Here is a 224912-nt window from a genome sequence, read left to right as displayed (position 1 = left end):
GGTGCGAAACGTAGATGATACCGACCCCAGCCGCCTTCAGACGCGCGATGTTCCTGAAGAGGATCTCCGTCTCGGCCTCCGTCAATGAGGCCGTCGGCTCGTCCAGGATCAATACGCGAGGCTCGATCAGGAGAGCCTTGGCGATCTCGACCATCTGTTGTTCGGCGCGTGAAAGATCTCCGACGATCCGCGTCGTATCGATGGAAAAATCGAGTGCCTTCAGGATCCTGCGAGCGCCCGCATCGATTTTAAGGCCGTCGATGAACCCGTATCGCGCCGGTTCACGGCCCAGGAAGATATTCTCTGCAACCGTCAGCTGGGGCACCAGGCTGAACTCCTGGAACACCGCCGATATCCCGAGGTGGCGCGCAACGGCCGGCGTCGAGTGATGGATCTGCTCTCCGTTGAAATAGAGCTCGCCCTTCGTCGCTCCGAAAGTGCCGGCCATGAGATTGATGAGCGTGGATTTGCCGGCGCCGTTCTCGCCGAAAAGCACGTGCACCTCGCCGGACTTGAGATCGAAGTCGACGTCCTGGAGTGCGATCGTCGCATCGAATCGTTTTCCGATCGAACGCGTTTCCAGAATGCAGGTCGATGGCACGGTGCTCATTTGCCCAATCCAGTCCGTGTCTGTTCGCGGCACTCGCATGGAATGCCGCAAATAGTGTTCGGTGTTTTGTCGAATCAATTCACCGAGTAGGATGGGCTCCAGCTTTCCGGTGCGAAGATGTTGTCGAGATTTGCTTTTGAAATATTATCCCTGGTGACCATAATCGGCACGATATTGGGCGACTTCATATAGGACTTGCCTTCGAGGATGCGCACTGCAATGTCGATAGCGATGCGTGCCTCTAGAACCGGCGCGATGGTCGGGAAGCCTTTGATTTCGCCGCTTCTGAGAAAGCCGAGCATGGCTTGGTTCTCATATGACGGCAGAAGATCGATCTTGCCCTGCTTGCCTGCATCGGCAACCGCGCCAACAGCGGCTTCGATGGCCGGCGGCGCGCCCCAGATCACACCGATATCGGGATCGGTTTGGAGTGAGTCCTCCACGAGCCTGAGCTGGACTGCTACTCCGGTGTCGCCCCACTTGATGTCCGAAATCTTCGCCGGGGTGCCCTTCAGCTTTTCGTCGAAGCCCTTGAGGAAGGATTCCGGCCAACCGGCCCCCTGGGGACCCGGGAAGACCGCGACCTTGACCGCTTTACCCGCGTGGCTGTCGAGGAGATAGCCGGCGGCGAGAGAGCCCAAGGTCGGATAATCCACCGACACCTTCGCGGTGACGGGCGCGTCAGCGACCGGATTGATCAGGGCGATCTGAGGGATCTGCTTGGATAGACCTTCCTGGAACTTCTTCGCCAGCCCCGCCTCGGAGATCGCCCCGGTGATGATGGCATCGGACTTCGATGCAACACAGTCGTCGAACTGAGACAGTTGCTTTGGAAGGTTCTCGTAGCCGCCTGCCTGGAACAACGTAACCTTGACGCCCAGGCGCTTCGCCTCTTCGACGATGCCGTAGTTGGCGGCGACCCAGAGACTATCCTTCAGATGGGGGAATAGAACGCAGATGTTCCATTTCTTTTCTGCTTTCGGCAGCGGCACATAGTCCGTTTCGATGGGCGTGCCGTCCGAAAGATCGTATGTTTTGGCCGGCCACCACGGCGCGGCCTCGCCATTCATCGGACACAGCGCCGCAAGACTCAGCAACAGCGCGAGAAAGGACTGCTTGGGCGACACTGGCTTCTCCTCGGGCAAACGGCCCACTGGCCAAACAAAGGCGCCTGACGAGCGCCCGACTGTATCCAATGTTGGATACAGTCGTCTAGGCAATGATTGTGCCAGACCGATCTGCAGATCGGGCCACGGTGCTCTTCAGGTTCGGGTTCTGGTCTGGGGGTGATTACGCCTGCTATTTAAGCACCACCGCTTACTCTTTGGGCGTTTGGCTGTTACGTTCTAACGGTTGCTGCCGGGCATCGCGTACGGCGACAGTCTGCGCTTAAGAAATCGTCCGTCCGATTTGCTGCCGACGATCTTGCCCTCTTCCGCGACGATCTTGCCGCGGAGAAGCGTCATAACCGGCCAACCGGTCACCTGTTGGCCCTCGTAAGGGGTGTAGTCGGCTCCGTGATGCATGAGGCGTTGCGAAATCGTCTCCTTCCGGTTCGGATCCCATAGAACGATGTCGGCATCGAAGCCCGGCGCGATCGACCCCTTTTCCGGATAAAGGCCGTAGATCTTGGCATGGTTCGTCGACGTGAGGGCAACAAACTCGTTGACGGTTATTCTGCCCTCGGCGACGCCGCGAGAGTAGAGAATTGGAAGCCTTGTCTCGACGCCTGGTATGCCGTTCGGCACCCACCTGAAAGAGGTTCGTGCCTTATCGTTGAGCTTTCCGCCGACTCCTTCGTAGAAGAAAGGGCAGTGGTCGGATGAGAACGTCTGGAAGACGCCTGTCTTGATGCCTGACCAGACGGCTTCCCAGCTCTCTTTTTCTCGGGGTGGAGGCGAGCAGACGTATTTTCCGCCGGTCTCGTCCATGTTCAGGCCCTTGAGGTCCTCGCTCGTCAGCGCAATGTATTGGGGGCACGTTTCGCCGTAGATCTTCATCCCGCGATTCTGAGCCCATCGGATCTGCTCCATCGGCTCGCGACCGGAGACGTGGACGATCATGATCGGAACGTCGGTAAGTTCCGCATGGCTGATCGCACGATGGGTCGCCTCACGTTCGACGCTCTCCGGGCGGGATACCGCGTGATAGTAGGGGGCCGTTTTGCCGACAGCCTCGAGACGCTCGGTCATGAAGCGAATGGCGTCGTAGCCCTCGCAGTGGACCATCACGAGCGCCTTGCAGTCCCTCGCGCTCGAAAAGACCTCCAGCAATTGCCGATCATTCAGTACGAGATCGTCGTACGTCATGAAGACCTTGAACGAAGTGTATCCATCCTCCACCAGAGCCGGCAGCTCCTGAGATAGAACCGATGGCGTCGGATCGGTGACGATCAGGTGAAACCCGTAGTCGCAATACGATTGGCCGTCGGCCTCCTTATGGTAGTTGACCACGGAGCTTCGGAGCGAGGCCCCGCGCGGCTGCAGAGCGAAAGGCAGAACGGTGGTATTGCCGCCGGCGACGGCCGAGCGGGTGCCGCTCTCGAACCCGTCTGCCATGGCCGGGCCGTCGAAGGACGGCTGCGCCAGATGCACGTGACTGTCGATACCGCCCGGCATGACCAGAAGACCGCTCGCATCGATGATCTTCGTGCCGTCCGTAAGGATGTTCGCGACGGTCATGATCTTGCCGTGGCGGATGCCGACATCGGCTCGAAACGTATCGGTTGCAGTGACGACGATGCCGCCTCGAATAATGACATCGAATTGATTCATTTGATTGCATCTCTCGACGGCAAGTATGTAAATGTATTCGGTTTAGTGCGAGTTCAGCAGGATTATTTGTTTTTAAGATTAGATTTCCGTATTGGATATATTTTGCTGATTACAACATGACGTCGCCGCCATTCGGCGACAGGTTTTGACCGCAAAAGTTTCTTCCACCGAATTCCGATGCGAGGAGCAGGGCTGCTGGTGCGATCTCCTCGACACTGCCGAAGCGTCCGACCGGAAGCTGAGCCATTTTCATGGCTCGCCATTCCTCGGACAGGCTGGCGAGAACTTCGGTCTCCACCGGTCCTGGAGCGAGGCCGTTGACGGTGACGTTGTGGCGAGCCCCTTCGTAGCTGAGGGCACGGACGAAGCCGACGATGCCGGCTTTGGCGGCGCAGTAATGCGCGAGGCCGGGAGCCCCTTTGTAGGCGAGCTGGGACGAGGTCAAAATGATGCGCCCGTACTTGCGTTCGACCATTCCCGAGAAGAAGGCGTGTGTGATCAGGAACGAGCCACGCAGGTGGACGGCGATCATGCGGTCCCATTCGGCGACGCTCATCTCCGTGAACATCCTGTCGCCGCCGATGCCGGCGCAGTTCACCAGGATGTCGACGGGCCCGAGCTGGTCGTCGCACCAGGCTTTCGCCCGGGCAACGGAGGTCTCACATGAGACATCGCATTCGGTTGCCGCTGCCGAACGGCCTCGGGCCGAAAGGTCGGCGACGAAGGCCGCGGTTTCGTCCTGGCGCTGATAGTGTCCGATGCCGACGCGTGCGCCTTTCGCGGTGAAGAGGTCCACGATCGCGCGCCCGATACCGCTGCTTCCGCCCGTGACGAAGGCGGTGCGGCCTGCAAGTGAGAAGGTTTCCAAGACCGGATCCTCAGGACGCTTTGGACTGTTCTGCTAGCCATGCGGCGTAGGTCCGCAGGCGTGTCTCGAGATCGTGGCGCGGTGCGTAATCGAGATCCCGGCGCGCGGCCGAGATGTCGAATTCATGCTGAAGGTCGTCGACAGGATCGGCGCCGGCGCCTAATTCGATGTCGGCGCCGGGAATAATCGAGCGGACCAGATCCGCGATCTCGCCGAGCGTTTTGTAGGTCCCCCCCGTCACCGTGTAGACCCGGCGTGGAAGTTCCGGCCGGTCGAAGGCCTGGATCAGCGCGTTCGCCGCGTCGTCGACGTAGATGTATTGTCGCGGGAAGTCCTTGCCGAAGGCGAACCTGGTTCGACTGCCCGCCTGGGCATCCGCGATCATCGTCCGGATCGCGCAATCCGTGCTTCTGCGCGGACCGAAGACCCATGAGATCCGGAGGCTCGTTCCGTCCAGCCCGTATTGCGACGCATAGGTCGAGACGAGCTGCTCACCCGCGACCTTGCTGGCCCCGTAGACCGTCTTCGGCTGAAGCGCGATGTCTTCTGGAACGGGACCCGGCGGCGTCGGTCCGAAGGCGCTCGTCGAAGAGCAGTAGATGAAGCGCGAGGCTCCGTGGATCCTCGCGATCTCCAGCATGTTGGCCGTCCCGACGATGTTGACCTCCACCATGGAGAACGGATTCTCACGAGCGACCATCGGACCGGAATGCGCGCCGCAATGGATCACGCCACGCAGCCCGTTGCGGACGAGGGCGTGCATGTGATGGACGTCTGCGAGGTCGCATTCGGTTACAGGACCGAAGGTTTTCATCCCCTTCGAGCGGTCGACGGCAATCACCGAGTCCCCTCGCTCTTCGAGAAATTGACGAACTTTGTTTCCCAGCAGGCCGGCGGCGCCAGTGACGAGAACAGGCCCTGGGCGGCTCATCGAACGAACTCCAACTCAGTCTTGGGAGCCTTGCCTGAACGGTTGGCCTCGATGGGAAGCTCGGCTGCGAGGAGCATCCTGGTGTAGGCCTCTTTGGGTCGCGCGAAGATCTGTTCCGTCTCTCCGTGCTCCACGATCTTGCCGTGGCGCATGACGGCCACGTTGTGGGCAAGTGAACGGACTGAGTTGAGGTCGTGCGTGATGAACAGTGCCGACAGCCCCATGCGGGCTTGGAGTTCGCGTACGAGATCGATGATCTGTGCTCTCACGCGGATGTCGAGCGCCGTGGTCGGCTCGTCGAAGACGACGAAATCCGGACCGGTCGCGAGCGCTCTCGCGATGCCGACACGCTTCTGCTCACCCGCCGTCAATTGATGCGGATAAAGCCCTGCGACGCGACGGGGAAGATGCACGAGGTCGATGAGCCGGGTCACTTCGGCGGCACGTTCGGCGCCGCCTCTCTGTCCGGTGAGGGCCAGCGGTTCGCTGATCAGATCCACGACCTGCCAGCGCGGGTTGAGGGCGACGTAGGGCTCCTGGAAGACGACCTGCAGACGCCGACGCATGCGCCGGAACTCGTGCTCCCTCAGGCCCAGGATCTCCGTCCCGTCGAACATCACCGACCCGGAATCCGCCTGCAGCAATTTGAGCAGGCATTGGCCGGCGGTGGTTTTCCCGGAGCCGCTCTCTCCGACGAGGGCGAGCGTTTCTCCCTTGCAAAGTCTGAACGAGATGCCGTCAACGGCGCGTACGACGGCCTGGCCGCCATCCACGACGAACGTCTTGCGAAGCTCCTTCACGTCGAGCAGCGGTTGGATCGAAGCCGCAGGCGCGTCGTCGCCGCTCTGATCCCTCGGAGCCGGGCGAACCTTGGCGGCATCGAGCAGAAGGCGGCTATACTCCGTTTCGGGTTTGTCCAGGAATTGATCGACCGGCTTCAATTCGATCAGTCGGCCGCCCTGTATGATCCCCACACGATCGCAGTAGTGGGAGATGATGCCGAGATCGTGCGTGATCAGCAGAACGCCGAGGCCGAGTTCTCGTCCTTTGCTGACGAGCAGGTCGAGGACCTGAGCCTGGATGGTCGCATCGAGGCCCAACGTGGCGTCGTCCGCCAGGATCAGCTTGGGCTCGGCGATGAGCGCCATGGCGATGACGACGCGCTGCGCCATGCCGCCGGACAATTCATGCGGGAAAGCCTCGTATCGGGCCTCGGGATTGACGATGCCGACCTGCCGGAAGACGTCGATGACCCGGCTTCTGATCTCGGTCCTGCTCGCGGGGCGGTGAGCCTTCAGAACGCGGCCGACCTGACTGCCGACCGTCGCGACCGGATCGAGGAGCAGCTTGGCGTTGGTGCCGATCAGGGCAACCTCGCCACCCCGCAGCGCGCGCTTTCTCGCTTCGGGCAGCTTGCCGACAGACTGGCCCTCGACCCGGATGTCGCCCGCCGTGATCGCTCCTCCCTTGGGGAGGAGGTCGATGATGGCGCGGGTGAGGATGGATTTCCCGGCGCCGGTTTCGCCGACGAGACCGACGATCTCGTTGCGGTTGAGGGCGAAGTTCAGGCCGTCGAGAACGGGCGCACCGTCGCCGAACGCGATCGTCAGATCTTCGACCTCCAGGAGGGGAGAGCGTTCCGGGGCCATCACGAAATCGTCTCCGCATTCGGGTCGGTGACCGCTTGAGCGAAGTCACCAAGAAGAGCGAAGCAGAGAACCGAGAAAACGATGGCCAGGCCCGGAAACAGGGCGACCCACCAAACGCCGAGGATCATCTGCTGAGCCCCGTTGCCGACCATCAGCCCCCATTCCGGCGTCGGCATGCGAACGCCGGCACCGATGAACGACAGGCCGGCCGTCAACAGGATCGCCATGCCGATACTGATCGAGACCTGGACGATGACCGGAGTCAGAGCGTTCGGAAGGATGTGGCGGAACATGATGGACAGGTCGCTCGCTCCACTGCAGCGGGCTGCACTGATGAAGGGACGCTCGCGCAGGGAGAGCACTTCGGCGCGGATCAACCGGGCAAACATCGGAATGAACAGGACGCCCAGGACGATCGCCACGTTCCAGACTTCCTGCCCGAGAACCGAGACCAGGGCCATGCCGAGAACGAAGACCGGAAACGACTGTATGAAGTCAAACACCCGCATGATCAGATTACTGAATATATTTCGATAGTATCCAATCAAAAGACCGACCGGTACTCCGACAATAAAGGCTGCGATGACCGATGATACGCTGATCAGGAGATTTATTCTTGTCGCGTAGATCACGCGCGAAAGAATATCCATGCCGGACACGTCGGTTCCGAACCAATGCGCGACAGACGGAGGTTGAAGCGAACTCAGCGGGTCGGCGTCGATGGGCGAGTATGGCGCGATATACGGCGCCAGCGCGATCGCGATGATCTGGATGGCCAACAGGGAAAAGCCGATACCGGCAGCCAGACCAAAGTGCCTTCTCACATTCTCGAAAAAGGCCTTCATACCTTAATCCTCGGATCAGCGAATTCGTAGAGGATGTCTACAGTCATGTAGACCAGCAAAATAAAAGCGGCGGCGACGAGCACGAATCCTTGAAGTGCCGGATAGTCGCTATTGACGACTGCTTGGACGGCGTATTGTCCGAGGCCGCCCCATGCGAACAACGTCTCCACGAGGACGGCGGCGCCGAGAAGAAATCCGAACAGGAAGCCGACCAACGTGATGATGGGCGGCAGGCTGTTGCGCAGCGCGCTCCTGACGATGACGGATTCCGGAAGTCCGCTGGCCCTGGCATGCCTTATAAAGTCCGAGCGGTAGACGTCCCCGAAAACTGTCCTCGTCAGCTTCATGAGCGCGCCGGCATTCACGATGGTCAGCGTCAGCACGGGGAGCACGAGCCGGCCGGCAGACGAAATGAACGCGTCCCAATTGCCGGTGAGAAGACTATCGATGATGTAGAAGCCGGTAATTCGGTTCGGAGGAGGCAACAGGGCATCGATCCGGCCGAACGGTGCCGGCGCGACGCCGAGCAGGTAGAACAGGAAGTAGATCAGCAGCAACGCGACCCAGAAGTCCGGGATCGCACCGGCGGCCAGCCCGTAGATCCGGCTTGCGCGGTCGACCGCTCCGCCGCGCCTGACGACGGCCGTGACGGCGACGGCGACGCCGATGATGACCGTGGCCAGCATGGCCCAGCAGATGAGCTCGAGAGTGGCGGGAGCGCGTTCGAGCAGATCCTGGAGGACGGGATTCGAGGTGAAGATGGATGTGCCCAAGTCGCCGTGGGCGACATTGTCGAGATAGCGAACGAACTGCACCCAGATGCTGTCGTTCAGACCGAGCCTTTCACGAAGGCTCACAATGGCCTCAGGCGTCGCCATGTTTCCAAGCAGGAGCAGGGCCGGATCGCCGGGAAGCAGCCTTATGAGAAAGAAGGTCGCGAACATGACCCCGAACATTTGCGGAATCAGGATGCTTAGCCGAGACAGGATGATCCGGGCAGATCGCGGCAGTCGGCGCCAATATGTGATGAGTGCTCTCAAAGCCGATATATCTCCCGCTGCTCCGCCGCCCGGATTCTTATTTGCTTGAGCTGGAATAAATGAAGTGTTTATTCTTTATAAAAGTCGAACCAGTTGTTGCCATTCGGCGTATACCAGGAGTATCCCTTGACGTTAGCCCGCGTTGCGAGCTGATATCCGGGATTCATCAGAAATACCCATGGAGCAGACTGCATCACGATCTCCTGCACGCGTCGCATGCCGTCGATGCGCTTGCTTTCGTCGGTCGTGGTCAGGCCGAGATTGATCAGCTGATCGACATCTTCGTTCTTGAAGTGCGAGTAGTTGATCAAAGACTTACTGTTCAGCCACAGGTTGGCGACGTAGGCGGCGTCGGGCACGATGGCCATGTCCCGGAAGAAATACATCGGTATTTCACCCTTGGTGTACCGATCGACGAGCGTCGAGGCCGGTAGTTTCTGCAGTTCCACGTCGACGCCGGCGCGTGCGAAGGCGGTCTTCAGGATGAGAGCGATCTCTTCTTCGATTGGCTCGCTCGAGCGATAACCGAGCTGTGTCTTGAAGCCCTGCGGCAGCCCCGCTTCCTTGAGCAAGGCGACGGCTTTGTTCACGTCGTTGCCGTACGGGAAATACTGATCCGTGAAGCCCGGATAGATCTCCGCAATCGGGCTTTTCGTATCGCGGGCCGTATCGAAGTAGATCGCCTTGCGAATTTCATCCCGGGGAACCAGGTAGTTCATCGCCTGACGGATGCGGACATCGTCGAATGGCGGCTTGCCGTTGAACATCTCAACTCGATGAACGTAATTTCCGAAGACTTTCCAGATCTTGACGCTCGGGCTGCGGCTCAGGAGGTTCAGCTCACGCGGCAGAAGCCATTCAGCGACGTCGACCGAACCGGTCTGCAGGGCCGCAACCCGATTGGACGAGGTCGGCACTTCTCGGAAGATGATGCGCGAAAGTTTTGCGGGCCCCCGCCAGTAATTTGGGTTGGCTTCGTAATTGACCTCTTGTCCAGGAACGATCTTCGTCACCTGATACGGGGCGAACGAGGCCGAGTGGTTGGCGAGCCATTTTGAGGCCCACGGATCCTCGTTCGTGGTGTGCTTTTTCACCTCCGTCGAGTCGAGGATGCCCAGGTCGTTGTTGACCCAGATCCTGTCCACTAACGGAGAAGGCTGCGGCAGGGTGACCTGGACGGTCATGCCGTCGATCTTTTTAAACGACTTATCGAAGTCCTGAATCTTGAGCACCTGACTCATGTACCAGTGGAACGTTGCTTTCAGAATCCAGCCTCGGGTGAAAGTCCACATCAAGTCGTCGGCCGTAAGCTCGTTGCCGACATAACTTCTGACGCCCTTGCGTAGGTGGAACGTAATCGTCGTCTTGTCGAGAGAGACCTCGAACTTCTCCGCAATACCTCCGACGATCTGGCCAAAATCTTCGACGACGATATTTTCCTCGTTCTTCTTGGGTGCGTAGTTCAGCAGGCGCTCATAGATGTTGCGGCGCGCTTCATGGCTGGCTTCCGTTGGTGGATATTCCTGGTCGAGAGATTCGGGCGTCCGAGGCCCCGCCACGAGCAAAGTGGTTTTCGGGTCCGGAGCCGGGGCCGAGAAAGCCGAGTTCGCCGCCATGATGACAGCGAGCGATCCGAGGAATCGCGCGGACATCGCGGCCTGTCCATTCTGCCGGCGATCAATCCGGTCGGGTCGCGTGATCTTACCCAATAGCCCGTGCGGACCACGTACAAAACGGACCATTTCCAGTGCCCCTTTGAATATTCGAATCCGCGAGATTTGCTGCACCGCAACTAAGAAGTTGACCGCAACGCAACATCTGACTGTACACATAATTGTATACGATGCTTGAGCGATGTCGATGCGTTTTTTTCGGCAGCCCGCGCGCAAGATCAGGGCAACTGCTACAAAACAGGGCCATATCGCTGACGGAGGGCCGTCAGCTTCCGGGGTGGGCGGCGCGCTTGCTCGCGATGTCTTATCGATACGCGCATCGGTTTTGGTCGCGGTCGGGAGCTTTCTCCAAGCGATGATATCGAAGTACTTGGATCGGGCGCGCGCCGCGCAGGCCGAGTGGCAGATCGGCTCTAGTTTTCAGCCGGGCTCATAAAGCTGGGGGACCCGATCAAGCTTCCCCCTCCTCCTCGCCACTGGGCCGTCCAGCCAAGTCTCGGAATGTGCCCCGAAGTGGTCCAGGATGCCGGCATCGATAGCGACATTTGGTAGACGTGATTACGTTCGGCTCCCTCAAACATCGTCTCCGATCCGGAAGACCTCGATCGACCGCGCGGTGGTTGCTTTCAGCGGCTGGGCGCGGACAGACGCATACCTCAACCAATCGGCTCGTCGATGGGCATGCCGCTCGGTGCCGAGAGCAAAGTCACTCGAGGGCGTCCGCCGCTTCCTGCTTCGTTGTTTCGAAACCGCGCGTCGCGAACGCGGGCTTTGAGATGCCGACGAACTTGATCGCGGTCGTCAGGTTCCACGACCATCCGCGGCTTAGTCCGGCGTAGTCGCTCTTCGACTGAACGGGGATGCGCCCGGTGTGCTTGGGCTCGGGAACGACCTACGGGTCACGATCTCGGACGTCGTAAACGTGTCCATCGAGAAGTTCATCGGGATTTGGCCGCATTCGATCACGACGATCCGTAACGGCATCATGGCGGTCCGAACCTACAACCGCCAGGAGGCCGAACGGAGGAGGCGTCGAGAGTGCTCCGGTAGCCCGACTTTCTGTCCCGGTTTAGGCTGATTGAGCGCCGAAGGCGAGTTGTCTGCTTCCGGCCAGCCTTTGCCATTTCGCGAAGGTCCGCGTTTCGCTTCTACGCCCCGAAGCAGACGGGCCGGAACCCAACCCAACGGTCATCAAGCGGTCGGTATCGACGTCCGTTTCCGAACAATTCGCTACCAGCCAGAATGACCGAGATGGGCGCGATGCTTCCGGCGCCACCGCCGATCGGATGTCCGCTTTCCGGCATTGTGCCAGGTCGCGCGAATGACGAGGCTGGGTCGGTAGATGCACGTCCGCTTTTCCAGCGGATTTCATCCGAAACGGACCAGCTGCTTTCGGCCAGCTTGTGCCGGCCGTCGAACGTCCGCTTGTCGAATTTGGCGCCCGAAAGCAGATCGGCAGATCTCCATCCAACCAAGTCACTCGTCGGCGCCGCTGTGCGCCATGAGCGGACATCAGCCCACCGCCCGGCAGCAGACATTCAGTTTCAGGTAGGCGCCCGTCCGTTGTCGACCCGACCTCGTCATATACGGGGGCTGCCGCATTATCCGATAGTGGTCGCTGCTTTTGCCAGTGCCCCGGCTGCGGTGCGCCCATCCCAGTCGTTCGGGGCAGACTAGAGCCGCTGCCGATCATGCTGGATCGTATGCATCGTATCCAGCGGCGGCGAGGTAGTTGCGACACTCGTCCGGGGTGAACGCGGCGAGTGCCTGGCGGATCGCCTGTCTGAGATCGGTGATGGTTCGCGCCGCAGCGGAGCGGAGGAGCGCCTTCAGCTTGGCGAAGGCTTGCTCGATTGGGTTGAGGTCGGGCGAGTAGGGGGGCAGGTAGAGGAGGCGCGCACCGGCCGCCTGGACGGCCTTGCGCACGCCCGCGACTTTGTGGGCCGGGAGATTGTCCAGGATCACCGTGTCGCCCGGCCTCAGGGTCGGGACCAGGATGTCGGTCACGTAGGCGCGGAAGCGCTCGCCGTTCGTCGCTCCGTCGAACATCGTCGTGGCGGCCAGGCCGCTGGCGCGGAGCGCGGCCGTGATGGTGGTGGTTTTCGCTTCGCGGCCCTTCGGGTCCAGTGTCCCTGTGGGACGCCGACCCGGCAGCGCTCGCCACGTGGGGCTCGGCCATAGCGGCGCGCCATGGCCGTGGTCGCCGCGGTCTCGTCGAGGAAGACGAGGCTGTCGGGATCGAGTTCGTCCTGGCTTTCGAACCAGTCCTCGCGCTCGGCCTTTACGTCGGACCGATCCTGCTCGGCCGCGTGGCCTGTGTTTTTTTGCGCGTGATCCCGTGCCGCTTGAAGAAGCGAGACAGGCCGCTCTCGCTCGTGGCGACGCCCCGCTCGGCCATCAGGCCCCGCAACTCCGACAGGAAGATCGTCGGCTGCGCCTCGTAGAGGCTCAGGATCAGGTCCGCGTGCGCCTCGACGTGCTGCGAGCGCCGGTCGCCGCCCTGCGGCTTGGCCGCCACCCGACCCTCCTGCGTGAAGCTTTCCTGCCAGCGGATGGCGCTGGACGGGCTGACCCCGAAGCGCCGCGCTGCGCCCCGACGCGAGGAGCCTTCCTCCACGGCATGCACGACGCGCTCACGCAGATCGGACGACAATGGCGACGACATCGACCCTCCTGTCGGAAAGCCGAAAGAGAATCAGATCAGCCCGATCCTGAAAACCCAGGTCGACTCCGCCTGATCGGCGGCGGCTCTAATTAATTCAGAGCGGACATACGAGCCGGGCAGGCAATGAACCGAGTGGTGTGGATATCAGCCGGCCTGCTTCCAGGTGGCGAATCTTCCAAGCAGGTATTTGAACTTCGTCAGTTCCTCGGCGATTCTTGCCAGAAGAACGCTGCGGCTGCCGACTTTAACAAATCCTTACAAAAGAACCGGCGCGGCTCTCACCGCGCCTTTCGCCTTTTAAAGTGCCGTCCGTTGCTCAGTGCGCGTGGGCGCCGCTGGCTCCGATGCCGGTCTCCGAGCGCACGAACTGTGCGTCGAAGGCCGCGCGTTCCCGCTGAGCCCGCCGCGTGTTGTCCAGCTTCGACACCACGAAGATGGTCAAGAAGGCCAGAGGCATCGAGAACAGCGTCGGGTTGTCGAAGGGGAACAGGGCCGCGGGATGACCGAAGGTCGTCACCCAGACCGCCTTCGAAAGCACGACCATGGTCACCGCCGTTACCAGACCGACGAGGCCACCGAGCAGCGCGCCCCAAGTGGTCGTTCCCCGCCAAAGGATCGACATAGACAAGACCGGGAAGTTGCAGCTCGCCGCCACCGAGAAGGCGAGCCCAACCATGAAAGCCACGTTCTGGTTCTCGAAGACGTAGCCGAGATAGATCGCGACGATCCCGATCACCACCGCGGCGATCTTCGAGAGCCGGACCTCGGCGCCTTCGGTCGTGCGCCCGCGGGCGATGACCTGGGCGTAGAGATCGTGGCTCACGGCCGATGCGCCGGCCAGCGTCAGGCCCGCCACCACCGCCAGGATGGTCGCGAAGGCCACTGCCGAGATGAAGCCCAGGAAGTACGGGCCGCCCACGGCGTTGGCGAGGTTCACGGCGACCATGTTGGTGCCGCCGACCATGTCCTTGAGCTTGTCGAAGGTGCCCGCCGCGCCGAGCTTGAAGTAGCTCGGATCGGACATCAGCAGGGCGATGCCGCCGAAGCCGATGATGAAGGTCAGGATGTAGAAATAGCCGATCAGGCCGGTGGCGTAGAACACCGACTTGCGGGCCGCCTGCGCGTCCGAGACCGTGAAGAACCGCATCAGGATGTGCGGCAGGCCGGCTGTGCCGAACATCAGGCCGACGCCGAGCGAGATCGCCTCGATCGGGTTCGAGACCAAGCCGCCGGGCGCCATGATGGCATCGCCCTTCGGGTGCGTGGCGACGGCCGCGGCGAACAGCGACTCTGGGTGGAAGCCGTACTTGTACAGCACGGCGATGGCCATGAAGGTCGCGCCGCCGAGCAACAGGCACGCCTTGATGACCTGAACCCAGGTCGTCGCTTTCATGCCGCCGAAGGCCACGTAGATGATCATCAGCGCGCCGACGATCACCACCGCGTAGAGGTAGGGCAGACCGAACAGGAGCTGGATCAGCTTCCCCGCGCCGACCATCTGCGCGATCAGGTAGAAGGCCACCACGACGAGGGTACCGACGGCCGAGATGATGCGGATCGAAGTCTGGTCGAGGCGGAACGAAGCCACGTCGGCGAAGGTGTACTTGCCGAGGTTGCGAAGGCGCTCCGCGATCAGGAAGAGCACGATCGGCCAACCGACGAGGAAGCCGGTGGAGTAGATCAGCCCGTCGAAGCCCGAGGTGTAGACGAGGCCAGAGATGCCGAGAAACGAGGCCGCGGACATGTAGTCGCCCGCGATGGCGAGCGAGTTGGTGCCAGCCGAAATGCCGCCGCCCGCTGCGTAGAAGTCGGAGGCCGACTTCGTGCCCTTGGCAGCTTTGTAGGTGATGCCGAGGGTGAACAGCACGAAGAACAGGAACATGCCGATGGCAGGCCAGTTCGTCGCCTGCTGCGTGATCGCGCCGAGATCAGGGCCAGCGGCCCAAGCTGTCGTCGCCGCGAGCCCGATGACACCGACAGCCCCGAGGCCGCCCAGGATGTGCGGGCGGGTCATCGAGCCAGGCTCCGTGCGAGTTCGGCCGATAGGCGGTCGAAGCGGGTGTTGGCGCGCGCGACGTAGATCCCGGTGAGGATGAAGGCGAAGACGATGACGCCGACGCCCATGAACAGCCCGAGCGAGGCCGTGCCGGAGACCTTCGTAGCGAGCAGTTGCTTGTCGAAGGCGATCAGGCCGATGAAGCCGAAATAGACGACCAGCATCAGGATTGTCAGGATCCAGCCGAAGCTCGTGCGCTCGCGGACCAGGGTCTGGAATATTGAATTTGCGGCGATGGTCGAACTCGCATCGGCAGGCCGCTGAGCGGCTTTTGCCGACGATGGATCGATCACCTGCTTTGCTGGTGGATGAAGCGTTGTCATACCGAAGCTCCGCGAAAAAACGGCCCGGCTTTTGACCGGGCCAAGGTGCGCTCCCCTCTTGTCGAGATGCTGGGAAGGGAGAGCTGGAGGAACGCGACGTCAGAAGCGGTATCTCACGCCCGCGCTGACGGTACGATCGTCGCCGCCGGAGCGCGCGAAGCTGGTCGAGCCGGTCAAGAGGCCGCTGAAGCCGTTTCCGAGATCGAAGTCGAGACCGCCGGCGATGCGGCCATAGACGTCGTCGTTCAGGCGCCCGGTCTGCGTCCGGATCAGCAGCGCCGGCGCGTAGGTCTGGAACGAGCTCACGGTGCGGACCCCGTCCAGGAAGTCGTGCTGCGCCGTCACGTTCAGGAACGGGCTGGCGAGACCACCGAAGATCGGCAGGGCCGAGCGGATCTGGACGCCACCGCCTGCCGTCAGACCTTCGAGGCTCTGGCGCCGGACACCGATCGTGAGGAGGGGATCTCCGCTCTCGGCGTAGGGATCGACGTTGACGTGAGCGTAGGCCATCTCGGCGACCGGGCCGGCCTTGAAGGAGCCGAAGTCGAAGAGGTAGCCGACACGGGCCGCGGCGGTGAAGGTGTCGCCCGAGGGAGACGCGGTCAGGCGATCGTTGAGAACGCCGGGCCGGCCGATGGTATAGTTGTTTCCGCCATAGGTGAGCACACCGTCGGCGAAGAACTCCGAGTAGGACAGCGAGGCGAAGACCGATCCCTGGAAGCTGTCCAGATCGATGCGGCCGTTGGAGAGACCCCGCAGATCGACGCTGGTGTTCAGGTAGTTGAACGCGGCGCCGAGCACGAGGTTGGGTGTGGCCTGGTAGAGCAGGCCGGCCGTCACGCCGCCGAAGTCGGCGCTGTAGCTGTTGCCGATGCTGCCGCCGCCGGCGCGGTTCTGAGCCGTGCGGTCGGCGTTGAGGTAGGTCCCGAGCGCGAACACCGAGAACGGGCTACCCGGGATGACCGGGATCGTCACAGGCGCTGGCGCCTTGCCGGGGAGGTCGGCCGAGTACATGGCAGGCACGGACATCGCCATGTTGCGGCGACGCTCGGCGCTGAGGAAGTCGATCAGCGTCGAGGAGAAGGCGATGCCTGCGCTTTGACCGAGATCGCCCTGCGGACCGATGGTCAGCGGGGCATTGAGCTGGTTGGCCAGGAAGGCCGCTATGTAGCTGTTAGTACGGCCGGTATCGTGGACGCCGTCGACGGTGATGTACTGATTGACCGTCGCACCGCCGTCGGCAGCGCCGATAGCCTTACAAGACGGAACCAGGACGCAGGGCGTGTTGCCATCCGGACCGTAGCCGAACGCGGTCGGGTTGGCGCGAAGGCGGGTGATGAGCGCATCGACATCGAAGTAGTGAATGTTGAGACCGGCCGCCGAAAGCGGCGCTAGCGCGCCCGGCAGGGCGGCGTTGATCGCCCGGGCGACGTCGTTGCCGCCGAGCGGGGTCGAGCTGACGCCGGGGATCGTCACGAGATCCGGCCGGTCGGTCTTCTGATTGAAGACGACGAACTCGCGTCCTCCGTTTCCAGCCAGTGCCTGGATGGCGGCATTGGTGTTGGCGAGCAGATTGGTAACGACCAGGGTCTTTGCCTCCGGGGTCACCGCTCCGGCGGCGGCAATGTCGTTGTAGCCCATCCAGATGCTGAAGAGGTCGCGCGGACTGAAGCGGCCGATGCGTGCGATGGACTCCGCGACCTGATCGGGTAGACCCCACGGCTTCACAGGAGAAAAATTCGGATCAGGATCTAGATGGTACGACCGCGAGCCCCCGACGGCATATCCGTCTTCGGGTCGGTAAGGCAGCCCGATGAGCGCCGGAACGACTTCAGCGTAGGCGGGGCGGTTCGCCGACGTCCCGTCTTGGTAGATAACGGAACCGATGGCCGCGTTCGCAGCGATGGTGGGGCTGAACCCGGTCTCGCGTAGAATTCGGCCGTTGTCCGTAAGACTGTCACCGAAGGTGACGTAGCGAGTGAAGTAGGCTGACTGCGCCTGTGCACCGGCGCAGGTCATCAGCAGGCTGCCGCAGGCGGCAGCCATCATTTTCCGAAACATGGCGTGATCTCCCCTTGGAAGTTCTTGCCCCGGGATCTCGCGTCCCGGTTTCATCTACGGGTGAAGGAATTCCACCCGGATCAGTCGGCCGGCCCGCCCTTGGCGAAACCGGCTCGCATCATGTCGACGAACCGCGAAAGGGCAGGCTTCGGATCGTATTCGGCGATCGTGGCTCGATCGACAATCATGCCTCTCAGCATGGCGGTCATCGCCCAGTACAAGTCTCCGCAGTCGCGTTCGGGCAAGCCGGCCGAAGCCGTCAGCGTATCGAGGAACCAGGCGCGTCCCTTTGCGTCGGCGCTGGCGACGATGTCGGCGATTGCGGGATTACGGGTAGCCTCTGCCCAAATCTCGACCTGTAGGATTGCGGCGTCACGGGTCATTGCCGTGAAGTAGCTTGCAACCATATCGATATAGACTTCGGTTTGGTCACCGCTTTTAACGAGCTCTTCCCAAAGCTCCGCGTTGCGGTTCCGGTCGCGCTCAATGATGCCGAGGACAATCGCCTCCTTCGAAGAGAAGTAGTGATAGAAATTCCCGGCGCTCATCGATGCGGCCTTAGCCAATGCGAGCATCGTGGTTCTATGGAAGCCGTTGCGCACGAAACAGGTTTCCGCAGCATCAAGAATCCGCTCGCGGCGATCGGTTCTTGGAGCGGGAGTATCTATAAACGCAGACGTGGGCTTCATCCGTCGGACCTCTTGGGCCCGACGCTGCGTCGGGCTGCTCCGCTCCTTGAACAACGGGGCCCGTATGTCGGCAACCACATCCGCTTTGTCATCGCGACGAGGATGGATTGAAGGGCCACTAAAGGCTGCATCGGTTCTTAGGAATGACAGGTGGCGAGGCCACCTCATGTTGGTCATCATGAGAGGTCGCTGTGCTTCGGCCAGTCGGCCCACCCGGGCCAATATATGACCTGTCGCTACACGACTGCGCTGACTTGCGTCGTGATATGAGTCTGCGCTTCGCAGCAAATAGCACATGCTATCCCCTCGTCAGCAAAGTTGTAATTGAACGTTCATTCATATGTCAATGAACGTTCGATTACGGCCAGTGTCAGAGCTCGCTACTGTCTGATGCGTGCTTTCTCTGCCACATCGTGGACCTGCACGTTCTGGAGCAAACAAAATCCTATTCCCCACCGGGCGAAGGGTCCCGCGAAGTTCGATGGCCATTCGGAGTCGAAGTTGCCAGGTAGGCGGAGGGAAGAAGGGTTGCTCCGACGAAGGGCGGCCAGCGGATGGCATAGGCGTCTTACGTCCAGATCAGTCTGGGCGGTTGCGTCCGCTTCTCTAAGTCGCCTGCCTGGACGCTGCCGTTCCGCTTCCGCCCGGGCGATGTCGAACCTCGGACGTCGGCTTCCTGAGTTCGGCGACGGAAAGCGGCCCAGCGGAACTCCACCCAATTGAGCCATTGATGATCGCGGCTGTGCGCCAGGAGCAGAAGTTGGTCGCCTGCCCAGAAGCAGACATTCTGCAACCGACCCCAACCTCGCCGTACACGAGCGACCGCCCGTTCCCCGAAAGCGGACGGGACGTCCCTTCTGGTGCTTCAGCGGCAGCGGTGCGCTCATCTCGGTAGTTCTAACCAAGCGATCCCCAGCTTTAGAGCAGACGTTCCGAGAGGCACGCCGATATCTGAAACGAGATGTTCTCTATTCCTCGACTTTTTGAGGCCCTAACCAAGGGAGCGGATTAGACGAAATTTGCGGTAAGCCTGCACCCGATGGCGAGGCATCGATGATTGTCAATACGACCGCGGAGTGCCCACCTATGGCCTGCAGGCATTGGGGTGGAGGGCGCCAGCTGACGATGCGCGAGGACCGGCGCCTACTTTTTTAGGATCGAACGGCCATGGCCCGAGCGTCCTGTTCACTTGCATCCTCGGGCTGAAGCATCGGACCAAGTGCGCGGATGCATTCCGTGATGTGCGTGAGCACCACCCGAATACGCGGGGTGTCGCGGTTGTCCTTGTGGACGAGCAACAGCACGTCTGCGCTGGGTGGCGCGACCCGCACCGAAATTCGGGTCAATCTCGGTTCAGCGTCTGCTCGGAACCGCGCTAGGCAAGCTAAGCCGCCTCCATTGGCCGCCGCGAGCACGGCGGCCTCGTGGCTGCTGGTCTGCAGCACCACCGTGGCTCGAGATGCCAATTCGGTCAGCCACGCCGATTGCGTCATCTCCTGGGTGTCGTCGAGCTGCGTGATTAGGCGATGCCCCGAACATCCGTCCCCAAAATCCATCGCGCCGTGATCCGCGAGGTAATCCGCCGTCGCGTAGAGTCCGAAGGCGATGCCGCCGATGCGCCGCAGGACCAAGTCATGCTGTTCCGGCTGCTTAAGCCGCACCGAAATGTCCGCCTCGCGCATCGACAGGCTGAGTTCCCGCGGGTTGGGGATGAGCTCGACCATGACGTCAGGATACGACGCGTGAAGACGTGCGAAGCTCGGAGCCAGGATCTGGGCCGCCATCGTCTCGGCGCAGGTGACGCGGACTAGCCCTCTCAGCCGGGCGTCGCGACCGCTGACGTCGCGTTCCAGCGCCAGGGCCGCTGCCTCAAGCTGTTCTGCCTTCTCGCGTACGGCTACGCCGGCCAAGGTCGGCACGTAGCCGTCCGGAGTGCGATTGAGCAGACGCACCGCAAGCGTCGCCTCCAACGAGGTTAGACGACGTCCGACAGTCGATTGCGAGACGTGCAGGACCTTGGCAGCTGCGGACAGGGTGCCATGTCGGGCGAGAGCCAGGAAGAATCTCAAGTCGTCCCAGTCGAGCATCCGCGATCCAGAATCCGTTTATGCGTCTCTCCTCGTCGACTTTGCGTGCCGACTTTCTACACGGAAAGCTTATATAGAACGCATGACTATCGCCAACATGGAAATATTTTCATGAAATAATTATTTTAAGTCATATGTTCACTATCAAGGAAATAAAAATGGCACTTCCTCCGATCAAACCTGGATCTGCGCTTCCGGATACGGTCGACGGGCGTCAGCTTGAGGCCATCATCGCCGAGGGCAAAACCGATCCCGCTGCTGTCCGCACCTTGCGATGCCGCACAGTTGCGCAGGGCCGCCTGCGGCAGCTCAATTACATCCGGGACCTTCCGCCCCAGCCAGTGATGGAAGACGAACCCGAGGGTCTTTTGGGCGAGACCACAGCGCCGAATGCATCGGAAGCCTTACTGGCCGCTTTCGGCTCCTGCCTCTCCATTGGCATCCACGCCAACGCCCTAGCGCAAGGGATCCCGATCCGGACACTCGAACTCAACGTCGAGGCCGACATCAACACTACAGCGGCCTGGGGAACCGGTGACCTCCATCCGAAGACCATCGGGTTCGAGACCATCCGGGTCGCGGTTACGCTGGATGCGGACGCATCGCGAAAAGTGCTCGATGCCCTCGTCAAGCATGCAGTGCTTTGGTCACCGGTCGCGAACATCCTACACAATCCGGTCCACCTCGACGTCTCGCTGCGGATGGCGGCGAAGGCCTGATCCGGTCCCGGATAGGTGAACTCCATACTGGTAGGGGGTACGCCCGCCCTTCTACCGTTCGGCCTCGCCGACGAGGTAACGAACGAGGACCTCGCCGACAGCCCTAACCCCATACGCTGCGATGCCTTCAAGGTGTTTGGGCGGAATTAGCGCCGTGACGACTGCGCCCTTGAGCACTGCTTGGTACTCCTGAATGGCCATGCCCGACTCTGTCGCCTCACGCTCGGCTTCGAGCGCGTAGTCCCGATTCAAGGCCTCGGAAGATTCCGTCATCGCAGCCACGACGTTCGTATCTGTCCCGCGACTTGGTGACATTCCGTTATGGCAGCGTGTAGATGAGCGGATGACCGTCGAGGACGTCTGTGAAGGCGCACGACAGAACGATGCCGGTCAGCAATGCCGTCATCGCGATCGACGGCAGAATTCGCCGCCAAGTCGCGTTGCCGGATGAGCCCATCGATCGGAAGCGGGCCAAATAGCCCGAGAAGGTTCGAGCAGTCGGCTTCGATGCCGATGTAAATCGGGTACCGACCTCGGACTGCGGGCGGCGCCGAGGCCCGTCGGCGCTCATGCCTTCTTGTCTGAGATCGGAACCGTGATTGCGGCGAAAGACTTAGCAGCGTCTTCGGCCGCTCTTATCGACTGACCCGCAATGACGCGGCTGTCTCTGAGTAAGTGTTCCAGATTCTCCCGGACGAGATCGCCGTGGATGGTGCCGAACTCATGGACCGTCTTGGCCTGCAGCAGCCTGTCCATGCCGGCGCGATTGCGCTCCCACTGATCCTGGATCATCTCCATCCAGGTCTTCGACGACTCCTCGAACGCCTTGGTCAGCACCGTCCCGCACTGTTTCATGGCTTCCGCGTGCTGCCGGGACTGGGCTAGCAATCGCACTCCCCCCTCGCCGGAGAAGCCGAAGGTGCGGTTGTAGCGTTCGGTCGCCTCGCCGATACGGCGGACCGCCTGCTCCATGCTGGCTGGGACCGGCCAGATGCCATTTTCAGCCAGCTTGTCGGCGCCGGCCTTTGCCGCTTCCGAAAACTGGTCCGCGCCGCGTTCGTGTTGGGCGCGCGCGCTGTTGCTCTGCGTGGTCATGTTCATCCTGATATCGGTTGGTAGACGGTCGAATTCACGTGCAGGGAAGCCTCACACGTCGGCATGGCCTCGCGGTAATCGTCCAGGATTTCGCTTGCGAGCGCGAGGCGTTCGAGGTCCTCGAGGTCGGTAAGGATGTCGGCGCCCTCGGCGTCGCGCGCCGAGATTAGTCTGACCCCTCCGACGATCGCCTCGAACTCCACCAGGACTTCCCCCTGGGCGTATTGGTCGTGTGGGTCGATTCAGGCGTGACGTGGCATCGGCGTCCCCTGGCATCGTCCCGGATCAAGGCCTCGGTGCTTCGGGCGCGCTCTTAGCGCTCAACCTCGAGAAAGGCCGATGAGCGATAGTGAGCAAGATCGCCGCGCATCGGTTGGACAACGGCAGAGCCGCCTGGAAGCAAAGCCTAACAGGATCCCTGGACGACCGGTCGGACCGTTAACGGTGACCGGCTGTGCATAATCGCAGAGCATACCACGGCGGCGAGCGCGTATCATAAGATGCCAATTAGCATATTGCCTTGGCGTTGATGGCCGAGAGCAATGCGCGCTCCCGTCTTCTGTGGGGGAGCTTCCAGTGCATAAGTACGTCTTCGACGTAAATGATGGCGACTCTTCCGAGTGGGACGACGAAGACTTAGAATGTGAAGGACCTGTCGCGATTGAGCGTCATGCCCGAAGGCTCCTAGCCGAGGCAGGTGCAAGACAGATTGCTCGTGGCAGTGAGGCTCTTCCCGCTACCGTGGTCGTCACTGAGGAGGATGGTGCAATCATCATGAGCGCGCACGGGTGGCTCAATGGGAATGTACGGGTACTCTGGTCGCAGAGGCGGCCACGTGACCGCAGCGTGCGAGCACATGTTCGAGGCATTCTACTGAAGCTCGTCCACGGGATCAGCAAAGCTGAAAAGGCGGAAAACTAGGCCACGATCCCTGTCATCATCCTAATCCGGTCCGCCCGAGGCCAATGAGTGAACCTGAATTACCGAGCCCGGCCAGCACCCGCTGAACCGTGCTTTTTGTGCGCTCAACGCGAACACTTTCCGCGTAACGACAGCGTGCCGTGAACGATGACCTTGCCAGCCTTGTCTTTGACCTCGGCCGTGAATTCGCGCATGCCCCGGCTCGGTAGGTAACTTTAGCGAGATGCTCGCCGGTCTCATCGTTCGCCATGACGCGGATCGCCGCTGTGCCGGGAACGCGGGATGCCATGGCCTCCGCCTTCTTCAGCGCTCCGCTCTCGGTGCGCGCGACTTCCGGGCCGCCCAGCACCAAGCGCTTCTGCTTGATGACGAAGCTCTGGACGACGAACGTGACCTTGATCGCCATGGCTCATCCCCGGTGTTCGCCAGGCTCCGGATTGACCTCACGTCAGATTCTTTCGGGAACCCCGAATGACTGGGTCGGCTCGCAAACAGCAAGGAGACGCCAGTGCTGCCGCCTTCCTCCAAGGAAGCGCCTTGCCTCGATATTTCTTTGATGTTCGCAGCTGGACTCTCTCGCGTGACTACGAGATCGGTTCATAGTGCGACGACCTCGACGCAATCAGAGACCGCGCCAAGCAGGTGCTGGCACAAGCGATCGCGTTGGAGCCGTTTCAGCCGGACAGACCGCATGTCTTCGTCAGTGGTCGAAACGCAGCCAAACACCGCGACATCATGGCAACGATGCTGATCGTTTAGAACACGCTCTGATGGACTATATTTCACGTACAGGAGCTGAAATGCTCGAGCTAACTACAGCATTCGGTTGGATAACGCGTCGAACGCAGCGCGAACGAATTAGGCGCCCCCGCCTTCCCGCGTCGGATTGATCTGATTTAACAGTGATCAATCCCAATCAACAGTAATTCGGCCTATGCGCCTAAGGAATTCTTGTCTGGTTTTGCAGACGAAAAATCACCGGACGATGTCTGCAAGTCAGCGGCCTGTGTTGCCAATACCTGAACTCTGGCATCTCCGGCTATCTGCGCGGCCTCACGATCAGCATACGAAGTTAAACCGTGCTCGGAGTGTCCACCCCCACCGGCAGCTAATATCCAGCGGAAGCGATGTTTATCGAACGGGCAAGGCTCGACGTGGGTCTCGAAAGTCAAAGTCCGTTGCTGGCTCATGTAAGCATCATGCTTTTCGCCTTTGTCGACCCAGTTCGCGTCAATAGAGTTCGAAAGGTTCGCTAGTCACGAGATCTTTGCCCCAAGTGTTTCCTCTTGGATTGGCCCACCAAGCCAACCATTGAAAATAGCATATTGCACAAGCTTAGCTCTACTGTAGATTTCTAGTTTTTCACTTGCTCTTCTTTTATGAGTATCAATAGTATTTGCCGTCACTCCCAGAGTGAGAGCAACTTCTTTATTGGTTAAACCAAGAGATATCATTCGCAATACTACAGTCTCGCGTTCCGATAAAGTAGAAGATGTAATTTTGTTTTTTATTGATCTGTCCTGGGGAGCGCTAGTCGAATTGGCATTTTCTGAGAATGACGGGGTATCATATATTTCACCGCGAGACACAGTCGATATTGCATTGGAATATTCATTCTTTGCTGCACTTCTTGAGATATGACCTTTAACGCCAGATTTGAAAATGCTTGCTACGTAGTGATCCTGGTGGTATTCACTGACAGCGACTATCGAAATATTTGGGGTTTCTATTTTTATTTGATTTAGGGTCGCAAGACCTCTCATTCCAGGTATCGAAAAGTCAAGTATCACTATATCTGGATTAATTTCTAGAATTTTTCCATATGCACCCACATAAGATGCAATCTCTCCCACAATTCGAAAACCATACATCGTATCTATCAGGCACCGTAAGCCTAAGATAAATGAAGGATGCCGGTCAGCAATCAAAACCTTGGTAATATAATCTGCTATTAGATTACTCCTTTATCTCAATTGCCGATTTTATATCGAGGTGTTTTGTGATTGTCAAAATATTTTATCTATCGATTTATCAAATACGGAAAACCAATCAAATAATAATTTGAGGCGGCGAGGATCAGTTTTAGAAATCACGCGAAGTGCGACGCTTCTCTCAATTTTCGGCGCGGTTTTGAGCTACGTGCTGTCAAATTGCTCAATTGTTCGGATTGAGACTGACATAATCGTTCATCTCGAAGGATTTCACACGCCAGCCTGTTGATCACCGTCACCGGGTGAGCTTAGCCTCAGGTTCAAGCGGCCACGGCGGCACATTAGCGCCCGGCGAGGCCTTTCAGCCCGGGCCGCGTTGGGGTTAGCGACATCCGAGTTCAGGTTACGGCTCGTCAACCCTCGTAGCCAGCGAAGGGCCTGCCGTCGAAGCGTTTAAAGAAAATGACATTGGTCGTGTCCGGCGTTGGGAACTCGCTCAAGGCAGCTGCCTTGAGGTTGTGTCGCCTGGTTTTCTCGATGCACCAGTCCATGCGAGAGGATCGGCGGCGTTGAGCGCGTCTCGCCATCCAGGCTACGGGCTTGCGTGTCCTTGACATGGGCCGCCCCGCTAAAAGTGTTGAGAGTTCGCGCCGTTTTTCCGGTCTCTAGCAAGCGTCGAGTCCGGCGTGGTCGTCGACCGAGCGCGGTTGTCGGGCCTATCCTCCTGACAGACTAGGCGCAGTGTCAACACCTCGGAATGAGGACCGTCGCGTACGGTCACGACGACGAGGCCGTCTATGACAAGATTGATCGGGTTAGACGCATAACGAGAAACGATGCTGTAAGCTTCGCGACGGGCGGCCTCTTCACTGAAAAGAACCATTCCGGCTTCATCGCGGGATACCTCTCCGTCATGGATGTCGAAGAAGTAGCGAGGCATGAAGCTGCTCCCCTGAAGGCAGGCGGGAGCACGCGTTGCTCTCAGTCATCAGCGCCAAGTCGTTGCCAATGATAGCTTAGCATAACCGCAGTCAGTAGATTTAATACAACGTATGATCGGTTTTTGACTTAGGCTGCGACAGACCTCATTATGACTGATTGTCTCCGACGAGAGCGGCACAGCGATCAACCGCTTTGTCGCAAGACAACAGCCGTGGCTGCGCCAGGACGAAGCGGTGAAAGCTGTTCTTGGGATTGTTGTCACACAAAGGTGCCGCCATTCGTTGCGGAAGGTGGGGCAGCGAGCTTACCCGCAAAAAATCGACGTCTCTGCAAAACCTTGGCCTTCAGGCGCAAATTTATGTCAAGCGCCTGTCATATATTGCCACCGCGACAACCCCTCATATGTTCGGTTTGATACCCTCATCGGGACGGGGTGATTGGATGTTAGACTCCGAGGATGCAAACACGGAAGCCGCTAAGCATTGCCAAGCAGCTTTAGATAAGCTCGGCGCGCATGCCAGCTTTCGTGTTCGGCTCCTGCTGGAGATGGTACTCATTTAGCTACAGGCGGACGCCAAAGCTCCTCCACCGAGCAAACCAAGCGAACTTTCAGCAGATAGCGACTAACCTCGTAGTGCGCTGTCAGATCGCGCATCATCTGTCTTACATCCTCGGCCTCGAACCTTGAACGTCCGCTTTCCTCGATTGACGCCTGAAAGCAGACCGGCTGAAAACCACCCTGATCAGCCACGCTGCTTCCGGCCCAACCCGGTCCTACACGCTCGGCCCCACGGTTCCCGAAAGCGGACGTAGGTTCCGTCTCTAATCCGGCGGCATCGCACCCCTATTCGCCGGCCATTCATTCGGTCGGCAAATGCATGTTATCCGAAAATAGGCTCTACGCACCTCGCCGCAGATGGACGAAATAACCCTCCATCGAGGATTTGATTTCCCGCCAGGGAATTCAACTGGAGTGCGTGGACATGGTTGACGTCAATGGGCCCCATTACTTCGTGGCATTCCAGACCCCAGGACCCAATTGGGTGAATGGCGTCAAATACAACGAGCAGCCTGAGTTCGAAAAGCACGTCGGTTACATGACCGAGCTACAGGATAGGGGCCTGACCGTGCTGAGCGGGCCGTTCATGGAGCAAGCCGGTGGCCTCAACGGCGTGCTGGCCGACGGCGGCATGACGATCTTCAGGGCCACCGATTTCGAAGAAGCCGTCCGGATCGGCACGGACGATCCCACCGTGAAGTCGGGCATGCTGAATGTCGACGTGAAGATGTTCTGGGTGCCGTTCCACGAGTGACGGGACGGGACGCCAACGCGTCCCATCATTACCGAAATTCCCACAACCGAGCTGTCTGGCATTGCTGGGCAACGGAAGGAGGACAGCATGAGTGTCCATCCGATCCTCGCTGCCTCTCGGCGTGACGCCATCCTGCAATCGCTGGCGGTAATCGCCGCGGCCTCGATTGCCGTCCCGGGCACGGCATTGGCAGCATCGCCGGTCGATCAGGCGCCGTCCAAAGGCAGATTTCGTGAGCGGTACGTGCAGCGGGCCGGGCACCGGATCTACGTCCGCGACTATCCCGGCGAGGGGCCAGCCTATGTGATGGTGCACGGCTTCCCGGACAATTGCCGCATCTACGCAGACATTGCCTCACGACTTTCGGCGGCTGGCCGACGTGTCGTGGCGTTCGACTTCCTGGGCTTCGGTGCCTCCGACAAACCCGACGGGTTTTCCTACAGCTTTGAACAACAACTGGCTGACCTGACGGCAGTCGTCGACGACCTCGGACCGATCAAGGTCATTCCGGTCGGGCACGACGCCGGCGGCCCAGCCGCCATCAATTACGCGGTCACGAACCGGTCTCGGGTCGCGTCACTTGTCCTGTTCAACTGCTACTACGCGAACTCGCCGGTCCTGGCGTTCCCAGACTTCATCGAGCTGTGCTGCAATCCGAAAACCCGGTTGCTGGCCGTCGCGATGATGACCGACCCCAAGCAGGCGGCCTACCTGTTCCAGTTCCAACAGGAGCCGATCAGGGCGCACCTCACGCCGGAGATGCGGGAACGCTTCGACACCGTACTCCAGCCGATCATCGCCGAGAATTTCTCGATGTCGCCAAGCTCGATGCCGGCGATGCTGGCGATGACCGGAAACGCCTACGAGAACCTGGCGGCGAACGACCTTCGGCTTCCGGTCCTCGGAAGCTTCGACAAGCCCTTGAAGCTCATCTGGGGCAGTTGGGACCGGTATCTCAACATCGCGGTCGCCAAAGACCTCGCCGCGCACTTCCCAAACGCGAGCCTCACCGCGCTCGAAGCTGAACATTGGCCCCAGTTCGACCAGCCCGACCAAGTCGTGCGGACCCTGCTGGCCTCCTGACCGGCCGCCGAAGGCTGCCTAGGCGGCCGGATCACCAACACAACCAATTTCCGAAGGATCAAGACATGAAGCGTCTCGAAGGCAAGATCGCCGTCGTAACCGGCGGCAGTAGCGGCATGGGTCGAGCGACGGCCAAGCAATTCGTGGCGGAAGGCGCTACGGTGATCACCACGGGCCGCCGCCAAGACCGGCTCGACGAGACCGTCGCCGAGATCGGCGGCTCCATTGAGGGCTTTGTCAGCGACATTGCGGACCTCGGCGATCTCGAACGCCTCCGGGCTCACATCGCAGACCGGCATGGCCGCATCGACGTCATCTTCGCGAATGCCGGCGGCGGCACGCTTGGTGCGTTCGGCACGATCTCGGAGGCGGATTTCGACCGCAGTGTTACGACCAACTTGAAGGGCACATTCTTCACGGTGCAGACGCTGCTGCCGCTGGTGGTTGATGGGGGATCGATCATCTTGAACGGCTCCATTGCCGCGAGCCTCGGCATGCCGGCCTTCACCGTCTACTCTGCAACCAAGGCAGCGATCCGGTCCTTCGCCCGCACCTGGACGACTGACCTCAGCGCCCGCCGCATCCGCGTGAATACGCTTGCTCCCGGAACCATCCTGACGCCGATCCTGTCCGAGCAGGCCGGCCTGAGTGACGAGCAGGTTGAGGGCTTCCTCGAAAAGTTCGCTGCCGAGACGCCGCTTGGGCGCAATGGTGATCCGAGCGAGATCGCTTCGGTCGCTACCTTCCTCGCATCGTCAGAAAGCAGCTTCATCACTGGCATCGAGCTGCAGGTCGACGGAGGCTACGCCCAAGTCTGAGGATGGCCGACCGCTCCCTAACAGGCTAGGCTTGGAGACTGTCATGGCGGGGAGCGAGGGCGTGAGCGATCGGTTCCAGGCCCTCCGGCTGTTCGTCGAGATTGCCAGGACCGGCAGCTTCTCGAAAGGCGCGAAGGCGATGAGGCTTTCCCAGCCCACTGCCTCTCGGATCATCGCCTTGCTCGAGGAGCAGTTGGGTACGGTCCTGTTCTCGCGTTCGACGCGAGCCCTGACCCTTACTGATCCCGGCTCCGCGTACCTTGCGCGCGTCCAATCGATCCTGGCGTCCCTCGAAGAGGCGGACGATGCCGTTCGTGGATCCGACGACATGCGCGGGACGCTGAGAGTCGCGGTGTCGTCGATCTTCGCATCTCGGATCATCGTCCCAAGGCTCAAGTCTTTCGTTGCCCGACACCCGAACCTTCAGATTGAGCTGACCATCGACGATCGAAGGCAAGACATGATCCTCGAGGGAATCGACGTCGCGATCCGCTTCGGCAAGCTTCCTGATTCAACCATCATTGCACGCCTGATCGGACGCTGGCCGCTCGTCGTTGCAGCCGCACCCTCTTATCTCGATGTCCGCGGCATCCCTGGGACGCCCGACGCACTTGCGGACCACACATTCGTGATCGCCGGGCCGGTGGCAGGTAGGGAGTTGCTGTTTCGGCAAGGCGACCGAGAGGTCAAAGTGCAGCCGAAGGGCCAGGTCGCGATCGATGGAGCCGAGGTTGCGGTGAGCGCGGTGCGCGCCGGGGTCGGTATCGCTGTCGCCAGCCTGCCTTCCTTCAGCGAGGATTTGGATACTGGGAACCTTGTGCAGGTGCTATCGGATTGGAAGCTCGCAGAAATCGAGGCGCATGCATTGTTTGGCAACGGACCGGCCCCTAAGCCTGCCGCCCGAGCCTTCGTCGACCATCTCGTGGAACAACTACATTCGTTCTGACTGCATCCGCGATCGAAACCTGCATCTATCGCTGTCGTCGAACGGTCTTTGCCAGGGCAGCGTTGCAGTCGAGCCGGCGACAGCTTTTTCTGCCTCTCGTCTGAAAGCGGTTCGTCAGCTTTCGGCCAAACGTCGAACGTCCGCTTCTTTGTCTTGTCTGCCCGAAAGCGGACGAGCAGAAATTCACCCGAATGAGCCGCGCAGAGCCCCGTCGATGCTTCCCGAAAGGGGCCTTTCGTCGGCCCTCCGGCAGCTGCGGCTAGGGGTGGTGAGCCGAACTCGGCTTATTGCCTGGAAACGGACGTTCCACCTTCGACCCTCTAGCCTCTCGTCTAGGATCAGCGGCCGAGCACGACCCTTAGTTTGTTGGCGAGCTCGTCTCGTTGGTAGGGCTTACTGAGCAGCGGCAGGTCAGGCGGCAGGCCCTGTTCGTCCAGAGCCGTGCCGGTGTAGCCGGATGTCAGTAGTACCCGCAGTTCCGGCCGCAATCGGCGCGCTTCGACGGAAAGCTGCACCCCGTTCATTCCGCCCGGCATCACCACGTCCGAGAACAGTATGTCGATGCGCTCGGGACCGCCCAGCCGGTCCAGCGCCTCAGAGGCGCGGGTGGCGGTCAACGCCCGGTAGCCGAGCTCGCCTAGGCTCTCGACGGCCATATCCAGTACGGCCGGCTCGTCTTCCACAACTAGGACGACCTCACCAGCGGCCGCACGGCGTAGCGGAAGCGGTCCTTCCGGTCGGCCCTCCATCACCTTCTCGACCGAACGCGGCAGGTATAGCTCGATGCTCGTACCCTGGTTCGGCGCACTCTTGATTTGGGCGTGGCCACCGGCTTGACGCACGAAGCCGTAGACCTGGCTGAGCCCAAGCCCTGTGCCACGCCCGACGTCCTTGGTAGTAAAGAACGGCTCAAAGGCACGGGCCAACGTCGCGGCGTCCATGCCGTGGCCCGTATCCGAGACCGCCACGAGAACATAGGCCCCGGGCAACAGGTCCGGCCGCTCGGCAAGTTCGCCGACGTCGAGATGCGCATTGCAGGTCTTAACAGTCAGCGAACCGCCGCCGGGCATCGCGTCGCGGGCGTTCACGGCGAGGTTCAAAACCGCGCTCTCGAACTGACCTGGGTCGAGCCGGACTGGATCGAGGCTCGCATCCAATTCGAGGCGCACCTCGATGGTCTCGCCAAGCGCGCGGCGGAGGAGGGCCTGGAAATCGTGGAGCAGACGGTTGGGGTTGACCGTCTCCGGCCGTAGCACCTGCCGACGCGAGAAGGCCAAGAGCTTCTCAGTCACCTCTGCACCACGCTTGGCAGCTTGCAAGCCCGAACTCGCCAGGCGCTCCACCCGCCTCTCGTCGCCCGGACGGCGCACGATCATGTCGAGGTTGCCGACGATGATCGTGAGCAAGTTGTTGAAGTCGTGCGCCACCCCGCCCGTGAGCTGGCCAATGGCCTCCATCTTCTGCGCTTGGTTGAGACGCTCCTCGGCGTCGTGCTGGCGCGTCGTGTCCATGACGACGCCCGCCATCGCCCGCACGCGACCGGCCCCATCCAGATACGCCTTGCCACGCAGCGCGATCCACCGGATGGCGCCGTCGTCGGCGCGTTTGATACGACACCGAAGGTCGACCCTCTCTGTGGCTAACACCCCATCCAAAGCCGCTCGGACCTCGGCGCGGTCTTCGGGGATGACGTGTCCGAGAAGCGACTCGACGCCCCATTCCGCGACCGGCTCCTCGTAGCCGAAGATCGCGTCGTGACGAGGCGTTCTCCGCGAGGTGCCCGTGCGCAGGTCAAGTTCCCAATCGCCCATCTCGGCCGCGTCGAGCGCCAGCGCCAGGTTATCTCGCGCAAGCTGCAGTTCCGCCCGCCGTGCTTCGCGCTCGTGGGCTGCGGCCTCAGCTCTCGCGTAGAGGAAATCCACCTCACGCAAGTACACCGCGAGCAGTACGACGCCGGCGACGAGCGCCTCCAGGCGTCCGGCGAACCAGCCAACGGTGCCGCGGGCTGCCGCCGGTAGCGTGACGAGGTTGTCGAACACGAGAAGCAGCAGCGCGACGGCCAGCCAGAGTTGCAGCACGGTGCGAAGCCGGGTCGTCCAGCACAACACCGCAAGGGCGGCGATTGTTAGTGCCACCACCGTGGGTCCAACCCCCGAGGTTGTGGTCAGCCAATAATCGTCGCCCTCGACGGTTTTCGGCAGCAGGTGCACGTAGCGGGTCGCCGCGGCGCCTGCGAGCGCGACGGCAACAGCGACCGCCGCGGAAACAAGCCAGCCGACCAGGGCGACGCGACGCGCCGGCACGAGGCGGCCGCGCCCGTCACCTTCCATGATCGCGTACGGTAGCGCGAAGAGCGGCGGCCCCACGTGCCAGAAGGTCCAGAGCCAGGTTGTGGTGTCGGGTCCCGAACCGAGCAGGCGCCCCTGCGAAAGAACGTTGGGAAACGACAGAAGCTGCAGGAATACGATCAGCGTGACGTACAAGCTGCCGGCCCCGAGCACGAGGAGCGGCACGGATCGGGTACGGCGGTACTGGGCGAGGAACAGGAAAGTGGTCACGCCATAGACCACCGTAAGCGCCGATTGGTAGACGGGCACGAAGCCCGGCATCGGCGAGATCGGCCGGCTCACCACGGGTAAGAGTGTGAGCGTTGCCGCTCCAAACGCGATGCTGAGGAGGGCGGCCAGAAGTCGCTGAACTTTGCCAGCTCGGGCCGTGGCAAAGGTAGAGAGGGCAGAATCCGCGATCGACTTTTGCATCGTGGACTCCGTGACGAAGCGCGATGCCCGACCAGATCGGTAGGTAAGTCGCTTTCACGGCAATTCTAACACGACCCCGCTTCTGGCACTACGCAACGCGGATCTTCCTACCATCTGCAACGGGTCGGGAGCGGCTGGGACAGGCACGTCCGCTTCAACGGGTCTACCGCCCGAGAGCAGACCGTCTTGATACCACCCTGGTCGGGAGGTTCGGGGGGGTACCATCCGTCAGGTTTTCACCACTAGCCCATCGTCGTTCTCGCTATGGGAACCTGGATATCCGTTGCCGCAGTTGTCTGGGCGATCGGACGAGGGGTGCATTGGTGGTAGCCGAACTAGAGACCGCGAAACCGCAGAAATGGTCTGACTACCACTACTCCGCAGGCGACCTGAAAGAGATGGTCGAACGGAGACTGATCATGCAGGCCGCCGGCATCCGCTCACAGGTCGTCAGCATCGATCTGTATGTGGAGGCGTTGAGGGCGCTGGCGAGAGAGAGGAAGCGGTGACCCTCTACTGGCAGCACACATGGCCCGAGGAGGGCCCCGACTTCGTCCTCCGCCGCGAGCGTGAAGGCGAGGACGAGCACATCGGCCGGATCATGCTTCATCGGCCCGTCGGCGCGAACGCCGACTATTGGATGTGGACCCTGACATCGCGTGCCGGCGCAGTCGGGATCAATAAGCCGGCCTTCGACATGTCTGGTTCCCTAGCAACGCAACGGGAGGCGCGGGAGGCTCTGGTCGCGGCGTGGCGAAAGGAAGAGGCGTTCCGCATCGTGGCCCAGCAGCATCCAGCCTTCTCAACGCTCGCTCCTTACGCCCGCGACTTCATCGTCAACGGACAACCGCCGGGGGCGAAGTGGGAGCGGTGATCCTCACCAAGCGGCAGCTCAACGCGCTGCTTTCGATCAAGCTAAACCCCCGCGGTCTGCACAAAGGATCGAGTGCGGTCACGATGCCGGCGCTCGTCGAAGTCGGCCTCGTGGAAGAGCGACCGAAGTACCGCCGGCGGCCAGGTGAGACCGCTTGGTTTCTGACGATAGCAGGGCTGAAGGCATTGGCGAATGCGGAGCCGAGCGAGGTGCGGTCGCCGGATCGGCATTGAGGCTTCTGCGGTCACACATCCGGGGAGCGGCTTTTGGTATGGTTTGCTAACCTGAGTGCGAAAGTTCAGGCAGCAGCGGAGTGTATTACTAAATCAGCCGCCCGCCTACCTCGATTAGCTTCATCGAAATATCTTCAAATTATAGCAAGATGTTTATGTGCTAGAAACAGACTGATCTTTTCTTCGTACCGAATGCTAATTTTTGACTTGCAGTGCTTGCACGAATAAGATGACAGCGTTTTAAAGGATTTGCCGAGTTTTTTATTGCTTTTCCTACATGACGGGCACGTGTGCGCCATCAGCACATCGTTCAATGATGGTGAGAGGGGCATATTGTCAAATACCTTCAATCCAACATTATACTAAATATTAATGCATTAAAATAATCAAGGGGTATACCGCTAATTCAATCAAAATGAGTAATCTCAAATCTCCGACTGCCTTTCCCTGGCGCTGCGTGAGTTTGAGACTGTCAACTGCACGGGTGGCGGCCACACCTCCTTTGCCCAGCTTGCCAGACACGCAACCGAAGGCGGCACAAAAAGCCCGCCGCGGCGAACCGGGCGGGCTGAAGGGGGCTTCTCGACTAGGCCGATACGGATAAGGCTTCGTCGCAGCGAGATATGGCATCCATCGGCTAACACGACGTAACCGACCCAGACGCAACAAAGCCCGCCATGAACTAGGAGGATCACGGGCGGGCTCTGAGGCCGGGCGGAGCAGAAGCGCCGCTTTATCGAGGCCGTGCGTGAAGCTGGCGCGAGCGAAAACGAGGAAGAATTCCGTGCCAACCTGCGCATGATTGTGAAGCCAAGGAAGGTTTAAGCGCTTGGCCGCGCAGGCGAGCGCATTGTCAGCGGATCGCCACGAGAGACTGGGCTATTTGTGATTTGCATGTCAATTTGAAAGAGCACCTGGCCACGTTCGTCCGTGACATCGATCCGCCAGTCGTAAGCTTTTATGAGATCGCCTGCGTAATCACCCATCAGGTTGGCAGCAAGTAACACGGCTTCGCGTTTAGCTGCGTCGAGGTCTGCCTTCACCGTTCCGTCAACGTCTTCTCGGCCTTTGCCGTCACGCACATGGAAAAAGTATCGGGGCATGAGTGCATCGCTGAAGCCGAGCGGGAGCGCACACGTCTCTCAGTCGCAGGCGCCCGAAGCTCTGCCGGCGATCACTGGCCCTTACCAAATGTCGGAAATCCAACATATAACATAGGATGGGTATACCGTTTACCGTCACAAACGTGACAATTATTAAAGTTGCAGCAACCAGTTGAAACGGAGCGCATCGATAGCAGATTTTCTCTGTCAAATCGGCGACTTGGCGAGGCGCGGAATGTCCAAGCGTAATGCTGATGTTGTGGCGCGGTACGAGGACGCATGCGGTTATGAAGGATTCGGGTCGAAGCGCTCAATGAAGCGCAGCCCGTCCCACAGCTCAGCCGCCAATCCGTTCGCCATCCGCATGGCCACGATCTTGGCGGCCTCGTCATTGAGAACTGGTATCGGCGTCAATGCCTGGACGTTCTCCTCGGCGTCGAGAAGCATGACCCGGTAACTTGGTGACTTGGAACCGTCTCCACCCGGTATGCCGCTATGCGGAACATCGGACATGAGGCAACTCCTTCGGCATCGGCACGAGCGCGTCTGTTTGCGGCGCTCTGAGGGGAAGCCGAATTTTATCCGCGGCCACTCAAAGGCTCAAGATGGGACGCTTCGAGGTGTCCCGTGATTGGCCCTAGCAACCCCGTCGTATGGGTATGTGAAGTGCTATACCGCCGCCTTAGACGACCAGAGCCTTAAGGCAGGTGCCGCCTCAGAAGACTTCCTTCTTTAGCTTACCGCCTCGGACGGCTGGCGAGGCGGTCACGTGAAAGTCGAGCCGGAATAGGATTAGCCCAGTAGAATCTGAGACCTCCAGCAGCCAATCCTCGTCGACGGCTATGCGCTCTGGCTCTTCTGCAAGAATGCGTCCGACGATCGAAATCGCGTGCAGTCGAGCCGTGCTCCAATCTGATAGATCAACGCCCTTATGATCCATGATGGTTTGTCCATCCTGGACGTTGAAAAAGAAACGCGGCATGCGCCGGCCTCCGTGTTCATGGAGGCAAGAGCATCGCGCCCTCACTCGCAGGTATGCCGGACCTGATCCCCGCGATTGCGGACGTTGCTAACGAGCGACGCGAGATCCGTCCCTAACCTGTGATGGATTATTTGAGCGCTTACCGTTTGCCGCGCCTGTATGTGTCAACGATATAATCGCCCTCCTTTTGCCAGAGAGTAGACCAGCCAGTTTCCGCAAAGCGTCGAATGTCAGCTTGTTGAATTTGGCGCCCAAAAGCAGACTGGCCGGTTTCCACCCGACACGATCATCACCGGTCTGTCACTGGCTCGGGCCGCGCTCGTGTCGTATGTCGCCTTGCAAAAAATCGAACCGATGATGGAATAACCTCAATCGACTGGCGTCTCCTCCTCGCTGCCCAATGAATGCACGCAGCGAAGCAAGGAATGGAAAGCGCCATGTCTGAGCGTTCGATCATTAATGTCTTGCGTATTCTCGCTGTCGCAGCAAGCATGAGCTTGCCTGCACTCTCCGTTGCCAAGGCCGACACTGGCGAAGGCGATTCTGCTCTTCGAGCCGCGCTTCATGATCCTCAGCTCATCGAGCAACAGCGCGGAAGCAGCGCGGACCAGTATCTCATCGGTGATCCGTCCCTCGGCTATGCCAAGCGGCAGCGCGCCAATCGACCGGCCTCGGCCTACACGAGGTATCGTCCGTGAGCCCTCGGGCGAATTTGATGCGGGGCCGACGGAATAATCGCCGAAAGGCGGCGTCTGGCCTCGCATGAAGAGGCGCAGTTCGATGGTATCCCGGGAGCGCATGGCGCTTGGGACCGAGTGTGGAGACGCGCGATGCAGCAGATGATGCTCCTCGTGACGCCGCTGATCCCGGCCCTCCGGCGCTACGCCGTATCACTGCTGCGAGATCGGTCGGATGCCGACGACCTGGTTCAGGATACGCTGGAGCTGGCCATCACCCGTTGGCACCAGCGCTGGGACGACGGCAGCGTGAGGTCGTGGCTCTTCGCTATCGTGCACAACCTCGCCATCAGCCGTCTCCGGCAGCGCCGCCGGCGCGGTGGCTCGCACCTGCCGATCGACGATGCCCAGGAGGCGGTCCTCGCCATGCCCCCTCGTCAGGAGGCCGGCCTTCAGCACCGCGATCTAGTTCGGGCGATCGACGCCCTGCCAGAGGATCAGCGCAGCGTGCTGCTCCTCGTGACCGTGGAAGGCCTCTCCTACGCCGAGACGGCAGAGGTGCTCGGCATTCCCACCGGTACCGTGATGTCGCGCCTGTCCCGGGCGCGGGATCGGATGATCCAGCTCATGGACGGCGAGGCCGTGGCCCAGCGCCCGGTCCTGAGGAGGCTGAAATGAACAAGCGTCCCATCAGCGAGAACGATCTTCAGGCCTTCGTCGACGATCGCCTGGATCCGGATCGCCGCGCCGAGGTCGAGACCTACCTCGCCGAGAATCCGCAGGCACGGACCCGCGTTGGTCGGTTGATGGCGCTCGGCAGCGACCTGCGCGCCGCCTTCGCTCCGATTGCGGCCGAGCCGGTGCCCCCGCAGCTCGATCTCGCCCGTCTCGTCGCCGCACGGCGACGGCCGCGCGTGCCGGCGTGGCAGGCAATGGCGGCGGCTCTTCTCATGACCGTCGGCGGCCTCGGCGGCTGGGTCGCCAGGGGCTCCATGCAGGAGGGGACGTCGGGCATCTCCGCTCTCGCGCAGGAGGCCAAGGCGAACTACGTCGTCTATGCGCCCGACCGCTCCCGTCCCATCGAACTCGCCGCGACCGATCGCGACGAGATCGCGCATTGGTTTTCCGACAGGCTGAAACGACCGATCGGCGTGCCCGATCTCAGCGAGGCAGGCTACCACCTGCTCGGTGGCCGCCTCGTCGCCACCGCCCACGGCCCGGCGGGCATGCTGATGTATGACGACAAGCAGGGAACGCGCGTGGTCATGCTGATCCGGTCCTACAGCGACGGCGGCGACGTGCCGATGGTGGATCACATCTACGGCTCCATTGCCGGCTGCGCCTGGGTCCAGAAGGGACTGGGCTACAGCCTCGTCGCCGCGGCCGATCCGGAAGTGCTGCATCCCCTGGTCCGGGAAATCCGGCGACGGGAAGCCGGCGCTACCTGACCGCCTGGCGGCGGCCCCTTTCCGCAAGCCAGGCCGAGCCTCTCACCACGCTACCCCGGCGTGCGCCTGACCGCGCGCGACCGCGGCCCCGTGCGCGCTCGCCACCTCCTCCGAAACCTCAAGAAGGACTGACACCATGTCCAACCTGCTGGCCACAATCCTCGAGCGCCGCGCGGTACTCGTTCACTTGGCGCCCGTGTCGCTGCGCCTCATCGTCGGATACGGCTTCCTGGCCCACGGCGTTGCGAAGGCCGCTCGCGGCTATGACGCCTTTCCGGCCATCGTGCAGGCCATGGGGCTCCCCATGCCCCATCTCCTCGGCTGGCTGACCATTCTGGTCGAGATTGGCGGTGGACTGGCGGTCCTGCTCGGCGCCCTGGTCCCGCTTGCCAGCATTCCGATGGCGATCGTACTGCTCGTCGCCATCTTCACCGTGCACCTCCCTTACGGGTTCAGTTCGATCAAGCTCCAGGCCGTGACCGCAGCCGGAGCGACCTTCGGCCAGCCCGGCTACGAGACCGATCTGCTCTATCTCGCCGGCCTCGCAGCTCTGGTCATGGGAGGAGCAGGGCCGTTTTCCGTCGACGGCTACGTCCGGCATCGCATCAGGGCCGCTCGTTCCTCCTGACGGCGCGGGTGGGGAAGCAGAGAGCGATTGCCGAGCGGCTGGAGAGCGTCAGTTCTGGAGCGAGCAGGCCAACCCTGCACCATGGCCAGCTCCTGCCTGACTTCGAATGTCCGCTTGTTGACGCTGGCGCCCGAAAGCAGACCGGCAAGAATCCACCCTGAGCGGCCCTCCTGCTTCCGACCCAACCTCGCCGTACACGAGCGACCGCCTGTTCCCCGAAAGCGGACGTCCCTTCTGCCGCTTCAGCGGCAGCGGTGCGCCCATATCAGTCGTTCCGCGGCGTCGGTGGCGATCCGCGACACCGCCGCGTCGTCCATCGCCGGACCGGCGACGTCGGCGTGGAAGATGCAGGTCAGGCGGGTGAAGCGGCCGATCGGCGGAGCTCGAAGCGGGAACGCTGAACCCGTCCCTTTTGGCGTAGAGGACCGGATCCGAAGGCATAGGGGGGGCCCGCCGGTTGATCGAGGGCCCGCGACCTTCATTATGGGGACCGATCATGGGAGCGTGGGGCTGGCGTGAAAATCTTCATCATCGGGGGGACGCACTCGTCGCTGGCAGACGATGCGCGGGCGGGACCGCCGGGCTCGTTCGCGTCCACGGCCCGTTGCATCGGGGCATCTGTAGCCTGATGGAGTCACGTGCTCGTCACCTGCAGCCCGTTCCCCGAGTCAGCCGACCTTGAGGCGCAGGTCGGATTCGCCGGTGCCTTCGACGGGGATCCTCCGCCGCATTCAGTGATGCACTACCCCGACGATGCGGGCATCGACGCGACGGTTTCCTCCGCGCTTGACGAGACCGGACTGCGTCGGGTCACCCAGCGGTTCCGGCATCCGGCCATGACCGACGCAGCGGGTGCCTTGGACCTACCCTATTCCTGGCTACTGTCCCAGTTGGCGGCGCTCGACCGTAGCCATGGGGTCATCGCGTTGGGCGGGAACGTCAGCGGCACGGCGCATCTACTCCTCCACCTGGCCGACGCGCCTCGCATGCCGGTCCTCCCGAGCGGGCCGCTAGCGTTTTCAAGCCGGGCGGACGAAATCGGGGCGATAGCGGCCAGTGCGAACCATCGTCGGGCGCCTACCGATCGAAGGATGCCCGCCGATCAGAGTTCGACGCCAAGGCTCGTCAGGAAGCCATCCATCCGCGTGTCGACCTCCGCCTTCGTCTCGGCCCATGTCCGCTAACAATCAACACGGACCACTCCATGGGGGACGCTCAAGGTCGGGCCGGAACAACTCGAAGTCGACGATAGCGCTCAGCTGCTCCAGCGCGTCACCCTTGGCCGATAGGTCCTTTAAGCGCTCGTCGACGTCGAAAAACCATGGATGACCGCGCATCCCAGCGCTTTACCAGAGCCCGAAGCCAGCACACCATGAACAGCCTCAAACCGCGAGGCCTTTGGAGTATCCAGCTTTTTTACGGAACCCCGCGTCAAAAACGATGCAGGCATATCTGTTAACTTTTCGTTAACCATAACAATGATCGTTTCATTTGACACAATTTCAATACAGCGCTTTTATCAAGCTGCTGTTTGCCGACCCCGTGCTGATTCGGCTCATTCAGAAGGCCTGATGTGAGGCCTTTGCTGTCAGTCTAGATCTTATTTTTGAACGTCCCTCCGTGGACGGTCTCGATGCTCTAGCTCGCGCTGGCCGAATTGCCGTGCGAAAGGCACACATTTGGTGTGCATTTACATCCTGAATTCGCAAAGGTGAAACTCAAATGCATTACGGCCATGATTACTTTCGAGTGAGCAATAAGACATATGATGAAATACGCCACTTCAAGGACATATACCAAAGATTCTATCATAGGATGAAAGAGTTAGAATTTTCTGGGCTCCGAGTGCCTGCAGATGTCCATGGACAAGAATACTTTCTAAGAGAAATTGTTGCCCAAGCTTTTGATGCAATACTAGTCGATGAGATCAATAGAGAACGTCGTGAAACATTCCAATTTATAGAAATAATACCGGAAATGGTGCTTGCTAGGATCGATCACATTCATCCTGATGCAATTATCCATGACTGGAGTATTACAGATAAATGGTGCAAAATAAACAATGACCAGTCTGAAATGACAACAGACTATGCGCAAAGATCTCTAGACGAAATCATGCGGGGTGTTTACAAAAAAATTCATGATAGATTGTCAGATCATCGCAGTTTGGGCGATTTTTACAATAACGTTCCAAGTCTGTTCTGAATTAATCTCAAGATTGACCTAGATTCAAATCGCGCAAGGGAGCGCTTACGAAAATATAAGTAGTAAACATCGGCTAAAATAAACCGAATGCGGCGCTAGACACTAGCCAATCCTGCCGCAGAAGCTGAGAGGCAGCTGCGGCGTTTTTGCGAGTAATGCATGTCATCAAATCAGACAACATAACCAACCTACAGCTCAACAGGTCATCATTTAACGTCGCCGACCATCATAACGGCAGCTACATCGGACTATCCGAAATTAGGCTTTTCGAAAAAAGAGACACCCCTTCAGATCTGAGCGACATCCAGCACAAATATAGTACCTATTTGGAACAGACAAAATTCCGGCTCGATACGCTTGTAGAGGCCTGCTGTGGTTTTGGCGGCGACCGGCACCCCTTCGTTAGACACAAAGAACAACTTATCGCTGATCTCAGCGCTTCCTACGCGCTGTTTCACTTCGTGCAATCGAATCCTGAAATATTGCCGATGCTTCGTGATCACGAGGTACTTGAAAATAGAGCTCGCGAGATTCCCAAGTCGCAGATCGCGCTGCTATGTGTTCACTGCATAATGATCCCGGAAACCGACGACGAGCAGAAGTTGTGCTCGGATTGGACGATCTGGCTTGAGCAAGCCGACCACAACAAAATTTTTCCGGATAAGTTTGTTGCCTGGGCGATGGATCAGAAGTTTCACCTCTGCCGAGATGAGGTGCGCGCTCGTCGTCGCCACGCAAAGACTTTCGATGGACGATCGCCAATAGTCAAAGAGCTTAAAGTGCAACTCAGCATTCGAGAGACCAAGGGCGGCGTCAGCGTTATGCTGAACCGGCAGGAATTCAGCATCTCCAAGAATGTGTTCGATGAGGTGCTCTCGATGATCGAGCGGGTTGCGTCCGAGGGACTACTCAATTCCGACGGCAACAGCGCCGCGGCATCACGGCCCGTCCTAAAAATTTTCTCGGACGGTTCTTGATGTCCATACGCTACCGCTCAGAATGTCATTTGCCCGCGCGCCCGTGCCTGCGGTTGGTGTGCGACGATCCCCATCGTCCCGCTCAGCGTGTGCAGGCTCGTGTCCTGGGTGCCTTGCTGCAGCGTGGCAGCGGCTACGGCGACGATGGTCCGAGTTGGGTCGAGGGCAAGCAAAAGCGCCCGCCTCCTCGCCCGCGCGACGTTAAACTGACAGCGCGTAAGCTTGCTAAGCGCCTCCGCAACAACGCGAAGGACGATCCGGAATTGCTGCGATTGGCGGCGCTCCTTCGGGGTTGCCAGCGCCACCGTCGATGTCAGCATCCGGCTTGTCCCCAATGTAGCCGTGCGCTTCAGCGGCTGCTCGTTCAAAGCATCTATCGCTTCCTGCGAGCCTATCCGACGCTCGGGCCCTGGCGGGTGCTGTCGGTCATTGTGCCAGCGACCCCAGGCAGCCAGACGATCGATTTCGGGGACCGCTGGGACGAGTTTGCGGCTCTCTTGCGTCAGGCCGGCCTCACCCGGGGTCTGTTCGGTCTCGATCTGAGCTTCAACGAGGATGATCGACGAGCGCTGCCGGCGTCCCAACGCTTCGATCCGTACCCTTGCGTGCACCTGTACGGGCTCGCGCCAGCGGCAGAGGTCGAGGCGGCGGTGCCGGTGCTGAAGCAGCTTGTGCCAGCGACGGACGCGGTTTGCCGCCCGGTCCGCACGGCCCGCTTCGATGGTGACCTGGCAGCGGTCGCCTACACCTTCAAGCGAAACTTCACCCGGCGCCAGACCATCCTGAAGAACGATCGGCGCCGAGCCACTCCCGTGCGCGACACTCGCGATCGTCCCCTCACGGTTGAGCAAGAGATCCGGACGGTGCGGGCACTCGATCGCATCGGTCTGACCGGCCGGATCATGCTGCTCGGCTTGAGCCTGGAGGCGATTGCCCCGCGCTGCTCCGGCCGCTGCAAGCCCCGAACCTAAAGGAGGAGCCCGCACGAGATGCCGGGGTCACGCAACCCCTTCGATCCAAGGCAGCCCGAAGGAGTCTCATCAACCGCAACTCGTCCTAACCCCATGGCACCAACTCTCGTCGAGAGGCTGTGCCACGCAGTACGAAAAGGAGAGCCGCCGTGGAGTCAGAACCCGCGCCATCCCACCAGCATCACTGCACGACATCTCTTCGAGAAAGCGTGCCGGGAACACAGAGGAGTATGAGCCGAAGTCAAAGGCGGCCCGAAACCCATTCAATCTCGCGATTGCCACGTAGGACGGCCTGCTGAGGAGACCGACAAAACAAAAATGATGTGAACTGCAGTACGGGAATTCACTATCGAGCGCATCGACACATCGCTTTGCAACTGCGTGCCACCCGTGCCGAGCGTGCCACCCATGAAACAAGCGCGTCTGCTTGCCGGCACGACTGGCACAGGCGGCACGCCAAAAAGGAGAAGAGAGATGCCGGGCAAAAGCATCGTACTTTACAAGTCGCCGCGACAAAAATTGCGGTTCAAGAACAAGACCACTTCGCGCGCAGCGCAACCGCCTGCGGTCATCAAGACGGCCCGGGTCGTCGACGAGGCGACACAAACCGCATTCGATCGCTTCGAAGCCAAGTCCGACTTGGGTCAGCCCGTCCAGGTGGACGTGCCCTCTGAGAAGTCCGAGAACATGAAGGAGGTGCTTGGCGAGCTTCGCAAGCATAATGCGGCGGTCACGACAAAGGGATCTGCCGATGTAATTCAGGCGGCCATCGATGCCGCACCTCTTCGGCACATTCGGCACGCTGCGCAGCCGGGGTGGCACCAGGGTCAGCAGGACATATTCGTTCGCCCGACGCATGTCGTCGGCGCGAAGCTAGGGGTCGAGGAGCTACAGCCGCCTCGGGTCCGGCCTGGCGAGAAGCGGCAGATTGTTTTTAGCAATGGCGGAACAATAGAGGGCTGGCGCCACGAAGTGGCCCGTCACGCGCGTTGGTCAAGCCGCGCTACGCTTATGATCGGAGCAGCCTTCGCTGGCCCGCTCTTGCGGGTGCTCGGCTATCAATCTTTCGGGGTGATGCTGTTCGGCCCACCGAAAGTCGGCAAGTCTACGGCACAGCTTGCAGGTGGCTCGGTCGTCGGTCTGCGCAACGAAGAGGCAATGCCGAGCTTCAAGGCAACTAGCGTCGGAATGGATTTGATCGCCATAACCTGTAACGACGGAATGTTGCCGATCAATGAGGCGGCGCTGCTAGGCCGAGACGCTTATGCAAAACTTAGCCCTATGATCTACGGTTTGAGTGAGGGCAAGGACAAGGTTCGGCACGGCGAATCACTCTACGCGAGCGACGTATCTGCCTCCGGTTGGTCGCTCGTCTACGCAATGTCCTCGGAAAACTCGGTCGAAGCGCTAGCAGCGCAATCTGGCATGACGCGTCAAGGCGGCGAGGTAGCACGCTGCCTCGACGTGCCAGCGCTGCGCGGTGACCACGCGACCATCTTCGACCTGCGCCCGAGGGGTCTCAGTGACGAAGATTTCGAGAAGGGTGCGCACTGGCGAATGAAGAAGATTCGCGAGGGCTGTGAGGACCACCATGGCGTCGTGTTCGACGCCTACCTGCGCGGTTTGATGGCCTTCGGTGACGATCTGAAGCCGAAGGCGCAGGCGTATGTCGACGAGTTTGTGCGCAAACTTCGCCTGAGGGATGCAGACGGAGCGGTCAACCATGCCGCCCGTAACTTCGGCGCCATCTACGCTGGGTTGCGGTTCGCCATGGATATGAAGGTCCTTGAGCGTCCGTGGCGTCCCCTTACTGCTCGAAAAGCTATCGCCCTCTGCTTCCGCGACGGTATCAAGGTTAGCCGCCTAAGAGACACAACGTTGGAGGAGGCCAAAGCGATTTTGCAGAAGCGCCTGCAGGAGGCCAGCCTCCCACGCAAAGAAACGGCAACGGCCCAGGATGTCGGTTTTCGGACGATGGAGGGTACCGACGAGTACGTCGCTGTCCGCTCGACGGAGTTTGTGAGGTGGTTCGGATCGAAGCGAGAGCTACTCATCGCCGTCCTCGCCTGGCTCGATGAGCAAAGGGCATTGAAGAAGGCAGGACCAGAGAAGCGGCCCAGGGGCAACGGTTACGGCTGGGCGGTGACGACTCCGCGCTGTCCAGCCTGGAAGGAGCGATGCTTCGTGTTCCGCCAGCCGATCTCGACGTGAAGTCGATTTGCAGTTTCGGAGGCTTCACCACGTCAGGTCGGCCAAAGCGCTAGGCTGCCGGACCCGCGACGGGGCGAGTCGTCGCGCGCGTCATCGACAAGGTGAGCGACACGACGGACTTCCCCGTCCTCGACGCGCCCGTACTCATAGTGCCGTCCGTCGCGAGTTTCGCCTCGGGTGCCGGATCTCGCCAAGCTTCTAAGGGATCTGGTTTCCAAAGCATGGAGCCGGGTGATCGAACGCGAGCGCGCGTTCACGTGCCGCAGAACGTGCGGTAGCCCACGCCGCCGCCCTCAGGCTCCTCGGCGTAGCGGGCATAAGCGGGTTGGTCGTCGTAGGGCCGCGACAGCACCGCCAACAACTCTTCGAAGGGGCCGAAGTCGTCGCACTCGACCGCCGCCGCGATCATGCCCTCGACGCGGTGGTTGCGCGGGATTAAGGCCGGGTTGACCGCGCGCATCGCCGTCGCCATTGCCGCAGGGTTCCGTCCTTCCTCGGCCAGCCGAGCGCGCCAATGCACGACCCAGGCGTCGTACTCGGTCGGGTCGACAAACAAGTCGCGCACCCCGGCATCTGCTTCTGATCGCTCGGCCGCGTCGCACAGTCGGCGGAAGGTTAGGGTGAAGTCCGCCCGGTTCCCCGCCATCCGCACTAGCAAGTCGTCCGCGAGCGCGGCGGCGGCATCTCGATCTCCGGACAGGCCGAGCTTAAGTGCGAGACCACCGCGATAGGCTGCCTCGAAGCGCGGACTGAATCCGGCGAGCGCCGCTTCGGCCGCCTCGACCCCCTCCCCCTCGTCCTCGGCCAGTAGCGGCAGCAAGGTCTCGGCCAGACGGGTCAGGTTCCACAGGGCGATCCCCGGCTGCTGGCCGTAGGCGTAGCGCCCGCGCGCGTCGATCGAACTGAAGCTCGTCCGCGGGTCGTAGGCGTCGAGGAAGGCGCAGGGACCGTAGTCGATCGTCTCGCCGGCGATCGACATATTGTCGGTGTTCATCACCCCGTGGACGAAGCCGACAAGAAGCCAGGCCGCCACGAGGTCGGCTTGACGGGCGACGACGCCGTCGAGCAGCGCCCGGTAGGGCTGCTCCGCCGAGGATGCTTCGGGATAGTGCCGGGCGAGAGCGTGATCGGCGAGCGCCTGCACCGCCTCGATGTCGCCCCGGGCGGCAAAGTACTGGAAGGTGCCGACCCGGATGTGGCTTGCCGCTACGCGGGCGAGCACCGCTCCGGGCAGCGAGGTCTCGCGAACGACGCGCTCGCCGGTGACGACCGCCGCGAGCGCCCGGGTGGTCGGTATGCCGAGCGCGGCCATGGCTTCGCTCACGAGGTACTCGCGCAGCACTGGCCCGAGCGCAGCCCGTCCGTCGCCGCGGCGGGAGAACGGAGTTGGGCCCGCGCCCTTGAGCTGGATGTCGCGACGCCGTCCGCTACGGTCGACGACCTCGCCGAGCAGGACGGCGCGCCCGTCGCCGAGCTGCGGCACGAAGTTGCCGAATTGGTGCCCGGCATAAGCCGTCGCGATGGGATCGGCGCCTTCCGGGGCGCTGTTCCCAGCAAGCATCTCTACCCCGGCGGGGCCGGCGAGCCATTCCGGGTCCATGCCGAGGTCCGCCGCAAGTGCGTGGTTCAAGTGGATCAGACGCGGGGCCACGACGGGTGTCGGGGCGCGGCGGGCGAAGAAGCGGTCCGGCAGCCGGGCGTAGCTATTGTCGAAGGAGATCGCGGTCATGGTCGGGAGCTATGGCGATCGCGGCCGCGGACAAGCGGATTCCGCGGACGCCGTGGGGAACGGTTCGCGAGAAGGCGTGCGGACGTGCCGCCGTGCCCGCTTCCAGGCTGATGCCAAAATGGTCCGAGCGACAGCCTTGGGAAAGAAGCTGCCGGCGGGGCGTGGCCGATAGCTGACCGGCGGCTTTGAGTTGCCCGTGGCGACGAAGCCGACGTCGCAGTTCCGTCGTGTATCGACCCAACTAAGTCGTAGATCGGCGCTTGCATGAACCCCAAAAGCGGACGTTGGATGGGCCGCCTCTCCGACAGAAGCGTATCCATCCCGACTATTCAGTAGCTTATAACTGTTTCTCTGAAGCAGAAGCTTGGCGTTCGCCTCGTTGAGATCTCAGCCCAGCGGATACCGCGATCGGTCGGACTCCTTGAGCAGGAAACGGGCTCTACTCCCTATCTGGAGCCAACCACAAAAATCTGCAAAATATGATATTGACTGATCGTTCCAGAATCGCTTAGAGACGGCGAATGGCGAGGCCGAAAGCATTCGATACCGAGATCGCGCTCGATGCGGCGATGGGCGTTTTCCGAGAACACGGATACGAAGGTACATCGGCCGAGATGCTGCTCGACGCGATGAAGATTGGTCGTCAGAGCCTATACGATACCTTCGGTGACAAGTGGCGGCTCTATCAGGCTACTCTCCGCCGATACTGCCAGCTTGAAGGCCATGGTCACGTCGCGGCTTTGCGCGGCGAAGCCAGAGCTTTCGACGGAGTTCGCGCCATGATCGATCGAGTTGTGGCCGATGCTCGTCCACCCTGCCTCGGCGTGAGTTCCGCCTGTGAGTTCGGACAGACGAAGCCGGAATTGGACGCCATCAAGGTAGCAGCCGACCATGTGCTTCGAACTGCTATGATCGTTCGCATAGAGGAAGCCCAGTCTGATGGAGACGTTTCGTCTGATCTGCAAGCCGACGAGATCGTCGATTTTCTCTACGCTTCCTTCGCCGGCATTCGTATCGCTGCACGAAGTGGTGCGGACAAGCAGCGGCTCGAGGCGCTGGGGAGGACGGCTCTTCGCGCACTCAAATAGCCCGTTCCCCCTTTTTTTGCCCAGTTATTGACTAAGCGTTCCAGAAAGCGATGCCATGATGACCTCTCTTACGATGGCCTCTTCCAGTTCGAAGCGAACGGCAATGGTTTATGGCGGATCGCGCGGCATCGGTGCCGCCGCGGTTCGGCGATTGGTGTCGGACGGGTACTCGGTCGCCTTCACCTATGTTTCGCGAGCGGACAAGGCTCAGGACGTCGTCGAAGCAAGCGCGGCGCAGGGCGGAGAGGCCTTCGCAATTCGAGCTGACAGTTCCGATCCCGCAGCACTTCAGTCGGCCGTTGCCCAAGCCGTCGAGCGCTTCGGGATGATCGACACCGTCGTCGTGAATGCCGGAATCTTCAAACTCGGAACAATCGACGCCGTGTCACTGGATGATCTCGATCAGATGCTCGCCATCAACGTGCGTGGCGTCTTTCTGTCGATCCAGGCGGTCGTCCCGCACCTGGTTGACGGAGGCCGGATCATCACGATCGGAAGCAATACGGCCGTCAGAACAGGCCACCCGGGAGCCAGCGTCTATCAGTTCACGAAGGCTGCCGTCGCCGCCATGGTGAAGGGCATCGCTCTCGATCTCGCGCCCCGGCGGATTACCGTCAACAACATTCAGCCCGGCCCGACCGGGACCGACATCACGGCAGGTTTCGCTGACACGCTCGCCGAGCGCAGCCCGATGAAGCGGATCGCTGATCCCGCGGAGATCGCCGGGCTCGTCTCATACCTCGCACGCAGCGAGGCCGGCTACATGACCGGCGCGAGTCTCACCATCGACGGCGGCTTCCTACTCTGAAGCGCGCACCGATTACGGCTGGCATGACTGGCTGGCCGTCCACTTCGATCACCGTTGCGGAGGCACGAAGATGTCCGAATTTACGTCTTGGAACCGCCGAGCCTTGCTGGCGGGCGTCGCGAGCCTCGTGGGGCCTGGATTGATCCCACCGTCTGCTGCAGGCGCGCTGGCAGACACGCCTTCCGGCAAGCTTCGAGACACGTCGGCCGGCTCGCAGGCGTCGTTCGAGCCGTTGAAGCGGATACAGGCGGGAGATCTGGACATCGCTTACGCGGAGGCCGGTCCGGCAACGGGGAAGCCTGTCCTGCTCCTGCATGGCTGGCCGTACGACATCTACAGCTACGTCGACGTCGCCCCCGTCCTGGCAGCAGCGGGATACCGTGTCCTCATCCCCTACTTGCGCGGCTACGGAGCTACGCGCTTCCTGTCGGGGTCGACCCCACGCAATGGGCAGCAAGCCGCTCTCGCTGTCGACGCGGTAAACTTCCTGGATGCATTGAAGATCGAGAAGTCGCTCGTCGCCGGTTATGACTGGGGTGCGAGGTCGGCCTGCATTCTCGCAGCCCTGTGGCCGGAACGCTGCAAGGGGTTGGTGTCGGTCAGCGGCTACCTGATCGGGAGCCAAGCGGCGAACGCCATGCCGCTGCCACCGAAAGCAGAGCTGCAATGGTGGTATCAATATTACTTCACGACGGAACGCGGTCGGGAGGGCTATGCCCGCTATACCCACGATTTCGTCCGCCTAATCTGGCAGCTGGCATCTCCACAATGGCGCTTCGACGACGCAACCTTCGAGCGGTCAGCCCCGGCCTTCGACAATCCCGACCATGTGGCGATCTCGATCCATAACTACCGCTGGCGCTTGAAGCTCGCGCAGGGCGAAGCTCGCTACGACGATATCGAGCAAAAGCTGGCAGCCTTACCGACCATCTCCGTCCCTACGATCACGATGGAAGGTGACGCCAACGGCGCGCCGCACCCTGAGCCGGCGGCCTATGCCAAGAAATTTACCGGACGCTACGAGCACCGCACGATCACAGGTGGCATTGGTCACAACCTCCCTCAGGAAGCTCCGGCAGACTTCGCTCAGGCTATCATCGCCGTAGACAAGTTTTCGGGTTGAGATTTCGTTCTCGGCTCGCCGGCTTCGCGTCAAAAGTCAGGAGTTACGATGAAGAAAGTGCTTGTTTGCGCTTCGGCGCTAATCTCGGTCTCTATCGGCATAGCAGCTCTCGTATCCGCACGAGCACAACCGCAAGACGCGTCGCCAATCTATGGGGTGAAATTGCCTGAGGGCTACCGCGATTGGAAGCTCATCAGCGTGGCACAGGAGAAGGGTGCAAATAACGACATCCGCGCGATTCTAGGCAACGAGATCGCTCTCAAGGCTTTCCGCGAAGGGATCCGCCCCTTCCCGGACGGCGCGATCCTTGCGCGGTTAGCATGGAAGTACGAGTCGTCGTCTCGCAACGACGCTGTCTTCCCAGCACCTCAATCGTTTGTGGCTGGCGAGCCCACGAATGTGCAGATCAGCGTCAAGGACTCCAGGCGCTACGCCGATACGGAGGGCTGGGGCTACGGCCAGTTCGAAGCAGGGGTAGCCAATAGAATTCCAACCGTCACTCAATCGTGCTTTGCGTGCCATGCGAAATTGCGCAGTCTATCGCCGGGTGCAGATTTTGTATTCACCAGTTATTCGCGCTAAAAAAGGAATGTCGACTGCAATTGATTGATACTTGTCTGTCGATGGAACTGCCCTCGACCTAATCTGGGTATTTGCGGATCTTGCGAAAAGACGAAAAGCGGACGTTCCTTTAGCCTTTGGTCCGGCTGCTTTGCGCCCTGTCCAAGCGACAGTGAGATCAGAGATAGAAAAACTACGAAGCGTAACACTTTGGTAGCCAGCATTTCCTACCGGCCGTGGCTGTCATCATCGCCGGGCGGCTAGTCGTTCTACGCTAAGCATTCACCTAGGACTTCGGATCGTCCTCTGACGCATCCAGTCCTGCAGGAAACCTCGTGCTGAACATCTCTAGAAGAAGGTCGACGAGGACCCTGACCTTCCTTGGTACGTGCTGGCTGGGGGACCGGACGACGAAGATGCCGACAGCGGGAAGCGCGTAGCGCGTCATGACCCGAACGAGCCTGCCCGCATTCGCGTAAGGCTCGGCGATCATCTCTCCCATCGCGACGATCCCGATGCCGGCGGCGGCGGCTTCCGCGAGGACGTAGGCGTTGTCGGCCCTGAACCGCCCCTGCGGATTGTTCAATCTGGCGCTCAAAGGCAGAGCGGGGGGGTATCCACCCCTAACGGCCACGCCGCTTCCGACCCAAGTCGGTCACTTCCATGCAAGGCCGACCACCTCGAAAGCAGACGTTGCGGCATTCAGCAAAAGCGTGACCGCCCATTGCTGTTTTTAGTACCTGCAAGCACACGAACAATCTCGATCAGCGCCTTGCTATGACTGCTTTTAATATTATCTCGGAAAGTCGCTCAGCGCGCGGGGCGAACGCAGATTGGTCACTGATCCACCCGAGCGCTCCGAGCAAAGCGAAGAGGTCGTCCCCGTCGAGGTCGGACCTCACCGTTCCCTGGGTCTGCGCACCGCGGAGCATCCGGGCGCCTGCCGAACGAAGGCGATCGCAGGACGCGTGAAGGGCTGAGGTCGGGTCGGCCAATGCGGTTGCCATCATCGCGACGACCCCGTTGTAAATGCGGAGAAATGCGATCGCATCGCGCAGCCAGGCGGCGAGCGCTTCGTCGGGCGAGGCCGAAGCTTCGAGTTCGGCAGCCTTGGCCGTCAGGGTCTCAAGGCTTGCCCGCAGCAACGCCTCCATCAGGTCCTCGCGCGTGGGGAAATGACGGAACAGCGTGGCCAGCCCGACTTCTGCCCTCCGGGCGATGTCGCGCAGCGAAGCGTCCGCACCCTCTTTGGTGACGACTTGATGTGCGGCCGCGAGGATCTGGTCGCGGTTCACCCTGGCATCAGCACGCATGAGACCCTCTTGACAAACGGATCACTGATCCGCTTAAGAGGATCACTGATCCGTTTCGTACCTCGTATCCGCCTTCGGGGGAACAGGGCGACTGACCGCATCGTGAATGCGGTCCTACATCGTGAAGGATGGTTCTCTTGCGGTACAAGGTATTCGGCGAGCACACCGGGCTTCGGGTCTCGGAGCTCGTGCTGGGGACGGCGAACTTCGGCAAGGCATGGGGCGGACACGGCGCCGAGGAGGACGAGGCGCGCCGCATTTTCGACGCCTACGCCGACAGGGGCGGCAACTTTCTGGATACGGCCAACGGCTATCAGGACGGGCAGTCCGAGGAGTTCCTGGGCGACATGCTCACGGGGCGGCGCGAGGAGTTCGTGCTGGGCACGAAGTTCGCGGTCAAGACGAACGCAACCTCCGGGGTGCTTGCGACGGGCAACAGCCGTCAGGCTATGGTGGCGTCCATCGAGGCGAGCCTAAAGCGCCTGAAGACCGATCGGATCGACGTCTACTGGGTGCACGTCTCGGACGGCGTGACGCCGATCGAGGAGATCGTACGCGGCTTTGACGACCTCGTCCGCGCCGGCAAGATCCTCTACGCGGGCTTGTCCAACTTCCCCGCATGGCGCGTCGCCCGCGCCGCGACCATCGCCGAGCTGCGCGGCGCCGTTCCGATCGCAGCCATCCAGGTCGAGCATAGCCTCGTCCAGCGCGCGACCGAACAGGATATCATCCCCGCTGCCCGGGCTCTCGGTCTCGGCGTCGTAGCGTTCTCGCCCCTGGGCGGAGGCGTGCTTACTGGCAAGTATCGGATTGGCAAAGCTGGAGACAGGCGCGACGAGGCTTGGGCCGGTGCCGGCTTCCAACCCGAGAACACCCCGCAGCGGACAGCCATCATCGACACCCTGATCGCGGTTGCCGACGAGGTCGGCGCGATGCCGGGCGAGGTCGCCATCGCATGGGTCGCCGCCAAGGGCTCGCTCCCGATCATCGGGCCGCGCACGTTCGAGCAGCTTGAAAGCAATCTCGCCGCCGCGAGTGTCGCCTTATCACCGTCGCTGGTCGCACGTCTCGACGCGGTGAGCGCCCTTCCCCCGGTCTATCCCTACACGGTGCTCGACGACCCTCGGATCAAGGATCTCATCACGGGCAGCAAGCTTGATTTGATCGACGCGCCAGTCGCTGTCGTAGCCTGATCCCGTCAGAGAAACACTTGCTTGAACCCAAGTTCGTTCTGATCAAGCCTCATGCCGTCCGCTTTGCAAATTTTGTATCCCAAAGCGAACGGGCGGAAACCCACCCTACTCAGTCATCAACAGCTTGTTGCCTATGTCTGCTTCGGAGTTGGTGATTAGCGGGCCAGAACTACTGCATTGGATGCAAAATAACATTCTATCCGCCGGCAGTTGCACATCGGCGCTTTACGATGGATCAAAGGTTTACTGTAAGGGGTTGCCCATGATGCGTTCAATCACATGGGGTCATGTCGATTTGCATCGTGCCGCCGGCAAGCTGGCCAAGTTCAGGGAACGGAGCGGTGTCGCTGATCGCCCGTCGTGCTGTTTCGACCGCAGCCTGTAGTTGCTCTGCCGTCGCGCGTTTGCTGATCGAGCGCAGGAGTTGCACCGGGCCTGTCATCTCCGCGTCGAAGTTGAGCGTCACGGCGAAGGTCAGCGTCAGGGTGCGATCGTCCCGCAAAGCTTCGGGGATCGCCCAAGCCTGCCGAATGCGATGCGCCATGGCCTGCTCCGGGCCGCGGCGCGACGGCTCGCTGGAGCAGCGTAGGTTCGCCGGGGAGGGCGCAACGGGCGAACCGTCCGGCGCTCGTGCGTTGTGATCTACGGGATTGGCGTTTTCACCGGCTCTGTTCCTCCGAGGCTCGCCGTTGTCCGGCGCCGTGACACGGCAGGGACTGAACACGATGCGGATTCGCAAGGGATCGCCTTGCAGAAGAAACTCATCGGCATCGGGAGCAGCGGCGTGGATAATGCCGTAGGGCGGCGTAATTCCGCGCAAGATGCCAAGGCTTGCGGCATCCGCGCCTTCCACCCGGCAATAGAAGCCCTGCCCCGGCTTTCCCGGAACTCCGAGGCGACCTGATAGCTGCACGAGCCAGCCCGATCCGGCTCGTTCGATTGAGCTCACGCCGACGTTGAAGTCGATGCCGCGGGCCAGGGAGGCTCGGTAACCCTCGCGTTGCAGTGGGTTCGTCAGCGCCATGATCCCGCGCTGGCCCAGCCATTCGTAGTCTGTGTAGGGGCCCTCATCGGCGCCGGGCGTGTTCGCGGGATCACGGCCAGCCTGCATCGCAATGGTTGCGCGCTCATTCTGAAGGTCGTGGAGCGCCTTCTCATAGGTCGCTTCGACTCGCGTGCCGGTAATCTCCGGACGGAGCGCATTGAAGCGTTTCAGGAAGTTGTCGAATTTGGCCAACCGCTGCAGCGGCGGCAGGTCTTGATAGGCGTTCGATGCGGCGAACTCACTTAGCAGCGCCTTGGTCTTCTGCATTGCTGCGGCTTCGCGATCCTGCACCGTCGCGATACCGTTGCGGGCCTGTTCCAGTCGGCCGAGCAGGTTTGCCAGCGCTGATCTGGCAGAAGTGCCTTCGACTTCGGAGGAGAGTGCTCGTGCACGCGCAAGGTAACTGTCGATACGCGGAAGTAACTGGTCCGCCGGTATGGTCTTGTAGCCATCGCTGACAAAGGCGACGACCTCCTGCGAGAGGGCAATGACATTACGACTAGCTTCCTCATCGCGTTCCTCGTCGCGGACCTGGGGCATCGCTTGAGCGCGGGCAATGTCGGCCGCTGCGTCTGCTACGGACTGCTGTCGCCCGTCGTTGCGAGCTTGTTGCGCCGCCGAGGAGCCAGCGTTGGCTCGTCGCTTGGCCGCTTCAGCCCGCGCGTCGCCGACCTTATAGCGCAGGTCGGCCATCGCGGTGTCGATCACCCGGATCGCATCGTTGCGATTGTAGTCGCCCATGCTCTGCCAATCCGGCCGACGCGTCTGGCAGGCGACGAAGTAGGTGCGGAAATCAGTGAGATCTTGTTCGGTCCAGTCGGTGAGCGCTTTGTCGTACGGCTTGGGCGTGTAGGGTGAAACCTTGAGGGAAAAGCTCTCGCTCATCGGTCGACGACAGCCGCCGATACGGTCAAGGAATTCGGTAATGGTGCTGGCTTGAGCGGGCAGCGCCGTCGATAGCGATAGGGCCGTGGCAAGCGCATACGGCACGCGAGCGGGAACAGGCATCGCAGTCTCCAAATTGAACAACTGAAGGGGCGTAGGAAGGAAGCAGTCAGCGCGCGCGCTCGGTACGAGCATCTCAGCGCAGCTTCTTGAAGCGGTCTCCGGCAGCCCAGCGCTGCTCGATGTCAGCGACAATTAGGGGCACCGCTTCCTTGGTCTGAACATCAGCCCAGGACAGCCTGAACTGCTCGACGGCGCGGGGTCCGAGTGTCGAAAGCCTGTCTACCCCGCCTTGATCTCGGGGTCGTAGGCGGCGAGCGAGGTCCAGCGATTGCGAAACGCTTCGGTTTCACCGGGACGCTGCTGGGACTTCGCAAGCGCCAAACCAATCAGAGCCGGCCAGAAAAAGAAGCAGGTGAGCGACCAGTTCCGTTTGTTCAGCCCCTTCCGTTTGGCGATCTGCCAACCCATGACGGCGGCACACAGACCCACACCGATGATCAGCGGCCAAATCGATTCCGAACTCTCGTTCATGTCATCTTCCTGATTGAATGCTTCAGGGGTCGCGCTGCACCGGCGTTAGCAAGCTTGCCGGCACGCATCGCGCTGAGGTTGTGATAAATGAGGGACTGTCAGTCCGTCGATTGTCAAGCCGCGGAACTGGCTTTCTCGCGCCATGGAAGCGCGTGCGATCATTGGCTGGAACCTGCGTCGGCTCCGGGTTGAGCAAGGATTGTCGCAGGAGCGTTTGGCGCTCGCCGCCGGCATCGATCGGGCGTATGTCGGCCGAGTCGAACGTGGCTCGGAAAACGTGACCGTCACCACGCTGGAGGTGATGGCGCGAGCGCTGTCGGTGGCTGTTGGCGACCTGTTCACTGAGCCGCCTGCAGGATCGGTACGACCCTCGCCGCTGCGGGCGGGACGCCGTGCCAAGCCGGCCTGAGCGTCGGTGCGCCGAACGTGCCTCGCTGAGCACGACGACAGCCATCGTCGCCGCGAGCCTGCCTGAGATCGCATCGCCGCGTCCACATGCGGCTTCACCGGCCGACCTCGAGCTGCGGGGCCACCCGAACCAGGAGGTCCCAGCCCCGCGTGATGGCATTGCGCGTTCGGTCGTCGAGGCCAGCGGCCATCAGCGCGGGCGCCGTCAGCAATTCCAGCAGCAGCGCTGCCAGATCGGGCGCGGCGGCAAGCAGCTTGGCATCAGCGAGCCGCTGGATCCCAACAGCAATGTGAAGGCTGGATCCGCCAGGCTCGATGGGCCAGTCGCGCGGGAGGAAGTAAGGCCAGCCGCCCGGCCGCTCGTCTGTAGCCATTTCGACGCCGAGCATGATCGCTGCGGCTGGTGAATCCGGACCGGGCTCGCCGCGCACCAGCCACGGACCCGGCGTCGGAACCTCAGCGGCCGACAGCCTGCGCCCGGCCATGTCAGTACTCCTCGGCGAGCATGACGCTCAGGACGCGTACGGTGACGCTGGTATCGCTTGGGTCCGGCGAGGCGGCCGATAGTGAATTGTCGTAGCAGTCGATCTTGAACAGGATACGCTCGCCGTCTACGTCGAGCGCGCCGAAGTCGTGTTCGTCGTAGGGATCGTTGTCGGCGTCAAATTCGTCGAAGGCCGCGATGGCCGCAAGGATAGTCAGTTGGCGCTCGCGGCCGAGCGCGACGATGCCGGCGCTCATCATGAGCGTGCCGCCGGCAAGCGTTCGGCGCAGGATGTCATTGAGCGCGCAAACGCGCCCCGCATCGGTGATGACGGTCATCGGATAGCCTCGAGCTGAAAGGGATGTTGGGAGTGGCAGAGCCGTAGCTGGCAAAACGCCCAAGCCACCGAGCACCGGGGCTCAGGCGTCCGCGTGATCGAAGTGCCTAGGTGACGTCGGCGGGTAGCAGCGCGACTTCGGTGCCGCGCCTTAGGATTGTCGGTTCAGTCGGGTAGTCGCGCCAGCGCAACGAGAAGACCCGGCCATTGAAGGCGATCACTTCGGCTTCCCACCAGCCGTCATCGGCACCGGCATTTGCAAGGACGACGCTGCCGAGACCGATCTGATCAGTTGACCGCGGGCTAGGCTCGCCGATGAACGTCGGGTCGCCGGGGCGCGGCTTTGGTGGTTCCTCGGCAGGATGCGCCGTCCCACCCCCCTCCCCGCCTTTTACCTGCACAACACTCGACGCTGCCATGCCGCTCGCCGATCCGTTTTTGGCAGGCTCGGTCGCAGGCTTGTCGCTCTCCTTCGGGTTGTCCGCCTTGCCGGTAGCGGCTTCCCTGAACCCGAAACTGTCGCCAACGAGTGCCGTGAAACGGCCGTAGAGGTCTCTGGGCGCAAAAGGCACGAAAGCCTTGCCGCTCGCCAAGATGCGGCCGCGGGCAAACTGTCCACCAAGCTCGCGCTGAGCTTCATCGCTGAGCGACTGCGTGCGCAGCTTCGACACGCCGGCTGCGACGTTTGCGGCATCGGCATCGGCGCCGGAAAACCATGCTGCCCTCGGCCGCCCGGTCGCTGAGCGTCCAAACAGCACCAGGCTCGGCAGTTCGGGACCGACGAGCGGTGCAGTAGCGGCAGGTCGATCGGCTACTTTGATCATGAGAAAGCTCCTGAAACGACAAAGGCCCCCGGGAGTGGGGGCCTTTTGCAGAGGTTGATCGTAGAGGTTGCGCCGCGTGGCGGTGACAACACCTCATGTCGCTTTCGCTCTCTTCGCCTCGTCATATGTCACCTCTTCAACCGATTTCAGTCGACAGCAATTGCTAAGCTGATTTGCTGTCGACTGCAGTATCATGACTGAAAATATAGCCGCAGTCAAGATTAAAGTCCTATTGATGGCCGGGGCACTAACGTAGGATCAATGGCTTGGGTACGCAGACGAGACCATGACCTTCGGCTGCGCCTGAGAGACCGCGCATCTCGGGATTGCCGTCGTCCGGACGCCGCGGGTGACGTGAAGTCCGTCGTGTTCTCCTTGTGAAACGGGAGCTACCGTGCGGCGCGGGTGTCACCATCCTGTGTCAAGCCGCGGCTTCGGCAAGCTTGAGACATCATCGCGGCAGCGGCCACGCTTGTTCCGGTTTTGCGCGATACCTGAGCCGTTTCATGCAGTTGTTATAATGTTCGATTTCCGTGCCCTGACAAAACCGCCAGTAGGGCGGTGTCAGCGCGCCCCGACGGCGCACCTGTGTTGACCGGGTCACGGTGTCGAACCGCGCACCGGTCATCGGTTGGGATGCCCTCCCGCACCCGCCCAAGCCGCCGGCATTGCGACGGCTGACGGGGACCTGCCGGCTCCTTACCCCCGGTTGTCGGCTGGCTTTCGCTAGCCAACCGCCATGTGGCAACACCTGCCGCCTAAGGTTCCGTTTACGGTAAGCCGTTTACGCCTGCGGGGTTTTGTGGCTCACGCCTGCTCGGTGGAGCTGCCATTGTCCGAGGTCTCGACGTCGCTGCTGTGCCGGGTGCGTCCGGTGACTTCCGACTGCCAAACTTGGCGTCCGACAGCATCATAGAGAGCTGCTTCACCATAGATGCCGTACGGGCTCAGCGCTGCGATGATATTCGCCTGCTCGGTTGCGTCAGCGACCGATGCTGCAGCAATCGACACACAATCGGTCCAGCGCCCCGGACCGGTCGAGCACACTATGATGCGAAGCTGGAACTCCATCGTCTGATCGGTTCGCTGCGCTTGAAATGCATGCCCCGGCAAAGAGTAGCCGGCCCAAGCCACGATCTCTAAAGCTCCGCTTTTTCTGGTTTATGACTGTGCCAATCCGATCAGCACGACACGGGCACAATCTCGGCCGGTGCTGGTTGGCTTGGTATGATCACCATCAGCATCATCGTCACCACACCGACTGGCCCGATCCTGCTAGGCGCAATGAGCGAGCGTGATGCCGCAATCACCGTCGAGGCGATCTTCTACCGGCTAAAGCCGAGCGTTTTCCCTATACCGGTGGAGATCCGGTGCCGTGACGAGCGGATGAAGAACCGCCTGATCGATTATGTTATCGACCTGCAGGGCGATCTCAGCGTCGACCGTTCGGCGAGCGACCGCCAGCAGACCTCGCAATCCTGACCGGTCGGGCTGATCGGCCCGAGCCGTCATCTGACCGTTTACGGTAAACAGCATACCGCAGACAGCAGGCAGCTCTGCGCGCATATAGGTTGGAAGCCAGCGGTCCGTGCCAGCCTCAAGGAACGGTCCGCTCTCCGGCCTTGGCTCCGTCCCGGCCAACCGGCGTCCGGCTGACATCGGCATCGACGCCCCGGAGGGCGCCGTTGCCGTCTCTGGCCACCGACAAATCCGGGAGGGCAGTACGCCTTCCTCATTCACGTGCGGCGGTAGTCGTGGGGGGATGGTCTTCGTGGGGGGGGTCTCCGGCGTGGTGCCGTGACGCCTGCGGCCCGACCGGCCGCGAAAGCGTCAATGACAACAAGCCGACCGTCGCGGGTGACGATGAACTGGCTGAAGACGTGGTCAAAGACGACGCCGAATCGAACGAGGAGGCCGCCTAGGTGTATGGTCCCGGGATGAGGTGTGACGGGTCGATCCTGAAGCGATCGGGGTCTTTCGTCCAGGCGCTCAGGATGAACTCAGTGGGTGTCAGGCCGCGCAGGGTCTTTAGCCTACGGGCGTGATTGTAGGCATCGACGAACAGGTGCAGGTGCGTTCGAAGCTCAGCATGGCTGTCGTAGTGATAGCGTTTGACTGTCGCGTCCTTGATCGTGCGGTTCATTCGCTCGACCTGCCCATTGGTCCAAGGATGGTTCACCTTGGTCAGCCGATGCTCGATGCCATGCTCGTGGCAGACACGATCGAAGATGTGCTGGCTGTCGTAGATATCCCGCTGGCGTGACGTGAACTGAATGCCGTTGTCCGTGAGTACAGTATGGATGTGGTAGGGCACCGCCTCGATGAAGTCGCGCAGGAACTGAGCGGCCTCCATCTTTCCGGCGCTCTCTACGAGCCTCACGAACGCAAACTTGCTGGTGCGATCAATGGCCACGAACAGCCTGAGCTTGCCCTCGGCCGTGCTCACCTCGGCGATGTCGATGTGGACGTAGCCGATGGCGTAACTCGCAAAGCGCTGCTTCTTGGGTTTGTCGCCGTCAATCTCGGGCAGGCGGCTGATGCCATGACGTTCCAGACAACGATGCAGCGAGGACCGGGTCAGGTGCGGGATCGTCGGCTGCAAACCGTAGAGGCAATCGTCGAGCGGCAGCAGGGTGTGCCGTCGAAAGGTCACGATGATCGCTTCCTCCTCGACCGTGAGCACGGTGGAGCGTGGATCCTTGGGCCCCATCCGGGCATCCGCCGTCGTCGCCCGTTTGCGCCACTTCTGCACCGTCGTGGGGCTGACGCCATAGCGCCGGGCCAGCGCCCTTACGCTCTCTTCACGTAGCTGGATCGCGCGACGGACTGCCTCCGTCGTGGTGGCGCTTCCGTGAAGAACCTGGCCCATAGCGCATCCCTCGCAGCATGGTGCTCAACCGTATCACCACACCGTGGGATCAAACACCTAGGCAGTTTCGTCCCCTACCCTGCCCGGTCAGATGACCGGGCTTTTCGTTGGCGTAGATCTCCGGCGGCCACGCTTGGTGCGCGGCCACCGTGTCCCTCGGGCCGTTCGCTTTCATGCAGGTCGATACCGTACGGCAGCACCGGTATCCCCTGATGAAAAAGGCCAGCCGCGAGGTTGGCCCTGATCATTGCAACATATCGCACGACTTATTCAGCGGCGGTCATGCCGGGCGTGAAATGCCCGCACCAGTCCGAGGATCCGACCACCGGCCAAAGGCCGTGTTCTTGCGGGCCAGGCTGGCTCACTGGCGGATTGAAGCGGCACAGGCCTTCGTCCGTGGCCGACTGGCCGCCGTTGGTCTTATGCTCGTCGTAGAACCTGCAGCTTTCGCAGTTGGCGTTCGCCATTGACTCGCTCCTGTCAGATACTAATTGGAATAGATACAATCTGAGAGGACAACGAGCGTGCTCAGGCCGGGTTCCGGCGCGATAATTGGCTATCCAGCGGGATTTCAAAAGGCGGTTGCCATCGCCGCATCCGCCGATCGGGCCGCCGCATCGAGCCCGATGCTCTGGCCCGAGGTCAGCCCCTCCAGGCGCTACAGCCCTTTTTGATGGGAGCGGGCCTTCCGGGGCTTCCCGACTGCGTTCGGCTGAATGCCGATAACCAGAAACCGTCAGCCCACGTCGCGGTCTGACGCGCTCCGATCATAACGGGCGTTCAACTGTCCGACCAGGCGCTCAAGAGCTTCCGGCAGTCTGGCATCGAGCTGTGGCGCGACCAGCTGGCCGAGTTCATGCGCGATGCCCTGCAGGCGCGGATCGGGTACGCTATGCAGCAGGACACATTCGAGGACGCCAAGTTCGTAAAGTTCTCATTTAAACAAGACTCTATTTCTGTAGATGGAGAAACTTATTTTTCTGCCAGCTCCAGGGCTATTTTAAAAAGTAGTTTTTGTCTTGGTTTTTTAGCTGCCGCAGCAAAGGATGCGTCTTTCAGACACCCGCGCTTTGCTATGATCGATGTGCTCGAAAACATGGGAGTGGAGGCTGAGCGGAGTCAGAACTTTCAAATGCTGATTGCTCAGACGTCTGCAGAATTACCAGCAGATCATCAGATTATTTACGCAACTGCCATGATTGCTCCGGAGTTAGACGACGAAACCTATACGATAGGTCGGTATTCGACATTGGACGAGCCAACTCTGGCCTTCAGGCAGTAAAGGCTAGCGGCGCTTGAGGACGTCTGGTTCGCGCGGACTAACTGGCTCGGGCGTTGATGCACGACAACTGACCGGTCGGATCGCAGAACCGGCGCAGGACCATCTGGGCAATCAGATGATGCTTCTTGGGAGTGTTCACGGACTTTCCTCTATTATGTGTTGGCCGAGCGTAGCATGGGCCGCCCAGTAGATTGTCGCAGCTTTTCGCAAAGAGGGGGACGGGCGATACCGCGGGCGAAGGTCGGAGGACGATGGACTTACCGAGGTCGAGCCGGTCAGAGACGGACCTAGCGAAATCAGCGAACAGTGCCGAGCGGCCTTCTTATGCCAAGAGGCGTAGCCAGCGTGCCCTCTCTGTCGACACGCCTCTGGTGCCGTTCTTCATCCGGATCGTACGCCGTTGTGACGCATGGAAGCTCGGTGGACACGGTAGCCGTAGGCTCGTCCGGGGCCTGCGGGAAGAGATCCAAGGAACAGGTGCGGCAGACCCGCATGATGGGCCACGACACGCTGACGTCGTGCCACAAACTAAACCGCTCGCTTCAATTGGTTTGTAGCTGAATGCTTGGCATGCAGCCGAGGCGTCTCGATGCTCCGTGCCTCCTCGCCAAGATAGGACAACCCATCAGCGGGGCCGGTCCGACCCACCACCGATGCGGTTGGCGTCGTCACAAAGCGAGGCGCCGGCCGGCGGCGGACCGACAGGGATCCGTCCTCACTCGGGCACGGCGGCCCTCGGATCGTCGGCCCGGACCGATGTGCGGATCTGTGCGGGGTCCACTTTCTTTCGTTCGGCCCATGCGGTCAGGTTTTCGGGACGGTAGCCCGGATCGGCACGCCAGCGGTCGAAGACCGTGACGTCGATGGTCTCGTTGACGTTCGTGTGGCTACCATCCCGACGCACTTCGGGGTCGCGCCCGATGACGCGGTACAGCGGTGACGAGATGAATTTGTAAAGTCCGCGTCCGAACAGACCGTAGGAGTCGACAGTCGGAGCCTTAAGCGCGTCGCCGTCGAGCTCGACGGCGGATCGGAACTCAAGGCCGTGCGACTGCGCCTTCTCCATGATCCAGCGTAGGGGCGCTTGCGCAAGGAGGTCGGTTTCGTAGCCGCCGCCGACATTGGCGTGGGCCCCGACGAACCAGCGTTGTTCGACGCTGCTCAGTGGTCGCTTCGCCGCGAAGACGTCCGTTGGGTTGTTCGATCGGCGCACGTCCCACAGCGTCGGCGCGAAATCATCGCGGTGCTCGTCGATCGCCAAAGCGTGGTAACCATTGAGGATGTGGATGCGCAGGCCGGTCTGCAAATAGTCGAACGACGAACGGCTGATCCCAGGGATCTTGAGGGTCTGCAGACCCAAGGAGCCAACCGTGTCCCAGACGCCGATCATCTTCACGTTGGCCGGTTTGGAATAAGTGAGAAGCCATCTCTCCTGATCCGTGAACTTGCCGGTTTCGCCAGCCTGTTCGGCCTCCCTTAATTTCCAAATGCTTTCCTCGTCGCCTTTCTTATAGCGCTTGAAGAGTTCCAAGGTGCCGATAGGCGATCCAGCCTTTAGGATTCCGTTGATCGCGACCAGTCCCGCGAGGCTCCTGGCCGTGAAGGCGCCGCGGCTGAAGCCAAAGATGAAGATCTCGTCCCCGTCGTTGTAATTCTCGATCAGCCATTCGTAGGCGAGGCGAATGTTGTCATCGAGGCCCTGGCCAAAAACGCCGCCGAGGAATCCATTTACACCAACGCCGTAGTAGATGAGCTGCGGTCGGCCGTCCTTGCCCTTGGCCGCGGTGAGCGCCCGCATACGCCAGACGTTCGTGTTGCTGTCGACGCTGTTCCAGGTCCCGTCGAGGAACACGACGAGACGCTTTTGTTGGAGGTCCGCGCCGGCGAAGTTGGATTGGGTTCCACCTTTCTCCGAGGGCCGACTGACGATCACGACGCCGGCGATCAGCGCGACCAGCGCGACCAAGGCCCCCACCCAGAGCGAGATCCGCCCGATCCACCGAAAAGCTGTTCTCATGGCGCCCCAACGGATCAAGCTTGAGGAACAAAACGGGTTCAAGAACCCTAACTTGCTGAATTTGGCTAAGGTTGCTAGCGACCAAATACTTTGCATGAAAAGTTTCCGGGCCGAGCTATTGCGCGGCCGACGATCCGGCATTCCAGGGTGCTGATCACCCAAAGGCACTGCGTGCACATTACGCCGGACGACGTCAGCATCGCGATGCTGGCGGCCGAGGCCGACTACGAGCAGCTCCTCGCCAAGATGCTGACGAACGAGACCATGCACTGACCTTCTCGATCCCTGCACAGCTCGGAAAGGCCGCTCCATGGTGCGGCCCTTCCTTTCGCCGCTCCGTTGGATGGCGCCTATCGGATCCTATCGGCGTCGAGCAGTCGCATCTCCAGCTCCTCCACAAACGGCGAGCGACCGAGGGTCCGGACGCCGAACCTGGTCTTCACCCAGCCGGAATAGAGAAGATGGACGGCGTCGCGCGCCCGTGTGAGCCCGACATAGAAGAGCCGGCGGCTCTCCCGCAGTTCCGCCTCCTTCTCGTTCGCCCACGGCATGGTGCCGAGATCCATGCCCACCATGATTACCACGTCGTATTCGCAGCCCTTGGAGGAGTGGAGCGTCAGGAGATTGACGTGCGACGGAGACCCGTCGCGACCGCCCAGGCTCTCCAGCTCCAGGCCTTCGAGCTTGCCGCCGGCCGCCACGGCCTCATTCATCCGTCGGACCTGTTCCATCTGGTCCGCGAGGCTCGGCTCCGTCCGGCCGAGGGGATCCACGAGTATTTCCCTGATCGCCGCGATGAACGGCGCGGCAAGCCCGCCATCCCGCCGTGCCTGCGTGAGGAAGATCGTCAAGGCGCGCCGGGCTGCGTTCGCCTCCCGCTCGTTGGGCCGCCCGGACCGGAAGCCGATCCAGCGTGAGATGAGGCCGCGGAGCTGGGGCCGGCCCCGCCGCCAGCCGCCCGAACACCAGGCCGCGCAATCCTCGATCCAGCTCGTCACCTCGCCCTTCTTGTAGGGGGCGGCATTATCAATCCGGATGTAGTCCATGTCAGCCGCTGCGATGGCTTCAGCGAACACGTCGCCGACGTCGGCGGCGCGATACAGGATCGCGATGTCGCCGAGGACGCGGCCCTCCTTGGCCGCCAGCGCCTCGGGGATCAACGTCTCGACGACGTAGGCTGCCTGGGCTTCCAGACCGCCGGGCCGTTCGACAAATTGGATCGTCGCCAGGCGCTCAGTGTCGTGAGGACGATAGCCACGCACCTCGCCGAGGGCATATTCCGAGGCCTCGATGATCCGCGCACCCGAACGATAGTTGAGTTCCAGCCGGACCGTCTCGACGTCCTCGCGCTCCGCCAGTCCCAGAAGCAGCTCCCCGTCCGAGCCGGCGAAGCCGTAGACCGACTGGTCGGCGTCGCCGACGGCGAACAATCGGACACCGCCCTCGAACGCGAGCCGCATCACGATTCGATGCAGCGGAAGGCCGAGGTCCTGGTACTCGTCGACGGCCAGGATCGGCCAGCGGGCCGAGATCGCAGGCAGGACCCAGTCGTGGTCGCCGACGAGCCGGTTGCCGCAGACCACCATATCGTCGAAGTCGATCAGTCCCTGTCGACGCAAGCCGGCCTCGTATACCTCGCAGAGCCTGGCCAGGTCGGCGTCCTCTCGCCAGTCAGGGGCGTCGCGATCGAGGTGGACGCGCCGGTACTTTCCCATGTCGTGGGTCTTGTAGGGCTGCCCCAGGCCCAGCAGCTCCTCTGCCACGCGCTTGAAGGTACCGTCCGCCTGGCGCGTCGTAGCGAGGGTGAGGGGGCGCGGCAGAGCGAGACCGGCCAGACGAGCATAGGGCATCAGGATGTGGCGGAGGCAGAACCCGTGCACCGTACCGACGTACAGGTTCGGCGCATCGCGCAGGCCAAGACGCTCCAGGCGTCGTCTCAGCTCACGGGCGCATTCCTGGCTGTAGGTGATACAGGCCACGCCCTGCGGGGCGCGAACGTCCTCGGCGAGCATGCGGGCCAGCTTCAGGACGAGCGTCTTCGTCTTGCCCGAGCCCGGCCCGGCGAGCACGACGCAATGGCCTTCGGAAACGTACGCCGCTTGCTGGGCGGGATTGCCCGCAAGATCGCCGGCCTGGCGCAGGTAGGCGGCGCTCGTGCTACGCGACCGCATCGCGGATGCGCTCCAGGGCTTTGCGGATGTACTCCGGGCACCGGTCGGCACGCACGGCCGAGGCGATGCGTTGCGCGAAGCGTCCCTTCCCGACGCGCTCGATCAAAGAGATGAGCTTATCGTTTTCGAGCGTGGCAGGATCCGCTTCCCAGCGATCGAGCTTGCCTTGCGTCTCCGGCCGAAGGGGTAGGTCGGCTTTGATCACACTCACCATCGTCTGCCGCATGGGCGTTCCGAAGAGCTCGGGCTCTAGCGTGTTGGTGTTCAGGAAGATGCCCGCATCCTCGCCATGTCCGAACAGCTCCGCGTCCTTCATGGAGGGGTAATCGGGTCCGGGCCGCATGACCTGGAGCAGCTTGGCGACCCGACCGCGACCGAGCACGGTCCCGGTGGCGAGCACGTCGCGGTCAGTAAGGACGACGAACGAGATACGCAGCCCATCCTGTCCAAGCAGCTTGACGTAAGGCGTGAAATTGGTGCCGCTCACCGAACAGACGGAGATCCCGAGTTCGTCGAGGTGGATGCCGAGCGCCGCGGCGAATGCTGGGATCAGGAAGCGTTCGGCGTCGCCTTCAACGAGGATCACGCCCCGGGCGAAGAACATCTCCCCGCGCGTCACGTCGATGTAGCGCTGCAGGTCATCGACCTCGGCCGCGCTTAGCGCGATGGTCGCGGTCGAAACGCCGTCCGTGCTGCCGTCGGCTAGCCGCCGCAGGAGCACGATCGAGCGCAACGGCGCGATGCTCGCGATGTGGGGGGAATGCGTCGTCAGGATCGTGATGTGCCGGCCGCCCGGTTGAGCGTCCGCTGGGCCGGACAAGTCGTCATCGCCTGCTTCGGCGGCTTCAAGGAAGTGCCGGTAGACCAACCGCTGGACGTGCGGGTGCAGGTGCGCCTCTGGCTCCTCGACGGCCAGGAAGGTGTAGTCGCGTTCCTCCTCTTCGATCAGACGATCGAGTTCCAGGCTCTTGAGGGCGAGGAAGATAAGGTTGGCGGTGCCCAGGCTCGCATCGGCGATGCCGCGGGCGCCCTCGTCGATGAGGAGGCGCAGGGCCCGGAGGAGGGCATCAATCCGTGTCGGCGCCAGCCCGAGTGCAACCGACGTGGCGTGAGCCGGACCGACCATCCCGGCCAGGCGGCCGCTAATTGTCTTGGCCACGTCGTCAACCTCGGGTCGTCCTGAGAGGGCTGCCTGCGCATCGTCGACCGCGGTCTGGATGGCCTCGCGGTCGGCCTTGTCCAGGGCGCTGGCCAGGTTCTCGATCAAGGGCCGCAGCGGCGACCTGCGCCAATTGGCGAGATCCTTCTCGGCGTCGCGTAGGGCCGGCAACAGGTCCAGCGGCAGCATGCGCCGTGAGCCGCTTCCCACGGCGTTGCCGGGATCCTCTCCGCCGAACAAGATGTACTCGTAGTCGGCGAGGCTCGCCGGCGGCTCCGCCAGCGTGGGCTTGGGCTGGAAGCGGTAGGTGAGGCGGGCGACCATCGGCGGCCCGGGATCGATGAGACAGTCACCGAGATGGGCCATGAGCCGGGCATCCGCCTCGAAATCCGTAAGGTCGACGGAGATCTCGATCGTCTTGCCGAGCTTGTCGTCGCCCAGCCCATCCCAGAAGTGCTCAAGCCCGAGCTGACGGTCCCTTTCGGACAGTCCGGGATCCAAGATCAATTGAAGGGCGAAGAGCAGGTTGCTCTTCCCGACCTTGTTTTCTCCGACGACGACGATGTTACGACCGGTTGGGATCTCGAAATCGGAGAAATTCGCAAAATTTATGATCCGGATTTTGCTGATGCGCATTCCTACGAACCTCTTGACCAGATTTTTTTCGAGTGATCGAGCAAGCCGACGATCGTCTAGCATGAGGACAAGGCATTCGCAGAAGCGCACCTTCGAGGTCCACGAATTCAGTACCGTCAAGATCGATGCTGATCAGTTTCGGATGATGGACGAAGACTCTATCGTCGATCCGCATGACGCTCCCCAAGGACCGTGGACAGGCATAGGAGATCCCACGTCAGGCCTCACCAAACCCGGAAATCGCAAATTTTTTAGCACAACCTCCTGATGTCACGGCCGCTGTTTTAAGTCCGCTTCGCCGTCCGAGCAGACATTCGAATAGCACGCGCGGAAGGTCCATACCGGGTCGATTCTGTTGAAAAACTTGGGTGTTGCAGCGGTAGTGATGAGGTGATTCACTCTTGTCGAGAGACGGAGATCGAAGCAGATGATGGGACCTCGGCAAGTCGAGCAGGGTGCCCTGTTCTACGAGTTCTCGCTCGACACGCACGTTCCCACCGACCATCTACTTCGCTCCATCGACCGCTTCGTCGACCTGACCGGCCTGCGCCAGGAGTTGGCTCCGTTCTACGCCTCGACGGGCCGCCCTTCCGTCGATCCCGAGTTGATGATCCGCATGCTGATCGTCGGCTACTGCCTCGGCATCCGCTCCGAGCGTCGGCTTTGCGACGAGGTCCACCTCAACCTCGCCAACCGCTGGTTCTGCCGGCTCGGTCTCGACGGCCGGGTGCCGGATCATTCCACCTTCTCCAAGAACCGCCATGGCCGCTTCCGCGACAGGGATCTCCTGCGTCGCCTGTTCGAGACTGTGCTCGCCCGCTGCATCGCCGAGGGGCTCGTCGGTGGCGAAGGCTTTGCCGTCGATGGCAGCCTGATCAAGGCCGATGCCAATCGGCAGAAGGGGGTGGAAGGCTCTGCCGGCCTGCCGCCCGAGGTCGTGAGCCGCGCTGCTCAGGAGTACCTCGCCGTCCTCGACGAGGCCGCCACGCCGGTGCCGCCCAAGTTCATCTCGCCCGCCGATCCGGCCGCGCGCTGGACCGGAGCGCACGGCGGGCAGGCGTTCTTCGCCTACACGGCCAACTATCTGATCGACCTCGACCACGCGATCATCGTCGACGTCGAGGCGACCACGGCCATCCGGCAAGCCGAAGTTACAGCGGCCAAACGCATGATCGAGCGTTCGCGCGAGCGCTTCGAGCTCTATCCGGCCAAGCTGGCTGGCGACAGCGGTTACGGTTCGGCCGAGATGCTGGGTTGGCTCGTCTACGAGCAAGGCATCGAGCCGCACATCAGCGTGTTCGACAAATCGACCCGCACCGACGGCACCTTCTCACGCGCCGACTTCACCTACGACCAGCCGGGCGACGTCTACCGCTGCCCGGCGGGCCAGGTGCTGACCACGACCGGCACCCTGGTCAACGACGGGGCGACGCTGCTGTACCGGGCGAGCAAGTTCGCCTGCGCGCCATGCCCGTTGAAGGCGCGGTGCTGCCCGAATGAGCCGGTGCGCAAGGTCCCGCGCTCGATCTACGAGGGCGCGCGGGACATGGCCCGCGACATCGCGCGGTCCGAGGAAGGCAAGACCTCACGACGCGAACGCAAGAAGGTCGAGATGCTGTTTGCCCACCTCAAGCGCATCCTCAAGCTGGACCGCCTCCGGCTACGAGGACCGAACGGAGCGAAGGACGAGTTCCACCTCGCAGCCGCCGCCCAGAACCTGAGGAAGCTCGCAAAGCTCATTCCGCTACCGCAACCGAGCCCGGCTTGACCGGAAGGCCACACCCGGCCCGAGAGCGAGGACGCATCCCGCCCCTCTCCGATCTCGGCCGCCACCGAGTTTTTCAACGAAATCGGTCAGAAGCAGGCGGTACTAACCGTTAGGATTTGTCTATCAATAGCTTGAGATCTCGATACGACACCTTGTCGATCTCGGCTTGCAACCGAGGGAGAGAAATACCGCAATCAAGCGTTCCATCTGCGCGCCTTTCGCGACCATAACGTCGACCGACGCCGCCACCGGAATGGCCAGTCAGCGCATTGTGAACTTCCTCGCTCAGTCCAGCTTCCCGGCAAGCCCGCTTGAACGTGTGGCGGAAGGAGTGGAACGTCTTGGCCGAGTGGTCCACCGCATGGATACCTAGGTAGCGACCGAACCACTTCGTCCACGCCTTCACTTTTGGATCAATCGGCGCAGCAAATTCAGGCCACAGCGGTGCGGTTTGCGGCTGTGTCTTGGCTCGAGCGGCAACAACATCAAGCAAGCCCAATCGGATCAGCTCCTTATGGACGGGCACTGAGCGGGCAGACGACACTGTCTTCAAATTCTGATCGGCGCCCTCGTTTGTGATGTCGAGGTACCAAATACCCCCCTCTCCTGCGCGGACGTCTCCGATCTTGAGCTGCGCGATCTCAGTCCTGCGTGCGCCACTGAACAGACCAATGAGCGGAAACCAAAATGCTGCCTCGCCCCGACCGCCGAGAGGACGCTCGCCCTTGGCGAAGACCGGCGAAGAGAACAGGCGCTGCAACTCGGCCGTGCTGAAGGGTTCGTACGGCTCACGCTCTGCCGGAGCGACGTCGAATCCGACGTGAAACGGGTTCGACCAAGCTGGCAGCTCTTCGAAGAAGCCGTCGCGCTCGGCACGGGCAAGGATGCCGCTAAGAAGGGCCAACGTTTTGTTGACCGTTTGAGCGTTGCGTCGCGGGTATTTGCTGAGATCCTGCTTCAACAGCTCGGGTAGCGGCAACCGCCCTAGTCGTACAGGGAGGGCCTTCGGCAGCTTTACGAGCGCATCGCGAAATGCCCGAGCCTGGACCTTGGAGATGGCGGTAATTCGAAGGTCGCCGTGAAGCTCAACGAAGCGTCGGACAGCTCGCGTGGCTTCCGCCACAGATGATGGCTGAGGCTTTCTAGCACCCGCGCCACCCGCACCGGCCCATAGCGTCAAAGATGCCGTGAGGGTTTCGCCTTTGGGCTCAGACGGCCGCGCTGGGGTCGGTACTTCATCGCCTTCGAGCCGCGCTAGAATGCCAGAAAACGCGCTGCGCTGTGCCTTGATGAAGGCGTGTTCGAGCTGCCGCCAAGCTGGATCCTCGGGATGCAGTGTCATACCGCGCTGTTCGACGGCTCGATTGACGAAACTGCTAATTGCCTCCCCGGCGCGCATCTTTGCAGACTGAGCTCGAACGTTCTGATCGAGATCGGCAATACCGAGACGGTAGACATCGAGGTCGTCATCCGTCATGCCGAGACCATCGTGAGGCCGCTCATCCTCCTCGGCCAAGTCAATCTCTACGGCCAAGTTAAGGCCCAAACCTCGCTCCCGGATCAATTCATCTTGGCTAAGCAGATGAATCTCATGCTCGCGCGCCATCGCGGCGATCTGATCCGGGGTGATGCTTTTGGGTGGCCCCTCCCGAAGGTAGCGTTGTGCTTGGTCGATGAGCCTATGGGCATCAGCGATGTGAGCGAGCACCTTGCGCTCGGCTGATTTTCGCTCGGTCGTCTGAAGCGAGCGGATGAGTTCGGTCTTGAACCGACCGGTTCGCGCATTGACCAAAACAGCCATGCTGTCAGGCCACGGTTGCGGCGCCGGTTTCCCGGCGAGCACATCGGGTAGGGGGAATCGGAACTCGTATCGGCCGGCGCGGCGCTGAACGAACTTCATACGGCCCATCGTACTTGGTCCTGTAGCACGTGAGTGTAGCACGCGCTCGGCAGCAAGCACCTGAGAAACAATATCTTCTGAGCTTACAACGCGTTGAGCGTTGAATGGCGCGCCCGAAAGGATTCGAACCTCTGACCCCCAGATTCGTAGTCTGGTGCTCTATCCAGCTGAGCTACGGGCGCGCGGTGATCGGTGGCAGCGGCTGCCTCAATCGATCGTGGGCGGTGTCTAAGTCGTTCCTGGCAGCTTGGCAAGCCGTTGATTGCGGGATCGAGCGTGCCTGGTTGGATGGGCCGTCATGCCGTGTCGTCGGGGCCGGTGCGGCCCCGATGCGCTAGCGCGTCGGCGGCTCCCAGAGGCCAAGAAGGGTGGTATCGACGGGGCGCGGCAGCAGCCCTTCCGTGCGGAAGGCGTCGGCGATCTTCTGCTGCTCGGAGAGGCCGTCGCGGGTGACCGGCTCGACCTTGTAGCTGCGGCGATCGTTGGCCTGGCGCACGATGGGCGCCTCGATCTTCCAGAGCGCAGAGAGGCGTGTGGCCGCCTCGTCCGGGTGGGCCTTCACCCAGTCTCCGGTCTCGCGGAGCTTGCCGAACAGGATGGCGAGCACCTCCGGGTGCGCCTTCGCGTAGTCGTCGCCGGCGAGATAGTAGCGCTTGTAGAGCGAGAGCCCGGTGCCGTCCTTCAGGACGCGGGCGCCGGACTGAACCTGGGCCGCCGACAGGAACGGGTCCCAGGCCACCCAAGCATCGACGCTGCCGCCGGAGAGCGCGCTGCGGCCGTCGGCGGGAGTGAGATAGGCCGGGGTGATGCTCTTGAAGGGCAGTCCCTCCCCGGCGAGCGCGGCGAGCAGCAGGTAATGGCTGCCGGCGCCCTTGGTCACCGCGACCTTGCGACCCTTGAGATCGGCGATGCTCTTTACCGGGGAATCGCCGGAGACGACGATCGCCTGCGCGGTCGGCGAGGCGGCCTCTTGCGCCACATAGGTGATTTTGGCACCCGCGGCCTGGGCGAAAACCGGCACCGTGTCGGCGACGTCGGCCGAGACGTCGATCTGGCCGACGTTCAGCGCCTCCATGATCGGCAGGCCGCTGGTGAATTCGTGCCAGGTCACCCGGATCTTCCGGGAGGCGAGAGCCTTTTCCAGGGCCTCGTCCTGGCGCAGCAGCGAGATCAGCGTCGAGGAGCGCTGATAGCCGATGCGCAAGCTGCCGCTCTCCTCCGCCTGCACCGGAAGCGCGGCGGCGAGAGGGGCGGCGAGCAGGCTCGCGAGAAGGGTGCGGCGGTGCATGATGCGTCTCGGACTCAGGTGCCGGGCTTGCGCACGGCGTCGGTGATGATCAGCGCCTTCGGGATGAAGCCGAGGCCGTGGAAGGTGTCGGCGATGCGCTGCTGCTCGGCGATGGTCGCCTCGTCGAGGGGGCGCACGCCGTAGCCCTGCCGCTTGAGGGCGACTGCGAGGATCGGCGCCGGGATGCCGACGGAGGGGGCGAGTTCGCGGGCGACCGTCTCGGGATTGTCCTTGGCCCAGGCATCGACGTCCCCGATGGCGGCGACGACCGCATCGAGCACCGGGCCGTTCTTCTCCGCGAAGCCGCGCGAGGTGAGGTAGAACTGGTGGTTCGGCACGATGCCGGAGCCGTCCGCGAGCGGGCGGGCGTTGCTCGAGACTTCTGCCGCGGCGAAATAGGGATCCCAGATCGCCCAGGCATCGATGGCGCCGCGCTCGAAGGCGGCGCGGGCATCGGCGGGGGCGAGATAGACCTCGGTGACGTCCTTAATCGTCAGCCCGGCTTTCTCCAGGGCGCGTACCAGCAGGTAGTGGACGTTGGAGCCCTTGTTGAGGGCGACCTTCTTGCCCTTCAGCTCGGCGACGCTCTGCAGCGGGCTCGCTTTCGGCACCAGGACGGCCTCACCTCGCGGGGCGGGCGGCTCGTGCGCGACGTAGGTGAGTGCGTCGCTCGCGGCCTGGGCGAAGATCGGCGGGGTCTCGCCGGCCGTGCCGAAATCGATGGCGCCAGCATTGAGCGCTTCGAGCAGGGGCGGCCCCGAGGGAAACTCGGACCAGACGACGTCGTAGCCGAGAGCCTTGAGCCGCGGCTCAAGGCTGCCTCTTCCTTTCAGGAGGACGAGGGTGCCGTATTTCTGGTAGCCGATCCGGATCGTCTTCTCTGCGGCATGGGCCGGGGCGAGCCAGAGAGCGGCGAAGACGAACGCGGCGAGTGCGAGCCACAGGCGATGGCCGGGGAGCGGACGGGGTCGTGCCTTGGCGAGAGCGGGCATGGTCGGCCTCGTGGGTCGGGAGCTAATCGGGTTCGGCTTCCGCGCCGTCATTACGAGCGCAGCGAAGCAATCCAGGCCCAACGGGCGGACGTTGCGGATGCGGCCCTGGATTGCTTCGCTGCGCTCGCAATTGCGGGGGAGATCAGTGCGCGGCGATGCGGCGGGTCGGGACGATGTCGTTGGCGATGACCTCGCCGAACGGGCCGTTGTTGGGAGCACCCGAGCGCGGGGCGCCCGTCGTCGCGCGCAGCGGCAGCTTGGGGAAGACCAGCTCGGCGAAGCGGTAGGCCTCTTCGAGATGCGGATAGCCGGACAGGATGAAGCGATCGATGCCGAGATCGATGTATTCCTTCATCCGGTCGGCGACCTGATCGGCCGAGCCGACGAGCGCCGTGCCGGCCCCTCCCCTGACGAGGCCGACGCCGGCCCAGAGGTTCGGCGAGACAAGCAGCTTGTTCCGGTCGCCGCCATGGAGCGCCATCATCCGGTTCTGGCCGACGGAATCCTGGCGCTTCAGGGTCTCCTGAGCCTGGGCGATGGTGGCGTCGTCGAGACGCGAAATGAGCTTGTCGGCGGCCTCCCAGGCCTCGCCCTCGGTCTCGCGCACGATGACGTGCAGGCGGATACCGTAGGAGAAGGTCTTGCCGCGGCGCTCGGCCGCTTCGCGGGCCTTGGCGATCTTCTCCGCGACGCCGGCCGGGGGCTCGCCCCAGGTCAGGTAGACCTCGCAATGGTCGGCCGCGACCTCGATGCCGGCGGGCGACGAGCCGCCGAAATAGAGCGGCGGATACGGATCCTGCACCGGCCGGAAGATCACGCGGCCGTTCTCGGTTCGCAGGTGCTTGCCCTCGAAAGTCACGGTCTCGCCGGCCATCAGCCCGCGCCAGATCGTCAGGAACTCGTCGGTGACCGCGTAGCGCTCGTCATGGGCGAGGAAGACGCCGTCGCCCTTGAGCTCGACCGGGTCGCCACCGGTGACGACGTTGATGAGCAGGCGGCCGTCCGAGATCCGGTCCAGGGTCGCGGCCATGCGCGCGGCGACGGAGGGCTCCTGCAGGCCGGGGCGCACGGCGACGAGGAAGCGCAGGCGCTTGGTCAGCGGGGCGAGCGCCGAGGCGATGACCCAGGAATCCTCGCAGGAGCGGCCGGTCGGCAGCAGCACGCCGTAATAGCCGAGATCGTCCGAGGCCTGGGCGATCTGGCGCAGGTAGTCGAAGGAGACGTCGCGCGCGCCCTCGGAGGCGCCGAGATAGCGGCCGTCGCCGTGGGTGGGCAGGAACCAGAGGACGTCTGTCTTGCCGTCGGTCTGAGTGGTCATCGGGAACTCCACAAGTCTTTAGCGGCAGCGCTCAGGAGCGCGCGAGAAGCTGGTCGAGGATGCGGCCTTCGAGCGCCGCGAGGTCGGGATCGCCGCGGCGGCGCGGACGGGGCGTGTCGACGTCGACGTCGAGGGCGACCGCGCCGTCCTCGATCACGAGGATCCGGTCCGCCATCGCCACGGCCTCGCCGACGTCGTGGGTGACCAGGATCGCGGTGAAGCCCTGCTCGGCCCAGATCCGCTCGATCATCGTCTGCATGTCGATGCGGGTGAGCGCGTCGAGCGCCCCGAGGGGCTCGTCGAGCGCGAGCAGCGCCGGCCGGCTGACCAGGGCGCGGGCCAGCGCCACGCGCTGGCGCTGGCCGCCGGACAGGGTCGCCGGCCACTCGCCGGCCTTGGCCGAGAGGCCGACCGCGTCGAGGGTGGAGCGAGCGCGCTCGCGGCGCTCGGCCCGGCTGCCCTCGCGGCCGAGCCCGACCGCGACGTTGTCGACGACGCGGGCCCAGGGCAGCAGCCGCGGCTCCTGGAACATGATTTTTCGCGATGGTCCGACGGCGCGGCCTTCACGTCCGTCGACGGCGAGGTGCCCCGATGTCGGCTCTTCGAGGCCGAGGATCAGGCGCAGCAGGGTGCTCTTGCCGCAGCCGGAGCGGCCGACGATGGCGACGAACTGGCCGGCCGGGATGTGCAGGTCGAGCCCGCGGATGACGGGCTCGCCGCCGTCGAAGGCCTTGGTGAGGCGCCGCAGCGTCACCGAGAGCGCGCGGCCGGCGGCCGGGCGCATGGCGGGACGCGCGCCGGCGGCGACGTCCTTGGTGAGGGGAGCGATTGTGGCGGTCATGCTGGCTCAGGCGTTGCGGTAGGCCGGGTTCCAGGAGAGGCAGCGCCGCTCGAGGAGCCGGGTCAGGCTGTCGGCGAGCTTGCCGAGCAGCGCGTAGATGAGGATCGCCAACACCACGACGTCGACGAGCATGAACTCGCGCGCCTGCATGGCCATGTAGCCGAGGCCGGAATTGGCCGCGATCGTCTCGGCGACGATGAGCGTCAGCCACATGATGCCGAGGCCGTAACGCAGGCCGACGAAGATCGAGGGCAGCGCGCCCGGCAGCACCACGCGCCAGAACAACGTGCGGCGGTTCATGCCGTAGACGCGGCCCATCTCGATGAGCTGCGGATCGACCGAGCGGATGCCGTGCAGGGTGTTGGCGTAGATCGGGAAAAACACGCCGAGCGCCACGAGGAAGAGCTTAGCGCCCTCGTCGATGCCGAACCAGAGGATGACCAGTGGGATCAGCGACAGGTGGGGCACGTTGCGCACCATCTGCAGCGTGGTGTCGGTGAGTTTTTCGGAGAGCTTCGAGAGCCCGTTGGCGAGGCCGAAGGCGAGCCCGATGCCGCCGCCGATCAGAAAGCCCGACACCGCGCGCAGGAAGCTGACCCACAGATTGACCCAGAGCTCGCCGGTCTGCGCCGCCTGCCAGCCGGCCCGGGCGACGTCGAGCGGAGCCGGCATGAACCGCGTCGAGACCAGGCCCGTCAAGGCCGCACCTTGCCAGCCCAGGATGATTGCCGCGGGCACCAGCCAGGGCAGCAGCTGGCTCAGGTCGAAGCCGTTGACCGGACGCGGCGTCGTCGCGCGCTGCGGTTTGGCGGTCGCGATCCGCGACAGGGCGGGAAGGGCGGAATCGGCCATGCGGCTACCCGTTGTTGCGTGCGACGCCGGGCGGCGTCCAGACGATGTCGGAGACGCGGATCGCCCGCGGGATGATCTTCAGCGCGTGGAAGCGGTCGGCGATGCGCTGCTGCTCGGTGACGACGTCGGGGGTCAGCAGCGCGATGACGTATTTGATGCGGCCGACGGTGCGCTCGGTCGCCGGCAGCGGGACGCCGGTGATGCGCGCCAGGCTCTTGGCCACCTCGCCGCGATGCGCCTCGCACCAGGTCGCGACCTCGCCGAGTGCATCGATCGTCGCGGTGAAGCGCTCGGGATGGACCTCGATCGACGTGCGGTTGGCGAGGAAGAAATTGTTGGTCGGCGTGATGTCCGAGGCCTGGGCCAGGATGCGCACGCCCTCCCCCGTCTCGGCGATGGCGAAATACGGGTCCCACACCGTCCAGGCATCGACGGAGCCGCGCGCGAAGGCGGCCGCGCCGTCGGCCGGGGCCAGCGTCACGGGTTCGATGTCGGCATAGGTCAGGCCGGCCTTCTCCAGGGCCGCGATGGTGAGGTTGTGTGCGCTCGAGCCCTTGGCGAAGGCGACGCGCTTGCCCTTGAGCTCTGCCAGGCTCTGGATCGTCGAGCCCTTGGGCAGCAGGATCGCCGAGCCGGAGCCGCCGTTCGGCTGAGCCGCGGCATAGACGAGGTTGGCCTTGGCCGCCTGGGCGAAGATCGGCGGGGCGTCACCCGTCTGGCCGAAATCGATGCTGCCGAGACTCAGGGCCTCGAGCAACGGCGGCCCGAAGGAGAACTCGACCCAGGAGACTGAGACGCCGAGGGCCTGAAGCCGGGTCTCGATCGCGGCCTGCTCCTTGGCGACGGCGAGGATGCCGTTGCGCTGGTAGCCGATGCGGAACACGGCGCCCTCCCCGGCCCGGACGAGGCGGGTCGGAGCCGAGGCCGCTGCCGCGAGGGCGCCGGTGAGCGCGAGGCGTCGTGTGATCATCGGGCGCGTGGCTTTATTCGGCGGCGGCGATGCGCCGGCCGCTCTGCCGGAGGTCGAGATCAAGGAGCACGTCGAGCTCGGCCGCGGCGCGGGCCACCCGCTCCAGGACGACCGGCTCGGTGACGCGGCCGTCCACGATTTCTGTGTCGCCGGCATAGACGGAGGTCGGAACGGTCTGAGCTGAGAAAAAACCGAAGAGCGGCCGCAGCGCATGCTCGACGACGAGAGCGTGGCGCGGACCGCCGCCGGTCGCCGCGAGCACTACCGGCTTGCCGACCAGCGCCTCCGGGTCGACGAAGTCGATGATGTGTTTGAACAGCCCGCTATAGGCGCCCTTGTAGACGGGCGAGCCGACGATGAGCGCATCGGCGCCCTCGATCGCCTCGACGATCCGGGCGGCCGGCAGCGGCAGGGCATCGCGGCTCGCCACGGCGATCCCCTGCCCCGCATCGACCAGGTCGAAGATCTTGAGATCGACCTTGCGGAGGCGCGCGACTTCGGCGGTCACGGCCTCGACCAGCGCACGGGTGCGCGATGGACGATGGGTGTTGCCGGAGAAGGCGATGATGCGGACAGGCATCAGGAAAGATCCAGATGAGCGAAAAAGTGAGCCGGTGGCGGCTACGACTTAATCTGAGGTTGCGTCGAACCATGGGCTTCCGGCAGCACTCGGGCCGAGCGTCGCGAGGACAAGCCCGGTGTGCATCTACGGAAGATCATGGCGATCGAAGTGGAGAGCTATATCGACCCTGAACGGGATTTCGTTGTGATGAACAATATTGTGGCGCGACTTGCGCGGTCAATGAACTGATCTTGTTTTGTGCGCCGCAATATCGCAAGGAAAATGTCGTGCAAGCGGCCATACGGAGAAGATTTGCCCCTACCGTCAGTCCGGGGCAGGCGATCGGCGATCCTGTTGCAGAACCGTCACGTATTCAGCATTCAACCCCAGGGAGCATTGCTGAGCGCACGCGCTGCCCGTATGGCTGGCGCATCAAAAAACTGATCCAAATCAGTAACTTAGCATAATTCTAAAAAGCACTGTCCCGGACGTGGAACGCCACGCGTCCGAATGCGGATGGCTGCTCGCACGCTGGGGGTTTCATGAGTAAGCGATCGATCATCACACCTGCCGGCGGCGGCCGGCATCGCAAGGTCTCGTCCTGGCTGGCGCTGCTCGCCGGGGTGAGCACGATGGCGATCACGCAGGCGACCGCTCAGGTTGCCGCGCCGGGCGGCGCGACGCGCCTCGACGAAATCTCGGTCGAAGGACAGGGCCTAGGGCCGCGCGTCGACAGCGGCGGACAGGGTCGCACTGCCGGTACGGTCACCCGTCCCGGCCCCGACGGCCGCATTCCGCGCGAGGACCCGAAGGGCCCGATCGACGGCTATGTCGCCACGCGCTCGTCGACGGCCACCAAGACCGATACGCCCCTGATCGAGACGCCGCAGGCGATCACGGTCATTGGTCAAAAGCAGATCCAGGCGCAGGGTGCGCAGACGCTGACCCAGGCGACCCAGTACTCCGCCGGCATCTATTCCGGCGTCTCGGGTGCCGACCAGCGCGTCGACTTCTTCACGTTGCGCGGCTTCGTCGCCAGCGACTACGGCATCTACAAGGACGGCCTGCAACTCCTGAACTACGGCTTCGGCACCTTCCGGACCGAGACGTTCGGTCTGGAGCGCATCGAGGTGCTGCGTGGCCCCTCCGCCGTTCTGTTCGGCGCGGGCAATCCGGGCGGCGTCGTCAACCAGGTCACCAAGCGCCCGACGACGACGCCCTTCGGTTTTGTCGAAGTCGGCGGCGGCTCCTACGGCCAGGTCTACGGCGCCTTCGACTTCGGCGGCCCGGCCGACGATTCCGGCCACTGGTTCTACCGTCTGACCGGCATCGGCCGCACCGGCGGCACACAGGTCGACGGCGTGCCGGCCGACAACTACTACATCGCGCCCGCCATCACCTATAAGCCGGACGGCGCCACCAGCTTCACGGTGCTGACGAGCTACCAGCGTGACTCCACCGGCGTCACGTCGCTCTTCCTGCCCTATTCCGGCACGGCGCGTCCGAATGCGAGCGGCTTCCGCATCTCCCGGTCGCTGAACATCGGCGACCCGACCTTCAACAACTTCCAGCGCGAGCAGGCCTATGCCGGCTACGAGTTCGAGCATGCGGTGGACGACGTCTGGACCGTGCGCCAGAACTTCCGCTTCTCGTTCAGCGACGGCTACCAGAACTCGTATATCGGCCAGCTCGGCTATGCCAACGCGGCGCAGACCCAGCTCCTGCGCAGCCAGTTCGGCTTCAACGAGCGTGTTGCCCTGTTCCAAGTGGACAACCAGGCCGAGGCCAAGTTCTCTGACGGCTGGTTCCGTCACGACGTGATCTTCGGTCTCGACTACAAGAACTACACCGGCAACGATAATCAGGGCTTCGCTGGCGGTCCGACACTAAACTTGCTCGCACCTGTCTTCGGTCCGTCGCGCAGCCAGGCGCCGCCCTACATCATCCGTGACTACCACTTCGAGCAGCTCGGGCTCTACGCGCAGGATCAGATCAAGTTGACCGACCGGCTCAGCTTGATCGGCGGCCTGCGCCAGGACTTCGCGAGCAACGCGACCGACGTGCGCTTCAGCGCCTTCGGCGTCACGCCGGCCAAGCGCGACGACAATGCGCTGACCGGGCGCATCGCGGCTCTCTACAACTTCGACTTCGGCTTCGCGCCGTATGTCGCCTACTCGACCTCGTTCCAGCCGCAGATCGGCCAGGACTCGCTCAACAACTTCCAGGCCTTCAAGCCGGATCGCGGCGAGCAGGTCGAGGTCGGTATGCGCTTCGAGCCCGTCGGCCAGGGCTACTCGCTGCAGGTGGCCGCGTTCGATCTCGTACGCGACAATCCGACCTTCAACATCCCGGGCACCTTCAACCAGACGCAGCTCGGCAGCGTCCGCTCGCGCGGCGTCGAAGCCCAGTTCGTCGGCAACCTCTTCGACGGCTTAAATGTCGTGGCCGCCGTCACGCATTACGACCTCGAATACATCAAGAGCCAGGCGCCCGGCCTCGTCGGGAAGACTCCGACCGGCGTGCCGGAGACCTTCGCCTCGGCCTTCCTCGATTACACGGTGCCGACCGGCGATCTCCGCGGCTTCGGCCTCGGCGGCGGCGTGCGCTACGTTGGCGGCTCCTGGGCCGACCAGCTGAATACGCTGAAGGTGCCGGAATACGTCCTCTTCGACGCGACCGTGCACTACACCTGGGACCGTTGGCGCGCCGCGATCACCGCCGCAAATATCGGCGACAAGCGCTTCGTCACCGGCTGCCAGGACCCGAACAACTGCTACTACGGCGAGGCCCGCCGCATCGTCGGAAGCCTCAGCTATCGCTGGTAACGGCAGCGCTGAACCGTGCCGTCTCCAACAAACCCCGCCCTTCCGGGCGGGGTTTTTCTTTGGATTCATGATCTTTTACGAACGACAGCCGGGATGCGTTACTGAATAAGAATCGCTGGAAGCTGAACTAAGGTGCGTTACGACCCGTCGGATTGCTGTTGGGCGAAACGAGACTCTGGCGCCGATCCGACGGGATTGGACACGGCCTCGGTGTCTCAAGCTTCGAGCAAGCCGTTACGCCCTCCGCCCCATGATGTTGCGCTGCAGCGCCATCTTCCCCTAAGAAGGCTCATTCGCCTGGACCCGGTGCAAGCCCGGGTGGCTCTTCCGGCCGCCGATCCGCCGGATCACGCATTCGAGACGCTCCCTGACCTGCGCGCGGACCGCGCAGAGGCTGGTCTCCTGCGGATATTTTCATGCTGTCATCTTCTTCCAAGCTCGCGCGCGAGTGGTTCTCCAACCTGCGCGGAGACACCCTGTCGGGCATCGTCGTCGCGCTGGCGCTGATCCCCGAGGCGATCGGCTTCTCGGTGATCGCCGGGGTCGATCCCAAGGTCGGGCTCTACGCCTCCGTCGTGATCGCCTGCACGATCGCCTTCGCGGGTGGGCGACCTGCCATGATCTCGGCTGCGACTGCCGCCACCGCCGTGGTGATGGTCGATCTCGTGCGCGAGCACGGCGTCCAGTACCTCTTCGCCGCCACCATCCTGATGGGGCTGCTTCAGATCATCGCCGGGCTGCTGAAGCTCGGCCGGCTGATGCGCTTCGTTTCGCACTCGGTGATGACGGGCTTCGTCAACGCCCTGGCGATCCTGATCTTTTTGGCGCAGTTGTCCGAGCTGACGCATGTGCCGCCGGCCACCTACGGGCTGATCGCGCTCGGCCTCGCCATCATCTACGGCTTCCCGCGCATCTCCCGCGCCGTGCCCTCCCCGCTCGTCGCCATCGTGGTGCTGACGGTGATCACCGCAGTGTTCCACCTCGACGTGCGCACCGTCGCGCATCTCGGCGCCCTACCCTCGACCCTGCCGAGCTTCGCGCTGCCGCAGGTGCCCCTGACCTTCGAGACCCTGCGCATCCTACTACCCTACGCCGCGACGCTCGCTGCGGTCGGCCTGCTGGAGAGCCTGCTCACCGCGCAGATCGTCGACGACATGACCGATACGACGAGCTCCAAGAACCGCGAATGCGCTGGCCAGGGCGTGGCCAACATCGCCTCGGCGCTCTTCGGCGGCATGGGCGGCTGCGCCATGATCGGCCAGTCGGTGATCAACGTCTCGTCGGGCGCACGCGGACGCCTCTCGACTCTGGTGGCCGGCGGCTTCCTGCTCGTGCTGCTGGTCGCCCTGCAGGAACTTCTGGCCGTGGTGCCGGTGGCGGCGCTGACGGCGGTGATGATCATGGTCTCGCTGAACACCTTCTCCTGGCGCTCGCTCGCGGCTTTGCGCACCAACCCCGTGCCCTCCTCGGCGGTGATGCTGGTGACGGTGCTCGTGGTGGTCGCCACCCGCGACCTCGCCATCGGCGTCCTCGTCGGCGTACTGCTCTCGGGCGTGTTCTTCGCCGGCAAGGTCTCCCGCCTGAGCAAGGTGACGTCGAGTCTTTCGCTCGACGGCGAGATCCGCACCTATCAGGTCACCGGGCAGGTCTTCTTCGCCTCGGCCCGCACCTTCGCGGATGCCATCGATGTGCTGGAGCCAGTCTCGCGCATCGTCATCGACGTGCATGCGGCCCATTTCTGGGACATCTCGGCCGTGGCGGCCCTCGACCGGGTCGTGCTCAAGGCGCGTGCGCGCGGCCGCACGGTCGATGTGATCGGGCTCAACGAGGCGAGCGCGACGCTCGTCGAGCGGCATGCCACCCACGACAAGCCGGGGATGGCATCACTGAAGGCGCACTGAGAGGGCCGATCCGGCCTACCTGCGAAGGGCGAGACCTTTCGCGTACTGGCCGGCCCTGGCGACGTACCGTTCGGCAAGGCTGCGCAGACCCTCGGCGCTGGCCGGATCGAGAGTACGGACGGCCTTGGCCGGCATGCCGACGATCAGGCTGTCGTCCGGGAACTCGGCGCCTTCCTTCACGAGGGCGTTGGCGCCGACGATGCAGTTCCGCCCGATCCGCGCCCCGTTCAGCACCGTCGCCCCCATGCCGATCAGCGAGTTGGCTCCGACCGTGCAGCCGTGGACGATCGCGCGATGGCCGACGGTCACGCCCTCGCCGATCGTCAGCGGGAAGCCGGGATCCGAATGCAGAACGGCGCCGTCCTGGATGTTGCTGCCCGCGCCGATGCGCATCTCCTCGTTGTCGCCGCGGACCACGGCGCCGAACCAGATGCTCGCGCCGGCTCCGATGCGCACGCGGCCGATCACGTGCGCGCCCGGCGCGATCCATACGGTCTCGTCCTCGAGAACGGGCACGACGTCGTCGAGCGAATAGACGGACATGGGCGCTTTCGTCGTGGAAGGGGCGGCATCTCAGCCAGGAGGCTGACAGATAGCGCGGAGGTGCCGACATGGCAGGTCCGACGCGGTGGCGGCAGCGACCACGCTCTGTCAATACGAACGCTGCCTCTCAGGCCTCGCGAAAAAACGAAAAATCCCGATGACCGATGCCCTGATGCGCAAGGTGTCCTGGCGGCTGCTGCCGTTCCTGATGCTCTGCTACTTCGTCGCCTATCTCGACCGAGTGAATGTCGGCTTCGCGGCTCTCACCATGAACCGCGATCTAGGTTTGTCGGCCGAGGCCTATGGCTTCGGGGCCGGCATCTTCTTCCTCGGCTATTTCCTGTTCGAAGTACCGAGCAACGTGATCCTGGAACGCGTCGGGGCGCGAACCTGGATAGCCCGGATCATGATCTCTTGGGCGATCCTCTCCGCATCCACCGCCTTCGTCGTCGGCGAAAGGTCCTTCGTCCTCGTGCGCTTCCTTCTCGGGCTCGCTGAGGCGGGGTTCTTCCCCGGCATCATCCTCTACCTGACCTACTGGTACCCGTCGGAGCGACGCGCTGGCATTGTCGGTACCTTCATGATGGCGGTGCCGATCTCCGCGGCGGTCGGCTCGCCGCTTTCGGCCTGGATCATGGCCGCGGCCGATGGCGCCCACGGGCTCGCCGGCTGGCAATGGCTCTACCTGCTGGAGGCGGCACCGAGCCTGCTCCTCGGCCTCGCCGTGCCGTTCGTCCTCACCGATAGGCCCGCGATGGCCTCCTGGCTGACGCCCGCGGAGCGCGACGAACTCGCCCGCGAGATCGAGCGCGACCGGCAGGCCACGCGCCGACCGGCGCTCGGCCTGAGGCAGGCGCTGGTCCATCCGCAGGTGCTCGGGCTCGCCCTGGTCTATCTCGGCCTCAGTGCCGGCCTCTACGGCGTCGGGCTATGGCTTCCGCAGATCGTGAAGGGGTTCGGGCTCTCGACCCTTGAGACCGGCTTCGTCACGGCGATTCCCTATCTGGTCGCGGCTGCGGGCATGGTGGCCTGGACGCGGATGTCGGATAGACGCGGCGAGCGCATCTGGCACGTCGCCTTTCCGGCTTTCGCTGGCGCCCTCGCGCTCGCCGTCTCGGGTCAAACCGGATCGCCGGTGCCGGCCATGGCGCTGCTGAGTCTCGCGATGCTCGGCGTCTTCTGCGCGCTGCCGACCTTCTGGACGCTGCCCACCGCCCTGCTCTCGGGCAGCGCTGCGGCCGGCGGAATCGCCCTGATCAACGCCGTCGGCGGACTCGGTGGCTTCATCGGGCCGTATCTCGTTGGCTGGATCAAGGACGCCACCGGGCGCTTCGACCTGGCGCTCGCCGCCATAGCGGCGCTGATGATCGCCGCGGGGCTGCTGACGCTGGTCCTGGGCCGGACGATGCGCGACGGCTGAGCCCGGTCTCGACGGCCAGCACGGCGTGCAAGCGGTTCTGTGGACAACTTCCAAGGACAAGCTTTTGCCCCGATTGGGGCGTGCCATGGCGTCACGAATCCACGGAGGAAGGCGACCATGGTGATCCTGAATCCGCTTACGGGCGAACTCGTCGAACTTCCCGAGCCTCCGCCGAAGCCGAAGCGGCCTTAGGGATCTGGAGCGCTCTCTGTCGCAAAAAAGAGCCCGCCGACGGCTTGGCTGGGCGGGCTTGAGTCGGGACGGAAGCCGGCCAGTCGGCACGGTTCAACCCGGCAAACACTCCTCCAGAGCGTCGACCAGCGCCGACGATCGAATAGAGCGATTCACGGCTTCCCCGAGCCGGCGCGCGCTGTCGCGAAACGAAGGCTCGGCGAGCAGCCGAAGCAGGGCCGAGCGGACCGTGTCGGAGGTCGCGCTCGGGTCGAGTTGCAGGCCGGCACCGTGCGCCACGACCCTGATCGCGTTGTCGTGCTGGTCCCGACCCATCGGCAGGCACAGGAGCGGCACGCCATTCGAGAGCGCGCGCATCACCGTGCCATGCCCCGCATGCGTGACCACCGCGTCGGCCTTCCGCAGGAGGTGATCGTGCGAGGCATTCGCGACGACCGCAACCCGTTCGCCGGCACGAAGCCGCGCTCCATCGAGGGCAGGCCCGAGGGTGACGACCGCACGCGCCGACAGCGAGTCGAGGGCGTCGATCACGCGCTGGATGACCCCGATGTGGTCCTGGAAGGTCGTGCTGAAGGCGACCAGCACCAGCGGCTCCGGCCCTTCGGGCACGACGTTCGGCACCATGTCCTCGATCCATTCCGGCTCATCGAGGATCGGCCCGACATACCGGAGGGCGGGCGGCAGACTCTCCGCCGGGAAATCGAAGTCCCGGCAGGTCGCGGCGAGGAATCGATGGGCCGAGGCCGGCTGATCGAGAGGATTGTCGAGCGGCCGCAGGCCGAAGCCGGCGCGCGCTTCGTTCAAAATCGGGAGCGCGACCCCGAGAAAATCGCTGATCCCGGCCTGCATCTCCGCGGCCTGACGGCGTTCGACCTCGGATCGGGCCGGCATCAGCCCTGGTCCGAAGGGTGGGATGCCGGGGATCGGCAGGTAGCACAGGTTCGAGGAGAGCACGGCCCAGGGAAGGCCGGTCGCCTCCGCCGCGATCATCGGCCCGAAGATCAGGTCGCTGGAGACGACTACATCGGCGGGGGCCGCCTGGAGCGCAGCGGTCACATCGGCGGCATAGCGCGCGGCCGGGCCGATCATCACCCGGTCGCGCAGGCGCGCCAGACGCTGCATCGGATCGGCGACCTCCCAATCGCGCATCACGTCGGACGCGACGGATTGGTCCGGCCGGTTGGGTGCCGTCGTCCAGGGCAGGAAGGCAGCACCCGCCTTCGCCACGCCCGCGGCCAGCGACGTATCGGCGATCACCCGGACGCGGTGGCCGCGCCCGACCAGGCGCCGGACGGCCCCCAGCATCGGAGGTGCGTTGCCGCCGGCATCGCAGAGGGCGAACAGATAGTCGCGCGCCGGCGTCATCGGGACGCCTCGGCCAGGACCTTGCTCAGCAGGCCGGCGATGAGATCCGTGACGGCTGGTGCGCCGTGCCCGAAATCCCGGCGGAAAAGCTTCCAGACATAGATATCCGTCACCGCCACCAGCTCGTCGACGAAGCCCTCCCTGCGGCTCGCCGGCACGCGGTCCAGCCATGTCGAGAAGCCGTCGTTGATCCAGGCGCGGTGACCGGCCCTTCCCTCGATCAGGATCGGAGTCAGCTCGGGATGCTGCTGTTCCTGCGCGAGCAGCCGGACGATCGTGTCGCCGTCGATCTCGTAGTCGGCGACGAGGATCCGGGCGATCGCCGCGGGACTTGCGTCCGGCGGCAGCCGGCGCCGGCCGGTGATCTTCTCGTAGGCCAGGTCGTTGGCCGCGGCGATCAGGCGATCCTTGCCGCCGAAGAGGCGAATCACGGTCTGGCGCGTGGTGCCGGCGCCGGCGGCGACGGCGTCGAGGGTGATCTCGTCGAGCCACTTCGATCGCAGCTGCTCGAAGAACACCTCGACGATCCGCCGCTGCGTCTTCTCCGTGGCCGCCGCCCGGGCGACCTGGCGGTAGGGTCGAGCGCTCGTCTCGGTCATGGCTTGCTCAGGCGACGGGTGCGGCGACCTGCGCCGCCGGATGGCCTGCCACGTTGAACGACGGCAGGTATGCCGTACCGAGCAGAAGGACGATGGAAATCACGAGCCGAGCGATCACATCAGGCATGGCAGTCCCCTTGCGTTGGCGGCCTCGTTCGAATGACGGACCGTTATTTGTATAACTTTCTGTTACATGAATTTGCTCGGCTCGGTCAAGCCCGATCACGGCCTTCCGTGCTCTGCGTTCGTCCGAGCCCGCGAGGTGGCCCGAGACCGATCCGACGTCGGGGGTGCCGTCTGTGAGTGGCCGTTATGGGCTGGAAATTCGTGCGGCGAACGAGGCCGATGCGCCCGGTCTCGCGGAGCTGCTTTACGCGGCGGGACGACCCGTGCCGCCTCATGTGCTCGCCGAGCGGCTCGCAGCCCTGAGGGGCGACCGAGGCACCGCGTTGATCGCGTTGGAATGGGGACCGCCGAGCGGACTCGTCGTGTTCCACCACTACCGGACGCTCGATGCCGACCTCCCGATCGCGCAGATCACGACGCTGCTCGTCGGACCCGACGAGCGCCGACGCGGCATCGGCCGGCTGCTGCTGAAGGCGGTCGCCCAGGCGGCCCGCGTCTCCGGATGCGGCACCTTGGGGCTGTCCGTTACGGCGGAGCAGCAGGAACTCGCGGGGTTCTGCCGCGCGACGGGCTTTTCGGAGCACGATACCGGCTTCGTCAGGGCGTTGCGGAAGAAGGGATCGTCGCGGGAGGCGTGACGTCGGCCATCCTTGGCCCTCCCCGCCGCAGTGTCGTAGCGTGCCGACGGTTCGTCAGCCCGGGTTCGACGCGACCACTGCCGCATCCGAGGTGGCCAGGACGAGGACGGAATGCACGATATCGGCGACGGCCATCACCACGATCACGAGCACCCTCACCCCGCCGAGGCCGGCGCTTCGGCCGACGCGCGTGAGCGCTGGAAGCACGACGGCGTGCGCGTGATCCCGGGCGACCGGCTCGATCCCAACACTGCGCAGACCCCCGGCATGTACCGCCAGGCTGCGATCAACGCCGCCCGCGTCGGCGCCCAGAAGATCTGGGCCGGCACGGTGGCGATCGAGCCCGACGCCAAGACCGGCGTCCATCATCACGGCGCACTGGAAAGCGTGATCTACATCGTCTCGGGCAAGGCCCGCATGCGTTGGGGCGACAGGCTCGAATATGTCGCCGAGGCCGGCCCCGGCGATTTCATCTTCGTGCCGCCCTACGTGCCGCACCAGGAGATCAACGCCTCGACCGACGAGCCCCTCCATTGCGTGCTGGTGCGTTCGGACAACGAGGCGGTCGTGGTCAACCTGCCCGACGTCGAGCCGATCGAGCGGCCCGAGACCGTCCACTGGATCGATCCGATCCACAAGCGACCTTAGGCGAGATCGACGGGAGACGGTCTGACGTCATCGGGTTCGAAGGCCGCGCGATTGATGCGGCACTCAGGTAAAATTCGCCTGCGCAGAGAAGAAAATGCGGGGTGTCCTTCGCAGATATTGGTTTCGAATGGAAATCATATTTGCAGAACATGCGTATATCGGAAGTTTAAATTTCGAATCAACCAGTTTTTAACGCTGTTGATATTGATGAGAACCTTGAGTGCCTGGTCGAGTTGATCCTTCATCTGTGGAGGATCCTCATGTCGACATCCCTATTTTCCGTACTCGGCCAACCAGGACGGTCTTTCGAGTGGCTGACGGCGCCCGACGCCCTGATGTCATCGACGGCGCTCTCGAGCGGCGAACTCGGGGTGCTCGGGCCCATCCTCTCGACGGTCGAAAGCGGCCCCGACCTGACCTCGACCGATTCCGGGACATCGGGGCTGCTCGGTCCGGTGATCGCCAACGCCAATGATGCCGTTCTCGACGTGCACGCCTCGCTGGAGGATACGGGCCACCAGATCACACCGCTGAACGGCCCGATCCATGCCCTGACCAACCTCGGCGAGACCATCGGCCTCGGGAAGATCGGCGAGCCGGATCATCTTCTCACAGACCTCATCCATCTGCCCCAATCGATCCTCGACGGAGGCGGCTTGGCCTCGGCCGCGCCGGCGCTCACCGATATCGGCAGCGTTCTCGGCGCCGCCGACGGTCTCGTCGGCTCGCTCACCGGGGCCGTCGCCGGAAGCAACCCGCTCGCCGCCGACGGCCTGCTCGCCCCCGTCTCCGATGTCGTGAACGGTACGGCATCCGGTCTGCATCAAGCGCTGGACGGTATCGGGCAGAGCGTCTCGCCGCTCGGCGATGCGCTGCACGGTGTGAACGGGCTGACCGATAGCCTGGGGCTCGGCGGCCAGCTCGGAACCCCTGGGAACCTGCTGACCGATGTCGTGGCGCTCCCCGGCAACCTGTTGGGCGGCCACGGCATCGACGCACTCTCGCCGGTGGTAGGCGATCTCGGCACCGTCCTGGGGTCGGCGACGGGCCTGCTGCAGGACGTGCTGCACGTCCCGACGAGCCTCGTCGGTGATCTCGCCGGAAACGGCGGTATCCTCTCGCCCGTGACCTCACTCCTCGGCGGCTTGACCAGTGATGGCGGCGTGCTCAGCCCGGTCACTGCGATCCTCGGCGGCGTGACCGGCGATGGCGGCGGCCTCACCGGAAATCTGCTCGGCAGCGACGGGCTGCTCCTACCCGTCGCCAACATCGCCAACGGGCCGATCGATGCCATTCATGCGAACTTGGAGAACGTCGGCCACGACATGCCGCTCCTGAACGACCCACTCCATCAAGTCATCAATCTCGGCACGACGGTCGGTCTCGGTGCCCTCGGCGAGGGCAACAATCTGCTCACCGACGTCGCCGACCTGCCTGGAAGTATCCTGAGCGGAGACGTCGCGGGCGGCCTCGACCACGTGGTTGGCGACCTCGGCAACGTCGTGGGCGCAGCTACGGGTGTCGTCGGCAGCGTTCCCGGGGTGCTCGGCGGTCTGGCGAGCGGTGGCGACGGTTCGGTTGGCGGCCTCCTTTCACCCGCGACCTCGATCCTCGGCGACCTCACGGGCGGCGACCAGGGCTCACCCGTCGATGGCATCCTCGCTCCCGTCACCTCTCTCCTCGGCGGTGTCACCGGAGGCGGTGACGGGTCGGCCGGCGGTGGTCTGCTCTCGCCCGTGACCGCGATCCTGGGCGGTGTGACGGGCGATGGCTCGTCCGGAGGCCTGCTCTCTCCGGTCACCTCGATCCTGGATGGAGTGACCGGCGGTGACCATGGCTCGACCGGCGGCATCCTCTCGCCCGTGACGTCGATCCTGGACGGCGTCACCGGCGGTGGTGACGGCTCGTCCGGCGGCGGGCTACTGGCTCCCGTCACCGGTCTGCTCAGTGGCGTGACGGGAGGCGGTTCGTCTGATGGCGGCCTGCTCTCTCCGGTGACCTCTCTGCTCGGTGGCCTGGGGGGCGGCAGCGCCGACGGCACCCATCCGCTGATCGACATCTCGGCCGGTCCCACCACCTCGGCGCCGGTCGCGAATGTCAGCGTGCTGACACCGCCATCCGACGCGAGCCACGCGATCCAACTGGGCGCGATCGGTGTCGGCGCGGATCAGCCGAGCCTCATCAACGCGAGCCTGCTCAACGGTGACAGCCTGCCGCTGCCGACGACGGGCGGTGGCGGAGCGGACTCGCTCGTCGGTCACGCCCTCGACCTCGTCCACAACGCCACCTCGGGGTCGACGAGCGCCGACACCACGCAGCATACGGGGCTCGATCTCGGCCTCGCCGCGATCGATCTCGGTGGCCACACGGATCTGCACCACACCGATCCGACGCCGCACTCGTCCACCGGCGGCCTGCACCTGCTCGGCCTCTGAGCACACGAGCCCTCGCCGCCGATTGCGGCGGGGGCGCTGCTGACATCCCGGCCTGACGCGCCGCGCCTCTTCCCTCGATCTGGAACCGTGACGTGAGCGAAGACCGTGTGCTGCGCCTGGCCAAATCCCGAGAATTCTGGAGCGCCGTGAGGGCAGGCCGTGGCGCCCTCTTGATGGTCGTCGGCGTCAGCGGCCTCATCAACCTGCTGATGCTGACCGCTCCGGTCTTCATGCTCCAGGTCTACGACAGGGTTCTGCCCAGCCGCAGCCTCGCGACCCTCGTCGGCCTCGCCGGTATCGCGCTGGTTCTCTTCCTCGTGCAGAGTGCGCTGGAGGTGTTTCGCGCGCGCATCCTGTCGCGCTTCGGACGCCTCGTCGACGAGCGGCTCGGCGACCGGATCTTCCGGCACCTCCTCGTCCGCGGCTGCGAGATGCCGCGCACCGACGACGGCCCCCAGGCCCTGCGCGACCTCGATACTGTGCGCGGCTTTCTGTCGAGCATGGCCTTCACGGCCTTTTTCGACCTGCCCTGGGTGCCGCTCTACATCGCCGTCTGCTTCCTGTTTCACCCCTGGATCGGCCTGACTATCCTGTGCGGCGCCGTCGTGCTTTGCGGGCTGACGATCCTCACCGACTGGGCGCAGGCCGGCCCGTCCCGGCAGGCCGTGCTGGCGGGAAGCGAGCGCCGCTCCTTCACCGACATGGCGCATCGCACCGCGCCGCTGCTCTCGGCGCTGGGCATGCGTTCGCGGATCGCCGAGCTCTGGCAGCAACGCGCGCAACAAAACCTCGACGTCGCCGGCTACGGCAACGACCTCTCGATCGGCTTCGGCGCGAGCGCGCGGCTGATGCGGACGGTGCTGCAATCCGGCATCCTCGGCCTCGGTGCCTATCTCGTGGTGCGCGAGGAGGCGACGGCCGGCGTGATGCTCGCTGCCACCATCCTCTCGGCCCGCGCGCTGGCGCCGGTCGACCTCGCCATCGCCAACTGGAAGTCGTTCTCGGCGGCGCGCCAGGCCTGGACCCGTCTCGTCGCCTTCCTACCGCGCAAGGCGGCGGTGGACCCGACACCCCTGCCAGCACCGCGGGAGAGCTTGCGGGTGACGGCGCTCTCCGTCGCCATCCCGGGCAGCGACACGCTGGCTCTGCATGACGTCAGCCTCGCCCTCGCTCCCGGCAGCGCGCTCGGCGTGATCGGGCCGAGCGCCTCGGGCAAGTCGACCTTCGCGCGCTCCCTCGTCGGCCTGGCGCGGGCGAGCCGCGGCGTCATCCGCCTCGACGGGGCTGCGATCGACCAATGGGACCCGGACGCGCTCGGCCGCGCCGTCGGCTACCTGCCGCAGGATATCGAGATGTTCGACGGCACCATCGCCCAGAACATCACCCGGTTCGACCGGGAGCCCGATCCCGAAGCCCTGCTCTCCGCGGCGCGGGCGGCCGGTGTGCACGAGATCGTCCTGCGCCTGCCCGGCGGCTACGATGCCCGCGTCGGCAGCGGCGGCCTCGGCCTCTCCGGCGGCCAGCGGCAGCGCATCGCCCTGGCGCGGGCGCTCTACGGCGACCCCTTCCTCGTCGTCCTCGACGAGCCCAACTCCAACCTCGACGTCGAGGGAGACCGGGCTTTGGCCGCGGCCGTGCAGGCGGTGCGGGCACGCGGCGGCATCGTCGTCCTCGTCGCGCACCGGCCGAGCGCCCTGACGGCGGTCGACCGCATCCTGGTCCTTGCAGACGGCCGCGTCCAACTGCACGGGCCGCGCGACGAGGTGCTCGCGAAGCTCGGCGCCCTCACCCGGCAGCAGCCCGCGAGGGTCGCATGAGCAGCGAAGCCGATCTCACCCGCGGCACCCGCCGCTCCCTGCGGCGGCACATGGCCGGCGTGCTCGCGGTGATCGCCGTGGCGACGGGCGCCGGGGCCTGGGCCGGCACCACCGACCTCTCCGGCGCGATCATTGCCACCGGCTCGCTCGTGGTCGAGACCAACATCAAGAAGGTCCAGCACCCGACCGGCGGTGTCGTCGCCGAGCTGAACGTGCAGGAAGGCGCGCGCGTTCGGGCCGGCGACCTGCTGATCCGGCTCGACGCCACCACCGCCCAGGCGACCTACGACAGCGTCAGCAAGAGCCTGTTCGAATTGTCCGCCCGCAGCGCGAGATTGGAGGCCGAGCGCGACGGGCTCGACGAGGTCACGTTTCCCGCCGCTCTGACCGACGCCGGCCCGGACGTCGCCCGCATCGTGGAAGGCGAGCGCCGGCTGTTCCACTTCCGGCGCGACGCCCGCGAGGGGCAGAAGTCCCAGTTGAGGGAGCGCATCGGCCAGCTTCGGGAGGAGATCAAGGGTCTCACCGAGCAGGCGGCCGGCAAGGAGCAGGAATCCACGATCATCAACCGCGAATACGAGGGTGTGCAGGACCTCTGGAAGAAGAACCTCATCCAGCTCACACGTCTCACTGCCCTCGAACGCGACATCTCACGGCTGAAGGGCGAGCGCGGCCTGCTCGTCGCGAACGTCGCCCAGACCAAGGGCAAGATCTCCGAGACCGAGCTGCAGATCATCCAGCTCGAGCAGAACCTGCGCAGCGACGTCGCCAAGGAACTCGCCGAGATCCGCGCCAAGGCCGCGACCCTGACCGAGCAGAAGATCACTGCCCTCGACCAGCTGAAGCGCATCGACATCCGCTCGCCGCAGGGCGGATACGTGCACGAACTCACGGTGCATACCCGCGGCGGCGTGATCTCGCCGGGCGAGCCGATCATGCTGATCGTGCCCACCGCCGATTCTCTCGTCGTCGAGGTCCGCGTCGCGCCCCAGGACATCGATCGCCTGCGCCTCGGGCAGGCCGCCGGCCTGCGCTTCCCGAGCTTCGATCAGCGCACCACGCCCGAACTGAACGGCCGCGTCACCCGCATCGCCGCCGACGTCAGCGAGGACAAGCGGACGGGCAGCTACTATTACCTCGTCCGGCTCGGCGTCTCGAAGGACGAGCTCGGCCGCCTCGACGGGGCCCGGCTGATGCCCGGCATGCCGGTGGAAGCCTTCATCCGCACCGCCGATCGCACGGTATTTTCCTATCTGACCAAGCCCCTGGCCGATCAGGCACGGCGGGCGTTCCGCGAGAAGTGAGACCGGGTCGCCGGGGTCGGGATCGGCTGCCGGAGTTGCCGCGCCGGCCGCGAGCGTTATGTCCGCTCATGTACGCCGCATCGATCGCACGACAAAGCTCGGCCGAGAGGGCAGCATCTCAGAGTACAGCTTGGCCGTTTCGGATTCTAGATCTGTTCTAGTCTTTGTCATTTGGTTGATGCTTCAGATCGAAGCGGCTTAGTCTTGCGCTGCGAGCGAATCGACATCGCAAAACATTCGGGAGATACGTCATGAACATTCGTGCCGACATTCCCTCAGCCTCCCCGACTCTGCCGCCCAACATACGCGCGTGGCTGGACAAGGAGCGCCATCTTCTCATCGACGGCAAATAGGTGACCTGACCGGTATTTTGGACCGAGCCGAGTGAGAGGGTACTGCATGGCCAGTGCCATGGGTAGCCGGAAGGCCAGATCCGGGAATGTGACAGGCGCGGGCGGCCGATAGCCCAGCGACGAATGCGGCCGGACGCGGTTGTAGGTGTTCTGCCAGAGCCCGATTACGATCTGCGCTTCCTTCAGTGAGTAGAAGATCTCCTGCCTCAGGCACTCATCGCGAAGCTTGCCGTTGAAGCTTTCGCAATACCCGTTCTCCCACGGCGAACCCGGCGCGATGTATTGGATCTGCGGCCCCGTCTCGGCGACCCACTTGCGCAGTGCCTTCGAGACCATCTCAGGGCCGTTGTCGCAGCGAATGTGCTCCGGGATGCCGTGCAAGCACATGGCGTCGGCCAACGCCTCGATCACCCCCACGCTGTTGATGCGCCGGGCCACTTTCAGCGTCAGACACGCCCGGCTGTGCTCGTCGATCAACGTCAGGATGCGCAAGCTCCGCCCGTCGTGCGTCTGGGCCTGCCCGAAGTCGAAGCTCCAGACGTGATTGCGGCGGAGCGGCCGTAATCGCACGCAAGAACCGTCGTTCAGCCAGAGGCGGCTGCGCGGTCGGTGCTTCTGGGGGACTTTGAGCCCCTCGCGACGCCAGATGCGCTGAACCCGATCCTTGCCCACCTGCCAGCCGTCTGCCTGCAGCAGCGCGGTGACGCGGCGGTAGCCATAGCGCCCGTACTCGGACGCCAGGGCAATGACGGCGCGGCGCAGCTCATCCTCGTCGGCCAGCACGGAGGGCACATAGCGTTGCGTCCCGCGGTGCTGGCCGACGATCCGACAGGCGTGGCGTTCCGAGAGGCCGTACTTCTCCCGAATGCCGTCGACCGCCTGCCGGCGTCGCTCCGGGGCTACAAGTTTCCCGAGGCGACGTCCGCCAGCACCTGCTTCTCCAGGGAAAGGTCGGCCACGAGCCGCCGCAGCCGCGCGTTCTCGCGCTCCAGATCCTTCATCTTCCTGGCCTGATCGATCTGGAGGCCGCCGTACTCCTTGCGCCAGCGGTAATAGCTCTGCTCGGAGATCTCCGCCTCCTTGCACGCCAGCGACAAACTCTTGCCCTGAGCTGTCTGCACCTCGATCTGGCGCAGCTTCAGCACGACCTGCTCCGCGCTCGTCTTCTGACCTCGCCGCATGTCTGACTCCTTCGGTCCTGGCTGATCCTCTCAATCAGCCCGGTCCAAATCCAGCCGGTCAGGTCACGTGTCGGTGCCCAGAAGATCTGGGCCGGCACGGTGGCGATCGAGCCCGACGCCAAGACCGGCGTCCACCATCACGGCGCCTTGGAGAGCGTGATCTACATCGTCTCGGGCAAGGCCCGCATGCGCTGGGGCGAACGGCTCGAATACGTCGCCGAGGCCGGCCCCGGCGACTTCATCTTCGTGCCGCCCTACGTGCCGCACCAGGAGATCAACGCCTCCACCGACGAGCCGCTGCACTGCGTGCTGGTGCGCTCGGACAACGAGGCGGTGGTGGTCAACCTGCCCGACGTCGATCCGGTCGAGCGGCCTGAATCCGTCTACTGGGTCGATCCGATCCACAAGCACCCGAAGGGGACCGATCGGGCATGAGGTGATCCTCTCCCGGGAGGTGGTGTAACTTAGGCAAATCCTTTCGCTAGGAAGGCGAAATAAAGAACGCTCATTCCGGCAACCTCGGCTATATTGAATGGCATTCAATATGCAGATGAGGTCGGCAGACATGGCTGGAGTGTTGGACCGGCGCGGCTTTCTGAAAGCCTCGGCTGCTCTTGCCACGGGAGCCGCTGGGTTCTCGTGCGTCGAGGTCGCGCGCGCTGCGCAGATCGAGATCCCCACGGTCGACAAATTGAGCCTCCGGGTCCTGATCGACTCCGCCCATGATCAGTTCCTGAAACCGAGCACGGTCCAGGGCGTGGTGCATCAGCCCCCGGGCAATGGCCGCGGCAGCGACTATCGGAAGGTGCTGCATAACCAGTGGGGACTGTCGCTCTTCGTCGAAACGCAGCGCGCGGACGAAGCGCGCACCATCCTGCTCGATTTCGGCTACAGCCCCGACGCGCTTCTGAACAACATCGAGATCTTGAAGGTCGACCCGACCAAGATCGATGCGCTGATCGTCAGCCACGGCCATCACGACCATTACGGCGGTCTGACCGGTTTCCTCGACAGCTTCAGGGACAAGCTCGCGCCCGGGGTGAAGCTCTATGCCGGTGGCGAAGACAACTTCTGCCATCGGGTCAGCCCAACCGGCGTGCAGGGCCAGTTCACAGATTTCGGCCAACTCGACCGCCGCGAACTGGCGGCAAGGCGGATCACGACGGTCCTTTGCGAGACGCCGACGGTGGTGGCGGGACACGCCTTCACCACGGGCCACATCAAGCGCTCCTCGATCGAGCGCATCTTGCCCAACACCTTCGTCCAGCGCGGCATCAAGGATGGGCTCGGCTGCGACGCGACCCATTATTCGGCGGCCGAACTCGAAGGAAAGATCATTCCCGACGAGCACGTCCACGAGCACGCGACCTGCTTCAACATCAAGAACAAGGGCCTCGTGGTGATCAGCTCCTGCGGCCATGTCGGGATCGTGAACTCGGTCCGGCAGGCGCAAGAAGTCTCTGGTGTCCAAAAGGTGCACGCGATCGTCGGCGGCTTCCATCTCGGTCCGGCGCCGAAGGATTATCTCACTGAGGTCGTCGCCGAGATCAGAAAGCTCGAGCCCGACGTCGTGATTCCAATGCATTGCAGTGGGCTGAACTTCGCACTCGAAGCGCAGGCCCAGATGCCGGCCAACGTTCTCGTGCCGACGACGGGCAGCCGGCTGACGTTCGGTGCGTAAGATCGCGACCTGCGCAGTGCTGCTGACGATGGTCGGGGCTTCCGCAGTTTTGGGTGCGGAGTCACCTCGTCGCACGGCTGCCGAGTTGATGGACGTGTTGATGTGGAACCGCGAGCCGATCGGCGGTCCCTTCGCGCTCGTCGATCACGAGGGGAACGCGCGCACGGACGCGGATTTCCGCGGGAAGCTCCTGCTCGTCTATTTCGGCTTCACGTCCTGCCCGGATATCTGCCCGACAGATCTGCAGCAGATCGCGCAGGCGATCACGCTTCTAGGTGCAGAGGGCGATCAGGTTCAGCCGCTCTTCGTGACGCTCGATCCCGAGCGGGACACGGTTGCGCGTCTCGCCGAATACGTGGCCAATTTCCATCCACGCCTCATCGGCCTCACGGGTCGCGCTCAGGCCGTTCGCGCCGCTGCCGATTCCTACAAGGTCTTCTACGAGAAGGTCGCGCTTGGGGGTAGCGACTACACCATAGACCACTCTGCCTCCATCTACCTGATGGACCGTTCTGGCGGCTATCTCGGCTTCTTCCCTCCCGGTACGTCTGCGGAGCGCATGCTGACGATCCTGCGACCAAACCTCTCGAAGGACTGAATGATGGAGCGGCTGCGCCGCCGTCCGAAATTCTGCCGAGTATCCACTTCCGGGAGCCGCGAGATGTCTCCTGCGTGTCTGAGATGGGCGCAGAGCCGTCAGTCGGCGTGGAAGTGAACGTCAGCCTCTCGGGTTCAGCCTCCCGGAAGCAGACAGGCAAAAATCTGCCCGTTCCAGCCGCCTAGCTTCGTGTCGTCGGCTTCATCCGGATCGCGTGCGCGGAGGCTGAAGGCACCTCCTTCCTGCGGCCTAAGACAGCCACGAGATCGGCTGGAATTCGCTTCCTGAGCCAACAAATGTTCGTGCGGGGAGGAGATGGGGCCGAGACATCTGAAGGACCATGTGTAGCGCCGCTGTGTAGCACAGCGGCCTAGCCAACCACATGATCTGACTGAACGTTTATGCGGATCAGTCGCCTAGCGAACTGATGGTGCCCAGGAAAGGACCGGGCCCTGAGCCACGCGAACTATTGATCTAAAAGGCTTTTTCGCTTCCGGCCATGTTGATTGTTGTACAGAGGTGTTGTGCCTGGAGGGGCCGCCTTTGGCAAGGGTGCGCGATCACTTGCTCGCGGTCTCGGGGCACTCATCGCGGTGTCTTCAAGAAGACCAAGAGAGGGCCATAGCGCTGATGAACGCGGAGTAGCTGAAGACGCTCCCAAGAGACGGAAAACTCTTCCTCGGATAATAACCCACAATGCCGGCAGCGAACGGATTTTTGGCAGTTCGCTTCTGAGTGCAGCAGCGCGGGTAGCGGAAGCGACCCGCAGGGGTGCAAATCATCCTTGCCCCCTTCCTGACTTTGCCGTTCGCCGTGCACTCGCTGTCATCGAACTACGAAAGCGACCGTGTCGGCTTGGCTTGTGTGCGTTTCCCAATCTATGGTTGAACGGCGAATGCACCTTCTAATGGAGCACGGGACGGGGACATGGCACGTAAAGTCTTCTACAGCTTCCATTTTAAGAACGACCACTGGCGAGCCTCCCAAGTTCGACAAATGGGCGCCCTCGAAGGCAACTCCGAGCTATCAGATAACGATTGGGAAGCAGTGAAGCGTGGCGGTGATGCAGCGATCAAGAGATGGATCGACGATCAGATGTCCGGGCGCAGTTGCGCTGTTGTCCTTGTTGGTTCTGAAACCGCTAGTAGGCCCTGGATCAAATACGAGATCGAGAAGGCCTGGAATGATCGGAGAGGCGTGGTCGGGATACGCGTGCACCGCCTTCTGAACAATCAGCGCCAGTCGGCGACGGCGGGCGCAAACCCATTTGCGGCTTTCAACGTCAACGGGACGCCGCTCTCTTCAATCGTGCCGTTGCACGACCCTGTCGGCGTAGACAGCCAAGGCGTTTACGGTTTTATCCGGAATAACATCGCCGCTTGGGTCGAGAGCGCAATCACCACGCGGTCCCGCTACTCATGAATACGCGACGCCGTTTCCTTGAGGAGTATCCTAAGGCTCTCATAGACGATCAGGCCGCCATCTTTATAGGGGCTGGGGTCTCCACAGGGGCGGGCTACCCGACGTGGCGCCAACTGCTTCAGGACATCGGCGATGAGCTAGGCGTTGCGACAGACGACGTGCACGACTTGGCCGCGCTGGCTCAATGGAGCGTTCGCAAGTCGTCGGGTAAGACGCGCGTTCTGGGCGTCATCCGCGACCACATCAAGCCAGACAGGAAGGTGCCGCCTGCCCTCGAAGTCGTGGCACGGTTACCACTGCGCAACATTTGGACGACGAACTACGACCGGCTGATCGAGCGAGCGTTTGAGGCCATAAACCGTCCGTTGGAGGCCGTATCAGGGGCGGATGACCTATCAATCCGGCCACGACCAGGGGCGGCTCGCCTGCTCAAGATGCACGGCACGATCGACCGTCTGAACGACATCGTCATCGCAACCGACGATTATGAGCTCTATCGCGTCAATCGCGGGGCGTTCTTGCCCTTGCTCCAGGCTCACATGACGAGCTTCTCAATGCTCTTCGTCGGCTTGAGCTTCACGGACCCGAATGTCAGGCACGTCCTATCGTTGATACGAGAAGCATTTACGACGACACCGCCAGAACACTTCGCAATCGTGCGGCCACCGCAGCGCAAGGACTTCAAAACGAAGAAAGAGTTCGAGGCCCGCCACATCCAACATAAGCATTGGGCAGAAGACCTTTTGCGCTACGGGCTGCATGTGGTCGAGGTTTCGAGTTACGGAGAGATTGACGAGCTTCTGCTTGAGGTTGAGCGCCGGGTCGCGAACAATCGGGTCTGGGTCAGCGGAAGCTGGCCGGTCACCGGCCTTCACCAAGACCAGACCGAATTCAACATCGCAGTGGCACGCGCGCTCGGATACAGGCTCGGCGTCGCCGGTTTCGCTCTCGTCAACGGGTCTGGGCTCACCATCGGCCCGGCCACCATTTCGGGCTTTTTCGATGCCCTTCAGGAAACCGGAAGTTGGGACCTGGAGCGCCGCCTCCTCGTAAGGCCATTTCCCCAGCCGTTGGAAGGTCGTGAGCCCAATCGGAGCCAGTGGGCCGCGTTAAGGTCGGAGATGGCCAGGGTATCGGGCACCGTGGTCATCCTCGGCGGCGCCAAGCTCGGCGATGAAACCCCCATCAAGGCCGATGGAGTTTGGGAAGAATGGAGGGCGGCGGCGGAAAGGGGCTCTCTAATTATCCCTATTGGATCGACGGGAGGGGTCGCGGAGGCCGTTGCCCTTCAACTCGTTGGCTCCGGCTCGCGTCAGCACTTAGGCGTTCGCAAGCCATCTAACGCTGATCTCAGGCGCCTCATGAAGCGAGGTAATCCAGAGGAGGTTGCCGATCTAGTTATGAAGATCATTAGTCGATCCGCGACTGTGCAATCTTAGTGGTCACGGAGTGATGACTACTGTCAAATTATAATAGTTTTATCTGAGAAGTGCTAATGTTTTTTGGAGTAACTGTTGTTGTTTCAAGTATTTACTGCCGAGGCTATCGGGCGACAGCTTCATTGCACGAGGTGTGCGGGCGGCGATCTTCAGGGTCGAAGCTCATTCCTGTATTGGTCTAGGCTGGGTCCTTCGCAATTGAAGCGCCAGTAACTCGCATCCGGCTGATGGCTCTCAGCAATTTGGGTGGCAGAACTCTCGGGGACGTCGGATGTTTCTGGCGTAAAAATTTTAGAGGGATACCTTACCGGGACCGGCCGAAACTCCCCCCATGGGGGCCGTCTGGGACCCCGTGTTCCCTGTCCTTGTAGGTCAACCGCCTATGCAGCTGTACGTCATGTGGCAGGGAGTGGGGATCGCCTTTCGGCTGTAACAACTCAAAACTCGCAAGCCTTCGTTGGGGAGAGACATGGGCCGCTGCCGCCATCGGATTTGGCACCCGAAAGAAGGCAGTGCGCACGGGAGTGCTGCACCCGGCTGGTGCGATAGTCTCCCCGGGCAGCGAGGCTGTAATGACGGTCGAAGGCCGAGCGTCCAGAGCTTAGAGCTTGGGGGCACTGCGGTTCACTTAAGATCGAAACACAGTCCGCCCCACCCTGATTTCCGGGGTTGACCTGACCAAGCTACGCACTTTACTTTTCTCTCAACGTTCGATGAGAGGAATGTGAAGCTGTGGCTAAGGGCAAGTTCGTCGCCTACTTCCGTGTCTCCACTGCCAAGCAAGGGTCGTCCGGTCTCGGCCTTCAGGCGCAGCGCAGCGCGGTCCACGCTTTCCTCAACGGGGGCGACTGGCAGCTCGTTGCCGAGTTCACCGAGATCGAGAGCGGCAAGCGCGACGACCGCCCGGAGCTGGCCAGGGCCGTTGCCACCTGCCGGCTCTACGGGGCCAAGCTAATCATCGCCAAGCTCGACCGCCTCTCTCGGGACGTGCATTTCCTGACGGGGCTGGAGAAGGCTGGAGTGCAGTTTGTGGCTGCCGACATGCCCGAGGCCAATGAGATGGTCGTGCACATGATGGCTGTCGTGGCGCAGGCCGAGAGGAAGATGATCGGGGCACGCACGAAGGCCGCCCTCGCCGCAGCGAAGGACAGAGGGACAACTTTGGGCGGCTTCAGGGGCTACCGGCCGAGCACCGAGGACCGGGCGAAGGCGCTGGAGACCCGCCAGGGCAAGGCGGCCTCGCGGGGTGCCCTGATGGCTCCGCTGGTGGAAGAGTTGCGGGCGGCCGGCACCACGAGCCTGTCGGGGATCGCGAGCGCCCTGAACGAGCGCGGCATCACCACGGCGAGGGGTTCTCGGTGGCACCCGACGAGCGTTGCGCGACTTCTGGAGCAGCTTGAGGGACAGAACGGGCAATAGATCAAAGGAGCGACGTCGTCGCTGTCGAGTATTCGTTCCAGATGTGGGAACAATAGACGCTTGACTAAAGCCAAATCGGCAAGCTAGACCATAGGCTCACCAAGCTTAGAAGGGGGACGGTGCTCTAATGCTCAAAACGATCTTGGAAGTGTCGAACCGAACTCTGTTTTTAAGCTGCCCGTTGGGCGCTGTGTGGGCGGAACGACTGTCCGGCGGGGCCTCTCCCGGCTTCCCACATCCTGAAGGGCGCCGCTGGGGATGCTACGCCGAAGACCACGAGTTGCTGGTCTATCTCGGCCCGCTGCACGTGATCCTCACTTCACCAACCCGGCCGGCAGCACAGGTGTAGTGACTGCACCGAACAATACGTTCCACCTCCAGGGATACATTCCGGATGCCGACCCGTAAGGGGCGTCCGTATTCATCGGTGCAGTGACTGCACTTGTCCGACTGCCGCAGCGCCCCTCCCTAGGTCGAGACGACGGCCCGGCCGCGGCATCACAGCTTCGCCTTTCGTGATCAGTTGGCGCGAGGCATCCCATCAACACGAGACGAAGTTCGGCAGGCCTTTTGGTCGGCACCTGCCCATGCTCGTCAGCACCTTCAGGAGACACACGATGACCAACAGAGAAGCACCCATCGGTGCACGGCGGGAGAACCAAGGGGGAACAGCAGCATCTCCTCCCACGGGGGCAGGCGAGGCGTCCGCAGCTTCATCCGTCAGCGACACGAAGGGGGGGCGATGATCAGCACGCAAGGAGCGCCGAAGGGGTTCGCCAAGGAGAAGGAACGGCTGGAGAGGGAGGCTGCCAAGGGTTCACCGAAAGACCAGCCGACCACCCTCCGGCTGGGGGAGATCAAGACGTGTCCGGCCGTCTTCCAGCCCCGGCAGGGAAGCCAACGAGACGGTGCCCACTACAGGGACCACGTCGAGGCCCTTGTGCACCAGCTCGACACGATGCCGGCCCATGTGAGGGTGCTGGAGCCGATCGTGGTCTACGCGGTCGGGTGGTCCTTCTACGTGCTGGACGGGCACCACCGCCGAGCGGCCTACGAGGCCGCAGGGATCACCGAAGGCATCCCCGTGGGGCACTTCACGGGCACCATCGATGAGGCCATCCGCGAAGCTTACAGGCTCAACAGCCGGGTCCACCTCAATCTTGAGAAGTCGGAACGGAACGAAGCAGCGTGGCGGCTGGTGTGCATTGGCGAGACGAGCAAACCGCGCATGACGGTGGACGCCATCGTGGAGGCGTCACGGTTGGGGAGACGGAGCGTCGAGAAGATGCGGATGCTCTGGAGGCGCCTACAGACCCGGTACGGGGAGATCGACGAGTTCACGAACGATCACGTTCCGGCGGTCTTCGAGAGCTACCGGGAGGCCCTGGAGGCGGATCGTGGGGAGAAGCGGGAGTTCACTGATGAGATGAGGGAGGCGATGATCGACGGCATGGTGGACAAGCTCGGAAAGGCCTTCGGGAAGCACGCCCACCGGCACACCGACGAGATGGGCGAGGCTCTTCAGCGCTACCTCGGAGAACACAGCTTCAAACAGATGGCGGAGCATCTGGGGTACGCGAAGGTGGACATGGACGAGCTTGAGGATTTCTTGGTCGCGAAAGCCCGAGGGGCAAAGGACCCGCACTCCCTACACCCCGCATAATGCGGGTTTGGCAGCCCCTGCGGGGGTGAATGACCTGCGGGGCAGCTACTGACGGGCGCCAGCGGGCCGGCAGATTGTTCGGCCTGATGGACGCACCGCTGCCCCGAGACCCCGCGGGAAGCCCCTGCACTATCAATCGACGTGGTCGGTGACGTACCTCGGCAGCTTGGCGACGGCAGCGTGTAGGCGCTCCATCACGATCTTGCCCACGTAGCGGTTGTCCTCACCGTCCAGCCGGTGCCCTGTGAGGCGTTTGCGGGTTGTGTCGGGAACCTCAAGGTTCACCAGCTCGGTCGAGAAGCGATGCCGCCAGCCGTGGTTCGGCGCGACCTCTCCCGCCCGAACGGCGGCAACAGCCACGTCATCGCGAACCCAGTCACCGACACGATTGATCGTCACCGACTTCGGGTCTCGCCGCCCAGCGGGGGCGCCCCCAGCACGTTCCCTGTAGAACAACCGCTCGTTCGCCTGCCCCTTCGCCCACGTCACGAAGCCCATCTCGATAAGGTGGGGATGCAGGGGCACCACCCGCTGCGAAGGCTTGTTCTTGAGGCGCCCCGCCTCGGGGTTGAAGTCGAGATACCAGACGCCGCTCTCCGGTTCCTGCCGAATGTCCTGCCGACGCAGTTGGACAATCTCCCCTGCCCGAGCCCCCGAGTAGGCCATGAGCCACGGCAGCCATCGCCGAGCGGGGTTGCTCTCCAGCAGGGCGGCCCGAAGCACGGTCTCGGCCTCCGCGAGCGTGTAGCCGCGTTCGTTGCTCTCCTCGTCGTTCCGCTTGATCCGAGGCACCTTGGCCACCGGGTTGCTGCCGATGCGGACCTCAGCCCACGCGAAGAGGGCCTTCACGGCTGCAAGGTACACGTCGTTGATCGTCTTCGCCTTGAGCCCTTGGGTCACAAGACTGTCCATCCAGGCCACCACCATGGGCGTGGTGAGGGCAGCCGGGTCAGTTACCTTGGCGTGGTCAGTCAAGCTTCGGACTGCCCGTGTCCACTCGCTGCGTGTCTTCGGCGCGTGGTTCCGCTCGGCCGACATCTTGTTGAGGAGATCACCGATCGTGACCCCGCTGGGGGCAGGCTTGGCCGGCTCGGACCGGACGGTGTCGAACTTAGGGAAGCGTACGGCTGCCGGATCGGGTGAGTAGTCGCCATCAGCCCGCGCGAAGTTTGCTTCGCCAGCCTGCAGCATGGCCCTGCCGATCTGGTCGATCAGACGCGCGCGACTGTCGGCATCAACGATGAGCCCGTGCCGAGCGAGCACCGCGTCAGCCCCGCGCCCGAACCGTTCCTCCATGCTCCGTGCCCGACGCCCTTCGTCCGGCCCAATAAAGAAGGCCGCACGGCCGAAGGTCCCGGCATCCGCCTGGACGTTGTGAGCGGTCACCTGTGCCCACATTTCCGGTGGGCCAGGGTCGTCCTCGAAAGCTTCCGTCCAGGCGCTGTAGGCCTCGCCAGCGAGCGCTACGGCCTCCTTGTGGGTCAGCCTACGTGGCCCTTCACGAACCGCCCGCCAGACGCCTTGCAGGTAGCCGGTCGCAACCGCGTGCCGATGCTTCGCTTCGTTGTCGTCGCGGGTGCCGAGGGAGATGCGCACGTCGGGCGTCGCTGCGGAAATCCGCCGAACCACAACAGTTTCACCGACAGGGATCGTGAGGGTCATCCCCCGGACCTTGCCGATCACGTCAGCGGGGATGCGCTGCACGAACTGATGGAATGAGGAACCGGGACGCTTCATCGGCCGTGGCATCGCAAGGGGCATGTTGTGCAGGTCCGTTGTACAGTCGGACCGCGATAAGCCTCTTGTAGATCAATGCTTTTTGCGGGTCAGCTACTTAGTGAGCTGATGGTGCCCAGGAAAGGACTCGAACCTTCACCTCTTGCAAGACTGGTACCTGAAACCAGCGCGTCTACCAATTCCGCCACCTGGGCGTGCGGGCCGGGCTCAAGGCCGGGGCTCGAACGTGGGGCATCGTTTAGGGGGGCGCGGAGGTGGCGTCAATCGGGTGATTGAAGCCGGCTCGCGGGTGTTGCCTTAGCCCCACGCGGCACCCTCTGGCACTTCCCCCGGTTTCGTGTATGTATCCGCCCGCCTCGACCCGGCTTCGGGCGGGGCCTGAACCGCTTGCGCACGACCCTGCTGGACGACATCCCGGCATCGGCCGAGCCGCAGGCTCGAAGCCTGCCTCACGAGGCGGACGCTTCTCCGACACACCACAACCCGAAAGGCCAGCGATGTCGATCTCGGCAGAGCGCAAGACCGCGCTCATCAAGGAATACGCCACGGGTGGCAAGGATACCGGTTCGCCGGAGGTCCAGATCGCCATCCTCACCGAGCGGATCACCAACCTGACCGGCCACTTCAAGACCCACGGCAAGGACAACCACTCCCGCCGCGGCCTCCTGAAGATGGTCTCGCAGCGCCGCTCGTTGCTCGACTACGTCAAGCGCAAGGACGAGCCGCGCTACCGCTCGCTGATCGAGCGCCTCGGCATCCGCCGCTAAGACGAACGATGCGCGGCTCCGCCACAACGGGGCCGCGTTTTGCCAAGGGCCGTCCGGATATGGGTCCGGCCGGCCGAACCTGACGGGCCGCTTCGAGGCGCGACGGTCAGGGCAGGATCATCAGCGGCTTCCGATGACGGGAGTCGCTGATCGTCTTGCCTCTGGCGGCGCCGGGCACGCCCGACCGTATGCATGAAGGCAGGAAAAGAATGTTCGACGTACAACGCGAAGAGCTGATGTGGGGCGACCGCAAGCTCGTCCTCGAGACGGGCAAGGTTGCCCGCCAGGCCGACGGCTCCGTGCTCGCCACCTACGGCGAGACCACCGTGCTCGCCACCGTGGTCGCCATGAAGGAGCCGAAGGCCGGCATCGACTTCATGCCGCTTACCGTGAACTACCAGGAGCGCGCCTACGCCGCGGGCCGCATCCCGGGCGGCTACTTCAAGCGCGAGGGCCGTCCCTCGGAGAAGGAGACCCTGGTCTCCCGCCTGATCGATCGCCCGATCCGTCCGCTCTTCATCGAAGGCTGGCGCAACGACACCCAGGTCACCGTGACCGTGCTCAGCCACGATCTCGAGAATGATCCGGACATCGTCGCGATGGTGGCAACCTCCGCCGCCCTGACGCTCTCGGGCATCCCGTTCATGGGCCCGATCGGCGCCGCCCGCGTCGGCTACATTAACGGCAGCTACAAGCTGAACCCGCTGGTCGCCGAGACCAAGGAAGAGTCGAGCCTCGACCTCGTCGTCGCCGGCACCACCGACGCCGTGCTGATGGTCGAGTCGGAGGCCAAGGAGCTCTCCGAGGACGTGATGCTCGGCGCCGTGATGTTCGGCCACAAGCATTTCCAGCCGGTCATCGAGGCGATCATCCGCCTCGCCGAGAAGGCCGCCAAGGAGCCGCGCGATTTCTCCCCGCCGGAGAACGCCGATGCCGAGAAGGCCGTGCTCGAGGTCTGCGAGGCCGAGCTGCGCGACGCCTACAAGAATACCGTCAAGCAGGAGCGCTACGCTGCCGTCGACGCCGTGAAGGCGAAGGTGGTTGCCGCCCTCTGCCCGGCCGAGGGCGAGCAGAAGTTCTCGCCTGAGAAGGTCAAGGCCGCCTTCAAGGAGGCCCAGTCGAAGGTCGTTCGCTGGAACATCCTCGACACCAAGTCCCGCATCGACGGTCGTGATCTCTCGACGGTCCGCCCGATCGTGTCCGAGGTCGGCATCCTGCCGCGCGCGCACGGCTCCGCCCTGTTCACCCGCGGCGAGACCCAGGCTGCGGTCGTTGCCACGCTCGGAACCGGCGAGGACGAGCAGTTCATCGACGCGCTGGAAGGCACCTACAAGGAGCGCTTCCTGCTGCACTACAACTTCCCTCCCTACTCCGTCGGCGAGACGGGTCGGATGGGTTCGCCGGGACGCCGCGAGATCGGCCACGGCAAGCTCGCCTGGCGCGCGATCCGGCCCGTGCTGCCGCCGGCGCACGAGTTCCCCTACACGATCCGCGTGGTCTCCGAGATCACCGAGTCGAACGGCTCGTCTTCGATGGCCTCGGTCTGCGGCGGTTCGCTGTCGCTGATGGATGCCGGCGTGCCGCTCCGCCGTCCGGTGGCCGGCATCGCCATGGGCCTCATCCTCGAGGGTGAGCGCTTCGCGGTTCTGTCCGACATCCTCGGCGACGAGGATCACCTCGGCGACATGGACTTCAAGGTGGCGGGCACGGACGAGGGCATCACCTCGCTCCAGATGGACATCAAGATCGCCGGCATCACCGAGGAGATCATGAAGGTCGCCCTCGCCCAGGCGAAGGACGGACGCGCGCATATCCTGGTCGAGATGGCCAAGGCGTTGACCGCTGCTCGTCCAGAGCTCGGCGAATACGCGCCGCGCATCGAGACGATGCAGATCCCCACCGACAAGATCCGCGACGTGATCGGCACCGGCGGCAAGATCATCCGCGAGATCGTCGAGAAGACGGGCGCCAAGATCAACATCGAGGATACCGGCATCGTGAAGATCGCCTCCTCGGACGGCAAGGCGATCAAGGCGGCCTATAACTGGATCCGCTCCATCGTCGCCGAGCCCGAGGCCGGCACGATCTACGACGGCACCATCGTCAAGATCATGGAGTTCGGCGCCTTCGTGAACTTCTTCGGAGCCAAGGACGGCCTCGTCCACATCTCCGAGCTCGCCCCGCAGCGCGTCGCCAAGGTCGGCGACGTCGTCTCGGAAGGCCAGAAGGTGAAGGTGAAGTTCCTCGGCGCCGACGATCGCGGCAAGATCCGCCTCTCGATGAAGGTCGTCGACCAGGAGACCGGCGAGGACCTCACCGAGAAGCAGAAGGCCGAGCGCGCCGCTCGCGGCGAGCCTGAGCCGGAGGAGCGTGAGCCCCGCAGCGACCGTGACCGCGGCCCCCGCCGCGATCGTGGCCCGCGCCGCGACCGCGACTAAGGCTTTCGCACTGCCGATCTGATGAAGCGCGGTCCCTCGGGGCCGCGCTTTTTTCGTTGAGGGTCCGGCTTCTTGGCGCGGCTACGTTTCGTGCCTGAGAGAAGAAAATTCCAGTGAGGCTGTCGGCAGAGGCGCCTTCCGATCGTCATCGCGATAGGAAGGCAGCGGCTTATGCTGTGTCCGTCCATGCCCGGTCGAGAGCGTGGAACCAATCACTAGAGGAGAGCCCCGGAATGAGCGACCTCGTCTTGTACACCAACCCCATGTCCCGAGGCCGGATCGCGCGTTGGATGCTGGAGGAGGTCGGGCAGCCCTACCGGACGGAGATTCTGGATTTTCGCGGCGGCCACAAGTCGCCCGCCTATCTGGCCATCAACCCGATGGGGAAGGTGCCGGCCATCGTCCATGACGGGACGGTGGTGACGGAATGCGCGGCGATCTGCGCCTATCTCGCCGACGCCTTCCCGCAAGCTGGGCTCGCACCAGCCTCAGGCAGCCAGGCGCGCGGCGACTACTATCGCTGGCTGTTCTTCGCCGCCGGCCCGCTGGAGGCGGCTGTCGTCAACAAGGTGCTCAAGGTCCACGTGCCGGACGACCCGCAGATGCGCGGCATGGTCGGCTACGGCTCTCTGGAGGCTGTGCTCGAGACGATCGACGGCGCGGTCTCGCGGACCGAATATCTCGCGGGTGACCGCTTCAGCGCGGCCGATCTCTACGTCGGCGCGCATCTCGGCTGGGGCATGCAGTTCGGCACGATTCCGAAGCGGCCCTCCTTCGAGGCCTATGCCGGCCGGCTCTACGGCCGCCTCGCCGCTGTTCGCGCGCGGGAGATCGACGATGCGCTGATCGCGGAGCGGCAGGCGTCGGGCGCGGCGTAAAACTTCCTCCCACCACCAACCTCAGGGGGTTGGGTCGGATGGGTGCATGTCTTCCTCTCTTCTGAGCGACGGCATGGCTGCCTCGGCGGCTCGCCGGGGAACGCTCCCGCCTGGCCCGCGTTCGCCCGGCGTGACGGCCGATGTCCCGCGTCGCGGGAGCATCACCATGGGATCAGGAGCGCACGCCCGATGGCGAATGAGTTGATCGAGGACGTTTTCAGCGGCGAGCCGAATATCGGGTTCACCGAGCGGGCCGTATCGGTGGCGCTCGGGCTCGGTATCGCGGCGGCGGCCGCCCAGCCGCGCCCGAACAAGTGGCTGAGCCTCGCCGCCCTCGTCGTCGGTGTCGGCCTCGCCGTGCGCGGTGCCACGGGGCATTGCCCGGTCAAGGCGATTTCCGGAGATGGCGCTGAGGTTTGAGCCAACCCATCGTCATCGCGAGCGCAGAAGCGATCCGGGGCCAACAAGCCGACGGTTCAGGCCGTGGCCCTAGATTGCTTCGCCTTCGGCTCGCAACGACGGAAACTAAGAAGGGCGCCGGAATGGATCCGGCGCCCTTCTTAGTTCGAAATGTTGTCTGCTGACGTCAGAGCGACGTCGAGCGGGTCCGGCTGGCGACGAAGCCGTAGATGAAGAGCACGACGATCGCGCCGACCACGGCGCCGATGAAGCCCGCGCCCTGGTTCGGGCCGTACCAGCCGAGCGCCTGGCCGAGGAAGGTAGCGACGAAGGCGCCGACAATGCCGAGGATCGTCGTCAGGATGAAGCCCGACGGCTCGTTGTCGCCCGGCATGATGAACTTCGCGACGACACCGGCGAGGAAGCCGATGATGATGGTCCAGAGAATGCCCATGGCTGAAGTGTCCCCGAGGTGAGCCAAAACGCGGCCTCGCAGGATGCGACTTGGCCGTAGCGTGATCGCAGAACGCGGAGCCTGCCCTCGGAGTTGCGCGTGCCTGCGAATTTGTGCCGCGATGCGGCAGGCACCGTGTGAGGCGCGAAATGCCCCTTTACGGGACCCGCCCCAAGGCTCCACACAACGCGCGTTGTTTCCTGAAGAGGTCCCTCCCCCGCGATGACGATCGAGCGTTTCGAAAAAGGCCCGCGCATGTGCCAGGCCGCCGCCCACGGCGACATGGTCTATCTCGCCGGGCAGGTCGCAGCTCAACCGGAGGGTGCCGGCGTCACCGCGCAGACGGAGCAGGTGCTCGGCCAAATCGATGCCCTGCTCGCCGCCGCAGGCAGCGACAAGAGCCGCATCCTCACGGCGACGATCTACCTCGCCGACATCGCCAGCTTCGGTGAGATGAATGCGGCCTGGGATGCCTGGGTCGACCGGAACGAGCCCCCTGCCCGTGCCACCGTCGAGGCCAAGCTCGCCACCCCCGCCTATCTCGTCGAGATCGTCATCGTCGCCACGCGGTCGGTGCGATGAAAAGCCCCGCTCTCGGCCGGATCGTTCTCGCGGCCCTCGCGCTCGGCGCGCTGGCGCTCGGACCGGTTCGCGCCGCTGAGCGGGTGATCAACATCTATAACTGGTCGGACTACATCGACCCGAAAGTGCTGGACGACTTCACCAAGGAGACCGGCATCAAGGTCGTCTACGACACCTACGACAGCAACGAGGTGCTCGAGACGAAGCTCTTGGCCGGCAAGTCTGGCTACGACGTGGTGGCGCCCTCCGGGCCGTTCCTTCAGCGACTAATCAAGGCCGGTGTGTTCCAGCCGCTCGACAAGGCGAAGCTGACCAATCTCGGCAACGTCTGGCCGGACATCGCGGCACGGCTGCAGGCCTACGACCCGGGCAACGTCTTCGCCGTCGATTACATGTGGGGCACCACCGGCATCGGGTTCAACGCCGGCATGGTCCGTGAGCGGCTCGGTGCCGACGCGGCCCCGAACTCCTGGAGCCTCGTGCTCAACCCGAGCACGATGAACAAGCTCAAGGAATGCGGGGTGATGATGATCGACAGCCCCGAGGACCTGATCCCATCGATCCTGCCCTTCTTCGGGCCGAAGATGGACCCCAAGCGCTGGGACGACATTTCGAAGGTCACGGACGCGCTCTACAAGGTGCGCGGCTCGGTGCGGAAGTTCCACTCCTCCGAATACATCAACGCGCTCGCCAATGGCGATATCTGCGTGGCCGTCGGCTATTCGGGCGACGTGCTCCAGGCGAGGAAGCGCGCGGAAGAGGCCAAGAACGACGTCAAGATCGAGTACGTGATTCCGAAGGAAGGCGCGGAGATGTGGTTCGACACCTTCGCCATCCCGAAGGACGCGCCGCACGCCGCCGACGCGCACGTCTTCCTGAACTACATGCTGCGGCCCGAGGTGGCGGCGGCGAACACGAACTTCGTCTCCTATGCCAGCGGCAACCTGCCGGCGAAGAAGCTGGTGAAGCCGGAGATTCTGGCCAATCCTGGCATCTACCCGGACGATGCGACCCTGCAGCGGCTCGTGGTCAACACGGCGTGGCCGGACAACACACAGCGGTTCGTGACGCGGTTGTGGACGCGGATACGGACAGGGCGGTGAGGGCCTCTCCTCCCCCTTGCGGGGAGGAGTTGGAGTTGGAGTTGTTGCCGCTTGCCTCCATCGGTGTCTGGCGGAACCACCCCCACCCTTGGTCCCTCCCCACAAGGGGAAGGGAAGAGCGCCACGAAAAAAGGCCCGGCGTTTTCACACCGGGCCTCGTTGAAAACGCTACGGAAAAATCAATCCTTGAGGTCGGCCGGCACCTTGCCGCCATTCTCTTCGAGCTTCTTGATCACCTGCTTGTGCAGCCAGACGTTCATCGTGGCGGAATCGTTCTTGTCGCCGGTGTAGTGCAGCTCGTCGGCGAGCTTTTGGCGGGCCGACAGGCTGGAATCGAGGTCGATCAGCTTCAACAGGTCGACGATCGAGGTCTTCCAGTTCAGCTTCTGCGGATTGTCGGCGGCGAGCTTGGCGAGGTTCGCCTCGATGTCGATCGAGCCGGGAGCGGCGGCCGGGGCGCTGCCGCCGGTCGAAGCCGGAGCGTCCGAGCCGCCGGCGGGAGCCGCGGGTGCGTCGGCGGGGGCCGCCTGGGCTTCGGAGCTGCCACCGAAGGGGTGGAGGATCTTGCTGACGATGCTGCCGAGAAAGCTCATGGACGACTCCCTGAGTGGTTCGCTGCCCGATCGTGCTCGTCCGGGCAGCCGATCAACGAAACGGCCACGCTCCATGTTCCCGGAGTATGGCCGCTGCGCGTCCGGAGACAGCGCCCGGATTCGGCCTCGGGTCAAGGCGTCGACGCGGCCCACCGCAAAGATTTCGGCCCGGCACATTCGGGTTTGATGTTTCCGGCCGCTGTGCCATGGGGGCTGCGCAACACTCGTCGGACCCTGTCATGCGTCTTCTGCTCAGCGCCCTGGCGGCTCTCGCCGGCCTCGTCGGCTCCCTGGCCGCCCCCCTGCCCGCATCGGCCCAACAGGCGCCGATCCCCGTGCGCATCGGCGTGATCCCGGTGATCGGCGCGGCGCCGATCTTCGTGGCCCGCGGCGAGGGCTGGCTGAAGGAGGCGGGTCTCGAGCCGACTTTCACCACCTTCGAATCCGGCCCGAACATGATCCAGGCGCTCGCCTCGGGCACCATCGACATCTACGTGGCCGGCGTCGCGCCCCTCGCCGTGGCCCGCACCAAGGGCATCGACGTGCGGGTCGTGGCCGCCACCGCCATAGAGGAGATGGTGTTCGTGGCCGGCCCGAAGCTCGCGCCGTATTTCGCCAGCGCGCCGAGCAAGGCCGATGCCTTCAAGGCGTTCAAGGCCAAGGAGGGCCGCGCCGCGCGGCTCGCCACGCAGCCGGCGGGCTCGGTGCCCAACACCACGCTGCAGCACTGGCTCTGGCAGGTCGCCAAGGCCGACAAGGCCGATGCCGAGGTCGTGCCCATGGGCATCGACGCCACCCAGCAGGCGGTGCTGGCCGGCGCCATGGACGGCGCCTCGATCCGCGAGCCGGCGCTCACTATCGTCCAGACCCGCAACCCGGCGATCAAGCTGATCGCCACGGGCGGCGAAATGTTCCCCAACCAGCCCGGCACGGTGGTCGCGGTCTACGGCAAGTTCGCCGACAAGAACCCGGCCGCCGTCGACGCTCTCGTCAAGGCGCTCGTGAAGTCGACCGATCTCCTGAAGACCGACCCGGCCAAGGCCGCGCCGCATGTGGAGCAGGCGCTTGGCAAGGGCATCACCGACGTCGCCACCATCCAGAAGGCGATCTCCTCGCCGGCCGCGAAATTCGTTGCCGATCCGCGCACGATCATCGAGGCGACGAAAGCGCTGCAGACCTATCAGGTCTCCATCGGCACCCTCGACAAGGAGGCCCCGACCGACGGGCTGTTCGACGCCAAGCCGTACGAGAAGGCCGTGAAGCCGTAGGTGTTCGTGCGTTCGGCGTTTCCATCGATCGGCCCGATGCCCTCTCCGTCATTGCGAGCCGCAGGCGAAGCCATCCAGGACCCCTGCCCTGTCGCCGCGGGTGTGGCTCTCGATGGCTTCGCTGCGCTTGCAATGACGGTAGTGGGTCTGCTCCAGGCTCAGTGCCCGGAGGCCTCATGAACCGCCTCCGTTCGACCGGTCTGGCTCTCGCCGGGCTTCTCGTCTTCCTCTGCATCTGGGAGGCGGCCCCGCGACTCGATCTGGTCAACCCGGCCTTCCTGCCGCCGCCCTCGACCATTCCCGCCGCCTTCCTCAAGGAGATCAGGAATGGCGGCTGGCTCGTGGCCGTGTGGGAGAGCCTGAGCCACTACCTCGTCGGCCTCGCGGTTGGTGCGGGGGCAGGCATCGGTCTCGGGCTGGTCTCGGGCATGTTCCGTTGGTTCGAGAACCTGACCGCCTGGATCGTGCGCCTGCTGCGTCCGATCCCGGGCCTCGCCTGGGTGCCCTTCGCGATCATCTGGTTCGGCGTGGAGCCGCGGGCGGCGATCTTCATCATCGCCATCGCCGTGTTCTGGATCGTGTTCTTCGCGACCCAAGGCGCGGTGCGTGGCGTTGACCGCGATCTCGTCGAGGTGGCCCAGGCCTTCGGCTTTCGCTCGGCCTGGTCTCGCCTCGTCAAGATCATGCTGCCGGCAGCCACCCCCGGCATCCTGGTCGGCCTGCGCACGGCGCTCGGTCAGGCCTGGATGGCCGTGGTCGCCGCCGAGATCTTCGGCGTGCCCGGCATCGGCCAGCGGATGATGCAGGCCTCCTCGCTCCTCTCCACCGACATCGTGGTGGTCTACATGCTGACCATGGCCGCGCTCTACGGCCTGTTCGACACGGCCTTCGTCGCCCTGCAAGGTTGGCTGCTGCGGTGGCGGCCATGAGCACCGACGTGGGCGCGCCGATCATCGACATCGAAGGTCTAAGCCTCGCCTACGAGCGCGACGGCCGACGCAACGTCATCCTGCAAGAACTCGATCTCGCGATCCCGCGCGGGCAGTTCCTGGTGATTGTGGGCGAGTCCGGCGTCGGCAAGTCGACCCTGCTGCGCGTGCTGATCGACCTCGCGACGCCGAGCAGCGGTACTGTCACGCTGAACACCGATCCGAACAACCGCACGCCGATGGCCCTGGTCTTCCAGGATGCGCGGCTGCTGCCCTGGCGCCGGGTGCTCTCCAACGTCGCCTTCGGGCTGGAGCGGATGGGCATGGCCAAAAGCGAGCGCTGCGAGCGCGCGCAGGCGATGCTGTCCCTCGTCGGCCTCGGCGATCTCGGGCAACGCTGGCCGCACCAGCTCTCGGGCGGCCAGAGGCAGCGCGTGGCGCTGGCCCGCGCACTCGCCGTCGAGCCCGAGGTGCTCCTGATGGACGAGCCGTTCTCCGCCCTGGACAGCTTCACCCGCGAAGGCCTGCAGGACGAGGTCCAGCGCATCCAGCAGAAGACCTGCAAGACCGTGCTGTTCGTGACCCACGACATCGACGAGGCGGTCTATCTCGCAGACCGCGTTGTGGTGCTCGCCGGCTCGCCGGGCCGGATCGCGGCGGATGTCTCGATCGACCTCGCCCGGCCCCGCCAGCGGCGCGATGCGGCCCTGGTCGAGGCGGCGCGGACGCTGCGGGCGGAGCTGTCGCGGCGGTCGGCAGATCTCTGAAGCAGAAGCCGCCTCCCCGTCGCTGCGCTTGCGATGACGTCTTGAGTGCGGACTAAAAATACTCCGCAAATAAAAATGCGATTATTTTGGATTAAATCCAAGATTTATAGTCGTGACTTGGCGCACGTATTTTCTATTGTTTGAATGTTATTTGAGCAAATGCCTCACGATCGTGCAGTCGCCGATCAATCAAGGAGCGGCATTTTGCTTGGATCCCTCACGCGTACCTTCGTTCTTGCTCTCTCGCTCGGTGCTTCGACGGGGCCTGCTCTCGCGAAACCCGAGACCTTGATTGATCTCTTCGCCGGCCGCGACACGCCGGCCTGCCCGAAATACCAGAAGAGCCCCCAGCACTTCTGCAACATCGTGGTGCGCCAACCGGGCGGAAACCCGACCCAGGACATGACCGGGTCGATCGGGCACGCGAAGTCCTACCAGAGCAATGGCGGTCCGCGCTGCAAGGTGATCTGCCGCTATACCGGCAGCAACTATGACGGCATCCGGTGAGGCACCGGTGCCCGCTAGGCTGCGATCAGGGCTTTGCCCCGACCGCAGCCTAGGCGTTCTGGTCCCGTTGCCCGGCTATTTTGCGCTGGCCATGAACTCCTGGAGATAACCCTTCCAGAGCTTGGCGTAGCGCAGTGATTGGTGGCCATGGGTTTCGGCCGAGGCCGGCACCAGCACGAAGCGGCTGTTCTTCAGCTTGGCCATCGCCCCGTCCATCACGTCGAGCTGAGGCGGGTTCAGTTCGTCGTCGGCGAAATTCACGGCGAGCAGCGGCGCCTTGATCCGCTCGAGCCCCGCATAGGGGTCGTAATCGTAGGAGGAATCGAACCAGTACAGCCAGTCGTTGGCATCGACCTTTCCGGTGAAGGCGGCGGCGTACTTGTCGAAGAGCTGGCGGGCCCCGTCGTTGGTCGGCGCGTCCTTCTGCAAGCCGAGCACGCTCTCGGTCATGATGTTGAAGATCGGCAGCACCTTGAGAAAGTGGCTCGGCTGCTCGGTGTAGTCGCCACCCTTGTAGTCGGGATCGTTGCGGATGTTCTCGATGAGTAGGCGCCGCCAGAGCGCATTGCGGCCACTGACCTGGATCGGCTGACTCGCCACCGCCGCGATCCGGTCCATGGAATCGGGGTAGCGCTCGCCCCACATCCAGGCCTGCATTCCGCCCATCGACGTGCCCATGACGAGGCGCAGGTGCTTGATGCCGAGCCCTTCGGTGACGAGCCGGTGCTGGCCCTCGACGACGTCTGCATAGCCGTAGCGCGGGAACTTCGCCTTGAGCCCGTCCGAAGGCTTCGTGGAGCCGCCGCGACCCAGGCCGTCCGGCAGGATCACGTAGTATTTCGAGGCGTCGAGCGGCGCGCCCTCGGCGAAGAGATCCGGGGCGAGGGTCGGGAGCAGGAACTGCTTGCCGGTGCCGGTGGTGCCGTGCAGGGCGAGCACTGCGTTGTCGATCTCGCCGGCCGCGTTCTTATGCGGTGTGCCGAGCGTGGTGTAGTGCAGCTTCACTTCCGGCAGGGTGCTGCCGTCGGCGAAGCGAAAATCCTTGGCGACGTAATCGCCTTCCGTCTGGTTCGGAAAGCCGGCGGGCGCCCCCTGAACCGCGGTCGCGCCCAGCATCAGGGCCACCCCCAACGCTCCGCTGCGAAGATACGAAAGGCTCATGGGCTCGACGCTCCCTGATTGCGGACGAGTTCCGTGAAGCATTGTCCGCCGTGAGGTCGATCTGACGCGTCGAACGGTCTCGGTCAATCGCTGGTCGACCACGTTCCACGGACTGGAACGGGCCCGCGGTTCAGGCGGATTTGCGGAAGATCAGGCAGAGATTGTTGGCTGGCATGGGCACACGCTGGGCGAGCCTGAGTCCGCGCGGGGCGGCGGCCTCTTGGAGCGCCGCGACATCCCGGATACCCCAGCGCGGATCACGCCGCCTCAGATCCTCGTCGAAGGCCGCGTTGCTCGGTGCGGTGTGCATCCCGTCCACCAGAAACGGCCCGTAGAGCACGAGCAGGCCGCCCTCATCCAGCACCCGCCCTGCGCCAGCCATCAGGCCCTCGGCAGCGCTCCAAGGTGCGATGTGAACCATGTTGATCGACACGACCGCGTCGGCATGCTCCAGCGGCCAGAGCGGTTCTTTGACGTCGAGAGCCAGGGCCGGGCGCAGGTTAGCGAGGCCGGCGGCGCGGGCATGCGCGGCGATGCTCCTGAGCGCTGCCGGCTCCGGATCGCTCGGCTGCCAGGTGAGGTCCGGGAGTGCCCGCGCGAAATGGACGACGTGCTCGCCGGAGCCGCTCGCAGTTTCGAGAACGAGCCCGGAGGGCGGCAGCACCCGGCGCAGCACCTCGAGGATCACCTCGCGGTTACGAGCGACTGAAGGGGCGAACAGGGCGTCGCCCTCGAGATCCGATCCAGGTGCGATCATGGCTCCGGGCGTCGCAGTGGAGGTGGCGGCCGGTGTAGCGCAGTCCTGCTGACGCGCCGAGCCGGGGCCACGCTAACCGGTCGTCGAACCGGACGCCTGGCGACCACGGCTGCATTCTACACGACGCCACCGTTGAAGCGTAGCCGAGTGCGCCCCGAAACCGGCTGCCGCCGACACACTCAGGGAGATGGTTCGAGCGCTTCTCCACGCGCCCGATCCACATCGGGCATCCGGTAGATCCTTTCGTCGATCTGCGCGAGGCTGGAGGGAGCGACCTCGATCTCGGAGACCCCATAGAGCTTCTGGAAGTTCATGATCAGCGGCTGCCACTTGAGCGGATCGATCCGGTTCTCGTGCCCGTCCATGAGCAGGCTCGGATGCACGTGAACACGGGTGATGCGCACCTCGAATGCCGATATCAGCCCTGCGACTTGGGGATCGTCGGCCATCATGTCGTGACGCGCCGCAACGACGGCCTCCAGTTGGATGGGACATTCCAGGACGCGCGGCGCGGCCACGGTCTGCGATGGCACCGGGGTCAAGCCAGCCGCTTCGAACTTGGCCGGCTCGTACACATAGCCCAGCCGTTGCTTCAGTTCGGGCACCGATGCGGTGCCCGTCAGACGGGTCAATTTGTTCACCGCGTCGACTTGCTTCGGCGACGCCAGATTGAGCACGCACTGGCCCGTGCGGATCATGTTCTGCGGCGTCTGCGATGCGGTCTGGAGGCCGAGCATGCAGCGCCATCCGAGCCACCACGCGGACGACATCGGTGCGAGGTTGGCGGTACCGTCCTCATTCTGCGTGCTGATGAGCACGACGGGCGTGCCGAGGTAGAGGATCGAGGGTTCGATCGTGACGTGGGGACCGGTCATGCGGGGCTCCGTGGCTTGGCGACGGGCCGCTTATGTGATCGCGCAGGCCGCGAAGAACTCCGCTTCTTGCGCTGGAATCGGATTGCCACGGGGCGGCGGAATTGGCTTCCTTCTATGCTGGACGCCGACTGATGTCGGCGCCCAACGATGGACGATTCCGAAGATCGCTTCCGGTTGTCGGCGCGGGCTCGGCAGTCGAACGTTTTTTCGGATCGGCCGTTTGAATTCGCGCCTGGGTTTCAATTGTCGCGTGAGCTTCGGAAAGCTCGGGCGGGCATGCGATCGCACGAAGGAACCAAGTCGGACAGCATGATCGGTGGTGCGTGGCGATGAACTTCCAGTCGCAAGCACGCCCCAGATAGACGATGTGATCCAAAGAATATTCATACGTTGCTGGGTGCATGGTGACAGCGACAGGATTCATTTATAGCTGTATAAATGAACAAAATTCGACATTTGATCTGTGTAATAGTATAGAAATTTCCAAGCAAATTGCGAATGCAAATCCGATATGCTCAAATGGCGGCATTCCAGGCGATATATTGTCCAGCGATTTAAGGTGGCGGTTTGCTGAATGTGCTCAATGATACACTTCTCGGCGAGATCTACGAAGCGGCTCACATCCCGGAACTGTGGCCGGGTCTGCTGGACAAGCTGACTGCGGAGAGCGATGCCTGGGGCGGCATGCTCTTCACCGTGTCCGCTGGGGTGACGCGCTGGATCGCCTCCGAGGCCACGACGCCCTTCTTCGCGCAGTTCCTGGCAAATGGCTGGATGGCCCGCAATCCGCTCGTCGAGCGCGGCGTCAAGCGTGATCACGCCGGCTTCCTGACGGATCTCGATCTGTTCACGCCCGCCGAGCTCGAGGCGGAGCCGATGTACCAGGACATGCGCCGGCTCGGCGGCGGCCAGCATGTGGGCACCGCGATCAACGTCCCCAACGGCGACACGCTGGTCATCAACATCGAGAGGCGGAGCGGCCAGAGCCCGTTCTCGCGCGGCGATGCCGAACGGCTCGATCCGTACAGGCCGCATCTGGCTCGCGCCGCCATGCTGGCGGCCCGTTACACCCAGCAGCGCTTCGAGAACACGGTGTCGGATCTGGAGCTCCTGGGGCTCGCCTCGGCCGCCATCGGCGCGCAGGGGGCGATCATCGCGTGCAACCGGCGTTTCGAAGCGATGATGCCGTCGCTGTTCAAGGACGGCCGTGGAAGGCTCTCGATCGAAGATCCTGTCGCGCAAAAAGTCGTCTTCGATCTGATCGACAAGTCGAATGCCAGCGCGCGGCCCGAAAGCGTGTCGATCCCCATACGGGCCGCGGGCTCGGACGCGCGCGCCGTCCTGCACATGGTACCGATCACCGGCCACGCCCGCGACGTCTTCACCAGGGCCGCGCATCTCCTGGTCGTGACGCCGATCGGCATCGAGCGGAAGCTCGACCTCGCCCTCGTCCAGGGTTTGTTCGATCTGACGCCTGCCGAGGCCAGGACAGCTGGGAGCATCGCGCAGGGCCTGAGCGTGCCGGAGACGGCGAGCCAGTTGGGGATCGCGGTCAACACCGTCCGCGCCCAGCTGAGAGCGGTGTTCGACAAATCAGGCGTTGGGAGCCAATCCGAGCTCGCCGCCCTCCTCAGTGGCGTGAAGTCGCCGGGGTAGCGCAGGCTGCGAGAGAGCGGAAACGGGCTCCTGCTCGAAGCCCGCTAATTCTTTGAATCGGAAGCGACTTTCGTACATCGACCGCTTCGGTCGGAGCGCGGCGGAACCTCGCCGACATTGTTTAGTCCAATCGGACGATGAGCCCCCGGATCACGCATGCCAAGACGCTTCGGAGGAGAGACGGCGCAAGCTCTGGATGCGGTGGGCGAGACACACGAATTGCAGGCTGGACGAGATGCGCAGCCTTCGCGGTTCTTCGACGAGGACCGCGAACGGCGCCCGTCCTCTGCGCACGTAACCACCGGCCTTTCGCGCTCGAAATTGCCCGCAGATCGGTGAAATCCATGCTGAGCGTGAGAAAGAAGCGTGCGGCTTTGGCCATCGTCGAGGCGGAGACGCGCAAGGCCGCCGCTAGAACCGCGGAGCAGGTGAAGGACGCCGCGGAGACCAGCCTGTCGCGCGTGATCTCGGCACCGCAACGGGTCGAGGTTTGCTGCGTCGCGCAGACGGCGTCCGAGCTGCGCGTTCATGTCTGCGGGCCGGACCTGTTCGGTGGCTTCACGGTGAGGCTGCAGCCCCTCGATCGCCGAACCATCCATTGAGGCTGCCGCCCGTGCCCAGGCATGGGCACGCGCTTCCGATAGCCTGATCTCGAAGAGGAAGAAGGGTCAGCCGGCGAGTGGATCGACGCCGTCAGCGCCGCGCGTGAGCCTGCGAGACGGCGCCGTGCTCCAGCAGCAGCCGCACGATGCCCGTCTCACCCTTCGCAGTCGCGGCGGCGAGCGGGGTCTCGCCATGGTCGTTGGCGAGTTCGGGGTCGCCGCCGGCCTCCAGGATGATGCGGGCCGCTGCCTCCTGGCCGTGGGCGGCCGCGAGCATCAGAAGGCTGTCGCCGCGATCGTTACGGAGGTTGGCTGGAAGGCCGTGCTCGAAGAGTTCGGACAGTTCTTCGGCGTGGCCAGCCTGCGCGAAATGGAAGATGCGGCCGGCGAAAGCGAGTGACTCGTCGTCGAGAAACGGAATCGAGGCGCTCGCCTGATGAGACTGCATTCCAAACATCTCTTCGCGCCAAAGAAGAAGGCCATCTGGAGTCGACGCGTGCGCCGTCCAGCCTTGCCGATCCAAAAAGATTGGGCTTGGTGAGAGCAGTGCCGCGACTCAGGCGCCGAATCTCATGAGCCGGCTTGTATCGCGACGACCCCGATTTGTCGCCGATTCGTTGAATTCGCGACGCTCGAATTTTCGTCAAAGTGTCATCCGGAGAGTCTCCGTTGCGAACGCTCTCCGCCGACTCGCGCAGCCGCCTGCTCTTCACCCTCGGCGCCATCCTCGTCTACCGGTTCGGGTTGCAGGTGCCGCTCCCCGGCATCGATCCGACGGGGCTCGGTCCGCTCGGAGCGACCGGCGAGCGGGTGTCGGTCTTCGCCCTCGGGCCGATGCCCTACGTCACGGCCTTCCTTCTCGTGCGCGTGCTCGCGCTGCTCGTGCCGCGACGGCTTTTCGATGGGGACGAGCGTCGCGTTGCGCTGGAATCGATCACCCGCGCCGCGACTGTCCCGTTCGCGGTCCTGCAGGGTTACGGCGTCGCCAGCGGCCTGCAGGCCGTCGACGGGTTGGTGCGGGAGCCCGGCTCGCTCTTCCTCGCGACGACGACGGCGACGCTCGTCGCGGGCAGCCTGCTCCTCGCCTGGCTCGCCGGGCGGATCTCCGAGCGCGGTCTCGGCCACGGCATCTTGATCCTGCTCGCCGTCGGTACCGTCGCCCACGTGCCGGCCGGGGTGACGGTCTGGGTCGAACTGGTCCGCTACGGGGCCGAGCCGGCAAGCCGGCTCTGGGCGGCCCTGGCCTTCATGCTCGCGCAGATGGTCCTGATCGTCTTCGTCGAACGGGCTTGGCGGGTGGTGCGCCTCGCCCCGCCCGCGACCATGGCCCTGCGGGTCAACCCAGCCGGGCCGCTGCCGCCGCTGGCGGCGACGGCGTTACTACCTCTTGTCCCGATGATCGCTGGCTACGCGGGTGCGCCTGCATTCCAGGCGGGCTCTGTGCTGTCCCAGGCCACCTACGGCGTGGCTCTGTTCGCCAGCGTGATCGCAGGGACCATGCTCGCAGCCCGAACGCAGGGCGGCGCTGAGGAGAGGGCGGCCGATCGGAGCCGTATCGCGCTTCGGCTCGCCCCGTACGCGGCTGCCTACGTGACGCTGATCTGCCTCGCGCCGCGTGTCCTCTTGGACATCGTACCGGCCGCCGGCCTGCCGAGCGGGCTCTGGCTGATGATCGTCGTCTGGGTCCTGCTCCGCATCGACGAGCGCCTGCGCGCCGAGCCCTAGGCTCGGCCTGAGTCAGGCGGCGACCGGAACCGGCTTCAAGCCGCCGAAACGCCTGTCACGGCCCGTGAAATCGCGGATGGCGGTGGCGAGGTCGGCCTCCCCGAAATCCGGCCACATCCGGTCGGTGAAATGCAACTCGGCATAAGCCGCCTCCCAGAGCAGGAAGTCGGAGAGCCGCTTCTCGCCGCCGGTGCGGATCAGCAGGTCGACGTCGCCCGGTCCGCCCACCTCCTCGCGCAGGGCCCGGTCGAGATCCCCACGGGATGCCTCGGGGCCGAGCCGCGCGGCCGCGGCCACGATGGCATCGCGGGACGAATAGTCGACGGCGATGCGAAGGCTGAGCTTGGTCCCGGCGGCGGTGGCCGCCTCGGCCCGCTCGATTGCCTCGGGGATGCCGGTCGGCAAGCGGTCGCGCCGGCCGAACACCGTGAGCCGTGTGCCGGTGCGGGCGAGCCGTCCGGTCTCGGAGCGCAGATAGGCCTTGAGCAGCCGCATCAGGCCGATCACCTCGGTCTCCGGCCGTTTCCAGTTGTCGCTGGCAAAGGCGAACAGCGTCAGCGTGTCGACACCGAGATCCGGCGCGGCCTCGGCCGTGCGCCGGATGGCCTCGACCCCCATGCGGTGCCCCGCGCTGCGCGGCAATCCGCGCTGCGTCGCCCAGCGGCCGTTTCCGTCCATGATGATCGCGGCATGCAGGCCTCGTCTGCCGTCGGCATCGGGTCGCATCATCGGGTCTCCGCGTACGGGATGAAACCTAAGGTCTGGAAGAGGCCGGTCACGACTTATCCGATGTGCCGGTTAAGTTGGTGTTTTCGCGGTCGATTGCCGACGACATCATGTCGGCTCGGCGAAAGGACCGGTCATGACGCGCGCCGTCTCGGCGGATTTCCCCGCCCCCTTGGCGGCATCGCGCACCACCTGCTCCAGCACGCCGAGATATTGCAGGAAACGCGAGCGGCCCCTCGGCGTCAGCCGGCAGACCGTCTGCGGACGATTGTGGTCGTAGCCCTTCTCCAGGCTGACGAAATCCGCCTCCTGCAGCACGGCGAGGTGCCGGCTGAGATTGCCGTCGGTCAGCCCGCACAGGCGGCGCAGATCGGGGAAGGCAAGGCCCTTGGGGTGGGCGACCAGCGAGGTCAGCACCGAGAGCCGCGCCTTCTCGTGGATCAGCCGGTCGAGCCCCTCGTAGGAGAAACGGCCGTCGATGGTCTCAGACATCGGAGCCTCCTTGGTCGCGCATCATGGCGCGGTGCATGATCAGGGCGAGCATCCCCTGCCCGACGGCGAAGGGCAGGCCCATGAGCCAGGGCGAGAGCCGGTGATCGCCGCTGGCCAGCGCGAAGACCGACAATCCGGCGAGGAGATACCAGGCGCCGGCGAGCTGAACCGCCTTCGGCAGGATCCGGGCGGCGGCGAAGAGCCCGAGGCCCGTCAGCACCTGCCAGAGACCCGGCAGCATCCAGACGTCGTCCGGGGCGAAGCGCCCGAACACCAGCGCCAGGCAGAGGCCGGCGCCGGCGGCCGGCAGGAAGCTCTCGATGGCGCTCGTCACCATCTCGTCGGCGAGACCCGAATGCAGGCGCCGCGAGCGCCGTACGGTCTCCACGCCGATCAGCGCGACGGCCAGCAAGGCCGCGGCGATCCAGGCTCCGAAAAACAGGAGAGGTTTCGCCGTCGGATCGTCGATCCAGAAGGCCTGGAGGCAGGCGGTGCCGACGGCGATGACGCCGGTCGCCGCGAGCGTCGCGGAACCGAGCCCGCGAAACGCCGTCTCACGGGCGATCTGCGTGCGGATCGCGACGATGTCCGCCAGTGCCTTGTCCAGGTCCCGCATGAGCCTCGCCCTCTCGCGACTCAAACTTTGCATCGTAAAGTAGATGCTAAAGCAGAGTCGGGCAAGGCTCGCGACGAGGGTTGCTCGTGGAATTCAGCGTTCCAGCCGCCTCCTCAGACGGCTGAGCCGAGAAGGTCGGCGAGATCGAGCCGGCGGGTCGTCATCGCGAGGTCGCCTGACGCGTCTCGCGGCCATTCTGCTTCCGGCCGGTCGCGATAGAGTTCGACACCGTTGCCATCGGGATCACGCAGGTAGAGCGCCTCGCTCACCCCGTGATCGCTGGCACCGTCGAGGGGGATGCCGGCGGCATTCAGCCGTTGGAGCGCATCGGCGAGCGCAGCGCGCGCCGGGTAGAGGATGGCCAGGTGGTAGAGGCCGGTCGTGCCGGGCGGCGGAGGCTGTCCGCCCGCGCTCTCCCAGGTGTTGAGTCCGATATGATGGTGGTAGCCGCCGGCCGAGACGAAGGCCGCCTGGCTGCCGTAGCGCTGCATCAGCCTGAAGCCGAGCACACCGCAATAGAAGCCGAGCGCCCGGTCGAGATCAGCCACCTTGAGGTGGACGTGGCCAATGCGGGTCTCGGGGTGGATCGGTGCCGACATGATGTCCTCCCTCAGCTCTGGCGGATGGCGAAGGGGCCGCCGCCGAGCAGCGCCTGCACGACGAGGGCAACTGCCCAGAAGGCTGCGAATTCCCAGCCGCCGCCCTGGTTCTGCGCGAAGAAGCCGTTCGCGCCGTGCACGGTGACGATGGCGCCGATCAGGATCGGGATCAGGGCGAGCGCGACCCAGCGGGCATAGAGGCCGAGGATCAGGGCGAGGCCGCCTACCGTTTCGGCAGCGATCACCGCGTAGCCGAGGGCCGGCGGCAGGCCGAGGGAGCCGAAGAAGCCGGCCGTGCCAGCAGGGGTGAACACGAAGATCTTGAGAGCGGCATGGGCCAGGAAGAGGCCGCCGAGGGTCAATCGCAGCAGCAGGGCGGCGTAGGGGGTGGTGCGGGAGTCGGTCATGGATCGGTTTCCGTCTTGAGTGGTCGGACCATGCCCTGGAACCAGAATTGCGATAATCACTATATTCTGCCAGTTACTTCACTCTGGCAGAGTGAAATCAAGCGATGCTCGACCGTGTGACCGGCATGCAGGTCTTCGTCAGCGTAGCGACGCTCGGAAGCTTTGCTGCTGCCGGGCGGGCTATGGGGCTGTCGCAGACCGGCGTGACGAAGCACGTCTCCGCGCTCGAGACCCGCCTCGGCACGCGGCTCATTCATCGGACCACGCGGCGGCTCACGCTCACGGAGACCGGCAGGGCCTATCTCGAAGCCTGCGAGGGCATTCTCGCCGACATCGCGGAAGCCGATTCCCTCGCCGGCGAGTCGGCGGTCGAGGCGCGCGGCACGCTGCGGCTCAACGTGCCGCTCTCGTTCGGGGTGCGCGAGATCGCACCCCTGCTGCCGGCCTTCAGCGCCGAGCATCCGGCCGTGTCAGTGGATCTCGGCCTCAACGATCGCAGGGTCGATCTGATCGAGGAGGGCTGGGATCTCGCCATCCGCATCGGCCAACTGTCGGATTCGAGCCTGATTGCCCGCCATCTCGCACCGTGCCGCCTCGCGATCTGTGCCGCGCTCTCCTATCTCGACCGCCACGGCATTCCCCGACGGCCGGAAGACCTCGCCCGGCACAATTGCCTCGGTTACAGCATCGTCGATCCCAGCCGTTGGCGTTTTGAGACGCGCAGCGTGTCCGTCGCCGGGAATCTGCGCGCCTCGAACGGGGATGCCCTCGTCACCGCCGCGATCGCCGGCCAGGGCATCGTCTACCAGCCGACCTTCATCGTCGCCGAGGCCCTGCGTGCCGGTACGCTCGTCGAGATCGACCTCGGCGAGCGGCCACCGCTCATGCCGATCCACGCCCTGATGCCGCCCGGCCGGCGTCCCGCCAAGACGCAGGCCTTCCTCGCCTTCGTCGCGCGACGCTTCGAGGGCGAGCCCGCCTGGGATCGGGATCTGCCGCCGCCTTTGCGAGCGATCTGACGGCGGCCTAGGATCGTCAGCGTGGCATGGCCGGCAGCTTCACCGTCTTGCCGCTCTCCAGGATGATGTCGCCCGGCTTCTGGCCGGCCTCGCAGGGGCCGAGCCAGCGCGACTCGATCACCGTGTGCGATGCCTTCGGCCCAGTGACCCCGGGCAGGCCGGTCATTACCGAATCGGTCTCGATGCGGACCGACGCATTGAAGTCGCCGGTCATCACCGCTTTCCCTTCCACCGAGATGGTGCCCATCTTGCAGCTCGTCTCGCTGAGATAGCCGGTGGCGGTCTTGGTGAGCTGCTTCTTCGAGCAGTCCATGCCCATCTTGTCGCTCAGGCCCTGCATCTGCTGATCGGTGGCGGCGTCGATGCATTGGCGCACTGTGCTGTGGGCCCCGTCGGCGGAAGCGTTCTTCGATTCCCAAAGCCCCGCCTTGCGGGCCGGCAGCGAATCCGCGGCTGCGGCCAGCGACGAGCCGGTCGACAGAGCGACGGCGAGCCCGAGGCTGACGATGGATCGGCGCATGGTTTCCCTCCCAGATCGTGTCGCGCAAAGCGAGCGCAGCGGCGGCGCACGGCTAGCCCGCGATGCGCGCGCGGACAAGCTGGCGGCCTCTGCGCCGGCGGGCCGTCGCACGTCGATCGCGGCGAAAACATCTCGTGCGAGCGCACCATCGCGGGGTTTTTCGCAGCGCGCACAAAGCCCATATTCGGTCCATGCCTGCTCCGAAGAAGCCTCGCTCCGCCTCTGCCAAGGCGGACAAGCCCGAACTCAAGCCGCTCGACGAGCATCTCGCCGAGCTGCTGAACCCGGCGCTCAACCGTAATCGGCCGAAGCCGATCGAACCGCGTCCCGCGGAGCCGCCAGCGAAGCGCGGCCGTGGGGGCCATGCCAGAGCATCGAAGACGAAGGGCGGCGGTTTCGGCGAGGCGCCTCAGGCCGGCTTCGCCATCGGCGACATGGCGGAGGTCGATCCCCGCCTCGCCCAGGCGCTCGGTCTCGCCGCGCCGGAGGATGGTGCGGCCGCCGTCGAGGTCGAGGAGCCTCAGTCGCTGGCCACCGAGGGCGTGTCGGCGACGGTCGAAGCGCTGGAGCGGCTACTCACCGAGGGTAATCCACTCTTCAAGAACGGAGAGGCCTGGATCCCGCATCGGCCCGAGCGGCCGAATAAATCGGAAGGCGGTGTCAGCTTCACGCTGAAGTCGGAATTCAGCCCGGCCGGCGACCAGCCCACCGCCATCGCGAGCCTCGTCGGAGGCGTGCGCGAGTTGGAGCGCGACCAGGTCCTGCTCGGGGTCACCGGCTCTGGAAAAACCTTCACGATGGCGAAGATCATCGAGGAGACGCAGCGCCCTGCCCTCATCCTCGCGCCGAACAAGACTCTCGCCGCGCAGCTCTACGGCGAGTTCAAGAGTTTTTTTCCGGACAATGCGGTCGAGTACTTCGTCTCGTATTACGACTACTACCAGCCCGAGGCCTACGTGCCGCGCTCGGACACCTTCATCGAGAAGGAATCCTCGATCAACGAGCAGATCGACCGGATGCGCCACTCGGCCACCCGCGCCCTGCTGGAACGCGACGACGTCATCATCGTCGCCTCGGTGTCCTGCATCTACGGTATCGGCTCGGTCGAGACCTACACGGCAATGTCGTTCACGGTCTCGCTCAATGAGAAGATCGAGCAGCGGCAACTCATCGCCGACCTCGTGGCGCTTCAGTACAAGCGCATCCAGTCGGACTTCGCCCGCGGCACATTCCGGGTGCGCGGCGACTCGATCGAGCTGTGGCCGGCCCACTTGGAGGATCGCGGCTGGCGGATCGGCATGTTCGGCGACGAGGTCGAGTCGATCGTCGAGTTCGATCCGCTGACCGGCAAGAAGATCAACGAACTCAAGTTCGTGAAGGTCTACGCGAACTCGCACTACGTCACGCCGCGCCCGACCCTCCAGCAGGCGATCAAGGGCATCAAGACCGAGCTGAAGCTGCGGGTCGACGAGTTGACCAAGATGGGCCGGCTGATCGAGGCGCAAAGGCTCGAACAGCGCTGCACCTTCGACATCGAGATGATCGAGGCCACCGGCGCCTGCAACGGCATCGAGAACTATTCCCGGTATCTCACCGGGCGAAAGCCCGGCGAGCCGCCGCCGACGCTGTTCGAGTACCTGCCCGACAACGCCCTGGTCTTCACCGACGAAAGCCACGTCACCGTGCCCCAGATCGGCGGCATGTATCGCGGCGACTTCCGGCGGAAGGCGACGCTGGCCGAATACGGCTTCCGCTTGCCCTCCTGCCTCGACAACCGCCCCTTACGCTTCGAGGAATGGGACGCGATGCGGCCTCAGACCGTCCATGTCTCGGCGACGCCGGGCAAGTGGGAAATGGAGCGCACGGCCGGCGTCTTCGCCGAGCAGGTCATCCGCCCCACCGGTCTCGTCGATCCTGTCATCGAGATCCGCCCGGCACGAAGCCAGGTCGACGACCTCCTCGGCGAGGTCCGCGAAGTGGCGCAGGCCGGCTACCGGACGCTGGTCACGACGCTGACCAAGCGCATGGCCGAGGATCTCACCGAGTACCTGCACGAGAACGGCGTGCGCGTGCGCTACATGCACTCGGACATCGACACGCTGGAGCGGATCGAGATCATCCGCGACTTGCGGCTCGGCGCCTTCGACGTGCTGATCGGCATCAACCTGCTGCGCGAGGGCCTCGACATCCCCGAATGCGCCCTCGTCGCGATCCTCGATGCCGACAAGGAGGGATTCCTGCGATCGGAGACGTCGCTGGTCCAGACCATTGGCCGAGCGGCGCGGAACGCCGATGCGCGCTGCATCCTCTACGCCGACCAGATCACCGGCTCGATGGAGCGGGCGATGGCCGAGACCGAGCGGCGTCGCCAGAAGCAGCTCGCCTACAATGAAGAGCACGGCATCACGCCGCAGAGCGTGAAGCGCGGCATCCAGGACATCCTGGAGAGCGTCTACGAGCGCGACCACGTGCGCGTCGATACCGGGCTCGCCAAGGACGTCGCCACGGTCGGGCACAATCTCAAGGCGGTCATGGCCGATCTCGAGAAGCGCATGCGCGCGGCGGCCGCCGATCTCGACTTCGAGGAGGCCGCCCGCCTTCGCGACGAGCTCAAGCGGCTGCAATCGACCGAGTTGCTCATTGCCGACGATCCGATGGTGCGCCAGGGCGACGTCGAGCGCGGGGCCGGCCGTCAGGGCGACAAGCGCAGCCGGATCAGCAAGCCGACGCTCGACAATATGGGTCCGGGCACCGACCGCGAGCTTCCGGCTGGTGCCGTGCCCTGGAAGGAGCGGCCGAAAGGGCGTTCGACGCAAGGCATAGGCGGCCAAAGGCCACGCTATAAGGGCCGCTGAATAGTATTGATCCGGGGGTGTATTCAATCGTTCCGTCTGGAACCGAACACGTATCCACGGATTGACGAGGCAACATCACAATATGTCCACGGCCGGCAGTCTTAGGCTGCTCGCATCGTGTTCTCCTCGAACCACCGGAACCGTCGATCATGAAGCCTTCGCTTGATCCCACGGCCGGTGCGACCGTGACCGGCCTGTTTCTCGGAAGCCTGGCGCTTGCCGCAGCGGTGGCTCTGGTGACGGCGCCGATCACGCCACGTAGTGCCGTCGCGCGCGACAATGCTGCGACAGCGCGGCTGACGGTTCCGGCCGCTCCGCTCGTCGCGCAGGCTTCGGTAGTTCAGAGCCAGTCGCGTCGGTTCTCGAACGATTGAATTCACCGCAACTGCTCGCAGGCTCGGCCGTTGTAGCGTCGTGTGGCGCGGGACGGAGGACGGGTCATGGGTCTGCTCGATCAAGTCATTGGTGGTGTGGTCGGGCAGGTGCTCGGCGGGGGACGTGGCGGCAGCGCGATGTCACCCATCGTCAAAGCACTCCTCATGCTGCTCCTCGCCAAGGGCGCAAGCGGCGGCTTCGGCAACATTTTCGGAGGCGGGCATTCGCCCGAACCGCAGCCGCAGGGCGGCGGACACGATCCCTTCGGCCGCGGGCGGGGGCCGTCACCGGAGGAATATGACGGCCCCCAGGGCGATGACGGCGATCTCGGCGGCTTCGGTCAGCGGCCGCAAGGGGGCGGCTACCGGCAGGCTCCCTCCGCCGGCGGCGGCGATTTCAGCGACCTCTCGGGCATGCTCGACGGCCCCGGCGGCAGCGACGGCGGCGGGCGTTCACCCGGTGCCGGCCCCTACGCGCATCTCGACCACGACCAGGGCGGCGGAGCGGGTAATCTCGGGGGCGGTCTCGACGGCTTGATCCAGAGCTTCGAGCGCGGCGGTCTCGGAGACGTCATCGGCTCCTGGATCGGCCATGGCCAGAACCGCACCATCGAGCCGAACCGCCTCGCGGATGCCCTCGGCTCCGACACCGTCGACACGCTCAGCCGCCAGACCGGCCTCGACCGTTCGGACCTGCTGAACCAGCTCGCCCAGGCGCTGCCCTCGGTAGTCGATGCGCTAACGCCCCAGGGGCGGAAGCCGGAAGAGCACGAACGGCAGGGTTGGTAGGGATAGAGCCCTCAACCGTCATCGCGAGCGCAGCGAAGCGATCCAGAACCGCAACTGCGACGTCGGCGCGTCGGCCCTGGATTGCTTCGCTTTGCTCGTAATGACGGTGGGGTGACGTTTCTCAGCGCCGCCGGCGCGTCGATCCGGTCGACTGCACCTTGGCCATCGCCTCGGCCCGGTCCGCCTCGCTCGCCGCGCTCCAGGCCTTGTCGTACAGCTCGACGATCCACTCGTCGGAGCGGGGCTGCGCCCCGTCGCGGGCCAGCGCCAGCCAAGTCAGGCCGCGCACGGTCTGACGCGGCACGCCGACGCCGTTGAAGAGCAGGTCGCCGAGGAGCGCCTGAGCGGGCTTGTGGCCCTTCTCCGCGGCGAGGTTGAACCAGCGTGCGGCCTTGCGCGGATCCTGCTCGACGCCGTTTCCGTCGAGATAGAGCCGGGCGAGGTTGTACTGCGCGTTGGGCTCGCCGAACGAGGCGGCGTAGTTGAACATCTCGTAGGCGCGCTCCGGATTCGAGCGCACATAGGTGCCCTTGATCCCGTCGAGGAAATAGGCGCCGAGCGAGGTGAAGGCGCTTGCGACGACGCCGGAATTGCCGTTGTCCGGCTTGTCGTCGACGTCGTTGTCGTCGGCGATGCGCGAGAAATACTCGAAGGCCTTGAGGTCGTCGTGCGGCACGCCGTCCCCGTCCGCATACATGCGGCCGAGCTTCCACAGCGCCAGGGTCTGGCCCTGGTCCGCGGCGTATTCGAGGGCGCGCACGGCACCCTGCTTGTCGCCGGCATTGTAGTCGCGCACGCCCGAGCGCAGCGCGTCCTTGGCCGAGCGGTAGCTCTTGTCCGGGACGGGCGTGCGTGCAGTCGCGTCGAGCGACTCCGCCGGATAGGCGGCGAGCAGCATCAGGCCGGCGGCAGCGACGGCACAGGCTAGACGTGTGCGGAGCCGACCCGGATCGGCCCCCGCCGGCCGAAGCCGGCTTGGGTCAGTCCTAGATGTCCGCATAGGTGTGGATCTCCTTGGCCCCGCCCGGATGGGTGACGGCGCCGCTGACCGCGGGTCCCACGGTCTGCATGTATTTCCAGAGGTAGCCCGAGGTCGCGTCGTTGCTGCGCGGCTGCCAGGCCTTGCGGCGCTCGGCCATCTCTTCGTCCGATAGGGCGACGTCGAGGGTGCCCTTAATCGCGTCGAGCGTGATCACGTCGCCGTCCTTGAGCAGGCCGATCGGCCCGCCGATGGCTGCTTCGGGGCCGACATGGCCGACGCAGAAGCCGCGGGTGGCGCCGGAGAAGCGCCCGTCGGTGATCAGCGCGACTTTCGAGCCCATGCCCTGGCCGTAGAGCGCCGCCGTCGTCGACAGCATCTCGCGCATCCCAGGGCCGCCCTTCGGGCCCTCGTAGCGGATGACGAGCACGTCGCCTTCCTTGTAGTCGCGGTTCTGCACGGCGGCGAAGCAGGCCTCCTCGCCGTCGAAGACGCGGGCCGGGCCGGTGAAGACCTGGGCCTCGGGCGGCATGCCGGCGACCTTCACGATCGCGCCCTCGGGAGCGAGGTTGCCCTTGAGGCCGACGACACCGCCGGTGACCGTGATCGGCTTGTCGGCCGGGCGCACCACGTCCTGGTCCGGGTTCCAGGCGACCTTGGCGAGGTTCTCGGCGATGGTGCGGCCGGTGACTGTCAGGCAGTCGCCGTGCAGGTGGCCGTTGTCGAGGAGCGTCTTCATGAGGAGCGGGATGCCGCCGACCTCGAACATGTCCTTGGCGACGTAGCGGCCGCCGGGCTTCAGGTCGGCGATGTACGGCGTCTTGCGGAAGATCTCCGCGACGTCGAACAGCGTGAACTCGATGCCGCATTCATGCGCGATCGCCGGCAGGTGCAGGGCCGCGTTGGTCGAGCCGCCGGAGGCCGCGACGGTGGCGGCGGCGTTCTCGAGCGACTTGCGGGTGACGATGTCGCGCGGGCGGATGTTCTTGGCGATCAGTTCCATGACCTGCTGGCCGGCGGCGGCGCAGAATTGGTCGCGGATCTCGTAGGGCGCCGGCGCGCCGGCCGAATAGGGCAGCGCCAGGCCGATCGCCTCGGAAACAGTCGCCATGGTGTTGGCGGTGAACTGCGCGCCGCAGGCGCCGGCCGAGGGGCAGGCCACGCGCTCGAGTTCGTCGAGATCGTCGAGGCTCATGTCGCCGACGGCGACCTTGCCGACAGCCTCGAACAGGTCCTGAACGGTGACCGGCCGGCCGCGGAACGAGCCCGGCAGGATCGAACCGCCATAGATGAAGATCGACGGCACGTTGAGGCGCACCATGGCCATCATCATGCCGGGCAGCGACTTGTCGCAGCCGGCGAGGCCGACCAGCGCGTCGTAGGCGTGGCCGCGCATGGTCAGCTCGACCGAGTCGGCGATGACCTCGCGCGACGGTAGCGAGGCGCGCATGCCGCCATGGCCCATGGCGATGCCGTCGGTGACGGTGATTGTGCAGAATTCGCGCGGCGTGCCGTGGGCGGAGGCGACGCCCTTCTTCACGGCCTGGGCCTGGCGCATCAGCGAGATGTTGCAGGGCGCGGCCTCGTTCCAGCACGAGGCGACCCCGACGAGCGGCTGGTGAATCTGCTCGGTCGTGAGGCCCATGGCGTAGAGATACGAGCGGTGCGGGGCGCGTGCGGGCCCCTCCGTCACGTACCGGCTCGGCAGCTTCGACTTGTCTGTCACCCGCGCGTCCATGGTCTCGTCCGAACTGCTTTTCACCCGTGTCCGGCGCCCCCCGACGCCGGTCGAAATTGTCCTTTACGGCCAAGCTTTTCCCAGTGGCGCATTCACCCTTGGAACGGCTCGCGACGCAGCGGTAAAATACTGACACGACAGCCATTTACCGCGGGACTTGAGGTGGCCTCGGTTTATGGCGCAATAGCGGCGTGGCAGCGGGCGGGCTGAGGCAAACTCGGGATGGTTTCGCGGTGTGTCGGACCCGCAACAGCCGAGCTTCCCTCCTGCCCGGTTCCGACCGGTCGCGTGGCCTTGGGCACGGTCATATGGGGAGAGCGGGAGGCTCCCGCTACGCATGCCTCCGGAGCGCGCGATGCGCGTGGGACCGGATCGCCGTGAAACCTCGGGCGTGCTTCCGGCTTGACCCGCCTGGAGGTGCCGAATGGGCTACGAGCTTCACTACTGGCCGATGATCCAGGGGCGCGGCGAGTTCGTGCGCCTCGCCCTGGAGCAGGCGGGCGCCGACTATGTCGATGTCGCCCGGCAGCCGCATGATGCGGGCGGCGGCATCGACGCGATGATGGCCCGGATGGGCGACGAGCCCGGTTCATCAGGAAATTTTCGGCCGCCCTTCGCCCCGCCCTTCCTCGTCGATGGCGACCTCGTGATCGGCCAGACGGCCAACATCCTGCTCTATCTCGGCCCGCGCCTCGGCCTCGTGGGAACGAGCGAGGCCGACCGGATCTGGACCCACCAGATCCAGCTCACCATCGCCGACGTCGTGCTGGAAGCGCACGATACCCACCACCCGATCGCGGTGATGGATTATTACGAGGAGCAGCGGCCCGAGGCCGCCAAACGCGCCAGGGACTTTCGCGAGAACCGGATACCGAAATATCTCGGCTGGTTCGAGCGCGTGCTCGCGCGCAATCCGGCCGGGCCCGGCCGCCTCGTCGGCGATGCCGTGAGCTATGCCGACCTCTCCCTGTTCCAGCTCGTCGACGGCCTGCGCTACGCCTTCCCGAAGGCCAGCGATCGGGGCCTCGCCGACATGCCCCGGGTCACGGCGCTCGTGCAGACTATGGGTCGGTTGCCGCGGATCGCGGCCTACCTCGCCAGCGACCGGCGGATCGCTTTCAACGAGCAGGGGATTTTCCGGCGGTATCCGGAACTGGATGGTTGAGGACGGCCACGCCGGGCCGAAGGCGGAGTCGCCATCCCTCGCCGCGGCCCGTCCGCGCCGCCCTGCTGCGAAGCGTTGCCGCAGGGAAGGATTATTCCGGCAAATCGATCATCGCGCCGATCATATGAACGATAGTACAGATCGAGCTTAAATGGTTGGCAATGGGGATTAAGCTCGATTTACCTCATCCGACTGTCGTGTGACAAAGCATCATATCGGTTTCTTCGTGTCGGCAGGATTAAAATAGCCCGACATATACTGTGAGTTATCTCACCTTCATCTCGCGTCTTGGTGAATATGTTTGTCTCATCGGCGCAGGAGCGGTTTCCGCGCCGGATCCATCCAAGGAAGGATATTGGGATGAAACGCCTCGCGAGCCTCTGTCTGATGGCGGTCGCTCTCGCCATGCCCGTTGCGGCTCAGGCCGGTGGTGCAGATGGCAGCCGCCAGGCCGCCGGCGGTGCCTTCATGAGCACCTACGTCAACGATCCGTATCACGACCCGCGCTCGCTCCATTCGCAGGATCGCGGCACCGGGCAGATCCTCGGCGCGCCGATGTACCATGACGGGCCCCGGGCGGTGGTCTCCCGCCGCAATGTGGTCGATCCGCACTGGTCCTCGGGCCGCCTGAGCGGACGCGCCGTCCGCTAACCGACCTCACCGTCTGACCAAGACCCAACTCGCGCGGCGCTGCCGTGTGGGTTCGGGTGCGTGCGGGCGCACCGTGCCGCCACGACGCATCGCAGACCGGCTTCCGGGCCGGACCATCCGCATGATCTCGACCCCGAAAGGACCCGCGTGGACAGCATCATCAAGGGGCTCGCGAGCTTCCAGGACACCGTCTTCCCCGGCCAGCGCCGGATGTACCAGCAGCTCGCGCGGGACGGTCAGAGCCCGAGCGCGCTCATCATCGCCTGCGCGGATTCCCGCGTCGCGCCCGAGCACATCACACAGGCCGGGCCGGGCGAGCTGTTCGTCACCCGCAACGCCGGCAACATCGTCCCGCCCGCCTCCGAGCATGTCGGCGGGGTGTCCTCGGCGATCGAGTACGCCGTGGTGGCGCTCGGGGTGCGCGACATCGTCGTGTGCGGCCATTCCCATTGCGGCGCGATGAAGGGGCTGATGAATCTCGGCGCGCTGCAATCGATGCCCAACGTCGCGGCCTGGCTGCGGCACGCCGAGGCGGCGCATCGGATCGTCTGCGAGGCCTATCCCGAGGGGCTCGACCCCGAAATCCGCCACCGGGCGCTCGCCCTCGAAAACGTGGTGGTGCAGCTTGCCAACCTGCGGACCCATCCGAGCGTCGCCAGCGGCCTCGCCAGGGGCACACTGCGCCTGCATGGCTGGTTCTTCGAGATCGAGACCGGCGCATTGCTGGCCTATGACGGCATCTCCGGGCGCTTCCTCTCGGTCGCCGAGGAGGCGGAACTGCCGGTGGCCCAGGCGCCCGCGATGCGGGTGGCGGTTCCCGAACTCGCCCTGCCCGCTGCAGCGGAGTGAGCCCGATGCAGCTCGCCCGCGGCTTCGACGCCTTCAAGCAGAATCTGGGGCGGAATCTTCCCGCCTCCTTCGTGGTGTTCCTCGTCGCGCTGCCGCTCTGCATGGGGATCAGCATCGCCTCCGGCGTTCCGCCGGAGAAGGGGCTGATCACCGGTATCGTCGGCGGCATCCTGGTCGGGCTGATCGCCGGCGCGCCGCTGCAGGTGAGCGGCCCGGCGGCCGGCCTCGCGGTGATCGTGTTCGAGTTCGTGCGCACGCACGGCTTCGAGGCGCTGGGGCCGGTCCTCGTGCTGGCGGGCATCCTCCAGCTCGTCGCGGGCGGATTGCGCATCGGCAACTGGTTCCGGGCGATCTCCCCGGCGGTGGTGCACGGCATGCTCGCCGGCATCGGCGTGCTGATCGTGCTCGGGCAGATCCACGTCCTCACCGATGCGGTGCCCCTCCCGAGCGGCCTCGACAACCTGATGGCGATCCCGGTCGCGGTGTTCGAGGCCTTTTCCGGCGGCAACCGCCTGAGCGCGGTGATGGTCGGGCTCGCCACCATCGCGGCGATGCTCGCCTGGGAGCGCTTCCGCCCGACCCGGCTGAAGCTGCTACCCGGCGCGCTCATCGCGGTGCTGGCCGGTACGCTGCTCGCGAGCCTCGGCGGACTCGACGTCAAGCGGATCGAGGTGCCCGAGGCCATCCTCTCGACCCTCGCCCTACCCTCCTCCGAGGCCTGGGGACGGCTCGCCGAACCCGCCATCCTGGTGATGGCGCTCACCATCGCCGCGGTGGCGAGCGCGGAGAGCCTGCTCTCGGCGGCTGCCGTCGACCGCATGCATGATGGGCCGCGCACCCGCTACGATCGGGAACTCGGCGCGCAGGGCGTGGGCAACCTCGTCTGCGGTCTCATCGGCGGCCTGCCGATGACCGGCGTGATCGTGCGCTCCTCGGCCAACGTCCAGGCCGGCGCGGTCAGCCGGGCCTCGACGGTGCTGCACGGCATCTGGATCCTGGCCTTCCTCGTCGCCCTGCCCTGGGTGCTGACCATGGTGCCGACGGCGGCGCTTGCCGGCATCCTGGTGGTCACGGGCTGGCGTCTGGTCGGCCCGAGCCACGCCTTCCACCTGCATCGCCGCTACGGCTGGGTCACCGTCGGCATCTGGTTCGTGACGTTGGTGACCGTGGTGGCCACCGACCTGCTGACCGGCGTGCTCACCGGCTTCGGCCTGAGCCTGCTCCAGTCGCTCCCGGCCTTGCGCCGCGGCCGGCTGCGGATCGAGGAGGTCGAGGCGCCGAAGCAGGAGGGCGTGCCGGAGCTGCGGCTTTCAGGCGGCGCGACCTTCCTGCAGCTGCCGGGGCTCACCGAGGCCCTGGAGCGCACTCCGGAAGGCGGCGAGGTCAGGCTCGCCACCCGCGGCCTCTCGGCCATCGACCATACCTGCCTGGAGGTGATCAGCGACTGGGCGAACCGCCGCGCGGCCTCCGGCACCCGCATCGCGGTGGTCGGCGGCTCCGGCGCCCCTCACGATCGCCTCGCCGCGGTGGTCGCGAGCCCGGCGCACTGAAAACCGGGCACCCCGGCGACCGTCGCCGGGGTGCCCGTCGGCATGGCTCTCCCGGGGCGCGCGACCCTCGCGTGCCCCTCTCGATTCCTGACGACGCACGCACACGCAACCGTGTCCTGCGCAAGCACCTGCATCGGTGGCGCGCCGCCGACGGCGCGCTTATGGGAGCCTGCGAGAACCCGGGCGATCCTGGCAGCCCGGAGCCGTCAGGAGTGCCGCGATCGTGAGAGACTTTTCCCGCCCCGGCCGTTCCCCGCTCCATGCCGCCAACGCGGCGGTGGCGACCTCGCATCCGCTCTCGACCCTCACGGCCATCGACGTGCTGCGCTCCGGCGGCAATGCGGTGGATGCCGGCATCGCGGCGGTGGCCGTGCAATGCGTGGTCGATCCGCTGATGACCGGCATCGGCGGCGATTGCTTCGCGCTCTACGCCCCGGCCGGCGCCTCGGTGCCGGTGGCGCTCGACGGATCGGGTCGCGCGGCGGCCGCCGCGACGCCGGATTGGTACGCAGAGCACGGCGTGACCATCGACGCGGAATCGCCCCATGCCGTCACCGTGCCCGGCGCGATCGCGGCCTGGGCGCGGCTGGTCGCCGACCATGGCACCCGCTCGCTCGGTGAGCTGCTGCAGCCGGCCATCGGCTTCGCCGAGAACGGATTTGTGGTGCAGCCCCGCGTTGGCTGGGACTGGCTGCGCTGCGTGCCGCGCGTCTCGCACGATCCGGACGCCGCCGAGGTGTTCCTGCCCGGCGGCCGGGCGCCGGCCATCGGCAGCCTCTTCAAGCAGCCGCGCCTCGCCGCGACGCTCCGGCGGATCGCGGAAGGCGGCCCGCAGGCCTTCTACGAGGGTGCCATCGCCGCCGATATCGTCGGCAAGCTCCAGCGCCTCGGAGGGTTGCAGACGGAAGAAGATTTCGCGGCGGCCAAGCCCGACATCGTGACGCCGATCTCCACGCGCTACCGCGGCTACGACGTCTACGAATGCCCGCCCGCCGGCCAGGGGCTCGCGGCCCTGATGATGCTCAACGTGCTCTCCGGCTACGATGTCGGCGCGCTCTCGGAGCTCGATCGCCTCCATCTCTTCGCCGAGGTGTGCAAGCAGGGCTACCACCACCGTGACGCTCTGTTCGGCGACTTCGACCTCGCGAACGTCCCGGTCGAGCACCTGCTCTCCGATGCCTGGCACGCCAGGGCGCGCGGCGACATCGACATGGCCCGCGCCCGCGAGCCGGTGCTCTATCCCGAGGCGGCGCAGACTGTGGCGCATCGCGACACGGTCTACCTCTGCGTGGTCGACCGCGACGGCAACGCGCTGTCGCTGATCAACTCGCTGTTCCAGGGTTTTGGCTCCGGCATCCTCGCGCCCGAGAGCGGCGTGCTGCTGCACAATCGCGGCCTGTCCTTCCGCACCGAGGCCGGGCACCCCAACAGCATCGGCCCGCGCAAGCGCCCGATGCACACGATCATCCCCGGCCTACTGATGAAGGACGGCCGCACGGTCGCGCCCTTCGGCGTGATGGGCGGCCACTACCAGGCGATGGGCCATGTCGAGCTGCTGACCGGCCTGCTCGACCGCGGCCTCGACGTGCAGGAGGCCCTCGATGCCCCCCGCAGCTTCGCCTATGGCGGCGGCCTCGAAGTGGAAGACGGCGTGCCGGAGGCGGTCTTCACCGGCCTGCGGGAGCGCGGCCATCCGGCGATCCGCGCCCCCCTCCCCCTCGGCGGCGGCCAGATCATCTGGATCGACCGCGCGGCGGGGACGCTGGTGGCCGGGTCGGACCCGCGGAAGGATGGGATTGCTATGGGGTGGTGAGGGTGTCGGATCAATGTACGCGCTTGTTCGTCTGACATTATCTAGCGATGAGATTTTGGAGATATCTGATGCTGATTTTAGAGACTTAAAGAATTCTCGTGAAATTCTCACGAATGCATTGCATATTGAAGCGAATTTCTGTGCTGTATGCGAGTCATACAAATTAATTGAAATAAATTATTTTAAAACTTCTCTTGATGCCATGATCTACAATTGGCCCACTAACGAAGATTTCTATCGAACTAAATATGAATACAATGCCTTGATGATCGCTGCGCTTGCAACGGTTAGATTATATACCATTTCAATAGAAAATCATGCCGCCAAGATTATTGGAAAAGAATTGGCGACGAAAAAGATAAAAGAAATAAAAGAGAAAAAATTAAAAACAGTCTTTGAATACCGCGCGATGGAAGCCATAAGAAATCTTTCGCAGCACAGTGGATTCCCTGTTCATAATTTTTCCATTGGGTCCGAGTGGATTGGCGATAAGAACTTGGCTTCTACCGAGTACTTCTTTTGTGCTGACGAGGTTTCGGGCGGTCGAAAATTTGAGAAAGAGATTATAGACGAGATTAAAGAGCGTGGAGGTCGTATCAACTTGCGTGACTGTTTCAGGGTATATTTTAATGCTCTGTGCGAATTACATACAGAAGTCAGAGATTTAATATCAGAGAGCGTCCAGCGCGCTGAAGGTTCGCGGAAAGAAATGGGGAGGCGGTGGCAATCGCAATTCGATGATAAGAGTCTTGTTGGAGTCGTTGCATGTAAAATGGAAAGCAATTTGCTTGATAAATCTATTATGCCAGTTTACTTAGAGGCATTTGGAGATAAAAATCGAGAGCATTTAAAAATGAAAATGTCGTCTTTCGCTCACATGGATAAAAGAGCAATCAAACTCTAGTAACAAACTTTTCCGGAAGTTGACTTTCGGTGTTCGGCTTTGAGCAATAGTGGCGCACTTCAATTTTTGACTATGCCTGACAAACCTCACAAAAAAACGTCGACCGTCCCGACTGCACGATCCGCGCAACATGCCCCCGGCATCCCTTCGCCGTGCAGACCAGTCCCGCCCGGTCATACACCCGAAAACTATGCTGGAAGGCCCCTGCCCCGCCGTCGGGATGGGCGTAGTCGCGGAGCGTCGAGCCGCCCGCCGCGACGGCCTCGGTGAGGACGGTCTTGATCGCCTTGGCGAGGGCATTGGCCCCGCGCGTCGGTGAGCCGTCGGGCTTGGCGAGCGTTCCGGCCATGGCCTGCGGGTGCAGGCGGGCGCGGTGGAGGGCTTCGCAGACGTAGATGTTGCCGAGCCCCGCGATCAGTCGCTGGTCGAGCAGGGCGGCCTTCAGCGGCGTGATGCGGTGCCGAAAAAGGCGCGCGATCATCGCGCCGGTGAGATCGTCGCCGAGCGGTTCGATGCCCATGGCGGCGAAGTGCCGGCACGCGGCCAGCGTCTCGGTCGGCGCCAGATCCATGAAGCCGAAGCGGCGCACGTCGTTATAGGTGATCGTCGCGCCGGAATTCAGCGCCATTACCACGTGGTCGTGCTTCGCGTTGCCGAGCGCGCCTTCGAGGTAGAAATCGCCCGGCGAGAGGTTCGAGCCGTCCGGTAGCGCGACGTCGAAGCGGCCGCTCATGCCGAGATGCATGATCAGGCTCTCGCCGGAATCGAGATGCGCCGTGAGGTATTTGGCCCGGCGCGCCAGCTCCGTGACCGTGCGGCCTTCGAGGCGCTTCGCAAAGCGCTCCGGGAAGGGAAAGCGCAGGTCCGGCCGTCGCAGCGTCACCCGCGAAAAGCGCGCGCCGACCATCGCCGGCTCCAGGCCGCGCCGCACAGTTTCGACTTCGGGAAGCTCGGGCATTCTTTTGGGACTTATGGCTTAGTTATAGGAAATGTTTCACGTGAAACGCGGGGGCAGGTCTCACGGGCTGACACCGGTCCTCCCTCCCCATCCCCTCATCCTGAGGTGCGGACGCGAAGCGGAAGCCTCGAAGGAGGGCTCCAGCCAGCCGCGCGATCCCTGGAGGTCTCCTTCGAGGCTTCGCTGCGCTACGCACCTCAGGATGAGGGGGTGGGGTGGGATGAAGGGGATGGGCGGGACGCCCGTGTTTCGTCGGTCCGGTTCATAAGCGTTGTGCCGCGGCTTCTCCACATGGCGATCCCGCGGCGCATTCGCTATGAGCGGCGTGGCTAGAGCGGATGGGACGGCATGAGCGCGGCTGAGGACGGCACGGCGGATTTCGGCTTCGAGCGGGTGTCGCTCGCCGAGAAGCAGGGCCGGGTGGACGACGTTTTTCGCTCCGTGGCCAAGCGCTACGACCTGATGAACGACCTGATGTCGGGCGGGCTGCACCGGGCCTGGAAGTCGCATCTCATCGGCATGCTGCGGCCGGGCCGCAACCGCCCCTTCCGCCATCTCGACGTGGCCGGCGGCACCGGCGACATCGCCTTCCGCGTGCTGGAGGCCGGCGGGCCGGACACCGACGTCACCGTGCTCGACATCAACGAGGCGATGCTGCGGGTCGGGCAGGAGCGGGCGGGGACGCGGTTTTCCGGGCAGATCGAGTTCGTCACCGGCAATGCCGAGAGCCTGCCGCTCCCCTCGAATACCTTCGACGCCTACACCATCGCCTTCGGCATCCGGAACGTGCCGCGGATCGACGTGGCGCTGAAGGAGGCGTTTCGGGTGCTCAAGCCCGGCGGGCGGTTCCTGTGCCTCGAATTCTCGCGGGTCGACCTGCCGATCCTCGAAAAGATCTACGACGCCTATTCCTTCCACGTGATCCCGCGCATCGGCGCACGGGTGGCGGGCGACAAGGAATCCTACAAGTATCTGGTTGAATCCATTCGAAAATTCCCCTCCCCCGGCCGGTTCGCGGCGATGATCGAGGAGGCGGGGTTCTCGCGGGTGACGCACCGGGTGCTGTCGGGGGGGATCGTGGCGATCCACTCGGGCTGGAAGGTGGCTTGAGTGGGCTTGTCCTTTCCGCCGTCATTGCGAGCGCAGCGAAGCAATCCAGACTCACACCCGCAACGGCAAGGCGTTGGCCCTGGATTGCTTCGCTGCGCTCGCAATGACGGGTGCGGAGGGCTGGCCCGTTGCTAGGCGGCATCTTCCATCTCGTCCGCGGCGTGCATGTCGGCTTCGTGCTGGCGCGCGAGGGCGGACTGGCGCTGATCGATCCGGTCGAGCTGCCGCCGCATCTGCGGCTCGCGCTGAAGGTCGGGCGCTCGCTGGAGAAGCGGGGCGTCGCGCGGGATGCCGGCGCGAGCCCGCTGGAGCGGGCCATGACCCGGCTTGGGCCGTCCTACGTGAAGTTCGGGCAGTTCCTGGCGACGCGGCCCGACATCGTCGGAATGGCCGCAGCGCGCGATCTGGAGCGGCTGCAGGACCGCGTGCCGCCGTTCGCGCAGGGCGTGGCGATCCGCTGCGTCGAGCAGGAGCTCGGCAAGCCGATCTCGGCGCTCTTCGTCTCGTTCAGCGAGCCGGTGGCGGCGGCCTCGATCGCGCAGGTGCACAAGGCGCAGGTGCTCGACAAGGACGGCACGCTGCGCGACCTCGCCGTGAAGGTGATGCGCCCCGGCGTGCGCGCGCAATTCGCCCGCGAACTGCAGGCCATGCGCTTCATGGCGCGCATCGTCCACGCGATGCTGCCCGATGCCGAGCGGCTGCGCCCGCGCGAGGTGGTCGAGACGCTGGCCCGCTCGGTGATGATGGAGATGGACCTGCGGCTCGAGGCCGCCGCCATGTCCGAACTCGCCGAAAACACCAAGGGTGACGACGACTTCCGGGTGCCGCGCCCGGAATGGGAGATGACCTCGCGCAACGTGCTCAGCTCGGAATGGATCGACGGCATCCGCCTGAGCGACCGGGCGCGCATCGTCGCCGACGGGCACGACATCAAGGCGCTCGGGCGCTCGGTGATCCAATCTTTCCTGCGCCAGGCGATCCGCGACGGCTTCTTCCACGCCGACATGCATCCCGGAAACCTGTTCGTGGACCGGAACGGCTGCCTGACGGCGGTGGATTTCGGGATCATGGGCCGGCTCGGCATGGCCGAGCGGCGTTTCCTGGCGGAGATCCTGCTCGGCTTCATCATGCGAGACTATCGCCGCGTGGCGCAGGTGCATTTCGAGGCGGGCTACGTGCCGCGCCACCACTCGGTGGACGATTTCGCGCAGGCCATCCGCGCCATCGGCGAGCCGATCCACCAGCGCCCCGCCGACGAGATCTCGATGGCGAAGGTGCTGACGCTGCTCTTCGACGTCACCGCGCTGTTCGACATGAGCACGCGCACCGAGCTGGTGATGCTGCAGAAGACCATGGTGGTGGTCGAGGGCGTCGCCCGCTCGCTCGACCCGCAGCTCGACATGTGGACCGGCGCCGAGCCGGTGGTGAAGAGCTGGATCGCGCGCAATCTCGGGCCGATCGGGCGGATCGAGGGCGCGGGCCGCGCGGCGCTGGCGCTCTCCGACGTGATCGCCGACATCCCCGACATCGCCCAGCGCATCCGCCGGATCATGGTGCGGCTCGACGAGGAGAGCAGCGAGGAGGCCCAGCACCTCGGCACGCTGGTGAAGGCCGAGAAGCAGCGCGCCATCTGGTCGACGCTGGCCTTCTGGGTGATTGCGATCGGGGTGCTGATCCTGGCCTTGAAGTAAGGGGCTGGCTCAGCCGATCAGCTCGACCGTATCCCGAACCACCAGGACCTGCCCATCGCTCAAGGTGCGGTAGGCCAGCCCTTCGCGCTCGCAGAAGGCGATCTCCTTCTCGACGTCGTCCGATTCCGGATGGTCCGAGCGGTAGTGTACGGCAACCTGGAAGGGCACCAGCCCGAGGCCATCCCAGACGATCTCGCCGGGGTAGCCCTCCGGAACCTCGTTCGGATCGTCCACCGCCTCGATCCCGCGCAGGCTCGGCGTCGCCGCGACCGTGGCCGCGCTAAAACCGCCATAGACGATCGTGTCCTCCGCGAGCCGCTCCTTGATGATCCGGTCGAAGCCGCTGAGCCGCATGGCGCGCATCAGCACGAAGGTATTGCCGCCGTTGATCCAGACCATGTCGACATCGCAGAGCGCCGTCCGCAGGGCCTCCGGCTCCCGGAAGAAGTGACGCAGGTCGAGCTCCTCAACCCGAAACCCGAGCGCCGACAGCTCCTGCGACTGGTCGGCTTGCCAATGGCCGCGTGAGGAGGTGTCGCCGTCGAGCGCGTTCATGATGAGGGCGACCCGGCCTTGCCTCGGCGCAAGGTCCACGAGAGCCGATGTCGCGTCGCCGAGGCCGAGGGAGGACAGGTAAAGGCGCATGGAAGGCTGCGTTTCTCCGGCTAAGCCTTGTTCGTCGAGTGGCTGACCAGTAGCCGCCAGCCCAAACCGTTGCCGGCCCTACGTCGCCAAGGCAGTCTCCCCCCAAATCGGGCGAGGAGATGCGCACCGCCGGACCGACCGGCCGCGCCTCGCCGCCGTTAGAGTTTGAACGTCCCGCGGCTCGTCCCGAGGTCGGCGAGATAGGCCTGCAACTCCTCCGGTAGCGCGTCGAACCAGGCCTGTTCCTCACCGGGTTTCGGCAGGACGTGGCCGTATTCGACCATGTCCGTGGGTGCGAGGTTGCAGAGATACACCCAGATCTCGCTTTCCCTGACCCGCGTGATTCCCGCGACGGCACGCATCATTGCGAGCATCATCTCCTTGCGGACGGATTCGGGCCGACCCGCGCGGATGTCGCCGCGGATCCAGATCTGCCCGTCCGCGCGGCGGCCGCCGAGGAAGCGCGTCGTGCCGCCCTCGTCGATGACGACCTGCACGAAGTAGATCGGCGCGCCCGTCGCCTCCGAATGGATGCGCGAGATCGCCTCCGCCATCTCCGCCTTCTGCCCGTCGGAAAGCAGGCCTGCCGGCACGGCGCACACGTAGGTCGGCATGGATACCCTCCCTGGCTCAGGCGGCCGCCCGTCTCCGCGAACGGTAACTCATCGCTGTGAAGCAGATGCAGGTATATACTTGTATATCGTTTACCTCAAGATCGTTCGAGATCGGCGCGACGGGCTTCCGTGCGGAGCCCGTCAAGCAGCACGTCGACCATGAGGACTGCCGACCGCTTCCAATTCTGAGCCGGGCTCAAGTTCGCGACGCCGGCAATCGCGCGCAGCAGATCGAGCGGCTCCATGTGCATGCGGATCTCGCCCGTCTCGACGGCGGCGGTCACCAGCGTGTCGAGCGCTCCCCTGACCTTCGCGGACGACTCGCCATAGAGCGTCTCCGTCCCCCCAATCAGCGTCTTCAGTGCTTCTGACATGCCCTGCTTCGACGCGAGATACTCGACGAAGATCCGAAGCCATTCGCGCAAGGCTGACACCGGCTCCAGCTCTCTCGACAGCTGCGCGGCACCCGACAGCAGGGCTTCCGTCTCCTGCCGGTAGACGGCCTCGACCAGGGCGTCGCGCGTCGGGAAGTGTCGGTAGAGCGTGCCGATCCCGAGCTCGGCATCCCGTGCGATCTGGTCCAGACTCGCGGAGGCGCCCTTCTCGGCGAACACGCGCTTGGCCGCCTTGATCAGCCGCAGCCGGTTTCGTTCGCCATCCGCACGCAGCTTGCGGGTCGGGCTCGGTCCCTCGACATCGGTCACGCGACAGCCACGCCTTGAAAACGGAGGATACCTCCGCATATTAATCGGAGCCACCCTCCGTATAGCATGGGAGCGGGTGGCGGACACTCGCCCGAAACCTCGCGGGACCTGCATCCGATGACAACACCGTTCAACGCAAAATCCTCGGCCGACGACGTGCTGGCGGGGATCGATCTCACCGGGAAGCGGGTGCTGGTCACCGGCGTGTCGGCCGGGCTCGGCGTGGAGACCGCGCGCGCCCTCGTCGCCCATGGCGCGCGGGTGACCGGCGCCGCGCGCGATCTCGAAAAGGCGTCTCGCGCGCTCGCCAGGTCGGGGGCCGAGACCGTCTCGGTCATCGCGCTCGATCTGGCGTCGCTGACGAGCGTTAGGACGTGTGCCGACGCCCTGCTCGCGGATGGGCGCGCCTTCGACCTCGTGATCTGCAATGCCGGAGTGATGGCTCCGCCGCTCGGGCACACCGAAGACGGCTTCGAGACGCAGTTCGGCACCAACCATCTCGGTCATTTCGTGCTCGTGAACCGAATCGTGCCGCTGCTCTACTCCGGCGGTCGTGTGGTCAACCTGTCGTCGGCCGGCCATCGCTACAGCGACGTCGATCTCGACGATCCGAACTTCGAGCGGACGCCCTACGACCCGTGGATGGGATACGGTCGCTCTAAGACGGCCAACATCCTGTTTTCGTTGGAGTTCGACAGGCGCCACAAGGCGCAGGGCGTTCGTGCGACGGCAGTCCATCCAGGCGGCATAGCGACGGAGCTGGGGCGCCACGCCTTCGCCGAGCCCGGCGCGCTGCAGAAGCGCGTCGACGAGCTCAATGTCGAGCGCGCCGCGATCGGAGCGCCGCCCTTCGAGATGAAGAGCGTGCCCCAGGGAGCCGCTACGTCGGTCTGGGCAGGCGTCGTGGCTTCCGCGGACGAGGTTGGCGGGCGCTATTGCGAGGATTGCCGTGTCTCCCCGCTCCTCACGGGCGAGCCGTCGAACGCGATGACTGAAGGGGTAAGGGCCTATGCCCTCGATCCCGAGCGGGCGGCGGCGCTCTGGGCAAAGAGCGAAGAGCTCGTCGGCGAGCGTTTCTGATCGACCGCCGCGGCAGATGAGGCACCGGCGTTTGCTGGCGCGACGGCGATGTCGGCTGAGGGAGATCGGTCCGCCGCTTGCTCTACGACCTTGACGCCACATCAAAAATTCCGCCGTTGTCTGCCGATGTCCCAGTCTCTCTCCGGCCGGCGCGTTCTCCTCATTATAGGCGGCGGCATCGCCGCCTATAAGGCGCTCGACCTGATCCGGCGGTTGCGCGAGCGCGGTGCCGCGGTGCGGCCGATCCTAACCAAGGCGGCGCAGGAATTCGTAACGCCCCTGGCCGCCGCGGCGCTCGCCGGCCAGCGGGCCCATACCGACCTGTTCGACCGGGCCGACGAGGCCGAGATCGGGCATATCCGGCTGGCGCGGGACGCCGACGCGGTCGTGGTGGCGCCGGCCACCGCCGACCTGATGGCGCGGATGGCCGGCGGCCACGCGCCCGACCTCGCCTCCACGGTGCTGCTGGCCACCACCCTGCCGATCCTGATCGCACCGGCGATGAACGTCCGGATGTGGCAGCACCCGGCGACGCAACGGAACCTCGCGACGCTGACCGGCGACGGCGTCTCGGTCGTCGGCCCCAACGACGGCGCGATGGCTGAGGCCGAGCACGGGCCGGGCCGCATGGCTGAGCCGGGCGAGATCGCCGATGCCCTGGAGACGATGCTCACGGCGCGCAGCGAGCGCGGCGGGCTTGGCTTCCTGGCTGGACGCGCCGTTAAAGGCTCGCTCGCGGGCAAGACGGTGCTCGTCACCTCGGGGCCGACGCACGAGCCGATCGACCCGGTGCGCTACCTCGCCAACCGCTCCTCGGGCCGTCAGGGCCACGCCATCGCCGCGGCGGCGGCAGCGGCCGGGGCGCGGGTGACGCTGGTCTCGGGGCCGGTCTCGATCCCCGATCCGGCCGGCGTCGCGGTGATCCGCGTCGAGACGGCGCGCGAGATGCTCGCTGCCGTCGAGGCCGCGCTGCCGGCCGACATCGCGGTCTTCGCTGCCGCTGTCGGAGACTGGCGCCCGGCCGAGGCGCGCGGAGGCAAGATCAAGAAGGACGGATCGGCGGTGCCGCCACTGACGCTGGTCGAGAACCCCGACATCCTTGCCACCATCGCCGGCCGCACCGAAGGCCGGCCGCCCCTCGTCGTCGGCTTCGCGGCCGAGACGGACGATGTTCTCGACAATGCGCGGAAAAAGCTTGCGAAGAAGCGCTGCGATCTCCTTGTCGCGAACGACGTCTCGCACGAGGGCGGTGTCATGGGTGGGGTCGAGAACACCGTCCACCTGCTCGGCCGCGACGGCGCTCTCGACACCTGGCCGCGGCTCGGCAAGGACGAGGTCGGCAAGCGGCTGGTGGCGCGGTTCGCGGAGCTTCTGAGCAAGGCGCCGCCAGCGTGAAGAGCTGACGCTTTTGCGTCTCCATCAGTCTGCAGACGAGCCACCCTTTCCTCGCCGATCGATCAGCACCGCCTGTTGCCAACGGCTCGGAGCCTTGTCGGTGCGGTGAATGCAGCCCGCCCAGCAGCATGGCCGCTTCTTTCCTTCCGAGATTTCCTCGCAGGTTCGCTCGATCCGGCGTTGCCGCGTCGCCGTCTGCTTCGCGTCCTCGACCCAGCAGATGAACTCGTTCCGGCCAAGCGGCGTCAGGCTTTCCCAGAGCTCATAGACCCCCGGAACCGATCGCACGGCCGCCTGGAGGTCTTCGCCGGCCTCATGGACCGTACCGTGCAGAAATGGGTTTGCCACGAAGCCTCCATGTGACGGAGCGACCGTCCTATCCCGGACCATCGCATGGATTATCGGCTTTCGAGCCGCGCGCCGCAGCAATCAGCTCCCTAATCCCCACCGCCTCCGCATCCGCCGCAGCCCCCTCCCCCGCAGCCACTGCCTCCGCCGTCGCCGCCACTGCTGCCACAGCCCGAGCTGCCGTCGCCCGCTGCGCGGAGGTGGCGTCCATAGGCCTCGTAGGGTGTGCCGGCGAGGATCGCAGCGCCGCCCAGCGCGAACGCGAACAACAGCTCTCCCTCGAGAGGCGCGCGTGCCGCCCTGGCATGGCGTTGGCGAAAGCCGGAGAGCACTCTGTCGCCGGCTCGGGTGCGCTTCGGCGCCTTCACCAAGGCAAAGACCGTCAGCACCAGGAAGACCAAGGACATCGCGAACAGGAATCCCACCGGCTTGCCCCGCGACAGGCCGACGAAGATCTTGGTCAGGCCGAGCGCGAAGACCGGAGCGACGCAGAGAAGCGTCCAACCCTTGATCCGGCTCGTCACGTCCTGACTCGGCACGAGCGAGGATCGCACCAGGGTCTCGCGGACCACCTCGAGACGCGGCGCCAGAGCGGCGACGAGGGTCTTCCGCTTCACGGTACCGGCGACCACGCCGCGATACGGTTCCAGGATCCTGGGAAGGCGGACCCCCTGTTCCTCGACCGTGATGTCGCCGCTGCCCGTCGAAAAGCTCGCGGCGCCGGCATCGATCAAGCCGATGATGACGGCGTCGGCGGCCCGGCCGTTGCCGCCGGCGAGCAGGGCGAGCTCGACCGGATCGAGGTTCGGCGCCGTAGGGGCGCGGCCGCCGCTCACCAGGACGGCGCGGCCGATCAAGGCCAGCATCAAGCCGGCCACGATGAGATTGGCGTAGAGCGTGAGGAACGGGCCGGCCGTCCAGTCGAGGACGCCGAGCGGTATGGCCGAGGCCGGTCGCGGCGTGGCGCAGAGCCCCGCTGCAGCCAGGACGATCGCCGATCCGGCGCGGGCGAACCATCCGCGCCAAGCCGGTCGCCGCAGGGTCAGGACGCGGTCGCCGTCGACGATGCGGTAGCGGGGCCTGCCCCGGAACCGGTCATGGGTCGCGGGCCAGTATCGCTGATCGGGTGGCCCGAAAAAGGCTTCGTAGCGCGCGAGCGTCTCGGCGTACTGCATGCGATACCTTCCCTGTTCGGAGGGGCCGCCTTCGGTCGGATCGTGGTGGAGCCGTTGCCGGAGCACGCTGCCGCACCAGGCCTCCCAATAGTCGCGGGAATAGGTCAGGTGCTGGTGCCAGACCTCGTCGACCTCCTCGCTCGGGGTGACGGGCGTCTCGAACACCATCGCCAGGAAGCAGAAGCGGCGATACTCGGCGACGGCGCCGCGGGCGAAGTCGAGGCTCCAGCCGCGGTCTCGGGCGAGGCGTCCGGTAAAGTCGAGAATGTGATCGGGCCGCTCGAACGGATGCGTTTCGATCCGCTGGAAGAGATCCCGTTGCTCCGATGTCCAAGCAACGCGCTCGACCTCATGCAACGCCATGTCTGCCGAAGCGTGGACCGAGCCGGGATCGACCATGCCCCGATGATACCATATCGGGCGTGCGGCGTTGAAATTGCTGCGCTTTCCGCGCCCGGTCTTGACGATCCGGTGATTCGCGACAGCGAGCCGCTCAGGCCGAGCGGCGATCCGCGGCCTGTTCGGCGTCATCGCCGTCGCGGGTCTTGCGCGTCGCGAGCGAGCAATGCCCCTTGCCCGTCGACTTGGAGCGGTAGAGCGCGCGGTCGGCAGCCTGGAGCAGGCTGGTTAGGTCGTCGCCATGGTCCGGCGACAGCGCGATGCCGATGCTGACGCCGATCCGGGCCGTGCCCGCCTCCGCAAGGGGATAGGGCTCGGAGATCCTGGCGATCAGCCGCTCGGCGAGCGCGATGAGTTCCGCCCGGCTTCTGTCCTCGCAGAGCACGACGAACTCGTCTCCGCCGATCCGCGCCGCCAGGATGCCGCGTCCGGCCTCCGCGCGCAGGCGCTCGCCCACCATCCGCAGGAGATCGTCGCCGACGGCGTGGCCGTGGGTGTCGTTGACCACCTTGAAGCCGTCGAGGTCGAGATAGAGCAGACCGATCGAGCCGCGCCGGATGGCCTGCAACGCCTCCATGGCGGCGCCGAGACCCGATCGGTTCGAGAGTCCGGTGAGCGCGTCGTGGTGGGCGCGGAAGCCGTTCTCGCGCTCGGCCCGCATGGTCGCGACCATCATCCGGTTCAGCTTGAACGCCGCGATGGTCATGGTCAGCAGGTAGAACGGGATCTGCAGGAAGGTGATCATCATGATCGGCTCGCCCGCGAAGGCGGCCCCGAGGCAGCAAGGCCCGAGCGTCAGCGCGATCATCAGGGCCGTCAGGCGCGGCGCCGCGAAGTTGCGGAAGCAGGTGCCGCCCACCATCGCGGCGGCCGAGAGGCAAGCAAGGGTCGCCGCGACCCAGTCGCCGCTCGTGACGCTGAGGAAGGTTCCGAGCCCGAGGCTCGCGGACCAGGCCAGCGCCAGGACGAGATTGAGGTCGGTGGGCGTGCGACGCCTCTGCGCCGCGGCCCTGTGCGCGATGACCAGGACCACCAGACGGGCCGCGCAGATCGCGATCTCGAGCGCGAGCCAGCCGAAGATCGCCGGATGCGGGATGTGGTAGGCGATGACGGTGGCGACGGTAATGGTGTTGGCCACACCGCCGGCGAAGATCGGCAGCGTGCCGTAGAGGCTGCTGATCAACGCGACGCGGATCTCCCGCGGAATGTCGGGACCCGCATAAGCGAGCCAGCGCGTGAAGCGCCAGCGCGGCAGGCTGAAGGTGAGCGGGTTGTCGCGCATGGTAGCCCGGGACGGCCGTGGATTCTGGTTCCCGAACGAAGCGGCATCCACTCGCCGCGCGTCGGGTCGACCGTATGTCTGCGATCCTTACGAAACGGTTTGCGCGATCGGTGCAGGTGCCGCGGGACGCTCGCCGTCTGCCCGGAGGATCACGGGCACGTAGGCGCGCAGCAGGTCGGCATCGAGCTGGCCGGCCATGCCCTCCATGATGCGCCGGGCCTCACTGCCGGAGAGGGCGGGGCGGTAGGCGCGGCGCTCGGTGAGGGCCGAATGCACGTCGCAGATCGCCACGAGGCGCACGAGGTCGCCGATATCGGCGCCCTTCAGGCCGTCGGGATAGCCGCTGCCGTCGAGGCGCTCGTGGTGGTGGCGGACCACGTCGAGGATGGCAGAGTCATAGGCACCGTCCAGCGCGAGCAGATCGGCCCCGATCGACGGGTGCTCGCGCATCACGCGCATCTCGTCGGGCGTTAGGGGGCCGGGCTTGTCGAGGATCGCCGCCGGGGTGTGGGCCTTGCCGATGTCGTGCAGCAGGGCGGCTTGTGCGAGGCGATGGCGGTCGCGACGGCCGAGGCCGAGCTCGGCGGCGAAGGCCGCGGCGAAGCCCGCCACGCTGAGTGAATGCTCGTAGACGCCGATATGGTGCCTGCGCAGGCGGTCCAGCCAGGCGCCGATGCCGGCCTCGGACACAGCGACGAGCACGATCTCGGTGCCCTCCTCCGCGTCCGCCACGCTCGGCGGGCGGCCGGAGACGGCCGCGTCGAACAGGCCGGAGACGAGGGAGGTGGCGGTTTCGACGCGTTTGCCGAGGCGAAGGCTGGTCGCGTTCGACGATTGGGCCTCGTCGATGAGCTTCAGCAGCGTCGGGACGATCCCGGCCGAGCGCGCTCCCGCGGGGATGACCGTCGGAGACCCGAAGCGGCGAGCCTCGGGACCGCCGACGCTCTCGCCATGGCGGGCGACATAGAGGCACGGCACGGCATCGAGGCGCGTACGCTTGGCGAGCGTTTCGCCCCAGCCGGTGTTGGGTAGCCCTTCCACGAGGTCGACGAGAAAGGCGAGCGGCGGCTGGGACGGCAGCGCCCGGCCCGGCTCGATCACTTGGCACGGACGGATCAGCCCGATCGCGCTGGCAAGCCTGTCCGCCCGCTCACGGCGGTCCGAGACCAGAAGGACACTCGCTTCGTGCATGGGGCCGTCATACGCCCAGTGGCCCCGGAGCCTGGACGGAACGTCGGATCCGCAAGGGGAGGCCCGCAGGATTAACCCGCGATGGTTTATGAAGACTCAACGGACGCCGACTCAAATGCGGCGTCAAGTCCCCTTGCCTACTCCGCGGCCACGCGAGGGCCGTAGACCCCGGCCTCGTTCGCTGCATGGCCCGGCGGATAGAAGCCCACCTCGTCCTCCGGATCGTCGCGCTCGCCGACGAAGCGGCTGAACAGCCGCACGAAGAGCCGAGACAGGTCGTCGACCAGGATGAAGATCGCCGGCACGAAGATCAGCGACAGGCCGGTCGAGACGATCAGGCCGCCGATCACCGCCACCGCCATCGGCGCGCGGAACTCGCCGCCGATGCCGAGCGCCATCGCCGAGGGCACCATGCCCGCGGCCATGGCGATGGTGGTCATCACGATCGGCCGGGCGCGCTTGCGGCCGGCATCGACGATCGCGGTGATCCGGTCGACGCCGCGCGCCATCTCCTCGACCGCGAAGTCGATGAGCATGATCGCGTTCTTGGTGACGACGCCCATCAGCATCAGGATGCCGATCACCACGGGCATCGAGATCGGCATGTTCATGATCAGCAGGCCGAGGATCGCGCCGCCGATCGAGAGCGGCAGCGAGAACAGGATGGTGAGCGGCTGTAGGAAGTTACCGAACAGCAGCACCAGCACGCCGAACACCATCATCAGGCCGGCGCCCATGGCCATGGCGAAGCCCTCGAAGACCTCGCCCATGATCTCGGCGTCGCCCGTCTGCTTGATGGTGACGCCCGGCGGCAGGTTCTTGGCGGCGGGCAGCGCCATCACCTGGCCGATCAGGGCGCTCAGCGCGTCCGAGCCCTGCAGGTCGGCCTCGATGGCGACGCGGATGGCGCGGTCGTAGCGGTCGACCGCGGTGGGGCCGCGCCCGAGGGTGATGTCGGCGACCGTGGAGAGCGGCACCGCGGCGCCGGCCTTCACCGGCACCTTCAGCGATTCCAGCTCGGAGAGCTTTCCGCGGGCAGCGTCCGGGAGCTGCACGCGGATCGGCACCTGGCGGTCCTTGGCGTTGAACTTGGCGAGGTTCGCCGCGATGTCGCCGATCGTGCCGACGCGGACGGTATCCGCGATCAGCTCGGTCGAGACGCCGAGATCGGCCGCGACGCCGGGCTTCGGCGTGATGCGGATCTCGGTGCGGTCGAGGGGCGCCGTCGACATCACGTTGACGAGGTGGGGCACGCCTGCCGCCTCTCGCTGGAGGCGCGCGGCGACGTCGGCCACGGCCGGGTAGTCGTTGCCGGAGACAATGAGCGCGAATTCGCGCTGGCCGCCCTCCTTCAGGGACCAGAATCGGATGTCGGGTACCTGCCGCAGGATGTCCGAGACCTTCAGGTCGATCTGCTTCTGCGTGAGGTGGCGTTCGTTCTTCGGCGTCAGGTTGATGGTCAGGCTCGCGAGCCTGACTTCCTTCTTGCCGGGAAGCTGGCGACCACCATCGACGAAGACCGAGCGGACCTCGGGCATCTTGCGGATGGTCTCGACGATACCGTCGGTGATCGTCTTGGTGTCGTCGAGGCGCGCGCCGGGCGGCAGTTCCACCACGAACATCGTGCGGGCCGCATCCTCCGCCGGGATGAAGCCGGCAGGCAGCAGCCCGGCCGATAGGATCGAGCCGGCGAAGCAGGCGATGCCGAGGACGAGCGTGATGTACTTGTGGCGCACGGACCAGGCGACGACGCGGGCATAGGCGCGCAGCACCGGGCCTTCTTTTTCTTCGTGGCCATGGTCGCGGAGGAAATACGCGGCGAGCAGCGGCGTGATCAGCCGCGCGACCAGCAGCGACATGAACACTGCCGCGGCGATCGTCATGCCGAACTGCTTGAAATACTGACCAGCGATGCCGGGCATGAAGGAGACCGGCGCGAAGATCGCGATGATCGTCGCGGTGATCGCGATGACCGCGAGGCCGATCTCGTCCGCCGCCTCGAGCGCCGCACGGAACGGCGACTTACCCATCCGCATGTGTCGGACGATGTTCTCGATCTCGACGATGGCGTCGTCGACCAGGATGCCGGTCACCAGCGTGATGGCGAGCAGGCTGACGGCGTTCAGCGAGAAGCCGAGCGCGCTCATCACCCAGAAGGTCGGCAGCACGGAGAGCGGCAGGGCGATCGCCGCAATGAGCGTCGCGCGCCAGTCGCGCAGGAACAGGAACACCACCACGATGGCGAGCAGAGACCCCTCGATCAGGCCCATCATCGCCGAGTGGTAATTGCCGATCGTCCCGGTGACGCTGGTGTCGATCACGTCGAAATGCACGCCCGGATTGGCCTCGTGCAGCTCGGCGATCTTCTTCGCCACGGCCACCGAGACCTCGGCGTCGCTGGCCCCGTTCGAGCGCGAGATCGCGAAGGCGACCACCGGCTCGCCGTTGAAGCGGGCAAAAGTGCGCGGCTCCTCGAAGCTGTCGACCAGCGTCGCGAGTTCGTCGAGCCGGACCTTGCGGCCGCCCGGCAGCACGATCGAGGTCGCACCGAGCGTGTCGAGGCTCGCCGAGCCGCCGAGCAGCCGGATCGACTGCTCTCCGCCGGCGAGCTCGCCGCGACCACCCGCCATGTCGGCGGAGGTCATGCGGACCTGCTTGTTCACGTCGGCTGCGGTGATGCCGAGCGCCAGCAGCCGGTCGGGCTTCAGGGTGATGCGGATCTCGCGGGCCACGCCGCCGAGGCGCTCGACACCACCGACGCCCTTCACGCCCTGAACCTGCCGCGCGACGACGTCGTCGACGTACCAGGACAGGTCCTCCGGCGTCATGGCGGGTGCCGAAGCGCCGTAGATCATGATCGGCAGGCCGGCGATCTCGACGCGCTGGATCAGCGGCTCGTCGATGGTTCGCGGAAGGTTGATCCTGATCTTGTTGATCGCCTCCTTCACGTCGTTGACGGCGCGATCCTGGTTCACCTCCAGGCGGAACTCGATCGTGGTCGCCGAGATGCCTTCGGAGATGTTCGAGATGACGTGCTTGACGCCCTTCACCCCCGAGACCGCGTCCTCGACCCATTTCGTGACCTGGGTCTGAAGCTCGGACGGCGCGGCGCCGGATTGCGTGATCGTCACCGAGACGATCGGGATGTCGATGTTCGGGAAACGGGTGATCGGCAGCGAGCGGAAGCTCACCAGGCCGAGCACCATCAGCACCATGAACAGCACGAGCGACGGGATCGGCTTTCGGATTGCCCAGGCCGAGACGTTGAGGCGCATCGTTCGGCTCCTCAGCGGGACTCGGCCGAGGCCTGATCGGCCTTCGGCGGAACAGCGCGGATCCGGTCGCCGTCGCGAAGGAACGAACCGGCCCGGGCGACCACGAACTCGTCCTTCGACACGCCGGTACTGAGCTCGGTGAACCCCTCGGCGGAGAGGCCGGTCTCGACCTTGCGGGCGCGGACCTGCCCATCCTTGGCGACGAGCACGCTGGCCGTGCCGTCGGCCGCGTAGAGCACGGCGGCGAGCGGGACGGCGACGCCCTTGCGGCGCGCGACCTCGACCTTGCCGCGGGCGAAGGCGCCGATATGGAGCGCCGGATCGGCTTTGAGCGAGATGCGGACCTTTCCGAGCCGGGTCATGCGGTCGACCTCCGGATAGATCCGGCGCACGCGGCCATCGAGGCTGTGGGTCTCGTCGATGTCGAGCCGAGCCGGATTGCCCTCCTGGAGGCGCGGCAGGGCCGTCTCCGGCACGTCGCCCTCCAGCTCGATCTCGCCCCGCGCGATCAGGCGGAACAGCGGCTCGCCGACGGCCGTCGCGGTAGCGCCGAGGCGCGCCGTGCGGCGATTGACGATGCCGCCCTCCGGAGCGCGGATCTCGGTGCGGGCCCGCCGCAGGGCGATCTCGTTGGCCTGGGCCTTGGCTGTGGCGAGGTCGGCCTTGGCGGAATCGAGGCCGCCCTTGGCCGATGCGAGCTTGCCCTCGGCGCCCTGTGCCGTCGAAACGCGCTGCTCGAGGGTCACGGCGGTAGCGTTGCCGGTCTTCACCAGTGCCTGCGCGCGCTCCAGTGCCTGCTTGGCCTCCAGGTTGGCGGCTTCGGCCTGCGTGATCTGGCTGCGTGCCTGGACGATGGCGGCCTCGGCACGCGCGATCGCCGCCTGGTTGGAGGCCTCCTGCGTCGCGATCATCTCGGTGGACAGGCGCGCCAGCACCTGCCCCGTGGCGACCCGGTCGCCCTCCTCCACCAGAAGCTCGGTGATGCGCAGGCCCTCGACCTCGGGCGCCACCAGGATCTCGTCGCGCGGCACCAGCGTGCCGGTGACGACCGCCTGCTCGACGATCTCCCGAGTCTCGGCGGGCACGACGCTCACGGCCGGCAGCAGCGAGGCCGGGTCCGGCACGGAGGCCGGCTCGGCGGCGCGCACGGAGATGCAGGCGCCAGCCAGAAGGGCGGCCGTCAACACGGGAAGAAATCGGGTCTGGGTCATCGACACGCCATGCTCGCGGACGCGTGAGCGCCCGAATCCCTCGTCCCGCTCCAGACCGGCGATTTCATGGCGCGACGGTGTCGGGGCTGGCCGCAAGGATGACGCTATCACGACCGCGCCGGCATTTCGCGCGTCATCGCGATGTTGCTGTGCAACTTGCATGGGCGCCGGACGTTGGACTGTCTTGATCGTCGACTATCCGGACGGTGCACGATGAGCATTTTCCAGATCAAGCAGAAGACAAGCGGCGCCATCCTTTGGACCGGCAGCGCGCATGACGAGAAGACGGCCCTCGACGCGATGGCGCGCGAGGCGGGTTATCCGGACTACGCGTCCCTCCCCGACCAGCTCCGCGCCAGGATCGTCGAGACGTTGAAGCTCGACCTGATCTCGTAGCCGCCGTGCGTTCGCAGCAGCCCGGGACGGGGCCTACTGCCGACGGTTGGCGGTTCGTTAGCCGTACGATTCCACCGCAGGCTGAGATCAGTTTTTATTCTGTCGGCTACGCTTGCCAACACCCCAAATCCGGGCCTAGCATCCCTCATCGCCATCGCAGGCCACTGGCCGGAAGGCGACGAAATGGATCGGAGAAAGGAGGCTCGCGCATGCGTTACGCCGTAGTTCTCTCCACGCCGCGCACCGATGAAGGTGACGCGGACGATCCGCCGAATGATCACCGACAGGGATGAGGCTTTCGAGAGGGCGAGTGCCGCCTGAGCGGACCTGATGGTCCGGGATGGTGGCCCGATCTTGACGAGGAACCCTTGAACTCGAAAGCGTGGACCCTGCCAAAGGCCCGACCCTCGCACGGTCGGGCCTTTCTCATGTCCGGTCTCGACTGCGCCGACGGCATCGCCGATACCGTGCGGGCTCCGGTGAAAGCTGTTTTCGCCGTGGCGGCAATGGCTCGGGATCCGCGCAAGGCAGCATGGCCCAGTTGAGTGACGATTGCTTCGCCGTCGGCGAAGCGCCCATGGCGGTTGAGGACGCCGTCGCGCTGATCGAACGGCGCGTCTCGGTCACCGTCGGCAGCGAGACCGTCGCGCTCGGGCTGGCCGACGGTCGTATCAGCGCCGAGGACGTCCGCGCTGCTGGCGACCTGCCTCCGTTCGACAACGCCGCGGTCGACGGCTACGCCCTGCGCCACACCCTGCTAAATCCCGATCGCGAGACGGTGCTGCCGCTCCGGGCGAGACTCGCTGCCGGCGCCGCTCCCGAGGGCGTTTCGGCCGGCGACGGCGTTGTCCGCATCTTCACCGGCGCACCGATGCCGCACGATGCCGACACCGTGTTCATGCAGGAAGACGTGCGCGTCGAGAATGGCCGGGTCGTGCTGCCGCCGGGGCTGAAACCGGGCGCCAATTGCCGGCGTGCCGGCGAGGATGTCTCAAGCGGAGGCCTCGTCATTCCGGCGGGACGCCGCCTCAGGCCGCAGGATCTCGCGCTCGCCGCCGCCGTCGGCCGCGATGCGCTCTCCGTGCGCCGCCGCTTGCGAGTCGCCCTGTTCTCGACCGGCGACGAACTGACCGAGCCGGGCTCGCCCCTGCGGCCCGGCGCGATCCGCGATTCGAACCGGGTGATGCTCGCTGCGCTGATGCGGCGTATCGGGGTCGAGGTCGACGATCTCGGCATCCTGCGCGACGATCCGGCCACGCTCTCCAGGCGATTGGCCGAAGCCGCCGCGGGGCATGACCTGATCCTCACCTCGGGCGGCGCTTCCGTCGGCGAGGAAGACCACGTCAAGGCGGCGGTCGAGGCTGTGGGTCAGTTGGTGTTCTGGCGCCTCGCCATCCGCCCCGGCCGGCCGGTGGCCATGGGGCTCATCGACCACAAGCCCTTCGTCGGTCTGCCGGGCAATCCGGTGGCGACCTATGTCACGCTGCTCTTCGTGGTGCGCCCGCTGATCGCCCGGCTCACCGGAGAGAGCTTCGTTCCACCCAAACCCCAGCCGGTGCGGTCGGCCTTCACCTTCCGCAAGCGCGTTGGCCGCCGCGAGTTTTTACGAGTCAGCCTGGGGCTTGGGTCGGATGGCGTGATCGAGGCCAGAAAATTCCCGAAGGACGGGACGGGCATGCTGACCTCCCTCACCGAGAGCGACGGCCTGGCGGAGCTTCCCGACGGCGCACCGGTGGTCTGCGAGGGGGACACGGTCGGGTTCTATCCGCATGCGGTGTTGTGGTGAGGCACGTACCCCCGATCCAATACGGCCCCGTCATTCCGGGGCCGCGAAGCGGAACCCGGAATCCGCGACTGGGCAGAACCTGTGCCGCCGCGTTGCATCACGGGTGGATTCCGGGTTCTCGCCGGTGGCGAGCCCCGGAATGACGGGCGTTCGGGGTGGAGCGCGCTACTCCGAAGCCTTCGGCCGCAGCCCGTAACTCTTGAACTTCTCGACGTTGCGCGCGATCTCGTCGTCCGACAGCACGTGCGGGGTGCCGACCTGCAGCGCCACCGCGTATTGCCGGCAGAGCGTCTCCAACTCCACGGCAAGCCAGAGCGCCTTCGCGAGCCCCGGTCCGGTTGCGATCATGCCGTGATTGGCGAGCAGGCAGCAGGCCCTGCCCTCCAGCGCCTCCAGTGCCAACTCCGAAAGCTCCGGCGTGCCGAAGGTGGCGTAGCCGCTGCACCGGATCGTCGGGCCGCCGGCCGCGGCGATCATGTAGTGCACGGCCGGGATGTCCTGCCGGCACATGGCGAAGGCCGTGCAGTGGATCGGATGCGCGTGGACGACCGCGTTCACGTCCGGGCGCCGCTCCAGGATGTCGCGGTGGATGCGCCATTCGCTCGATGGCACCAGCGGGTGATCGAAGGAGCCGTCCATTGCGACGAAGACGACGTCGTCGGCGCTCATCTGCTCGTAGGGCAGGCCGGACGGCGTGATCAGCAGCCCGTCGCCCCAGCGGACCGAGACGTTGCCGGACGTTCCGTGATTGATGCCGAGCCCGTTCATGGAGCGGGCGGCGTCGACGATCGACTGGCGCACCGCGAACTCGGTGTGACGGGACATGCGGGCCTCCTGCACGCCCCTCTATGCCGACGCCAGCGAGCCTGACAACCGGCCGCCGTGTGGAGCGAAGGTCAGTGACGCGCGTCGGGCTTCAGCAAGTCGCCGCCGAACACGAAGCCCGCGAAGGTCGCTGCCGCCAAAACGAAGACCACCAGCTCCCCGCCCATCACCTGCTCCATCGTCGTCTTGATGAATGGTTAAGCTGTAAAGCGGCCGCGCGTTCCGTCCGATCGCCGAAATTCTCGGGGACGATGACCCGTCTCCGGCCCATCGCGAAACGACCGACATACTGGCGCTTGACCTCCCCTCCTCCGGCACCGACATCCGGGGTCTCACAGGAGCGATCATGGCGGGCCTTAAGGACAAGCGCGGCTTCATCGACAAGGAGCGTCTCGACCTCTCCGAACGCAAGGCCGTCGAATACTGGATGAAGCGGTGGGGCGTGACCCAGGATCAGATCACAACCGCGCATCGCAAGGTCGGCCGCATGACGAAGGACATCGCGGCCGAACTCGGCAAGAAGCGCTGATCGCCATGCCCCGCTACTTCTTCCACACCCATATCGACGACGACGTGATCGTCGACCCCGATGGCCGCGAATTGGCTGATCCCGATGCCGCCTGGGCGGCAGCGCGGGTGCTGGCCCTTCAGCTCCTCCAAGGCGCCGAAAGCGACCCTGCCCTGTTCCAGGCCGTCCTCTTCGTGACGGACGACAGCGAGACCGTGGTGCTGGAATTCCCGCTGATCGATGCACTGGTGGCCGAACCGGTGCCGGATTCCGACGAAGAGACGCGCCACTAAAGCGCTGTCCGATCCCGGTGCTGCGACGCTCATCGTGACGGAACGCTGCCGCGGCTGAGCAGTTAGGGAGCACATCGATCGCAAGGAGTTTCAGCGATGACGCGTTCTCTCACCGTACTCACCGCCCTCGCCGCCCTGGCTCTCGCCGGGACCTCGGCCGAGGCGAAGGGCTGCCTCAAGGGTGCGGTCGTCGGCGGTGTCGCCGGTCACATGGCCGGCCACGGCAAGGCGGGCGCCGCTGCCGGTTGCGCCATCGGGCATCACGAGGCCAACAAGAAAGACAAGCAGCAGGGCGGCCAGCAGGGTCAGCCCCAGGGCCAATAAACCTCGCCTGCGTAACGGCAGTAACGTCCATGACTCTGCGGGCCGGTGGAAACATATCCGCCGGCCCGCAGAGATTCTGGATGATGCCCAACAATTGTCGTGATTGACTCGTGAGTCTTTGGCGTTGCTGCCGCTGGATTTCGTTTTGGACGACTTTTTGGCTGGAGGCCGCAGAGTTCGCGTAAGGAGAGGTGGGCCGGTGGAGATTGATATTCAGCAGAGCCGTCTCGCGACGGTCAGTTCGCTGGCATCGACTTTGGCCGATCAGCTGCTGACGGAGGGACTCGCGAGCGGTGCGTTCTGCCCCGAAAAGGGCGATGCACTCGAAAAGGCATCGCTCCTTCTCGAAGAATGCGACCACCCGATTCCGGACATCGTGGCGGATGCGCTCGCGCAGTATCGTCAGGACGATCTGGTCGACACCGACACGGCGGAGGCCGAACCATCGGCTGCCGAGGATGGCCGCAGCACGGGCCGCGCGAAGGGCGCGTTCTTCCGCCTGATCCGCTCGGTGCGTCCGGCCGCTTTCGCCTGACGGCGCGACGCCGCCCGGCCGTTTCGACAGACGACGTGCCTGAGATCCGGCCCGGGTCTCAGCTGTGGATCACCTTGCCGTACGCATCCAGCACGCTCTCGTGCATCATCTCGCTGAGCGTCGGATGCGGGAAGACCGTGTGCATCAGCTCTTCCTCGGTGGTCTCCAGGTTCATGGCCACGACGTAGCCCTGGATCAGCTCGGTGACTTCCGCGCCGACCATGTGCGCGCCGAGGAGCTGGCCGGTCTTGGCGTCGAACACCGTCTTGATCAGCCCATCCGGCTCGCCGAGCGCGATGGCCTTGCCGTTGCCGGCGAAGGGGAAGCGGCCGACCTTCACGGAAAAACCCTTTTCCTTGGCCTTGGCCTCGGTGAGGCCCACACTGGCGATCTGCGGCTGGCAATAGGTGCAGCCCGGGATCTTGGCCTTGTCCATCGGATGGGTGTGCAGGCCCTTGATGGTCTCGATGCAGATGACGCCCTCGTGCTCTGCCTTGTGGGCCAGCATCGGCGGGCCGGCGACGTCGCCGATGGCGTAGATGCCCGGCACGTTGGTGCGCCCGAGCCCGTCCGTGACGACGATGCCGCGGTCGATCTTCACGCCGAGCTTCTCCAGGCCGAGATTGTCGATGTTGCCGACGACGCCGACCGCCGAAATCAGCTTTTCGGCCGTCAGCTGCTGCGTCTTGCCCTTGTCGTCCTCGATCGTGGCGGTGACGGAATTCGCGCCTTTCTCGACCTTCGTCACCTTGGCGCTCGTCAGGATCTTGATGCCCTGCTTCTCGAAGCGCTTGCGGGCGAGGCCGGCGATCTCGGCATCCTCCACCGGCAGGATCTGCGGCAGCAGCTCGATCACCGTCACCTCGGCGCCCATTGTGCGGTAGAACGAGGCGAACTCGATGCCGATGGCGCCCGAGCCCATCACGAGCAGCGATTTCGGCATGCTCTCGGGCACCATGGCCTCGTAGTAGGTCCAGATCTGCTTCTTGTCGGGCTCGATGCCAGGCAGCGCGCGCGGGCGGGCACCCGTGGCGACGATGATGTGCTTGGCCAGGTAGCTGCCGGCACCCTTGGCGCCTTTCGGCGCCTCGGCGCGCTTCGTCTCCTTGACGGTGACCTTGCCGGGCGCGTCGATCGCCGCCTCGCCCCAGATCACGTCGACCTTGTTCTTCTTGAGCAGCATGCCGACGCCGCCATTGAGACGGCCTGAGACGCCGCGCGAACGCTTGACGATGGCCGCCGTGTCGAAGGTGACCTCCTTGGCCGAGAGCCCGTAATCCCCGGCATGCTGCATGTAGTGGTAGATCTCAGCCGAGCGCAGCAGCGCCTTGGTGGGGATGCACCCCCAGTTCAGGCAGATGCCGCCGAGATGCTCGCGGTCGACCACCGCCGTCTTGAAGCCGAGTTGTGCGGCGCGGATCGCCGTGACGTAGCCGCCGGGGCCGGCACCGATGATGAGGACGTCGTAGCTGTCGGACATTCAAGGCTCCGCCGATTCCCCTCCCCCTTGCGGGGAGGGGTCAGGGGTGGGGGTGGTTCCAGAGAAGGCGGTGTCGGCCGACGTGACCGCCAGCGCTGTTGCGATGGTTGCGAGAACGCCGTCGATCTCGCGCATCACGTCTCGATTGGAAAAACGCAGGACACGATAACCGCATCGTTCGAGAGCGGCTGTCCGCCGTTCGTCGTAAGCCGTCTGCCGCTCGAAGCCGTGCTGATTGCCATCGACCTCGATAATCAGTCGGTGGGAGAGGCAGCAGAAGTCGGCAATGTAAGTCTCGATCGGGACCTGCCTGCGGAAATGCGTTGCTACGACCGGAAGACGATGCCGGAGGTGCCACCAAAGCCGCTTCTCGGGCTCCGTCAGTGTCCGGCGAAGCGTCTTGGCGTGCTTGGCTGCGTTCGGAGCGATGGACTTCGAGGGAGGCTTCGACCAGGGCATCTGGCTTCCAAGCTGGCGCCGGCTTGCGGTTGGACCCCCACCCCTACCCCTCCCCGCAAGGGGGAGGGGATCAGCGGCGATGCCCCTCACACCAGCATCCCCATCGGACGCTCGATCAGCCCCTGGAATGCCGACAGCAGCTCAGCCCCCAGCGCCCCGTCCATGACGCGGTGATCACAGGACAGCGTCACCGTCATCACCTGCGCGACGACCGGCTGGTCGTCCTTGCCGACGACGATGCGCTTCTCGCCGGCGCCGACGGCCAGGATCGAGGATTGCGGAGGATTGATCACCGCGGTGAAGTGCTTCATCCCGAACATGCCGAGATTGGACACCGAGGTAACGCCGCCCTGGTACTCCTCGGGCTTGAGCTTCTTGGCACGCGCGCGGGCCGCGAAATCCTTCATCTCGTTGGAGATGGTCGAGAGCGTCTTCTGGTCGGCCTTGCGAATGACCGGGGTGAACAGGCCGCCATCGATGGCCACCGCGACGCCGACCTCGGCATTGTTGAACTTCAGAACACGGTCCTCGGCGAAGACCGCGTTGGCGTCCGGCACGCGCATCAGCGCGAGGCCCATCGCCTTGATGATGAAGTCGTTCACCGAGAGCTTGAACGCCGCCTTGCCGTCCTTGTCCTTGGGGGCGCTGTCGTTGATCTGCGTGCGCAGGGCGAGCAGGGCATCGATCCGGCAGTCGACCGTGAGGAAGAAGTGCGGGGCGATCTGCATCGCCTCGGTGAGCCGGCGCGCGATCGTCTTGCGCATGCCGTCGAGGGGCACTTCCTCATAGGCATCCTTGCTGAAGTAGCCGCGGACCTGATCAAGGCCGAGGGGCTGGACACCCCCTCCCCCCGCAGCCGGCTTGGCGGCCGGCGCAGCCTTGGCATCCGAGTTCGCGGAGGCGGCCTTCGCCGGAGCCTTGCCGGTGCCGCTCTTGGCCGCCTCGCGCACGTCGCGCTCGATGATGCGGCCACGCGGGCCGGAGCCGCTGACTGCGAACAGATCGACGCCCTCCTGGGCCGCGATCCGACGTGCGAGCGGTGAGGCGAAGACCCGTTCGCCCTCAGCGCGCGCAGCAGGCTGCGTGGCACCGTTCGGCTTCGCGCCTTCGGGCGCCTCATTCACCCGAGCATCGGCAGGCTGAGCGGTCTCGGCGGAGGCCGTCTTGGGCTCGGGCGCGGCCGCGGGAGCCTCCTTCGTCTTCGGCGCGTCCCCAGACGGCGCGCTCACGCTCTTCGGGTCCTCGCCGTCACCCGCGATCAGAGCGATCAGGTCATTGACCGGCACGTCGGCGGTGCCCTCGGGCACGACGATCTTGGCGAGCACGCCCTCGTCGACTGCTTCGACCTCCATGGTGGCCTTGTCGGTCTCGATCTCGGCGAGCACGTCGCCGGACTTGACCGCATCGCCCTCCTTCTTGAGCCACTTGGCGAGATTGCCCTTTTCCATGGTCGGAGACAGGGCGGGCATCAGGACGTTGATCGGCATTGCGTTTCCAGGGTCCCGTGCGGTCGGTCAGTTGAAGCTGTCCGGGTCGAGGCTCTCGGCCTCCATCCCGGCGCGAATGCGCTCGAAGGCTTCCTCCTCCGACATGTCCGTCTCCAGCGCGTAGGTGCGTGCAGCCTGACGGGCGAGGTCGATCAGCAGCCGGCCCCAGGTCGCCGGATCGTCGAAGGAACGACGGAGCGCCAAGCTCACGGCACCGTCGACGACGGCGGCGCGGAGCACCTCGACGCCGCCTCGTTCAACGGCGTCCGGGGGGATGGCGAGTTCGGCGAAATCCTTGCTCATGACATGCGGCCTTGCGTTCCGCTTCAGAGATGTGAGGGGTGCCGGGCAACGACCCGCATTACTTGTAGCAAACGGCCTTCGCCGCCTCGATCACTTCCGCCACGCTCGGCAGGGCGAGCTTCTCGAGGTTTGCGGCATACGGCATCGGCACGTCCTTGCCGGTCACGCGCAGCACCGGCGCGTCGAGATAGTCGAAGGCGTCGGCCATGAGGCGGGCCACGATCTCGGCGCCGATGCCGCTCTGCGGGAACCCTTCCTCCACGGTGACGCAGCGGCCGGTCTTCTTCACGGATTCGACGATGGTGGCGCTGTCCATCGGGCGCAGCGTGCGCAGGTCGATCACCTCGGCTTCGATACCCTCCTCGGCCAGCGCCTGCGCGGCCTTGAGCGCGTAGGTCATACCGATGGAGAAGGAGACGAGGGTCACGTCCTTGCCCGGCCGGTGGACCTTCGCCTTGCCGATCGGCAGCACGAAATCGTCGAGTTGCGGCACCGGGAAGCTCTGGCCGTACAGGATCTCGTTCTCGAGGAAGATCACCGGGTTGGGGTCGCGGATCGCGGCCTTGAGCAGGCCCTTGGCATCGGCGGCCGTGTAGGGCGCCACCACCTTCAGGCCGGGCACGTTCGAGTACCAGGCCGAGTAGTCGTGGCTGTGCTGGGCGCCGACGCGGGCGGCGGCGCCGTTGGGACCGCGGAACACGATTGGGCAGCCGAGTTGGCCGCCGGACATGTAGAGCGTCTTGGCCGCCGAGTTGATGATGTGGTCGATCGCCTGCATGGCGAAGTTGAAGGTCATGAACTCGCAGATCGGCCGCAGCCCGGAGAAGGCCGCGCCCACCGCGATGCCGGCGAAGCCGTGCTCGGTGATCGGCGTGTCGACGACGCGGCGGGCGCCGAATTCCTGCAGCAGCCCCTGCGTGATCTTGTAGGCGCCCTGATACTCGGCGACCTCTTCGCCCATCACGAAGACGCTCTCGTTCTTGCGCATCTCCTCGGCCATGGCATCGCGCAGGGCCTCGCGCACGGTCATCGAGGCCATCGGCGTGTCGGCCGGGAACTCGTCCGTCACGGGCTCGGAGGCCTTGCTGGTCACCGTGGCGGGTGCGGCGGGCGCTTTCGGCGCGTCCTCAGAGGACTTCGCTTCGGCGGGAGCCTTCTCGGCTTCCGGTGCGGCCTGGCCGTTCGACTTCGGCTTGCCACCGCCGGCTGCCGCCTCGGAGACGTCCTCGCCCTCGGCAGCGATGATCGCGATCGGCGTGTTGACGGCGACGTTCTCTGTGCCGTCCGGGACCAGGATCTTGGCGAGCACGCCCTCGTCGATCGCCTCGACCTCCATGGTCGCCTTGTCGGTCTCGATCTCGGCGAGGATGTCGCCGGACTTGACCGCGTCGCCCTCCTTCTTGAGCCACTTGGCGAGCTTGCCCTCCTCCATGGTGGGCGAGAGGGCGGGCATCAGGATGTCGGTCGCCATGGACGCTGCTCTATCGATCCGGTCTCGTGGGTTGGTCGGTCGGCCGAGCTGAGCTCAGGCGCGGGCCTCCAGCAGGATGTCCGTCCAGAGCTCCTTGGGATCGGGCTCGGGATCGTTCGTGGCGAAGTCGGCGGATTCGTTGACGATCTCGCGGATCTCGGCGTCCTTGGCCTTGAGGTCCGCCTCGGAGACGCCGTGCGCCTCGATCAGGCGCTTGCGCACCATCTCGATCGGGTCGTGCTCGTCGCGCATCTTCGAGACCTCGTCCTTCGACCGGTACTTGGCCGGGTCGGACATGGAGTGGCCGCGGTAGCGGTAGGTCTGCATCTCGAGGATGTAGGGCCCCTGCCCCGAGCGGGCATGTTCGACGGCGCGGATCGCGGCCTCGCGTACCGTGCGGACATCCATGCCGTCGACCTGCTCGCCGGGAATGCCGAAGGACAGGCCGCGCTTGGAGAAATCCGTCTGGGCCGAGGCGCGGGCCACCGAGGTGCCCATGGCGTAGCGGTTGTTCTCGATCACGTAGACGACCGGCAGCTTCCAGAGAGCCGCCATGTTGAAGCTCTCGTAGACCTGGCCCTGGTTGGCCGCGCCGTCGCCCATATAGGTGAAGCTCACCTTGCCGTTCTTCGTGTAGGCGTCGGCGAAGGCGAGGCCGGTGCCGAGCGAGACCTGCGCGCCGACGATGCCGTGGCCGCCGAAGAACTGCTTCTCGCGCGAGAACATGTGCATCGAGCCGCCCTTGCCGCGGCTGTAGCCGCCCTGGCGGCCGGTGAGCTCGGCCATGACGCCCTTGGCGTCCATGCCGCAGGCCAGCATGTGGCCGTGGTCGCGGTATCCGGTGATGACCTGGTCGCCGTCGGTCGAAGCCATCTGAAGGCCGACCACGACGGCCTCTTGGCCGATATAGAGGTGGCAGAAGCCACCGATGAGGCCCATGCCGTAGAGCTGGCCCGCCTTCTCCTCGAAGCGGCGGATCAGGAGCATCTCGCGATAGGCGTGGAGATCCTCGTCCTTGGTGAATTGCGGGATGTTCGGCGCCGGCTTGTGCTCGGGCGCGTCCGCCTTGGACGCGGCCTTCCTCGCATTCCTGCCTGCTGCCATCGGCGACCTCCCGAAACTCGTGTTTCGAGGGCGTTCTAGAGCGCGGCGCGGTGGAAAGCGAGGGTCTAACCCCCTGCCGCGCTTAATCTGCAGCAGGGTTTCGTCGGGGCGCCGGCCCTCCCGGGACAAAGCGGAACGATCCTGCGAAGCCTGAGATTATTCAAAATGCAAAATGATGCCGGGCGCCTCCACGGCACACGGCATGGCGCCTATCGTCAAGGATCGATGATCACGACATCGTTGGCGTGGACGCGGCCCAGCACGACGCGGGCGCGCTCTTCCAGCAGGTCGCGGTCGATCTGTTCGGAGCGCAGCAGTTCGACCCGATGCTCCCAGGTCGCCCGCTCGGCATTCGCGGCCGCGAGTTCCTGCCTAAGGCCGAAAGCCTGGATCTTGAGCGCCCGCTTGGCTTCCATGCCGCGGTTGCCGGTCTCGGCCTGCACCAGGAAATAGCCGCCCACGAGCGCCGACACCGTCCAGAGGACGGCGGGCACGACGACGGCTCTGACGCGGCGGCGGATGACCATGACGAGACCATCGCCGCGTAGGGTGAAGAAAGCGTTTCTGCGCGCCGAGATGGCTGCCTCCAAACGACCAACGCCCGCTTCTCGGGGAGGCGGGCGTTGGGCTATCGGCAGAAGAAGCGCTGGAGGGCGATCAGCGGCCGGCGAGTTGCTTGATCGCGTCGCGACCGGCGTAGCGGCCCTGCGCGCCGAGGCCCTCCTCGATGCGGATGAGCTGGTTGTACTTGGCCAACCGGTCGGAGCGGGCGAGCGAGCCGGTCTTGATCTGCCCGCAATTGGTGGCGACGGCGAGGTCGGCGATGGTCGAGTCCTCGGTCTCGCCGGAGCGGTGCGACATTACCGCGGTATAGCCGGCGCGCTGGGCCATATCGACGGCGGCGAGCGTCTCAGTGAGCGAGCCGATCTGGTTGACCTTCACCAGAATCGAGTTGGCGGTGCGCTCATTGATGCCGCGCGACAAACGTTCGACATTGGTCACGAACAGGTCGTCTCCGACGAGCTGGACGCTGTCGCCGATCTTCTGCGTGAGCAGGTTCCAGCCGTGCCAGTCGTCCTCCGACATGCCGTCCTCGATGGACAGGATCGGATAGGCGCTCGCGAGCTTCGCGAGATAGTCCACCTGCTGCTCGATGGAGCGGACCTGGCCCTCGCCCTCGTAATGGTAAGCGCCGTTCTTGAAGAACTCGGTCGCGGCGCAGTCGAGCGCCAAAACGATGTCCTGGCCCGGCTTGAACCCGGCGGCCTGGATCGACTCCATGACGAAGTCGAGGGCGGCCTCGGCCGAGGGCAGGTTCGGGGCGAAGCCGCCCTCGTCGCCGACGTTGGTGTTGTGGCCGGCCTTCTTCAGCGCGCCCTTGAGCGTGTGGAAGATCTCGGCGCCCATTCGCACCGCCTCGCTGAGCGAAGAGGCGCCGACCGGCATCACCATGAATTCCTGGAAGTCGATCGGGTTGTCGGCATGCGCGCCGCCATTGACGATGTTCATCATCGGCACCGGCAGCACGCGGCCCTGGACGCCGCCGACATAGCGGTAGAGCGGCAGGCCGGCCGTCTCGGCCGCGGCCTTGGCGACGGCGAGCGACACGCCGAGGATGGCGTTGGCGCCGAGGCGCGACTTGTTGTGGGTGCCGTCGAGGTCGATCATCGCCTCGTCGATGGCGACCTGATCCTCGGCCTCCATGCCGCCGATGGCGTCGAGAATCTCGGTCTGCACCGCCTCGACCGCCTTGAGCACACCCTTGCCCTTGAAGCGGCTCGCGTCGCCATCGCGCAACTCGACGGCCTCATGGGCGCCCGTGGAGGCTCCCGAGGGAACCGCGGCGCGGCCGAAGGAACCGTCCTCGAGGAGCACGTCGACCTCGACGGTGGGGTTGCCGCGGCTGTCGAGAATCTCGCGGGCGGCGATGTTGGTGATCGCGGTCATGGACCATCCTTACGTCGGGCGCCGCGCGCGGCCTGACCGGCAGCGGTCGGCGATGGCGGCATCATCCGCCGCGGCTTATCCGCCAAGCCGAAGCGGCGGGCAAGCGCCGCAGGGTATGAAGAATCTTTCGCTCGAGCCGAACTATCTTTATCGACTTCACCCTGCCTTCGGAGGTGTGTTTCCGGGCTCGAACTGGCGCTCGTGAGATGCGCCTCGCACGGGCAGCGGATATAGCGTTCGCCATGACCGACGACATCGCTGCTCACGCCCGCCAACTGGGTCAGTCGACGCCGTTGCCTCCTTCACCCGAGGCCGCACAGCTCGACCGCGTGCCGAACCCACATCCCGATACGGATTACCTCGCCCGCTTCACCGCACCCGAGTTCACGTCGCTTTGCCCGGTGACCGGCCAACCGGATTTCGCAACGCTGGTCATCGATTACGTGCCGGGCGAGTGGCTCGTCGAATCGAAGTCGCTGAAGCTCTATCTCGGCTCGTTCCGCAACCACGGCGCGTTCCACGAGGATTGCACTGTGGGCATCGGCCGACGCCTGACCGAGTTCCTGGAGCCGCGCTGGCTGCGGATCGGCGGCTACTGGTATCCGCGCGGCGGCATTCCGATCGACGTGTTCTGGCAGACCGGCGAGCCGCTGAAATCCGTCTGGTTGCCCGACCAGGGCGTGCCGACCTATCGGGGCCGCGGCTAGCGAAGCGGGCTCAGGCCTGTTCGGCCAGTACCCGGACCGTGCGCGCGATCAAACGCTCCTGCCGGTCGGTCGGGCCCTGGTGAATGACGGCGACGGCCTCCAGCATCTGTTCAACGTCGTCGCGCTCGGACGGAGTCAGCTTTTCGCGCAACAGCGGCGCGAGCTGGTCGATGGCGGTTTCGGCATCGGCCGCCTGGCTCGCTGCGTGGCGGATGAAGACCAAGCGGGTTGCGAGATCGTCGTCCGGCTCGACGACGTTGCGCATCTGCTGCTCGATCGCCGCCTCCTGCTCGGGTGTCGGCGTGCCCCGGGCCAGCGCGACGAGCTGCATGAGCACGCCCACGGCATCCGCCGGGTTCTTGATCGAGCGGATGGGCGCGGCCTTGAAGTTAGCCTCGCTCTTCAGCCTGAGCTTGTGATTCCGGCGATCACCGAGGACGCGGTCGATCTGCTGCATGCCGTTCCCGTACATGAACCAATACAGGAGCCCTGTCATGATCGTCCCAACGACGGCACCGATCACCGGCATGATCGCGTTCTCCCTGCCTGCTGAATGCAGCGCAAGGTGGTCAAGGCGCCATTGTGATGCAACCGTTTTCAGCCGGCTGAGCATTCGTCGGGTGAGCGCCCGCACAAACGAAAAAGGCGACCGGTGAGAACCGGCCGCCCTTTCTGAGCACGCTGTTGTTCGGCTCAGTAGCCGTAGTCGTAATAGCCGTAAGCCGGGCGGCCATAGTAGCGGTCGCGGTAGTAGGCGTCGCGCGCGGCGCCGGCAGCGATCGCACCGGCGGCGAGGCCGGCGATGCCCAGGCCGACAGCAGCACCGGTGCCGATGCCGCCACGGCGGTAGCCGCCGCGATAGGCGTAGCCGCCGCCATGGTAGTGGCCGTATCCGCGGCCGGGGCGTGCCTCGGCAGTGACTGCCAGCATCGGAATGGTCGTTGCTACGACAGCTGTGATGATTGCAAGTTTGCGCATTGTGTCCTTCCCTCGTTGAAGCCCGTTAGCGCCAGTAACGCCGAGCTTGTTGACAGGTTCCAAGCCGCTGACGAAAAATTTGAGTCATCTCAGCAGCTTGTACGATTTGCCTTCGGCACGGTGGTCTCGCCGACCTGAACCCGCCCTGAGCAGAACCGAGGATGACGATGCGGCCGTCTGCTCTCACGCGTCGGTGCGCTGTTTCACAAGGCGATCGAAGGCCTGCAACTCGGCCAGCAGGGCCGGCATCGCCTTCAACGGCACCATGTTCGGTCCGTCCGAGGGCGCGTTGTCCGGGTCCTCGTGCGTCTCGATGAAGAGGCCGGCCACGCCCACCGCGACGGCGGCCCGGGCCAGAACCGGCACGAATTCGCGCTGGCCGCCCGAGGTCGCGCCCTGTCCGCCTGGCTGCTGCACGGAATGCGTCGCGTCGAACACCACCGGCGCCCCACCCGTCACCCGCGCCATGATCGGCAGCGAGCGCATATCGGAGACGAGCGTGTTGTAGCCGAAGGAGGCGCCGCGCTCGGTGACCATCACGTTCGGATTACCGGCGCTGGTGACCTTCGTGGCGACATGGGCCATGTCCCACGGCGCCAGGAACTGGCCCTTCTTCACGTTGACGACGCGCCCGGTGGCGGCGGCGGCCAGCAGAAGGTCGGTCTGGCGACAGAGGAAGGCCGGGATCTGCAGGACGTCGACGACCTCCGCCGCCGGAGCGCATTGCGAGGAGTCGTGCACGTCGGTGAGCACCGGCAGGCCGAGACGCTCCTTGATCTCCGAAAAGATCGGCAGCGCGCCTTCGAGGCCGATGCCGCGGGCGGTGCTGCCGGAGGTCCGGTTCGCCTTATCGAAGGAGGATTTGAAGACGAGGCCGATCCCGAGACGCCCGGTCATCTCCTTCAGCGCCGCGGCAATCTCGAAGGCGTGATCCCGACTCTCGAGCTGGCAGGGCCCGGCAATGAGCGCGAATGGCAGGTGGTTGGCGAAGGCGACGGCGCCGGCATGGACGACCGGACCGGGTGCGGAAAGCTGAGACATGCCCCGCTCTACCGCGCGTCGGACGAGGCGAAAAGGCTTGCCCCATGTCTCAGCCGCGGCCGCCGGTCCGCTGCCAGGCGACAGAGCGCGCCCTCCGATGAGCCGTCGAGATGGTCTCCCGGCTCACACCGAAGGACCGCACCTCTGGCCCGGCCGAGCTGGGGCGCGCCCGAGAGCAACGCCGCCTGATGAAGGTTCATCGCCAGGATCTCGACCTGGTCCGCCCCGGCGCCGGCGAGCGTTTTCGCGGCGAGACCGATCAGCACGAAATAGAAGCGTGGCGGCTCCCGATCGAGGGAGCGAAAGACCATGCGGCGCGGCGGGCCGCAATCGAGGCTCATCCGTTCGGCGTCGGCGGCTCGAAATACGACGAGCGGGCCGGTGCGGCCGGCGAGCGAGGCGCCCGTCCCACGGATGAGTCGGGCCGTCAGCGCGTCGCAGCCGTCGGCCCGCGCGGGGGCGGCGATGGCGAGACAGAGGGCGAGGCCGCTGGCGAACGCACGAAGGGTCATGACCGACGGTCTATCCGGCCGGCGGGTCCCTGGCGAGACGGCAAGACGGCGCCGTGGTTCAGTTCACGGAACCGGTGGCGTCGGGATCCTGCCGCACGGTCCGACAGGCTTCGCGCTCGTGCGAGCGAAGCACCCGGCGCAGGCGCAGGGGCTGCTCGCTGGAGCCATCGCTGATTGTTCCGGCGAGCACGTCCGCGGCCGCCGTGCCCTGGAAGCGTAACGGACCATCCGTGCTTTCCACGGTGAAGGAGATCTGCTGGGTCGTGTCGTCGATGGACAGCGCGTCGGCGGGGATCGAGGCGGTCTTCTCGCCCGCGGCTGCCTCGTAGAGCACGCCGTTTCCGTTCGGCGAGCGCCGCAATGTCACGCGCCGTCCCTCCAGCCGGCCGGCATCCGGATCGGTGCAGAGGTTGGCGTAGACGAAGGTTCCCGTCAGCCATCCCGGCTTGGCGGGGGCACTCAGCGACGCGGTCGCCGGCAGCGCGAGCAGGGAGGCCAGGATCACGGTCGCAGCACGCATTTCGAGGCCTTTCCGGTCGGTTCGTCGTCTCCGAGGGCGCCATGCAGGATTCGGGCAACTTGTCTGCGGAGCTGCACCGGGCACCGGCGTAGCCGGCATCCATATGGTCCCGATCCTTTGCTGCATGATGTCGGGCTGACGAGCGGAGGCGGTTCGATGCATGGCGAACACCTCAGCCGGCCGCCTTCCAAGCCTTGCGGCCCTGGTCGTCGAGTGCCTGGAACTCCGCGTCGTCGAGGATGAGTTCGGTGCCCTGTACGTTCTGAGCGAGATGCTCGGGATCGCCGGTTCCGGGGATCGGCAGCATCACCGGGGAGCGCTTGAGCAGCCAGGCCAGGGCGACGGCGCCCTCGCTGGTTCCGCGCCGGCCCGCAATCTCGGCCAGCGCCGAGCCCTTGCGGGCCAGCGTGCCTTTGTCGAGGGGCGCCCAGGGGATGAACCCGATGACGTGGCGTTCGCAATGGTCGAGAACCGCCTCGCTGGTGCGATCGACGAGGTTGAAACGGTTCTGCACAGTCGTGACCGGGAAGAATTGTTGGGCCGCCTCGATCTCCTCCACCGAGACCTCGCTTAAGCCCACATGGCGGATCAACCCCTCCTCGCGCATCGCGGCGATTGCCTCGAACTGCCGCTCGCGCGGGACGTCGGTGCCGATGCGGTGGAGCTGCCAGAGATCGATGCGCTCGAGCTTGAGCCGACGCAGGCTCATCAGCACGCATTGGCGAAGGTAGTCGGGATGTCCGACGGGCTGCCAGATATCCGGCCCATGGCGCGTGAGGCCGCCCTTGGTGGCAATGACCAAGCCGTCATAGGGGTGGAGGGCCTCGCGGATCAGGTCCTCGCTGACGAACGGGCCGTAGCTGTCGGCGGTGTCGATCAAATCGATGCCTAGTTCGGGGACGCGCTTCAGCGTCGCGATCGCCTTCGCCCGGTCGGCGGGCTCGCCCCAGATGCCGCCGCCCGTGATGCGCATGGCACCGAAGCCGAGCCGGTTGACCGTCAGGTCTCCGCCGATGGCGAAGGTGCCGGAAGCGTGAGGTGTGGTCATGCCGCATCCTTGTCGAGTGTAAGAATGAAGGGCGATGTGGGAAGGCGGCCGATCCCGGCGAGCGGTTTGTGGTGGGAGGGAGCCATGCCGCCGGGACAAGGGTCTTCGGCCCCGCTAGGTTCCTATCTCTGGTGGTCAGGGCGTCGACGCGCGCCTCGGTGGAGACAAGCGGCTCGATGACTTCCGAGCATGGACAGGATGGCGAACCGGTAGCGCAGGAGTCTCATGAGCTAAGCGACCGTCAGTTCGCTGCGGTCGCCAAGGCTCTCGCCGATCCGCGCCGTTTCGGCATCCTCGGAGAGATCGCGGCGTCCGAGGGCGCGCTGCCCTGCTGCGCGCTGAGCGATGCCGACAAGGTCAGCGCTGCCACGATCTCCCATCACATCAAGGAGCTCGAGACGTCCGGCCTGATCGCGACCGTCCGCAAAGGCCGCTTCGTCGAGCTGGTGTTCCAGCGCACAACGCTCGACGCCTACCTTCGGCGGCTGTCCCGATCACTCTCGCCGACCTCTTGAAGGCCACCCCATCGCCCAACATTTCGACGATTGTCTAAACGTCGAAATGTTGGAGATCGTCATGAGCAAGCTCGAAGGAAGAGTCGCGGTCGTCACCGGGGCCTCGAAGGGGATCGGCGCCGAGATCGCGAAGGCTCTGGCACGGGAAGGTGCAGCCGTCGCCGTGAATTATGCGACGAGCCGGGAAGGCGCCGACGCGGTCGTCGCCGCGATCGAGGCGGCCGGCGGCAAGGCCATCGCGGTCCAGGGCAGCGTCGCGAAATCCGCCGACGTCGAGCGGTTCTTCGCGGAGACCAAAGAGCGGCTCGGTCCGGTCGACGTCCTGGTCAACAATGCCGGCGTCTACGCCTTCTCGAAGATCGAGGACTTTTCCGAGGACGAGTACCGGCGCCAGTACGATACCAATGTGCTCGGCGTCTTTCTCGCGACCAAGGCGGCGGTCGCGCAGTTCGGCGATCGCGGCGGCAGCATCGTCAACATCAGCTCGACCGTGACGCGCTTTGCGGTGCCGGAATCGGCGATCTATTCCGGGACCAAGGGAGCGCTCGACGCGATCACCCGCGTGCACGCGAAGGAGCTCGGGCCGCGCAAGATCCGCGTGAACGCGATCAATCCCGGCATGATCATCACGGAAGGCGTCGAGGCAGCGGGATTCGCCGGCGGCGACTTCGAGCGCAGCATCATCGAGGACACGCCGCTCGGACGCTCGGGCCGGCCGGACGACATCGCACCGGCCGCCGTCTTCCTGGCATCCGACGACGCGCGCTGGGTCACCGGAGAGATCCTCTACGTCTCGGGCGGCATGTAGCCCTTCCTCGACGAAAAAACGCCGGCCCTTGCGAGCCGGCGCCAGTCGAGGGGAGAGCGGGAAACCGCCGCGAGGGGTGCGCGGCGGCCGCTACGGCTGAAACTCAGCCGTTCTTGGTGAGGGAGACCGCCACGAAGCGGGTCACACCCTTCGAACTCTTCACGCGCATCAGCACGGCCTTGCGCCCGTTGGATTCCGCCGTGCGGATCTGCGCCGCAATGTCGGACGGGCTCGAGACGCTGGTGCCGGCAACGTCCAGGATCACGTCGCCCTGCTCGATGCCCTTGGCGGCGGCGGGGCCGTCGGGATCGACCCGCACGACGGCGACGCCGCTCGAGCCGAGCCCGACCTCGTCCGCCGGAGCGAGGCCCAGGCCGAGGCGCGGCTGGCCGTTATTGGAGAAGCCGCCGTCGTCGGTGTTGCGCGCATTCTTGATGTCCGTCGGCAGCGTACCGAGCTCGACGGTGGCCGTGTCGGACTTGCCGTTGCGGAGATAGGCGAGCTCGACCTTGGTACCGGGCTTGAGCCCGGCGATCTTGCGCGACAGTTCCTTGGCGTCGTCAATCGGCTTGCCGTCGACCTTCTCGATGACGTCGCCCGTCTTGAGGCCGGCCTTCGCGGCGGGCGTGCCACCCTCGGTGGAGTTCACCAGCGCGCCCTTGGCCTTGTCGAGGCCGAGGCTGTCGGCGATGTCCTTGGTGACCGGCTGGATCTGCACGCCGAGATAGCCGCGCACCACCTTGCCGTCGGTCTTGAGCTGCTCGACCACCGCCTGCACGGTTTCCGAGGGGATCGCGAAGGCGAGGCCGACGCTGCCGCCCGAGGGCGAGGCGATCGCCGTGTTCACGCCCACGACCTCGCCGTTGACGTTGAAATCCGGGCCACCCGAATTGCCCTTGTTGATCGGCGCGTCGATCTGCAGGAAGTCGTCGTAGGGTCCGGCGCCGATGTCGCGGCCGCGGGCCGAGACGATGCCTGCCGTCACCGTGCCGCCGAGGCCGAATGGATTGCCGATCGCCACGACCCAATCGCCGACCTGCGGGGCCGACTTGCCGAACTGCACGTAGGGATAAGAGCCGGAATCCTTGATCTTCAGGAGCGCGACGTCGGTCTTCGGATCGGTGCCGATCACCTTGGCGTCGAGTGTGCGGGTGTCGTCGAGGGTCACCTGAACCGATTTGGCGTGGTTCACCACGTGGTTGTTGGTGACGACGTAGCCGTCGGCCGAGATGATGAAGCCGGAGCCGACCGCGCCGCGCTCACCGTGGCGCTGCGGCGCGCCGTTCTGCTCGCCGGGGCCGCCCTGGCCGAAGCGCTTGAAGAACTCGCGCAGCTGCGGCGGGACCTGCTGGAGGTTCGGCTGGCCGGGGCCGCTCTCGCCATCCTCGTCCGCGCTGTCGTCGAGCTTCACCTTCACGGCGACGACGGCCGGCTTCACCTTGTTGACGATGCCGGCGAAGGAGCCCGGCGGGTGCTCAGGCGCTTCGATGGGCGTCTTCGGCAGGGCCTGGGCCAGGGCCGAGGTCGTCTGGGTCAGCGATCCCACGCCAGCCGCGCCACCGGCGGCGAGCGCCGCCACGGCGACGGAAGCGAGGGCGCGACGGCGGAAGGTCGATGTCATGGAAGAACTCCGGAAACGGTCTTGCTGCCGTCGCGGCGGACGGAGCGTGTTGCCGGTGATACGGTCTGCAGCCTGACCCGCTCGTGGCGCGCGGATTACGGTTTCGTCATGCGGCCGAACTCTCATCGGGCTCGATGGCGAACCGTTTCGCCATCTCGGCCTGCACGTGCTCGCGGAACACCCGGACGCGTGCCGGCAATTCCCGCCCGGCAAGACTCAAAGCCCGCAAGGCGCCGCCCTCCCGGGCCCACGGTGCGAGCACCCGCACGAGCGCACCCGCCTCGATCGAGCGGGCTGCCACGGTGCTGGGAATCTGGCCGATGCCAGCGCCGGCCAGGGTCAAACGAAGGGCCGTGGCGAAGTCGCTGACCCGGATTGCCGGCGCGAGGGAGATCTGCTGGGTGCGTCCCTGGCCATTGCCCAACACGATGCCTGCCGAACCGGAGCGCTCCTGTGAGAGGATCAGGTCGTGCCCGGCCAGTTCCACGAGTCTCTTGGGCGCCGGGCGCCGGGCGAGATAGGCGGGAGCGGCGTAAAAGCCGATGCGCGTCTTCAGGATCAGCGCTGCGTGGTAACCCGTCTCCTCCGCTCTTCCGAAGCGCAAGGCGAGATCGATTCGGTTCGCCGCGAGATCGAGCCTCGCGTCCGAGTGGAGCAGGTCGATCGTGATCTGTGGGTATGCCGCTCGAAAGCTGGCGATGATCTCGGGCATGACCTCAATCCCGAAATCGACCGCCGTCGTGATCCGCAGGTGTCCCGCCGGGACGGTGCGAGCATCGCGCGCGGCTTCGGCCGCCGTGTCGAGCAGCCCGAGGCTGTCCCGCGCCTTGACGTAGAAGGCGAGCCCCTCGGCCGTCGGCGAGACGGCGCGCGGATGACGGGCCATCAGCGTCGCGCCCAACGCCGTCTCGAGCCGCGTCAGGCGCCGGCTGACGCTGCCCTTGGTCTCCCTGAGGCTCGCGGCCGCCGCCGTCACGGTACCGAGATCGACGACAGCGCAAAAGGCGCGCAGGTCATCCAGGCTACCGCTGAAGGTTTCCGTTTTCGCAACCATGTGGTGCCGGATAGCAGGCTCAAACTCGGCTGTGAACGGACGTATCTCAACGCCACCACGACGCGGCGTCCGGTCGAGTAGAGCGGCGCGCAGTGAGAACGTTCCTGTCTTGGAGACTTCGATGAAGCTGCTTTCCGCCTCCACCGTCGCCGTGGCCCTGGCATTCGCCGGTGCCGCACAGGCTCAGACCGCAGCGACGCGCGACCCGGCCCAGATCCAGGCTGGCCACTACACCGTGGATGCCGGCCATACGCAGGTGGGCTGGCGCGTGTCGCATATGGGCTTCTCGAACTACACCGGCGGCTTCTCGGAGGTGTCGGGCACCCTCGACCTGCAGCCGAAGGACCCGGCCGCCGCGAAGCTGTCCGTCAAGATCCCGGTGTCGTCGGTCGCCACCACGAGCGAGAAGCTCGCCGGCGAGCTGAAGGGCGACAAGTGGCTCGATGCCGCCAAGTACCCGGACATGACCTTCGTCTCGACCAAGGTGACGCCGGCCGGTCAGGACAAGGCCAAGGTCACTGGAGACTTGACGCTACACGGCGTGACCAAGCCGGTGACGCTGGACGTAACGCTGGTCGGCGCGGGCACGAACCCGCTTAGCAAGAAGGTCAATGTCGGCTTCGAGGCCACCGGCACGCTCAAGCGGTCCGAGTTCGGTGTGAAGACCTACGTGCCGCTGATCGGCGACGATCTCCATCTCGTGATCGCCGGCGCCTTCGAGCGCCAGGACTGATCGGACGATCGGGAGGTCGGCCATGGGCACCGCCGTGTCCGCGCGGCGCTACTCGCTCGTGGCCATCGTGCTGCATTGGGCGAGCGCACTGGGTGTGCTCGCCCTGATCGGCATCGGTCTGACGATGGCCCATGCGGGATTGACGCCGATGCGCCAATTCCAACTCTACCAATGGCACAAATCCGTGGGGATCACGGTGTTGGGCTTGACGGTTTTGCGCTTCGCCTGGCGCCTGTTCCACAAGCCTCCGGCCCATCCCGCCGCAATGCCGGTTCGGGAACGACGGGCGGCCTCAGCCGCGCATGGTTTCCTCTACCTGCTTCTCGTAGGGCTGCCCCTCACGGGCTGGGCCGTGGTCTCGCTGTCGCCCTTCAACATCCCGACCGTGCTCTACGGCTTGGTTTCCTGGCCGCACCTGCCGCTCGCGGCTCTGGTTCCCGACCAGGCCTTGGCGGAAGCGATCTTCAAGCGGGTTCATGCCTATGGGGCTTGGCTGCTGATCGCTCTGCTCGTCCTGCACGTGGCGGCGGCCCTTCGCCACCACTTCATCCTCCGCGACGACGTCCTGCGTCGCATGATGCCAATGCGCGGATCGCGGTCGGTATCCGAACCCTTGGGATCATCGCGATGAAGACGTCCCTCCTCTGCCTCGCGACGGCCCTGCAGGTCGTTGCGTTGCCGGCCGCAGCGTCCGAATGGGCGGTGGACCCAGCCAGGAGTTCGATCAAGTTCTCCGGCGTGCAGGTCGGGGCGCCCTTCACCGGGCGCTTCGAGCGCTTCGACGCCAAGATCGATTTTGACGCCGCCAAACCGGAAGCCGGGCACGCTACGGTACTCGTCGATCTGGCCAGCGCCCGCACGGGGGACGTCCAGCGGGACGAGGCGCTGCCGCAGAAGGACTGGTTCGATGCGAAAGCCGCGAGCCAGGCTCGCTTCGAGGCGGCTCGTTTCGTCGACAAGGGGCGGGGCGACTACGAGGCGGTCGGAACCCTGACGATCAGGGGAACGAGCCGGCCGCTCACGCTCCCTTTCCATCTCTCGTTCGAACAGGGAAAGGCCCATGCCGTCGGCCGCGTCGGACTGATCCGGACGGATTTCGGAGTTGGTCAGGGCGTGTGGGCGACGGGCCAATGGGTCGCCCTCGACGTCGGTGTCGCCGTCGACCTGATCGCCACGAGTGCGTCCGCAGCGGCCAGGGGCGACGGAGGCTGATCGGCGATCCCGACGAGTCGAGACCGCCCCTCACGGAGCGGTCTCGCCAGCGGTGGATCGACGCTTAGAACGATCCGAACTTGTAGTTGATGCCGGCGCGCACCACGGCGAACTCGGTGTCCTGGCGGCGAATGGACCCGCCCAGCACGTTGCCGTCGCCGCCAGCGATGCTCGCCACGGTGCCGTTCGGACGGATCGCGAAGCCGCCGGCGTTGCGGTTGCCGCCGCGATCCATGTCCACGTAGAGGCCCTCGAGCTTCAGCGTCACGGCCGAAGAGTTGAACACGTTCAGGAAGGTGTTTGTCGGCAGGGCATACTCGACGCCGCCGCCCACCGCGTAGCCGGTCTGGAAGTCGCTGCTCGAAGAGTTCGGCAGACCGAAGTCGCGGCCGCCGCCGGCGCCGTAGGCGAAGCCGGCCGTGCCGTAGACGAGCGTGCGGTCGAAGGCGTAGCCGAGGCGTCCGCGCACCGTGCCGAAGAAGTCGAGACCGGACAGGCCGTTCGGATTGAAGAAGGTCACGCCCGTGGCTGCCCGCGTGCCGGGGCCGGGAATGAAGTTGTTACGGCCGCGTCCGAAATCGGCGTACTGGGCGTCGGCTTCGATACCGACCACGACACCCGAGCCCGGCGTGAACTGGTAATTGTAGCCGATCTGACCACCGCCGACGAAGCCGCTGTTGTCGTTACGGTTGTTGAACGCGACGGCCCCTGCCGAGGCTGCGAACGGTGCGACGCTGGAGACGAGCAGGCCGCTGGCAGCGGTCGTGCCGATCACCGTCGCCGGCTGATCGCTCTGCGTGCCGAAGCCGTAGCCGGCGTTGAGACCCGCATAGAAGCCCGTCCAGGTGAAGACCGGCAGCGGCGAGTACATTTCCGGTGCGGCAGCGCGGCGCGGAAGGTCGGCGGCCGAGGCGACGGCCGTCAGGCTCGCGAGGACAGTCGAGGCGAGGAGCAGCTTTTTCATCAGACGAAGAGTCCTGGATTGGCGAAAGCCGGTGGGCTTCGAGCCCCGGTCCCGTGAGAAGGCTTGTCGCGTTCCTGCAACAAGTCGCTCAAATGCCCCCGACTCCGTCAAAGAAAGGTAAAGCTTACTCGGGTGCTTCCAGGAGACTTCGACGGATGTGTCTTTCCGCACATCAGCCAATGTAGAGAGCTATGATGCGGAAACTTCATGGTTAATCTTCGTAATCCGTTGGCCATGGTTGGAAATCATTCGGAAACCATAAACTTCGGACGTGATGCTTGGCTCGTGCCCGGGTGTGCCGCAAGGGGGAATAGCGGCCGGCTCCCGTGTCAGCCCGCGTTAACCGCGTTCGTCGATCATGGGCAGCGCGACCCGCTCTCGGCGTTCGCTCAGGGTGTCCGCTCCATGTCGCTCGATTCCCCCGAACTGCCACGCCCACGTGGACTGCTCGCCACGACGGCCATCTTTGCACTCGTTTTGGGAGTCGGCGGCTTCGGGATCGCCCATCGCCTTGCCCAGTCCATCGAGCACCAGAAGAGCCGGGTTGCCGCGTTGAAACCGGGCATCGTCGATCCGGAGACGACCGGCTCGATCGGCACGTCGGCCCGCAGCATCGTGATCGACCCTTGCGTCGCCCGGGAACGACTGATCGTCCGCGGCCCTTGAGGCCATTGCCGCCGGGGAGATCCGGCGCGCGAAGATTGACAAGCCTCGGCAAGCCTCTAAACGTCGCGCACGCTCGCACCCCCGGCGGGGCGAGGATGGTGCGCGGCCGAAGCGACGGCTGCGGTGCAGAACCGGACGTTTCCGCCGCTTTGTGAGTTCGACCGACCCGAACAGGGATGCGCGAAACCTTGTCGCGCATCCCTGTTCGGGTTTCACGATTTCGCATCATTCGCTCGTGCGAGCGGCCGCCGCTCCGCACCGTTGATGCCGAAGACCTCGCGCGGATGGTCTCCCAACAACCATGCCTTTTGCCGATCTCGGACTGAGCGACAAGGTCCTCCAGGCCGTCGCCACCGCCGGATATACCGAGCCGACGCCGATCCAGGCGAACGCGATTCCGCATGTGCTCGCGCGGCGGGACGTGCTCGGCATCGCCCAGACCGGCACCGGCAAGACCGCGGCCTTCACTCTGCCGATGCTGACCATGCTGGAATCGGGCCGTGCCCGTGCCCGCATGCCGCGTACGCTGATCCTCGAACCAACCCGAGAGCTCGCGGCGCAGGTCGTCGAGAATTTCGAGCGCTACGGCACCAACCACAAGCTCAACGTCGCGCTGATCATCGGCGGCGTCTCCTTCGCCGACCAGGATGCCAAGCTGATGCGCGGCACCGATGTGCTGATCGCGACGCCCGGTCGCTTGCTCGACCATTTCGAGCGCGGCAAGCTGCTGCTCACCGGCGTCGAGCTACTCGTCATCGACGAGGCCGACCGCATGCTCGACATGGGCTTCATCCCCGACATTGAGCGCATCGTGAAGATGGTGCCGTTCACGCGCCAGACGCTGTTCTTCTCCGCGACGATGCCGCCGGAGATCGAGCGCCTCGCCGACATGTTCCTGTCGAACCCGCAGCGCGTCGAGGTCAGCCGCCCAGCCTCGGCCGCGACGACGATCGAGCAGAAGCTCGTCGCGACGAGTTCCGAGGCGGCGGCCAAGCGTGACACGCTGCGCAAGCTGATCCGTGCGGCGGACGAGCTCAAGAACGGCATCGTCTTCTGCAACCGCAAGCGCGACGTCGCGCTGCTGCAGCGCTCGCTCGCCAAGCACGGCTTCTCCGTCGCGGCGCTGCACGGTGATATGGACCAGCGTGCCCGCATGCAGGCGCTCGACGGCTTCCGCTCCGGCGAAGTGCCGCTGCTCGTCGCCTCTGACGTCGCGGCGCGCGGCCTCGACATCCCGGCCGTGAGCCACGTCTTCAACTTCGACATCCCTCACCATGCGGAGGACTACGTCCACCGCATTGGCCGTACCGGCCGCGCCGGCCGCGCCGGCCATGCCTTTACGCTGGTGGGACGCGGCGACGAGCGCTCGCTCTCGGCGATCGAGAGCCTGATCGGCCAGCCAATCGCGTGGCTGGATGGCGATCTCGCCTCGCTCTCCGCGACTGGCGAGGGCGACGGGGATGAGGGCCGCCCGCGCCGCCGTGGCGGCCGCAAGGAGCCCGCCCAGAGCGAAGCGCGCGCAGAGGGCGGACGTGCCGAAGGTGGACGTCGAGTCCGTGGCCGGCGCCCGCGCTCCGAAGAGCAGAGCGCCGAGGCGACAGCTCCGCCGGAGCCGCGCGCCGAGGCGCCGCGGCGGTCCGCCGAGCGCGTGCCGAGCGAGCGTCCGCGCGAGAACCGTCGGCCCGATCACCGGCGCGACGATGACGGCGACACGCCGGTCGGTCTGGGCGAACACGTGCCGGCCTTCATGATGCGTCCCGTCACGATCAAGAAGGACTGACGGCGCTGCGCTGAGACCGGGAACCCGCGGGCCTTCGGCTTTTCGAACCGCGGCTTAACTCGGTGTCCACCACCTGCCGGCCATCATGGCGGCGGGGCAGGTTGGATGAGTTTCAGATGAACGGCGCGGGTCACGAGGATCGCGAGCGGAGTTTCGTCATCGCGCAACGCGCGAACGAGCTGATGCGCGACTACGGTTCGTCGGCGAGCCCGCGTGCCTATGCGATCTGGTACACCTACGTCTCGGGTCGGCAGCCGCCGATGAACGAGGCGATCAAGCGCGTCACTTCGAAGAGCGGCGTTCTGTCCGATACGGACATCGACGATCTCTACGAGGCCTTCATCGACGGCCGGAACGTCGAGGGCGAGCTGGATCGCCACAATGCCGGCCTGATCGCTGAAGTTCAGAACATCATGGAGATGATCGACCTGTCGCTCGGCTCGACCGCGCAATACGGTGCCTCGCTGCAGGCGATCTCGAAGGACCTCGCCAACACGACGCCGCACCGGTTGAAGGACATCGTCGCGACGCTGATCACGAACACGCGTGACGTCGCAGCGAGCAACAAGACGCTCGAGGCGCATATGCGCGAGAGCCGCCGGGAAATCGAAGGACTCCGCGAGACTCTGGCCGCCGCCCGCCTGGAAAGCCTGACCGATCCGCTCACGGGGCTGTCGAACCGGAAGCATTTCGAGGAGACCCTGAACAAGGAGATCGAGGACGGCGCCAAGTCCCCCCAGCCTGCCAGCCTGATCCTGATCGACATCGATTTCTTCAAGCGCTTCAACGACCAGTTCGGCCATCTGACCGGCGATCAGGTGCTGCGGCTCGTCGCCATCGTGATGCGCGAGACGGCCGTTTCGCGCGGCGCGACGCTCGCGCGCTTCGGCGGTGAGGAATTCGCGATCCTGCTGCCTGGCTCCAGCCGGGAAGCCGCCCGCACCGTAGCCGAAGCCGTGCGCACCAGCATCATCGGCCGCGAGCTGGTGAAGCGTGCCACCGGCGAGTCGCTCGGTAAGGTCACGATCTCGCTCGGTGTCGCGCAGCGGCGTTCGAACGACACCGCCGTGTCCTTCATGGAGCGCGCGGATGCCTGCCTCTATGCGGCCAAGCGCTCGGGCAGGAACAAGACGATGGACGACGCCGAGGTCACGGAATTCTCGCAGGTCGCCTGACCGCGCGACGAGCGCCCTTTCAGGCGGTGACGCCTGCTGCGGCGAGACGGTCCGGCGTCGCCGGCGTAATCGCGATGGATTCGCCGCAGCCGCAGGCCGAGGTCTGGTTCGGGTTGTTGAACACGAACTGAGACGACAGCTTGTCGGTCTTGAAGTCCATCTCGGTGCCGAGCAGGAACAGCACTGCCTTCGGGTCGATGAAGACGGTGACGCCGCGATCCTCGACCATGTCCTCGCCGGCTTTCCGCTCCTCGGCATATTCCATCGTGTAGGCCATGCCGGCGCAGCCGCCGTTGCGCACGCCGACCCGTAGGCCCGCGATCGGCTTGTCCGCATCCGCCATGATCGCCTTCAACTGATCCGCGGCGCGGTCGGTCAGCGAGATAACCTTGAAACCTGACATCGTTCTCTCCTGCGGCCGGGTTCAAGGCCCGGGCGGGTGAGGGGGTACATCTTCAAGATAAGCACTGGACCTTAACCGGTCCACCGCACGCAATCGCGCAGGTGCTCCCCGCGCAGATCGCGGTTCACCACATGTCGAGGGCGACGCGGGCCTCGTCGGACATTCGGCTTTGGTCCCACGGCGGATCGAAGACCATGGTCACGGCGCAGGATTGCACGCCGGGCACCTTGGTGACCGCATCCTCGACCCAGCCCGGCATCTCGCCGGCCACCGGGCAGCCCGGCGCGGTCAGCGTCATGTCGATGGCAACCTTGCGGTCATCGGCGATGTCGACCTTGTAGATCAGGCCGAGCTCGTAGATGTCGGCCGGGATCTCAGGGTCGTAGACGCTCTTGAGCGCGGCGACGATGTCGTCGGTGAGCCGGTCGAGTTCTTCGGGCGGGATCGCGGAAGCCGCCGCGACGGCCGGCGTGTTGTTGCCGCCGGTAATGGTGGCGTCGGTGCTCATTGTGTCACTCCTCCGATGCGGCCTGGAGCCGCGACGGAAACTCCGAAAAATCAGGCGAACATCATCTCGGCCTTGGCGAGGGCCTCGGCCAGCACGTCGATCTCGGCCTTCGTATTATACAGGCCGAACGAGGCACGACAGGTGGAGGTGACGCCGAAACGGTTGAGGAGCGGCATCGCGCAATGTGTGCCGGCCCGCACCGCGACGCCTTGCCGGTCGATGATGGTGGCGACGTCGTGGGCGTGCGCTCCCTTCATCTCGAAGGCGACGACGCCGCCCTTCTCGCGGGCAGTTCCGATGAGGCGCACCGAATTCATCGCTCCGAGCCGCTCCTGCGCGTAGGCGGTCAGGGCGTCCTCGTGAGCGGCGATCGACTCGCGGCCGACGCCCATCATGAATTCGAGAGCAGCACCGAGGCCGATCGCCTCGATGATCGCAGGTGTGCCGGCCTCGAAGCGATGCGGCGGGTCGTTGTAGGTGATCGTGTCTTGCGTGACGGTGCGGATCATCTCGCCGCCGCCTTGGTAGGGAGGCAGGCGGTCGAGCCATTCCTTCTTGCCGTAGAGCACGCCGATCCCGGTCGGCCCGTAGACCTTGTGGCCGGTGAAGACGAAGAAGTCGCAATCGAGCGCCTTCACGTCGATCGTCCGGTGGACCGCGCTCTGCGCGCCGTCGAGCAACACCGGCACGTTGTGAGCGTGGGCGATGCGGATGATGTCCTCGGCCGGCGTGACCGTGCCGAGTACGTTCGACATGTGGGTGATCGCCACCATCTTGGTGCGCGGTGTGAAGAGCTTTTCGTATTCCTCGACGAGGAAGTTGCCCTCGTCGTCCACGGGAGCCCACTTGATGACGGCACCGTAGCGCTCGCGCAAAAAATGCCAGGGCACAATGTTGGAGTGGTGCTCCATGATCGAGAGGATGATCTCGTCCCCCTCCCCGATCAGACCGGCCCGATGCATCGACGAGGCGACGAGGTTGTAGGCCTCCGTCGCGTTGCGGGTGAAGATGATCTCGTCGGTCGAGACCGCATTGAGGAATTGCCGCGTGGTCTCGCGCGCGCCCTCGAAGCCCTCGGTCGCGGCATTGGCCATGTAGTGCAGGCCGCGATGCACGTTGGCGTAGCCGCCCTCCATGCAGCCAACCATGGCATCGATCACGGCTTTCGGCTTCTGGGCCGAGGCCGCATTATCGAGATAGACCAGGGGTTTGCCGTAGACCGACTGCGAAAGGATCGGGAACTCCTTGCGGATTTCCGCGACGTCGTAGCCGGGCTGGCGGAGGGGTGCGTTCATCGGGTCGGACCTGACTTTCCCACCCCGAACCTCATCCTGAGGTGCCGGAGCGAAGTGGAGACCTTGCGGGAGGGCTCCAGATGTCTCCGCGATCCCTGGACCCCTCCTTCGATGCCCGCTTTCGTGGGCACCTCAGGATGAGGTTCGATGATGGGATCGCCCTTGTCGGCCCGGGCTCAGCCCCGCGCCTTCAGCCAGCCCTCGACCTCGCCGATCAGCGCATTCCGCGCGCCGTCGTGCGTGACCGATTCCAGAGCCTCGCCGATGAAGGCCTGGACGAGCAGACTCTCGGCGACAGGCTTCGGCAACCCGCGGGCCATGAGGTAGAACAGGAGCTCCTCGTCCGGGGCGCCGCAGGTGGCGCCGTGGCCACAGGCGACGTCGTCGGCGAAGATTTCGAGCTCCGGCTTGTTCATCATCTGCCCCTCGTCGGTGAGGAGCAGGCAGTCCGACTTCATCTTGCCGTCGGTCTGCTGCGCGATCTGGCGGACGATGATCTTGCCCTGAAAGACGCCGGTGGCATCACCGTCGATCACCGTCTTGAACTGTTCGCGGCTCACCCCGCCGACGGCGGCGTGATCGGCCAGAAGCGTCGAGTCGGCGAGCTGGCCGTCGCCGAGCATGGCCGCGCCGTTGACGGTTGCCGTGGCGTTCTCGCCCGCGAAATGCAGGTAGATCTGGTGGCGCGAGAGCGCACCGCCGAAGACCAAGTTCACGCTCTCTATATGCGCCTCGGCGCCGAGCCGGGCCGCGATGGTCGAGAGCGCGACTGCCTTGTCGCCCTCCCGGTTCAGTCGGGTGTGGCGCAGGGTGGCCTTGTCGGCGATGACCGCGTCCACGACGTCGTTCGGCTGGTAGGCGATACCGTTCGGACCCTCGTGGGTCTCAAAGAGCGAGAACTCCGCGCCCTCGCCGACCGTCACCAGCACGCGGGTCGCCGTGGAGAAGGCCGTCTCGCCGGTGCCGACAAAACGCAGGTGCACCGGCGTCTCGACCCTGGCGCCAGCCTCCACCGAAATTAGCGCGCCATCGGCCAGAAAGGCGGTGTTGAGCTGGTAGATTGGGTTCTCGCGGGTCTGCTCGACCGGGGCGAGCTGGCCGAGGCGCACATCGCCCTTGGCGAGGGCCTCGTTGAGCGGTGTGACGGTGACGCCGGCCGGCACACGGCCGAGATCCGAAAGGCCGGCGACGAGATGGCCGTTAACGAAGGTCAGCCGCACGGCCTCGACATTCGCGAGCCCCTTCGCCGACGAGATGGCAGCCTTGGCAGCGTCCGCAGAGGGAGCCTCGGCCGGCGGGGCGGCCTCGACGATGGCAGCACGCAGGTCGGTGTACTTGAAAGCCTCGACGCGGCGGCTCGGCAGGCCGGTCGCCTCGAAGAACTTGAAGGCCTCCTCGCGCGCGATCTGCTCGTGGGTCGCCAGGCTCTGGCGGGTCGTCTCGAACAGCTTAGAGAGGCCGGTCTCGGCCGAGGTGCGCAGGTTCTTGATGTCGGCCATTACGCGGCCTCGCTGCGGTAATCGGCGTAGCCCGACTGCTCGAGTTCGAGCGCGAGCTCCTTGCCGCCGGTCTTCACGATCTGGCCCTTCGACATGACGTGCACGGTGTCGGGCACGATGTGGTTCAGGAGCCGCTGGTAGTGCGTGATGACGAGGAAGGAGCGGCCCTTCTCGCGCAGCGCGTTCACGCCCTCGGAGACGATGCGCAGGGCATCGATGTCGAGGCCGGAATCGGTCTCGTCGAGCACACAGAATTTCGGCTCCAGGAGAGCCATCTGCAGGATCTCCATGCGCTTCTTCTCACCGCCGGAGAAGCCGACGTTGAGGGCGCGCTTGAGCATCTCCTTGTTGATCTCGAGCTTGTCGGCCGCCGCGTTGACCTTGCGGATGAAGTCCGGGGTCGAAATCTCGCCCTCCTCTCGGGCGCGGCGCTGCGCGTTGATGCAGGCCTTGAGGAAGGTCATCGTGCCGACGCCGGGGATCTCCAGCGGGTACTGGAAGGCCAGGAACAGGCCGGCCGCAGCGCGCTCGTCCGGCGCCATCTCCAACACGTTCACGCCGTCGAGTAGGATCTCGCCGTCGAGGACATCGTAGTCCTCCTTACCGGCGATGACGTAGGAGAGCGTCGACTTGCCGGAGCCGTTCGGGCCCATGATCGCGGCGACCTCACCGTCATTCACGGTGAGGTTCAGGCCGTTGAGGATCTGGTTGTCCTCGATCTTCACGACGAGATTCTTGATTTCGAGCATGCTGGGGTCGTCCTAGTTGGAAGCGGCAGCCGGACCCCGCCGCGAGGCAGAGGGGTCGGCGCCGACGTTGAGCGTTTCTGTTTGGGTGAGCCTCAGCCCACCGAGCCTTCGAGGCTGATCGAGATCAGCTTCTGCGCCTCGACGGCGAACTCCATCGGAAGCTGCTGCAGCACGTCGCGGACGAAGCCGTTGACGATGAGCGCGGTGGCCTCCTCCTCGGAGAGACCACGCTGCTGGCAGTAGAACTTCTGGTCCTCGGAGATCTTCGAGGTGGTCGCCTCGTGCTCGAAGACGGCCGAGGCGTTCTTCGACTCGATGTACGGCACGGTGTGTGCGCCGCACTGATCGCCGATCAGTAGGGAGTCGCAATTCGTGAAGTTGCGGGCGCCCTTGGCCTTCTTGTGCGCCGAGACGAGGCCCCGGTAGGTGTTCTGCGAGCGGCCGGCCGAGATGCCCTTGGAGATGATCCGGCTCGTGGTGTTCTTGCCGAGGTGGATCATCTTGGTGCCGGAATCGACCTGCTGCATGCCGTTCGACACCGCGATCGAATAGAACTCGCCACGGCTGTCATCGCCGCGCAGGATGCAGGACGGATACTTCCAGGTGATGGCCGAGCCGGTCTCGACCTGAGTCCAGGAGATCTTGGAGCGGTCGCCGCGGCAATCGCCGCGCTTCGTCACGAAGTTGTAGATGCCGCCCTTGCCCTCGTTATCGCCCGGATACCAGTTCTGGACGGTCGAGTACTTGATCTCGGCATCCTCCAGGGCGACGAGCTCGACCACGGCTGCATGGAGCTGGTTGTCGTCGCGCTTCGGGGCCGTGCAGCCCTCGAGATACGAAACGTAGCTGCCCTTGTCGGCGATGATGAGCGTGCGCTCGAACTGGCCGGTGTCGCGCTCGTTGATACGGAAATAGGTCGACAGCTCCATCGGGCAGCGGACGCCCGGTGGGATGTAGACGAAGGAGCCGTCCGAGAAGACCGCCGAGTTCAGCGTCGCGAAGAAGTTGTCGGTGACCGGCACGACGGAGCCGAGGTACTTCCGGACGAGGTCCGGATATTCGCGCAGGGCCTCGGAGATCGGCATGAAGATCACGCCGGCCTTCGAGAGTTCCTTCTTGAAGGTGGTAGCCACCGAGACAGAGTCGAACACGGCGTCGACGGCGACACGACGCTCGGGGGCGATGCCCTCCAGCACCTCGACCTCGCGCAGCGGGATGCCGAGCTTCTCGTAGGTCTTGAGAATCTCGGGGTCGATCTCGTCGAGCGACTGGGCCGCCTTACGTTTGGGCGCGGCGTAGTAATACAGGTTGTTGTAGTCGATCTTGTCGTAGGATACGCGCGCCCAGTTCGGCTCCTGCATGGTCAGCCAGCGGCGATAGGCGTCGAGGCGCCATTCGAGCATCCACTCGGGCTCGTCCTTCTTGGCCGAGATGAAGCGAATGACGTCCTCCGAAAGGCCCCTCTCGGACTTCTCCATCTCGATCGTCGTCTCGAAGCCGTACTTGTACTGGTCGAGGTCGATCGAACGGACGCGGTCGATGGTCTCCTGCACTGCAGGCATTCAACGTCTCCTGACGTCGCCGGCCTGGACGGCTGGCGCATTTGCGAGATGACGGTGGAAGGCGAACATCATGCCGCCTGCCCTCGCCGCTGATATAGTGACTGGACGACCCGTTCGAAGGCCGTGAGGAAGCGGGACACGTCCTCTTCCCGTGAATTCCAGCCAAAACTGACGCGCAGCGCCCCCGCAACGAGCGCAGGGCTCACGCCCATCGCGGCGAGCGTGGCAGAACGTGCCACCTTTCCGGACGAGCAGGCCGAGCCGGACGACACCGCGACGCCGGCAAGATCGAAGGCAATCAGCGCCGTGGCGGCTTCGAGGTCGGGAACGGCGAAGCTGAAGGTGTTCGGCAGACGCTCGTCGTCTCCGAATAGGACCGCTTCCTGCGCGAACTCGAGCGCGCGGCGCTCCAACTCATTGCAAAGCTGGGACAGCCGATAATGCTCATTTTCCAGCGACGAGAGGGCGATCCTTGCAGCTTCGCCCATGGCGACGATACCGGGAACGTTCTCGGTACCGCAGCGAAGGCGCAACTCTTGGCCACCGCCCCGAACGAACGCGGCTTCCAGAACAACACCCCGCCCCAAGACGAGGGCACCGACGCCTTTCGGCGCTCCAAACTTGTGCCCTGACAAAGTCAGTGCATCGAGGCCGAGTTCATCGAAGTCGAGCGGGATCTTGCCCACCGCCTGCACGGCATCGCTATGCACGAGCGTTCGGCCATGCTTGCGCGCCAGCAAGACGATGTCTTCGAGCGGCTGCTCGACGCCGGTCTCGTTGTTGGCGGCATGCACCGAGATCAGCAGGCTCTCGCCGGTCAATGCACCAAGCCGCTCGCGCAGCACGTCCATGCGGAGCAGGCCGGCGGCATCGACCGGCAAAACCTCGACAGCGTCGGCCGGGAAGCGGTGGCCGGCGGAAACGCAGGCATGCTCTGTGGCCGACATGAGCAGTCGCTTCGGCGCCGGCTGCCCGTCGCGCCGAAGGGCGCCCGAGAGCACGGCATTCGCCGCCTCGGTGCCACCGCTGGTGAAGGTCACCTGCCGCGCCCGCGCGCCGACAAGGGCGGCGACCGCATCGCGGGCGGCATCGATCTCGGCGCGAGCGGCACGGCCTTCCGCGTGGATCGAGGACGGGTTGCCGGGCAGCATCAATGCACGCGCGACCGCCGCTGCCACGTCCGGACGAACCGGCGTGGTGGCGTTGTGGTCGAGATAGCTGCGTGCCGCTCCGTGCATGTGGTCTTCGAGGTTGATCGATCTCGGCGTTCGATTTTGCAGCGCCCGCACCCGTGGGTGCCGGATTTCCTTGCTTTTGCCCCCGGGCAGCGTGCTAAGGCGCTGCCACGAACATCAGCAATGAGACGCGGCGCTTGCCGACCGCTACTTTAGAATGCTTCTAATCGCCTAGAATTATTCTAAGCCGCTTGTACGGAGCTGGCGGAACGAGTCAAGGCGTCGCGCAGAGCGGGCCGGCCCGTGTCCTGCGAGCATCGATGCAGCGGAGGCGAACGGACGCTCCGCCTGAGGACAGTATGCCCGAAGTCATCTTCACCGGCCCGGCCGGTCGCCTCGAAGGTCGCTACCAGGCGCCCAAGAAGAAGGGCGCGCCGATCGCGATCATCCTGCATCCGCACCCCCAATTCGGGGGCACGATGAACAATCAGATCGTCTACAACCTGTTCTATACGTTCGCGAATCGCGGATTTGCGGCCCTGCGCTTCAATTTCCGCGGCGTTGGCCGCAGCCAGGGTGCCTTCGATCACGGCTCGGGCGAATTGTCGGATGCAGCTTCGGCGCTCGACTGGGTGCAGTCGGTCAACCCAGAGGCCAAGGCCTGCTGGATCGCCGGTGTCTCCTTCGGCTCCTGGATCGGCATGCAGCTTCTGATGCGTCGCCCGGAGATCGAGGGCTTCATCTCGATCGCAGCCATGGCCAACCGCTACGACTTCACCTTCCTCGCCCCCTGCCCGTCCTCCGGCCTTTTCGTGCATGGCTCGGAGGACCGCGTGGCCCCGGCCCGCGAGGTCATGCCGGTGATCGAGAAGGTGAAGGTCCAGAAGGGCGTCATCATCGAGCACCAGATGGTCGAGGGCGCCAATCACTTCTTCGACGGCAAGGTCGACGAGCTGACGCAGACCGTCGATACGTATCTCGACAAGCGCTTGGGTCCGGCGAAGGCGGCTTAACGCCACGCCGACGCGGACAAACCCTCTCTCGCATAGGAGGGAGGGTTTGTGCGTCCTGCCCTACAGCGTCACCGCCAGGGCGGCGAGCTGATCGGTCGCCGTCCCCCAGCCTTGGTGAAACCCCATCTTCTCGTGGGCTTCGCGGTCGGCCGCCGTCCAATGGCGGACGCGCGCCGTGTAGCGCGTGCCCTCGCCTTCGGGCTCGAAGGTGAGGATTCCCGTCATGAACGGCTTCTGCGAGGGCTCCCAGGCCGAGGTGTAGGCATCGGTGAAGACGATGCGCTCGTTCGGCACGACATCGAGATAGATCCCGCGGTTGGGAAACTCGGTGCCGTCGGGCCCCTGCATGACCACGAGGCTCGATCCACCTGGGCGCAGGTCGTTCTCGGCATGGACGGTCTTGAAGGGCGGCGGCGTGAACCACTGCCTCATCAACTCCGGCTCGGTCCAGCAGCGATAGAGGGCGGCCGGGCTCGCCGCGATCAGGCGTGTGAGCACGAGATCGCGTTCCGCGTTGTCGGCGGTTTCGGTCATCGTCATTCTCCGTCGATTTGGGTCCGCGCGCGGGCGCTCAGGGCTTCGGCTGGTTCAGCGCCCAGATCACCCCGAACGGGTCCCGGAGCTGGCCGTAGACGTCGCCCCAGAACATCTCGGAATAGGGCGTGACCACGCTGCAGCCGGCCGCGACCGCACGGTCCCACCACGGCGCAATGTCGTCGACGAGCAGCGTCATCGTGAAGGCCTGCGGCGGTAGCAGCGGATGGCCGTATTCCGGATAGGCGTCCCCGAGCATCACCGACGACCCGTTGATGTGCAGGTGAACATGCATCGTCCGTCCCTTGTCGTCGGGCGGGATGGCGAAGGCGGTCTCGGCACCGAAAGCCTGCGCGTAGAATTCGGCGGCCTTCATGGCGCCATCCAGCATCAGATAGGCGACGACTCCACCCTTCGTGATGTTCTTGGGTGGGATCATATTCGGCGTCTCGTTGCTCATCGCGGCGTTCCTCGCGTGCTCGGCCTTGTCAGGCCCCGTCCTCTAGACGAACGAAGCGCGGCCATCCCGACAGCCTCCCGCGATTCTTTTGCAGAAAAGATGACGGGCGATCAGGCTGCCTGCTTGATCTCCACAGCCGCGCGCACGACCGGTACCGGCGGTGCCCCTTCCCACTCGCTGTGCGGCGGAATGGTTTCACCCTTCATGACGATGGTGAGCGGGCGCAGCCGGGCGAAATCGCCGACCTTGGCATCGTAAAGCACGGTGGCGAAGGAGCCGATCGCGACGCCGTTGCCGATCTCGACGCGGCCGACCTTCATGATGCGGTCCTCGTAGAGATGCGTCTGGGCCGCCGCGACGCGGTTGATGGTGACGTAGTCGCCGATCGTCACGCAGTCGAACTCGGTGACGTCGGTGGTGAACAGGCAGCAGCCCTGCCCGATCTTCACGCCGAAGAGCCGCAGCATCCAGGGCAGGAAGGGCGTGCCCATCATGTGCTCGAGCAGCACCTTGCCGGCCAGCCCCCAATAGGCCACCGCGATCGCCTCGGTGCGCATGGCGAACCAGGACCACATCGGGCGCATGCCGGGCTTGTAGGTGCCCATCAGCAGCCATTTCAGGATGATGACGGCGGTCGTCTGGATGAAGGCGAAGGCGAGGCTGAGCAGCAAGAAGCTGATGGCAAGCCCGCTCCAGTCCTCGGCGAGGATCGCCGGGTAGAAGTAGAAGTCGATCGCGCAAACGGCGAGCGTGAGGTAGAGCATCGGCGAGAACGAGGTCGAGAAGGCCTCGAACAGGCCACGCCGCAGCTTCGGCCCGATGCCGGGCTCGTAGGTCTTGCCGATCTGGCCGAGATCGACCCGCTGGCGGGTCGGCAGCTTGATCGGCGGCGAGCCAAACCAGGTGTCGCCGGGCGACATCTCGGCGTTGGCAGGCGCCTTCGACTTGATACCGATCAGTACGTCGTCCGGGATGATCGCGCCCGGCTGCACGACCGCCTCGTTGCCGATGAAGACGCGCGCGCCGGTCGTCACCGGCTTGGTCTCGACCCAGCCGCGGACGATCTCCTCCTCGCCGATGATCACCTCGTCGGCCAGGAAGTTGTTGGCGCCGATATCGACGACGTCGTAGCGGCCGGACAGGTTCGTCGAGATCTCCGAGCCCTTGCCCATCCGCGTCCCCATGATGCGGTACCAGGCCCGCATGTAGACGGTGGCGAAGAGCGAGGAGAGCATCTCCAGTGTCACCTCGACGGCGAGCGCCAGGGTCCATTTGCGCAGGTAGAACAGCGAGTGGACCGAGTAGATCTCGGTCTTCAGCCGCGGCATCAGCACCCAGCGCATCAGCGAGATGAGCAGCACCGAACTCGCCGTCATCAGCATGGCGGTCGGCCAGGTGAGGAGCGGCAGGTACCAGTGGTAGTCGATGTCGGTGACGTCGCCGAGCGAGTCGCTGATCTGGTCGAACACGAAGAAGGCCGGGAAGATCGGCAGCAGGCCGACCGACGGCACGATGGTGACGATCGCCAGATAGGCGGCGCCGAGCCAGAAACGGCGCGTGGGCGAGGCGTAGGCCGGCTCCGGCAGTTCGGAGACGTCGACCATGCCGACCTTACGACCTGGCGAGCCGTCCCAGCTCTCGGCCTCACCGATAACGGTGCCTTCCGGGACCGTTGTCAGGTCGGCGAGCTGGGCGTAGTCGCCGACCACGGTGTCTGGCCCGAAGACGCAGGAAGCGCCGGTGACGACGTCGCGCCCGATCGTCACCGTGCCGATGACGAGTTCGTTGCCGATCACCTCGGCATTGGCGACGACGTTGTGGCCGCCCAGGGTCGCATCCGCGCCGATCGTGAGAAGATCCGGTGCGCCGACGACGAGTTCGGAGACCAGCGCGTCCTTGCCGATTTTGGCACCCATCAGGCGCAGGTACCAGACGATGGCGGGCGAGCCCTGCAGCCACTTGATGTGAACCAGCGGCGCCAGCCGCGAGACCAGCCACCAGCGGAAATAATATTGGCCCCAGAGCGGGTAACGCCCGGGCTTGGTTCGCCCGAGCAGGACCCACTTGGCCGCGATCGCAATGAACCCGGTCCCGAGCACGAGGCCGATATAGACCGCGAGCAGCACGCCGAGCTCGGCGAAGAAGCTGAGGCCGCCGCCGGTGAGCAGCAGGTAGGTCACGAAGATGCCGAGCCATTGCGAGGTCGCCAGCGCGATCACGAAGGGCAGAGCGATGGCCTGGGCCAGTCCGCAGAGCGCGCGGCGCATCAGCGGAGGCGGCTCGAAGCTCAGATCGCGCACGGCGACATCCGTGCCGACGCCGCCGAAACGCGCGATCAGGTCGTCCGACATCGCCCGCAGGGTGCGGTGGGAATAGACGTCGCGAATGGTCATGGCCGCCAGCACCGGCGTTTCGCGCACCGCGCCGACGAAGCGCGCGGCGAGCAACGAATGGCCGCCGAGATCGGAGAAGAAATCCGCGTCGAAGCCGATGGGCTGCTCGCCGAATGCCCTCTTCGCTGCCGCCAGCAGCGCCGCCTCGGTGGCGTTGGCCGGCTCCTCCTGCTCGCCCTCGACCCGGGTCACGGTGAGCGGGGCGGCTTTCAGCGCCTTGCGGTCGACCTTTCCGGAGGTGAGCCGCGGCAGGGTCTCCACGGTCTCGAAATGGCCGGGCACCATGTAGGGCGGCAGCTGCGCGGCCAGGGACTTGCGGAGTGCCGCCGGATCGACCGCCGCGCCGCGCTCGGGCACCACGAAGGCGACGAGGCGCTCGACGCCATCGTCGTTGCGCACGACAACGGCAGCCTGGTTGATGGCCGGTTCGGCCCGAACCCGCGTCTCGATCTCGCCGAGCTCCACCCGGAAGCCACGGATTTTGACCTGGTCGTCGATGCGGCCGTGGAACGCGATGCGTCCCTGCTCGTCGAGCGAGACCGCGTCCCCCGAGCGGTAGAGGATCGGATCGATGCCGCCGGTTGCGAAGGGATTGGCGACGAACTTTTCGGCCGTCAGCTCGGGGCGCTGCAGGTAGCCCTTGGCGACGCCGGGTCCGCCGATCAGCAACTCGCCTTGCTGGCCGGGGCCGAGCAGGTTCAGTGCCTCGTCGGCGACATAGATCGTGTAGTTCGGGATCGGGCCGCCGATGGTGACGGGCTCGCCCGGCGTCATTTCTGCGGCGGTGGCGACCACCGTCGCCTCGGTGGGGCCGTAGGTGTTGAAGAGCTGGCGCCCATTTACCGCCCAACGGCCGACGAGCGGCTCCGGCAGCGCCTCGCCGCCGAGCAGCACGAGCCGCACCTTGGGCAGGTCGCCGGGGATCATGGCGAGCAGCGTCGGCACCGTGTCGAGCACCGTGACGCCGGCTTCCGCGATGATGCCGGACAGGCTCTCGACATCGCCCATCATGGTCGGCGTCGCGACGAAGAGTGTCGCGCCGACGAGATACGGCACCCAGATCTCTTCCATCGAGAGATCGAAGGCGACCGAGGCGCCCTGGAAGACGACGTCGTCCGGCTGCATGCCGTAGAGCGCATTCCCGGAGCGCAGGAAGTGGCAGATGTTGGCGTGGCTGATGACGATGCCCTTCGGCACGCCGGTCGAGCCCGAGGTGTAGATCAGATAGGCCGGATGCTGTGGCGTCAGGCGCAGCGTCTTGAGGTCCGGCGCCGGGGCGCCCTCCGGTACGTCGCGCAGCAGGGATTCCGTGGTGACGACGGGAGCGGCATCGGGCGCACCCGATTTCAGCGCCTCGGAGACGAGCAGGGCCTTGGCCTCCGCGTCCTTCAGGCAGATTCCGACGCGCTCGGCTGGCGCCTCGGCGTCGAAGGGAAGCCAGGCGGCGCCGGATTTGGTGATGCCGATCTGCGCGATCAGCAATTCGGGGCCACGAGGCATCCAGAGGCCGACGACGGCACCCGGGCCGATGCCGCGATTGGCCAAAGCCGCAGCCACGGCGTCGGAGCGAGCGTCGACCTCGGCATAGGTGAGGGCCGGATAGCCGCCTTCGGCACCGCGCGCGGCGGCATCGATCAGGCAGGGGTGGTCCGGGCGTGCCTCTGCGCTCGCGCGAAAAATGTCGGCGAGCACCTCGTCGCGGATGAGCTCTGGTCGGGAGTCTCCATATAGCACGGCCTTGCCGACGAGCCCGTCGGGCAATGGTGCCTCCTGGCGCGCCGTGCTCGTGTCGGTGAGTGTGCTCATCCGAACTCCCGCTCCCGTCAGGGACCGGCCCTCTGGTCTTGGATCGGCTCGGCGACGCTTGGCCGACGCTCGGGGCCGTTTTGCGACCGGCCCCTGCCTTCACGGGAGCGTGAGCCCCGTCGAGCGTCGCCTAGCACGGTTCCATGCCGCGCTTGAACCGGATTTGAATACGGGATGGCGTCAGGCCCAGCGCCAACCGCCCGGCTCGATCACCAGGATCTTTCCCTGGCGGATGCCGAGGCGCACGGCGGCATAGGTGTCGAGATGACCGAGTGCCACCAAGGCCGCGCGGGCGACGCCGCCATGGGCGACGATCACCGTGGGGCCGTCGAACTCGCCGAGCATCGCGCCGACCCGCTCTGCGAGCATGGCATAGCTCTCCGCGCCCTCTCCCTTCGGCCGGTAATTCCAGCGGTCGCGGTCGCGAGCCGAGGCGCCGGACGGGTCCCAGCGCCGGATCTCGGCCCAGGTCGAGCCTTCCCAGGCGCCGAAGCCGATCTCCATGAGCCGCGGATCGGTCCGGTAGTGGTCGGGGGCGAGATCGAGGGTCGTACGCAGTGCCTCCATGGTCCGGCGGGTCCTCAGAAGCGGGCTCGCGATGAAGTCGGCCTCAGCCAACCCCAGGCCCGCGACTGCGCGCAAGCGCGCCGCCGCTTCCGCTGCCTGGACCAGCCCGGTCGCGTTGAGGTCGATGTCGCGCTGGCCCTGAAGCCGTCTCTGCGCGTTCCAGTCGGTCTGGCCGTGACGAACGAACCAGATGGCCGATCTCGGCTTCACGCCATTGTCCCGATACTCTTCGACGCCCGTCTCGGCGAATCGCGCCGCGTCTTAACCTGGATCATAGTGTGGCGCTTCGGTAGCGTGACGCGACCGCGATCCAAAACCTCGCCAGGGCACGATTTTCCGCATGACGAAGAAGCACGGCAAGCATCAGGGCGCCGCAGATGGGCAGAAAGACTCTGCCAAAGCGTCGCAGGGCGCGGCAGGCACCGGCGAGCCGCTTGCCGGGTCGGCTCCCGCGCTCGTCGGCGGCCATATCCCGATCGTGCCGCGCCCTGCGCCCGGAATCGTCATGGTCGAGCCCGGCGAGACGGTCAGCCTCGCCGCGATCGATGCGAGCACCGATGGCGGCTTCGAGAAGGAAGCCGCCAGGGAACTGCTCAAGGCGGAGCGCACGCGTATCCAGGCTTTGCAGGAGCGGCTCTACGCCGAGCACAAGCGCAGTCTGCTCGTGGTCTTCCAGGCCATCGATACCGGCGGCAAGGACGGCACCATCCGCAGCGTCTTCGAGGGCGTGAACCCGCAGGGTTGCCGGGTCTGGTCGTTCAAGGTGCCGAGCACGGCGGAGCTCGATCAGGACTTCCTGTGGCGCTACCACCTCCGCACCCCGGGCCGCGGCATGATCGGCATTTTCAACCGCAGCCACTACGAGGACGTCCTCGTGGTGCGGGTGAAGGATCTCGCGCCCGAGCCGGTCTGGCGCGAGCGCTACGGGCTGATCAACGATTTCGAGCGGCTGCTCACCGCATCGGGCACCACGGTGCTAAAGTTCTTCCTCCACATCTCGAAGGACGAGCAGAAAGAGCGGCTGGAGGCCCGGATCGCCGAACCGGAGAAGCACTGGAAGTTCGATCCAGCCGATCTCGTCGAGCGCAAGAGCTGGGGCGCCTACCAGAAGGCCTTCGAGGACGCGCTCTCGCGCTGCTCCACGCCCTACGCTCCCTGGCTCGTCGTGCCGGCTAATCGTAAGTGGTATCGCAACCTCGTTGTCGCTCGCACCATCGCCGACACGCTCGAAGCGATGGCCCCTCAGTTTCCTGAGGCCAAAGAGGGGATTGAGGGCCTGAAAGTGGAGGATTGAGTAGCGCGCAGAGTGATCGCCGGTTGCCGTACAAGTTGTGTGCGTCGGCACTCAAATTTGGTTGAACGGGGCTTCGATTAAGGGCGCTTTAGCATCTGGCGTTCTTAACGTCCTTCGGGGGTTAAGTGGTGCGCGACCGAGTTTTCGGGCCGCCCGCCAGTCGCTGCCCCGCACCCATCCTCTCGCCTGCGGCCGGCATATGACGACCATGTTCTCCTCGACCAAGAATCGTGAGGGCGCGGCTAGACTCGCGGCCCTCGACGCCGTTCAGGCGGTGATCGAGTTCGCGCTCGACGGGACCATCCTGACGGCGAACCGGAATTTCCTTTCGGCGATGGGCTACGATCTCCAGGAGATCGTCGGCCGCCATCACAGCCTGTTCGTCGAGCCGGGCGAGCGGGACACGGTCGAATACCGAGCGTTCTGGGATGGCCTGCGCGCGGGCGATACCCAGGCCGGGCAATTCCGACGTTTCGGCAAGGGCGGAACCGAGGTCTGGATCGACGCGTCCTACAACCCGATGCTGGGCCGGAACGGGAAGCCCTACCGGATCGTGAAATTCGCCACCGACATCACCCGTCAGAAGGCGAAAGATGCGGATCTCGAGGGTCAGATCGCCGCGATCCAAACCTCGAATGCCGTGATCGCCTTCGATCTCGACGGCAACATCCTCGAAGCGAACGCCAACTTCCTCGCGACCATCGGCTATACGCTGTCCGAGGTCGAGGGCCGGCATCACCGGATCTTCGTCGACGCGGCCACGGCCGCGAGCCCCGACTATGCCGCGTTCTGGCAGGCTCTCCGGGGCGGCCACTTTCAGGCCGGCCAGTTCAAGCGCCTGCGCAAGGACGGGGGCGAGATCTGGATCGAGGCGACCTACAACCCGATCCTCGATGCCGCCGGCAGGCCCTACAAGGTGGTGAAGTTCGCCACCGACATCACCCAGCGCAGGCTCCGGGACGCGGATGCCGCGAGCCAGCTCGCCGCCATCAATCGGTCCCAGGCGGTGATCCAGTTCGACCCTTTGGGCGCGGTGCTCGACGCGAACGAGAACTTCCTGAACGCGGTCGGCTACCGCCTTGAAGAGGTGCGCGGGCGCAACCACAGCATCTTCGTCGGGGCCGAGTATGCCGCGACGCCCGAATACACCGCTTTCTGGGATCGTCTGCGCAGCGGAGATTTCATCTCTGGCATGTTCCAGCGCATCGGCCGGGACGGCCGCGTGATCTGGATCCAGGCCACCTACAATCCGATCTTCGATGCGGACGGCCGGCTCCAGAAGGTCGTGAAATACGCCACCAACGTCTCCGCCAGCATGCAGGCCCGCAACGTCGCCATGGAGGCGGCCGAGCGCACCCTCGACAACGTCTACAAGGTCACGCAGGCCGCCGAAGGCATGAGCGATGCGGCGGTGTCGACTTCGCAGAGCATGGCCCAGTCGAAGGCCATGATCGGCGAGATCCACAGCCGCGCCCACGAGGCCGATGCCTCGACCGCGCGCTTGCGGGCCGCCGCGGGCGCCATGGGCGGCGTCGCCGAGACGATCGCGGACATCGCCCGTCAAATCAACCTTCTGGCTCTGAACGCCGCGATCGAAGCCGCGCGGGCGGGTGTGGCCGGGCGGGGCTTCGCCGTGGTGGCGGCGGAGGTGAAGGCGCTCGCTGGGCAATCGGCCACCGCGACGGGCCGGATCGGCAGCGAGATCGGTGGCATGCAGGCCATCTCCGACGAGGTGGGTGCCACGCTCGCCACGATCACCGCCGCGATCGGCACGATCAGCCGGCACGTCGATGGCGTCGCCGCCGCCACGGACGAGCAGAGCCGGTCCGCCGGGGATATCCTCGTCAGCATGCGGCACGCGGCCGGCGGCGTCTCCCGGATCAGCGCCAGCCTCGACGACTGGACGGTCGGCCTGCACGAGCGGCGCACGGACCGGAGGACCCGTGTCCTGCTGCCGGCGACGATCGCTCTCGCCGGCGGCCATCTCGTCGAGTGCACCATCCGGGACATCTCGCCGGGCGGGGCGAAGATCCACGTCCGTAACGGGATACAGGTGCCGGACCAGTTCGTGATGACGGTCGAAGAAGGCGGCAGCCGTCTCGACTGCCGGGTCAGGAAACGGTCCGACGGCATGCTGCACATTCAGTTCGTCGAGGGCAGCGCCTTGCCGCTGGGTATGTTCGCGGCCTGACTTGAAACGCCGGCGAGCCTCCGCAGCCTTGCCTTCGCGTAGGGTCGTCGCGGAGGCTGGCCTGAAGGAGCGGGCCGCCGGAATCGACGATGGCCACGAGGTGAGGACGAATGCTTGCCGTCAGGGAAATCTCCGTCTCGGGCTATCGCTCGCTTCGGCGCATCCGCTTTCCCGTCGACGGTCTCGGCGTCTTCATCGGCGGCAATGGCGCCGGGAAGACGAACCTCTACCGCTCGCTCGAACTGCTCCAGGCCGCCGCCAATGGAACGCTGACACGGGCGCTCGCGGCTGAGGGCGGGATGGAGTCGGTGCTCTGGGCCGGCGAACGGCGCAAGCAGGAGACGGCCCGCGTCTGCCTCGGGGTGGAACTCATCGACGACACGACGGCGCAGGGCTTCGTGTACGAGGTCGAGGTCGGTCTCGTGCCGCAGGTTCCAGATGGCTGGGGCAATTATACGGTGGTCGGGGCAGGCTTCCCCCTCGAGCCGCAACTGAAGGCCGAGCGCTTATCGCTGACCTCCGGCCGCCGCCCGTTGGTGCTACTGGAGCGTGACAACAACTCGGGTTTCGTCCGCGACGAGGACGGCAAGAAGCGCCCTTTCGGCACGACGCTTCTCGCTACGGAGACCGCACTTGCCAGTCTCCAGGATGCCGTGCGGTTTCCTGAACTTCAGATCGTCCGCCAGGCAATGGCGGCCTGGCGCTTCCATCACGACTTTCGCACGGATTCGGGATCGGCTCTTCGCCGGCCATGCCTCGCCGTGACGACGCCGGTTCTCTCCTCGGACGGCTCCGATCTCGCCGCGGTCTTCGCGACGCTGAAGCACATCCGGCAGGACACCGTCGTTCTCGACGATGCCGTCGCGGACGCCTTCCCCGGTGCCCGCCTCGTCATTCCCGAGCCGGGGCGCGAGGCCAGTTTCGGCCTGATTCACCCGGAATATCCCAAGCGGGTCTTCGAGGCCTCGGAGCTCTCGGACGGAACTCTGCGCTACCTCGCTCTCGCCGGCGCGCTGCTGGCCTATCGCCTACCGCCCTTCATCGCCCTGAACGAGCCGGAGACAAGCCTGCATCCGGACTTGATGGAACCGCTGGCGCGCATGATCGTGCGCGCTTCCGAGCGCACCCAGGTATGGCTAGTGACGCATTCCGAGCGCCTCGCCGCTGCCATCACCGAGCATGGCGGCGTTCGACCGCGCATCGTGATCAAGCGCAAGGGCGAGACCTGGATCGAAGGCCTACGCCTCGCCGGTGATTTTTCGGATGATGACGAGGACTGACGGATGTCGGCTCGGGGCGCGACCCGCGATGCCGGAGACGCTCAGTCCTTGTCGAGCGCGAGGTCCGGCGCGTCGGGGTTCTTCATGCCGACGACGTGGTAGCCGGCATCGACGTGCAGGATCTCGCCGGTCATGCCGCGCGACATGTCGGAGACGAGGTACGCCGCCGTCTCGCCGACCTCGTCGATGGTCACGGTGCGGCGTAAGGGGGCGTTGTATTCGTTCCACTTCAGGATGTAGCGGAAGTCGCCGATGCCCGAGGCCGCCAGCGTCTTGATCGGGCCGGCCGAGATCGCGTTCACGCGGATCTTGGAGGGGCCGAGATCGGCGGCGAGGTAGCGCACGGAGGCCTCGAGCGCGGCCTTGGCGACGCCCATGACGTTGTAGTGCGGCATCCACTTCTCGGCGCCGTAATAGGTCAGCGTCAGCAGCGACCCGCCGTTCTTCATCAGCTTCTCGGCGCGCTGGGCGACCGCCGTGAAGGAGTAGCAGGAGATCAGCAGCGACTTGGTGAAGTTGGCTTCCGAGGTCTCGACGTAGCGTCCCGTCAGCTCGTCCTTGTCGGAGAAAGCGATGCAGTGGATGACGAAGTCGAGCCCCTCCGGAAACACCTCGCCGGCCTTGGCGAAGACGGCGTCGATCGAAGCCGGATCGGTGACGTCACAATGGCCGACGACGTGGGCGTCGAGTTCTTTCGCCAGCGGCTCGACGCGCTTCTTCAGCGCATCGCCCTGATAAGTGAAGGCGAGCTTTGCGCCGTGCGCAGCCGCGCTCTTGGCGATGCCCCAGGCGATCGATCGGTTGTTGGCCACTCCGAGCACCAGCCCGTTCTTGCCTGCCAGCAAACCGGTTCCGTCCGACATGACTCACCCTGACCTTCAGACCGCACGTTCCGCCCGACCCACGGGACGGCCATGCGGCCGGCATCCTTAGCGGACGCCCGGCGCAGGGGAAAGCCTCGTACGCCGTGCGGGGTGGGTGTCAGGCCGTCCCGGCCTTTGCCTCGCGCCGTCGCCGCGCGTAGTCGGCCAGCGCATCGTCGTCGCCGGCCGGCAGGAGGATGGCGGTGGTGGCGATGAGGTCGCCTCGGCTGCCGTCCTTCTTCGGAAGGCCCTTGCCGCGCAGGCGAAAGGAGCGGCCCGAACTGGTCATGGCCGGGATCTTCATCTCGACGGCGCCGGTGAGGGTCGGCACGCGCAACGCACCCCCGAGCACCGCATCCTCCAGCGGAAGATCGACGGTGACGCGCAGATCGGCGCCCTCCGCCTTGAAGCGTTCATGCGATTTGACGCGGATGGTCAGCAGGGCGTCCCCCGGCTCCGAACGCGGGCCGGCCTGTCCGCCGAGGCCGCGCAAACGGATCGTCTGGCCGTCGATGACGCCTTTGGGGATCATCACGTCGACGCCGCGACCCCCCGGGAGGGTCAGGCGCAGCTTCTCGTCCGCCGCGATCTGTTCGAGTGTGACGGCGAGTTCGGCCGCAACGTCTTCGCCACGCATCGGTCCACGTCCCGCTCCCGGCCCGGCGCCCGCCGATCGAAACGCCTCTCCGAACAACGAGGAGAAGATGTCCTCGCCCATGCCTCCGGCTGGGCCGCGCCCGCGCTGCATGTGCTCGAAGTCGAACCCGCCGCCGCGACCGCCACCGAAGCCTTCGAAGCCGGTCGCCCGAGGCTTGCCCTCGGCGTCGATCTCGCCGCGATCGAACTGGCCGCGCTTCTCCTTGTCGCCCACGACCTCGTAGGCGGTGTTCGCCTCGGCGAACCGCTCCTTGGCCTTGGGGTCCTTGTTCGAGTCGGGGTGGTAGGCTTTGGCGAGCTTACGGAAGGCCTTCTTGATCTCGGCCTCGCTCGCGCCCTTCGGCACGCCGAGCACGTCGTAGGGGTTCCGCATTCAGGGTGTTGTCCAAGCGTAATCGGGCCATACGGATACGGCCTCCCGGTCAGCCCTTCAACGTGGGGGCTTCGCGGCCGATCCGCAACGGTCTCGGCGGCCGCGGACTCGATCAGGTCGTCGCGGGTTTGACCGCGCTCTTGAGGCGCTTGAGCTCCCAGGCGCCGCCCGACGGCTTGCAGCCGGTGCCGCGCACGAAGCGGCTCGACGTTGGCGCGACGACGGAGGCGAGGAAGTCGCGGCAGATCTCGTCGTTGGAGACGTAGGGCAGGCCGGTGGGGTTCACCGAGCCGCGCAAAGTGGTCTCCGGGTTCTCCCACTTCACCGGCTTGCCGTTGCCCTGCGGGTCCAACGCCACGGACAGCGCGGCATGCGCCCGGCGCCAGTCCTCGTCAGCCAAATCCTTGCCGAAGGTGGTGGGTGCCTTGGTGATGCTGCCGGTGCTGACGGGCTCGCGGACGGCCTCGTCCTTCTGCTCGGCCTGGAATGACAGAATCGGCCCGCTGCAGCCGCAGAGACCGGAGACGATCATGCTCGACAGGACCAGCGCAGCCGATCTCCACCCTGCGGGGGCTTTACACTCGCGAAAACGCATCACACCTGAACTCGCCACACCCCGTGACCGACGCTTCGGCGCTCCACGTCGGTGCCCCCCGACCCGGATGTCACGTCAGAGGAGTAGAGCGTGGATCGGTTAAGAGAGGATGAGCCCGGGCTGCCGGCGGACTTCACGCTTGCGCGCGATCCCTGGCAGCTGTTTTCCGTTTGGATGGGGGAGGCGGAGGCCGCAGAGCCCAATGATCCCAACGCGATGCAGCTCGCCACCGCCGATGAGCACGGCCTACCCGACGTCCGCACGGTACTGCTGAAGGGCGCCGACGAAGGCGGATTGGTATTTTACACCAATCTCGGTTCGACGAAGGGCGAGCAGCTTGCCCGCAATCCACAAGCGGCCGTCGTCTTTCACTGGAAATCGCTAGGCCGGCAGATCCGCGCGCGGGGGCCGGTGAGGCCGGTCACGCCGGATGAGGCGGATGCCTATTTTGCCAGCCGCCGCCGCGAGAGCCGCCTCGGTGCGATCGCCAGCCTGCAATCGCGGCCGCTGGCCGACCGGCCGACGCTGATCGCCGCGGTGGACGAATTGTCCGAACGATACGGTGACGGCCCGATCCCGCGGCCCGAAACGTGGTCGGGTTTCAGGCTTGCGCCCGTCCAGATGGAGTTCTGGCAGAATGGCGAGTTCCGCCTTCATGATCGCGTGCGGTTCACGCGAGACGGCGGGGGCTGGACGAGCGCGCGGCTCTATCCCTGAGGCGATATCGACAGCATGAGCGAGGTCGAGCGATGAGTTGGAACCCGGCCCTTGAGCCTGGCTGCCCCGATGCGGTCGGAGTCGATGCCATCGAGACACTGATCGTGCCCCGCGCCCGCGACCTCGGCGGGTTCGAGGTGCGGCGCGCCCTGCCCTCGCCGAAGCGCCAGATGGTCGGGCCCTTCGTGTTCTTCGATCAGGCCGGCCCGGCGGAGTTCATCACCGGAAAGGGCGTCGACGTGCGCCCTCACCCGCATATCGGGCTGGCCACGGTGACCTACCTCTATCGCGGCGAGTTTCAGCACCGCGACAGCGTCGGCTCGAACCAGACCATCCTGCCCGGCGCCGTGAACTGGATGGTTGCCGGGCGCGGCGTCACCCATTCCGAGCGCACCTCGGAGGCGACGCGCCTCGCGCCACACAGCCTCTACGGCATCCAGACCTGGGTGGCGCTGCCCGAGGACAAGGAAGAGACCGCGCCGAGCTTCGAGCATCACGGCAAGGACACCTTGCCGGTGATCGAAAGCGAGGGCGTCCGCCTCCGGCTGATCCTCGGGCGGGCCTATGGCGAGCGGGCGCCCGCCAGCGTCTTTACTGACATGTTTTACGCCGATGTCGTGCTGGAGGCCGGCGCGCGGCTGCCACTGCCGTCCGACCACGAAGACCGCGGGCTCTATATCCTGGAGGGCTCGGTTTCGATCGCCGGCCAAGTCTTCGAGAGCGGCCAAATGATGGTGTTCCGGCCGGGCGACGCCATCTCCGTCGCTGCAGGTCCGCAGGGCGCGCGCCTCATGGCGCTGGGCGGCGCAACCCTGAACGGGCCGCGCTACGTCTGGTGGAACTTCGTCTCCTCCAGCCATGACAAGATCGAGGCCGCCAAGGAGGAATGGCGGCGCGGAGCCTGGGGCCACGGACAGTTCGATCTGCCGGCCGACGACCGGGCGGAGTTCATCCCCCTGCCCGGCTGACCGGCCGGCGAGGCCCGTCTCAGTTCCAGCTGTGCAGCAGGACGCGCAGATCGTCGCCCTGGCGCTCGATCACGTTCACCCAGTTGCCACTATATTGCTGCTGGCCGCCCTCGCCTGGGCCGGTCAGCGCCCAGGTGCCGGAAGCGACGAGGACCGTGTCGCGCTCGAGCACCGACTGGACCGTGATCTTGTGCCCGTCGAAGCCTTTGGCGCGCAGGTCCGCGAAGAAGGCGCCGATGGCACTCGGGCCGTCGACGGGCTTGCCGCCGGCCGGCACAACGCGCGCGTCCGCGCCGTAGAAGGTGGCGAGCTTGCCGGTATCGCCGGCGTTGAAGGCTTCGTCCCAACGGTCGGCAGCGGCCTGAACATGCGCAGTCATGCGATGGATCTCCAGTGAAGTCGGGTTGCGGAAGCGGCAGTCGGGACGGCGAAGGCCGTAACGGCCCGCGTTGGGCAGGCTGCGTATCGACTGGTTGTGACCGCTTGGTTACAACAGGTACCGGGATGGGCGGTGCTCGTCAACAAAAGTGACCAGACGGTCACAACTGAAGAACATGACGCTGGTTCACGGGAGGGATCGAGCGTGGGAGATGATGGCGGCGAGACCAGCGAACCGATTGCGCGCAAGCGCCGCCATCTGCCTGCGGCCGAGCGCGAGCGTCTGATCGTGGAAGGCGCGACGCGATTCTTCGCCGAGCATGGCTTCGAGGGTCAGACCCGCGAACTCGCACGCGGCCTCGGCATCACGCATTCGGCGATCTTCCGCTACTTCCCGACGAAGGAAGCGCTGGTCGATCGCGTCTATGAGCATGTCTATGTCAGCCGCTGGAACTCGGGCTGGACGACGCTGATCCGGGACCGCGCGCTTCCCCTCGAAGATCGGTTGCTCCTGTTCTACGGTGACTACGCCAGCCAGGTCTTCGACTACGAATGGGTCCGGATCTTCGTGTTCTCGGGGCTCAAGGGCTACGATATCGCCCCGCGCTACCTCGCCACCGTGCGCGAAGAGTTGATCCTGCCGATCGCCGAGGAGGTCCGCCAGAGCCTCGCCCTCTCCGCTGTCTCGGAGGTGCCGCTGACCGAGCGCGAGGTCGAGGCGGTCTGGGCGCTCCACGGCAAGGTGTTCTACTTGGCCATCCGAAAATTCGTCTATGGCGGGGTCATCCCCGCGGACCTGACGCAGACCATTGCTGACGACGTGCGTGTCTTCCTCGGCGGGATGCCCGAGATGGTCCGGTCGATCCCGGAACTCGGGGCCGGACGCTAGCCGCAGCGCTGTTCGCGGGCCGATCCGAACCGACTCGTGGACTTGGGCGTTGCTGAAGTCCCAAGAACGAGGAGGGACGTCATGAAATTCCGTTACCTGCTGCCCGCAGCCGGGCTGCTGGCACTCGCCGGCTGCAAGGACGAGAAGAAGGCCCCGCCACCCGCACCTCCCGCTTCCCCGCCGGCCAGCACCGCGCCGACCTCGCCGCCTGCGGCGAGCCCCGATGCGCCGAAGCCGGCGGCACCCAAGCCTTGAGTCCAGTGCCGCGCAAGGCGCTCTGAGCGCCGCGAAATCGGGACCCGCCGGGCTGAACTCAGCCGCTCGGCGGGTCCTTTCGATTCCGGGTTGACGAGAGCCGCTTGCCGTCGGCCCGGTCTCTCAGATCCGATAGCGTTCGGCGAGGGCCATCAGGCCCTGCGCGAGTTCGGTGAGGTTGGCCGAGGCCATCTCGACCTCGCGGGTCCCCGCGGCCGTCTGCTGGCTGGCCTGGCGGATGTTCTGGAGTGCACCCATCACCTGCTCGATGCCGAGCTGCTGCTGGTTGGTCGAGGCCACGATCTGCTGGAAGGTCTGCACGCCCTCGTCCACGCGAGCCGCCATCTCCTCGATGGTGCGCACCGTGGCGTCGGTGCGGGTCTTGCCGGTGGCGGCGCGCTTGACCGCCTCTTCCGTCAGCATCACCGAGGAATTGATGCCGCGCTGGATCTCCGAGAGGATCGAGCGGACCTGCACCGTCGCCGCCTTCGCCTGATCGGCCAAGAGCTTCATCTCGGCCGCGACGATCGCGAAGCTGCGCCCGCTCTCGCCGGCGGCCGCGGCCTCGATGGCGGCGTTGAGCGAGAGCAGGTGCGTGCGCTCGGAGATGTCGTTGACCGTGGTGATGATCTCGCCGATCGCCTGGGTCTTCTCGCTCAAGGCGACGATGTTGCCGGCCACCGCCTCGCCCTGCTCGCGGATCAGCTCCATCGCCTTGGCCGTGTCGGAGGCCGCTCGCAGGCCCGCCCTGGCGGTCTGCGCGGAGGCCTGAGCCGAGGCGATGACGTCGGTGGCGCGCTTGGAGATCTGCGCGCCGGAATGAGTGATCTCGTCGACGGTCGCGGCGGTCTCCTGCACGGCGGCGAACTGCTCCTCGACGCTCGCCGCCTGCTCCTGGGCCGAAGCCCGGATCTCAGCGGCGGCGGCGTTGAGGTCGGCGGTGGCCGAGCGATTGGTCCGGGCGAGATCGGAGAGCCCGCCGACCATGGCGTTCAGCGTCGTGCCGAGGCGGCCGATCTCGTTCCGGCCTCTCGTGACGACGCGGCCAGTCAGATCACCCTCGCCGATCCGTCCGACGAAGGCCGCGACATCCAGAAGCGGCCGGACGATCAGGCGATTGATCGCGATCCCGATGCCGAGGCAGATCAGCAGCGTCAGCAGCATTCCGCCCCAGAGGGCGAGGCCCGCATTGTGCTCGGCCCGCACGAGATGTGCGTTCTGCCTCGTCCGTGTCCCCTCCTCGACGGCCTCGATCGACATGAGCCTCGCGCGGAACGTGTCGAAGAACTGCTTGCCCGATCCATCGACTTCGATCTGGGTGGCCTCGGGACGTGTGGCCGGGTCGGCTGCCTTGCGCAGGGCCGCCTCGCCGATATTGGTCTGCCAGCTCCGCGCGGCCTTCACGGCTTCCGCCAGCATGCGCGCGGGCTCGGCGTCGTCGCCGATCAGGCCGCCCAGGCGGCTGATGGTCTCCTCGAGCGCCGCCCGCCCGGAGCGATAGGGCTCGAGGCTGCTTTCCCGGCCGGTAATGAGGTAGCCGCGCAGCCCGGTCTCCTGGTCGAGCATCGCGGTGCGGAAGGCATCGAGACCGCGGATCACCCGCGTCGACCGGGCCCGTGCCTCGGTGGCCTCGTGCAACTCGGTCATCGTGACGAGGACCGCGCCGCTGCTGAGGACCGACACCAGAGCGATGGCGCCGATGGCGCCCCCGAGGGAGCGGTTGAGGCCGAACGTCGTCGCCATGCTTGGGCCTGCTCCCCTCGATATCCCGGTCCGCTTCGGGAAGACGATCCCGACCGAACGCCGCGCGGCGATTTTCGGATTGCTCGCGCCGGCTCGGTCTGGCCTAACCGGCAAACCGTGCGGCCTCAATGATCGAGCCGGCACGGGACCATCAATGTCGTGCACCGGACCGACTTGCCGCGAACGGTTGCAAGAATGGCTCCCTCCTCCGTGCGCGCCGCATCGACGGAATCGGCGTGCACCGACCTCGCTGCAGCGCGGCAGGGCGCTGGATTTCCGGCCGTGCGCGGCCTAGACCTGTCGGTGTCAGCGGGCGCCCCGCCCCCTTGGGTCGCATGCCGGGACTGAAGGAGCGGCCTTGGCCCAGTCCAACGATCGTCGGCGCATCATGCTGCTCACCGGCGCGAGCCGCGGAATCGGCCACGCCACCGTGAAGCGCTTCTCCGCTGCGGGCTGGCGCGTGATCACCTGCTCGCGCCATCCTTTTCCCGAAAACTGCCCCTGGGAGATGGGTCCCGAGGACCATCTCCAGGTCGACCTCTCCGACGCCGAGGATACCGTCCGCGGTGTGCGAGAGGTCGCCGGACGGCTCGAGGCCGAGGGCGGCCTGCTGCACGCGCTGGTCAACAATGCCGGCATCTCGCCGAAGGGCACGGGCGGCGAACGCCTCGGCGCGCTCGCGACTGATTACGCGGATTGGGCGCGCGTCTTCCACGTCAACTTCTTCGCGCCGATCCTCCTCGCGCAGGGGCTGCGGCAGGAGTTGACCCGCGCCAAGGGTTCGATCGTCAACGTCACCTCGATCGCGGGCTCGCGTGTGCATCCCTTCGCTGGGGCAGCCTACGGCACCTCGAAGGCCGCATTGGCTGGCCTGACCCGTGAGATGGCGGAGGATTTCGGGCCGCTCGGCGTGCGCGTGAACGCGATCTCGCCCGGCGAGATCGACACCTCGATCCTGTCGCCGGGCACCGACGAAATCGTGAAGAAGATCCCGCAGCGCCGTCTCGGCACGCCGGACGAGGTCGCCAAGGCGATCTATTTCCTCTGCACCGAGGCATCGTCCTACGTGAACGGGGCGGAACTCCACATCAACGGCGGACAGCACGTGTGAGCGTGGGCCTGGTAGCCGTCTCCGCCGTCATTGCGAGCGCAGCGAAGCAATCCAGAGCCAACGCGCCGAGGTCGCGGGGCGGCCCCTGGATCGCTGCGCCTTCGGCTCGCAACCATGGCTGGCGTTCGAGCGGCCTCGCGGCCGTTCTCCTTCTCGCCTTGTCTGCTCCTGCGGCGGCCGAAGAGCCTTCGGCGGGCGCCGGCATCATCGAGCTGCCCTTCAAGGTAAAGGCAATGCGCGGTCCCGGCAGCGAGGTCTCGCTCGCCGTCTCCACCTCAGGCATTCTGCCCATCGCCCGGCCCAAGCCCGCGAGTGCCGACCCGAAGGCGCCCCGCGCACCGGCTCCCGACGAGACCGAGGTCGCGCCGGTCGCCGTGGTCTGGGGTGATGACGGCGGAGCCGTCCTTAGCCTCGATGGCGATGCCGTGAAGACCACGCTGATCGGGGCCGAGGCGATCGAAGGCCTCTTCGCCTCCGAGACACCGCGCGGCGCCGTTCCGGGCTCGCGCCGGGCGCTGTCCGGTCCGCTCAGCGCCTATCTCACGGGGGCCGTCGGCGGTGCCGGGCAGGCCGCCGGCCTGACCCTTCGCGAGCGTCAGCCGCTGGGCACCACGAGCGAGCCGAAGGCGGTGCCGGTGGCGACCGTCACGCTCGCCCCGGGGGCGGACCAGGCTTTCGCCGCCCGCCGGCCGCGCATCGCGATCCTCGACGGCAAGGCGGCGGTGCTCGTCGTGACGGCAGGGCCGGGCGCTGCCTCCGCGCTGGCGCTTGCGGAGAAGGATGCCGGCGGAGCCTGGACTCTGGCCGCCCGAACGCCGCCGCAGGCCGGTGCGACGGCTTTGTCGCTCGCGGGTGTCGGCGACTTTTCCGGTAAGGGCCGCCCCCAATTTGTCAGCATTCGTGAGCCTGACGCGGTCGGCACGCTCCAGCTCTGGTCCTATGCGGGAGGGGCTTTCGGTCTCGTGGCGGAGGCGCCGGGCTATGCCGGCCCGACCGCCGACATCGATCTCGCCGCCGTCATTCCGGGCGAGCCCGGCAAGGCTGCCGCCCTCGCGCTGCCGGCCTCCGACCGGACGACTCTCGCGATCGTCTCGCTGGATGGTGGTATCGTGGAGCGGGCGCGCATCCTGCTGCCCGGGCCGGCGGCGCTCGGCATTGCGGTACTCGGTCGTGGAGAGCGAGCGCGCGTGCTCGTCGGGCTCGCCGACGGCCGGCTGGCCGTGGCCGGAGCGAGCGCTGGGGCGGGTGTCCGGCCATGACCGACGGCGAGGATCGTCTGTTTCCAGTCCGCCCGATGATCGGCGTGTCCATCGCCGTGATCCGGGATGGGCGCGTGCTGTTGGCCGCGCGCGCCAACCAGCCGATGCGAGGGGTCTGGACCTTGCCCGGCGGCCTGGTGGAGGCCGGCGAGCGGCTGGCGCAGGCGGCTCTGCGGGAATTGCAGGAGGAGGTCGGCGTCGTCGCCGAGGTGGTCGGGCCGAGCCTGTCGCCCACGGAGATCATCATGAGGGACGAGGATGGCCGAAGCCGCCATCACTACGTCATCCTTCCGCATGCAGCGACGTGGCTTTCCGGCGAGCCGGAGCCCGGCCCCGAAGCGCTCGGCGTGCGCTGGGCGCGGCTCGACGAGGTCGCCGGGCTGGAGACGACACCGGGTCTCGCCGCCACCCTGGCCGAGGCCTTCGCCCGCATCGGCGGCACATCCCGATGATGCGCCGGCTCGGCCCGCTGCTGCTCTCGGGCCTGCTCGCCGTGGCGCCGGCGCTGCCCGCCTCCGCGCAACAGCGCGGCACACCGGCACGACAGCAGCCGAAACCCGCGGAGAAGGAGCCTCCGCCGCCGGCTGAGCCGCCGCCTGCGCCCTACGATCGCGACCTGCAGCGGCTCTCCGAGATCATTGGGGCGCTGGCCTTCCTGCGAGGGCTCTGCGGCGCGAGGGATGCCGGCGAGTGGCCGGAGCGGATGAAATCCATCCTCGAATCCGAAGGCGTCACACCGAACCGCCGTGACCGGCTCGCCGGCGCCTACAATCGCGGCTACCGCGGTTACGCCCTCACCTACCGGATCTGCACGCCGTCGGCGAACGAGGCCAGCGCCCGCTACCTCGCCGAAGGCGAGCGCCTCTCTCACGGCATCGCCGGGCGTTACGGGGGTTAGGCCCGCGCGGCGTCCCTGTGTTGCGTGTGCGACACATCGCCGGTTCGTTGCCGAAATGGTTGCGATTGCGTCGTCCGCGTTAACCTCTTCGCAATTCCCTGCTGGCCCGCGCCGCGCGATCTGCCTATCCTCGCAATGCTTCGCCGGACAACGGATCGGCCCGAACCATGCGCGAGACCATGCTCCAGGACACCGCAGCCGCCTCGTACGACGCCGACAGCGATGACAAGCGCGTCGCGCTCGGCCTCGTCACGGAAGCTTTCGCCGAGGGCTGCCTCGACGGGCTCGACGGCGATTGCATGGCCCAGGCCGCCCTGTTCGCCGCTTTCCAGGAGCTCGTCGCGACCTATGGCGAGGAGGCCACGGCGTCCTATGCCGAGGGCCTGCCGGAGCGCATCCGCGGCGGCGGATTCACCACGACGCTCCAGCACTAGTCTCGGACTGCACGACGCCGAGTTCGTCCCGGCGTCCTTGCGGTTGCAGTCACATGAGCGTGTCGCTTCCGCGGCTCAGCCGGTGCCAGCTCGTGCCTTCGCGGACGTAGATCTCGCGATAGGTCTTCTTCTCGCCCGAGACCTGTTGCGGCGATTCCGCAAAGGTGAACGTGATCCAGATCATCTGTTTTGCCTGAACTTCGGCATCGGAGCGCAGTCTGGCGGCGAAGATATTTTGAGCGTACTTGACAAGATCCGCGACGTCCGCCCGGGCAGGAGCTATAACCTGTGCATGCAGGAACGGATACATGATCTGCTCGCCCGTATCCTTCTTTTCAAGGAAAGATGTCGAGGAGACGCTGACGAGATGAGGCTGACGGGTAAGCTCGTTCTGATTGAAAAGCCACAACAGCATGACGAGGCATAAGGCTGCCAAGACGAACGCACCGCTGTACACGCCTTTATCGTTCGAATGCATGACAACCTCCCGCCCTTCATCTTGAGCGACAAGCTAGGCTTCCCGGTTAACACGGGTGAAAAAATTCTATGATCGAGGCCGGCGATGGTGGCCTGCAATGGGTCGAAGTGCCGGAGATCGGCGCCCTGCCTCGCCACCGCGATCGTTCTCAGGCGTTGTAACATTTGCGGAAATTACACGCTGACGGCGAGATTGGCGCGTTCGGTCGATGGCGGAAGCCGACGGCGTCGATGCCGCGATCTATCCACAACCTGTTTGCGAAGGCCGTCCGATCGGATGGAACGGCCCGCGCGTCAGGCCGGCCGTGGCAGCGCCTCTTCGAAGACGACCGCTTCGCCGCGTGACGGATTCGTGAGCTCGCCCTGCCACATGACGGGTGTGCCGCGCACCAGCGTCCCGACTGGCCACCCGGTGACGGTGACGCCGTCATAGGGCGTCCAGCGGGATTTCGAGGCGATCCACTCGTTGCGGATTTTTTCGCGCCGCTTCAGGTCCACAACCGTCACGTCGGCATCGTAACCGAGGGCGAGGCGCCCCTTGCGGGCGATGCCGAACAGCCGCTTCGGCCCTGCGCTGGTCAGGTCGACGAAGCGCGCGAGCGAGAGCCGGCCTGCCGCGACGTGGTCGAGCATGACCGGCACCAGCGTCTGCACGCCGGTCATGCCCGACGGCGAGTCGGGATAGGCCTTGGCCTTCTCTTCCAGCGTGTGCGGAGCGTGATCCGAGCCGAGCACGTCGGCGATGCCCTGCTCCACGCCCCACCAGATCCCTTGCCGATGAGCGGCGTCCCGCACCGGTGGGTTCATCTGCACCAGCGTGCCGAGCCGCGGATAGGCCTCGCCGCCATCGAGGGTGAGATGGTGCGGCGTGATCTCGACGCTGACGTGATCCTTCGCCTCGGCGAGGATCGGCATCTCGTCGGCCGTGGAGATGTGCAGGATATGAATGCGCGCGCCGGTCTCCTGCGCGATGGCGATGAGCCGCCGTGTCGCCTTCACTGCGACCTCGGGCGAGCGCCAGACCGGATGCGAGGACGGGTCGCCCGACACGCGAAGGCCTTTCTGCTCGCGCAGCATCGGCTCGTCCTCCGAATGGAAAGCGGCGCGACGCCGGGTGCGCTTGAGGATCTCTCGCACGCCCGCGTCGTCTTCGACGAGCAGCGAGCCGGTCGAGGAGCCGATGAACACCTTGATGCCGGCCGCGCCCGGTAGCCTTTCCAGCTCCGCCACCTCTTGCGCGTTCTCATGCGTGCCGCCGACCCAGAAGGCGAAGTCGCAATGCATCCGGTGATGCGCGCGGGCGACCTTGTCGGCGAGCGCTGCGGCACTCGTTGTCAGCGGGTTGGTGTTCGGCATCTCGAACACCGCGGTCACGCCGCCCATCACGGCAGCGCGCGAGCCCGATTCGAGGTCTTCCTTGTGATCGAGCCCCGGCTCGCGGAAATGGACTTGGCTGTCGATCACGCCTGGCAGCAGGTGCAGGCCCGTGCAGTCCCGGCGTTCGACCGCGTCGGCCTTCGAGAGATCGCCGATGGCGGCGATACGGCCGCTCCGAATGCCGAGATCGGCGCGATGCTCGCCGTCCTGGTTGACCACGGTGCCGCCGGTGAGGACGAGATCGAACGGTGTCTCAGCCACGCGCCGCTCCACATTGAGGCTCACTGGCGGGCGGCTTATGTCAGCCCTCCAGAGCGCACAAGGCTTTCGCTTGCCGCCAGAGGAAACCGATGCCGACAGCTCACCTCACGGACCGTACGGTCGTTCAGGTCGCGGGCGATGATGCCAAGGACTTCCTGCAGGGCATCGTGACCTGCAATGTCGAGACTTTGGAGCCCGGTGAGGCTCGCCTTGGTGCGCTCCTCTCTCCTCAAGGCAAGATCCTGTTCGACTTCCTGGTGATCTTCGCACCTGACGGTGGAGAGGATTTTGCGAATTTCGGCGGCGGTTATTTCCTCGATTGCCGAAGCGACGTGGCCCCGGACCTCGTGAAGCGACTGACGCTCTACAAGCTTCGTTCGAAGGTGAATGTCCGGCACATTCTCGAGTCGAACGAGCCCTTGGGTGTTGCTGCCGCCTGGGGCGAGGATCGCGTCTACCAGGAAGATGGGTTGCGGGTCCGGGACGGACGACTGCCGGAACTCGGCGAACGGCTGTACCTGTGGAACCACGATGCGGCGGCGATCGGTTCCGTGAGCGAAGAGAACTACCACGCCCACCGCATCGCCCTCGGCATCCCGGAGGGCGGGCGCGACTTCGCTTTCGCAGACGCCTTCCCGCACGAGGCGCTGATGGACCAGCTCGGCGGCGTCGACTTCAAGAAAGGCTGCTATGTCGGCCAGGAGGTCGTTTCCCGCATGCAGCATCGCGGCACCGCCCGTACGCGCATCCTGCCCCTCGTCTTCGAAGAAGGGAAGACGCCCGAGCCGGGCAGCGACGTGACCGCCGGAGCCAAAACCCTCGGCCAGACCAGCAGCACCGCCGGCAATCGCGGCCTCGCCACGATCCGCCTCGACCGGCTCGGCGACGCGCTGGCCGCCGGAGAGCCGGTGCGCGTTGGCGGTGGCATCGCCGGCATCGAAAAGCCGGCTTTCGCCACCTTTGCCTTCCCCGCCGACACGGCTGCGGCGGCCGGCTGACGCGATGTCCGACGAGACGGGCCTGATCACCTCCCATCCCGACGGCTGTCCGCGCTGCTGGTGGGCCGGGGTCGACCCAGTCTACGTCGCCTATCACGATACCGAATGGGGCGTGCCGGAATACGATGGCCGCGCGCTCTACGAGAAGCTGATCCTCGACGGCTTCCAGGCCGGTCTGTCCTGGATCACCATCCTGCGCCGCCGCGACGGCTTCCGCCGGGCCTTCGACGATTTCGAGCCCGAGCGGATCGCTCGCTATACGCAAGCCGACGTCGAGCGGCTGATGGGGGATGCCGGGATCATCCGGAACCGCGCCAAGATCGTCGGCACCATCGCCGGTGCTCGCGCCTGGCTGGAGATCGAGGAGGCCGGCCCCGGCTTTTCGCGATTCCTGTGGGATTTCGTCGATGGACGACCGGTCCAATCCGGAGCGCGTATGCGGGCCGACATCGCCACCGAGACGGAGGTCTCGAAAGCGATCTCCAAAGCGTTGAAGGCCAAGGGCTTCACCTTCTGCGGGCCGACCATCGTCCATGCCTTCATGCAGGCGACGGGCATGGTCAACGATCACCTCGCGGGCTGCCACCGCCACGCCGCCTGCGCGGCCCTCTCGCCCAAATGACGTCGTCCAAACCACCACCACGCGCTTGGCAGCGCATGCTGTCGGGGCGTCGCCTGGATCTGCTCGATCCCTCGCCGCTCGACGTCGAGATCGTCGACATCGCCCACGGCCTCGCCCGCGTCGCGCGCTGGAATGGGCAGACGCATGGCGAGCACGTCTTCTCGGTGGCGCAGCACTCGTTGCTGGTCGAGGCGATCGGCGGCGGCTTGTCCGGCGGCGACGGTCCGGCCATGCGCCTCGAATTGCTGCTGCACGATGCCCCCGAATACGTGATCGGTGACATCATCTCGCCCCTGAAAGCCGCGATCGGCGATTCCTACAAGTCTGTCGAAAGGCGGCTGCTCGGCGCCATCCGCCGGCGCTTCGATCTGCCGGCGCCCTCCCCCTCGCAGGCGCGGCTCGTGAAGCGCGCCGACCGCATCGCGGCCTCTCTCGAGGCGACCCGGCTCGCCGGATTTTCCGAGGACGAGGCTGGCCGCTTCTTCGGCCCGGTCGCCTTGCCGGAGGCCGCCGCCACGGAGGTCGAAGCGCTGCTGGTCAGCCAACCGACCGCGGAGGTGCAAGACAGCTTTTTGGCCCGGTTCGAGGCGCTGGCCTCTGCCCACGCCGTCGAGCGGAACTGAGGGTTCAATGCCGAGCCTGTACGCCTGCCCGCTGTCGCGGTTGCCCGAGACCGTCGCTGCGACGGGCGCGAGCCATCTCGTCACGCTCGCCACCATGGGCACCCGTGTGAAGCGCCCGCCCTCGATCGATCCCGTCCGCCACCTCACCCTCGGCGTCAGCGACATATCCGCGCCGATGGCGGACCACGTGCTTCCGGCCGAGGCGCATGTGCGCGCGCTGCTCGACTTCGTGCAGGCCTGGGATCGCGACCGGCCGCTCGTCATCCACTGCTATGCCGGGATCAGCCGCTCGACGGCAGCGATTTACGGTGCCGTCTGCGCGCTGAGCCCGGATCGCGGCGAGAAAGCGATCGCGCAGGAGCTGCGCCGGCGATCGCCCTCTGCGACGCCCAATCGCCTTATCGTCGAGATCGCCGACGGGATGCTGGGGCGGGACGGCCGCATGATCGCAGCCATTGCCGGCATCGGGCGCGGCGCCGAGGCCTATGAAGGCGTGCCGTTCGCCATGTCCCTGGTGTGAACGTCCCGGTGCAGCACCTAATCCAGTGGGCTTGAATGGTTCCAGTTGCACCGGCATAACCGGCCCAATGGGATGTGAGGGATGAACGCAGCTCGATCCGCCGCGCCGGGCTCCGTGCCCGTAGCGCCCGAAGCCGTGGCCGAAGACCTGCCCTTCGAGGCAGCGCTCGCGCAGCTCGAGGATATCGTGCGACAACTCGAGAAGGGCGACGTGCCCCTCGACAAGTCCGTCGAGATTTACGAGCGCGGAGAGGCCCTGAAGCGGCATTGCGAGTCGCTGCTGAAGAAGGCCGAGACGCGCATCCAGCGGATCACGCTCGGCTCCGACGGTCAGGCGGCCTCGGTCGCTCCCCTCGACGTCGAATAGCGGGCGATGGCCATGGCAACTGCCCCCTCGCATCAAAAAAAGATTCAAATCGCGCAAGATCTTGCGCGTGTTTTTTCAACCCGGACGTGAGGATGGTTCGGTGGCATTGGTAGACAAGACGATCCTCGACGGCATCCCGACGCCGGACGCGTTGCGTGAGCGTCCGGAAAGCGAGCTTCGCGCGATCGCGGATGCGGTGCGCGCGGAGATGATCGATGCCGTCTCGGTGACGGGCGGGCATCTCGGCTCCGGCCTCGGCGTCGTCGAGCTGACGGTGGCGCTGCATCACGTGTTCGACACGCCCTCCGACCGCATCGTCTGGGACGTCGGGCATCAGTGCTACCCGCACAAGATCCTCACCGGTCGCCGCGACCGCATCCGGACCCTGCGCCAGGGCGGAGGCCTGTCCGGCTTCACCAAGCGCTCGGAGAGCGAATACGACCCGTTCGGTGCCGCGCATTCCTCGACCTCGATCTCGGCAGCCCTCGGCATGGCGGTGGGCCGTGACCTCGAGGAGGCCGAGCGCAAGGCCAACGGCGAGGAACCTGGCAAGCGCCGCAACATGATCGCGGTGATCGGTGACGGCTCGATGTCGGCGGGCATGGCCTATGAGGCCATGAACAATGCCGGCGCGCTGCATTCGCGCCTGATCGTGATCCTCAACGACAACGAGATGTCGATCGCCCCGCCGGTCGGCGCGATGTCGGCCTATCTCGCGCGGCTGGCCTCCGGCGACACCTACCGCTCGATCCGCGAGACCGCCAAGCAGCTCGGCAAGCTCCTGCCCAAGCGCCTCTACGAGCGCGCGGTGCGGGCGGAAGAATATGCCCGCTCCCTCGTGGTCGGCGGCGGCACGATGTTCGAGGAGATGGGTTTTTACTACGTCGGCCCGGTCGATGGTCACAATCTCGACCACCTGCTGCCCGTGCTGAAGAACGTGCGCGACAGCGAGCAGGGCCCGATCCTGCTCCACGTCGTCACCCAGAAGGGCAAGGGCTACGGGCCGGCCGAGGCTAGCGCCGACAAGTACCATGGCGTGGTCAAGTTCGACGTGGTGTCGGGCGTGCAGGCCAAGGCCAAGCCGAACGCCCCGAGCTATACGGCCGTGTTCGGCCAGAGCCTGATCAAGGCGGCCGATGCCGATCCGAAGGTGGTGGCGATCACCGCGGCGATGCCCGGCGGCACCGGCATCGACCTGTTCGGCAAGGCGCATCCCGACAAGACCTTCGATGTCGGCATCGCCGAGCAGCATGCGGTGACGTTTGCCGCGGGTCTGGCGACGGAGGGCTACAAGCCGTTCGTGGCGATCTACTCGACCTTCCTGCAGCGCGGCTACGACCAGGTCGTGCACGACGTGGCGATCCAGAACCTGCCGGTCCGCTTCGCCATGGACCGAGCGGGTCTCGTCGGCGCGGACGGCGCGACCCATGCCGGTGCCTTCGACCTGGCCTATCTGTGCTGCCTGCCGAACTTCGTGGTGATGGCAGCCGCCGACGAGGCCGAGCTCGTGCACATGGTGGCGACCTGCCACGCGCATGACAGCGGCCCGATTGCACTGCGCTATCCGCGCGGCGAGGGCGTCGGCACCGAGATGCCGGAGCAGGGCGAGGTTCTGGCAATCGGCCGCGGCCGGGTGATCCGTCGCCCCGCCAAGGCCCGCGTCGCCCTGCTGACGCTGGGTACGCGCCTCGGCGAGGCGCTCAAGGCAGCCGACGAGCTGGAGAAGGCGGGGATCGCGGTCACGGTGGCGGATGCACGCTTCGCCAAGCCCCTCGACGAGGACCTGATCCTCGATCTGGCCGGGACCCACGAGGTTCTGGTCACCGTCGAGGAGGGCTCGACCGGCGGCTTCGGGGCGATGGTTCTGCATCTCCTGTCGGCCAAGGGTGCGCTCGATGCCGGCACGGTCCGGGTCCGCACCATGACGCTGCCCGACAGCTTCCAGGACCACGACAAACCCGAAAAGATGTACGCCGAGGCCGGCCTCGATGCCGGAGGTATCATCGCGACGGTGAAGGCAGCGCTGCCGACCCGAAAGGGTTCGGGAGAGGCCGAGGTGGTGAGCCTCGGCCGTCGACGCTGAGCGAGACCTTCAATCCGACCCGCCATTCCGGGTTCTCGCTGACGCGAGCCCCGGAATGACGGTGGAAGGTTTGGCAGGCTCTACTTGATCACCGAGCAGGCCACCCGCGCGCCGGCGCCGCCGATCGGCTGCTGGGTGTGATCGTCCTCGTTGGCGTGGATGATCAGGGCCGAGCCGTCGCCGTCCTTGAGGCTTTCCTCGCCGGTCAGCGCCATCTCGCTGGTCATCTCGCCATTGGCCGAGCCGTCGGCATTGGCGAAGAGGTTCGGCAGGTCGCCCTCGTCGGGGCCATCGCCGTTCAGGAGGCCGTGCGAGCGCTTGTCGTGATTGACGTGCGCCTTCGACTTTTCGAACTTTTCCGGGTCCGAACAATCGCCGACCGCGTGGAAATGCAGCCCGTGCCAGCCGGGCGTCAGGCCGCCGGCTTTGATCGTCACGCGCAGAACCAGGGCATTTGCGCCATCGCGAATCTGGATCTGGCCGATCGGCTCGCCCTTGTTGTTCGTGATCGGGCTCTCGTAGGTCTGGACGGCGGTGGCGGGGGCCTCGTCCTTTTTATCCTGTGCGAGCGCGGGCATCGCGAGCCCCACGAGCACGAGGGCGGCCGGTATGCATCTCATCGGGTGACTCTCCTCCATCCGACGGGCTAGTTAGGGGGCTCGGCGTCCCGCAGACAGGGGCGGCCTATCACACCTTCATCAACTCTGGACCGAACGACGTGCCCGCGATGACGGCCGAACGACTGCGCGCCGACCGATTGCTTGTGGACCGCGGCGTGTTCGAGAGCCGCGCCCGCGCCGTCGCCGCGATCCGCGCTGGGCTGGTCAGCGCCGACGGGCGGCCGGTGGCGCGGCCTGCCGATCTCGTACCGGCCGATGCCCGGATCGAGGCGAGCGCGCCGCATCCCTACGTCTCCCGCGGCGGCCTCAAGCTCGCGGCGGCGCTCGATGCCTTCGGCATCGATCCGGGCGGCAAGGTCTGTCTCGATATCGGCGCCTCGACCGGCGGCTTCACGGATGTCCTGCTGCGCCGCGGCGCGCGCCATGTCACCGCGCTCGATGTCGGCCGCGACCAATTCCATGCTTCGTTGCGCGGCGACGCTCGGGTGACGAGTCTCGAAGGCACCGACATCCGCGATCTCGCCGCCGATGCCCTCGCCGAGCCGCCCGAACTCGTCACGATTGACGTGAGCTTTATCGCCCTGCGCCTCGTCTTGGCCGCCGCCGTCGCGCTGATGGCCGAAGAGGCCGCGTTGGTGGCTCTGATAAAACCGCAATTCGAGGCCGGTCGCGAGCGGGTCGGTCGTGGCGGCATCGTGCGCGACGAGGCGGTCCACGCGGCCGTCTGCGACGAGGTCCGGGCAGCGCTCGAAGGGCTCGGGCTGGCCGTCCTCGGCCTCGAGCGGTCGCCTGTCGAGGGCGGCGACGGCAACCGCGAATTCCTGATCGG

At 65.1% G+C, this 224912-nt stretch carries 213 protein-coding genes, 2 tRNA genes, 6 pseudogenes and 1 other annotated feature (2 of these 222 running past the window's edge); of the genes and pseudogenes, 103 read left to right on the top strand and 118 right to left on the bottom strand.

All coding sequences use genetic code 11. The features are described from left to right. The 15 genes and pseudogenes from GGR33_RS15740 to GGR33_RS15670 all read right to left on the bottom strand — a co-directional run. Positions 1–610, bottom strand: the beginning of a protein-coding gene (locus tag GGR33_RS15740) for a sugar ABC transporter ATP-binding protein (protein WP_183506821.1). Its footprint begins 923 nt before the window's first position; only the first 610 of its 1533 coding nucleotides appear in the window; its start codon is at positions 608–610; its stop codon lies off the left edge, out of view. A 74-nt stretch (positions 611–684) separates the two neighbouring features. Beyond that, entirely contained in the window at positions 685–1737 is a 1053-nt protein-coding gene (gene torT / locus GGR33_RS15735; protein ID WP_183506820.1) for a TMAO reductase system periplasmic protein TorT, read from the bottom strand. A gap of 219 nt (positions 1738–1956) precedes the next feature. Next, on the bottom strand, positions 1957–3384 hold the full coding sequence (gene hydA, locus GGR33_RS15730; RefSeq protein WP_183506818.1) for a dihydropyrimidinase: 1428 nt from the start codon (positions 3382–3384) through the stop codon (positions 1957–1959). 109 nt (positions 3385–3493) lie between these two features. Further along, on the bottom strand, positions 3494–4252 hold the full coding sequence (locus GGR33_RS15725) for an SDR family NAD(P)-dependent oxidoreductase (protein ID WP_183506816.1): 759 nt from the start codon (positions 4250–4252) through the stop codon (positions 3494–3496). Positions 4253–4262: 10 nt separating this feature from the next. Then, on the bottom strand, positions 4263–5183 hold the full coding sequence (locus tag GGR33_RS15720; RefSeq protein WP_183506814.1) for an NAD-dependent epimerase/dehydratase family protein: 921 nt from the start codon (positions 5181–5183) through the stop codon (positions 4263–4265). Beyond that, positions 5180–6832 carry an ATP-binding cassette domain-containing protein gene (locus GGR33_RS15715; protein WP_183506812.1) on the bottom strand — a complete coding sequence of 551 codons (1653 nt, stop codon included), beginning with the start codon at positions 6830–6832 and terminating at the stop codon, positions 5180–5182. Before GGR33_RS15715 ends, GGR33_RS15720 begins: the two co-directional genes overlap by 4 nt. Beyond that, on the bottom strand, positions 6832–7677 hold the full coding sequence (locus tag GGR33_RS15710) for an ABC transporter permease (RefSeq protein WP_183506810.1): 846 nt from the start codon (positions 7675–7677) through the stop codon (positions 6832–6834). Before GGR33_RS15710 ends, GGR33_RS15715 begins: the two co-directional genes overlap by 1 nt. Then, entirely contained in the window at positions 7674–8717 is a 1044-nt protein-coding gene (locus GGR33_RS15705; protein ID WP_281381171.1) for an ABC transporter permease, read from the bottom strand. The genes GGR33_RS15710 and GGR33_RS15705 overlap by 4 nt, the downstream gene beginning before the upstream one ends. A gap of 68 nt (positions 8718–8785) precedes the next feature. Continuing rightward, positions 8786–10369: an ABC transporter substrate-binding protein gene (locus GGR33_RS15700; protein WP_183506806.1), complete on the bottom strand. Its 1584-nt coding sequence runs from the start codon at positions 10367–10369 to the stop codon at positions 8786–8788. Between the two features lie 1710 nt (positions 10370–12079). Continuing rightward, positions 12080–13055: pseudogene (locus GGR33_RS15695) on the bottom strand (IS630 family transposase). 316 nt (positions 13056–13371) lie between these two features. Then, a complete protein-coding gene (locus tag GGR33_RS15690) occupies positions 13372–15069 on the bottom strand; it encodes a cation acetate symporter (RefSeq protein WP_183506804.1) in 1698 nt (565 codons plus the stop codon). Next, complete coding sequence (locus GGR33_RS15685; RefSeq protein ID WP_183506802.1) at positions 15066–15434, bottom strand: DUF485 domain-containing protein; 369 nt, start codon at positions 15432–15434, stop codon at positions 15066–15068. The genes GGR33_RS15690 and GGR33_RS15685 overlap by 4 nt, the downstream gene beginning before the upstream one ends. A 99-nt stretch (positions 15435–15533) precedes the next feature. Next, on the bottom strand, positions 15534–17495 hold the full coding sequence (locus GGR33_RS15680) for an autotransporter domain-containing protein (RefSeq protein ID WP_183506800.1): 1962 nt from the start codon (positions 17493–17495) through the stop codon (positions 15534–15536). Between the two features lie 80 nt (positions 17496–17575). After that, a complete protein-coding gene (locus GGR33_RS15675; RefSeq protein WP_183506798.1) occupies positions 17576–18184 on the bottom strand; it encodes a TetR/AcrR family transcriptional regulator in 609 nt (202 codons plus the stop codon). 1151 nt (positions 18185–19335) lie between these two features. Next, complete coding sequence (locus GGR33_RS15670; protein ID WP_183506796.1) at positions 19336–20271, bottom strand: LysR family transcriptional regulator; 936 nt, start codon at positions 20269–20271, stop codon at positions 19336–19338. A gap of 158 nt (positions 20272–20429) precedes the next feature. Here GGR33_RS15670 and GGR33_RS15665 point away from each other — a divergent pair, with 158 nt between their 5' ends. Continuing rightward, positions 20430–20990 carry an OsmC family protein gene (locus GGR33_RS15665; protein ID WP_183506975.1) on the top strand — a complete coding sequence of 187 codons (561 nt, stop codon included), beginning with the start codon at positions 20430–20432 and terminating at the stop codon, positions 20988–20990. Between the two features lie 51 nt (positions 20991–21041). Here the strand turns inward: GGR33_RS15665 and GGR33_RS15660 are convergent, their stop codons facing one another. From GGR33_RS15660 to GGR33_RS15650, 3 genes are all read right to left on the bottom strand, one after another. After that, positions 21042–21272, bottom strand: a complete 231-nt coding sequence (locus GGR33_RS15660; RefSeq protein WP_183506794.1) for a hypothetical protein — start codon at positions 21270–21272, stop codon at positions 21042–21044. Positions 21273–21557: 285 nt separating this feature from the next. Beyond that, positions 21558–22091, bottom strand: a complete 534-nt coding sequence (locus GGR33_RS15655) for a phasin family protein (protein WP_183506792.1) — start codon at positions 22089–22091, stop codon at positions 21558–21560. After that, entirely contained in the window at positions 22088–22288 is a 201-nt protein-coding gene (locus GGR33_RS15650; RefSeq protein ID WP_183506790.1) for a hypothetical protein, read from the bottom strand. The genes GGR33_RS15655 and GGR33_RS15650 overlap by 4 nt, the downstream gene beginning before the upstream one ends. Positions 22289–22646: 358 nt before the next feature. On the opposite strand from GGR33_RS15650, the gene GGR33_RS26570 reads away from it, so the two are divergent. Continuing rightward, on the top strand, positions 22647–23006 hold the full coding sequence (locus tag GGR33_RS26570) for a DUF6894 family protein (protein ID WP_425488787.1): 360 nt from the start codon (positions 22647–22649) through the stop codon (positions 23004–23006). A 226-nt stretch (positions 23007–23232) separates the two neighbouring features. Here GGR33_RS26570 and GGR33_RS26565 read toward each other — a convergent pair. The 4 genes and pseudogenes from GGR33_RS26565 to GGR33_RS15630 form a co-directional block, all read right to left on the bottom strand. Next, positions 23233–23412, bottom strand: a pseudogene (locus GGR33_RS26565) (hypothetical protein); the annotation flags it as partial. A gap of 850 nt (positions 23413–24262) precedes the next feature. Beyond that, positions 24263–24934, bottom strand: coding sequence for a response regulator (locus GGR33_RS15640; protein WP_183506788.1), 672 nt, complete (start codon positions 24932–24934; stop codon positions 24263–24265). Positions 24935–25565: 631 nt separating this feature from the next. Next, positions 25566–25877: a DUF6894 family protein gene (locus tag GGR33_RS15635; protein WP_183506786.1), complete on the bottom strand. Its 312-nt coding sequence runs from the start codon at positions 25875–25877 to the stop codon at positions 25566–25568. Between the two features lie 555 nt (positions 25878–26432). Then, positions 26433–26630, bottom strand: coding sequence for a hypothetical protein (locus tag GGR33_RS15630; protein ID WP_183506784.1), 198 nt, complete (start codon positions 26628–26630; stop codon positions 26433–26435). Positions 26631–26862: 232 nt separating this feature from the next. On the opposite strand from GGR33_RS15630, the gene GGR33_RS15625 reads away from it, so the two are divergent. From GGR33_RS15625 to GGR33_RS15610, 4 genes are all read left to right on the top strand, one after another. Beyond that, positions 26863–27192: a YciI family protein gene (locus GGR33_RS15625; protein WP_183506782.1), complete on the top strand. Its 330-nt coding sequence runs from the start codon at positions 26863–26865 to the stop codon at positions 27190–27192. Between the two features lie 186 nt (positions 27193–27378). Further along, positions 27379–28275 (top strand): alpha/beta fold hydrolase, encoded by an 897-nt coding sequence (locus GGR33_RS15620; RefSeq protein WP_183506780.1) that lies wholly within the window; start codon positions 27379–27381, stop codon positions 28273–28275. 65 nt (positions 28276–28340) lie between these two features. Continuing rightward, a complete protein-coding gene (locus tag GGR33_RS15615; protein ID WP_183506778.1) occupies positions 28341–29093 on the top strand; it encodes an SDR family oxidoreductase in 753 nt (250 codons plus the stop codon). Positions 29094–29136: 43 nt separating this feature from the next. After that, positions 29137–30039 (top strand): LysR family transcriptional regulator, encoded by a 903-nt coding sequence (locus GGR33_RS15610; RefSeq protein ID WP_183506776.1) that lies wholly within the window; start codon positions 29137–29139, stop codon positions 30037–30039. Between the two features lie 338 nt (positions 30040–30377). On the opposite strand, the gene GGR33_RS15605 is transcribed toward GGR33_RS15610, so the two are convergent. Further along, a complete protein-coding gene (locus GGR33_RS15605) occupies positions 30378–32798 on the bottom strand; it encodes an MASE4 domain-containing protein (RefSeq protein WP_183506774.1) in 2421 nt (806 codons plus the stop codon). Between the two features lie 320 nt (positions 32799–33118). On the opposite strand from GGR33_RS15605, the gene GGR33_RS15600 reads away from it, so the two are divergent. The 3 genes from GGR33_RS15600 to GGR33_RS15590 are packed head-to-tail and all read left to right on the top strand — an operon-like array spanning position 33119 to position 33905. Further along, positions 33119–33307: a hypothetical protein gene (locus GGR33_RS15600; RefSeq protein ID WP_183506772.1), complete on the top strand. Its 189-nt coding sequence runs from the start codon at positions 33119–33121 to the stop codon at positions 33305–33307. Then, positions 33304–33672, top strand: coding sequence for a hypothetical protein (locus GGR33_RS15595; protein ID WP_183506770.1), 369 nt, complete (start codon positions 33304–33306; stop codon positions 33670–33672). The genes GGR33_RS15600 and GGR33_RS15595 overlap by 4 nt, the downstream gene beginning before the upstream one ends. Further along, positions 33669–33905, top strand: a complete 237-nt coding sequence (locus tag GGR33_RS15590) for a hypothetical protein (RefSeq protein WP_183506768.1) — start codon at positions 33669–33671, stop codon at positions 33903–33905. Before GGR33_RS15595 ends, GGR33_RS15590 begins: the two co-directional genes overlap by 4 nt. Before the next feature lie 821 nt (positions 33906–34726). Here the strand turns inward: GGR33_RS15590 and GGR33_RS15585 are convergent. The 3 genes from GGR33_RS15585 to GGR33_RS15575 form a co-directional block, all read right to left on the bottom strand. Continuing rightward, positions 34727–35008 carry a DUF6894 family protein gene (locus GGR33_RS15585; protein WP_210302026.1) on the bottom strand — a complete coding sequence of 94 codons (282 nt, stop codon included), beginning with the start codon at positions 35006–35008 and terminating at the stop codon, positions 34727–34729. 285 nt (positions 35009–35293) lie between these two features. Next, positions 35294–35521 carry a hypothetical protein gene (locus tag GGR33_RS15580; protein ID WP_183506764.1) on the bottom strand — a complete coding sequence of 76 codons (228 nt, stop codon included), beginning with the start codon at positions 35519–35521 and terminating at the stop codon, positions 35294–35296. Between the two features lie 202 nt (positions 35522–35723). Then, positions 35724–35990 carry a DUF6894 family protein gene (locus GGR33_RS15575; protein ID WP_183506762.1) on the bottom strand — a complete coding sequence of 89 codons (267 nt, stop codon included), beginning with the start codon at positions 35988–35990 and terminating at the stop codon, positions 35724–35726. 437 nt (positions 35991–36427) lie between these two features. Here GGR33_RS15575 and GGR33_RS15570 point away from each other — a divergent pair, with 437 nt between their 5' ends. The 4 genes from GGR33_RS15570 (at position 36428) to GGR33_RS15555 (ending at position 38743) form a co-directional block, all read left to right on the top strand. Continuing rightward, positions 36428–36688 carry a hypothetical protein gene (locus GGR33_RS15570; protein ID WP_183506760.1) on the top strand — a complete coding sequence of 87 codons (261 nt, stop codon included), beginning with the start codon at positions 36428–36430 and terminating at the stop codon, positions 36686–36688. Between the two features lie 132 nt (positions 36689–36820). After that, entirely contained in the window at positions 36821–37345 is a 525-nt protein-coding gene (locus tag GGR33_RS15565) for an RNA polymerase sigma factor (protein WP_183506758.1), read from the top strand. Beyond that, complete coding sequence (locus tag GGR33_RS15560) at positions 37342–38115, top strand: anti-sigma factor family protein (protein WP_183506756.1); 774 nt, start codon at positions 37342–37344, stop codon at positions 38113–38115. Before GGR33_RS15565 ends, GGR33_RS15560 begins: the two co-directional genes overlap by 4 nt. Before the next feature lie 136 nt (positions 38116–38251). Continuing rightward, the gene (locus GGR33_RS15555; RefSeq protein ID WP_183506754.1) at positions 38252–38743 is read left to right on the top strand and encodes a DoxX family protein; all 492 of its coding nucleotides are present in this window, start codon (positions 38252–38254) and stop codon (positions 38741–38743) included. Positions 38744–39954: 1211 nt separating this feature from the next. Here GGR33_RS15555 and GGR33_RS15550 read toward each other — a convergent pair. Next, positions 39955–40080 (bottom strand): annotated as a pseudogene (locus GGR33_RS15550) (IS5/IS1182 family transposase); the annotation flags it as partial. Between the two features lie 478 nt (positions 40081–40558). On the opposite strand from GGR33_RS15550, the gene GGR33_RS15545 reads away from it, so the two are divergent. From GGR33_RS15545 to GGR33_RS15530, 4 genes are all read left to right on the top strand, one after another. Further along, on the top strand, positions 40559–40948 hold the full coding sequence (locus GGR33_RS15545) for a hypothetical protein (RefSeq protein ID WP_183506752.1): 390 nt from the start codon (positions 40559–40561) through the stop codon (positions 40946–40948). 155 nt (positions 40949–41103) lie between these two features. Continuing rightward, positions 41104–41925, top strand: coding sequence for a hypothetical protein (locus tag GGR33_RS15540; protein ID WP_183506750.1), 822 nt, complete (start codon positions 41104–41106; stop codon positions 41923–41925). Beyond that, complete coding sequence (locus GGR33_RS15535; protein ID WP_183506748.1) at positions 41925–42896, top strand: hypothetical protein; 972 nt, start codon at positions 41925–41927, stop codon at positions 42894–42896. The genes GGR33_RS15540 and GGR33_RS15535 overlap by 1 nt, the downstream gene beginning before the upstream one ends. A 408-nt stretch (positions 42897–43304) precedes the next feature. After that, positions 43305–45107: a DUF927 domain-containing protein gene (locus GGR33_RS15530; protein ID WP_183506746.1), complete on the top strand. Its 1803-nt coding sequence runs from the start codon at positions 43305–43307 to the stop codon at positions 45105–45107. Positions 45108–45360: 253 nt separating this feature from the next. Here GGR33_RS15530 and GGR33_RS15525 read toward each other — a convergent pair whose 3' ends face one another. Continuing rightward, positions 45361–46836, bottom strand: coding sequence for a protein adenylyltransferase SelO (locus GGR33_RS15525; protein WP_183506744.1), 1476 nt, complete (start codon positions 46834–46836; stop codon positions 45361–45363). Positions 46837–47357: 521 nt separating this feature from the next. On the opposite strand from GGR33_RS15525, the gene GGR33_RS15520 reads away from it, so the two are divergent. The 4 genes from GGR33_RS15520 to GGR33_RS15505 all read left to right on the top strand — a co-directional run bounded on the left by GGR33_RS15520 (position 47358) and on the right by GGR33_RS15505 (position 50437). Beyond that, on the top strand, positions 47358–47924 hold the full coding sequence (locus GGR33_RS15520; RefSeq protein ID WP_183506742.1) for a TetR/AcrR family transcriptional regulator: 567 nt from the start codon (positions 47358–47360) through the stop codon (positions 47922–47924). 73 nt (positions 47925–47997) lie between these two features. Further along, positions 47998–48732: an SDR family oxidoreductase gene (locus GGR33_RS15515; RefSeq protein WP_183506974.1), complete on the top strand. Its 735-nt coding sequence runs from the start codon at positions 47998–48000 to the stop codon at positions 48730–48732. Between the two features lie 70 nt (positions 48733–48802). Beyond that, positions 48803–49855 (top strand): alpha/beta fold hydrolase, encoded by a 1053-nt coding sequence (locus GGR33_RS15510; protein WP_183506740.1) that lies wholly within the window; start codon positions 48803–48805, stop codon positions 49853–49855. Between the two features lie 48 nt (positions 49856–49903). After that, positions 49904–50437 (top strand): cytochrome P460 family protein, encoded by a 534-nt coding sequence (locus GGR33_RS15505; RefSeq protein ID WP_183506738.1) that lies wholly within the window; start codon positions 49904–49906, stop codon positions 50435–50437. Between the two features lie 265 nt (positions 50438–50702). Here GGR33_RS15505 and GGR33_RS15500 read toward each other — a convergent pair whose 3' ends face one another. Continuing rightward, complete coding sequence (locus GGR33_RS15500; protein WP_246413173.1) at positions 50703–51002, bottom strand: LysR substrate-binding domain-containing protein; 300 nt, start codon at positions 51000–51002, stop codon at positions 50703–50705. Positions 51003–51180: 178 nt separating this feature from the next. Next, positions 51181–51729, bottom strand: coding sequence for a TetR/AcrR family transcriptional regulator (locus GGR33_RS15495; protein ID WP_183506734.1), 549 nt, complete (start codon positions 51727–51729; stop codon positions 51181–51183). Between the two features lie 128 nt (positions 51730–51857). On the opposite strand from GGR33_RS15495, the gene GGR33_RS15490 reads away from it, so the two are divergent. Then, a complete protein-coding gene (locus tag GGR33_RS15490; RefSeq protein ID WP_306484247.1) occupies positions 51858–52922 on the top strand; it encodes an aldo/keto reductase in 1065 nt (354 codons plus the stop codon). Between the two features lie 271 nt (positions 52923–53193). On the opposite strand, the gene GGR33_RS15485 is transcribed toward GGR33_RS15490, so the two are convergent. Together GGR33_RS15485 and GGR33_RS25980 are read right to left on the bottom strand one after the other, a co-directional pair. Beyond that, entirely contained in the window at positions 53194–54975 is a 1782-nt protein-coding gene (locus GGR33_RS15485) for a hypothetical protein (protein ID WP_183506730.1), read from the bottom strand. Positions 54976–55194: 219 nt separating this feature from the next. Then, positions 55195–55446, bottom strand: a complete 252-nt coding sequence (locus GGR33_RS25980) for a hypothetical protein (protein ID WP_246413171.1) — start codon at positions 55444–55446, stop codon at positions 55195–55197. 142 nt (positions 55447–55588) lie between these two features. Between GGR33_RS25980 and GGR33_RS15475 the strand changes: the two genes are divergently transcribed. Further along, the gene (locus tag GGR33_RS15475; protein WP_183506728.1) at positions 55589–55855 is read left to right on the top strand and encodes a helix-turn-helix domain-containing protein; all 267 of its coding nucleotides are present in this window, start codon (positions 55589–55591) and stop codon (positions 55853–55855) included. A gap of 94 nt (positions 55856–55949) precedes the next feature. On the opposite strand, the gene GGR33_RS15470 is transcribed toward GGR33_RS15475, so the two are convergent. The 4 genes from GGR33_RS15470 to GGR33_RS15455 form a co-directional block, all read right to left on the bottom strand. Beyond that, on the bottom strand, positions 55950–56339 hold the full coding sequence (locus tag GGR33_RS15470; protein WP_183506726.1) for a hypothetical protein: 390 nt from the start codon (positions 56337–56339) through the stop codon (positions 55950–55952). A 1-nt stretch (position 56340) separates the two neighbouring features. After that, positions 56341–56676, bottom strand: coding sequence for a DUF3768 domain-containing protein (locus GGR33_RS15465; protein WP_183506724.1), 336 nt, complete (start codon positions 56674–56676; stop codon positions 56341–56343). 106 nt (positions 56677–56782) lie between these two features. Then, on the bottom strand, positions 56783–57499 hold the full coding sequence (locus GGR33_RS25975) for a hypothetical protein (protein WP_246413169.1): 717 nt from the start codon (positions 57497–57499) through the stop codon (positions 56783–56785). A gap of 807 nt (positions 57500–58306) precedes the next feature. After that, positions 58307–58633, bottom strand: coding sequence for a hypothetical protein (locus tag GGR33_RS15455; RefSeq protein WP_210302025.1), 327 nt, complete (start codon positions 58631–58633; stop codon positions 58307–58309). Between the two features lie 93 nt (positions 58634–58726). Between GGR33_RS15455 and GGR33_RS15450 the strand changes: the two genes are divergently transcribed. Then, positions 58727–58981: a hypothetical protein gene (locus GGR33_RS15450; RefSeq protein ID WP_183506720.1), complete on the top strand. Its 255-nt coding sequence runs from the start codon at positions 58727–58729 to the stop codon at positions 58979–58981. 436 nt (positions 58982–59417) lie between these two features. Here GGR33_RS15450 and GGR33_RS15445 read toward each other — a convergent pair whose 3' ends face one another. Beyond that, entirely contained in the window at positions 59418–60368 is a 951-nt protein-coding gene (locus GGR33_RS15445; protein WP_183506718.1) for an IS481 family transposase, read from the bottom strand. Between the two features lie 266 nt (positions 60369–60634). Then, on the bottom strand, positions 60635–60835 hold the full coding sequence (locus GGR33_RS15440; protein WP_183506716.1) for a hypothetical protein: 201 nt from the start codon (positions 60833–60835) through the stop codon (positions 60635–60637). Between the two features lie 389 nt (positions 60836–61224). On the opposite strand from GGR33_RS15440, the gene GGR33_RS15435 reads away from it, so the two are divergent. Continuing rightward, positions 61225–61650, top strand: a complete 426-nt coding sequence (locus tag GGR33_RS15435; RefSeq protein WP_183506715.1) for a hypothetical protein — start codon at positions 61225–61227, stop codon at positions 61648–61650. Positions 61651–62365: 715 nt separating this feature from the next. Here the strand turns inward: GGR33_RS15435 and GGR33_RS15430 are convergent. The 4 genes and pseudogenes from GGR33_RS15430 to GGR33_RS26560 form a co-directional block, all read right to left on the bottom strand. Then, positions 62366–63616: a DUF2235 domain-containing protein gene (locus GGR33_RS15430; RefSeq protein WP_246413168.1), complete on the bottom strand. Its 1251-nt coding sequence runs from the start codon at positions 63614–63616 to the stop codon at positions 62366–62368. A 401-nt stretch (positions 63617–64017) separates the two neighbouring features. Beyond that, complete coding sequence (locus GGR33_RS15425) at positions 64018–65838, bottom strand: ATP-dependent helicase (RefSeq protein WP_183506713.1); 1821 nt, start codon at positions 65836–65838, stop codon at positions 64018–64020. Continuing rightward, positions 65825–67363, bottom strand: a complete 1539-nt coding sequence (locus GGR33_RS15420) for an ATP-dependent nuclease (RefSeq protein WP_281381170.1) — start codon at positions 67361–67363, stop codon at positions 65825–65827. Before GGR33_RS15420 ends, GGR33_RS15425 begins: the two co-directional genes overlap by 14 nt. A gap of 90 nt (positions 67364–67453) precedes the next feature. Continuing rightward, positions 67454–67633 (bottom strand): annotated as a pseudogene (locus tag GGR33_RS26560) (AAA family ATPase); the annotation flags it as partial. Positions 67634–68060: 427 nt separating this feature from the next. On the opposite strand from GGR33_RS26560, the gene GGR33_RS15415 reads away from it, so the two are divergent. Beyond that, positions 68061–69401, top strand: a complete 1341-nt coding sequence (locus GGR33_RS15415) for a transposase (protein WP_183506709.1) — start codon at positions 68061–68063, stop codon at positions 69399–69401. Between the two features lie 109 nt (positions 69402–69510). On the opposite strand, the gene GGR33_RS15410 is transcribed toward GGR33_RS15415, so the two are convergent. From GGR33_RS15410 to msuE, 9 genes are all read right to left on the bottom strand, one after another. Then, positions 69511–71202: a site-specific integrase gene (locus tag GGR33_RS15410; protein WP_210302024.1), complete on the bottom strand. Its 1692-nt coding sequence runs from the start codon at positions 71200–71202 to the stop codon at positions 69511–69513. 204 nt (positions 71203–71406) lie between these two features. Then, positions 71407–71483: transfer RNA gene (locus GGR33_RS15405), tRNA-Arg, on the bottom strand. Positions 71484–71635: 152 nt separating this feature from the next. Continuing rightward, entirely contained in the window at positions 71636–72589 is a 954-nt protein-coding gene (locus tag GGR33_RS15400; protein WP_183506705.1) for an aliphatic sulfonate ABC transporter substrate-binding protein, read from the bottom strand. 14 nt (positions 72590–72603) lie between these two features. Further along, positions 72604–73581, bottom strand: coding sequence for a sulfonate ABC transporter substrate-binding protein (locus tag GGR33_RS15395; RefSeq protein ID WP_183506703.1), 978 nt, complete (start codon positions 73579–73581; stop codon positions 72604–72606). 142 nt (positions 73582–73723) lie between these two features. Beyond that, positions 73724–74899, bottom strand: a complete 1176-nt coding sequence (gene ssuD / locus GGR33_RS15390; protein WP_183506701.1) for an FMNH2-dependent alkanesulfonate monooxygenase — start codon at positions 74897–74899, stop codon at positions 73724–73726. Between the two features lie 31 nt (positions 74900–74930). Beyond that, the gene (locus GGR33_RS15385; RefSeq protein ID WP_183506699.1) at positions 74931–75740 is read right to left on the bottom strand and encodes an ATP-binding cassette domain-containing protein; all 810 of its coding nucleotides are present in this window, start codon (positions 75738–75740) and stop codon (positions 74931–74933) included. 6 nt (positions 75741–75746) lie between these two features. Beyond that, positions 75747–76592, bottom strand: a complete 846-nt coding sequence (locus GGR33_RS15380; RefSeq protein ID WP_183506697.1) for an ABC transporter permease subunit — start codon at positions 76590–76592, stop codon at positions 75747–75749. Positions 76593–76596: 4 nt separating this feature from the next. Further along, positions 76597–77562 carry an aliphatic sulfonate ABC transporter substrate-binding protein gene (locus GGR33_RS15375; protein ID WP_183506695.1) on the bottom strand — a complete coding sequence of 322 codons (966 nt, stop codon included), beginning with the start codon at positions 77560–77562 and terminating at the stop codon, positions 76597–76599. 13 nt (positions 77563–77575) lie between these two features. Continuing rightward, on the bottom strand, positions 77576–78142 hold the full coding sequence (gene msuE, locus GGR33_RS15370; protein WP_183506693.1) for an FMN reductase: 567 nt from the start codon (positions 78140–78142) through the stop codon (positions 77576–77578). 614 nt (positions 78143–78756) lie between these two features. Here msuE and GGR33_RS15365 point away from each other — a divergent pair. Together GGR33_RS15365 and GGR33_RS15360 are read left to right on the top strand one after the other, a co-directional pair. Next, positions 78757–80949, top strand: a complete 2193-nt coding sequence (locus GGR33_RS15365) for a TonB-dependent siderophore receptor (RefSeq protein WP_183506967.1) — start codon at positions 78757–78759, stop codon at positions 80947–80949. 296 nt (positions 80950–81245) lie between these two features. Beyond that, positions 81246–81301 (top strand) — a sequence feature (sul1 is cis-regulatory element that is thought to sense ions involved in sulfur or methionine metabolism; They are found in Alphaproteobacteria). A gap of 64 nt (positions 81302–81365) precedes the next feature. Next, positions 81366–82850, top strand: coding sequence for a SulP family inorganic anion transporter (locus GGR33_RS15360; RefSeq protein WP_183506691.1), 1485 nt, complete (start codon positions 81366–81368; stop codon positions 82848–82850). A gap of 15 nt (positions 82851–82865) precedes the next feature. Here GGR33_RS15360 and GGR33_RS15355 read toward each other — a convergent pair whose 3' ends face one another. Beyond that, a complete protein-coding gene (locus GGR33_RS15355; protein ID WP_183506689.1) occupies positions 82866–83393 on the bottom strand; it encodes a gamma carbonic anhydrase family protein in 528 nt (175 codons plus the stop codon). Positions 83394–83550: 157 nt separating this feature from the next. Here GGR33_RS15355 and GGR33_RS15350 point away from each other — a divergent pair, with 157 nt between their 5' ends. After that, positions 83551–84813 carry an MFS transporter gene (locus GGR33_RS15350; protein ID WP_183506687.1) on the top strand — a complete coding sequence of 421 codons (1263 nt, stop codon included), beginning with the start codon at positions 83551–83553 and terminating at the stop codon, positions 84811–84813. A gap of 285 nt (positions 84814–85098) precedes the next feature. On the opposite strand, the gene GGR33_RS15345 is transcribed toward GGR33_RS15350, so the two are convergent. Both GGR33_RS15345 and GGR33_RS15340 read right to left on the bottom strand, forming a co-directional pair. Beyond that, complete coding sequence (locus GGR33_RS15345; protein ID WP_183506685.1) at positions 85099–86370, bottom strand: glycosyltransferase; 1272 nt, start codon at positions 86368–86370, stop codon at positions 85099–85101. After that, positions 86367–86969, bottom strand: a complete 603-nt coding sequence (locus tag GGR33_RS15340) for a TetR/AcrR family transcriptional regulator (RefSeq protein ID WP_183506683.1) — start codon at positions 86967–86969, stop codon at positions 86367–86369. The genes GGR33_RS15345 and GGR33_RS15340 overlap by 4 nt, the downstream gene beginning before the upstream one ends. 299 nt (positions 86970–87268) lie before the next feature. On the opposite strand from GGR33_RS15340, the gene GGR33_RS15335 reads away from it, so the two are divergent. The 5 genes from GGR33_RS15335 to GGR33_RS15315 all read left to right on the top strand — a co-directional run bounded on the left by GGR33_RS15335 (position 87269) and on the right by GGR33_RS15315 (position 93937). Next, positions 87269–87733, top strand: coding sequence for a GNAT family N-acetyltransferase (locus tag GGR33_RS15335; RefSeq protein WP_183506681.1), 465 nt, complete (start codon positions 87269–87271; stop codon positions 87731–87733). A 111-nt stretch (positions 87734–87844) separates the two neighbouring features. Further along, positions 87845–88381: a cupin domain-containing protein gene (locus GGR33_RS15330; protein ID WP_183506679.1), complete on the top strand. Its 537-nt coding sequence runs from the start codon at positions 87845–87847 to the stop codon at positions 88379–88381. Positions 88382–88641: 260 nt separating this feature from the next. Then, a complete protein-coding gene (locus GGR33_RS15325) occupies positions 88642–90816 on the top strand; it encodes a hypothetical protein (protein WP_183506677.1) in 2175 nt (724 codons plus the stop codon). A 92-nt stretch (positions 90817–90908) separates the two neighbouring features. Then, a complete protein-coding gene (locus GGR33_RS15320) occupies positions 90909–92633 on the top strand; it encodes a type I secretion system permease/ATPase (RefSeq protein WP_183506675.1) in 1725 nt (574 codons plus the stop codon). Continuing rightward, positions 92630–93937 carry an HlyD family type I secretion periplasmic adaptor subunit gene (locus GGR33_RS15315; protein WP_183506673.1) on the top strand — a complete coding sequence of 436 codons (1308 nt, stop codon included), beginning with the start codon at positions 92630–92632 and terminating at the stop codon, positions 93935–93937. Before GGR33_RS15320 ends, GGR33_RS15315 begins: the two co-directional genes overlap by 4 nt. Positions 93938–94212: 275 nt before the next feature. Here the strand turns inward: GGR33_RS15315 and GGR33_RS15310 are convergent. Then, positions 94213–95471 (bottom strand): IS3 family transposase gene (locus GGR33_RS15310; RefSeq protein ID WP_246413163.1). Its coding sequence is split into 2 segments (ribosomal slippage): positions 94213–95204 and positions 95204–95471, totalling 1260 coding nucleotides; the frame shifts between segments, so codons are not numbered across the junction. A 63-nt stretch (positions 95472–95534) separates the two neighbouring features. Here GGR33_RS15310 and GGR33_RS15305 point away from each other — a divergent pair. The 7 genes and pseudogenes from GGR33_RS15305 to GGR33_RS15275 all read left to right on the top strand — a co-directional run. Continuing rightward, positions 95535–95906, top strand: a pseudogene (locus tag GGR33_RS15305) (cupin domain-containing protein); the annotation flags it as partial. 130 nt (positions 95907–96036) lie between these two features. Then, positions 96037–97152, top strand: a complete 1116-nt coding sequence (locus tag GGR33_RS15300) for an MBL fold metallo-hydrolase (RefSeq protein WP_183506671.1) — start codon at positions 96037–96039, stop codon at positions 97150–97152. A gap of 28 nt (positions 97153–97180) precedes the next feature. Next, the gene (locus GGR33_RS15295) at positions 97181–97750 is read left to right on the top strand and encodes an SCO family protein (RefSeq protein WP_246413191.1); all 570 of its coding nucleotides are present in this window, start codon (positions 97181–97183) and stop codon (positions 97748–97750) included. Positions 97751–98677: 927 nt separating this feature from the next. Then, entirely contained in the window at positions 98678–99172 is a 495-nt protein-coding gene (locus GGR33_RS15290; protein WP_183506669.1) for a TIR domain-containing protein, read from the top strand. Further along, positions 99169–100611 carry an SIR2 family protein gene (locus GGR33_RS15285; protein WP_183506667.1) on the top strand — a complete coding sequence of 481 codons (1443 nt, stop codon included), beginning with the start codon at positions 99169–99171 and terminating at the stop codon, positions 100609–100611. Before GGR33_RS15290 ends, GGR33_RS15285 begins: the two co-directional genes overlap by 4 nt. 732 nt (positions 100612–101343) lie before the next feature. Then, complete coding sequence (locus tag GGR33_RS15280) at positions 101344–102030, top strand: recombinase family protein (RefSeq protein ID WP_183506665.1); 687 nt, start codon at positions 101344–101346, stop codon at positions 102028–102030. 742 nt (positions 102031–102772) lie between these two features. Continuing rightward, positions 102773–103693: a ParB/Srx family N-terminal domain-containing protein gene (locus GGR33_RS15275; protein ID WP_183506663.1), complete on the top strand. Its 921-nt coding sequence runs from the start codon at positions 102773–102775 to the stop codon at positions 103691–103693. Between the two features lie 132 nt (positions 103694–103825). On the opposite strand, the gene GGR33_RS15270 is transcribed toward GGR33_RS15275, so the two are convergent. Together GGR33_RS15270 and GGR33_RS15265 are read right to left on the bottom strand one after the other, a co-directional pair. Beyond that, positions 103826–105430, bottom strand: a complete 1605-nt coding sequence (locus GGR33_RS15270) for a site-specific integrase (protein ID WP_183506661.1) — start codon at positions 105428–105430, stop codon at positions 103826–103828. A gap of 109 nt (positions 105431–105539) precedes the next feature. After that, positions 105540–105624: transfer RNA gene (locus tag GGR33_RS15265), tRNA-Leu, on the bottom strand. A 303-nt stretch (positions 105625–105927) separates the two neighbouring features. Here GGR33_RS15265 and rpsO point away from each other — a divergent pair. The 4 genes from rpsO (at position 105928) to GGR33_RS15245 (ending at position 109933) form a co-directional block, all read left to right on the top strand. Further along, on the top strand, positions 105928–106197 hold the full coding sequence (rpsO, locus tag GGR33_RS15260; RefSeq protein WP_183506659.1) for a 30S ribosomal protein S15: 270 nt from the start codon (positions 105928–105930) through the stop codon (positions 106195–106197). 209 nt (positions 106198–106406) lie between these two features. Beyond that, positions 106407–108635 carry a polyribonucleotide nucleotidyltransferase gene (gene pnp / locus GGR33_RS15255; protein WP_183506657.1) on the top strand — a complete coding sequence of 743 codons (2229 nt, stop codon included), beginning with the start codon at positions 106407–106409 and terminating at the stop codon, positions 108633–108635. A 233-nt stretch (positions 108636–108868) separates the two neighbouring features. Continuing rightward, positions 108869–109513, top strand: a complete 645-nt coding sequence (locus tag GGR33_RS15250) for a glutathione S-transferase family protein (RefSeq protein ID WP_183506655.1) — start codon at positions 108869–108871, stop codon at positions 109511–109513. Between the two features lie 189 nt (positions 109514–109702). Next, complete coding sequence (locus GGR33_RS15245; RefSeq protein WP_183506652.1) at positions 109703–109933, top strand: YgaP family membrane protein; 231 nt, start codon at positions 109703–109705, stop codon at positions 109931–109933. A gap of 166 nt (positions 109934–110099) precedes the next feature. Here GGR33_RS15245 and GGR33_RS15240 read toward each other — a convergent pair whose 3' ends face one another. Then, positions 110100–110366 (bottom strand): GlsB/YeaQ/YmgE family stress response membrane protein, encoded by a 267-nt coding sequence (locus tag GGR33_RS15240; protein WP_183506650.1) that lies wholly within the window; start codon positions 110364–110366, stop codon positions 110100–110102. Positions 110367–110588: 222 nt separating this feature from the next. Here GGR33_RS15240 and GGR33_RS15235 point away from each other — a divergent pair, with 222 nt between their 5' ends. Together GGR33_RS15235 and GGR33_RS15230 are read left to right on the top strand one after the other, a co-directional pair. Beyond that, positions 110589–110948 (top strand): RidA family protein, encoded by a 360-nt coding sequence (locus tag GGR33_RS15235; protein ID WP_183506648.1) that lies wholly within the window; start codon positions 110589–110591, stop codon positions 110946–110948. Continuing rightward, entirely contained in the window at positions 110945–112051 is a 1107-nt protein-coding gene (locus GGR33_RS15230; RefSeq protein WP_183506646.1) for a polyamine ABC transporter substrate-binding protein, read from the top strand. The genes GGR33_RS15235 and GGR33_RS15230 overlap by 4 nt, the downstream gene beginning before the upstream one ends. A gap of 179 nt (positions 112052–112230) precedes the next feature. Here the strand turns inward: GGR33_RS15230 and GGR33_RS15225 are convergent, their stop codons facing one another. Beyond that, positions 112231–112644 carry a DUF3597 domain-containing protein gene (locus GGR33_RS15225; protein ID WP_183506644.1) on the bottom strand — a complete coding sequence of 138 codons (414 nt, stop codon included), beginning with the start codon at positions 112642–112644 and terminating at the stop codon, positions 112231–112233. 239 nt (positions 112645–112883) lie between these two features. Between GGR33_RS15225 and GGR33_RS15220 the strand changes: the two genes are divergently transcribed. From GGR33_RS15220 to GGR33_RS15205, 4 genes are all read left to right on the top strand, one after another. Beyond that, positions 112884–113912 (top strand): ABC transporter substrate-binding protein, encoded by a 1029-nt coding sequence (locus GGR33_RS15220; RefSeq protein ID WP_183506642.1) that lies wholly within the window; start codon positions 112884–112886, stop codon positions 113910–113912. Positions 113913–114088: 176 nt separating this feature from the next. Continuing rightward, positions 114089–114841, top strand: coding sequence for an ABC transporter permease (locus tag GGR33_RS15215; RefSeq protein WP_183506640.1), 753 nt, complete (start codon positions 114089–114091; stop codon positions 114839–114841). After that, complete coding sequence (locus GGR33_RS15210; RefSeq protein ID WP_210302023.1) at positions 114838–115608, top strand: ABC transporter ATP-binding protein; 771 nt, start codon at positions 114838–114840, stop codon at positions 115606–115608. The genes GGR33_RS15215 and GGR33_RS15210 overlap by 4 nt, the downstream gene beginning before the upstream one ends. Positions 115609–115896: 288 nt before the next feature. Further along, complete coding sequence (locus tag GGR33_RS15205) at positions 115897–116115, top strand: hypothetical protein (protein WP_246413161.1); 219 nt, start codon at positions 115897–115899, stop codon at positions 116113–116115. Positions 116116–116190: 75 nt separating this feature from the next. On the opposite strand, the gene GGR33_RS15200 is transcribed toward GGR33_RS15205, so the two are convergent. The 3 genes from GGR33_RS15200 to GGR33_RS15190 all read right to left on the bottom strand — a co-directional run bounded on the left by GGR33_RS15200 (position 116191) and on the right by GGR33_RS15190 (position 118908). Beyond that, positions 116191–117276 (bottom strand): alpha/beta fold hydrolase, encoded by a 1086-nt coding sequence (locus tag GGR33_RS15200; RefSeq protein WP_183506638.1) that lies wholly within the window; start codon positions 117274–117276, stop codon positions 116191–116193. A gap of 130 nt (positions 117277–117406) precedes the next feature. Continuing rightward, entirely contained in the window at positions 117407–118033 is a 627-nt protein-coding gene (locus tag GGR33_RS15195; RefSeq protein ID WP_183506637.1) for a DUF938 domain-containing protein, read from the bottom strand. A gap of 179 nt (positions 118034–118212) precedes the next feature. Continuing rightward, positions 118213–118908: a flavin reductase family protein gene (locus tag GGR33_RS15190; protein WP_183506635.1), complete on the bottom strand. Its 696-nt coding sequence runs from the start codon at positions 118906–118908 to the stop codon at positions 118213–118215. 576 nt (positions 118909–119484) lie between these two features. Between GGR33_RS15190 and GGR33_RS15185 the strand changes: the two genes are divergently transcribed. Together GGR33_RS15185 and GGR33_RS15180 are read left to right on the top strand one after the other, a co-directional pair. Further along, on the top strand, positions 119485–120564 hold the full coding sequence (locus tag GGR33_RS15185; protein ID WP_284211314.1) for a helix-turn-helix transcriptional regulator: 1080 nt from the start codon (positions 119485–119487) through the stop codon (positions 120562–120564). Between the two features lie 344 nt (positions 120565–120908). Then, complete coding sequence (locus GGR33_RS15180) at positions 120909–121166, top strand: hypothetical protein (RefSeq protein WP_183506633.1); 258 nt, start codon at positions 120909–120911, stop codon at positions 121164–121166. A gap of 118 nt (positions 121167–121284) precedes the next feature. Here the strand turns inward: GGR33_RS15180 and GGR33_RS15175 are convergent. Further along, positions 121285–121614, bottom strand: a pseudogene (locus GGR33_RS15175) (ankyrin repeat domain-containing protein); the annotation flags it as partial. A 221-nt stretch (positions 121615–121835) separates the two neighbouring features. Between GGR33_RS15175 and GGR33_RS15170 the strand changes: the two are divergent. Continuing rightward, complete coding sequence (locus GGR33_RS15170) at positions 121836–122891, top strand: hypothetical protein (protein WP_183506629.1); 1056 nt, start codon at positions 121836–121838, stop codon at positions 122889–122891. A 12-nt stretch (positions 122892–122903) separates the two neighbouring features. Here GGR33_RS15170 and GGR33_RS15165 read toward each other — a convergent pair whose 3' ends face one another. The 5 genes from GGR33_RS15165 to GGR33_RS15145 all read right to left on the bottom strand — a co-directional run bounded on the left by GGR33_RS15165 (position 122904) and on the right by GGR33_RS15145 (position 125731). Continuing rightward, entirely contained in the window at positions 122904–123617 is a 714-nt protein-coding gene (locus GGR33_RS15165; RefSeq protein ID WP_183506960.1) for a di-trans,poly-cis-decaprenylcistransferase, read from the bottom strand. 108 nt (positions 123618–123725) lie between these two features. Further along, on the bottom strand, positions 123726–124109 hold the full coding sequence (locus tag GGR33_RS15160; protein ID WP_183506627.1) for a transcriptional regulator: 384 nt from the start codon (positions 124107–124109) through the stop codon (positions 123726–123728). Continuing rightward, the gene (locus GGR33_RS15155; RefSeq protein ID WP_183506625.1) at positions 124102–124725 is read right to left on the bottom strand and encodes a hypothetical protein; all 624 of its coding nucleotides are present in this window, start codon (positions 124723–124725) and stop codon (positions 124102–124104) included. Before GGR33_RS15155 ends, GGR33_RS15160 begins: the two co-directional genes overlap by 8 nt. A 113-nt stretch (positions 124726–124838) precedes the next feature. Further along, on the bottom strand, positions 124839–125324 hold the full coding sequence (locus tag GGR33_RS15150; protein WP_183506623.1) for a VOC family protein: 486 nt from the start codon (positions 125322–125324) through the stop codon (positions 124839–124841). An 11-nt stretch (positions 125325–125335) separates the two neighbouring features. Beyond that, positions 125336–125731 carry a DoxX family protein gene (locus GGR33_RS15145; protein ID WP_183506621.1) on the bottom strand — a complete coding sequence of 132 codons (396 nt, stop codon included), beginning with the start codon at positions 125729–125731 and terminating at the stop codon, positions 125336–125338. A gap of 104 nt (positions 125732–125835) precedes the next feature. Between GGR33_RS15145 and GGR33_RS15140 the strand changes: the two genes are divergently transcribed. Beyond that, complete coding sequence (locus tag GGR33_RS15140) at positions 125836–126750, top strand: LysR family transcriptional regulator (protein ID WP_183506619.1); 915 nt, start codon at positions 125836–125838, stop codon at positions 126748–126750. Positions 126751–126766: 16 nt separating this feature from the next. Here GGR33_RS15140 and GGR33_RS15135 read toward each other — a convergent pair whose 3' ends face one another. Next, on the bottom strand, positions 126767–127270 hold the full coding sequence (locus tag GGR33_RS15135) for a DUF3617 domain-containing protein (RefSeq protein ID WP_183506616.1): 504 nt from the start codon (positions 127268–127270) through the stop codon (positions 126767–126769). Positions 127271–127461: 191 nt separating this feature from the next. On the opposite strand from GGR33_RS15135, the gene uvrB reads away from it, so the two are divergent. The 3 genes from uvrB (at position 127462) to GGR33_RS15120 (ending at position 131288) form a co-directional block, all read left to right on the top strand. Continuing rightward, the gene (gene uvrB, locus GGR33_RS15130; protein ID WP_183506614.1) at positions 127462–130125 is read left to right on the top strand and encodes an excinuclease ABC subunit UvrB; all 2664 of its coding nucleotides are present in this window, start codon (positions 127462–127464) and stop codon (positions 130123–130125) included. 149 nt (positions 130126–130274) lie between these two features. After that, a complete protein-coding gene (locus GGR33_RS15125; RefSeq protein ID WP_183506612.1) occupies positions 130275–130499 on the top strand; it encodes a hypothetical protein in 225 nt (74 codons plus the stop codon). 66 nt (positions 130500–130565) lie between these two features. Beyond that, entirely contained in the window at positions 130566–131288 is a 723-nt protein-coding gene (locus tag GGR33_RS15120) for a YidB family protein (protein ID WP_183506610.1), read from the top strand. Between the two features lie 121 nt (positions 131289–131409). On the opposite strand, the gene GGR33_RS15115 is transcribed toward GGR33_RS15120, so the two are convergent. Together GGR33_RS15115 and ilvD are read right to left on the bottom strand one after the other, a co-directional pair. Beyond that, positions 131410–132288: a tetratricopeptide repeat protein gene (locus tag GGR33_RS15115; RefSeq protein ID WP_183506608.1), complete on the bottom strand. Its 879-nt coding sequence runs from the start codon at positions 132286–132288 to the stop codon at positions 131410–131412. Beyond that, a complete protein-coding gene (gene ilvD / locus GGR33_RS15110) occupies positions 132275–134005 on the bottom strand; it encodes a dihydroxy-acid dehydratase (protein ID WP_183506958.1) in 1731 nt (576 codons plus the stop codon). The genes GGR33_RS15115 and ilvD overlap by 14 nt, the downstream gene beginning before the upstream one ends. 424 nt (positions 134006–134429) lie before the next feature. On the opposite strand from ilvD, the gene GGR33_RS15105 reads away from it, so the two are divergent. The 6 genes from GGR33_RS15105 (at position 134430) to GGR33_RS15080 (ending at position 140937) form a co-directional block, all read left to right on the top strand. Continuing rightward, on the top strand, positions 134430–135170 hold the full coding sequence (locus GGR33_RS15105) for a glutathione S-transferase (RefSeq protein ID WP_183506606.1): 741 nt from the start codon (positions 134430–134432) through the stop codon (positions 135168–135170). A 360-nt stretch (positions 135171–135530) separates the two neighbouring features. Beyond that, positions 135531–135821 (top strand): hypothetical protein, encoded by a 291-nt coding sequence (locus GGR33_RS15100; protein ID WP_183506604.1) that lies wholly within the window; start codon positions 135531–135533, stop codon positions 135819–135821. Between the two features lie 147 nt (positions 135822–135968). Next, entirely contained in the window at positions 135969–136670 is a 702-nt protein-coding gene (locus tag GGR33_RS15095) for a carbonic anhydrase (protein ID WP_183506602.1), read from the top strand. Positions 136671–136675: 5 nt separating this feature from the next. Beyond that, positions 136676–138220, top strand: a complete 1545-nt coding sequence (locus tag GGR33_RS15090; protein WP_183506600.1) for a SulP family inorganic anion transporter — start codon at positions 136676–136678, stop codon at positions 138218–138220. A 223-nt stretch (positions 138221–138443) separates the two neighbouring features. Beyond that, positions 138444–140033 carry a gamma-glutamyltransferase family protein gene (locus GGR33_RS15085; protein ID WP_183506598.1) on the top strand — a complete coding sequence of 530 codons (1590 nt, stop codon included), beginning with the start codon at positions 138444–138446 and terminating at the stop codon, positions 140031–140033. Beyond that, the gene (locus GGR33_RS15080) at positions 140011–140937 is read left to right on the top strand and encodes a hypothetical protein (protein WP_183506596.1); all 927 of its coding nucleotides are present in this window, start codon (positions 140011–140013) and stop codon (positions 140935–140937) included. The genes GGR33_RS15085 and GGR33_RS15080 overlap by 23 nt, the downstream gene beginning before the upstream one ends. Positions 140938–141007: 70 nt before the next feature. Here the strand turns inward: GGR33_RS15080 and mutM are convergent, their stop codons facing one another. Then, complete coding sequence (gene mutM, locus GGR33_RS15075) at positions 141008–141895, bottom strand: bifunctional DNA-formamidopyrimidine glycosylase/DNA-(apurinic or apyrimidinic site) lyase (protein WP_183506594.1); 888 nt, start codon at positions 141893–141895, stop codon at positions 141008–141010. Between the two features lie 348 nt (positions 141896–142243). Here mutM and ubiE point away from each other — a divergent pair, with 348 nt between their 5' ends. Further along, positions 142244–143005, top strand: a complete 762-nt coding sequence (gene ubiE, locus GGR33_RS15070; protein WP_183506592.1) for a bifunctional demethylmenaquinone methyltransferase/2-methoxy-6-polyprenyl-1,4-benzoquinol methylase UbiE — start codon at positions 142244–142246, stop codon at positions 143003–143005. A 128-nt stretch (positions 143006–143133) separates the two neighbouring features. Next, positions 143134–144696, top strand: a complete 1563-nt coding sequence (ubiB, locus tag GGR33_RS15065; RefSeq protein ID WP_183506590.1) for a 2-polyprenylphenol 6-hydroxylase — start codon at positions 143134–143136, stop codon at positions 144694–144696. Between the two features lie 9 nt (positions 144697–144705). Here the strand turns inward: ubiB and GGR33_RS15060 are convergent, their stop codons facing one another. From GGR33_RS15060 to GGR33_RS15050, 3 genes are all read right to left on the bottom strand, one after another. Next, positions 144706–145341 (bottom strand): Type 1 glutamine amidotransferase-like domain-containing protein, encoded by a 636-nt coding sequence (locus GGR33_RS15060; protein ID WP_183506588.1) that lies wholly within the window; start codon positions 145339–145341, stop codon positions 144706–144708. A gap of 158 nt (positions 145342–145499) precedes the next feature. Beyond that, complete coding sequence (locus GGR33_RS15055; RefSeq protein ID WP_183506587.1) at positions 145500–145955, bottom strand: tautomerase family protein; 456 nt, start codon at positions 145953–145955, stop codon at positions 145500–145502. 95 nt (positions 145956–146050) lie between these two features. Continuing rightward, positions 146051–146659 carry a TetR/AcrR family transcriptional regulator gene (locus tag GGR33_RS15050; RefSeq protein ID WP_284211321.1) on the bottom strand — a complete coding sequence of 203 codons (609 nt, stop codon included), beginning with the start codon at positions 146657–146659 and terminating at the stop codon, positions 146051–146053. Between the two features lie 117 nt (positions 146660–146776). Between GGR33_RS15050 and GGR33_RS15045 the strand changes: the two genes are divergently transcribed. After that, complete coding sequence (locus GGR33_RS15045; RefSeq protein WP_183506583.1) at positions 146777–147739, top strand: SDR family NAD(P)-dependent oxidoreductase; 963 nt, start codon at positions 146777–146779, stop codon at positions 147737–147739. Between the two features lie 126 nt (positions 147740–147865). Then, positions 147866–149134 (top strand): bifunctional phosphopantothenoylcysteine decarboxylase/phosphopantothenate--cysteine ligase CoaBC, encoded by a 1269-nt coding sequence (gene coaBC / locus GGR33_RS15040; RefSeq protein ID WP_183506581.1) that lies wholly within the window; start codon positions 147866–147868, stop codon positions 149132–149134. A 24-nt stretch (positions 149135–149158) separates the two neighbouring features. Here the strand turns inward: coaBC and GGR33_RS15035 are convergent, their stop codons facing one another. The 6 genes from GGR33_RS15035 to GGR33_RS15010 form a co-directional block, all read right to left on the bottom strand. Then, positions 149159–149482 carry a YdeI/OmpD-associated family protein gene (locus tag GGR33_RS15035; RefSeq protein WP_183506579.1) on the bottom strand — a complete coding sequence of 108 codons (324 nt, stop codon included), beginning with the start codon at positions 149480–149482 and terminating at the stop codon, positions 149159–149161. An 89-nt stretch (positions 149483–149571) separates the two neighbouring features. Further along, a complete protein-coding gene (locus GGR33_RS15030; RefSeq protein ID WP_246413159.1) occupies positions 149572–151056 on the bottom strand; it encodes a TIGR04222 domain-containing membrane protein in 1485 nt (494 codons plus the stop codon). Between the two features lie 94 nt (positions 151057–151150). Beyond that, entirely contained in the window at positions 151151–152338 is a 1188-nt protein-coding gene (locus GGR33_RS15025) for a GGDEF domain-containing protein (RefSeq protein WP_183506577.1), read from the bottom strand. An 87-nt stretch (positions 152339–152425) separates the two neighbouring features. Beyond that, entirely contained in the window at positions 152426–153529 is a 1104-nt protein-coding gene (locus tag GGR33_RS15020; RefSeq protein WP_183506575.1) for an HD-GYP domain-containing protein, read from the bottom strand. A gap of 137 nt (positions 153530–153666) precedes the next feature. Beyond that, on the bottom strand, positions 153667–156804 hold the full coding sequence (locus GGR33_RS15015; RefSeq protein WP_183506573.1) for an efflux RND transporter permease subunit: 3138 nt from the start codon (positions 156802–156804) through the stop codon (positions 153667–153669). An 11-nt stretch (positions 156805–156815) separates the two neighbouring features. Further along, the gene (locus tag GGR33_RS15010; protein ID WP_183506571.1) at positions 156816–158015 is read right to left on the bottom strand and encodes an efflux RND transporter periplasmic adaptor subunit; all 1200 of its coding nucleotides are present in this window, start codon (positions 158013–158015) and stop codon (positions 156816–156818) included. 213 nt (positions 158016–158228) lie between these two features. Here GGR33_RS15010 and GGR33_RS15005 point away from each other — a divergent pair, with 213 nt between their 5' ends. Continuing rightward, complete coding sequence (locus GGR33_RS15005) at positions 158229–158411, top strand: hypothetical protein (protein ID WP_183506569.1); 183 nt, start codon at positions 158229–158231, stop codon at positions 158409–158411. Positions 158412–158943: 532 nt separating this feature from the next. After that, entirely contained in the window at positions 158944–160197 is a 1254-nt protein-coding gene (locus GGR33_RS15000; RefSeq protein WP_183506567.1) for a molybdopterin molybdotransferase MoeA, read from the top strand. A 165-nt stretch (positions 160198–160362) separates the two neighbouring features. Here the strand turns inward: GGR33_RS15000 and GGR33_RS14995 are convergent, their stop codons facing one another. Further along, entirely contained in the window at positions 160363–161022 is a 660-nt protein-coding gene (locus GGR33_RS14995; RefSeq protein ID WP_183506565.1) for a class II aldolase/adducin family protein, read from the bottom strand. Between the two features lie 346 nt (positions 161023–161368). On the opposite strand from GGR33_RS14995, the gene GGR33_RS14990 reads away from it, so the two are divergent. The 4 genes from GGR33_RS14990 (at position 161369) to GGR33_RS14975 (ending at position 162682) form a co-directional block, all read left to right on the top strand. Then, positions 161369–161551, top strand: a complete 183-nt coding sequence (locus GGR33_RS14990; RefSeq protein WP_183506563.1) for a DUF3606 domain-containing protein — start codon at positions 161369–161371, stop codon at positions 161549–161551. Between the two features lie 5 nt (positions 161552–161556). After that, entirely contained in the window at positions 161557–161823 is a 267-nt protein-coding gene (locus tag GGR33_RS14985; RefSeq protein WP_183506561.1) for a DUF6894 family protein, read from the top strand. Between the two features lie 96 nt (positions 161824–161919). Continuing rightward, entirely contained in the window at positions 161920–162147 is a 228-nt protein-coding gene (locus tag GGR33_RS14980) for a hypothetical protein (protein WP_183506559.1), read from the top strand. Between the two features lie 124 nt (positions 162148–162271). Then, on the top strand, positions 162272–162682 hold the full coding sequence (locus tag GGR33_RS14975) for a hypothetical protein (protein WP_183506558.1): 411 nt from the start codon (positions 162272–162274) through the stop codon (positions 162680–162682). 58 nt (positions 162683–162740) lie between these two features. On the opposite strand, the gene lpdA is transcribed toward GGR33_RS14975, so the two are convergent. The 8 genes from lpdA to eno form a co-directional block, all read right to left on the bottom strand. After that, positions 162741–164162, bottom strand: a complete 1422-nt coding sequence (gene lpdA, locus GGR33_RS14970) for a dihydrolipoyl dehydrogenase (protein WP_183506556.1) — start codon at positions 164160–164162, stop codon at positions 162741–162743. After that, a complete protein-coding gene (locus tag GGR33_RS14965) occupies positions 164163–164621 on the bottom strand; it encodes an endonuclease domain-containing protein (protein ID WP_183506553.1) in 459 nt (152 codons plus the stop codon). 86 nt (positions 164622–164707) lie between these two features. Next, positions 164708–166108: a pyruvate dehydrogenase complex dihydrolipoamide acetyltransferase gene (locus GGR33_RS14960; protein ID WP_183506551.1), complete on the bottom strand. Its 1401-nt coding sequence runs from the start codon at positions 166106–166108 to the stop codon at positions 164708–164710. 27 nt (positions 166109–166135) lie between these two features. Then, positions 166136–166411 (bottom strand): DUF5076 domain-containing protein, encoded by a 276-nt coding sequence (locus GGR33_RS14955; RefSeq protein ID WP_183506549.1) that lies wholly within the window; start codon positions 166409–166411, stop codon positions 166136–166138. A 58-nt stretch (positions 166412–166469) separates the two neighbouring features. Continuing rightward, entirely contained in the window at positions 166470–167882 is a 1413-nt protein-coding gene (locus tag GGR33_RS14950; RefSeq protein WP_183506547.1) for a pyruvate dehydrogenase complex E1 component subunit beta, read from the bottom strand. A gap of 54 nt (positions 167883–167936) precedes the next feature. Further along, positions 167937–168986 (bottom strand): pyruvate dehydrogenase (acetyl-transferring) E1 component subunit alpha, encoded by a 1050-nt coding sequence (pdhA, locus tag GGR33_RS14945; protein ID WP_183506545.1) that lies wholly within the window; start codon positions 168984–168986, stop codon positions 167937–167939. Between the two features lie 215 nt (positions 168987–169201). Beyond that, positions 169202–169513 (bottom strand): FtsB family cell division protein, encoded by a 312-nt coding sequence (locus GGR33_RS14940; protein WP_183506544.1) that lies wholly within the window; start codon positions 169511–169513, stop codon positions 169202–169204. A gap of 130 nt (positions 169514–169643) precedes the next feature. Further along, positions 169644–170933 (bottom strand): phosphopyruvate hydratase, encoded by a 1290-nt coding sequence (eno, locus tag GGR33_RS14935; RefSeq protein WP_183506543.1) that lies wholly within the window; start codon positions 170931–170933, stop codon positions 169644–169646. Positions 170934–171175: 242 nt separating this feature from the next. Between eno and queF the strand changes: the two genes are divergently transcribed. Beyond that, positions 171176–171640: a preQ(1) synthase gene (queF, locus tag GGR33_RS14930; RefSeq protein ID WP_183506541.1), complete on the top strand. Its 465-nt coding sequence runs from the start codon at positions 171176–171178 to the stop codon at positions 171638–171640. A 10-nt stretch (positions 171641–171650) separates the two neighbouring features. Here the strand turns inward: queF and GGR33_RS14925 are convergent, their stop codons facing one another. The 6 genes from GGR33_RS14925 to GGR33_RS14900 all read right to left on the bottom strand — a co-directional run bounded on the left by GGR33_RS14925 (position 171651) and on the right by GGR33_RS14900 (position 175739). Then, positions 171651–172253, bottom strand: a complete 603-nt coding sequence (locus tag GGR33_RS14925) for a tellurite resistance TerB family protein (protein ID WP_246413157.1) — start codon at positions 172251–172253, stop codon at positions 171651–171653. Between the two features lie 80 nt (positions 172254–172333). Further along, positions 172334–172618, bottom strand: a complete 285-nt coding sequence (locus GGR33_RS14920; protein ID WP_183506539.1) for a hypothetical protein — start codon at positions 172616–172618, stop codon at positions 172334–172336. A 183-nt stretch (positions 172619–172801) separates the two neighbouring features. Beyond that, positions 172802–173659, bottom strand: coding sequence for a 3-deoxy-8-phosphooctulonate synthase (gene kdsA, locus GGR33_RS14915; protein WP_183506537.1), 858 nt, complete (start codon positions 173657–173659; stop codon positions 172802–172804). Between the two features lie 8 nt (positions 173660–173667). Beyond that, the gene (locus GGR33_RS14910) at positions 173668–174171 is read right to left on the bottom strand and encodes a hypothetical protein (RefSeq protein ID WP_183506535.1); all 504 of its coding nucleotides are present in this window, start codon (positions 174169–174171) and stop codon (positions 173668–173670) included. A gap of 58 nt (positions 174172–174229) precedes the next feature. After that, positions 174230–174691: a hypothetical protein gene (locus GGR33_RS14905; protein WP_183506534.1), complete on the bottom strand. Its 462-nt coding sequence runs from the start codon at positions 174689–174691 to the stop codon at positions 174230–174232. A gap of 172 nt (positions 174692–174863) precedes the next feature. Further along, the gene (locus GGR33_RS14900; RefSeq protein WP_183506532.1) at positions 174864–175739 is read right to left on the bottom strand and encodes an aldo/keto reductase; all 876 of its coding nucleotides are present in this window, start codon (positions 175737–175739) and stop codon (positions 174864–174866) included. A gap of 176 nt (positions 175740–175915) precedes the next feature. Here GGR33_RS14900 and GGR33_RS14895 point away from each other — a divergent pair, with 176 nt between their 5' ends. Then, entirely contained in the window at positions 175916–176254 is a 339-nt protein-coding gene (locus tag GGR33_RS14895; protein WP_183506530.1) for an ArsR/SmtB family transcription factor, read from the top strand. Positions 176255–176315: 61 nt separating this feature from the next. Continuing rightward, complete coding sequence (locus GGR33_RS14890; protein ID WP_183506528.1) at positions 176316–177062, top strand: SDR family NAD(P)-dependent oxidoreductase; 747 nt, start codon at positions 176316–176318, stop codon at positions 177060–177062. A gap of 103 nt (positions 177063–177165) precedes the next feature. Here GGR33_RS14890 and GGR33_RS14885 read toward each other — a convergent pair whose 3' ends face one another. Then, the gene (locus tag GGR33_RS14885; RefSeq protein ID WP_183506526.1) at positions 177166–178683 is read right to left on the bottom strand and encodes a Do family serine endopeptidase; all 1518 of its coding nucleotides are present in this window, start codon (positions 178681–178683) and stop codon (positions 177166–177168) included. A 106-nt stretch (positions 178684–178789) separates the two neighbouring features. Next, positions 178790–179881: a LysR family transcriptional regulator gene (locus GGR33_RS14880; protein WP_284211338.1), complete on the bottom strand. Its 1092-nt coding sequence runs from the start codon at positions 179879–179881 to the stop codon at positions 178790–178792. Between GGR33_RS14880 and GGR33_RS14875 the strand changes: the two genes are divergently transcribed. The 3 genes from GGR33_RS14875 to GGR33_RS14865 are packed head-to-tail and all read left to right on the top strand — an operon-like array spanning position 179859 to position 181682. Continuing rightward, positions 179859–180470, top strand: coding sequence for a YceI family protein (locus GGR33_RS14875; protein WP_183506524.1), 612 nt, complete (start codon positions 179859–179861; stop codon positions 180468–180470). The genes GGR33_RS14880 and GGR33_RS14875 overlap by 23 nt on opposite strands. 22 nt (positions 180471–180492) lie before the next feature. Continuing rightward, positions 180493–181101, top strand: a complete 609-nt coding sequence (locus GGR33_RS14870; RefSeq protein WP_183506522.1) for a cytochrome b — start codon at positions 180493–180495, stop codon at positions 181099–181101. After that, positions 181098–181682, top strand: a complete 585-nt coding sequence (locus GGR33_RS14865; protein ID WP_183506520.1) for a YceI family protein — start codon at positions 181098–181100, stop codon at positions 181680–181682. The genes GGR33_RS14870 and GGR33_RS14865 overlap by 4 nt, the downstream gene beginning before the upstream one ends. 64 nt (positions 181683–181746) lie before the next feature. Here GGR33_RS14865 and GGR33_RS14860 read toward each other — a convergent pair whose 3' ends face one another. After that, positions 181747–182646, bottom strand: a complete 900-nt coding sequence (locus tag GGR33_RS14860; RefSeq protein ID WP_183506518.1) for an outer membrane protein — start codon at positions 182644–182646, stop codon at positions 181747–181749. 405 nt (positions 182647–183051) lie between these two features. Here GGR33_RS14860 and GGR33_RS14855 point away from each other — a divergent pair, with 405 nt between their 5' ends. From GGR33_RS14855 to GGR33_RS14845, 3 genes are all read left to right on the top strand, one after another. After that, entirely contained in the window at positions 183052–183312 is a 261-nt protein-coding gene (locus tag GGR33_RS14855; protein WP_183506517.1) for a hypothetical protein, read from the top strand. 301 nt (positions 183313–183613) lie between these two features. Then, on the top strand, positions 183614–185092 hold the full coding sequence (locus tag GGR33_RS14850) for a DEAD/DEAH box helicase (RefSeq protein ID WP_183506515.1): 1479 nt from the start codon (positions 183614–183616) through the stop codon (positions 185090–185092). Between the two features lie 116 nt (positions 185093–185208). Next, positions 185209–186267 carry a GGDEF domain-containing protein gene (locus GGR33_RS14845; RefSeq protein ID WP_183506513.1) on the top strand — a complete coding sequence of 353 codons (1059 nt, stop codon included), beginning with the start codon at positions 185209–185211 and terminating at the stop codon, positions 186265–186267. Between the two features lie 19 nt (positions 186268–186286). Here GGR33_RS14845 and GGR33_RS14840 read toward each other — a convergent pair whose 3' ends face one another. The 7 genes from GGR33_RS14840 to GGR33_RS14810 form a co-directional block, all read right to left on the bottom strand. Continuing rightward, positions 186287–186670 carry a HesB/IscA family protein gene (locus tag GGR33_RS14840; RefSeq protein WP_183506511.1) on the bottom strand — a complete coding sequence of 128 codons (384 nt, stop codon included), beginning with the start codon at positions 186668–186670 and terminating at the stop codon, positions 186287–186289. A gap of 124 nt (positions 186671–186794) precedes the next feature. After that, entirely contained in the window at positions 186795–187178 is a 384-nt protein-coding gene (locus GGR33_RS14835; RefSeq protein ID WP_183506509.1) for an SUF system Fe-S cluster assembly protein, read from the bottom strand. A 50-nt stretch (positions 187179–187228) separates the two neighbouring features. After that, positions 187229–188473: a cysteine desulfurase gene (locus GGR33_RS14830; protein WP_183506507.1), complete on the bottom strand. Its 1245-nt coding sequence runs from the start codon at positions 188471–188473 to the stop codon at positions 187229–187231. A gap of 176 nt (positions 188474–188649) precedes the next feature. Beyond that, positions 188650–189972, bottom strand: coding sequence for a SufB/SufD family protein (locus GGR33_RS14825; RefSeq protein WP_183506505.1), 1323 nt, complete (start codon positions 189970–189972; stop codon positions 188650–188652). Then, positions 189972–190721: a Fe-S cluster assembly ATPase SufC gene (gene sufC, locus GGR33_RS14820; protein WP_183506503.1), complete on the bottom strand. Its 750-nt coding sequence runs from the start codon at positions 190719–190721 to the stop codon at positions 189972–189974. Before sufC ends, GGR33_RS14825 begins: the two co-directional genes overlap by 1 nt. A 92-nt stretch (positions 190722–190813) precedes the next feature. Then, positions 190814–192283 (bottom strand): Fe-S cluster assembly protein SufB, encoded by a 1470-nt coding sequence (gene sufB, locus GGR33_RS14815; RefSeq protein WP_183506501.1) that lies wholly within the window; start codon positions 192281–192283, stop codon positions 190814–190816. A 68-nt stretch (positions 192284–192351) separates the two neighbouring features. Continuing rightward, entirely contained in the window at positions 192352–193521 is a 1170-nt protein-coding gene (locus GGR33_RS14810) for a cysteine desulfurase family protein (protein ID WP_183506499.1), read from the bottom strand. Between the two features lie 296 nt (positions 193522–193817). Here GGR33_RS14810 and GGR33_RS14805 point away from each other — a divergent pair, with 296 nt between their 5' ends. Next, complete coding sequence (locus tag GGR33_RS14805; protein ID WP_183506497.1) at positions 193818–194471, top strand: alpha/beta hydrolase; 654 nt, start codon at positions 193818–193820, stop codon at positions 194469–194471. A gap of 60 nt (positions 194472–194531) precedes the next feature. On the opposite strand, the gene GGR33_RS14800 is transcribed toward GGR33_RS14805, so the two are convergent. The 4 genes from GGR33_RS14800 to GGR33_RS14785 form a co-directional block, all read right to left on the bottom strand. Beyond that, on the bottom strand, positions 194532–195005 hold the full coding sequence (locus GGR33_RS14800; protein ID WP_425488786.1) for an SRPBCC family protein: 474 nt from the start codon (positions 195003–195005) through the stop codon (positions 194532–194534). A gap of 37 nt (positions 195006–195042) precedes the next feature. Next, positions 195043–195465 (bottom strand): VOC family protein, encoded by a 423-nt coding sequence (locus tag GGR33_RS14795; protein ID WP_246413155.1) that lies wholly within the window; start codon positions 195463–195465, stop codon positions 195043–195045. Between the two features lie 110 nt (positions 195466–195575). Beyond that, complete coding sequence (locus GGR33_RS14790) at positions 195576–199664, bottom strand: Pls/PosA family non-ribosomal peptide synthetase (RefSeq protein ID WP_183506494.1); 4089 nt, start codon at positions 199662–199664, stop codon at positions 195576–195578. Between the two features lie 180 nt (positions 199665–199844). Beyond that, positions 199845–200441, bottom strand: a complete 597-nt coding sequence (locus GGR33_RS14785; protein WP_183506492.1) for a histidine phosphatase family protein — start codon at positions 200439–200441, stop codon at positions 199845–199847. Positions 200442–200571: 130 nt separating this feature from the next. Between GGR33_RS14785 and GGR33_RS14780 the strand changes: the two genes are divergently transcribed. From GGR33_RS14780 to GGR33_RS14770, 3 genes are all read left to right on the top strand, one after another. Further along, positions 200572–201525 (top strand): polyphosphate kinase 2 family protein, encoded by a 954-nt coding sequence (locus GGR33_RS14780; RefSeq protein WP_183506490.1) that lies wholly within the window; start codon positions 200572–200574, stop codon positions 201523–201525. A gap of 208 nt (positions 201526–201733) precedes the next feature. Continuing rightward, positions 201734–203716: a methyl-accepting chemotaxis protein gene (locus GGR33_RS14775; RefSeq protein WP_183506488.1), complete on the top strand. Its 1983-nt coding sequence runs from the start codon at positions 201734–201736 to the stop codon at positions 203714–203716. A gap of 110 nt (positions 203717–203826) precedes the next feature. Then, complete coding sequence (locus GGR33_RS14770) at positions 203827–204996, top strand: AAA family ATPase (RefSeq protein ID WP_183506486.1); 1170 nt, start codon at positions 203827–203829, stop codon at positions 204994–204996. A gap of 41 nt (positions 204997–205037) precedes the next feature. Here the strand turns inward: GGR33_RS14770 and fabI are convergent, their stop codons facing one another. The 3 genes from fabI to GGR33_RS14755 all read right to left on the bottom strand — a co-directional run bounded on the left by fabI (position 205038) and on the right by GGR33_RS14755 (position 207484). Further along, on the bottom strand, positions 205038–205859 hold the full coding sequence (gene fabI / locus GGR33_RS14765) for an enoyl-ACP reductase FabI (RefSeq protein WP_183506484.1): 822 nt from the start codon (positions 205857–205859) through the stop codon (positions 205038–205040). Between the two features lie 118 nt (positions 205860–205977). Then, on the bottom strand, positions 205978–206889 hold the full coding sequence (locus GGR33_RS14760; protein ID WP_183506482.1) for a DnaJ C-terminal domain-containing protein: 912 nt from the start codon (positions 206887–206889) through the stop codon (positions 205978–205980). Between the two features lie 112 nt (positions 206890–207001). Next, positions 207002–207484 carry an RT0821/Lpp0805 family surface protein gene (locus tag GGR33_RS14755; RefSeq protein ID WP_183506480.1) on the bottom strand — a complete coding sequence of 161 codons (483 nt, stop codon included), beginning with the start codon at positions 207482–207484 and terminating at the stop codon, positions 207002–207004. Between the two features lie 90 nt (positions 207485–207574). On the opposite strand from GGR33_RS14755, the gene pdxH reads away from it, so the two are divergent. Beyond that, positions 207575–208201 carry a pyridoxamine 5'-phosphate oxidase gene (pdxH, locus tag GGR33_RS14750; RefSeq protein ID WP_183506478.1) on the top strand — a complete coding sequence of 209 codons (627 nt, stop codon included), beginning with the start codon at positions 207575–207577 and terminating at the stop codon, positions 208199–208201. A gap of 32 nt (positions 208202–208233) precedes the next feature. Next, entirely contained in the window at positions 208234–209169 is a 936-nt protein-coding gene (locus GGR33_RS14745; RefSeq protein WP_183506476.1) for a pirin family protein, read from the top strand. 19 nt (positions 209170–209188) lie between these two features. Here GGR33_RS14745 and GGR33_RS14740 read toward each other — a convergent pair whose 3' ends face one another. After that, positions 209189–209548, bottom strand: a complete 360-nt coding sequence (locus GGR33_RS14740; protein ID WP_183506474.1) for a YybH family protein — start codon at positions 209546–209548, stop codon at positions 209189–209191. A gap of 204 nt (positions 209549–209752) precedes the next feature. Between GGR33_RS14740 and GGR33_RS14735 the strand changes: the two genes are divergently transcribed. Beyond that, complete coding sequence (locus tag GGR33_RS14735) at positions 209753–210436, top strand: TetR/AcrR family transcriptional regulator (RefSeq protein WP_284211343.1); 684 nt, start codon at positions 209753–209755, stop codon at positions 210434–210436. 81 nt (positions 210437–210517) lie between these two features. Then, positions 210518–210691: a hypothetical protein gene (locus GGR33_RS14730; protein WP_183506472.1), complete on the top strand. Its 174-nt coding sequence runs from the start codon at positions 210518–210520 to the stop codon at positions 210689–210691. Positions 210692–210814: 123 nt separating this feature from the next. Here GGR33_RS14730 and GGR33_RS14725 read toward each other — a convergent pair whose 3' ends face one another. After that, positions 210815–212434 (bottom strand): methyl-accepting chemotaxis protein, encoded by a 1620-nt coding sequence (locus GGR33_RS14725; protein ID WP_183506470.1) that lies wholly within the window; start codon positions 212432–212434, stop codon positions 210815–210817. A gap of 388 nt (positions 212435–212822) precedes the next feature. On the opposite strand from GGR33_RS14725, the gene GGR33_RS14720 reads away from it, so the two are divergent. The 5 genes from GGR33_RS14720 (at position 212823) to GGR33_RS14700 (ending at position 216136) form a co-directional block, all read left to right on the top strand. Next, complete coding sequence (locus GGR33_RS14720; protein WP_183506947.1) at positions 212823–213545, top strand: SDR family NAD(P)-dependent oxidoreductase; 723 nt, start codon at positions 212823–212825, stop codon at positions 213543–213545. Continuing rightward, positions 213542–214804, top strand: coding sequence for a hypothetical protein (locus tag GGR33_RS14715; RefSeq protein ID WP_284211346.1), 1263 nt, complete (start codon positions 213542–213544; stop codon positions 214802–214804). Before GGR33_RS14720 ends, GGR33_RS14715 begins: the two co-directional genes overlap by 4 nt. Continuing rightward, a complete protein-coding gene (locus tag GGR33_RS14710; RefSeq protein ID WP_183506468.1) occupies positions 214801–215256 on the top strand; it encodes an NUDIX hydrolase in 456 nt (151 codons plus the stop codon). The genes GGR33_RS14715 and GGR33_RS14710 overlap by 4 nt, the downstream gene beginning before the upstream one ends. Next, positions 215256–215702: a TIGR02301 family protein gene (locus tag GGR33_RS14705; protein WP_183506943.1), complete on the top strand. Its 447-nt coding sequence runs from the start codon at positions 215256–215258 to the stop codon at positions 215700–215702. The genes GGR33_RS14710 and GGR33_RS14705 overlap by 1 nt, the downstream gene beginning before the upstream one ends. 167 nt (positions 215703–215869) lie before the next feature. Then, a complete protein-coding gene (locus GGR33_RS14700) occupies positions 215870–216136 on the top strand; it encodes a hypothetical protein (RefSeq protein ID WP_425488785.1) in 267 nt (88 codons plus the stop codon). A gap of 49 nt (positions 216137–216185) precedes the next feature. On the opposite strand, the gene GGR33_RS14695 is transcribed toward GGR33_RS14700, so the two are convergent. Both GGR33_RS14695 and GGR33_RS14690 read right to left on the bottom strand, forming a co-directional pair. Further along, entirely contained in the window at positions 216186–216614 is a 429-nt protein-coding gene (locus GGR33_RS14695) for a hypothetical protein (RefSeq protein ID WP_183506466.1), read from the bottom strand. A gap of 293 nt (positions 216615–216907) precedes the next feature. Next, a complete protein-coding gene (locus GGR33_RS14690) occupies positions 216908–218251 on the bottom strand; it encodes a dihydroorotase (protein ID WP_183506464.1) in 1344 nt (447 codons plus the stop codon). 89 nt (positions 218252–218340) lie between these two features. On the opposite strand from GGR33_RS14690, the gene ygfZ reads away from it, so the two are divergent. The 6 genes from ygfZ (at position 218341) to dxs (ending at position 223463) form a co-directional block, all read left to right on the top strand. Next, positions 218341–219249 carry a CAF17-like 4Fe-4S cluster assembly/insertion protein YgfZ gene (ygfZ, locus tag GGR33_RS14685; protein WP_183506462.1) on the top strand — a complete coding sequence of 303 codons (909 nt, stop codon included), beginning with the start codon at positions 218341–218343 and terminating at the stop codon, positions 219247–219249. A 4-nt stretch (positions 219250–219253) separates the two neighbouring features. Then, positions 219254–219871 (top strand): DNA-3-methyladenine glycosylase I, encoded by a 618-nt coding sequence (locus GGR33_RS14680; RefSeq protein WP_183506460.1) that lies wholly within the window; start codon positions 219254–219256, stop codon positions 219869–219871. A gap of 35 nt (positions 219872–219906) precedes the next feature. Further along, on the top strand, positions 219907–220494 hold the full coding sequence (locus GGR33_RS14675) for an HD family hydrolase (RefSeq protein WP_246413151.1): 588 nt from the start codon (positions 219907–219909) through the stop codon (positions 220492–220494). Positions 220495–220501: 7 nt separating this feature from the next. Next, entirely contained in the window at positions 220502–221014 is a 513-nt protein-coding gene (locus GGR33_RS14670; protein ID WP_183506456.1) for a tyrosine phosphatase family protein, read from the top strand. An 81-nt stretch (positions 221015–221095) separates the two neighbouring features. Then, positions 221096–221380, top strand: coding sequence for an exodeoxyribonuclease VII small subunit (locus GGR33_RS14665; RefSeq protein WP_183506454.1), 285 nt, complete (start codon positions 221096–221098; stop codon positions 221378–221380). Between the two features lie 100 nt (positions 221381–221480). Continuing rightward, positions 221481–223463, top strand: a complete 1983-nt coding sequence (gene dxs / locus GGR33_RS14660) for a 1-deoxy-D-xylulose-5-phosphate synthase (RefSeq protein WP_183506452.1) — start codon at positions 221481–221483, stop codon at positions 223461–223463. Positions 223464–223543: 80 nt separating this feature from the next. Here the strand turns inward: dxs and GGR33_RS14655 are convergent, their stop codons facing one another. Beyond that, positions 223544–224083 (bottom strand): superoxide dismutase family protein, encoded by a 540-nt coding sequence (locus GGR33_RS14655; protein ID WP_183506450.1) that lies wholly within the window; start codon positions 224081–224083, stop codon positions 223544–223546. Positions 224084–224190: 107 nt separating this feature from the next. Between GGR33_RS14655 and GGR33_RS14650 the strand changes: the two genes are divergently transcribed. After that, a protein-coding gene (locus tag GGR33_RS14650) for a TlyA family RNA methyltransferase (protein WP_183506448.1) crosses the window boundary here: on the top strand, positions 224191–224912 show its 5' portion. Its footprint extends 25 nt past the window's final position; 722 of the gene's 747 nt are visible here — the first part of the coding sequence; it begins with the start codon at positions 224191–224193; its stop codon lies off the right edge, out of view.

Source organism: Methylobacterium brachythecii (assembly GCF_014196345.1).
Classification (GTDB): Bacteria; Pseudomonadota; Alphaproteobacteria; order Rhizobiales; family Beijerinckiaceae; genus Methylobacterium; species Methylobacterium brachythecii.
This window is presented reverse-complemented; position numbering and strand designations above follow the sequence as displayed.

Excerpts from the sequence above, each read along its gene's own strand:
- GGR33_RS14910 (WP_183506535.1), bottom strand. The coding sequence starts at position 174,171 with ATGACCCTTCGTGCGTTCGCCAGCGGCCTCGCCCTCTGTCTCGCCATC.
- GGR33_RS15160 (WP_183506627.1), bottom strand. The coding sequence starts at position 124,109 with ATGTCTGAGACCATCGACGGCCGTTTCTCCTACGAGGGGCTCGACCGG.
- GGR33_RS14980 (WP_183506559.1), top strand. The coding sequence starts at position 161,920 with ATGACGCGTTCTCTCACCGTACTCACCGCCCTCGCCGCCCTGGCTCTC.
- GGR33_RS15635 (WP_183506786.1), bottom strand. The coding sequence starts at position 25,877 with ATGCCTCGCTACTTCTTCGACATCCATGACGGAGAGGTATCCCGCGAT.
- GGR33_RS15585 (WP_210302026.1), bottom strand. The coding sequence starts at position 35,008 with ATGCCCCGATACTTTTTCCATGTGCGTGACGGCAAAGGCCGAGAAGAC.
- GGR33_RS15375 (WP_183506695.1), bottom strand. The coding sequence starts at position 77,562 with ATGATCACACGACGCCTCGCGCTCACCGGCGCCCTCGCGGCAGCGGCC.
- GGR33_RS15235 (WP_183506648.1), top strand. The coding sequence starts at position 110,589 with ATGACGATCGAGCGTTTCGAAAAAGGCCCGCGCATGTGCCAGGCCGCC.
- GGR33_RS15700 (WP_183506806.1), bottom strand. The coding sequence starts at position 10,369 with ATGTCCGCGCGATTCCTCGGATCGCTCGCTGTCATCATGGCGGCGAAC.
- GGR33_RS14710 (WP_183506468.1), top strand. The coding sequence starts at position 214,801 with ATGACCGACGGCGAGGATCGTCTGTTTCCAGTCCGCCCGATGATCGGC.
- GGR33_RS15030 (WP_246413159.1), bottom strand. The coding sequence starts at position 151,056 with ATGGTCGATCCCGGCTCGGTCCACGCTTCGGCAGACATGGCGTTGCAT.
- GGR33_RS14805 (WP_183506497.1), top strand. The coding sequence starts at position 193,818 with ATGCCCGAAGTCATCTTCACCGGCCCGGCCGGTCGCCTCGAAGGTCGC.
- GGR33_RS15715 (WP_183506812.1), bottom strand. The coding sequence starts at position 6,832 with ATGGCCCCGGAACGCTCTCCCCTCCTGGAGGTCGAAGATCTGACGATC.
- GGR33_RS15655 (WP_183506792.1), bottom strand. The coding sequence starts at position 22,091 with ATGAACATGACCACGCAGAGCAACAGCGCGCGCGCCCAACACGAACGC.
- GGR33_RS15210 (WP_210302023.1), top strand. The coding sequence starts at position 114,838 with ATGAGCACCGACGTGGGCGCGCCGATCATCGACATCGAAGGTCTAAGC.
- GGR33_RS14675 (WP_246413151.1), top strand. The coding sequence starts at position 219,907 with ATGCTGTCGGGGCGTCGCCTGGATCTGCTCGATCCCTCGCCGCTCGAC.
- GGR33_RS14725 (WP_183506470.1), bottom strand. The coding sequence starts at position 212,434 with ATGGCGACGACGTTCGGCCTCAACCGCTCCCTCGGGGGCGCCATCGGC.
- GGR33_RS15485 (WP_183506730.1), bottom strand. The coding sequence starts at position 54,975 with ATGCCTGTTCCCGCTCGCGTGCCGTATGCGCTTGCCACGGCCCTATCG.
- GGR33_RS14680 (WP_183506460.1), top strand. The coding sequence starts at position 219,254 with ATGTCCGACGAGACGGGCCTGATCACCTCCCATCCCGACGGCTGTCCG.
- GGR33_RS14920 (WP_183506539.1), bottom strand. The coding sequence starts at position 172,618 with ATGCGCAAACTTGCAATCATCACAGCTGTCGTAGCAACGACCATTCCG.
- GGR33_RS14890 (WP_183506528.1), top strand. The coding sequence starts at position 176,316 with ATGAGCAAGCTCGAAGGAAGAGTCGCGGTCGTCACCGGGGCCTCGAAG.
- GGR33_RS25980 (WP_246413171.1), bottom strand. The coding sequence starts at position 55,446 with ATGAACGAGAGTTCGGAATCGATTTGGCCGCTGATCATCGGTGTGGGT.
- lpdA (WP_183506556.1), bottom strand. The coding sequence starts at position 164,162 with ATGTCCGACAGCTACGACGTCCTCATCATCGGTGCCGGCCCCGGCGGC.
- GGR33_RS14800 (WP_425488786.1), bottom strand. The coding sequence starts at position 195,005 with ATGACCGAAACCGCCGACAACGCGGAACGCGATCTCGTGCTCACACGC.
- GGR33_RS15505 (WP_183506738.1), top strand. The coding sequence starts at position 49,904 with ATGAAGAAAGTGCTTGTTTGCGCTTCGGCGCTAATCTCGGTCTCTATC.
- GGR33_RS15250 (WP_183506655.1), top strand. The coding sequence starts at position 108,869 with ATGAGCGACCTCGTCTTGTACACCAACCCCATGTCCCGAGGCCGGATC.
- GGR33_RS14955 (WP_183506549.1), bottom strand. The coding sequence starts at position 166,411 with ATGAGCAAGGATTTCGCCGAACTCGCCATCCCCCCGGACGCCGTTGAA.
- GGR33_RS15490 (WP_306484247.1), top strand. The coding sequence starts at position 51,858 with ATGGTTCTCTTGCGGTACAAGGTATTCGGCGAGCACACCGGGCTTCGG.
- GGR33_RS15180 (WP_183506633.1), top strand. The coding sequence starts at position 120,909 with ATGCTGAGCGTGAGAAAGAAGCGTGCGGCTTTGGCCATCGTCGAGGCG.
- GGR33_RS15285 (WP_183506667.1), top strand. The coding sequence starts at position 99,169 with ATGAATACGCGACGCCGTTTCCTTGAGGAGTATCCTAAGGCTCTCATA.
- GGR33_RS15145 (WP_183506621.1), bottom strand. The coding sequence starts at position 125,731 with ATGACCGACTCCCGCACCACCCCCTACGCCGCCCTGCTGCTGCGATTG.
- GGR33_RS14940 (WP_183506544.1), bottom strand. The coding sequence starts at position 169,513 with ATGGTCATCCGCCGCCGCGTCAGAGCCGTCGTCGTGCCCGCCGTCCTC.
- GGR33_RS15055 (WP_183506587.1), bottom strand. The coding sequence starts at position 145,955 with ATGCCGACCTACGTGTGCGCCGTGCCGGCAGGCCTGCTTTCCGACGGG.
- GGR33_RS15400 (WP_183506705.1), bottom strand. The coding sequence starts at position 72,589 with ATGCACCGCCGCACCCTTCTCGCGAGCCTGCTCGCCGCCCCTCTCGCC.
- GGR33_RS15120 (WP_183506610.1), top strand. The coding sequence starts at position 130,566 with ATGGGTCTGCTCGATCAAGTCATTGGTGGTGTGGTCGGGCAGGTGCTC.
- GGR33_RS15165 (WP_183506960.1), bottom strand. The coding sequence starts at position 123,617 with ATGCGACCCGATGCCGACGGCAGACGAGGCCTGCATGCCGCGATCATC.
- msuE (WP_183506693.1), bottom strand. The coding sequence starts at position 78,142 with ATGCCTGTCCGCATCATCGCCTTCTCCGGCAACACCCATCGTCCATCG.
- GGR33_RS14925 (WP_246413157.1), bottom strand. The coding sequence starts at position 172,253 with ATGCTCAGCCGGCTGAAAACGGTTGCATCACAATGGCGCCTTGACCAC.
- GGR33_RS15100 (WP_183506604.1), top strand. The coding sequence starts at position 135,531 with ATGAAACGCCTCGCGAGCCTCTGTCTGATGGCGGTCGCTCTCGCCATG.
- GGR33_RS14995 (WP_183506565.1), bottom strand. The coding sequence starts at position 161,022 with ATGTCCCGTCACACCGAGTTCGCGGTGCGCCAGTCGATCGTCGACGCC.
- GGR33_RS14775 (WP_183506488.1), top strand. The coding sequence starts at position 201,734 with ATGTTCTCCTCGACCAAGAATCGTGAGGGCGCGGCTAGACTCGCGGCC.
- ilvD (WP_183506958.1), bottom strand. The coding sequence starts at position 134,005 with ATGGACGCGCGGGTGACAGACAAGTCGAAGCTGCCGAGCCGGTACGTG.
- GGR33_RS14990 (WP_183506563.1), top strand. The coding sequence starts at position 161,369 with ATGGCGGGCCTTAAGGACAAGCGCGGCTTCATCGACAAGGAGCGTCTC.
- GGR33_RS15555 (WP_183506754.1), top strand. The coding sequence starts at position 38,252 with ATGTCCAACCTGCTGGCCACAATCCTCGAGCGCCGCGCGGTACTCGTT.
- GGR33_RS14840 (WP_183506511.1), bottom strand. The coding sequence starts at position 186,670 with ATGTCAGGTTTCAAGGTTATCTCGCTGACCGACCGCGCCGCGGATCAG.
- GGR33_RS15025 (WP_183506577.1), bottom strand. The coding sequence starts at position 152,338 with ATGCGCGACAACCCGCTCACCTTCAGCCTGCCGCGCTGGCGCTTCACG.
- GGR33_RS15115 (WP_183506608.1), bottom strand. The coding sequence starts at position 132,288 with ATGCGGACATCTAGGACTGACCCAAGCCGGCTTCGGCCGGCGGGGGCC.
- GGR33_RS15220 (WP_183506642.1), top strand. The coding sequence starts at position 112,884 with ATGCGTCTTCTGCTCAGCGCCCTGGCGGCTCTCGCCGGCCTCGTCGGC.
- GGR33_RS14760 (WP_183506482.1), bottom strand. The coding sequence starts at position 206,889 with ATGCGGAACCCCTACGACGTGCTCGGCGTGCCGAAGGGCGCGAGCGAG.
- sufC (WP_183506503.1), bottom strand. The coding sequence starts at position 190,721 with ATGCTCGAAATCAAGAATCTCGTCGTGAAGATCGAGGACAACCAGATC.
- GGR33_RS15155 (WP_183506625.1), bottom strand. The coding sequence starts at position 124,725 with ATGCGGGACCTGGACAAGGCACTGGCGGACATCGTCGCGATCCGCACG.
- GGR33_RS14790 (WP_183506494.1), bottom strand. The coding sequence starts at position 199,664 with ATGAGCACACTCACCGACACGAGCACGGCGCGCCAGGAGGCACCATTG.
- GGR33_RS15615 (WP_183506778.1), top strand. The coding sequence starts at position 28,341 with ATGAAGCGTCTCGAAGGCAAGATCGCCGTCGTAACCGGCGGCAGTAGC.
- GGR33_RS15135 (WP_183506616.1), bottom strand. The coding sequence starts at position 127,270 with ATGCGCCGATCCATCGTCAGCCTCGGGCTCGCCGTCGCTCTGTCGACC.
- GGR33_RS15515 (WP_183506974.1), top strand. The coding sequence starts at position 47,998 with ATGGCCTCTTCCAGTTCGAAGCGAACGGCAATGGTTTATGGCGGATCG.
- GGR33_RS15090 (WP_183506600.1), top strand. The coding sequence starts at position 136,676 with ATGCAGCTCGCCCGCGGCTTCGACGCCTTCAAGCAGAATCTGGGGCGG.
- GGR33_RS14850 (WP_183506515.1), top strand. The coding sequence starts at position 183,614 with ATGCCTTTTGCCGATCTCGGACTGAGCGACAAGGTCCTCCAGGCCGTC.
- GGR33_RS15675 (WP_183506798.1), bottom strand. The coding sequence starts at position 18,184 with ATGAAGCCCACGTCTGCGTTTATAGATACTCCCGCTCCAAGAACCGAT.
- GGR33_RS15225 (WP_183506644.1), bottom strand. The coding sequence starts at position 112,644 with ATGAGCTTTCTCGGCAGCATCGTCAGCAAGATCCTCCACCCCTTCGGT.
- GGR33_RS15710 (WP_183506810.1), bottom strand. The coding sequence starts at position 7,677 with ATGAAGGCCTTTTTCGAGAATGTGAGAAGGCACTTTGGTCTGGCTGCC.
- GGR33_RS15720 (WP_183506814.1), bottom strand. The coding sequence starts at position 5,183 with ATGAGCCGCCCAGGGCCTGTTCTCGTCACTGGCGCCGCCGGCCTGCTG.
- GGR33_RS14905 (WP_183506534.1), bottom strand. The coding sequence starts at position 174,691 with ATGCGTGCTGCGACCGTGATCCTGGCCTCCCTGCTCGCGCTGCCGGCG.
- GGR33_RS15415 (WP_183506709.1), top strand. The coding sequence starts at position 68,061 with ATGATGGGACCTCGGCAAGTCGAGCAGGGTGCCCTGTTCTACGAGTTC.
- GGR33_RS15680 (WP_183506800.1), bottom strand. The coding sequence starts at position 17,495 with ATGTTTCGGAAAATGATGGCTGCCGCCTGCGGCAGCCTGCTGATGACC.
- rpsO (WP_183506659.1), top strand. The coding sequence starts at position 105,928 with ATGTCGATCTCGGCAGAGCGCAAGACCGCGCTCATCAAGGAATACGCC.
- GGR33_RS15080 (WP_183506596.1), top strand. The coding sequence starts at position 140,011 with ATGGGATTGCTATGGGGTGGTGAGGGTGTCGGATCAATGTACGCGCTT.
- GGR33_RS14665 (WP_183506454.1), top strand. The coding sequence starts at position 221,096 with ATGAACGCAGCTCGATCCGCCGCGCCGGGCTCCGTGCCCGTAGCGCCC.
- GGR33_RS15230 (WP_183506646.1), top strand. The coding sequence starts at position 110,945 with ATGAAAAGCCCCGCTCTCGGCCGGATCGTTCTCGCGGCCCTCGCGCTC.
- GGR33_RS15360 (WP_183506691.1), top strand. The coding sequence starts at position 81,366 with ATGCTGTCATCTTCTTCCAAGCTCGCGCGCGAGTGGTTCTCCAACCTG.
- kdsA (WP_183506537.1), bottom strand. The coding sequence starts at position 173,659 with ATGTCTCAGCTTTCCGCACCCGGTCCGGTCGTCCATGCCGGCGCCGTC.
- GGR33_RS15290 (WP_183506669.1), top strand. The coding sequence starts at position 98,678 with ATGGCACGTAAAGTCTTCTACAGCTTCCATTTTAAGAACGACCACTGG.
- GGR33_RS15140 (WP_183506619.1), top strand. The coding sequence starts at position 125,836 with ATGCTCGACCGTGTGACCGGCATGCAGGTCTTCGTCAGCGTAGCGACG.
- GGR33_RS15105 (WP_183506606.1), top strand. The coding sequence starts at position 134,430 with ATGGGCTACGAGCTTCACTACTGGCCGATGATCCAGGGGCGCGGCGAG.
- GGR33_RS14875 (WP_183506524.1), top strand. The coding sequence starts at position 179,859 with ATGAAGCTGCTTTCCGCCTCCACCGTCGCCGTGGCCCTGGCATTCGCC.
- ubiE (WP_183506592.1), top strand. The coding sequence starts at position 142,244 with ATGAGCGCGGCTGAGGACGGCACGGCGGATTTCGGCTTCGAGCGGGTG.
- pnp (WP_183506657.1), top strand. The coding sequence starts at position 106,407 with ATGTTCGACGTACAACGCGAAGAGCTGATGTGGGGCGACCGCAAGCTC.
- sufB (WP_183506501.1), bottom strand. The coding sequence starts at position 192,283 with ATGCCTGCAGTGCAGGAGACCATCGACCGCGTCCGTTCGATCGACCTC.
- GGR33_RS15380 (WP_183506697.1), bottom strand. The coding sequence starts at position 76,592 with ATGGCCGATTCCGCCCTTCCCGCCCTGTCGCGGATCGCGACCGCCAAA.
- GGR33_RS15270 (WP_183506661.1), bottom strand. The coding sequence starts at position 105,430 with ATGAAGCGTCCCGGTTCCTCATTCCATCAGTTCGTGCAGCGCATCCCC.
- GGR33_RS14950 (WP_183506547.1), bottom strand. The coding sequence starts at position 167,882 with ATGGCGACCGACATCCTGATGCCCGCCCTCTCGCCCACCATGGAGGAG.
- GGR33_RS14740 (WP_183506474.1), bottom strand. The coding sequence starts at position 209,548 with ATGACTGCGCATGTTCAGGCCGCTGCCGACCGTTGGGACGAAGCCTTC.
- GGR33_RS15315 (WP_183506673.1), top strand. The coding sequence starts at position 92,630 with ATGAGCAGCGAAGCCGATCTCACCCGCGGCACCCGCCGCTCCCTGCGG.
- GGR33_RS15435 (WP_183506715.1), top strand. The coding sequence starts at position 61,225 with ATGCGCGATGCCCTGCAGGCGCGGATCGGGTACGCTATGCAGCAGGAC.
- ygfZ (WP_183506462.1), top strand. The coding sequence starts at position 218,341 with ATGCCGACAGCTCACCTCACGGACCGTACGGTCGTTCAGGTCGCGGGC.
- GGR33_RS15685 (WP_183506802.1), bottom strand. The coding sequence starts at position 15,434 with ATGACAACGCTTCATCCACCAGCAAAGCAGGTGATCGATCCATCGTCG.
- GGR33_RS15020 (WP_183506575.1), bottom strand. The coding sequence starts at position 153,529 with ATGCACGAAGCGAGTGTCCTTCTGGTCTCGGACCGCCGTGAGCGGGCG.
- GGR33_RS14655 (WP_183506450.1), bottom strand. The coding sequence starts at position 224,083 with ATGAGATGCATACCGGCCGCCCTCGTGCTCGTGGGGCTCGCGATGCCC.
- GGR33_RS15150 (WP_183506623.1), bottom strand. The coding sequence starts at position 125,324 with ATGTCGGCACCGATCCACCCCGAGACCCGCATTGGCCACGTCCACCTC.
- GGR33_RS14865 (WP_183506520.1), top strand. The coding sequence starts at position 181,098 with ATGAAGACGTCCCTCCTCTGCCTCGCGACGGCCCTGCAGGTCGTTGCG.
- GGR33_RS15300 (WP_183506671.1), top strand. The coding sequence starts at position 96,037 with ATGGCTGGAGTGTTGGACCGGCGCGGCTTTCTGAAAGCCTCGGCTGCT.
- GGR33_RS15010 (WP_183506571.1), bottom strand. The coding sequence starts at position 158,015 with ATGACCCAGACCCGATTTCTTCCCGTGTTGACGGCCGCCCTTCTGGCT.
- GGR33_RS15510 (WP_183506740.1), top strand. The coding sequence starts at position 48,803 with ATGTCCGAATTTACGTCTTGGAACCGCCGAGCCTTGCTGGCGGGCGTC.
- GGR33_RS15045 (WP_183506583.1), top strand. The coding sequence starts at position 146,777 with ATGACAACACCGTTCAACGCAAAATCCTCGGCCGACGACGTGCTGGCG.
- GGR33_RS15450 (WP_183506720.1), top strand. The coding sequence starts at position 58,727 with ATGATCACCATCAGCATCATCGTCACCACACCGACTGGCCCGATCCTG.
- GGR33_RS15005 (WP_183506569.1), top strand. The coding sequence starts at position 158,229 with ATGAGCATTTTCCAGATCAAGCAGAAGACAAGCGGCGCCATCCTTTGG.
- GGR33_RS15690 (WP_183506804.1), bottom strand. The coding sequence starts at position 15,069 with ATGACCCGCCCGCACATCCTGGGCGGCCTCGGGGCTGTCGGTGTCATC.
- GGR33_RS15625 (WP_183506782.1), top strand. The coding sequence starts at position 26,863 with ATGGTTGACGTCAATGGGCCCCATTACTTCGTGGCATTCCAGACCCCA.
- GGR33_RS15535 (WP_183506748.1), top strand. The coding sequence starts at position 41,925 with ATGTCCATACGCTACCGCTCAGAATGTCATTTGCCCGCGCGCCCGTGC.
- GGR33_RS14825 (WP_183506505.1), bottom strand. The coding sequence starts at position 189,972 with ATGGCCGACATCAAGAACCTGCGCACCTCGGCCGAGACCGGCCTCTCT.
- GGR33_RS14830 (WP_183506507.1), bottom strand. The coding sequence starts at position 188,473 with ATGAACGCACCCCTCCGCCAGCCCGGCTACGACGTCGCGGAAATCCGC.
- GGR33_RS14960 (WP_183506551.1), bottom strand. The coding sequence starts at position 166,108 with ATGCCGATCAACGTCCTGATGCCCGCCCTGTCTCCGACCATGGAAAAG.
- pdhA (WP_183506545.1), bottom strand. The coding sequence starts at position 168,986 with ATGGCAGCAGGCAGGAATGCGAGGAAGGCCGCGTCCAAGGCGGACGCG.
- GGR33_RS15200 (WP_183506638.1), bottom strand. The coding sequence starts at position 117,276 with ATGAGCCTTTCGTATCTTCGCAGCGGAGCGTTGGGGGTGGCCCTGATG.
- GGR33_RS15190 (WP_183506635.1), bottom strand. The coding sequence starts at position 118,908 with ATGACCGGTCCCCACGTCACGATCGAACCCTCGATCCTCTACCTCGGC.
- GGR33_RS15330 (WP_183506679.1), top strand. The coding sequence starts at position 87,845 with ATGCACGATATCGGCGACGGCCATCACCACGATCACGAGCACCCTCAC.
- GGR33_RS14700 (WP_425488785.1), top strand. The coding sequence starts at position 215,870 with ATGCGCGAGACCATGCTCCAGGACACCGCAGCCGCCTCGTACGACGCC.
- GGR33_RS14860 (WP_183506518.1), bottom strand. The coding sequence starts at position 182,646 with ATGAAAAAGCTGCTCCTCGCCTCGACTGTCCTCGCGAGCCTGACGGCC.
- GGR33_RS14900 (WP_183506532.1), bottom strand. The coding sequence starts at position 175,739 with ATGACCACACCTCACGCTTCCGGCACCTTCGCCATCGGCGGAGACCTG.
- GGR33_RS15570 (WP_183506760.1), top strand. The coding sequence starts at position 36,428 with ATGTCTGAGCGTTCGATCATTAATGTCTTGCGTATTCTCGCTGTCGCA.
- GGR33_RS15350 (WP_183506687.1), top strand. The coding sequence starts at position 83,551 with ATGACCGATGCCCTGATGCGCAAGGTGTCCTGGCGGCTGCTGCCGTTC.
- GGR33_RS15240 (WP_183506650.1), bottom strand. The coding sequence starts at position 110,366 with ATGGGCATTCTCTGGACCATCATCATCGGCTTCCTCGCCGGTGTCGTC.
- GGR33_RS14695 (WP_183506466.1), bottom strand. The coding sequence starts at position 216,614 with ATGCATTCGAACGATAAAGGCGTGTACAGCGGTGCGTTCGTCTTGGCA.
- GGR33_RS14885 (WP_183506526.1), bottom strand. The coding sequence starts at position 178,683 with ATGACATCGACCTTCCGCCGTCGCGCCCTCGCTTCCGTCGCCGTGGCG.
- GGR33_RS15470 (WP_183506726.1), bottom strand. The coding sequence starts at position 56,339 with ATGGCCGGGCGCAGGCTGTCGGCCGCTGAGGTTCCGACGCCGGGTCCG.
- eno (WP_183506543.1), bottom strand. The coding sequence starts at position 170,933 with ATGACCGCGATCACCAACATCGCCGCCCGCGAGATTCTCGACAGCCGC.
- ssuD (WP_183506701.1), bottom strand. The coding sequence starts at position 74,899 with ATGACCACTCAGACCGACGGCAAGACAGACGTCCTCTGGTTCCTGCCC.
- GGR33_RS15610 (WP_183506776.1), top strand. The coding sequence starts at position 29,137 with ATGGCGGGGAGCGAGGGCGTGAGCGATCGGTTCCAGGCCCTCCGGCTG.
- GGR33_RS15015 (WP_183506573.1), bottom strand. The coding sequence starts at position 156,804 with ATGCGCCTCAACGTCTCGGCCTGGGCAATCCGAAAGCCGATCCCGTCG.
- GGR33_RS15340 (WP_183506683.1), bottom strand. The coding sequence starts at position 86,969 with ATGACCGAGACGAGCGCTCGACCCTACCGCCAGGTCGCCCGGGCGGCG.
- GGR33_RS15425 (WP_183506713.1), bottom strand. The coding sequence starts at position 65,838 with ATGCGGTCGCGTAGCACGAGCGCCGCCTACCTGCGCCAGGCCGGCGAT.
- GGR33_RS15365 (WP_183506967.1), top strand. The coding sequence starts at position 78,757 with ATGGCGATCACGCAGGCGACCGCTCAGGTTGCCGCGCCGGGCGGCGCG.
- hydA (WP_183506818.1), bottom strand. The coding sequence starts at position 3,384 with ATGAATCAATTCGATGTCATTATTCGAGGCGGCATCGTCGTCACTGCA.
- GGR33_RS15385 (WP_183506699.1), bottom strand. The coding sequence starts at position 75,740 with ATGACCGCCACAATCGCTCCCCTCACCAAGGACGTCGCCGCCGGCGCG.
- GGR33_RS15525 (WP_183506744.1), bottom strand. The coding sequence starts at position 46,836 with ATGACCGCGATCTCCTTCGACAATAGCTACGCCCGGCTGCCGGACCGC.
- GGR33_RS14810 (WP_183506499.1), bottom strand. The coding sequence starts at position 193,521 with ATGCACGGAGCGGCACGCAGCTATCTCGACCACAACGCCACCACGCCG.
- GGR33_RS14770 (WP_183506486.1), top strand. The coding sequence starts at position 203,827 with ATGCTTGCCGTCAGGGAAATCTCCGTCTCGGGCTATCGCTCGCTTCGG.
- GGR33_RS14845 (WP_183506513.1), top strand. The coding sequence starts at position 185,209 with ATGAACGGCGCGGGTCACGAGGATCGCGAGCGGAGTTTCGTCATCGCG.
- GGR33_RS14755 (WP_183506480.1), bottom strand. The coding sequence starts at position 207,484 with ATGCGTTTTCGCGAGTGTAAAGCCCCCGCAGGGTGGAGATCGGCTGCG.
- GGR33_RS15520 (WP_183506742.1), top strand. The coding sequence starts at position 47,358 with ATGGCGAGGCCGAAAGCATTCGATACCGAGATCGCGCTCGATGCGGCG.
- GGR33_RS15440 (WP_183506716.1), bottom strand. The coding sequence starts at position 60,835 with ATGGCGAACGCCAACTGCGAAAGCTGCAGGTTCTACGACGAGCATAAG.
- GGR33_RS15575 (WP_183506762.1), bottom strand. The coding sequence starts at position 35,990 with ATGCCGCGTTTCTTTTTCAACGTCCAGGATGGACAAACCATCATGGAT.
- GGR33_RS14855 (WP_183506517.1), top strand. The coding sequence starts at position 183,052 with ATGTCGCTCGATTCCCCCGAACTGCCACGCCCACGTGGACTGCTCGCC.
- GGR33_RS14795 (WP_246413155.1), bottom strand. The coding sequence starts at position 195,465 with ATGAGCAACGAGACGCCGAATATGATCCCACCCAAGAACATCACGAAG.
- GGR33_RS15665 (WP_183506975.1), top strand. The coding sequence starts at position 20,430 with ATGGCACTTCCTCCGATCAAACCTGGATCTGCGCTTCCGGATACGGTC.
- GGR33_RS15540 (WP_183506750.1), top strand. The coding sequence starts at position 41,104 with ATGCATGTCATCAAATCAGACAACATAACCAACCTACAGCTCAACAGG.
- GGR33_RS15325 (WP_183506677.1), top strand. The coding sequence starts at position 88,642 with ATGTCGACATCCCTATTTTCCGTACTCGGCCAACCAGGACGGTCTTTC.
- GGR33_RS14745 (WP_183506476.1), top strand. The coding sequence starts at position 208,234 with ATGAGTTGGAACCCGGCCCTTGAGCCTGGCTGCCCCGATGCGGTCGGA.
- GGR33_RS15605 (WP_183506774.1), bottom strand. The coding sequence starts at position 32,798 with ATGCAAAAGTCGATCGCGGATTCTGCCCTCTCTACCTTTGCCACGGCC.
- queF (WP_183506541.1), top strand. The coding sequence starts at position 171,176 with ATGACCGACGACATCGCTGCTCACGCCCGCCAACTGGGTCAGTCGACG.
- fabI (WP_183506484.1), bottom strand. The coding sequence starts at position 205,859 with ATGTCGGACGGAACCGGTTTGCTGGCAGGCAAGAACGGGCTGGTGCTC.
- GGR33_RS14705 (WP_183506943.1), top strand. The coding sequence starts at position 215,256 with ATGCGCCGGCTCGGCCCGCTGCTGCTCTCGGGCCTGCTCGCCGTGGCG.
- GGR33_RS14835 (WP_183506509.1), bottom strand. The coding sequence starts at position 187,178 with ATGAGCACCGACGCCACCATTACCGGCGGCAACAACACGCCGGCCGTC.
- uvrB (WP_183506614.1), top strand. The coding sequence starts at position 127,462 with ATGCCTGCTCCGAAGAAGCCTCGCTCCGCCTCTGCCAAGGCGGACAAG.
- GGR33_RS14965 (WP_183506553.1), bottom strand. The coding sequence starts at position 164,621 with ATGCCCTGGTCGAAGCCTCCCTCGAAGTCCATCGCTCCGAACGCAGCC.
- GGR33_RS15245 (WP_183506652.1), top strand. The coding sequence starts at position 109,703 with ATGGCGAATGAGTTGATCGAGGACGTTTTCAGCGGCGAGCCGAATATC.
- coaBC (WP_183506581.1), top strand. The coding sequence starts at position 147,866 with ATGTCCCAGTCTCTCTCCGGCCGGCGCGTTCTCCTCATTATAGGCGGC.
- GGR33_RS15215 (WP_183506640.1), top strand. The coding sequence starts at position 114,089 with ATGAACCGCCTCCGTTCGACCGGTCTGGCTCTCGCCGGGCTTCTCGTC.
- GGR33_RS14720 (WP_183506947.1), top strand. The coding sequence starts at position 212,823 with ATGCTGCTCACCGGCGCGAGCCGCGGAATCGGCCACGCCACCGTGAAG.
- GGR33_RS15275 (WP_183506663.1), top strand. The coding sequence starts at position 102,773 with ATGATCAGCACGCAAGGAGCGCCGAAGGGGTTCGCCAAGGAGAAGGAA.
- GGR33_RS14895 (WP_183506530.1), top strand. The coding sequence starts at position 175,916 with ATGACTTCCGAGCATGGACAGGATGGCGAACCGGTAGCGCAGGAGTCT.
- GGR33_RS15345 (WP_183506685.1), bottom strand. The coding sequence starts at position 86,370 with ATGACGCCGGCGCGCGACTATCTGTTCGCCCTCTGCGATGCCGGCGGC.
- GGR33_RS15475 (WP_183506728.1), top strand. The coding sequence starts at position 55,589 with ATGGAAGCGCGTGCGATCATTGGCTGGAACCTGCGTCGGCTCCGGGTT.
- GGR33_RS15125 (WP_183506612.1), top strand. The coding sequence starts at position 130,275 with ATGAAGCCTTCGCTTGATCCCACGGCCGGTGCGACCGTGACCGGCCTG.
- GGR33_RS25975 (WP_246413169.1), bottom strand. The coding sequence starts at position 57,499 with ATGATCAAAGTAGCCGATCGACCTGCCGCTACTGCACCGCTCGTCGGT.
- GGR33_RS15355 (WP_183506689.1), bottom strand. The coding sequence starts at position 83,393 with ATGTCCGTCTATTCGCTCGACGACGTCGTGCCCGTTCTCGAGGACGAG.
- GGR33_RS14870 (WP_183506522.1), top strand. The coding sequence starts at position 180,493 with ATGGGCACCGCCGTGTCCGCGCGGCGCTACTCGCTCGTGGCCATCGTG.
- GGR33_RS15565 (WP_183506758.1), top strand. The coding sequence starts at position 36,821 with ATGCAGCAGATGATGCTCCTCGTGACGCCGCTGATCCCGGCCCTCCGG.
- GGR33_RS15000 (WP_183506567.1), top strand. The coding sequence starts at position 158,944 with ATGGCCCAGTTGAGTGACGATTGCTTCGCCGTCGGCGAAGCGCCCATG.
- GGR33_RS14670 (WP_183506456.1), top strand. The coding sequence starts at position 220,502 with ATGCCGAGCCTGTACGCCTGCCCGCTGTCGCGGTTGCCCGAGACCGTC.
- GGR33_RS15495 (WP_183506734.1), bottom strand. The coding sequence starts at position 51,729 with ATGCGTGCTGATGCCAGGGTGAACCGCGACCAGATCCTCGCGGCCGCA.
- GGR33_RS15295 (WP_246413191.1), top strand. The coding sequence starts at position 97,181 with ATGGTCGGGGCTTCCGCAGTTTTGGGTGCGGAGTCACCTCGTCGCACG.
- GGR33_RS15060 (WP_183506588.1), bottom strand. The coding sequence starts at position 145,341 with ATGCGCCTTTACCTGTCCTCCCTCGGCCTCGGCGACGCGACATCGGCT.
- GGR33_RS15395 (WP_183506703.1), bottom strand. The coding sequence starts at position 73,581 with ATGCCCGCTCTCGCCAAGGCACGACCCCGTCCGCTCCCCGGCCATCGC.
- GGR33_RS14985 (WP_183506561.1), top strand. The coding sequence starts at position 161,557 with ATGCCCCGCTACTTCTTCCACACCCATATCGACGACGACGTGATCGTC.
- GGR33_RS15420 (WP_281381170.1), bottom strand. The coding sequence starts at position 67,363 with ATGGCCCATCTCGGTGACTGTCTCATCGATCCCGGGCCGCCGATGGTC.
- GGR33_RS15530 (WP_183506746.1), top strand. The coding sequence starts at position 43,305 with ATGAAACAAGCGCGTCTGCTTGCCGGCACGACTGGCACAGGCGGCACG.
- GGR33_RS15195 (WP_183506637.1), bottom strand. The coding sequence starts at position 118,033 with ATGATCGCACCTGGATCGGATCTCGAGGGCGACGCCCTGTTCGCCCCT.
- GGR33_RS14780 (WP_183506490.1), top strand. The coding sequence starts at position 200,572 with ATGACGAAGAAGCACGGCAAGCATCAGGGCGCCGCAGATGGGCAGAAA.
- GGR33_RS15670 (WP_183506796.1), bottom strand. The coding sequence starts at position 20,271 with ATGCTCGACTGGGACGACTTGAGATTCTTCCTGGCTCTCGCCCGACAT.
- GGR33_RS15445 (WP_183506718.1), bottom strand. The coding sequence starts at position 60,368 with ATGGGCCAGGTTCTTCACGGAAGCGCCACCACGACGGAGGCAGTCCGT.
- mutM (WP_183506594.1), bottom strand. The coding sequence starts at position 141,895 with ATGCCCGAGCTTCCCGAAGTCGAAACTGTGCGGCGCGGCCTGGAGCCG.
- GGR33_RS15560 (WP_183506756.1), top strand. The coding sequence starts at position 37,342 with ATGAACAAGCGTCCCATCAGCGAGAACGATCTTCAGGCCTTCGTCGAC.
- GGR33_RS15580 (WP_183506764.1), bottom strand. The coding sequence starts at position 35,521 with ATGTCCGATGTTCCGCATAGCGGCATACCGGGTGGAGACGGTTCCAAG.
- GGR33_RS15410 (WP_210302024.1), bottom strand. The coding sequence starts at position 71,202 with ATGGCTGTTTTGGTCAATGCGCGAACCGGTCGGTTCAAGACCGAACTC.
- GGR33_RS15545 (WP_183506752.1), top strand. The coding sequence starts at position 40,559 with ATGAAAGAGTTAGAATTTTCTGGGCTCCGAGTGCCTGCAGATGTCCAT.
- GGR33_RS14730 (WP_183506472.1), top strand. The coding sequence starts at position 210,518 with ATGAAATTCCGTTACCTGCTGCCCGCAGCCGGGCTGCTGGCACTCGCC.
- GGR33_RS15465 (WP_183506724.1), bottom strand. The coding sequence starts at position 56,676 with ATGACCGTCATCACCGATGCGGGGCGCGTTTGCGCGCTCAATGACATC.